General features: G+C 72.4%; 204 protein-coding genes, 3 tRNA genes, 1 other RNA gene and 1 riboswitch (2 of these 209 running past the window's edge). Of the genes, 116 read left to right on the forward strand and 92 right to left on the reverse strand.

The window, feature by feature from the left end:
• The 4 genes in view from JOD46_RS06970 to JOD46_RS06985 are tightly spaced (at most 50 nt apart) and all read left to right on the forward strand, a layout consistent with a single transcriptional unit that may run on beyond the window.
• Positions 1–15, forward strand: the 3' end of a protein-coding gene (locus JOD46_RS06970; RefSeq protein WP_204392808.1) for a carbohydrate ABC transporter permease. The gene continues 993 nt to the left of window position 1, outside the view; 15 of the gene's 1008 nt are visible here — the last part of the coding sequence; its start codon lies beyond the left edge, outside the window; it ends in the stop codon at positions 13–15.
• The gene (locus JOD46_RS06975; protein WP_204392810.1) at positions 12–974 is read left to right on the forward strand and encodes a carbohydrate ABC transporter permease; all 963 of its coding nucleotides are present in this window, start codon (positions 12–14) and stop codon (positions 972–974) included. Before JOD46_RS06970 ends, JOD46_RS06975 begins: the two co-directional genes overlap by 4 nt.
• Entirely contained in the window at positions 974–3118 is a 2145-nt protein-coding gene (gene yicI / locus JOD46_RS06980; RefSeq protein ID WP_204392812.1) for an alpha-xylosidase, read from the forward strand. Before JOD46_RS06975 ends, yicI begins: the two co-directional genes overlap by 1 nt.
• A 50-nt stretch (positions 3119–3168) precedes the next feature.
• The gene (locus JOD46_RS06985; RefSeq protein WP_204392814.1) at positions 3169–4209 is read left to right on the forward strand and encodes a LacI family DNA-binding transcriptional regulator; all 1041 of its coding nucleotides are present in this window, start codon (positions 3169–3171) and stop codon (positions 4207–4209) included.
• Between the two features lie 18 nt (positions 4210–4227).
• Here the strand turns inward: JOD46_RS06985 and JOD46_RS06990 are convergent, their stop codons facing one another.
• From JOD46_RS06990 to JOD46_RS07000, 3 genes are all read right to left on the reverse strand, one after another.
• On the reverse strand, positions 4228–5616 hold the full coding sequence (locus tag JOD46_RS06990; protein WP_307834944.1) for an NAD(P)-binding protein: 1389 nt from the start codon (positions 5614–5616) through the stop codon (positions 4228–4230).
• Between the two features lie 138 nt (positions 5617–5754).
• The gene (locus tag JOD46_RS06995; RefSeq protein WP_204392816.1) at positions 5755–5943 is read right to left on the reverse strand and encodes a flagellar basal body-associated FliL family protein; all 189 of its coding nucleotides are present in this window, start codon (positions 5941–5943) and stop codon (positions 5755–5757) included.
• Between the two features lie 88 nt (positions 5944–6031).
• Entirely contained in the window at positions 6032–7300 is a 1269-nt protein-coding gene (locus tag JOD46_RS07000) for an MFS transporter (RefSeq protein ID WP_239563397.1), read from the reverse strand.
• A gap of 150 nt (positions 7301–7450) precedes the next feature.
• Between JOD46_RS07000 and JOD46_RS07005 the strand changes: the two genes are divergently transcribed.
• Positions 7451–7957 (forward strand): MarR family winged helix-turn-helix transcriptional regulator, encoded by a 507-nt coding sequence (locus tag JOD46_RS07005; RefSeq protein WP_204392820.1) that lies wholly within the window; start codon positions 7451–7453, stop codon positions 7955–7957.
• Positions 7958–8017: 60 nt separating this feature from the next.
• Here JOD46_RS07005 and JOD46_RS07010 read toward each other — a convergent pair whose 3' ends face one another.
• The 6 genes from JOD46_RS07010 to JOD46_RS07035 form a co-directional block, all read right to left on the reverse strand.
• Positions 8018–8413, reverse strand: coding sequence for a RidA family protein (locus JOD46_RS07010; protein WP_204392822.1), 396 nt, complete (start codon positions 8411–8413; stop codon positions 8018–8020).
• 64 nt (positions 8414–8477) lie between these two features.
• Positions 8478–10034: a glycoside hydrolase family 43 protein gene (locus JOD46_RS07015; protein ID WP_307834945.1), complete on the reverse strand. Its 1557-nt coding sequence runs from the start codon at positions 10032–10034 to the stop codon at positions 8478–8480.
• 9 nt (positions 10035–10043) lie between these two features.
• Positions 10044–12470 (reverse strand): beta-xylosidase/alpha-l-arabinosidase, encoded by a 2427-nt coding sequence (locus JOD46_RS07020; RefSeq protein ID WP_204392824.1) that lies wholly within the window; start codon positions 12468–12470, stop codon positions 10044–10046.
• On the reverse strand, positions 12467–13339 hold the full coding sequence (locus JOD46_RS07025; RefSeq protein ID WP_204392826.1) for a carbohydrate ABC transporter permease: 873 nt from the start codon (positions 13337–13339) through the stop codon (positions 12467–12469). The genes JOD46_RS07020 and JOD46_RS07025 overlap by 4 nt, the downstream gene beginning before the upstream one ends.
• Entirely contained in the window at positions 13336–14373 is a 1038-nt protein-coding gene (locus JOD46_RS07030) for a carbohydrate ABC transporter permease (protein WP_204392828.1), read from the reverse strand. The genes JOD46_RS07025 and JOD46_RS07030 overlap by 4 nt, the downstream gene beginning before the upstream one ends.
• 14 nt (positions 14374–14387) lie before the next feature.
• The gene (locus JOD46_RS07035; protein WP_372432199.1) at positions 14388–15683 is read right to left on the reverse strand and encodes an extracellular solute-binding protein; all 1296 of its coding nucleotides are present in this window, start codon (positions 15681–15683) and stop codon (positions 14388–14390) included.
• Positions 15684–15826: 143 nt separating this feature from the next.
• On the opposite strand from JOD46_RS07035, the gene JOD46_RS07040 reads away from it, so the two are divergent.
• From JOD46_RS07040 to JOD46_RS07050, 3 genes are all read left to right on the forward strand, one after another.
• Complete coding sequence (locus tag JOD46_RS07040) at positions 15827–17011, forward strand: ROK family protein (RefSeq protein ID WP_204392832.1); 1185 nt, start codon at positions 15827–15829, stop codon at positions 17009–17011.
• A 203-nt stretch (positions 17012–17214) separates the two neighbouring features.
• Positions 17215–18486 carry a multidrug effflux MFS transporter gene (locus JOD46_RS07045; protein ID WP_204392834.1) on the forward strand — a complete coding sequence of 424 codons (1272 nt, stop codon included), beginning with the start codon at positions 17215–17217 and terminating at the stop codon, positions 18484–18486.
• 194 nt (positions 18487–18680) lie between these two features.
• A complete protein-coding gene (locus JOD46_RS07050; protein ID WP_239562623.1) occupies positions 18681–19511 on the forward strand; it encodes a phosphatase PAP2 family protein in 831 nt (276 codons plus the stop codon).
• Here the strand turns inward: JOD46_RS07050 and xdhC are convergent.
• From xdhC to JOD46_RS07065, 3 genes are read right to left on the reverse strand one after another with little or no spacing between them, the layout of a single operon-like run.
• Complete coding sequence (gene xdhC, locus JOD46_RS07055) at positions 19508–20341, reverse strand: xanthine dehydrogenase accessory protein XdhC (RefSeq protein ID WP_204392836.1); 834 nt, start codon at positions 20339–20341, stop codon at positions 19508–19510. The two genes, JOD46_RS07050 and xdhC, sit on opposite strands and share 4 nt — an antisense overlap.
• 11 nt (positions 20342–20352) lie before the next feature.
• Positions 20353–22767, reverse strand: coding sequence for a xanthine dehydrogenase molybdopterin binding subunit (gene xdhB, locus JOD46_RS07060; RefSeq protein ID WP_204392838.1), 2415 nt, complete (start codon positions 22765–22767; stop codon positions 20353–20355).
• Positions 22764–24224 carry a xanthine dehydrogenase small subunit gene (locus tag JOD46_RS07065; RefSeq protein ID WP_204392840.1) on the reverse strand — a complete coding sequence of 487 codons (1461 nt, stop codon included), beginning with the start codon at positions 24222–24224 and terminating at the stop codon, positions 22764–22766. The genes xdhB and JOD46_RS07065 overlap by 4 nt, the downstream gene beginning before the upstream one ends.
• Positions 24225–24349: 125 nt before the next feature.
• Between JOD46_RS07065 and aceB the strand changes: the two genes are divergently transcribed.
• From aceB to JOD46_RS07090, 5 genes are read left to right on the forward strand one after another with little or no spacing between them, the layout of a single operon-like run.
• The gene (gene aceB, locus JOD46_RS07070) at positions 24350–25948 is read left to right on the forward strand and encodes a malate synthase A (protein WP_204392842.1); all 1599 of its coding nucleotides are present in this window, start codon (positions 24350–24352) and stop codon (positions 25946–25948) included.
• Positions 25945–27204, forward strand: coding sequence for a DUF6986 family protein (locus JOD46_RS07075; RefSeq protein ID WP_204392844.1), 1260 nt, complete (start codon positions 25945–25947; stop codon positions 27202–27204). The genes aceB and JOD46_RS07075 overlap by 4 nt, the downstream gene beginning before the upstream one ends.
• The gene (locus tag JOD46_RS07080; RefSeq protein WP_204392846.1) at positions 27201–28061 is read left to right on the forward strand and encodes a bifunctional allantoicase/(S)-ureidoglycine aminohydrolase; all 861 of its coding nucleotides are present in this window, start codon (positions 27201–27203) and stop codon (positions 28059–28061) included. Before JOD46_RS07075 ends, JOD46_RS07080 begins: the two co-directional genes overlap by 4 nt.
• Positions 28062–28069: 8 nt before the next feature.
• Entirely contained in the window at positions 28070–29434 is a 1365-nt protein-coding gene (allB, locus tag JOD46_RS07085; RefSeq protein WP_204396381.1) for an allantoinase AllB, read from the forward strand.
• Positions 29435–29494: 60 nt separating this feature from the next.
• Positions 29495–30772 carry a saccharopine dehydrogenase family protein gene (locus JOD46_RS07090; RefSeq protein ID WP_204392848.1) on the forward strand — a complete coding sequence of 426 codons (1278 nt, stop codon included), beginning with the start codon at positions 29495–29497 and terminating at the stop codon, positions 30770–30772.
• A 45-nt stretch (positions 30773–30817) separates the two neighbouring features.
• On the opposite strand, the gene JOD46_RS07095 is transcribed toward JOD46_RS07090, so the two are convergent.
• Positions 30818–32098, reverse strand: coding sequence for a cyanophycinase (locus JOD46_RS07095; RefSeq protein ID WP_204392850.1), 1281 nt, complete (start codon positions 32096–32098; stop codon positions 30818–30820).
• Positions 32099–32207: 109 nt separating this feature from the next.
• Here JOD46_RS07095 and JOD46_RS07100 point away from each other — a divergent pair, with 109 nt between their 5' ends.
• A complete protein-coding gene (locus tag JOD46_RS07100) occupies positions 32208–33077 on the forward strand; it encodes a hypothetical protein (RefSeq protein WP_204392852.1) in 870 nt (289 codons plus the stop codon).
• On the opposite strand, the gene JOD46_RS07105 is transcribed toward JOD46_RS07100, so the two are convergent.
• From JOD46_RS07105 to JOD46_RS07115, 3 genes are all read right to left on the reverse strand, one after another.
• Positions 33008–34102 (reverse strand): LacI family DNA-binding transcriptional regulator, encoded by a 1095-nt coding sequence (locus JOD46_RS07105; protein ID WP_204392854.1) that lies wholly within the window; start codon positions 34100–34102, stop codon positions 33008–33010. The two genes, JOD46_RS07100 and JOD46_RS07105, sit on opposite strands and share 70 nt — an antisense overlap.
• 73 nt (positions 34103–34175) lie before the next feature.
• Positions 34176–35888, reverse strand: coding sequence for an IlvD/Edd family dehydratase (locus JOD46_RS07110; protein ID WP_204392855.1), 1713 nt, complete (start codon positions 35886–35888; stop codon positions 34176–34178).
• A gap of 31 nt (positions 35889–35919) precedes the next feature.
• On the reverse strand, positions 35920–37095 hold the full coding sequence (locus JOD46_RS07115; RefSeq protein WP_239562625.1) for a fumarylacetoacetate hydrolase family protein: 1176 nt from the start codon (positions 37093–37095) through the stop codon (positions 35920–35922).
• Positions 37096–37336: 241 nt separating this feature from the next.
• Here JOD46_RS07115 and JOD46_RS07120 point away from each other — a divergent pair, with 241 nt between their 5' ends.
• From JOD46_RS07120 to menC, 9 genes are all read left to right on the forward strand, one after another.
• On the forward strand, positions 37337–38680 hold the full coding sequence (locus JOD46_RS07120) for an ABC transporter substrate-binding protein (RefSeq protein WP_204392857.1): 1344 nt from the start codon (positions 37337–37339) through the stop codon (positions 38678–38680).
• Positions 38681–38757: 77 nt separating this feature from the next.
• Complete coding sequence (locus JOD46_RS07125; RefSeq protein ID WP_204392859.1) at positions 38758–39702, forward strand: carbohydrate ABC transporter permease; 945 nt, start codon at positions 38758–38760, stop codon at positions 39700–39702.
• Positions 39699–40580: a carbohydrate ABC transporter permease gene (locus JOD46_RS07130; protein WP_204392861.1), complete on the forward strand. Its 882-nt coding sequence runs from the start codon at positions 39699–39701 to the stop codon at positions 40578–40580. Before JOD46_RS07125 ends, JOD46_RS07130 begins: the two co-directional genes overlap by 4 nt.
• A 58-nt stretch (positions 40581–40638) precedes the next feature.
• On the forward strand, positions 40639–42150 hold the full coding sequence (gene arfA / locus JOD46_RS07135; protein ID WP_204392863.1) for an arabinosylfuranosidase ArfA: 1512 nt from the start codon (positions 40639–40641) through the stop codon (positions 42148–42150).
• Complete coding sequence (locus JOD46_RS07140) at positions 42147–43535, forward strand: glycoside hydrolase family 5 protein (protein WP_204392865.1); 1389 nt, start codon at positions 42147–42149, stop codon at positions 43533–43535. Before arfA ends, JOD46_RS07140 begins: the two co-directional genes overlap by 4 nt.
• A 72-nt stretch (positions 43536–43607) precedes the next feature.
• Entirely contained in the window at positions 43608–44636 is a 1029-nt protein-coding gene (locus JOD46_RS07145; protein WP_307834946.1) for a LacI family DNA-binding transcriptional regulator, read from the forward strand.
• 176 nt (positions 44637–44812) lie between these two features.
• A complete protein-coding gene (locus JOD46_RS07150) occupies positions 44813–47020 on the forward strand; it encodes an alpha/beta hydrolase-fold protein (RefSeq protein WP_204392867.1) in 2208 nt (735 codons plus the stop codon).
• 124 nt (positions 47021–47144) lie between these two features.
• A complete protein-coding gene (locus JOD46_RS07155) occupies positions 47145–48404 on the forward strand; it encodes an FAD-binding protein (RefSeq protein WP_239562629.1) in 1260 nt (419 codons plus the stop codon).
• Positions 48405–48587: 183 nt separating this feature from the next.
• On the forward strand, positions 48588–49901 hold the full coding sequence (gene menC, locus JOD46_RS18520; RefSeq protein WP_307834947.1) for an o-succinylbenzoate synthase: 1314 nt from the start codon (positions 48588–48590) through the stop codon (positions 49899–49901).
• 4 nt (positions 49902–49905) lie between these two features.
• On the opposite strand, the gene JOD46_RS07165 is transcribed toward menC, so the two are convergent.
• The 5 genes from JOD46_RS07165 to trxA all read right to left on the reverse strand — a co-directional run bounded on the left by JOD46_RS07165 (position 49906) and on the right by trxA (position 52799).
• The gene (locus JOD46_RS07165; RefSeq protein ID WP_204392871.1) at positions 49906–50520 is read right to left on the reverse strand and encodes a DUF2238 domain-containing protein; all 615 of its coding nucleotides are present in this window, start codon (positions 50518–50520) and stop codon (positions 49906–49908) included.
• An 18-nt stretch (positions 50521–50538) separates the two neighbouring features.
• The gene (locus tag JOD46_RS07170; protein ID WP_204392873.1) at positions 50539–51204 is read right to left on the reverse strand and encodes a DUF2238 domain-containing protein; all 666 of its coding nucleotides are present in this window, start codon (positions 51202–51204) and stop codon (positions 50539–50541) included.
• A complete protein-coding gene (locus JOD46_RS07175; RefSeq protein ID WP_204392875.1) occupies positions 51201–52067 on the reverse strand; it encodes an endonuclease/exonuclease/phosphatase family protein in 867 nt (288 codons plus the stop codon). The genes JOD46_RS07170 and JOD46_RS07175 overlap by 4 nt, the downstream gene beginning before the upstream one ends.
• A 79-nt stretch (positions 52068–52146) precedes the next feature.
• On the reverse strand, positions 52147–52428 hold the full coding sequence (locus JOD46_RS07180) for a YgaP family membrane protein (RefSeq protein ID WP_204392877.1): 282 nt from the start codon (positions 52426–52428) through the stop codon (positions 52147–52149).
• The gene (trxA, locus tag JOD46_RS07185) at positions 52425–52799 is read right to left on the reverse strand and encodes a thioredoxin (RefSeq protein WP_204392879.1); all 375 of its coding nucleotides are present in this window, start codon (positions 52797–52799) and stop codon (positions 52425–52427) included. The genes JOD46_RS07180 and trxA overlap by 4 nt, the downstream gene beginning before the upstream one ends.
• Positions 52800–52843: 44 nt before the next feature.
• Between trxA and JOD46_RS07190 the strand changes: the two genes are divergently transcribed.
• Positions 52844–53203 (forward strand): rhodanese-like domain-containing protein, encoded by a 360-nt coding sequence (locus JOD46_RS07190; RefSeq protein ID WP_204392881.1) that lies wholly within the window; start codon positions 52844–52846, stop codon positions 53201–53203.
• On the opposite strand, the gene JOD46_RS07195 is transcribed toward JOD46_RS07190, so the two are convergent.
• Positions 53196–54050: an aminoglycoside phosphotransferase family protein gene (locus tag JOD46_RS07195; protein WP_204392883.1), complete on the reverse strand. Its 855-nt coding sequence runs from the start codon at positions 54048–54050 to the stop codon at positions 53196–53198. The genes JOD46_RS07190 and JOD46_RS07195 overlap by 8 nt on opposite strands.
• Before the next feature lie 61 nt (positions 54051–54111).
• Between JOD46_RS07195 and JOD46_RS07200 the strand changes: the two genes are divergently transcribed.
• Complete coding sequence (locus tag JOD46_RS07200) at positions 54112–55989, forward strand: helicase HerA-like domain-containing protein (protein ID WP_204392885.1); 1878 nt, start codon at positions 54112–54114, stop codon at positions 55987–55989.
• Positions 55986–56618: a GNAT family N-acetyltransferase gene (locus JOD46_RS07205; RefSeq protein ID WP_204392887.1), complete on the forward strand. Its 633-nt coding sequence runs from the start codon at positions 55986–55988 to the stop codon at positions 56616–56618. The genes JOD46_RS07200 and JOD46_RS07205 overlap by 4 nt, the downstream gene beginning before the upstream one ends.
• A 27-nt stretch (positions 56619–56645) precedes the next feature.
• Here the strand turns inward: JOD46_RS07205 and JOD46_RS07210 are convergent, their stop codons facing one another.
• The 4 genes from JOD46_RS07210 to JOD46_RS07225 all read right to left on the reverse strand — a co-directional run bounded on the left by JOD46_RS07210 (position 56646) and on the right by JOD46_RS07225 (position 58672).
• Entirely contained in the window at positions 56646–57176 is a 531-nt protein-coding gene (locus JOD46_RS07210; RefSeq protein WP_204392889.1) for a hypothetical protein, read from the reverse strand.
• A gap of 360 nt (positions 57177–57536) precedes the next feature.
• Positions 57537–57624 (reverse strand) — tRNA-Ser (locus JOD46_RS07215).
• Positions 57622–57718: signal recognition particle sRNA small type (gene ffs / locus JOD46_RS07220), an RNA gene on the reverse strand. Before ffs ends, JOD46_RS07215 begins: the two co-directional genes overlap by 3 nt.
• Positions 57719–57766: 48 nt before the next feature.
• Complete coding sequence (locus JOD46_RS07225) at positions 57767–58672, reverse strand: ion transporter (protein ID WP_204392891.1); 906 nt, start codon at positions 58670–58672, stop codon at positions 57767–57769.
• A 135-nt stretch (positions 58673–58807) separates the two neighbouring features.
• Here JOD46_RS07225 and pta point away from each other — a divergent pair, with 135 nt between their 5' ends.
• The 4 genes from pta (at position 58808) to JOD46_RS07245 (ending at position 64273) form a co-directional block, all read left to right on the forward strand.
• Entirely contained in the window at positions 58808–61036 is a 2229-nt protein-coding gene (gene pta, locus JOD46_RS07230; RefSeq protein ID WP_204392893.1) for a phosphate acetyltransferase, read from the forward strand.
• The gene (locus JOD46_RS07235; RefSeq protein ID WP_204392895.1) at positions 61033–62253 is read left to right on the forward strand and encodes an acetate/propionate family kinase; all 1221 of its coding nucleotides are present in this window, start codon (positions 61033–61035) and stop codon (positions 62251–62253) included. Before pta ends, JOD46_RS07235 begins: the two co-directional genes overlap by 4 nt.
• 92 nt (positions 62254–62345) lie before the next feature.
• Complete coding sequence (locus JOD46_RS07240; RefSeq protein WP_204392897.1) at positions 62346–62936, forward strand: ArsR/SmtB family transcription factor; 591 nt, start codon at positions 62346–62348, stop codon at positions 62934–62936.
• The gene (locus JOD46_RS07245) at positions 62933–64273 is read left to right on the forward strand and encodes an MFS transporter (protein WP_204392899.1); all 1341 of its coding nucleotides are present in this window, start codon (positions 62933–62935) and stop codon (positions 64271–64273) included. Before JOD46_RS07240 ends, JOD46_RS07245 begins: the two co-directional genes overlap by 4 nt.
• 10 nt (positions 64274–64283) lie before the next feature.
• Here the strand turns inward: JOD46_RS07245 and JOD46_RS07250 are convergent, their stop codons facing one another.
• On the reverse strand, positions 64284–64655 hold the full coding sequence (locus JOD46_RS07250; protein WP_204392901.1) for a TraR/DksA family transcriptional regulator: 372 nt from the start codon (positions 64653–64655) through the stop codon (positions 64284–64286).
• 162 nt (positions 64656–64817) lie between these two features.
• Between JOD46_RS07250 and JOD46_RS07255 the strand changes: the two genes are divergently transcribed.
• From JOD46_RS07255 to JOD46_RS07280, 6 genes are all read left to right on the forward strand, one after another.
• Positions 64818–67139 carry a DNA polymerase III subunit gamma and tau gene (locus JOD46_RS07255; protein WP_204392903.1) on the forward strand — a complete coding sequence of 774 codons (2322 nt, stop codon included), beginning with the start codon at positions 64818–64820 and terminating at the stop codon, positions 67137–67139.
• 3 nt (positions 67140–67142) lie between these two features.
• Complete coding sequence (gene recR / locus JOD46_RS07260; protein WP_204392905.1) at positions 67143–67739, forward strand: recombination mediator RecR; 597 nt, start codon at positions 67143–67145, stop codon at positions 67737–67739.
• Between the two features lie 63 nt (positions 67740–67802).
• On the forward strand, positions 67803–68156 hold the full coding sequence (locus JOD46_RS07265; RefSeq protein WP_204392907.1) for a nuclear transport factor 2 family protein: 354 nt from the start codon (positions 67803–67805) through the stop codon (positions 68154–68156).
• Positions 68157–68215: 59 nt separating this feature from the next.
• The gene (locus JOD46_RS07270) at positions 68216–68569 is read left to right on the forward strand and encodes a nuclear transport factor 2 family protein (RefSeq protein WP_204392909.1); all 354 of its coding nucleotides are present in this window, start codon (positions 68216–68218) and stop codon (positions 68567–68569) included.
• A 110-nt stretch (positions 68570–68679) separates the two neighbouring features.
• The gene (locus JOD46_RS07275; RefSeq protein ID WP_204392912.1) at positions 68680–69954 is read left to right on the forward strand and encodes an aspartate kinase; all 1275 of its coding nucleotides are present in this window, start codon (positions 68680–68682) and stop codon (positions 69952–69954) included.
• A 160-nt stretch (positions 69955–70114) separates the two neighbouring features.
• Positions 70115–71170, forward strand: coding sequence for an aspartate-semialdehyde dehydrogenase (locus JOD46_RS07280; protein WP_204392914.1), 1056 nt, complete (start codon positions 70115–70117; stop codon positions 71168–71170).
• A 63-nt stretch (positions 71171–71233) separates the two neighbouring features.
• Here the strand turns inward: JOD46_RS07280 and JOD46_RS07285 are convergent, their stop codons facing one another.
• Positions 71234–71848, reverse strand: a complete 615-nt coding sequence (locus JOD46_RS07285) for a MerR family transcriptional regulator (RefSeq protein WP_204392917.1) — start codon at positions 71846–71848, stop codon at positions 71234–71236.
• A gap of 92 nt (positions 71849–71940) precedes the next feature.
• Between JOD46_RS07285 and JOD46_RS07290 the strand changes: the two genes are divergently transcribed.
• The 12 genes from JOD46_RS07290 to JOD46_RS07345 all read left to right on the forward strand — a co-directional run bounded on the left by JOD46_RS07290 (position 71941) and on the right by JOD46_RS07345 (position 87245).
• Positions 71941–72360 (forward strand): hypothetical protein, encoded by a 420-nt coding sequence (locus tag JOD46_RS07290; protein WP_204392920.1) that lies wholly within the window; start codon positions 71941–71943, stop codon positions 72358–72360.
• Between the two features lie 90 nt (positions 72361–72450).
• Positions 72451–73983, forward strand: coding sequence for a malate:quinone oxidoreductase (locus tag JOD46_RS07295; RefSeq protein WP_204392922.1), 1533 nt, complete (start codon positions 72451–72453; stop codon positions 73981–73983).
• A gap of 348 nt (positions 73984–74331) precedes the next feature.
• Complete coding sequence (locus tag JOD46_RS07300) at positions 74332–76095, forward strand: ABC-F family ATP-binding cassette domain-containing protein (RefSeq protein ID WP_204392925.1); 1764 nt, start codon at positions 74332–74334, stop codon at positions 76093–76095.
• Between the two features lie 139 nt (positions 76096–76234).
• The gene (locus JOD46_RS07305; RefSeq protein WP_204392927.1) at positions 76235–77371 is read left to right on the forward strand and encodes an Rv2578c family radical SAM protein; all 1137 of its coding nucleotides are present in this window, start codon (positions 76235–76237) and stop codon (positions 77369–77371) included.
• A 90-nt stretch (positions 77372–77461) separates the two neighbouring features.
• A complete protein-coding gene (locus JOD46_RS07310) occupies positions 77462–78745 on the forward strand; it encodes a sensor histidine kinase (RefSeq protein ID WP_204392930.1) in 1284 nt (427 codons plus the stop codon).
• On the forward strand, positions 78742–79887 hold the full coding sequence (locus tag JOD46_RS07315) for a hypothetical protein (RefSeq protein ID WP_204392932.1): 1146 nt from the start codon (positions 78742–78744) through the stop codon (positions 79885–79887). The genes JOD46_RS07310 and JOD46_RS07315 overlap by 4 nt, the downstream gene beginning before the upstream one ends.
• Positions 79874–80602, forward strand: coding sequence for a response regulator (locus JOD46_RS07320; RefSeq protein WP_204392934.1), 729 nt, complete (start codon positions 79874–79876; stop codon positions 80600–80602). The genes JOD46_RS07315 and JOD46_RS07320 overlap by 14 nt, the downstream gene beginning before the upstream one ends.
• Entirely contained in the window at positions 80603–81220 is a 618-nt protein-coding gene (locus tag JOD46_RS07325; protein ID WP_204392936.1) for a thymidine kinase, read from the forward strand.
• A 151-nt stretch (positions 81221–81371) separates the two neighbouring features.
• Complete coding sequence (locus JOD46_RS07330; protein WP_204392938.1) at positions 81372–82850, forward strand: sugar transferase; 1479 nt, start codon at positions 81372–81374, stop codon at positions 82848–82850.
• 67 nt (positions 82851–82917) lie between these two features.
• Positions 82918–84738 (forward strand): DUF4012 domain-containing protein, encoded by a 1821-nt coding sequence (locus JOD46_RS18905; RefSeq protein WP_204392940.1) that lies wholly within the window; start codon positions 82918–82920, stop codon positions 84736–84738.
• A 19-nt stretch (positions 84739–84757) separates the two neighbouring features.
• On the forward strand, positions 84758–86059 hold the full coding sequence (locus JOD46_RS07340) for a UDP-glucose dehydrogenase family protein (protein ID WP_204392942.1): 1302 nt from the start codon (positions 84758–84760) through the stop codon (positions 86057–86059).
• Positions 86060–86141: 82 nt separating this feature from the next.
• Positions 86142–87245, forward strand: a complete 1104-nt coding sequence (locus JOD46_RS07345; RefSeq protein ID WP_204392944.1) for a heparan-alpha-glucosaminide N-acetyltransferase domain-containing protein — start codon at positions 86142–86144, stop codon at positions 87243–87245.
• Here JOD46_RS07345 and JOD46_RS07350 read toward each other — a convergent pair.
• The 4 genes from JOD46_RS07350 to JOD46_RS07365 all read right to left on the reverse strand — a co-directional run bounded on the left by JOD46_RS07350 (position 87242) and on the right by JOD46_RS07365 (position 91559).
• Complete coding sequence (locus JOD46_RS07350; RefSeq protein WP_204392946.1) at positions 87242–87781, reverse strand: VanZ family protein; 540 nt, start codon at positions 87779–87781, stop codon at positions 87242–87244. The two genes, JOD46_RS07345 and JOD46_RS07350, sit on opposite strands and share 4 nt — an antisense overlap.
• Positions 87782–87838: 57 nt before the next feature.
• Positions 87839–87915, reverse strand: a tRNA-Pro gene (locus JOD46_RS07355).
• 75 nt (positions 87916–87990) lie between these two features.
• Positions 87991–88965, reverse strand: coding sequence for a metallophosphoesterase (locus tag JOD46_RS07360; RefSeq protein WP_204392948.1), 975 nt, complete (start codon positions 88963–88965; stop codon positions 87991–87993).
• Positions 88962–91559, reverse strand: coding sequence for a transglycosylase domain-containing protein (locus tag JOD46_RS07365; protein ID WP_204392950.1), 2598 nt, complete (start codon positions 91557–91559; stop codon positions 88962–88964). The genes JOD46_RS07360 and JOD46_RS07365 overlap by 4 nt, the downstream gene beginning before the upstream one ends.
• A 105-nt stretch (positions 91560–91664) precedes the next feature.
• Here JOD46_RS07365 and sp36 point away from each other — a divergent pair, with 105 nt between their 5' ends.
• Positions 91665–91892, forward strand: coding sequence for a Sp36 family protein (gene sp36 / locus JOD46_RS07370; protein ID WP_204392952.1), 228 nt, complete (start codon positions 91665–91667; stop codon positions 91890–91892).
• Positions 91892–92368 (forward strand): RidA family protein, encoded by a 477-nt coding sequence (locus JOD46_RS07375; RefSeq protein ID WP_204392954.1) that lies wholly within the window; start codon positions 91892–91894, stop codon positions 92366–92368. Before sp36 ends, JOD46_RS07375 begins: the two co-directional genes overlap by 1 nt.
• Before the next feature lie 69 nt (positions 92369–92437).
• Here JOD46_RS07375 and acs read toward each other — a convergent pair whose 3' ends face one another.
• Entirely contained in the window at positions 92438–94393 is a 1956-nt protein-coding gene (gene acs, locus JOD46_RS07380; protein WP_204392956.1) for an acetate--CoA ligase, read from the reverse strand.
• Positions 94394–94949: 556 nt separating this feature from the next.
• Here acs and JOD46_RS07385 point away from each other — a divergent pair.
• Genes JOD46_RS07385 through JOD46_RS18530 form a run of 5 tightly spaced genes read left to right on the forward strand, consistent with a single transcriptional unit; the run spans position 94950 to position 98249 of the window.
• Positions 94950–96125 carry a TadA family conjugal transfer-associated ATPase gene (locus JOD46_RS07385; RefSeq protein ID WP_204392958.1) on the forward strand — a complete coding sequence of 392 codons (1176 nt, stop codon included), beginning with the start codon at positions 94950–94952 and terminating at the stop codon, positions 96123–96125.
• Positions 96119–97165, forward strand: a complete 1047-nt coding sequence (locus JOD46_RS07390; RefSeq protein WP_204392961.1) for a type II secretion system F family protein — start codon at positions 96119–96121, stop codon at positions 97163–97165. Before JOD46_RS07385 ends, JOD46_RS07390 begins: the two co-directional genes overlap by 7 nt.
• A 55-nt stretch (positions 97166–97220) precedes the next feature.
• On the forward strand, positions 97221–97499 hold the full coding sequence (locus JOD46_RS07395) for a DUF4244 domain-containing protein (protein WP_204392963.1): 279 nt from the start codon (positions 97221–97223) through the stop codon (positions 97497–97499).
• Positions 97500–97515: 16 nt separating this feature from the next.
• Complete coding sequence (locus JOD46_RS07400; RefSeq protein ID WP_307834948.1) at positions 97516–97824, forward strand: TadE family type IV pilus minor pilin; 309 nt, start codon at positions 97516–97518, stop codon at positions 97822–97824.
• A complete protein-coding gene (locus tag JOD46_RS18530; protein ID WP_204392967.1) occupies positions 97821–98249 on the forward strand; it encodes an Rv3654c family TadE-like protein in 429 nt (142 codons plus the stop codon). The genes JOD46_RS07400 and JOD46_RS18530 overlap by 4 nt, the downstream gene beginning before the upstream one ends.
• A gap of 212 nt (positions 98250–98461) precedes the next feature.
• On the opposite strand, the gene JOD46_RS07410 is transcribed toward JOD46_RS18530, so the two are convergent.
• The 6 genes from JOD46_RS07410 to JOD46_RS07435 form a co-directional block, all read right to left on the reverse strand.
• Positions 98462–98704, reverse strand: coding sequence for a phosphopantetheine-binding protein (locus JOD46_RS07410; RefSeq protein ID WP_204392969.1), 243 nt, complete (start codon positions 98702–98704; stop codon positions 98462–98464).
• Complete coding sequence (locus JOD46_RS07415; protein ID WP_204392971.1) at positions 98701–100275, reverse strand: dihydrolipoamide acetyltransferase family protein; 1575 nt, start codon at positions 100273–100275, stop codon at positions 98701–98703. Before JOD46_RS07415 ends, JOD46_RS07410 begins: the two co-directional genes overlap by 4 nt.
• Positions 100268–101248, reverse strand: coding sequence for an alpha-ketoacid dehydrogenase subunit beta (locus JOD46_RS07420; RefSeq protein WP_204392973.1), 981 nt, complete (start codon positions 101246–101248; stop codon positions 100268–100270). The genes JOD46_RS07415 and JOD46_RS07420 overlap by 8 nt, the downstream gene beginning before the upstream one ends.
• Positions 101245–102252 carry a pyruvate dehydrogenase (acetyl-transferring) E1 component subunit alpha gene (gene pdhA / locus JOD46_RS07425; RefSeq protein WP_204392976.1) on the reverse strand — a complete coding sequence of 336 codons (1008 nt, stop codon included), beginning with the start codon at positions 102250–102252 and terminating at the stop codon, positions 101245–101247. Before pdhA ends, JOD46_RS07420 begins: the two co-directional genes overlap by 4 nt.
• Complete coding sequence (acsA, locus tag JOD46_RS07430) at positions 102249–104051, reverse strand: acetate--CoA ligase (RefSeq protein ID WP_204392978.1); 1803 nt, start codon at positions 104049–104051, stop codon at positions 102249–102251. Before acsA ends, pdhA begins: the two co-directional genes overlap by 4 nt.
• Positions 104052–104804: 753 nt before the next feature.
• Positions 104805–106775 carry an AMP-binding protein gene (locus JOD46_RS07435; RefSeq protein ID WP_204392980.1) on the reverse strand — a complete coding sequence of 657 codons (1971 nt, stop codon included), beginning with the start codon at positions 106773–106775 and terminating at the stop codon, positions 104805–104807.
• Between the two features lie 206 nt (positions 106776–106981).
• On the opposite strand from JOD46_RS07435, the gene JOD46_RS07440 reads away from it, so the two are divergent.
• Genes JOD46_RS07440 through JOD46_RS07455 form a run of 4 tightly spaced genes read left to right on the forward strand, consistent with a single transcriptional unit; the run spans position 106982 to position 111255 of the window.
• Positions 106982–107623, forward strand: a complete 642-nt coding sequence (locus JOD46_RS07440; RefSeq protein WP_204392982.1) for a GntR family transcriptional regulator — start codon at positions 106982–106984, stop codon at positions 107621–107623.
• A gap of 17 nt (positions 107624–107640) precedes the next feature.
• Positions 107641–109179, forward strand: a complete 1539-nt coding sequence (locus JOD46_RS07445) for an MmgE/PrpD family protein (RefSeq protein ID WP_204392984.1) — start codon at positions 107641–107643, stop codon at positions 109177–109179.
• A gap of 9 nt (positions 109180–109188) precedes the next feature.
• Complete coding sequence (gene prpB, locus JOD46_RS07450; RefSeq protein WP_204392986.1) at positions 109189–110088, forward strand: methylisocitrate lyase; 900 nt, start codon at positions 109189–109191, stop codon at positions 110086–110088.
• A gap of 30 nt (positions 110089–110118) precedes the next feature.
• A complete protein-coding gene (locus JOD46_RS07455; protein WP_204392987.1) occupies positions 110119–111255 on the forward strand; it encodes a bifunctional 2-methylcitrate synthase/citrate synthase in 1137 nt (378 codons plus the stop codon).
• A gap of 60 nt (positions 111256–111315) precedes the next feature.
• Here JOD46_RS07455 and JOD46_RS07460 read toward each other — a convergent pair whose 3' ends face one another.
• Positions 111316–111549 carry a hypothetical protein gene (locus tag JOD46_RS07460; RefSeq protein ID WP_204392988.1) on the reverse strand — a complete coding sequence of 78 codons (234 nt, stop codon included), beginning with the start codon at positions 111547–111549 and terminating at the stop codon, positions 111316–111318.
• Positions 111550–111748: 199 nt separating this feature from the next.
• Between JOD46_RS07460 and topA the strand changes: the two genes are divergently transcribed.
• From topA to JOD46_RS07485, 5 genes are all read left to right on the forward strand, one after another.
• A complete protein-coding gene (topA, locus tag JOD46_RS07465; protein ID WP_204392989.1) occupies positions 111749–114529 on the forward strand; it encodes a type I DNA topoisomerase in 2781 nt (926 codons plus the stop codon).
• A complete protein-coding gene (gene tmk, locus JOD46_RS07470) occupies positions 114526–115146 on the forward strand; it encodes a dTMP kinase (protein WP_204392991.1) in 621 nt (206 codons plus the stop codon). Before topA ends, tmk begins: the two co-directional genes overlap by 4 nt.
• 50 nt (positions 115147–115196) lie before the next feature.
• Positions 115197–116372, forward strand: coding sequence for a DNA polymerase III subunit delta' (locus tag JOD46_RS07475; RefSeq protein ID WP_204392993.1), 1176 nt, complete (start codon positions 115197–115199; stop codon positions 116370–116372).
• Entirely contained in the window at positions 116369–117895 is a 1527-nt protein-coding gene (locus tag JOD46_RS07480; protein ID WP_307834949.1) for an alpha/beta hydrolase, read from the forward strand. The genes JOD46_RS07475 and JOD46_RS07480 overlap by 4 nt, the downstream gene beginning before the upstream one ends.
• A 96-nt stretch (positions 117896–117991) precedes the next feature.
• Positions 117992–118067: transfer RNA gene (locus JOD46_RS07485), tRNA-Thr, on the forward strand.
• A 32-nt stretch (positions 118068–118099) separates the two neighbouring features.
• Here JOD46_RS07485 and JOD46_RS07490 read toward each other — a convergent pair.
• From JOD46_RS07490 to JOD46_RS07500, 3 genes are read right to left on the reverse strand one after another with little or no spacing between them, the layout of a single operon-like run.
• Positions 118100–118489: an OsmC family protein gene (locus JOD46_RS07490; protein WP_204392995.1), complete on the reverse strand. Its 390-nt coding sequence runs from the start codon at positions 118487–118489 to the stop codon at positions 118100–118102.
• A 26-nt stretch (positions 118490–118515) separates the two neighbouring features.
• Positions 118516–119430, reverse strand: a complete 915-nt coding sequence (locus JOD46_RS07495; RefSeq protein ID WP_204392997.1) for an SGNH/GDSL hydrolase family protein — start codon at positions 119428–119430, stop codon at positions 118516–118518.
• A gap of 14 nt (positions 119431–119444) precedes the next feature.
• A complete protein-coding gene (locus tag JOD46_RS07500) occupies positions 119445–120260 on the reverse strand; it encodes an SGNH/GDSL hydrolase family protein (protein WP_204392999.1) in 816 nt (271 codons plus the stop codon).
• 105 nt (positions 120261–120365) lie between these two features.
• Here JOD46_RS07500 and JOD46_RS07505 point away from each other — a divergent pair, with 105 nt between their 5' ends.
• The 6 genes from JOD46_RS07505 to JOD46_RS07530 all read left to right on the forward strand — a co-directional run bounded on the left by JOD46_RS07505 (position 120366) and on the right by JOD46_RS07530 (position 126376).
• Complete coding sequence (locus JOD46_RS07505; protein WP_204393001.1) at positions 120366–121355, forward strand: Gfo/Idh/MocA family protein; 990 nt, start codon at positions 120366–120368, stop codon at positions 121353–121355.
• Positions 121352–122584 (forward strand): M20/M25/M40 family metallo-hydrolase, encoded by a 1233-nt coding sequence (locus tag JOD46_RS07510; RefSeq protein WP_307834950.1) that lies wholly within the window; start codon positions 121352–121354, stop codon positions 122582–122584. The genes JOD46_RS07505 and JOD46_RS07510 overlap by 4 nt, the downstream gene beginning before the upstream one ends.
• Positions 122585–122661: 77 nt before the next feature.
• Positions 122662–124206: a D-alanyl-D-alanine carboxypeptidase/D-alanyl-D-alanine-endopeptidase gene (locus JOD46_RS07515; protein ID WP_307834951.1), complete on the forward strand. Its 1545-nt coding sequence runs from the start codon at positions 122662–122664 to the stop codon at positions 124204–124206.
• 102 nt (positions 124207–124308) lie between these two features.
• Positions 124309–124962 carry an isochorismatase family protein gene (locus tag JOD46_RS07520; protein WP_204393005.1) on the forward strand — a complete coding sequence of 218 codons (654 nt, stop codon included), beginning with the start codon at positions 124309–124311 and terminating at the stop codon, positions 124960–124962.
• Positions 124959–125732 (forward strand): alpha/beta fold hydrolase, encoded by a 774-nt coding sequence (locus tag JOD46_RS07525; RefSeq protein ID WP_204393007.1) that lies wholly within the window; start codon positions 124959–124961, stop codon positions 125730–125732. The genes JOD46_RS07520 and JOD46_RS07525 overlap by 4 nt, the downstream gene beginning before the upstream one ends.
• An 86-nt stretch (positions 125733–125818) precedes the next feature.
• Entirely contained in the window at positions 125819–126376 is a 558-nt protein-coding gene (locus JOD46_RS07530; RefSeq protein WP_307834952.1) for a MarR family winged helix-turn-helix transcriptional regulator, read from the forward strand.
• An 80-nt stretch (positions 126377–126456) separates the two neighbouring features.
• Here JOD46_RS07530 and JOD46_RS07535 read toward each other — a convergent pair whose 3' ends face one another.
• The 11 genes from JOD46_RS07535 to hpaH form a co-directional block, all read right to left on the reverse strand.
• Entirely contained in the window at positions 126457–126621 is a 165-nt protein-coding gene (locus JOD46_RS07535) for a hypothetical protein (protein WP_166670938.1), read from the reverse strand.
• 114 nt (positions 126622–126735) lie between these two features.
• Complete coding sequence (locus JOD46_RS07540) at positions 126736–126987, reverse strand: hypothetical protein (protein WP_204393009.1); 252 nt, start codon at positions 126985–126987, stop codon at positions 126736–126738.
• 195 nt (positions 126988–127182) lie between these two features.
• Positions 127183–128037 (reverse strand): glycosyltransferase family 2 protein, encoded by an 855-nt coding sequence (locus tag JOD46_RS07545; protein WP_204393011.1) that lies wholly within the window; start codon positions 128035–128037, stop codon positions 127183–127185.
• Complete coding sequence (locus tag JOD46_RS07550; RefSeq protein WP_307834953.1) at positions 128034–129371, reverse strand: NAD(P)/FAD-dependent oxidoreductase; 1338 nt, start codon at positions 129369–129371, stop codon at positions 128034–128036. Before JOD46_RS07550 ends, JOD46_RS07545 begins: the two co-directional genes overlap by 4 nt.
• Complete coding sequence (locus JOD46_RS07555; RefSeq protein WP_204393015.1) at positions 129254–129673, reverse strand: sugar 3,4-ketoisomerase; 420 nt, start codon at positions 129671–129673, stop codon at positions 129254–129256. Before JOD46_RS07555 ends, JOD46_RS07550 begins: the two co-directional genes overlap by 118 nt.
• A 61-nt stretch (positions 129674–129734) precedes the next feature.
• Complete coding sequence (gene hpaD, locus JOD46_RS07560; RefSeq protein WP_204393017.1) at positions 129735–130901, reverse strand: 3,4-dihydroxyphenylacetate 2,3-dioxygenase; 1167 nt, start codon at positions 130899–130901, stop codon at positions 129735–129737.
• A 40-nt stretch (positions 130902–130941) separates the two neighbouring features.
• Positions 130942–132477, reverse strand: coding sequence for a 5-carboxymethyl-2-hydroxymuconate semialdehyde dehydrogenase (gene hpaE / locus JOD46_RS07565; RefSeq protein WP_204393019.1), 1536 nt, complete (start codon positions 132475–132477; stop codon positions 130942–130944).
• A complete protein-coding gene (locus JOD46_RS07570; RefSeq protein ID WP_204393021.1) occupies positions 132474–133229 on the reverse strand; it encodes a GntR family transcriptional regulator in 756 nt (251 codons plus the stop codon). The genes hpaE and JOD46_RS07570 overlap by 4 nt, the downstream gene beginning before the upstream one ends.
• Positions 133226–134734, reverse strand: a complete 1509-nt coding sequence (locus JOD46_RS07575; protein ID WP_204393023.1) for a fumarylacetoacetate hydrolase family protein — start codon at positions 134732–134734, stop codon at positions 133226–133228. Before JOD46_RS07575 ends, JOD46_RS07570 begins: the two co-directional genes overlap by 4 nt.
• 64 nt (positions 134735–134798) lie before the next feature.
• Positions 134799–135617: an HpcH/HpaI aldolase family protein gene (locus tag JOD46_RS07580; RefSeq protein WP_307834954.1), complete on the reverse strand. Its 819-nt coding sequence runs from the start codon at positions 135615–135617 to the stop codon at positions 134799–134801.
• Positions 135602–136387 carry a 2-oxo-hept-4-ene-1,7-dioate hydratase gene (gene hpaH / locus JOD46_RS07585; RefSeq protein WP_204393025.1) on the reverse strand — a complete coding sequence of 262 codons (786 nt, stop codon included), beginning with the start codon at positions 136385–136387 and terminating at the stop codon, positions 135602–135604. The genes JOD46_RS07580 and hpaH overlap by 16 nt, the downstream gene beginning before the upstream one ends.
• 157 nt (positions 136388–136544) lie before the next feature.
• On the opposite strand from hpaH, the gene JOD46_RS07590 reads away from it, so the two are divergent.
• Entirely contained in the window at positions 136545–137924 is a 1380-nt protein-coding gene (locus tag JOD46_RS07590; protein ID WP_204393027.1) for an MFS transporter, read from the forward strand.
• A 107-nt stretch (positions 137925–138031) separates the two neighbouring features.
• Here the strand turns inward: JOD46_RS07590 and JOD46_RS07595 are convergent, their stop codons facing one another.
• Positions 138032–138706 (reverse strand): TetR/AcrR family transcriptional regulator, encoded by a 675-nt coding sequence (locus JOD46_RS07595; RefSeq protein ID WP_307834955.1) that lies wholly within the window; start codon positions 138704–138706, stop codon positions 138032–138034.
• A 155-nt stretch (positions 138707–138861) separates the two neighbouring features.
• Between JOD46_RS07595 and JOD46_RS07600 the strand changes: the two genes are divergently transcribed.
• Entirely contained in the window at positions 138862–139344 is a 483-nt protein-coding gene (locus tag JOD46_RS07600; RefSeq protein ID WP_204393029.1) for a DUF6326 family protein, read from the forward strand.
• A 37-nt stretch (positions 139345–139381) separates the two neighbouring features.
• Here the strand turns inward: JOD46_RS07600 and JOD46_RS07605 are convergent, their stop codons facing one another.
• Together JOD46_RS07605 and JOD46_RS07610 are read right to left on the reverse strand one after the other, a co-directional pair.
• Positions 139382–141049 carry a thiamine pyrophosphate-binding protein gene (locus JOD46_RS07605; RefSeq protein ID WP_204393031.1) on the reverse strand — a complete coding sequence of 556 codons (1668 nt, stop codon included), beginning with the start codon at positions 141047–141049 and terminating at the stop codon, positions 139382–139384.
• A gap of 262 nt (positions 141050–141311) precedes the next feature.
• Positions 141312–142202, reverse strand: a complete 891-nt coding sequence (locus tag JOD46_RS07610; protein WP_204396399.1) for an AraC-like ligand-binding domain-containing protein — start codon at positions 142200–142202, stop codon at positions 141312–141314.
• Positions 142203–142483: 281 nt separating this feature from the next.
• On the opposite strand from JOD46_RS07610, the gene JOD46_RS07615 reads away from it, so the two are divergent.
• A complete protein-coding gene (locus JOD46_RS07615) occupies positions 142484–144028 on the forward strand; it encodes an APC family permease (RefSeq protein WP_239562633.1) in 1545 nt (514 codons plus the stop codon).
• Here JOD46_RS07615 and JOD46_RS07620 read toward each other — a convergent pair.
• Positions 144025–144603 (reverse strand): hypothetical protein, encoded by a 579-nt coding sequence (locus JOD46_RS07620; protein ID WP_204393032.1) that lies wholly within the window; start codon positions 144601–144603, stop codon positions 144025–144027. The two genes, JOD46_RS07615 and JOD46_RS07620, sit on opposite strands and share 4 nt — an antisense overlap.
• 68 nt (positions 144604–144671) lie before the next feature.
• Between JOD46_RS07620 and JOD46_RS07625 the strand changes: the two genes are divergently transcribed.
• Positions 144672–146723 (forward strand): primary-amine oxidase, encoded by a 2052-nt coding sequence (locus JOD46_RS07625; protein ID WP_239562635.1) that lies wholly within the window; start codon positions 144672–144674, stop codon positions 146721–146723.
• Between the two features lie 172 nt (positions 146724–146895).
• Here the strand turns inward: JOD46_RS07625 and JOD46_RS07630 are convergent, their stop codons facing one another.
• Together JOD46_RS07630 and JOD46_RS07635 are read right to left on the reverse strand one after the other, a co-directional pair.
• Positions 146896–147483, reverse strand: a complete 588-nt coding sequence (locus JOD46_RS07630) for a TetR/AcrR family transcriptional regulator (RefSeq protein WP_204393034.1) — start codon at positions 147481–147483, stop codon at positions 146896–146898.
• Between the two features lie 105 nt (positions 147484–147588).
• Complete coding sequence (locus JOD46_RS07635; RefSeq protein WP_204393036.1) at positions 147589–149028, reverse strand: aldehyde dehydrogenase family protein; 1440 nt, start codon at positions 149026–149028, stop codon at positions 147589–147591.
• Positions 149029–149165: 137 nt separating this feature from the next.
• Here JOD46_RS07635 and JOD46_RS07640 point away from each other — a divergent pair, with 137 nt between their 5' ends.
• From JOD46_RS07640 to JOD46_RS07655, 4 genes are all read left to right on the forward strand, one after another.
• A complete protein-coding gene (locus JOD46_RS07640; RefSeq protein WP_204393038.1) occupies positions 149166–149468 on the forward strand; it encodes a hypothetical protein in 303 nt (100 codons plus the stop codon).
• A 185-nt stretch (positions 149469–149653) separates the two neighbouring features.
• Positions 149654–151165 carry a glyceraldehyde-3-phosphate dehydrogenase gene (locus JOD46_RS07645; RefSeq protein WP_204393040.1) on the forward strand — a complete coding sequence of 504 codons (1512 nt, stop codon included), beginning with the start codon at positions 149654–149656 and terminating at the stop codon, positions 151163–151165.
• A gap of 191 nt (positions 151166–151356) precedes the next feature.
• The gene (locus JOD46_RS07650; protein WP_204393042.1) at positions 151357–152532 is read left to right on the forward strand and encodes a thiolase family protein; all 1176 of its coding nucleotides are present in this window, start codon (positions 151357–151359) and stop codon (positions 152530–152532) included.
• Positions 152533–152556: 24 nt separating this feature from the next.
• Positions 152557–153345 (forward strand): 3-hydroxyacyl-CoA dehydrogenase, encoded by a 789-nt coding sequence (locus tag JOD46_RS07655; RefSeq protein ID WP_204393044.1) that lies wholly within the window; start codon positions 152557–152559, stop codon positions 153343–153345.
• 52 nt (positions 153346–153397) lie between these two features.
• Here the strand turns inward: JOD46_RS07655 and JOD46_RS07660 are convergent, their stop codons facing one another.
• The 3 genes from JOD46_RS07660 to JOD46_RS07670 form a co-directional block, all read right to left on the reverse strand.
• Positions 153398–154393, reverse strand: coding sequence for a hypothetical protein (locus JOD46_RS07660; RefSeq protein ID WP_204393046.1), 996 nt, complete (start codon positions 154391–154393; stop codon positions 153398–153400).
• Positions 154390–154731 carry a PadR family transcriptional regulator gene (locus tag JOD46_RS07665; RefSeq protein WP_204393048.1) on the reverse strand — a complete coding sequence of 114 codons (342 nt, stop codon included), beginning with the start codon at positions 154729–154731 and terminating at the stop codon, positions 154390–154392. Before JOD46_RS07665 ends, JOD46_RS07660 begins: the two co-directional genes overlap by 4 nt.
• Before the next feature lie 73 nt (positions 154732–154804).
• Entirely contained in the window at positions 154805–156247 is a 1443-nt protein-coding gene (locus JOD46_RS07670; protein WP_204393050.1) for a helix-turn-helix transcriptional regulator, read from the reverse strand.
• Between the two features lie 129 nt (positions 156248–156376).
• Here JOD46_RS07670 and JOD46_RS07675 point away from each other — a divergent pair, with 129 nt between their 5' ends.
• Both JOD46_RS07675 and JOD46_RS07680 read left to right on the forward strand, forming a co-directional pair.
• The gene (locus JOD46_RS07675; RefSeq protein WP_204393052.1) at positions 156377–158245 is read left to right on the forward strand and encodes a phosphoenolpyruvate carboxykinase (GTP); all 1869 of its coding nucleotides are present in this window, start codon (positions 156377–156379) and stop codon (positions 158243–158245) included.
• Positions 158246–158426: 181 nt separating this feature from the next.
• A complete protein-coding gene (locus JOD46_RS07680; RefSeq protein ID WP_204393054.1) occupies positions 158427–158822 on the forward strand; it encodes a DUF1622 domain-containing protein in 396 nt (131 codons plus the stop codon).
• A gap of 49 nt (positions 158823–158871) precedes the next feature.
• Here JOD46_RS07680 and JOD46_RS07685 read toward each other — a convergent pair whose 3' ends face one another.
• Together JOD46_RS07685 and JOD46_RS07690 are read right to left on the reverse strand one after the other, a co-directional pair.
• Positions 158872–159342 carry a 2'-5' RNA ligase family protein gene (locus JOD46_RS07685; protein WP_204393056.1) on the reverse strand — a complete coding sequence of 157 codons (471 nt, stop codon included), beginning with the start codon at positions 159340–159342 and terminating at the stop codon, positions 158872–158874.
• A gap of 35 nt (positions 159343–159377) precedes the next feature.
• The gene (locus JOD46_RS07690; protein ID WP_204393058.1) at positions 159378–160178 is read right to left on the reverse strand and encodes a hypothetical protein; all 801 of its coding nucleotides are present in this window, start codon (positions 160176–160178) and stop codon (positions 159378–159380) included.
• A 309-nt stretch (positions 160179–160487) separates the two neighbouring features.
• Between JOD46_RS07690 and JOD46_RS07695 the strand changes: the two genes are divergently transcribed.
• Positions 160488–161573, forward strand: a complete 1086-nt coding sequence (locus JOD46_RS07695; protein WP_204393060.1) for a ScyD/ScyE family protein — start codon at positions 160488–160490, stop codon at positions 161571–161573.
• 57 nt (positions 161574–161630) lie between these two features.
• On the opposite strand, the gene JOD46_RS07700 is transcribed toward JOD46_RS07695, so the two are convergent.
• The 3 genes from JOD46_RS07700 to JOD46_RS07710 all read right to left on the reverse strand — a co-directional run bounded on the left by JOD46_RS07700 (position 161631) and on the right by JOD46_RS07710 (position 165655).
• Positions 161631–163673, reverse strand: coding sequence for an ABC transporter ATP-binding protein (locus JOD46_RS07700; RefSeq protein ID WP_204393062.1), 2043 nt, complete (start codon positions 163671–163673; stop codon positions 161631–161633).
• 139 nt (positions 163674–163812) lie between these two features.
• Positions 163813–164730, reverse strand: a complete 918-nt coding sequence (locus tag JOD46_RS07705) for a carbohydrate kinase family protein (protein WP_204393064.1) — start codon at positions 164728–164730, stop codon at positions 163813–163815.
• Entirely contained in the window at positions 164714–165655 is a 942-nt protein-coding gene (locus tag JOD46_RS07710; RefSeq protein WP_204393066.1) for a pseudouridine-5'-phosphate glycosidase, read from the reverse strand. The genes JOD46_RS07705 and JOD46_RS07710 overlap by 17 nt, the downstream gene beginning before the upstream one ends.
• Positions 165656–165697: 42 nt before the next feature.
• Here JOD46_RS07710 and JOD46_RS07715 point away from each other — a divergent pair, with 42 nt between their 5' ends.
• From JOD46_RS07715 to JOD46_RS07730, 4 genes are all read left to right on the forward strand, one after another.
• A complete protein-coding gene (locus JOD46_RS07715; RefSeq protein ID WP_204393068.1) occupies positions 165698–166624 on the forward strand; it encodes an ABC transporter ATP-binding protein in 927 nt (308 codons plus the stop codon).
• Positions 166621–167523 (forward strand): ABC transporter permease, encoded by a 903-nt coding sequence (locus tag JOD46_RS07720; RefSeq protein ID WP_204393070.1) that lies wholly within the window; start codon positions 166621–166623, stop codon positions 167521–167523. The genes JOD46_RS07715 and JOD46_RS07720 overlap by 4 nt, the downstream gene beginning before the upstream one ends.
• A complete protein-coding gene (locus JOD46_RS07725; protein ID WP_204393071.1) occupies positions 167520–168344 on the forward strand; it encodes an ABC transporter permease in 825 nt (274 codons plus the stop codon). The genes JOD46_RS07720 and JOD46_RS07725 overlap by 4 nt, the downstream gene beginning before the upstream one ends.
• Before the next feature lie 93 nt (positions 168345–168437).
• Positions 168438–168788, forward strand: coding sequence for a hypothetical protein (locus JOD46_RS07730; protein WP_204393073.1), 351 nt, complete (start codon positions 168438–168440; stop codon positions 168786–168788).
• Between the two features lie 16 nt (positions 168789–168804).
• Here JOD46_RS07730 and JOD46_RS07735 read toward each other — a convergent pair whose 3' ends face one another.
• A complete protein-coding gene (locus JOD46_RS07735) occupies positions 168805–169305 on the reverse strand; it encodes a four-helix bundle copper-binding protein (RefSeq protein ID WP_239562639.1) in 501 nt (166 codons plus the stop codon).
• A 36-nt stretch (positions 169306–169341) separates the two neighbouring features.
• Complete coding sequence (locus JOD46_RS07740) at positions 169342–170847, reverse strand: MFS transporter (RefSeq protein WP_204393075.1); 1506 nt, start codon at positions 170845–170847, stop codon at positions 169342–169344.
• Between the two features lie 264 nt (positions 170848–171111).
• Between JOD46_RS07740 and JOD46_RS07745 the strand changes: the two genes are divergently transcribed.
• Positions 171112–173817: an AMP-binding protein gene (locus JOD46_RS07745; RefSeq protein ID WP_204393077.1), complete on the forward strand. Its 2706-nt coding sequence runs from the start codon at positions 171112–171114 to the stop codon at positions 173815–173817.
• Here the strand turns inward: JOD46_RS07745 and JOD46_RS07750 are convergent.
• Positions 173804–174943: a DUF4232 domain-containing protein gene (locus JOD46_RS07750; protein WP_204393079.1), complete on the reverse strand. Its 1140-nt coding sequence runs from the start codon at positions 174941–174943 to the stop codon at positions 173804–173806. The genes JOD46_RS07745 and JOD46_RS07750 overlap by 14 nt on opposite strands.
• A 127-nt stretch (positions 174944–175070) precedes the next feature.
• On the opposite strand from JOD46_RS07750, the gene JOD46_RS07755 reads away from it, so the two are divergent.
• Genes JOD46_RS07755 through JOD46_RS07765 form a run of 3 tightly spaced genes read left to right on the forward strand, consistent with a single transcriptional unit; the run spans position 175071 to position 176904 of the window.
• Positions 175071–175424, forward strand: coding sequence for a PadR family transcriptional regulator (locus JOD46_RS07755; protein ID WP_204393081.1), 354 nt, complete (start codon positions 175071–175073; stop codon positions 175422–175424).
• A complete protein-coding gene (locus JOD46_RS07760) occupies positions 175421–176161 on the forward strand; it encodes a hypothetical protein (protein WP_204393083.1) in 741 nt (246 codons plus the stop codon). Before JOD46_RS07755 ends, JOD46_RS07760 begins: the two co-directional genes overlap by 4 nt.
• Positions 176158–176904 carry a hypothetical protein gene (locus JOD46_RS07765; RefSeq protein ID WP_204393085.1) on the forward strand — a complete coding sequence of 249 codons (747 nt, stop codon included), beginning with the start codon at positions 176158–176160 and terminating at the stop codon, positions 176902–176904. The genes JOD46_RS07760 and JOD46_RS07765 overlap by 4 nt, the downstream gene beginning before the upstream one ends.
• Before the next feature lie 61 nt (positions 176905–176965).
• On the opposite strand, the gene ribH is transcribed toward JOD46_RS07765, so the two are convergent.
• The 6 genes from ribH to JOD46_RS07795 all read right to left on the reverse strand — a co-directional run bounded on the left by ribH (position 176966) and on the right by JOD46_RS07795 (position 183064).
• Positions 176966–177436, reverse strand: coding sequence for a 6,7-dimethyl-8-ribityllumazine synthase (ribH, locus tag JOD46_RS07770; RefSeq protein ID WP_204393087.1), 471 nt, complete (start codon positions 177434–177436; stop codon positions 176966–176968).
• Complete coding sequence (gene ribB / locus JOD46_RS07775; RefSeq protein ID WP_204393089.1) at positions 177433–178737, reverse strand: 3,4-dihydroxy-2-butanone-4-phosphate synthase; 1305 nt, start codon at positions 178735–178737, stop codon at positions 177433–177435. The genes ribH and ribB overlap by 4 nt, the downstream gene beginning before the upstream one ends.
• Positions 178734–179387 (reverse strand): riboflavin synthase, encoded by a 654-nt coding sequence (locus JOD46_RS07780; RefSeq protein ID WP_204393091.1) that lies wholly within the window; start codon positions 179385–179387, stop codon positions 178734–178736. The genes ribB and JOD46_RS07780 overlap by 4 nt, the downstream gene beginning before the upstream one ends.
• Before the next feature lies 1 nt (position 179388).
• Positions 179389–180453, reverse strand: coding sequence for a bifunctional diaminohydroxyphosphoribosylaminopyrimidine deaminase/5-amino-6-(5-phosphoribosylamino)uracil reductase RibD (gene ribD, locus JOD46_RS07785; protein WP_239562641.1), 1065 nt, complete (start codon positions 180451–180453; stop codon positions 179389–179391).
• Positions 180454–180523: 70 nt separating this feature from the next.
• Positions 180524–180669, reverse strand: a riboswitch (FMN riboswitch).
• 71 nt (positions 180670–180740) lie between these two features.
• Positions 180741–181988, reverse strand: coding sequence for a hypothetical protein (locus JOD46_RS07790; protein ID WP_204393093.1), 1248 nt, complete (start codon positions 181986–181988; stop codon positions 180741–180743).
• A gap of 80 nt (positions 181989–182068) precedes the next feature.
• Positions 182069–183064, reverse strand: coding sequence for a sugar-binding transcriptional regulator (locus JOD46_RS07795; protein ID WP_204393095.1), 996 nt, complete (start codon positions 183062–183064; stop codon positions 182069–182071).
• A 125-nt stretch (positions 183065–183189) separates the two neighbouring features.
• On the opposite strand from JOD46_RS07795, the gene JOD46_RS07800 reads away from it, so the two are divergent.
• The 3 genes from JOD46_RS07800 (at position 183190) to glpK (ending at position 187486) form a co-directional block, all read left to right on the forward strand.
• Complete coding sequence (locus JOD46_RS07800; protein ID WP_204393097.1) at positions 183190–184938, forward strand: glycerol-3-phosphate dehydrogenase/oxidase; 1749 nt, start codon at positions 183190–183192, stop codon at positions 184936–184938.
• Between the two features lie 208 nt (positions 184939–185146).
• Positions 185147–185905 carry an MIP/aquaporin family protein gene (locus JOD46_RS07805; protein ID WP_204393099.1) on the forward strand — a complete coding sequence of 253 codons (759 nt, stop codon included), beginning with the start codon at positions 185147–185149 and terminating at the stop codon, positions 185903–185905.
• Positions 185906–185971: 66 nt separating this feature from the next.
• On the forward strand, positions 185972–187486 hold the full coding sequence (glpK, locus tag JOD46_RS07810; protein WP_204393101.1) for a glycerol kinase GlpK: 1515 nt from the start codon (positions 185972–185974) through the stop codon (positions 187484–187486).
• Here glpK and JOD46_RS07815 read toward each other — a convergent pair.
• The 8 genes from JOD46_RS07815 to sdhC all read right to left on the reverse strand — a co-directional run bounded on the left by JOD46_RS07815 (position 187483) and on the right by sdhC (position 195142).
• On the reverse strand, positions 187483–188301 hold the full coding sequence (locus JOD46_RS07815) for an HAD family hydrolase (protein WP_307834957.1): 819 nt from the start codon (positions 188299–188301) through the stop codon (positions 187483–187485). The two genes, glpK and JOD46_RS07815, sit on opposite strands and share 4 nt — an antisense overlap.
• Positions 188298–189308 carry a tryptophan--tRNA ligase gene (gene trpS / locus JOD46_RS07820; RefSeq protein ID WP_204393103.1) on the reverse strand — a complete coding sequence of 337 codons (1011 nt, stop codon included), beginning with the start codon at positions 189306–189308 and terminating at the stop codon, positions 188298–188300. Before trpS ends, JOD46_RS07815 begins: the two co-directional genes overlap by 4 nt.
• A gap of 15 nt (positions 189309–189323) precedes the next feature.
• Positions 189324–190160: an exodeoxyribonuclease III gene (locus JOD46_RS07825; protein ID WP_204393105.1), complete on the reverse strand. Its 837-nt coding sequence runs from the start codon at positions 190158–190160 to the stop codon at positions 189324–189326.
• A 26-nt stretch (positions 190161–190186) separates the two neighbouring features.
• Complete coding sequence (locus tag JOD46_RS07830; protein WP_204393107.1) at positions 190187–191548, reverse strand: YihY/virulence factor BrkB family protein; 1362 nt, start codon at positions 191546–191548, stop codon at positions 190187–190189.
• Between the two features lie 138 nt (positions 191549–191686).
• Positions 191687–192454 carry a succinate dehydrogenase iron-sulfur subunit gene (locus JOD46_RS07835; RefSeq protein ID WP_204393109.1) on the reverse strand — a complete coding sequence of 256 codons (768 nt, stop codon included), beginning with the start codon at positions 192452–192454 and terminating at the stop codon, positions 191687–191689.
• A gap of 1 nt (position 192455) precedes the next feature.
• Complete coding sequence (gene sdhA / locus JOD46_RS07840) at positions 192456–194261, reverse strand: succinate dehydrogenase flavoprotein subunit (RefSeq protein ID WP_204393111.1); 1806 nt, start codon at positions 194259–194261, stop codon at positions 192456–192458.
• Between the two features lie 7 nt (positions 194262–194268).
• Entirely contained in the window at positions 194269–194715 is a 447-nt protein-coding gene (locus tag JOD46_RS07845; RefSeq protein WP_204393113.1) for a succinate dehydrogenase hydrophobic membrane anchor subunit, read from the reverse strand.
• Positions 194716–194725: 10 nt separating this feature from the next.
• Entirely contained in the window at positions 194726–195142 is a 417-nt protein-coding gene (gene sdhC, locus JOD46_RS07850) for a succinate dehydrogenase, cytochrome b556 subunit (protein ID WP_204393115.1), read from the reverse strand.
• A 138-nt stretch (positions 195143–195280) separates the two neighbouring features.
• Between sdhC and JOD46_RS07855 the strand changes: the two genes are divergently transcribed.
• The 11 genes from JOD46_RS07855 to JOD46_RS07905 all read left to right on the forward strand — a co-directional run bounded on the left by JOD46_RS07855 (position 195281) and on the right by JOD46_RS07905 (position 206869).
• Positions 195281–196399, forward strand: coding sequence for a mannose-1-phosphate guanylyltransferase (locus tag JOD46_RS07855; RefSeq protein WP_204393117.1), 1119 nt, complete (start codon positions 195281–195283; stop codon positions 196397–196399).
• A 21-nt stretch (positions 196400–196420) separates the two neighbouring features.
• Positions 196421–197485, forward strand: a complete 1065-nt coding sequence (locus JOD46_RS07860; protein ID WP_204393118.1) for a BMP family lipoprotein — start codon at positions 196421–196423, stop codon at positions 197483–197485.
• A gap of 180 nt (positions 197486–197665) precedes the next feature.
• The gene (locus tag JOD46_RS07865; RefSeq protein ID WP_307834958.1) at positions 197666–198763 is read left to right on the forward strand and encodes a BMP family lipoprotein; all 1098 of its coding nucleotides are present in this window, start codon (positions 197666–197668) and stop codon (positions 198761–198763) included.
• A gap of 167 nt (positions 198764–198930) precedes the next feature.
• Positions 198931–200448 carry an ABC transporter ATP-binding protein gene (locus JOD46_RS07870; protein ID WP_204393121.1) on the forward strand — a complete coding sequence of 506 codons (1518 nt, stop codon included), beginning with the start codon at positions 198931–198933 and terminating at the stop codon, positions 200446–200448.
• The gene (locus JOD46_RS07875; RefSeq protein WP_239562643.1) at positions 200445–201833 is read left to right on the forward strand and encodes an ABC transporter permease; all 1389 of its coding nucleotides are present in this window, start codon (positions 200445–200447) and stop codon (positions 201831–201833) included. Before JOD46_RS07870 ends, JOD46_RS07875 begins: the two co-directional genes overlap by 4 nt.
• Positions 201830–203146, forward strand: coding sequence for an ABC transporter permease (locus JOD46_RS07880; RefSeq protein ID WP_204393123.1), 1317 nt, complete (start codon positions 201830–201832; stop codon positions 203144–203146). Before JOD46_RS07875 ends, JOD46_RS07880 begins: the two co-directional genes overlap by 4 nt.
• Before the next feature lie 13 nt (positions 203147–203159).
• A complete protein-coding gene (locus tag JOD46_RS07885) occupies positions 203160–203579 on the forward strand; it encodes a cytidine deaminase (protein ID WP_204393125.1) in 420 nt (139 codons plus the stop codon).
• The gene (locus JOD46_RS07890) at positions 203576–204877 is read left to right on the forward strand and encodes a thymidine phosphorylase (RefSeq protein ID WP_204393127.1); all 1302 of its coding nucleotides are present in this window, start codon (positions 203576–203578) and stop codon (positions 204875–204877) included. The genes JOD46_RS07885 and JOD46_RS07890 overlap by 4 nt, the downstream gene beginning before the upstream one ends.
• 52 nt (positions 204878–204929) lie before the next feature.
• A complete protein-coding gene (locus JOD46_RS07895) occupies positions 204930–206051 on the forward strand; it encodes an adenosine deaminase (protein ID WP_204393129.1) in 1122 nt (373 codons plus the stop codon).
• 51 nt (positions 206052–206102) lie between these two features.
• The gene (locus JOD46_RS07900; RefSeq protein WP_204393131.1) at positions 206103–206588 is read left to right on the forward strand and encodes a PTS sugar transporter subunit IIA; all 486 of its coding nucleotides are present in this window, start codon (positions 206103–206105) and stop codon (positions 206586–206588) included.
• Complete coding sequence (locus JOD46_RS07905; protein ID WP_204393133.1) at positions 206585–206869, forward strand: PTS sugar transporter subunit IIB; 285 nt, start codon at positions 206585–206587, stop codon at positions 206867–206869. Before JOD46_RS07900 ends, JOD46_RS07905 begins: the two co-directional genes overlap by 4 nt.
• Positions 206870–206916: 47 nt before the next feature.
• On the opposite strand, the gene JOD46_RS07910 is transcribed toward JOD46_RS07905, so the two are convergent.
• Together JOD46_RS07910 and JOD46_RS07915 are read right to left on the reverse strand one after the other, a co-directional pair.
• Positions 206917–208602: a phospho-sugar mutase gene (locus tag JOD46_RS07910; protein ID WP_204393135.1), complete on the reverse strand. Its 1686-nt coding sequence runs from the start codon at positions 208600–208602 to the stop codon at positions 206917–206919.
• Between the two features lie 70 nt (positions 208603–208672).
• Entirely contained in the window at positions 208673–209500 is an 828-nt protein-coding gene (locus JOD46_RS07915; protein WP_204393136.1) for a purine-nucleoside phosphorylase, read from the reverse strand.
• Positions 209501–209627: 127 nt separating this feature from the next.
• Here JOD46_RS07915 and JOD46_RS07920 point away from each other — a divergent pair, with 127 nt between their 5' ends.
• The 3 genes from JOD46_RS07920 to JOD46_RS07930 all read left to right on the forward strand — a co-directional run bounded on the left by JOD46_RS07920 (position 209628) and on the right by JOD46_RS07930 (position 213388).
• A complete protein-coding gene (locus tag JOD46_RS07920; RefSeq protein WP_204393139.1) occupies positions 209628–211058 on the forward strand; it encodes an NAD(P)H-quinone dehydrogenase in 1431 nt (476 codons plus the stop codon).
• 66 nt (positions 211059–211124) lie between these two features.
• The gene (locus JOD46_RS07925; protein ID WP_204393141.1) at positions 211125–212636 is read left to right on the forward strand and encodes an APC family permease; all 1512 of its coding nucleotides are present in this window, start codon (positions 211125–211127) and stop codon (positions 212634–212636) included.
• Positions 212633–213388: an SDR family NAD(P)-dependent oxidoreductase gene (locus JOD46_RS07930; protein WP_204393143.1), complete on the forward strand. Its 756-nt coding sequence runs from the start codon at positions 212633–212635 to the stop codon at positions 213386–213388. The genes JOD46_RS07925 and JOD46_RS07930 overlap by 4 nt, the downstream gene beginning before the upstream one ends.
• 49 nt (positions 213389–213437) lie before the next feature.
• Here JOD46_RS07930 and JOD46_RS07935 read toward each other — a convergent pair whose 3' ends face one another.
• Together JOD46_RS07935 and JOD46_RS07940 are read right to left on the reverse strand one after the other, a co-directional pair.
• Positions 213438–215216, reverse strand: a complete 1779-nt coding sequence (locus JOD46_RS07935) for an acetyl/propionyl/methylcrotonyl-CoA carboxylase subunit alpha (RefSeq protein WP_204393145.1) — start codon at positions 215214–215216, stop codon at positions 213438–213440.
• 139 nt (positions 215217–215355) lie between these two features.
• Complete coding sequence (locus tag JOD46_RS07940) at positions 215356–215994, reverse strand: Maf family protein (protein WP_204393147.1); 639 nt, start codon at positions 215992–215994, stop codon at positions 215356–215358.
• Between the two features lie 73 nt (positions 215995–216067).
• Here JOD46_RS07940 and JOD46_RS07945 point away from each other — a divergent pair, with 73 nt between their 5' ends.
• The 4 genes from JOD46_RS07945 to JOD46_RS07960 are packed head-to-tail and all read left to right on the forward strand — an operon-like array spanning position 216068 to position 220377.
• On the forward strand, positions 216068–217408 hold the full coding sequence (locus tag JOD46_RS07945; protein ID WP_204393149.1) for a class I SAM-dependent RNA methyltransferase: 1341 nt from the start codon (positions 216068–216070) through the stop codon (positions 217406–217408).
• Positions 217409–217452: 44 nt separating this feature from the next.
• Positions 217453–218151, forward strand: a complete 699-nt coding sequence (locus JOD46_RS07950; RefSeq protein WP_204393151.1) for a response regulator transcription factor — start codon at positions 217453–217455, stop codon at positions 218149–218151.
• Positions 218138–219373 carry a sensor histidine kinase gene (locus JOD46_RS07955; protein ID WP_204393153.1) on the forward strand — a complete coding sequence of 412 codons (1236 nt, stop codon included), beginning with the start codon at positions 218138–218140 and terminating at the stop codon, positions 219371–219373. The genes JOD46_RS07950 and JOD46_RS07955 overlap by 14 nt, the downstream gene beginning before the upstream one ends.
• The gene (locus JOD46_RS07960) at positions 219370–220377 is read left to right on the forward strand and encodes a DUF8320 family protein (RefSeq protein ID WP_204393155.1); all 1008 of its coding nucleotides are present in this window, start codon (positions 219370–219372) and stop codon (positions 220375–220377) included. The genes JOD46_RS07955 and JOD46_RS07960 overlap by 4 nt, the downstream gene beginning before the upstream one ends.
• A 356-nt stretch (positions 220378–220733) precedes the next feature.
• On the opposite strand, the gene JOD46_RS07965 is transcribed toward JOD46_RS07960, so the two are convergent.
• Positions 220734–220967: an acyl-CoA carboxylase epsilon subunit gene (locus tag JOD46_RS07965; protein WP_204393157.1), complete on the reverse strand. Its 234-nt coding sequence runs from the start codon at positions 220965–220967 to the stop codon at positions 220734–220736.
• Between the two features lie 9 nt (positions 220968–220976).
• Positions 220977–222602 (reverse strand): acyl-CoA carboxylase subunit beta, encoded by a 1626-nt coding sequence (locus JOD46_RS07970; protein ID WP_204393159.1) that lies wholly within the window; start codon positions 222600–222602, stop codon positions 220977–220979.
• A gap of 110 nt (positions 222603–222712) precedes the next feature.
• Here JOD46_RS07970 and JOD46_RS07975 point away from each other — a divergent pair, with 110 nt between their 5' ends.
• The 3 genes from JOD46_RS07975 to JOD46_RS07985 all read left to right on the forward strand — a co-directional run bounded on the left by JOD46_RS07975 (position 222713) and on the right by JOD46_RS07985 (position 225114).
• On the forward strand, positions 222713–223570 hold the full coding sequence (locus JOD46_RS07975; protein WP_204393161.1) for a biotin--[acetyl-CoA-carboxylase] ligase: 858 nt from the start codon (positions 222713–222715) through the stop codon (positions 223568–223570).
• An 8-nt stretch (positions 223571–223578) separates the two neighbouring features.
• On the forward strand, positions 223579–224154 hold the full coding sequence (locus tag JOD46_RS07980; RefSeq protein WP_204393163.1) for a PH domain-containing protein: 576 nt from the start codon (positions 223579–223581) through the stop codon (positions 224152–224154).
• A 102-nt stretch (positions 224155–224256) separates the two neighbouring features.
• Positions 224257–225114: a DarT ssDNA thymidine ADP-ribosyltransferase family protein gene (locus tag JOD46_RS07985; protein WP_204393165.1), complete on the forward strand. Its 858-nt coding sequence runs from the start codon at positions 224257–224259 to the stop codon at positions 225112–225114.
• Here JOD46_RS07985 and JOD46_RS07990 read toward each other — a convergent pair.
• Positions 225081–225701 carry a GtrA family protein gene (locus JOD46_RS07990; protein ID WP_307834960.1) on the reverse strand — a complete coding sequence of 207 codons (621 nt, stop codon included), beginning with the start codon at positions 225699–225701 and terminating at the stop codon, positions 225081–225083. The genes JOD46_RS07985 and JOD46_RS07990 overlap by 34 nt on opposite strands.
• Before the next feature lie 82 nt (positions 225702–225783).
• Between JOD46_RS07990 and JOD46_RS07995 the strand changes: the two genes are divergently transcribed.
• From JOD46_RS07995 to JOD46_RS08005, 3 genes are all read left to right on the forward strand, one after another.
• Entirely contained in the window at positions 225784–226914 is a 1131-nt protein-coding gene (locus JOD46_RS07995; protein ID WP_307834961.1) for a 5-(carboxyamino)imidazole ribonucleotide synthase, read from the forward strand.
• Between the two features lie 112 nt (positions 226915–227026).
• Entirely contained in the window at positions 227027–227494 is a 468-nt protein-coding gene (gene purE / locus JOD46_RS08000; protein WP_204396413.1) for a 5-(carboxyamino)imidazole ribonucleotide mutase, read from the forward strand.
• Positions 227491–227625, forward strand: the 5' portion of a protein-coding gene (locus JOD46_RS08005; protein WP_204393171.1) for an LCP family protein. The gene runs 1227 nt beyond the window's last position; the window shows 135 of its 1362 coding nt (coding positions 1–135); it begins with the start codon at positions 227491–227493; its stop codon lies beyond the right edge, outside the window. Before purE ends, JOD46_RS08005 begins: the two co-directional genes overlap by 4 nt.

Genomic DNA, 227625 nt, shown 5'->3' on the forward strand with positions numbered 1-227625 from the left:
GAGGCGGGGCGATGACCGCCATCGTCGAAGAGCTCGACCCCGAGCGGCGCGACATCGAGCTGCCGACGGATGACGCGCCCGCGCGTCGCGCGCGCCGCGACCTCCGCGGCACCGGCCGCGCGCGGCGTTCCCGCCGCCCCGGCGGCCCGGCCCGCCGCACCGCGGGCGACTGGCTCGTGCTGCTCGTCGCGATCGCGCTGGGCTTCCTCATCGCCGTGCCGTTCCTGTTGATCCTCGTGAACTCGTTCAAGTCGCCGGCCGACTACAACACCTCCGGTCCGCTGACGCTGCCGACCGAGCTCTACTTCGACGGCATCGTGAAGTTCTGGGAGCGCGTCGACTTCCCCGAGAAGCTGTGGAACAGCGTGTTCATCTCGGGGATGGTCGCGGTGTTCGCGGTGCTCATCTCGATGCTCAACGCCTTCGCGCTCGGCATCGGGCGCGTGAAGGGCCGGCTCTGGATCGTCGTGCTCATCCTGCTCGCGAACATGCTGCCGCAGGAGGTGCTGCTCTACCCGCTGTACTTCATGTTCAAGCAGGTGGGCCTCTACGACAGCCAGTGGGCCGTGATCATCATCTTCACCGTCATCCAGTCCGCCTTCGGCACGTACCTGCTCGCGTCGGTCTACTCGACGTTCCCGAAGGAGCTGCTCGAGGCCGCGTCGCTCGACGGCGCCTCGCGCTGGCAGATCCTCTGGCGCGTGGTCTACCCGATCTCGCGGCCGACGCTCTCGGTGCTGCTCATCTTCTTCTTCATCTGGACGTGGAACGAGTTCCTGATCCCGCTGACGTTCCTCGTGTCGAACTCGACCCAGACGGTCCCCGTGGCGATCACGGTGCTGCAGGGCGATCGGCTGATGGATGTCACGACCACGAGCGCGTCGGCCCTGCTCGGCCTCATCCCCACGCTCGTCTTCTTCCTCATCTTCCAGCGCACCCTCACGAGGGGCATCACGGCAGGAGCGGTCAAGTAATGAAGTTCACCGACGGGTTCTGGCACGCTCGCCCGGGCGTCGAGGCGCTCTACGCGCAGGAGGCGCGCGACCTCGCGGTCCTGGGCGACGAGGGCGGCGACGAGCTGGTGGTCTGGGCGCCGACCCGCGTCATCGCCGGCCGCGGCGACACGCTGAACCGGCCCATGCTCACGCTGTCGCTCGCGAGCCCGGCCGAGGGCGTGATCCGCGTGCGGGTCGAGCACCACTGCGGCACGCCGCGCGACGTGGGGTTCGAGATCGCGGCGGATGACACGTGGCGCGCGTCGGTCGCGGCCGACGACGAGGGCGGCGTGGTCGACGCGGGCTCCCTGCGGGCGCGCATCCGCCGTGGTGCGCCGTGGGACCTGGTGTTCGAGGATGCCGCGGGCGAGCCGGTCACCTCGAGCGGGCACAAGTCGGTCGGGTACATGAAGCTCGCGTCCGGTGCGCCGGTGGCGGCGGAGCCCGCGGGCGTCACGGGCATCACGACGACCGGGCTCGCCGAGGCATCCGCGTACCTGCACACCCAGCTCTCGCTGGGGGTCGGCGAGCTCGTCTACGGGCTCGGCGAGCGCTTCGGACCGCTCGTGAAGAACGGCCAGACGGTCGACATCTGGAACGCCGACGGCGGCACGTCGAGCGAGCAGTCCTACAAGAACGTGCCGTTCTACCTGACGAACCGCGGCTACGGCGTGCTCGTGAACCACGCCGGGCACGTGTCGTTCGAGGTCGGCTCGGAGGCGGTCGAGCAGGTGCAGTTCTCGGTCGCGGGGGAGTGCCTGGAGTACTTCGTGATCGCCGGGCCGACGCCCGCCGAGGTGCTCGACCGCTACACGCGGCTCACCGGCCGACCGGCGCGCGTGCCCGACTGGTCGTACGGGCTCTGGCTCTCGACGAGCTTCACGACCGACTACGACGAGGCGACGGTGAACGCGTTCATCGACGGCATGGCCGAGCGCGACATCCCGCTCGAAGTGTTCCACTTCGACTGCTTCTGGATGCGCGAGTTCCACTGGACCGACTTCGAGTGGGACCCGGCGGTCTTCCCCGACCCCGAGGGCATGCTCGCGCGCCTGCACGAGCGCGGCCTGCGCGTGAGCGCGTGGCTGAACCCGTACATCGCGCAGCGGTCGCAGCTGTTCCGCGAGGGCGTCGAGCACGGCTACCTCGTGCGCCGAGCGGATGCCTCGGTGTGGCAGTGGGACCTCTGGCAGGCCGGGATGGCGCTCGTGGACTTCACGAACCCCGAGGCGACGCGCTGGTTCCAGGAGCACCTGCGGCGGCTCATCGCGCAGGGCGTCGACGCCATCAAGACCGACTTCGGCGAGCGCATCCCCATCGACGTCGTCTGGCACGACGGCAGCGACCCCGAGGCGATGCACCACCGGTACACCCAGCTGTACAACCGCGCGGTCTTCGAGGTGCTCGAGGCCGAGCGCGGCGCGGGCGAGGCCGTGCTGTTCGCGCGGTCGGCGACCGCCGGCGGCCAGTCGATGCCCGTGCACTGGGGCGGCGACAACTCGTCGTCGTTCACGTCGATGGCCGAGAGCCTGCGCGGCGGGCTCTCGCTCGCGCTCAGCGGCTTCGGGTACTGGAGCCACGACATCGGCGGCTTCGAGGGCGACCCCGACCCCGCGGTGTTCAAGCGCTGGCTCGCGTTCGGGCTGCTCTCGAGCCATTCGCGCCTGCACGGCTCGACGAGCTACCGCGTGCCGTGGGCGTTCGACCGCGGCGACGAGGCGCCGGGGCAGTCGGCCGTCGAGGTGGCGCGCACGTTCGCGAAGCTCAAGGCGTCGCTGCGGCCGTACCTCGTCGCCGCTGGCGAGGAGGCGCACCGCACGGGCACGCCCGTGATGCGGCCGATGCCGCTCGCGTTCCCCGGCGACCCGGCGGCGGCGTACCTCGACCGGCAGTACCTGCTCGGGCCGGACCTGCTCGTCGCGCCGGTGTTCTCGGCGTCGGGCGACGTCGAGTACTACCTGCCCGAGGGTCGCTGGACGAACTGGTTCACGCGCGAGACCGTCGACGGCGGTGCGTGGCGCCGGGAGCGGCACGGCTTCGACACCGTGCCGCTGTGGGTTCGCGGCGGCGCGGTGATCCCGGTGGTCGGCGCAGATGGGTCGGCGAGCGAGATCCGCGGCTGACCGGCGTCGCGGCATCCGATTCCGGAAGTTTCGACGCTAGACTCCGAAACATGTCAACGGATGCCGCGGCCGAGCGCGTCACGCTCGCCGACCTCGCCGACGAGGCGGGCGTGTCCCTCTCGACCATCTCGAAGGTCCTGAACGGCCGGGCGGATGTCGCGGCCGCGACCCGCGCGCGCGTCGAGCACGTGCTCGCCGAACGCGGCTACCGCCGACGGGGCGGCGGGCGCTCCGAATCGCGTGCCGAGCTCATCGAGCTCGTGTTTCACGAGCTCGACCCGATCTGGTCCATGGAGGTCATCGACGGGGTCGAGTCGGTCGCGAAGGAGCACGGGCTCTCCGTCGTGCTCACCGTGAGCGGCACCCGGCACTCGCCCGACCCCGACTGGGTCGAGGGCGTCATGCGCCGCCGTCCGGTCGGCGTGGTGCTCGTGTTCAGCGACCTCGCGCCCGAGTACCGCGAACAGCTGCACGCGCGCGCCATCCCGTTCGTGATCGTCGACCCCGCCGGCGACCCGTCGCCCGACGCGCCATCCGTCGGCTCGGCGAACTGGTCGGGCGGGCTCGCGGCGACCCGGCACCTCATCGAGCTCGGCCACCGCCGCATCGCCGCCATCACCGGCCCGGCCGACATGATGTGCTCGCTCGCGCGCATCGACGGCTACCGGTCGGCGATGAACTCGGCCGGGCTGCCGATCGACGAGTCGTGGATCCGCTTCGGCGACTTCCACGTGTCGGGCGGTCGCGACCGCGCGCGCGAGCTGCTCGACGTGCCCAGCTCCGAGCGGCCGACCGCGATCTTCGCCGGCAGCGACATGCAGGCGCTCGGCGTGCTCGAGGCGGCGCGGGAGCGCGGCATCCGCGTGCCCGAGGAGCTCTCGGTCGTCGGGTACGACGACATCCCGCTCGCGGCCTGGCTCACGCCCAAGCTCACGACGGTGCACCAGCCGCTCCGTCGCATGGGCGAGGAGGCGGCGCGGCTCGCCATCCGCCTCGCCGACTCGCCGCTCGAGCCCGCCGCGCCGACGCCCCGCATGGACCTCGCGACGAGCCTCGTCGTGCGCGAGAGCACGGCGCGGCCGGCCGCCTGAGCGCGTCTCGAAGCCCGGTCAGTCGAGCCCGGCCAGCTCCGCGAGCCGGGCGAGGCCTGGGCCACGATGCGCCTGCAGGCGATCGAGCACGTCGTCGAGGGCCGCGGTGCGCGGAGAGTCCGGCGGGATGCGCGCGGGATTGAGCGCGACCGTGTCGGCCCAGGCGGCGACGTCGGGCGCGGATCCGAAGGCGGCCGCCGACCTGGCGCCGAGGACGGTCATCCGGGCCCACGCCGCTCGCGAATCGCCGTAGGGCGACGGCGGGCAGAGGCGGTTCTTCTCTGCGTCGTCGTCGCGCGTCGCCTCGACGTAGCCGACGAGGGCGGCGCCGAAGCACGGGAATCCCGAGCGGATCGGCTGCAACGTGATGGCGTCCGCTGCCCAGACGGGGACCAGCGGGGGAGTCGGCAGGCCCTCGCCCGCGCAGTGCACCACCAGCGCGTCGTCGGCGACGCGAACGACCGCGCCGTCGACGAATTCGAGGCGACCGAACCGGACGGCCGCGAGGTGGCCGTGGTGGACCACGTTCGGGATGGAGCGCAGGAGGTCGAGCTCCCACGCCGCGAGCGTCGGCGTGCGCGCCATCGTCGGCTCGATCGCGGGATCGATGCGCAGCATGACCCCGGCGTCCTCGAGCCGCAGGAACAGGTCCGCCAGCGAGGACGCCGACTCCGCCGCCTGCATCGTGTCGGCCACCATGCCGAGGAAGACCGCGGGGTCGGGTTGCACCACCGCGCGGTTCAGCATCCAGGGGTCGCGCGGCCGCACCCAGCGGATCGCGCCGGGATCGACCCCGCGGGCCAGGAGCCACACGCAGGCATCCGTGGCGGTCTTCCCCGACCCGACGATGACGTACTCGCTCGGCGGCCGGTCGAGGTGCGCGAGCTCGTTCACCGGCACCACGCGTGCTCCGTCGGCCACGTCGAAGGGCGGCGCCAGCTCAGCCGGGATCCGCGGCGAGAGGTAGTGGGCGTCGACCACGCGGCAGTGCTCGGTGACGGTGAACTCCTCGCCCGACACGCGCGAGACGAAGGTCCGGCCGTCGCCGACCACCTCGCACCCCGGGAAGAACTCGACCCGACCCGACTCGAGCAGGCGGTCGGCGAGGATGCCCTCGTAGTACGCGCAGATCTCGGCACGCGTGGCGCGCTCCTGGAGTCCGGCCTCGGGCCCGCGATGCTGCACCCGGCCGCCGCCGAGCAGCGTCGACGCGACCCCGTAGAACGCCGAGGCCTGGTGCAGGCGCACGAACGGGTACGCCTCGAGCCAGTGGCCGCCCACGCCGTGACGCCGGTCGACCATCGCCACGGTCGCGCCCGGGGCGTGGTCGATCAGCGCGTCGGTGAACGCCATCCCGGTGGCGCCGGCGCCCACGACGAGGTAGTCCGCCCGGACCACGTGAGCCACGTCACCACTGAATCACGACGACCCGCGGAAGTCCACGGATCGATCGGCTCCCCGTCGCCTCCGGCGCGCTCGAACCGGATGGCGCCGGTCTCGAGTCGGACCTCGACGAGGCCCGACCCGGCGGGGACGGTGGCCGGGTCAGATCGCGCCGGTGCCGGCGTTGCGCGCGGCGCCGGAGGCGTGCGCGCGGGCCTGCGCCTCGGCCTGGAGGGCGTCGGCCGAGGCTTCCGACGTGCCCGATCGGTCCGCCCGCCCGCGCAGCGCGAGCACGATGACGAGCCCGGCGATCAGTGCGATCACGACGACGGCTCCGATGATGACGTCCACAGTGACCCCTCTCCCTTTCGGCGAGGCTAGCAGCGGGGCGGCTCGCTCGGCGAGGGCCGGTGCGCCCGACCGGTCCTGCCGATCGGACTCACGCCGCGCCCGGTCCCGAGACCGGGATCGGCCGCGTGAACGGCGGTTCGGGGGCGACCGCGGCGCGCGGCGCGGCGAGCGCGCGGTGCACGCGCCAGGCGGCGAAGACCGCGAGTGCGCTGATCGCGAGGTGCATGAGCAGGAACCCGTCGACGAGACCTGCGCCGAGCAGCACGCCCGCGACGAGCGGGCCGGCCGCCGTGAACGCGGTCTGCAGTGCGGCCATCGCGCCGAGCGTCTGGCCGACGCGTCCCTTCGGGGCGAGCGATGCGGTCAGCGGGTTCAGGACCGGGCTGTAGATCGTCTCGCCCACGGCGAAGATGCCGTAGGTCATCACGAAGATCGCCGACGCGACGCCCGGCGCGAGCTGCGCGGCCGAGAGCCCGAGCCAGGCGATCACCCAGATCGTGCCCACGGCCATGAGCAGCACCGGGGCGCTGCGCTTGGCGGTGACGCGGACGACCACGACCTGGATGGCGACGATGACGAGGCAGTTCACCGCGGCCGCGATCCCGATCGCGGCGGGGTCGACGTCGAGCACGGTGATGCCGTACGCCGGCAGGCCCGACTCGAACTGCGCGTAGAAGCCGAGTGCGAGCGTGATCGTGACGATCGCGGTCCAGCGCAGCGCGGGGTTGCCGAAGATCAGGCGCAGGATGCCGCGCGAGCGCCCCTCGACGGCGGCGATCGCGCCGGTCGGGTCGGCGGCGAACTCGGCCGGGACGATCGCGCCGCGACCGGCGATGGCGATGATGGCGGATGACACGGCGAAGCCCGCGGCGGCCATCAGGAACCCGACGTCGAGCCCGTCGGGCCGGTCGAGGTCGACGAGGAGGCCGGCGATGAACGCGCCCGCGGCCATGCCCAGCGCCTCGCCCGTGAACTTGTAGGCGAACACCTTGCGGCGGTCGCCGGTCGAGGACCACTGCAGCGCGAGCACCTGCTTGGCCGGCGCAGCCGCAGACAGGCCGAGGCCGAACACGAGCATGCCCGCGAGGAAGAGCGCGGGCGTGTCGGCGAAGATGAGCGACGCCGCGCCGGCCGCGCCGATGAGCTGCGTCACGACCGCGACGCGCACCGGCGGGAACCGGTCGCTCAGGCGGCCCGCGATGGGCGCCGCGACGAGCGCACCGACGGAGAAGAGCGAGGACGCCGCGGCGGCGACGATCGCGCCCCACTCGCGCGTGTCGGCCGCGTACGCGTACTGGTACGGCAGCACGCCTCCCCATCCGAGCGAACCGATGCCGGAGGCGATGACGAGCAGCATCGCGCGCACGGGCGGACTCCTTCCAGGTCGAGGGGGATGACGCGATCCCGGGGTCCGACGCAGCCGGCGCGCGGAATCCTCCGAGATTCGGCGTCGAATACTTCGATGTCGAAATCTTAGCAACCGAAACGCCTGTGCGAGAATTCCCGCATGGGGAAGCGGAGGCCGAGCGCGGCCGAGCAGCACCGGCGGGCCGTCGCCGCCTACGTCGCGGCGGGCGGCGAGGAGTCGGTGCAGCGCGTGATCACCGCGATCGGGAGCCTCTCGCGCAAGCTCGACCAGTGGTACGCCCGGCAGCTCGCCGACCTCGGCGTCACGGCGGGGGAGTGGGCCGTCATCGCCGCACTCGCCAAGTCGGACTCGGCGCTCACCCCGAGCCAGCTCGCCGACCTCACCAACGTCGCGCCGTCGTCGATGACGCATCGGCTCGACAAGCTCGCCGAGCGCGGATTCATCGAGCGCACGCCCGACGCCGAGAACCGCACGCGCATCCAGGTCGGCCTCACCCAGGACGGGTGGGAGTTCTTCAGCGTCGCGATCCGCGGATCCGACGTGGTCGAGTCGGACGTGCTGCAGGACCTGAGCGACGGCGACCGGGCCGAGCTCGCACGCCTCCTCGAGGTCGTGATCGCACGGCTCGACGACGTCGACGCGTAGGGGCCGGGACTCCCCGTCGGGACCCGCCGACCGGGCGGACCCCCGTAGGCGCCTCCGGTGCTACCCGACCTCGGCTGGCACCGCGGCGATCGCCTCGATCTCGACGAGCGCGCCCGGTCGCGCCGGTGCGACGGCGAGCACGGTCACGGCGGTGCGCTGCCCGCCCCACACCGAGCCGGTCGCCGCATACGCCTCGCTCGGATCGATGTCGGGCGCGAGATAGATCGTGAGCTTGGCGACGTGCTCGGGGCCGGTGCCGGCCGCGTCGAGCACCGCGAGCACGTTGCGGAGCGCCTGTTCGGTCTGCGGGCCCAGGCCCTCGAGCAGGGTGCCCGAGGCATCCGTGCCGTTCTGGCCGCCGACGTAGAGCGTGGGGCCCGCCGGCGCCAGCATGCCCTGCGCGAAGGCGGGGCTTCGGTGGAGCTGCTCCGGGTCGACCGGTGTCACGAGCGTCATGATTCTCATCCCTTCGGGTCGTGACCATCCTCCCGGGACCCGCCGACACCCGCCCGGCGGCGGCTCAGTCGAGCGGGCGCACCTCGAGCTCGTCGATGCGGATGACGCCGTCGCCGACCGCGAGCGCACCGGCCCAGACGCCGAGGAAACCGCCCGCGGCATCCGGCCCGAGGGCCCAGACCTCCGCCGTGCCGATTGCGATCTCGGGTGCGTCACCCACCCGCGCGGTACCCGTGGCCGTGAACCCGTCGACCTCGATGCGCAGCTCGACGACGCCGCCGTCGCCCGGCGCGGCCGTCTCGATCGCGCGCGTCGCGCCGTCGGCCGACCGCACGGTCGTGACGATCCGCCGCGCGTCCGCGCCGTCCTCCACGAGCAGGGTCAGGTGCGCGGCCTCGGAGTGGCGGAGCATCAGCCCGGCCGCGAACCCGGCGTGGGCGCGCTCGATCGAGAACCGCATCCGCACGAGCGAGCGGAGCCCGGGCAGTCGGGCGCCCAGGAATCCCAGCCCTCCGACGCGGTCGGGCGGGCAGCCGCCGGCGAGGAGCACGGCACCGTCGCCATCGAACTCGACGACCTCCTCGGGCAGCCGGCGCACCGCGTTCCATTCGGGATCGAGCCACTCGGTGCCCGAACCCTGGACAGCCGCCCCGAGCGAGACCCCGTCGGCCGGTGGCGTCGCGATCTCCGGCACGCCCTCGGACTCGACCTCGAGCGCCACGCGCCCGACGCCGGGCGCGAAGACCGGTCGCCCGTCCTCCCACTCGACCGGCACGAGGCAGGTCTGGCGGGCGAGGAGGCTCCGGCGACCCTCGACCAGACGCGTGGCGAGCAGCACCGCCCAGGTGCGGCCGTCGTCGTCGTCGACCAGGTCGGCGTGCCCGACGTCGACGAGCTCGGCGCGCGAGCCGAGATCGCGGTGCGTGAGCCTGGGATTGCCGGGGTCGCCCGCATAGGGCCCGGTGATCTCGTCGGCGTACGCCACGACGATCGCGTGGTCGCGCTCGGTGCCGCCCTCCGCCGCGAGCAGCAGCCAGCGGCCGGCGCGATGGAAGAGGTGCGGGCCCTCGGCCCAGCGTGCACCGAGGAGCGCGCCGCGCCACAGCACGTGCTCGTCGCCGATCGGCGCCCAGGTCGCGGCATCCAGCTCGCGCAGCCACACCTCGGTCTGCTCGGGCCAGTCGCCGGGGTCGGCGAGCCGCGTGCCGTGCAGCCACACGCGGCCGTCGTGGAACACGAGGGACGGATCGATGCCCTCGATCCCGTCGAACCACACCGGATCGGACCAGGGCCCGGCCGGATCGGACGCCGTCACGAGGAAATGCCCGCGGCGCCCGTTCCCGCCGACGACCGTGCACACGACGTGGAGGCGTCCGCCGTGCGCGCGGACGGTCGGCGCGAAGAGCCCGCCCGATGCGGGCACGCTCGAGAGGTCGAGCTGCCCGGGCCGGTGGACGGCGTGCCCCGCGAGCTCCCAGTGCACGAGGTCGCGCGACCGGTGCACCGGGAGCCCGGGCAGCATCTCGAAGGTGCTCGTGACGAGCACGAACTCGTCGCCCCACCGGCAGATGCTCGGGTCGGGGTGGCAACCCGGCAGGATCGGATTGCGATAGCGGCCCACGCGCGAGGCCTACGCGTTCCGGGCGGGAACTGCCGCGGCATCCGGCAGCGGCGCGACGGTCACGTCGGCGTGCAGTCGCCGGGTGTGGTCCACCCGACGCACGCGCCCCGTCAGCCGCAGCGCGTGCGAGAAGACGAGGTCGCCGCTCGAGCGACCGGCGCTCAGCACCAGCTCGCCCGGCTCCACGATGCGATCGCCGTCGCGTCCGGTGAACGCGGCCAGGTCGGCGGGAACCGCGAACGCGACCTCCACCGACTCGCCCGGCGCGAGCGGCACGCGCGCGTACGCGACGAGTCGTTGCACCGGCCGCACCACCGAGGCGACCGGGTCGTGCAGGTAGAGCTGCACGACCTCGACGGCCGCGCGCTCGCCCGCGTTGCGCAGCCGCAGCCGCACGGTCGCCTCGCCGGCGGTGTCGACCACGTCGTCGTCGCCCGCGAACGACTCCCACACGAACTCGCTGTACCCGAGCCCGTGCCCGAACGGGAAGGCCGGGGTCGGGTCGAGGTTCGACACGTCCGACGCCTGCGCGAGCGGGGCCGCGAGGTAGGTCGCGGGCTGCCCGCCGGGCGACGCCGGGATGCCGATCGGCAGCCGGCCGCTCGGGTTCACGCGCCCGCTCAGCACGCCGGCGATCGCGGTCGCGCCCTCCTCGCCCGCGAAGAACGCCTGGACGATCGCGGCGGCCTCGCCGGCGGCCCGGCCGAGCCAGTACGGCCGGCCCGAGAGCATGGTGACGACCGTCGGCGTGCCGCTGTCGAGCACCGCATCGACGAGCGTCGCCTGCGCGCCCGGCAGGTCGAGCGTGGCCACGTCGCAGCCCTCGCCGCTCGTGCCGCGCCCGAACAGCCCGGCCCGGTCGCCGAGCGCGAGCACGACGACGTCGGCGGATGCCGCGGCGCGCGCCGCGGCCGGGATGCCGTCGGTCTCGCCGCCGTCCACGCTCGTGCCCGTCTCGTGCACGACCTCGGCGTCGGAGAACTCGGCGCGGATCGCCTCGAGCAGGGTCGGGATGCGGATGCCCATCGCGACGCCCGGATGCTGCGACACGACGTGCGTCGGGAACGAGTAGCAGCCGAGCATCGCGTAGGGGTCATCGGCGTTCGGGCCGATCACCGCGATGCGCCTCGGCGCCGCGGCTCCGGCGCCGAGCGGCAGGACGCCGTGGTTCGCGACGAGCACGACCGACTCCTCGGCGAGCCGCGCGGCGAGGGCCCGGTTCTCGGGCGGGTCGAGGTCGACGGTGCCGCGCAGGGCCTCCGCGTCGGAGCGCGTCGCGCCGACGAGCGCCTCGGGCACGGGCGACCACTCGGCGTCGAGGAGGCCGAGTTCCGCCTTCTGGCGCAGCACGCGCCCGAGCGCCACGTCGACGAGCGCGACATCCAGCTCGCCCGCCTCGATCGCGCGGCGCAGCGGCTCGCCGAACGCCTTCACCGTCGGCAGCTCGACGTCGATGCCGGCCTCGAGCGCCTGCCCGGCCGCCTCGGCCCACGTGCCGGCGGTGCCGTGCAGCAGCTTGAGGAACGCGACCGCGAAGTAGTCGGCCACGACCGTGCCGTCGAAGCCCCAGGTCTCCCGGAGCAGCTCGGTGAGGATCCGGCGGTCGCCGGCGGTCGGTACGCCATCGAGGTCGGTGTACGCGTTCATGACGCTGCGCGCACCGCCCTCGCGGACGGCCATCTCGAACGGCGGCAGCAGCACGTCGGCGACCTCGCGAGGCCCGGCCGAGACCGGCGCGAGGTTGCGCCCCGCACGCGAGGCCGAGTAGCCGACGAAGTGCTTCAGGGTCGACACGACGCCGGAGGCCTCGAGCCCGCGCACGTACGCGGTGCCCACGGTGGCGACGAGGTACGGGTCCTCGCCGATCGTCTCCTCGACCCGGCCCCAGCGCGGGTCGCGGACGACGTCGAGCACGGGGGCGAGCCCTTGGTGCACGCCGACCGAGCGCATGTCCTCGCCGATGCGGCGCGCCATCCGCTCGACCAGCTCGGGGTCGAACGACGCGCCCCAGGACAGCGGGACCGGGTAGGCGGTCGCGCCCCACGCCGCGAAGCCCGCGAGGCACTCCTCGTGCGCGAGCGCCGGGATGCCGAAGCGGTTCGAGGCCGCGATGCGCTCCTGCGCGCGGGCGAGCGAGAGGGCACCCACGGCGGCGTCGATCGGCGCCGTGCCGAACGGCCGGGTGAGCTGGCCGAGCCCCGCGGGCAGCAGCGCGTCGAGGTCGACGTCGTCGTTCAGGTCGTGCTGGTGCGGGGCGACGTCGCCGCCCTCGTCGGAGGCGCCGACCCAGACGCCGTAGAGCTGCGCGAGCTTCTCGTCGAGCGACATCCGCTCGATCAGGGCCGCGACCCGCTCGGCCACGGGCAGCGACGCGTCGCGCCAGGGCGTGGCGGGCGCGTCATCCGCGGTGCCGGCGATGGCGAGCTGCTCGGTCATCCCTTCACCGCCCCGGTGAGGCCGCCGACGATGCGGCGCTCGAAGATGCTGAAGAAGACCAGCGCCGGGATCATCGACAGCGACGTGAACGCGAGCACCTTGGCGGTGTCGACCGAGTACTGCGACGCGAAGGCCTGGACGCCGAGCGGCAGGGTGAACGACTCCTCGTTGTTCAGGATGAACAGCGGCAGGAGGTAGCTGTTCCAGCTCGCGATGAACGCGAGGATGCCCACCGTGATGACGCCCGGCAGGGCCAGCGGCACCACCATGCGCCAGAAGAAGCCGAGCCGCGACGCGCCGTCGATCGCGGCGGCCTCCTCGATCTCGTCGGGGATGGCGCGCAGGAACGGCACGAGGATGATGATCGTCGTGGGGAGCGCGAACGCGATCTGCGGCAGGATGAGGCCCGTCATCGAGTTCATCAGGCCGAGGTTGCGCACCACGATGTACAGCGGCGTGATCGCGACCGTCATCGGGAACATGAGCCCGGCGGCGAAGATCGCGTAGAGCACCCCGCGCGCCCGGAAGCGGTAGCGCGCGAGCACGTAGCTGGCCATGAGCCCGAGCGCGACGACGCCGATCGTCGTCACCACGGCGGCGATGGTGGAGTTGCCCACCTCGCCCCAGAAGGTCGTGCTGCCGAGCACGCCGAGGTAGTTCTCGGTCACCCACGGCGACGGCATCCCCGACGGGTCGGCCGTGATCTGGGAGTTGGTCCGGAAGCCGCCGATGATGATGTAGAGGATCGGCGCCAGCATCAGGCCGATCACCACGAGGGCGACGAAGTAGATCGCGGGGCTGCCCCACGGCAGCCGGTCGGTGCCGCGGGCTCGGGCGGCTCGCGGGATGGCGATGGACGACGCGGTCATCGATCGCTCCGTTCGGTGAGGGCGCCCGCGGTGTCCCGGCGCAGCACGAAGCGCTGGTAGACGAGGGCGACGACGAGTGAGATGAGGAACAGCACGACCGCCACGGCGCTGCCGTAGCCGTAGTTGCCCGCGTTGCGGCCGTTGGCGACCATGTAGGTCGCCATGGTCGAGGTGCCCGCGGTCGAGGCGATGTACTGGCCCCAGATGATGTAGACGAGGTCGAAGAGCTGCAGCGATCCGATGATCGACAGGAACGCCCAGATGCGCAGGGTCGGGCCCAGGAGCGGCAGCGTGATCCGGCGCTGGATCTGCCAGTAGGACGCGCCGTCGATCTGCGCGGCCTCGGTGAGCTCCTGCGGGATGCCCTGGAGGCCGGCGAGGAACAGGATGACGGCGAAGCCGACGTACTTCCAGGTGATGATGCCGAGCAGGGTCCAGATGGCGAGGTCGGGGTTGGAGAGCCAGTCCTGCGCGAGGGCTCCCAGGCCGACCTTCTCGAGGAGGCCGTTCAGCGCGCCGTTGCTCTGGAGCATGAGGCTCCAGCCGGTGCCCACGACGACCTCGGCGATGACATAGGGCACGAAGATGAGCACCCGGATCGCCGACTGCCCGCGCATGGGGCGGTTGAGCAGCAGCGCGAGCAGCAGCGCGAGCGGCCCCTGCAGGACGAGCGACATCACGACGATCACGAGGTTGTGCCAGAGCGCCTCGTGGAAGGTCGGGTCCTGCACGATCGTGACGTAGTTCTGCAGCCCGATGAAGTCGGTCGGCGGGCCGAAGCCCTTCCAGCGGAAGAAGCCGTAGTACCCCGCCATGACCACGGGGAAGATGACGAAGGCGAGGAAGATCACGAGGGCCGGGCCGACGAGCACGGCGATCTCCATGACCTGGCGCCAGTCGGCCGCCCGGCGCCGCCGGGTCGAGGCCGCCGGCGCGGCGGCTCGGCGAGGGGCCGGGGACGACAGCTCGTCCCCGGCCCGGTCGCCGTTCGCCGGGGCTCGCCCCACGGAAGGGGAGCTGGTGCGAACGCTCATGGTGCGGGAGCCTCTCAGCCCTTCTTGATGGCGTCTTCGACGGCGTCGACGATGCCCTGCGGGTCGCCCTTGCCGGCGAGCAGGTCGACGACGCCGACGTTCAGCGCGTTGCCGACGTTCTGGCCGAGCAGCGTGTCGAGCCACACCGAGACGTAGGGCGCGTCGTTGTAGGAGGCGAGCACCTCCTGCAGCGCGGGGTCGGTCACGACGCCCTGCGCGTCCTTGTTGGCCGGCAGCGTGACGAACGCCTCGGCGTACGCCTCCTGCTGCGCCTTCTGCGAGGCGAACTCGAGGAACTCGGCGCACTCCTTCGGCGCATCGACATAGCAGCTGTAGCCGTCGACGCCGCCCATCATGGCGCCCTCGCCGCCGTCGCCCCCGTCCACGGCCGGGAAGGGGAACCAGCCGAGGTCGGCGAGCGGCTGCTCGTCGGGCGTGAGCGAGGCGATCACGCCCGGATCCCACGCGCCCATGAGCTCCATCGCGGCCTTGTGGTTGGCGACCAGGCCGGCCGAGGACCCGGCGCCCTGCTGGGCCGACGTGGTGAGGAAGCCGTCGTTGAACGGCTCGGTCGCGGCGAACTCCTGGAGGTCCTCGCCGGCGCGCAGGAAGCACTCGTCGGAGAAGCTCGGCTCGGTCGCGAGCTCGGCCATGACGTCCTGCGAGCACTCGCGCAGGGCGAAGAAGTAGTACCAGTGGGCGGCGGGCCAGGCGTCCTTGGCGCCCAGGGCGATGGGCGCGATCCCGCTGGCCTTGAGCTTGTCGACGGCGTCGCCCAGCTCGTCGAACGTGGTGGGCGTCTCGGTGATGCCCGCCTGCTCGAAGAGGTCCTTGCTGTAGTAGATGCCGCCGGGCAGCACCGAGGACGGCACGCCGTAGATCTTGCCGTCGACCGAGAAGGCGGCGAGCGAGCCCTCGCCGAGCGCGGTCTTGGTGTCGTCCGAGAGCGCGTCGGTCAGGTCCTGCGCCTGGCCGGCCTCGACGACGGCGGCGAGCTTGCCGCCGCCGCGGGCCATGAAGATGTCGGGCGCGTCGCCGGAGTTCAGCGCGGTCTGGAGCTTGCCGTCCATGTCCTCGTTCTGCACGGACTGGATCGTGATGTCGACGCCCGGGTGCTCGGCTTCGAACGCCGTGGCCGTCTCCTCCCAGTACGCCTTGCCGGGGCCGGTGGTGGAGTTGTGCCAGAAGGTGAGCTCGACCGAGCCGTCCTCCGAGCCACTGTCTCCCGTGCTGCACCCCGTCACGGTGCCCAGGGCCACGGCGGCCACGGCGCCGAGCGTCACGAGCCGCGTGATGCTGCGTCTGTTCATCATTGAACCTCTCGAAAGTTTCGACGGCAACGTCGAAAGTGATCTGGACGGCTCGAATATACGCGGCGACCGATATGCGGTCAAGCGCAACATATTTGGCGTGCCGCGGCGCGTCGCAGCGCGGCCGTCCCTAGAGTGGACGCGTGGCAGACCGGCTCGGCAGTTTCGACGGCGTGCATCGACGCAATCTCGCGCGCGTGCTCGGCCTCGTGCACCTCGAAGGGCCGCTGTCGCGCGCCCGGCTGACCTCGCTCACGGGGCTCAACCGCTCGACGATCGCCGCGCTCGCGGGCGAGCTCGTCGAGATCGGCCTCGTCGAGGAGCGCGCTCCCGACCCGACCAACCGCGTGGGTCGCCCCTCGCCGGTGGTCGCCCCCGACGTCCGCGTGGTCGCGATCGCCGTGAACCCCGAGGTCGACGCGGTCACGATCGCCGCCGTCGGGCTCAACGGACGGATCGCGGCGCGCGAGCGCATCGAGGTCGACCACCTCGTCACGCCCGAGGAGACCGCGAGGCTCACGGCCGACGCGATCGCGCGCTGGCGCGCGGCGTCGCTCCGCAGCGCCCGGTTCGCCGGCGTCGGGCTCGCCGTGCCGGGACTCGTCCGCGCCTCCGACGGGCTCGTGCGCTTCGCGCCCCACCTCGAGTGGCGCGAGGCGCCGATCCGGGCATTCGTCGAGGAGGCGACCGGGCTGCCCACCGCCGTCGGCAACGATGCGAGCCTCGGCGCGATCGCCGAGCACCTCTTCGGCGCGGGCCGAGGCGTCGACGACCTCGTCTACCTCAACGGCGGCGCGAGCGGCATCGGCGGCGGCCTCATCGTGCACGGCCGCGCGGTCGGCGGCACGAGCGGGTACGCGGGGGAGTTCGGACAGAACCGACCCGGCATCGCGTCGGCCGACGATCGCCGCGCCGCGGGCGGCGTGCTCGAGGACGAGGTCAGTCGCACGCGCCTGCTCGAGGCGGTCGGGCTGCGCGCGGCCGACGAGCCGACGCTCGCCGCCGCCATCCGCTCGGCGCTCGACGGCGCGGATGCCGCGACCGTCGCCGCGGAGCTCGACCGCCAGCGCCGCATCCTCGCCACCGCGCTCGCCAATGCCGTCAACGTGCTGAACCCCTCGCTCGTGATCCTGGGCGGCTTCCTCGCCACGCTCGCCGACCTCGACCCCGAGGCGCTCCGTGCCGCCATGGCCGCCCAGGCCATGCCCGCCGCGGTCGAGGACGTCGAGGTGCGCGTCGCCGCGCTCGGCGAGGACCGCCTGATGATCGGTGCGGCCGAGGCCGCGTTCGCCGGCCTCCTGGCGGATCCGCTCGCCGCGGCCGGCTGACGCCGTCGGGCGCCCGCACTTGCGCGACCGGGGGGTCCGTTCGCTAAGATCGAGGGCAGTCGAATCGATTCGAGGCCACGACGGCCGAGATCGCTCACGGCGGCGCCCCAGCGCGGGCGCCGCTTTTCGTTCGCCCGGCGCCCGACGGCGTGCGCCCGCGGCCCCCACCGCACGTCCGCCTCTCCGCACGCCTCGGGAACACCATGTCAACCGCCTCCATCCCCATCGTCCGACCCGACGACTACAGCGCCCCGCGCCACCCCGGCGACCTGCTCAGCCGGCGCCAGCGCCTCGTCTACGTGCTCGTGCTGGGCGCGCTCACCGCGCTCGGGCCGTTCACGATCGACCTCTACCTGCCCGCGTTCCCCGCGCTCGAGGCCGAGCTCGGCGTCAACGCCGCGGCGATCCAGATCACCCTCACGGGCACCATGATCGGCTTCGGCCTCGGCCAGCTCATCGTCGGTCCGTGGAGCGACAAGGTCGGCCGCCGGCTTCCCCTCATGCTCTCGACCGCGCTGCACATCGCGGCCTCGGTCGCCGCCGCGCTCGCGCCCGACATCGCGTGGCTCGTGGTGTTCCGCCTCCTGCAGGGCTTCGGCGCCGCCGCCGGCGGCGTCGTGGCCATGGCGATGGTCCGCGACCTCTTCGGCGGCAAGCCGCTCGTGCGGATGCTCTCGCGCCTCGCGCTCGTCAATGGCCTCGCGCCCGTGCTCGCGCCGGTCATCGGCTCGCAGCTGCTCCAGGTCATGGACTGGCGCGGCGTCTTCTGGGTGCTCGCCGGCTACGGCATCGTCGTCGTCGTCGCGGTCGCGTTCTTCATCGTCGAGACCCTGCCCGAGTCGCGCCGGCACGTCGCCGGCCACTCGTCGGTCGGCCAGCGGTACCGGGCGCTGTTCCGCGACCGCATCTACCTCGGCGCCGCGCTCATCGGCGGCATGACCTTCACCGGGCTCTTCGCCTACCTCTCGACGTCGTCGTTCCTCTTCCAGCAGGTCTACGACTTCACGCCGCAGCAGTACGGCCTGCTCTTCGCCGTGAACTCGATCGGCGTCGTCGTGGGCGTGCAGGTCTCGTCCCGGCTGATCCGCGGGCCGATCCCGCCGCAGTACGTGCTCGCGGGTACCACCGTCGTGCACCTCGCGATGGCCACCGCGATCATCGTGCTCGACGGCGCCGGCGCGGGCTTCTGGGGCACCGCCATCCCGCTGTGGATCTACATCGCCGCGTGCGGCTTCACGTTCCCGGCCGTCCAGGTGCTCGCGCTCGCCAACCACGGCGCCGAGGCCGGCACCGCCGCGTCGCTGCTCGGCGCGCTGAACTTCGGCCTCGCCGGCGCGATCACGCCGCTCATCGGCGTCTTCGGCGTGGGCAGCGCCGTGCCCATGGCGGCCCTCATGCTCGGAGCCGCCGTGGTCGCGATCATCGGCGTCTGGGCGCTCGTGCGCCCCTCGAGCGTGCCCGCGCTCTCCGACTGAGCGCCCCGCCCCCTGCGGAATGCAGGTGCGGCGTCGTGTCGCGGCGTCGGATGGCGCGTCCGCACCACGACGCGCCGAGCGCGCACCTGCGTTGCGCCCGCCCGGGCGGGCCCACGGCCCCACCGGGAGCCGGAAGCGCGGGCGCGCGGCATCCGTTCTCAGGAGCTTCACGGCGCGGCGGTTAACGTGAGGGGATGAGCGCACCCGGCACCGACGCAGGTCCCCCGGCCACCCCGCCCAGCGAGGGCGGCGCCGCGACCAAGGAGGGCGAGGACCTCCGCCCGGTCGCACGCGAGGCACGCACCGAGTACGTCGGGCGGTTCGTGCCGTTCGCCGCCGGCATCGCGGCCGTCGTGATGGCGGCCGTGCTCGGGCTGGTCATCGTGATGCGCGCGGGCGGCCTGCCGTTCGGCATCGACGAGGAGTGGGCCGAGGAGGTCTTCGAGTTCCGCGGCGGCATCGGCGACGTCGTCGCGTTCGGGATGGACCGGCTGGGCGGCGGCATCATGGGCGTCTTCGTCGTGCCGATCGTCACCGCGGCGATCCTGCTCGTCGTGCGACGGCCGTGGGCCGCGCTCTACTTCATCGTCGCGTCGGCGGCGAGCGCCGGGATGGTGCAGGTGCTGAAGAACCTCTTCGGCCGCGCCCGCCCCGAGGACATCCTCGTGATCGCCGACTACGGCTCGTTCCCGTCGGGGCACGTGGCGAACGCCGCGACCATCGCGGTGGCGATCGGCATCATCGTGCCCAAGCGCTGGGTGTGGGTCACGGGCGCCGCGTACACGTTCCTCATGGCCGTCAGCCGCACGTACGTCGGCGCGCACTGGATCACGGACACGATCGGCGGCGCGCTCGTCGGCGCGGGCATGGCGCTGCTCGTGTGGACCGTGTTCGCGCGCAAGCTCGAGGACGAGCGCCTCCGCAGGCTCGCCATCGTCTCGGAGCGGAACGCCGCGCTCGCGCAGTCGCACATCACGCCGCCGGCGCGCCCGCGCGAGCGGGATCCGCTGGTCGAGTCGCCCTAGCCGGCAGCCGCCGCGGCCGTCGCCTCGACGAGCTGCAGCGTGCGGGCCGCGACGCTCACCGCGATCGCCGCCGGTTCCTTCGAGCGGATGCCGGCGATGCCGATCGGCGTCGTGATGCGCTCGAGTGCGGCGTCGTCGTGCCCGGCCGAGGCGAGCTGCGTGCGGAACCTCGCCCACTTCGAGCGCGACCCGATGAGCCCGATCGAGGCGATGCCGGGTGTGCGCAGGGCGAGGTCGCAGATCGCGAGGTCCTCGGCGTGGTCGTGCGTCATGACGAGCACGTGCGCGCCCGCGGGCAGGTCGGCGAGGACCGACTCGGGCACGCGCGCGTGGTGCACGCGCACCGTCGCGACGGCATCGGCGCGCGGGCCGGGCGTGCCGCCCACGCCGAGCCGTGCGGGGGCGAGCATCTCCTCGCGCGAGTCGACGAGGTGCAGCTCGAGCGGCTGCCGCGCGAGGATCCGCGCGAGCTCGAGCCCGACGTGGCCGAGCCCGAACACCGCGACGACGGGCACCACCGGCACGGGTTCCAGCAGCATGGTGACCTCTCCTCCGCAGCACTGCACGCCGTACTCGGTCGTGGCCCGGTCGCTCAGCGTCAGGGTGAGCAGCTCGGGTTCGGCGGCCGCCTCGACGAGCATCGTGCGTGCGCGCTCGATCGCCGTGCGCTCGAGGTTGCCGCCGCCGACCGTGCCCGCGACCGCCTCCGACGAGACCACCATCTTCGCGCCGCCGTTGCGCGGCGCGTGCCCGCGGACCATCGCGAGCGTGACGATCACGCCGGGCCGGCGCTCGGCACGCAGCCGCTGCACGGCGTCGACCCAGTCCATGCGCGCTCCGATCAGCGGCGCCGCAGCGCCGCGGCCGGCAACCCGGCGAGCTCCGGCGCCGCGGGCGTCGACGGAGCCCCCGGCTCCCCGGTCGCCTCGCGAGCGGCCCGCGCCGCCTCGATCGCCCAGAACACCGCCTCGGGCGTCGCGGGCGAGCCGAGCTCGACGCTGTACCCCTCGGGGCCGAACGCCGCGACCGCCTCGCGGATCGCCTCGCGCACGCTGAACGCGAGCATGAACGGCGGCTCGCCGACGGCCTTCGACCCGTACACGGCGCCGTCCTCGGTCGCGCGTTCGAGGAAGTGCACGTTGAGCTCGTCGGGCAGCTCGGAGAAGCTCGGCAGCTTGTAGGTGCTCGCCGACTGGGTGAGCAGTCGCCCCCGTCCCGGGCCGTCGGAGGTGTCCCAGCGCAGCTCCTCGAGCGCGAGCCATCCGACGCCCTGCATGAACGCGCCCTCGACCTGCCCGAGGTCGATGATCGGCGAGAGCGAGTCGCCGACGTCGTGCACGATGTCGGTGCGGAGGAGTCGCGTCGCGCCCGTGAAGCCGTCGACCTCGACCTCGCTCGCGGCGACGCCGTACGCGAAGTACTTGAACGGATGGCCCTGCATCGCGCCGGGCTCCCAGCCGAGTCCCTCGGTGCGGTAGAAGCCGGCGGCGAACAGCTGGACGCGGTCGGCGTACGCGGCCTCGGCGACCTCGTCGAAGCCGAGCGAGGTGCCGTCGGGGTCGGGCCCCGACACCCGGCCGGCGGCGAACCGGACATCCGCCTCGTCGATGCCGAGCAGCCGCGCGGCGACGGGCGCCATGCGTCCGCGGATCTGGTCGCACGCGTCCTTGACCGCCGCGCCGTTGAGGTCGGCGCCGCTCGATGCGGCGGTCGCCGACGTGTTGGGCACCTTGTCGGTGCGCGTCGGTGCGAGCCGCACGGCCGACATCCGCACGCCGAGCGCCGTCGCGGCGACCTGCAGCATCTTGGTGTGCAGGCCCTGCCCGAGCTCGGTCCCGCCGTGGTTCACGAGCACCGAGCCGTCCTTGTACACGTGCACGAGCGCGCCGGCCTGGTTGTAGGCGGTGAAGGTGAACGAGATGCCGAACTTCACCGGCGTGATCGCGAGCGCGCGCTTGACGTCGGGGTGCGCGTCGTTGAACGCGGCGATCGCGGCGCGTCGCTCGTCGAACCGGCTCTCCGCGCGCACGCGCGCCCACTCCTCGTGCAGTCGCTCGGCATGCCGAACGGGCTGGCCGTACGGCGTCGTCTGGCCGGGGCGGTAGAGGTTGCGCTCGCGAAGCTCGGCCGGATCGATGCCGAGCAGGGGCGCGACGCGACCGAGGATGTCCTCGATCACGAACATGCCCTGCGGACCGCCGAACCCGCGGAACGCGGTCTGCGAGGTCAGGTTGGTCTTCGCGATGCGACCCTGCACGGTGAGGTCGGGGATCCAGTAGGCGTTGTCGACGTGGCAGAGCGCGCGGCCGAGCACGGGCTCGGAGAGGTCGAGGCACCACCCGCCGTTCGAGGTGAGCGTCGCCTCGAGCGCGAGGATGCGGCCCTCCTCGTCGAACCCCGCGCGCCAGGTCGCGTGGAACGGGTGGCGCTTGCCCGTCATCGTGAGGTCCTGCGTGCGCGTGAGGCGCACGCGCACGGGCCGCCCGGTGAGGGTCGCGCCGAGCGCCGCGATCGCGGCGAACCCGTGCGGCTGCATCTCCTTGCCGCCGAACCCGCCGCCGAGCCGCAGCGACTGCACCGTGACGCGGTGGTTGGGCACGCCGAGCACGTGCGCGACGATCTCCTGCGTCTCCGACGGATGCTGCGTGCTCGACTCGACGAACACCTGCCCCTCGGAGTCGACGTGCGCGAGCGAGGCGTGCGTCTCGAGGTAGAAGTGCTCCTGGCCGTTGACCTCGCTGACGCCCTCGAAGACGTGCGGGGCGCCGGCGAGCGCGGCCTGCGCATCGCCGCGGCGGACCGTCGGCGCGATGCCCTGGAACGACCCGGCCTCGATGGCCTCGCCGACCGTGACGATCGAGGGCAGCGGCTCGTACCCGACGCGGACCGCGGCCGCGCCGAGCCGCGCGGCTTCGGGGGTCTCACCGAGGATCCACGCGAGCGCGTGCCCGTGGAACATCGCCTCGGCGGGGAAGAGCGGCTCGTCGTGCTTGGCGCCGGCGTCGTTCTCGCCCGGCACGTCGGCGGCGGTGAGCACGCGGACGACGCCGGGCACCTCGAGCGCGGGGCCGACGTCGAGCGACACCAGCGCATGGGCGTGCTCGGACTGCACGGGCCACGCCGTGAGCACGTCGTGGCGACCCGCGGCGAGGTCGTCGGTGTAGACCGCGGTGCCGGTGGCGTGCCTCGCGGCGCTCTCATGGGGGAGCGCAGCTCCGACCATGGCGCCCTCGGGGCGGGCGGCGAGGTCGCTCATGCGGGCACCACCTCCTCGGGGCGGGCGCTCCGGTAGAGCTTCAGCAGCGATCGGTTCAGCATGAGCGCGCGGTACTCGGCGCTCGCCCGGTGGTCCGACATCGGCGTGCCCTCGGACCCGAGCACGGATGCCGCGTCCCGCACGGTATCGAGGTCCCACCGACGCCCGACCAGCACGGCCTCGGTCGCGCGGGCGCGGATCGGCGTCGCGGCGACGCCGCCGAGCCCGATCCGGGCGGACGCGACGACGCCGTCGGCGCCCACGTCGAGCGCGAACGCGACCGCGACGCTCGAGATGTCGTCGTACCGGCGCTTGGCGACCTTGTGGAACCCGGTGAGCGGGGCGAGCGGCAGCGGGATCCGCACCGCGCGGATGAGCTCGCCGGGGCGGCGCACCGTCGTGCGGTAGCCGGTGAAGTACTCCGCGAGGTCGACCTCGCGCTCGCCGTCGGCCGCGACCAGCACGAGGCGCGCCTCGAGGGCGAGGAGGGCCGGCGCGGCGTCGCCGATGGGCGAGGCCGTGCCGAGGTTGCCGCCGAGCGTCGCGCGGTTGCGGATGAGGGGCGAGGCGAACTGCGGGAGCAGGTCGTCGAGGAGGGGCGCGCGCCCGTCGAGCAGTCGGCCGACCTCGGAGAGGGTCAGGGCCGCGCCGAGTTCGATGCCGGCATCGTCGACCGCGAACGCGCGCAGCTCGGGCAGCCGGTCGATCGCGACCGTGAGCGGTGCGCGCCGCCCGCGGAGGTTGACCTCGACGCCCCAGTCCGTGGAACCCGCGATCACCGTCGCGTCGGGCTCGTCGGCGAGGCGCGCGAGGGCGTCGTCGAGCGAGGCCGGGCGCACGAACCGGGCGCCGCCGGCCTCGAGCGAGGTCGCCACGACGGCGGGTGCGGGATGGCTCCGCCGCTCGGCGAGCGGATCGTCGGCGTCGGGCACCCCGAGCCCCTCGGCCGCGTCGCGGATCGGGCGGTAGCCGGTGCAACGGCAGAGATTGCCGGCGAGCGCGTGCAGGTCGAAGGCGACCGCGTCATCCGTCGGCGCCGCGTCATCCGTCGAGGCATCCGCCCCGCCGGTCGCCCGACCGGCCCGGTAGAACTCGGCCGCCATGCTGCACGCGAACCCGGGCGTGCAGTAGCCGCACTGCGAGCCGCCCGCCGCCGCGAGCGCCGCCTGCACCGGATGCATCGACTCGGGCGTGCCGAGCCCCTCGGCGGTCACGACCTCCTGGCCGTCGAGCGCCGCGGCCGGCACGAGGCACGAGTTCACGGCCGTCCACGCGGTGCCGTCGGCGCCGTCGGGCGTGGCCAGGAGCACCGAGCATGCGCCGCACTCGCCCTCGGCGCACCCCTCCTTCGCGCCGGTCAGGCCCTGCGCGCGCAGCCAGTCGAGCGCCGACGTGTGCGGTGCCACGTCGTGCAGCGACCGCGATCGTCCGTTGACGGTCACCGTCCAGTCGTCCATCGTCGCACCCCCGTCCCGGCGAGTCTACGCCCGCGACTTCGCCCCGGATTCCGTGACGGAGCGACCGGCGTGCGCCAAGATGAGGGCAGCGTGGTGGCATCGACCCGGAGGGGAGCGGGAGCCGCATGACGATCGAGATCCGTGCCGACGACGTCGCGGGCGGCGAGGAGATCCTCACCGGCGAGGCGCTCGCGTTCGTGGAGGAGTTGCACCGTCGGTTCGACGCGCGACGGCGTGAACTGCTGCGGGCACGGCGCGATCGCCGCGAGCGCATCGCGCGCGGCGAGGAGCGGCTCGACTTCCTCGCCGAGACCGCCGAGGTGCGTGCGGGCGAGTGGCGCGTGGCGCCGCCGCCGCCCGCCCTGGCCGACCGCCGCGTCGAGATCACGGGCCCCGCGACACCGGCGAAGATGGCGATCAACGCGCTGAACTCGGGCGCGCGCGTGTGGCTCGCCGACCTCGAGGACGCGTGCAGCCCGACGTGGGCGAACATCGTCGGCAGCATCCGCAACCTGCGCGACGCGGCGCTCGGCGCGCTCGCGCACACCTCGCCCGAGGGCCGGGCGTACGCGCTGCGCGACGACCTCCGTCGCCCGACGGTGGTGACGCGGCCCCGCGGATGGCACCTGCCCGAGAAGCACGTGCTCGTCGACGGCGAGCGCGCCTCGGCGTCGCTCGTCGACCTCGGCCTGCACCTCGTCCACACCGCGCGGCCGCTCCTGGATCGCGGCGACGGGCCCTTCTACTACCTCCCCAAGCTCGAGTCCCACCTGGAGGCCCGGCTGTGGAACGAGGTCTTCGCCTTCGCCGAGGAGCGGATGGCGCTGCCATCCGGCACCATCCGGGCCACGGTGCTCATCGAGACCATCCCGGCGGCGTTCGAGATGGACGAGATCCTCTGGGAGCTGCGCGAGCACGCGTCGGGGCTGAACGCCGGCCGGTGGGACTACCTGTTCAGCATCATCAAGGTCTTCCGCGACGCCGGGCCCGAGTTCGTCGTGCCCGACCGCGCGTCGGTGGCGATGACCGCGCCGTTCATGCGCGCCTACACCGAGCTGCTCGTGCAGACGTGCCATCGCCGCGGTGCCGTCGCGATGGGCGGCATGGCCGCGTTCGTGCCGAACCGCTCCGACCCCGAGGCGACCGCGGTCGCGATCGAGAAGGTCCGCGCCGACAAGGCGCGCGAGGCGGGCGACGGCTTCGACGGCTCGTGGGTCGCGCATCCCGACCTCGTGGCGGTGTGCCGCGAGGTGTTCGACGGCGTGCTCGGCGACCGGCCGAACCAGCTCGACCGGCAGCGACCCGAGGTGCGGGTCGCCGCGGAAGACCTGCTCGATGTCGCCTCCGCCGCCGGCCGGGTGACCGAGGCGGGGCTCCGCACCAACCTCTCGGTCGCGGTCGCGTACGTCGCGGCCTGGCTGGCCGGCAACGGTGCGGTCGCGCTGCACAGCCTCATGGAGGATGCGGCCACCGCCGAGATCTCGCGGTCGCAGGTGTGGCAGCAGCTGCGGCACGACGTCGTCCTCGCCGACTCGGGCCGCCGGCTCACGCCCGAGCTCGTGCGCGAGGTGCTCGACGAGGAGGTCGAGGGGCTCCGGGCCGAGACGACGCCCGAGCGGTTCGCCGCGTTCACCGAACCCGCCGCGCGACTGGTCGCCGAGCTGTGCCTCGCCGACGACTACGCCGACTTCCTGACCCTGCCGGCCTACGAGCTGCTGGAATGACCGCGCGCACCGCCCTCTCGGCCGCCACGCTCGCCGCGATCGAGCACCGCCTCGCCGCGACCGACGAGCTGCTGGCCCGCGCCTACCCGGGAGACGATGGCCGGCGCCAGCCCGTGCACACGGTCTACGTGCCCGCCGACCGGTTCACCCCCGAGCTGACCACGGTCTGGGGTCGCGCCGCCCGTGAGGCCGTCGCCCAGGCGGGGGGCCTCGCCGACCTCGCCGCGTGGATCGGGATGCCCGAGCGCACCGCGGCGGCCGTCGTGCCGCGCGTGCACGACAAGCTCGAGCGCGAGCCGATCGAGGACCTCCGCATCGACTTCGAGGACGGCTACGGCGACCACGGCGACGACGCCGAGGATGCCGACGCGATCCGCGCGGCCCGGCGGGTCCTCGCGGCCGAGGGCGCGGGCTTCGCCCCGCCGATGGTCGGGATCCGATTCAAGAGCTTCGAGGCCGCGACGCGGGCCCGCGGCATCCGGACCCTCGACCTGTTCATCACCACGCTCGTCGAGCACGGCGGGCTGCCGGCGGGTCTCGTGCTGACCCTGCCGAAGGTGTCGACCGTCTCGCAGGTCGAGGCGATGGCCGAGGTGGCCGGCGCGCTCGAACGCGCCCACGGCCTGCCGGAGGGACGGCTGCGGTTCGAGGTGCAGGTCGAGACGCCGCAGCTCGTGCTCGGCGCCGACGGCGACGCGCCGGTCGCGCGCCTCGCGCTCGCCGCGCCGGGGCGGGTGAGCGGGCTGCACTTCGGCACGTACGACTACAGCGCCGCACTCGGCATCGCGGGGCCGTACCAGTCGCTCGACCATCCGGCCGCCGACCACGCGAAGGCGGTCATGCAGGTCGCGGTGGCGGGCACCGGCATCCGACTCTCGGACGGCTCGACCAACGTGCTGCCGGTCGGCGACCGCGCGCCGGCGGCATGGCGCCTGCACGCGCGGCTCGTGCGGCGCTCGCTCGAGCGCGGGTTCCCGCAGGGGTGGGACCTGCACCCCGCCCAGCTGCCGACCCGGTTCCTCGCGACGTACGCATACTTCCGCGACGGCTACCCCGAGGCGAGCGGCCGGCTGCGCGACGTGCACGACCGGCGCACCGGGGGCGTGCTCGACGAACCCGCGACGGTGCGCGCGCTCGCCGGGTTCGTGCGGCGGGGCGCCCAGTGCGGCGCGCTGACCGCGGCGGAGATCGAGGCCGACACCGGGTTCGACGAGCACGCGCTCGCCGGGCTCGCGCGCGTGAGGGAGGGCGCATGAGCTACCACACCCCGGCCGGCGGGCTGCCCGGCCAGTCCGAGCTGCTCACCGACCGGGCGATCGTGACCGAGGCGTACACCGTGATCCCGCGGGGGGTGCTGCGCGACATCGTCACGAGCCGGCTGCCCGGTTTCGAGCGGACCCGGTCGTGGATCCTCGCGCGCCCCATCGCGGGGTTCTCGACGACGTTCGCGCAGCTCATCGTCGAGGTCGCGCCAGGCGGCGGCGCGGAGCGGCCCGAGCGCGAGCCGGGCGTCGAGGGCGTCGTGTTCGTGACCGCGGGAGCGCTCACCGTCCGGCTCGCGGGGGAGCGGCACGTGCTCGAGCCCGGCGGCTACGCCTACCTGGCCGCGGGCGCCGACTGGTCGATCGCGAACGAGGGCGACGCGACGACGAGCTTCCACTGGATCCGCAAGGCGTACGAGCCGCTCGACGACGTGGCGCCGCCGGCGTCGTTCGTCACGAGCGACGCGGCCGTGTCGCCCCAGCCCATGCCCGGCACCGGCGGCGCGTGGGCGACCTCGCGGTTCGTCGACCCCGACGACCTCGCGCACGACATGCACGTGAACATCGTGACCTTCCAGCCGGGCGGGGTGATCCCGTTCGCGGAGACGCACGTCATGGAGCACGGGCTCTACGTGCTCGAGGGCAAGGGCGTGTACCGGCTCAACGGCGACTGGGTCGAGGTCGAGGCGGGCGACTTCATGTGGCTGCGGGCGTTCTGCCCGCAGGCCTGCTACGCGGGCGGGCCGGGGCCGTTCCGGTACCTGCTGTACAAGGACGTGAACCGGCAGGTGCGGCTCACCGACCCCGCGGGCGGCCCGGCCGGCGGGCGCGCCGCGAGCCGGTGGGGGTGAGCGGGCGGATGCCGACGGGCGAGTCGGACGGCGCGGCCGGCTCCTCGTTCGACCTCGTGGTGGCCGGCGCGCGCGTGCTCGTCGCGGGCGCGTTCACGCCGGCCGAGGTCGGCGTGCGCGACGGACGCGTCGCCGCGATCGAGCCGCTCGGTGCGGGCCTGGCCGGCGAGCGGATGGCGCGGCTCGGCGACGACGAGGTGCTGCTCCCGGGGCTCGTCGACACGCACGTGCACGTGAACGAGCCGGGGCGCACCGAGTGGGAGGGCTTCCGCACCGCGACGCGCGCGGCCGCCGCGGGCGGCGTCACGTCGATCGTCGACATGCCGCTGAACAGCATCCCGCCGACCGTCTCGGTCGCCGCCCTGGAGGAGAAGCGGCGCGCGGCCGCCGCGGCCGGGCTCGCGGTCGACGTCGGGTTCTGGGGCGGGATCGTGCCGGGTGGCCTGCGCGAGCTGCGGCCGCTCGCGGCCGACGGCGTGTTCGGGTTCAAGTGCTTCCTGGTCGACTCCGGCGTGCCCGAGTTCCCGCCCGTGACCGCGGCCGAGCTCGAGGCCGCGATGGCGGTGCTCGCCGAGCTGGGACTGCCGGTGATCGTGCACGCCGAGGACGCGGGCGTGATCGGCGAGGCGCCGCATCCGCACAGCCGCCGGTACGCCGACTTCCTCGCCTCGCGGCCGGATGCGGCGGAGCGCACGGCGGTCGAGCACGTGATCGAGGCCGCGCGGCGCACGGGCGCGCACGCGCACATCCTGCACCTGGCCTCGGCCGAGGCGCTGCCGCCGATCGCCGCGGCGCGTCGCGAGGGGGTTCGGATCACCGCGGAGACGTGCCCGCACTACCTGGCGCTCACGTCCGAGGACGTGCCCGACGGTGCGACCGCCTACAAGTGCTGCCCGCCCATCCGCGACGCGGCGAACCGCGACGCCCTCTGGCGCGGGCTGGAGGACGGCACGATCGACCTCGTGGTCTCCGACCACTCGCCGGCGCCGGCGTCGATGAAGCTCGCCGGCGGCGGCGACTTCGCCGAGGCGTGGGGCGGCATCGCCTCGCTGCAGCTCGGGCTGCCGGTGGTGTGGACCGAGGCGCGGCGTCGCGGCATCCCACTCGAGCGCGTCGTCGAGTGGATGGCGACCGCGCCCGCGCGCACGCTCGGCGTGCCCGCCAAGGGTGAGATCGTGGTCGGCGGCGCGGCTGATCTCGTCGCGTTCGCCCCCGACGCCGAGTGGCGAGTGGATGCCGCGCGGCTCGAGCACCGCCATCCGATCACGCCCTACGACGGGCGCACCGTCGCGGGAGCGGTGCGCGGCGTGTGGCTCGCGGGTGCGGCCCTCGACTCGACCGCGCCCACGGGGCGGTTGCTGCGCGCCGGATGACGCGCGCGACGCTTGCTATCCATCTGGACAATTCGCTCCAGGGCGGCTACCGTACCCACCATGCGAATCCTCCTCGTCGGCGCCGGAGGCGTCGGAGACGCCATCGCCAAGATCGCCGCGCGCCGCGACTTCTTCGAGCTCATCGTCGTCAGCGACTACGACGAGTCCCGCGCTCGCCGCACCGTCGACTGGATCGCCGCGAAGCACGGCGACGACGTCGCGGCCCGCTTCGCCACCGCGCAGATCGACGCGAGCGACCCCGAGGTCGTGGCCGCCGTCGCGCGCGCCCACGGCGCCACGCACGTCATGAACGCGGTCGAGCCGAAGTTCGTGCCGTCGATCTTCCGCGGCGCGCTCGCCGCCGCGGCCGACTACCTCGACATGGCCATGAGCCTGTCGGAACCGCACCCCACCGACCCCTACGCCGAGACCGGCGTGAAGCTCGGCGACGACCAGTTCGCCCAGGCCGACGACTGGGAGAAGGCCGGGCGCCTCGCCCTCGTGGGCATGGGCGTCGAGCCCGGCCTCTCCGACGTGTTCGCGCGCTACGCCGCCGACCACCTCTTCAGCGAGATCGACGAGCTCGGCACGCGCGACGGCGCGAACCTCGTCGTGCGCGACGAGCACGGCAACGAGATCTTCGCGCCCAGCTTCTCCATCTGGACCACGATCGAGGAGTGCCTGAACCCGCCGGTCGTGTGGGAGAAGGAGCGGGGCTGGTACACGACGCCGCCGTTCAGCGAACCCGAGGTGTTCGAGTTCCCCGAGGGCATCGGACCGGTCGAGTGCGTGAACGTCGAGCACGAGGAGGTGCTCCTCATGCCGCGCTGGGTCGACGCGAAGCGCGTGACGTTCAAGTACGGCCTCGGCGACGAGTTCATCGGCGTCCTCAAGACCCTCAACCTGCTCGGTCTCGACAAGACGGCGCCGATCCGCGTGCGCAGCGCGAACGGCCCCGTCGAGGTCGCCCCGCGCGACGTCGTCGCGGCCGCGCTGCCCGACCCCGCGACGATCGGTCCTCGCATGACCGGCAAGACGTGCGCGGGCCTCTGGGTGACCGGCACGGGCGTCGACGGTGCGCCGCGCGAGGTCTACCTGTACCACGTCAGCGACAACGAGTGGACCATGCGAGAGTACGAGGCCCAGTGCGTCGTGTGGCAGACCGCGCTGAACCCCGTCATCGCGCTCGAGCTGCTCGCGACCGGGGCCTGGCAGGGCGCGGGCGTGCTCGGGCCCGAGGCGTTCGACGCGCAGCCCTTCCTCGACCTCATGGCGCGCGCCGAGGCCGACGGCGGCTACGGCCAGGCGTGGGGCATGGAGGACCGGCTCGCGCGCTGAGGATGCCGGGGTGCCGCGGCCCCTGCGCCGCGGCACCCCAGCGGCTCACTCCGGGATGAACGAGATCTCGAGCGACTCGAAGCCGCCCGTCGACCACCACCTGGTCGCCGCGACGCGGTCGAGGTAGGTGCGGTACCGCGGGTTGCGCTCCCACGTCGTGCCCTGCGCGACCGAGGCCGAGCTGGCCACGAGCGACTTCGCCTGCGTCACCATCGAGTACGTGCCGCCCGACCCGTTCGGCGAGTCCCAGATGTCGCGCTTCACCCCCGGCCCGGTACCCGTTCCCGCACCCGTGCGCTTCGCGGCGCCGGCCGTCACGGCGAGCGTGGCGAAGTCGATGCGGTCGCCGTCGACCAGGTAGCTCCAGCGCACGCCCTCGGCGCGCGTGCCGACGATGTCGGCCGGGTACAGGTCGAGCACCGAGACGCCGTGCACGCCGATCACCTCGCCCACGCGCGTGGCGCGGTCGTAGACGAGGGCCGTGGTCTCGTCGACGCCGACCGCGAGGTCGTGGCCCGTCTCATCGGCGAGGGCGATGAGCCGTGCCTGGCGCCCCCACGTGCCGAAGTGGCTGTCGAGCAGGGCCTCGTCGAAGAACCCGAAGCCGCCGTACGGCAGGTACGTGAGGTCGTCGGCGCCGATCCCCGTGCCGGCATACGCCCCGTATCGCCACGCCTCGTAGGATTCACCGCCCGTGACCATGTCGGCGCCCTGCTGGATCGTCTGGCCCGCGCTCGAGCCCGCGACGACGCCGCCCGCGTCGAGCACGCTGCGGACGGCGCCGAGCACCGGCGTGTCGGTGCAGCTCGTGAACGCGCCCGACGGCGCGGGTGCGCAGTCGAGCAGCGACTGCACGTAGCGCGACTGGTCCCCGCCGGAGAGGAACACGCCGGTCGACGCCCGCACCTCGGCGGCGACGGCCGCGCTGTCGGCGTTCGCGGGCACGTAGGGGTCGCCCGCGTAGTCCACCGAGATGTCGACGGGCACCCGGTAGGTGTCGGCGCCGAATCGAGCGAACAGGTCGGCGTAGTAGAGCCCGTTGGCGGCGGCATTGCTCGCGGTCGGGTCGGATGCCTCGGCAGCGGACGTCGCGGGCACCGAGGCCGCGGTCACGATGGCGATGCGGGCGCGGGCCGGTCCGGATCCGTCGGGGTCGGCGTCGCGGACGATGCGCTGCAGGATCTGCGCGTTCTCGTTCAGCGCGCCGCCGATCAGGATCAGGTTGCCCTGCGGTCCGGCGGCGACGGCCGGGGCGGCGGCGCCGATCGATGCGACCAGCATGGCGGTCGCGGCGACGGTCGTGGCGATGGCTCGGGGGATCTGCATGGAGCTCCTCTCGTCGTTGAGTGGTCGTCACAGTACAAGAACCGTTACAAATGCGATAGATGGAATATCTGTGACATCCGTGCGAGCCGATGCAGTAGTGTCCGAGATCATGACGGATGACGCGCTCGGTCCCAGCGCGTCGGCGACGACCCGGGCGCGCGAGGTCGCCGACGAGGCCGACCGGGCGGCGGGCGTCGTCACGCGCGAGGCGCGGCCCGATGAGCTCGCGGGCGCGCTCGCGCGCTTCGACGCGACGTGGGGTCCGGGTCGCACGGTCGACCTGGCATCACTGCGAGCGATCGCGCACGCCGGCAACACCGTGCTGGTCGCGGTGCCCGCGCGCGGACGGGGGGGTGCCGCAATCGACCCGGCCGCGCCGGATGCGCCGCCGCTCGGAGCTGCCCTCGGCTTCCTCGGCTGGGCGGGCGGGCTGCACGTGCACTCGCACATGAACGCCGTCGACCCGCGGGCGCGCGGACGCGGCATCGGCGTCGCGCTGAAGCTGCGGCAGCGCGCGACCTGCCTCGAGCACGGCATCGACGAGGTGCGCTGGACCTACGATCCGCTCATCCGCCGCAACGCGCGCATGAACCTCGTGCGCCTCGGCGCCGAGGTGCTGGCGTACCGCCCCGACTTCTACGGCGAGCTGCGCGATGCGATCTCGGCCGGCGACCGCAGCGACCGGTTCGAGGTGCGGTGGCGGCTCACCTCGCCGCGCGTGGCGCGGGCACTCGCGCGGCTGCCGCAGCCCGAGTGGCACGCCGAGGGCGGGCTGCCGCTCGACGCCGACTTCGAGGGCCTGCGCGCGAGCGAGCCGGCCGAGGCCGCGGCCCTGCGCGACGCCTCGCGGGTGGCATTCGCGGTGCTCGCCGACGGCCGGCTCCGGCCCGAGCTCGACGCGGCGGGCGACTACGTGTTCACGGCGGACGAGCCGGACCGAGCGCCCGACACGTCGGCGCCTGCGCCGCCCGCCTCGTGAGGCGATGAGGCCCCGACCGTGGATTCGCGCACCACGATCCGGAAGTCGGGCTTCATCTGGCGCGGGGGCCGTCGCTCGCCCTTCTCCTGGATGCGCTCGAGGAGCATGTCGACCGCCATCTCCGCGATCTGGTCTCGTCCCGGGTCGACGCTCGAGAGCGACGGCACCGAGAAGCGCGACTCGTCGATGTTGTCGAAGGCGATGACGGCGACATCCTCGGGCACGCGCAGCTCGGCCTCGCCGAGCGCGCGCAGCACGCCGAGGCCGAGCGTGTCGTTGAGCGCGAACACGGCATCGAACGGCACGCCCTCGTCGATCATCCGCCAGGTCGCAGCGGCGCCGGTCTCGCGGTTCCATGGCTGGGCGACGCGGATCAGTCGCGGATCCTCGGCGACACCCGCTGCGTGGAGCGCCTGCCGATATCCGTCCAGGCGCAGCGATCCCGAGCTCGCCCCCGCGTCGCCCGCCGGTGGCGCGCCGATCAGGGCGATGCGAGTGCGTCCGAGGTCGAGCAGGTGCTCCACGGCGGCGCGAGCGGAGGACACGTTGTGCATCGTCACGTGGTCCGTCGGGCCCCCGAAGATCCGCTCTCCCAGGAGGACGAGCGGAATCGGCACGTCGAGCGCATCGGCGTCGGCCTGGGCGAGGCTGACCGGGCTGAACAGCAATCCGTCGGTGAGATGGAGCCTGCCGCCCGACAGGGACTGCAACTCCTTCTCGCGGTCGCCGTTCGTCTGCTCGATGAGCACGCTGAGCCCGCGCCGCTCGGCCGCCCTGATGACGGCATCGGCGAGTTCCGCGAAGTAGTTCTCACGAAGGGCCGGCACGGCGAGGCCGATCACGCCGGTCCGTCCGGAGCGCAGCCCACGCGCCGAGACGTTGGGGCGGTAGCCGAGCTCGCGGATGGCACTGAGCACCCGTTCGCGTGTCTGCGGCCGCACGTGGGGATAGTCGTTGACCACGTTGGAGACGGTCTTGATCGACACGCCGGCCACGCGCGCGACGTCGTGCAGCGTGGCCCCCAAGTCGACGCCTCCGTCCTGCTTCGCGTCTCAGCGCCACTGTACCCCAGCGATGATGCTCGGCCCGTGCAGCGCGTCAGTGGGATTCGCGTGCCACCTGAGGCCCGCTCGACCCGACCAGGAAGTCGAGGTCCGCCCCCGTGTCGGCCTGCAGCACGTGCTCGACGTACAGCTTCTCCCAGCCCCGGGCCGGCGCGGCGAAGGCGTTCGAGGTCGCGTCGGGCATGCGACGGCGCTGGAGTTCCTCGTCGGCCACCAGCAGCTCCAGCCGACGGCCGGGAACGTCGAGGAGGATCTCGTCGCCGTCCTGGACCAGCCCGAGCGGACCGCCCGCGGCCGCCTCCGGGCTCACGTGCAGCACGACCGTGCCGTACGCCGTGCCGCTCATCCGACCGTCGCAGATGCGCACCATGTCCCGCACCCCCTGCTCGAGCAGCTTCCGCGGCAGCGGCATGTTCGCCACCTCGGGCATGCCGGGATACCCGCGAGGGCCGCAGCCCCGCAGCACCAGGACGGACGAGGCATCCACGGGCAGGTCCGGGTCGTCGATGCGGGCGTGCAGGTCCTCGACCGAGTCGAAGACCACCGCGCGACCGCGGTGCTCGAGGAGCTGCGGGCTCGCCGCAGCCGGCTTGATGATCGCGCCGGTCGGTGCGAGGTTGCCGCGCAGCACCGCGATGCCGGCGTCGTCGAGCAGCGGCTCGGCCCTCGACGAGATCACGTCGTGATCCCAGATCTCCTGGTCGTCGAGGTACTCGACGAGGGGACGCCCCGTCACCGTGATCGCGGTGGGGTCGAGGAGATCGCGCACCTGGTCGAGCACCGCGAGCAGCCCGCCGGCGCGGAAGAAGTCCTCCATGAGGTAGCGCCCCGCAGGCTGCAGGTTCACGAGGAGCGGGACCTCTGCCGCGATGCGATCGAAGTCGTCGAGCGTGAGCTCGATGCCGAGGCGCCCGGCGATGGCGAGCAGGTGCACGACCGCGTTCGTCGAGCCGCCGATCGCCGCGAGGGTCACGATCGCGTTGTGGAACGAGGCCCTCGAGATGGTCGTGCTGGGGGTGCGCCCCTCGGCCACCATCTCCACGATGAGCCGGCCGGTCTCGTGGGCGGCCTCCAGGAGACGACTGTCGGGTGCGGGCGTCCCCGCGATGCCCGGCAGGGTGGTGCCGAGGGCCTCGGCGAGCAGCCCCATGGTCGAGGCGGTGCCCATGGTGTTGCAGTGCCCCCGGCTTCGGATCATGGATGACTCGGAGCGTTCGAACAGCGTCTCGGAGAGCGTCCCGGCACGCACCTCCTCGCTGAGCTTCCACACGTCGGTGCCGCAGCCGAGGGGCACGCCGCGGAAGGTGCCGTTCAGCATCGGGCCCCCCGGGACCACGACGGCCGGGATGTCGACGGAGGCGGCGGCCATGAGCAACGCGGGAATGGTCTTGTCGCACCCTCCGAGCAGTACGACGCCGTCGATCGGGTTGGCCCGGAGCATCTCCTCGATGGCCATCGCCGCCATGTTCCGCCACAACATGGCGGTGGGTCGCACCTGCGTCTCGCCGAGCGAGACGACGGGCAGGTTGAGCGGGACTCCGCCCGCCTCTGCGACCCCCAGCTTGACGCTCTGCGCGACCTCGTCGAGGTGGGAGTTGCACGGCGTGAGATCCGACGCGGTGTTCGCGATCGCGATCTGCGGCCGGTCGAAGGCATCGCCGGGGATCCCGCGCCTCATCCACGCTCGGTGGAGGTAGGCGTTGCGGTCATCCCCGCCGTACCACTGGGAACTGCGTCGTTCGTTCATCGCTCCTCGTGCTTCCGATGGTGGATCAGGGTCAGGGTCTCGGGTGCTCTGCGGTGAGCGCCGCCATCAGCGCCCGGATGCCGAACGTCCACGGCTCGAGTTCCTCGCTGACGCCGACGGTGTTCACGAGCGACCCCAGGGAGGGACTCGAGATGGTGACCCGGTCGCCGACACGGTGGGTGAACCCGTGACCCGTCTGGTCGCGGTCCTGCACCGGCGCGAAGACCGTGCCGGTGAACAGCGCGAAGCCGTCGGGATACTGGTGGTGATCGCCGAAAGCGGCGGAGATCAGCTCCTCGAACGGCCGGCTGATCCGATCGAGCGCGCTGGCTCCCTCGAGCACGAAGCCGTCCTCTCCCTCGATCCGAAGGCCGATGGTCTCGGTCCGCAGTCGTTCGAGGCCGAAGCGTTCGTCGAAGAGCCGCAGGAACGGCCCGACGGCGCACGAGCCGTTGTTGTCCTTCGCGGCCCCCAGCAGCAACGCGCTGCGCCCCTCGAGGTCGCGCAGGTTCACGTCATTGCCGAGCGTCGCTGCCACCGGTATGCCGCTCGAGTCCATGACGAGCACCAACTCGGGTTCCGGGTTGTTCCACTGCGATCGCTCCAGCACGCCGATCCGGGCGCCGAAGCCGACCGACGAGAGCACCGGCGCCTTGGTGAACACCTCGGGATCCGGTCCGATGCCGACCTCGAGATACTGGGACCACATGCCCTCGGCGATGAGCGCTCGCTTCAGCTCGAGCGCCTCGGGCGAGCCGGGACGGACGCGATCGAGCGCCGTGCCCACGGACACGGCCATGCGCGCTCGGATCGCCTCGGCGGCGGCGGGGTCGCCGGCGGCCTGCTCCTCGATGACCCGCTCGAGGAGCGAATCGGCGAAGGTGACGCCGCACGCCTTGATCACCTGCAGGTCGATGGGGGCGAGCAAGCGCGGCCGTGCCGGATCGCGCTCGAGTGACGCGTCGACCACGTCGGCGATCGGCCAGGTCTGCGCGGCCCGAGCGTTCGCGAGGGCCGTCGGCGCATCCGGGATCTCCAGCAGATGCGAGACGGTCGGCGCGAGCGACGACACGTCGACGAGCACGTCGTCGCGCAGCACGGCGACGATCGGCGCCGCCCGGGCAGGGTCGATGATCCGCGCGATGAGGATGGCCGCCTCGGCATCGTGCGGGAGGATTCCGGGGACCGGATGCATCGTTCTCCTCATGGTCGTGGGTCCTCTCCCTTCCATCGGTCCCGTCATCGCGCCCCGGGGCCGCTTCCGGAAGTTTCGGCCACCCCCTTGACAACTTCCGATGGGAGGAGGACGCTGTGTGCAACGTTGGAAGTACAACGTTGTATATCCAGATCGTAACCTCCCCACCAGGCTCCCCGCCACGGTCCGGACCGATTCCGCATCTGGGTACGAGCACCGACAAGGATGTCCACGCTTCCGAAAGGGAACCCCAGTGAACACGAAGCACCTGCTGGCCGCGACGGCCACGCTCGTTCTCGCCGGCTCGCTCGCCGCATGCACCCCGGGCGGCGACAACGGCAACGACGATGCGAACTGCACCAACAAGATCCCCAAGGCCGACCTGCCCGTGGTGACGATGTGGGCCTGGTACCCCAACATGGAACTCGTCGTCGACAACTTCAACGAGCAGAACGACGAGGTCCAGGTCTGCTGGACGAACGCCGGCGCCGGCGGAGACGAGTACGACAAGTTCCAGACGGCGGTCTCCGCGGGCAGCGGGGCGCCCGATGTGGTCATGCTCGAAGCGGACCGGATCCCGACCTTCCAGGCGCAGAACGCGCTCGTGGAACTGAACGACCTCGGCTACCAGGACGTCAAGGAGAACTTCAGCGACGGCGCCTGGAAGGACGTGTCCGTCGGCGACGGCGTCTACGGCGCGCCCGTCGACGGCGGCCCCATGGGCATGATCTACCGCAAGGACATCTTCGACCAGTATGGGATCATGCCCCCGACCACCTGGGACGAGTACGAGGCCGCGGCGCAGAAGGTGAAGGATGCCGGGGGACCGTTCTTCGGCGATCTCGGTGCCAATGTCCCCGCGGTGATGATGGCGCTGCAGTACCAGAACGGTGCGCAGCCGTTCACCTACGACGCGGCATCTCCTGAGAACATCGGCATCAAGCTCAATGACGACGCCTCCAAGGAGGTGCTCGACTACTGGGCCGGGCTGTCGTCGAAGGGTCTGGTCGGCAAGCAGGACCAGTTCACGCCGGAGTACATCTCGGGAGTCATCGGCGGCGAGTACGCGACCTACCTCTCCGCGGCGTGGGCACCCGGATACCTGCAGGGCGCGGGCGTGGGCGAGGGCGCCGACGAAGGCGTGTGGGCGACCGCCCCGCTGCCGCAGTGGGACCCGGCCAACCCGGTCTCGGTGAACTGGGGCGGCTCCGCCTTCTCGGTGACCGAGCAGGCGGATGATCCGGGTCTCGCCGCCAAGGTCGCGTTCGGTGTCTACGCCGACGACGCCTCACTCGAGGACGGCTGGAAGAACCAGATCATCTTCCCGCTCAACGTCAACGTGCTCGAGGACCCGGCGTTCCAGGACTACGAGGTCCCGTTCTTCGGCGGCCAGCAGGCGAACAAGGAGGTGTACGTGCCGGCGGCCAAGGCCTACACGGGCATGACCTACACGCCGATCGGCCAGTACTACTACTCCGCGTTCACCGAGCAGCTCGCTGCCATCAACGACGGTTCCACCAGCGGGTCGGAGGCCGCCGACGCCCTCCAGAAGGATGTCGAGGGCTACGCGAAAGAACAGGGCTACACGGTCGAATGACGTGACCGTCGCGGGCCGGTCCGCACAGCGGACCGGCCCGTCCCCTTCCGTTCACCCACCGATCCGGAGACATTCCCATGACCGTCGATCTCATCGAAGAGGCCGCCGCCCCACCGGCACGAGCCCGACGCTCGCGCAGGAGGAGCGACGTCCGCCGCAACGTCACCGGGTGGGCCTTCGTCGGCCCATTCGCCGTCGTCTTCATCGCGCTGTTGGTCGCGCCGCTGATGTACGCGCTGTACCTCAGTCTCTTCCAGAAGTCGATCGTCGGAGGGACCCGCTTCGTCCTCTTCGGCAATTACCTCAAGGCGTTCACCGACCCCAGCTTCCTCGACGGCGTCTGGTTCGTGATCAGCTTCTCCCTCGTCCTGATCCCGCTGCAGATGGCGATCTCACTCGCGATGGCACTGATCCTCGACCTGGTCACGACGTCGTTCGCCCGGTTCTCGAGGCTGATGATCTTCCTGCCCTACGCGATCCCCGCGGTGATCGGTGCACTGATGTGGGGCTTCCTGTACAGCAGGAACTTCGGGCCCATCGCCGACTTCTTCCAGGCCTTCGGGGCGAAAGGACCGGATCTGCTCAGTTCGGACCTGATCTTCTACGGCCTGCTCAACATCGTGACCTGGCAGTGGGCCGGCTACTACATGATCATCCTCTACGCCGCCTTGCAGGGCATCGACCCCACCCTCTACGAGGCGGCTCGCATCGACGGCGCCTCCCAGTGGCAGATCGTCCTCCGGATCAAGATCCCGCTGGTGGCCCCCGCGCTGGTGCTGATCCTGGTGTTCGCGCTGATCGGCACCCTGCAGTTCTTCAACGAACCCAAGATCCTCCAGCAACTCGCCGCCGGGGCGATCCCGGACGACTTCACACCCAACATGTACGCGTACCAGCAGGCCTTCACCCTGGCGAACTACAACTACGGCTCGGCCATCTCGTTCGCCCTCGGTGCGGTCGTCTTCATCTGCGTCTACATCTTCATGTTCACGACCCGCAAGCGAGGGAGCTTCCTCTCATGAGCACCAGCATCACTCGCGGGCCGCGTCGTCAGACGCGCTACGTGTCGCTCCAGGTCGTCCTCGGCATCCTGATGGTCTACTTCCTGGTCCCCTTCTGGTGGGTCATCGTGAACAGCTCGAAGACCTCGGCCGGGCTGTTCGGCGGTGGAAGCGCCCTCTGGTTCGCGGACGACATCGACTACCTGGGCAACCTCCAGCAGCTCTTCACCTACGGCGGAGGCATCTACGTCCAGTGGCTGATCAACTCGGCCATGTACGCGCTGGTCGGAGGCATCGGCGCCACCGCGCTGGCCGTGCTCGCCGGCTACGGCTTCGCGAAGTACCAGTTCGGAGGTCGGCGGTTCAGCTTCGCCGTGCTGCTCGGTGCGGTCATGGTGCCGGCGACCGCACTCGTCATCCCGACCTTCGTCCTCTTCGCCCAAGCAGGACTCACGAACACCATCTGGGCGGTCATCCTGCCGACGCTCCTCAACCCGTTCGGCGTGTACCTGATGGCGGTCTATGCCCGTGATGCCGTGCCGGACGAGCTCCTCGACGCCGCCCGCGTCGATGGTGCCGGGGAGTTCCGGGTCTTCCTGCAGGTCGCGCTCCCGATGCTCCGGCCGGCGATCGTCACCGTGCTGCTCCTGTCGGTCGTGTCATCGTGGAACAACTACTTCCTGCCGCTCGCCATGCTGTCGGACAACCGCCTCTTCCCCGTGACGGTGGGCATCGGACTCTGGCAGGCGACGGCGTCGACCTACGGGGCCGCGGGTGGGGAGAGTCTGTGGAGCATCATCATCCTCGGATCGCTGGTCTCGGTGATCCCGCTGATCATCGCGTTCCTGACCCTGCAGAAGTACTGGCAGGGTGGCCTGTCGATCGGCAGCCTCAAGTGATCGCGGCGGACAGCGCGCGGAATACGAACGACCACCTCCGAGACAGGCAATGAGGAACATGAATCGAGCACATCTCACGATCGACCCCCACTTCGTCGTCGGACCGGTGAACCGCCGGCTGTTCGGCTCCTTCGTGGAACATCTGGGTCGTTGCGTGTACGACGGCATCTACGAACCCGGCCACCCGAGCGCCGACGACGAGGGATACCGCACCGACGTCATCGAACTCGTCCGGGAGCTCGGCGTCTCCACGATCCGCTACCCGGGCGGCAACTTCGTCTCGGGGTACCGCTGGGAGGATGGCGTGGGGCCGCGTGACCAGCGGCCACGCCGACTCGACCTCGCCTGGCATTCCACCGAGACCAACCAGGTCGGCCTGGACGAGTTCGCGTCGTGGCTGCGCAAGGTCGGCAGCGAGCTCATGTACGCCGTCAACCTCGGCACGCGCGGCGTGCAGGAGGCGCTCGACGTCCTCGAGTACGCGAACATCCGCTCGGGCACCGTCCTGAGCGATCGACGCATCGCCAACGGCACCCCGGAGCCGCACGACATCCGGATGTGGTGCCTCGGCAACGAGATGGACGGGCCATGGCAGCTCGGCCACGGCACGGCCGAGGAGTACGGCCGGCTCGCCTCGAAGACGGCCCGCGCCATGCGCCAGATCGACCCCGAACTCGAACTCGTCGCGTGCGGCAGCTCGAGCGCCCACATGCCGACGTTCGGCCAGTGGGAACGCGTCGTCCTCGAGGAGACGTACGACGACGTCGACTACATCTCCTGCCACGCGTACTACGAGCCCAAGGGAGGCGACTACGGCAGCTTCCTCGCGTCCGCCGTCGACATGGACCGGTTCATCGACTCGGTCGTCGCCACGGCCGACCACGTCAAGGCCGTCCGGGGCAGCGAGAAGACCATGTACATCTCGTTCGACGAGTGGAACGTGTGGTACCTGTCGCGGTACGACGAGGTCGACCGGATCACCGACATCCACGACTGGCCCGTCGCGCCGCGCCTGCTCGAGGATGTGTACTCCGTCGTCGACGCGGTCGTCTTCGGGAACCTCCTCATCTCGCTCATCCGCCACGCTGACCGTGTGACGTCGGCCTCGCTCGCACAGCTCGTGAACGTGATCGCCCCGATCATGACCGAGCCGGGCGGGCCCGCCTGGCGGCAGACCACGTACTACCCCTTCTCGGTCACCTCCGCGCTGGCCAGGGGCGAGACGCTCGAGTTGAGGCTCGACTGCCCGACGTACCGGACGGAGCTCTACGGCGACGTGCCCATCGTCGACGCCGTGGCGACGCACGACCGGGAGACGGGCGACACGGCGGTGTTCCTCGTGAACCGCAGCCTGGATGACGAGGTCGAGGTCGAGATCGACACGAGCATCCTCGGCGACGTCTCGGTGCGCTCCTTCCGCACCCTCCACGACCAGGACATCCACGCGGCCAACACGCGCGACCAGCCCGAGCGCGTGGGCCTGACCGAGCACCGCACGACCGGAACGAGCGAGGGCACGGTCACCGTGACCCTTCCTCCCGTCTCGTGGTCGGCGCTGACGCTCGCATGAACGCCGACACCGTCCTGCGCGTCGAGGGGACGCGCATCGTCTCCGGTGAGACGCCGATCGTCCTGACCGGACTCGGCCTCGGCGGCTGGATGAACATGGAGAACTTCATCACCGGGTACCCGGCGACGGAGTCGCAACAGCGACGGGCGCTGCGACGCGTGCTCGGCGCCGACGGGTACCGCAGGTTCTTCGATCGGTTCCTGTCGGTCTTCTTCACCGATGCGGATGCGGCCTTCCTGCGCAGCCTCGGCCTGAACTCCGTGCGAGTGCCGTTCAACTACCGGCACTTCGAGGATGACGACGCACCCTTCGTGATCAAGCAGGAGGGGTTCCGGCTGCTGGACTCGGTCGTCGACGCCTGCGCGAGGCACGGCATCCACACCATCCTCGACCTGCACGCCCTCCCCGGCGCGCAGAACCAGCACTGGCACAGCGACAACCCCACCCAGTGGGCGCACTTCTGGAGCCAGCGGCAGTTCCAGGACCGGGTCGTGAACCTGTGGGAGCACCTGGCCGAGCACTATCGCGGGAATCCGTGGGTCGCGGGATACAACCCCGTCAACGAGCCCGCCGACGCCCACGGTGACGCGATCCGGCCGTTCTACGAGCGACTCGAAGCGGCGATCCGCGCGGTCGACCCCGACCACATCCTGTTCCTGGACGGCAATCGCTACTCGACGCAGTTCGACCAACTCGGCGACCCGATGCCGAACTGCGTGTACACGGCGCACGACTACGCCGTTCCCGGGTTCGTCGACGGCGGCCCCTATCCCGGCGTGAGCCGCGGGCGATACGTCGACCGCGACCAGGTCGAGGAGACGTTCCTCGAGCGCACCGCGTACATGCGGGAGACCGGCACGCCGATCTGGGTCGGCGAGTTCGGTCCCGTCTACACCGGCGATCCGGAACGGGACGCACAGCGCTATCGGCTCCTGGAGGATCAGCTCGAGATCTACCGCCGGCACGATGCGAGCTGGGCGCTCTGGACCTACAAGGACATCGGACTCCAGGGGCTGGTGCACGCCGACCCTGCATCGCCGTACCTCCGGCGCCTCGGACCCGTGCTCGAGAAGAAGGCGCGGCTGGGAGTCGACTCATGGGGATCGACCGACGAGGGGATCCGGCACGTGCTCGAGCCGATCGAGGAGCTCTTCGAGACCGAGTTCCCCGATTTCCAGCCGTATCCGTGGGGGGCTCGGCGGTGGATCCACGGGCACATCCGGCATGTGATGCTCGCCGAGGCGATGGTCGACGAGTTCGCGGGGGCGTTCGAGGGCGTCGACCCCGACGAGGCCGAGCGGCTCGCCGAGGCCTTCGCGTTCGATGCGGCGCAGGTCCGGGAGCCGCTCGCCGCCATCCTTCGCCGCGCCGTCGCGCGGGGGTGAACCGGGTGGCCCGCCCGCCATCGCGCACCGTCTCGAGGCGCAGGCGGCCGTGCCATCCCGAGGTTGCTCGCCGTGGCCGCTGAACGACGGGTCACGCTCGCCTTCCTCGCTGCACAGGCCGGGGTCTCGCTCACCACGATCTCGAAGGTGCTGAACGGGCACCCGGATGTCGCTGCCGACACGCGCTCCCGCGTCGAGGACCTCCTCCGTCGCAGCGGATATCGACGCCGAGGGAGCGGACGCCGCAGCACCGCGGTCGAGCTCGTCCTTCCGGATCTGCATGGCGCGCTCTCCCTGGAGCTGATCGACGGTGTCAGGGAGGGCGCGTCCGCCTCCGGCCACTCGCTGACGCTGACCGTCGCCGGTGATGCGGGCGTCCCCGACGGTTCCTGGCTCGATGCGCTCCTCGAGCGACGGCCGGCCGCAGTGATCGTCTACGCGGGCGTCGCCCCATCTGCACGCGAGATGCTCCGGTCCCGGGGCGTCCCCGTGGTCGTCCTGGAGCCGGCCGACGCGCCGGAGCCGGGGATCCCGGCGATGGGCGTCGCGCACTGGTCGGCCGCGGTCACCGCGACACGTCACCTCATCGGGCTCGGGCATCGTCGTATCGCGGCGATCAGCGGTCCCGAGTCGGTCGTCGGATCGCACGCCCGTCTCGACGGGTTCCGCTCGGCGATGCACCTGGCCGGCCTGTCGGTCCCGGATGGCTGGGCCCGCTTCGATCACACCGATGCCGCGGCGGGGGAGCGGGCGGCACTCGAACTGCTCGCCTCGTCGCTTCGACCCACGGCGATCCTCGCGGGGAGCGACATGCAGGCGCTCGGCGTGCTGAACGCCGTCCGAGGGCTCGGCCTCCGGATCCCCGAGGACGTGTCCCTCGTGGGGTACGACGACGAGCCGGTCTCGTCCTCGTCGTCTCCGCGGCTCACGACCGTCCACCAGCCGCTGCGTGAGCTGGGCCTCGCCGCCGCCCGCCTGGCGCTCCGGCTCGACGAGGATCTCGCCGCCGAGGCGACCAGGGTGGACTTCGCCGCCACGTTGGTGCTCCGCGACTCGACTGGGCCGCCTCCACCTGAGTACAACGTTGGAAATTCTCCTTGACAGCGGCGCGCGAGACGGTCCAGCATGTGGGCGAGGCCGGATTTACGACGTTGTAAATCGGGGGCTCGCCCTCGAACGTCCTCTTCCGACCGCCGAGGCCAGCGGCGCGCTGGCTCGTCCGTGAAGTTCCACCCCGCGCCCTGCACTGCGGGGCGAAGCGAGAGGAAGAGAGATCGATGGAGATCATCGGAACCGAGCGCTCAACACAGCGCTCACCCCGGAGACGCCGATGGGCGTCGGTGCTCGCGGCCGCGGCGGTCGCCGCGAGCGCACTCGTCGCGACGCAACCGGCGACGGCCGACGCCCCCTGGCTGACGCAACTCGACGGCGGCTACATCCGCTTCACCATCCCCGTCGCGTCCGTCGAGGCCGCGGTCGGCCCCGTGTCGCAGGTGGTGGTGGAGGGCAACTTCGCGCCGTCCGCGAACTGGGGCCAGATCGGACTCTCGCGGAGCGGCGCGAACTGGTCGGCGACGTTCGGCCCGCTCGATCCGGGCTCGTACTACTACCAGGTCACGGGCGATGACTCGAAGGTGATGAAGGACCCGACGAACCCCACGAGTGTCGCGTCCGAGCCAGAGTGGAGCACGTTCTTCGTGGCGGGCGACTCCGCCGCGCTGCTCGCCGATGCCCCGCAGGAGGCGGGGAACGTGACGACCCTGACCTACCACAGCGACGTCGCCGACGAGGATCGATCCGCCCTCGTCTGGACCCCGCCCGGGTACAACCGGAACGGCAAGCCGTACCCGGTGCTGTATCTCCAGCATGGCGGCGGGCAGGGCTATCGAGACTGGACCGAGGTCGGCCGCGCCGAGCAGATCCTCGACAACCTGAGCCTCTCGGGCGAGCTGGCCGACATGGTCGTCGTCATGGGCGACGGGAACGTCCCCGACTTCACCACCGAGCTGCTGGACAACCTGATCCCCGCCGTCCGCGACGCCTACTACGTCTCGAACGCGAAGAAGGACCGGGCGCTGGCCGGCCTGTCGATGGGAGGCGTCCAGGCGTTCCGAGTGCTGCGGGACCACCCCGGCGAGTTCGCCTACGTCGGCGTCTTCGGCGCCGGCCCGAGCCGCTTCGGCGACATCGCGGATGTGCCGGTCGAGGAGATCAACGACCTCACGACCCTGTTCCGCCTCTACGTGGGGAACAAGACGGACATCGCGTACAACGACGCCTTCGACTCCATGGAGCAGTTCGACGCCCTCGGCCTCGAGTACCAGTTCGATGGCGTCAACCCCGATAACGGGCACAACTGGAACGCGTGGCAGGAGAACCTCATCGACTTCGCGCCACGGCTGTTCCACGGCAGGAAGCAGACCGGCGACCCGGGGTTCAGCGACGGCCACACGGCCCTCGTCGAGCGATTCGAGCCGCCCGCCGCGGGCAGCACGCCGACGCCGTGGATCACCGACGACGGGTTCGTGACATTCGAGACCACGACGGACTTCGCCGATGCGGAGTACGTGTCGGTCTGGTCCAATTGGGGCCCCGGGGGCAGCTGGGTCCGGGTCGAGGCGAGCAAGGTCGGGGACCGCTGGCGCGCGACCGTGGGTCCGCTGGATCCCTGGTCGTACTACTACCGGCTCATCGTCGACCGCGTGTCGGTGAAGGACGCGTCCAACCCGACGAAGGTGACCTCGGAGCCGACCTGGAGCACGTTCTTCATCCCCGGCGAGGAGTCCCGCCTGCTTGCCGACGTGCCTGCAGGCGATGGCGGCGACCTCGACGTCGTCACCTACCAGAGCACGGTCGCCGGCCAGCAGCGCAGCGCCTACGTGTGGACGCCCCCCGGCTACGATCCGGACCGCGCCGAGCCGTATCCGCTGTTCGTGCTCAACCACGGCGGCGGGCAGAGCTGGACCGACTGGGTCGAGGTGGGCCGGGCCAGGCAGATCCTCGACAACCTCGCGCTCGACGGTGCGACCGAGCCGATGGTCGTCGTGATGCCGAACGGGAACGTGTCGAACTTCAACGCGGAGATCCTCGACAACGTGCTGCCGGCCGTGGAGGCCGGCTACCACATCAGCTCCGACCCCGCGCGCCGCGCGATGGCGGGGCTCTCGGCCGGCGGGGCCAGGACCGCCGGCATGGTCAAGGCGTACCCCGGCGCGTTCTCGCAGATCGGACTGTTCTCGGCGGGCTTCGGTTCGACCTCGGGCATCGACGTGGCCGCGATCAACGCGGGCACCGACCTGCTCCGGATGTACGTCGGCGACATCACCGACTTCGTCTATCCGAGTGCCATGTCGTCGATGGCGCAGATGGAGGCGGCCGGCATCGAGTTCGAGTTCGACGGCATCACCATCGGCCCACACGGTTGGGACCCGTGGCAGAAGAACCTGATCGACTTCGCCCCGCGCCTGTTCCACGACGCGTCGTGACGTCGACCCGTGCCCCGGCGGTCATCGGTCGTCGGGGCACGGGCGTGCCGGTGGTACGTCCGCCGGCGCGGCATCGGGAACGTACAGCGACGCGCCGAATGGAAGAGTGAGGACCATGGAACGCATGGAACGCAACTGGGCGGGCAACCTCGAGTACCGCGCCGCGCGCATCGTGCACCCCCGCTCGGTCGACGAGCTGCGCGAGGCGCTCAGCGGTGACGGGCCCGTGCGCCTGCTCGGCACGCGGCACACGTTCAACGACCTCGCCGACACCGAGGGCACCCTCATCGCGACCGACGCGCTGCCGCTGGAGGTCGAGGCGGATGCCGCGGCCGGTGCCGTGCGCGTGAGTGGCGGCATCCGCTACGGCGACCTGGCCCCGCGGCTGCAGGAGCAGGGCCTCGCGCTCGCGAACCTCGCGTCGCTGCCGCACATCTCGGTCGCCGGCGCAGTCGCGACCGGCACGCACGGCTCCGGCGACCGCATCGGCTCGCTCGCGAGCGCCGTGCGCGCGGTCGAGCTCGTCACGCCCGCCGGCGACGCGATGCGGTTCGCGCGCGGCGACGCGGACTTCGCGGGCGCGGTCGTGCACCTCGGCGCGGTCGGCGCCGTGACCGCGCTCGAGCTCGACGTCGAGCCGACCTACGACGTCGCCCAGTCCGTGCACGAGTCGCCGTCGTGGGACGCGATCCTCGCGGACCTCGACGCCACGACCTCGCTCGGCACGAGCGTCAGCGTCTTCACGACGTGGCAGCGCACCGATGTCGCCGACCAGCTCTGGATCAAGCAGCGGCTGCCCTTCGACGCCGATGCCGCGGCTCGGCGCGATACGGTCGTCGCCGGCCTCGGCGCACGGCCGGCGGACCTGCCGCGCCACCCGATCCTGGGCATGCCCGCCGACGCGTGCACCGTGCAGCTCGGCGAGCCCGGACCCTGGTTCGAGCGGCTCCCGCACTTCCGGCTCGAGTTCACCCCCTCGGCCGGCGAGGAGCTGCAGTCCGAGTACCTCGTGCCGCGCGTCGCCGCCGTCGCCGCGATCGAGGCCCTGCGGGGGCTCGCCGACCGGATCGCGCCGCTGCTGCTGGTCACCGAGGTGCGGACCGTCCGCCGGGACGACCTGTGGCTGAGCCCCGCGTACGACGTCGACGTGGTCGCCCTGCACTTCACCTGGCGCCGGAACGAGCCGGCCGTGCGGGCGTTCCTGCCGACGCTCGAGGCCGCGCTGCCGGCATCCGCCCGCCCGCACTGGGGCAAGATCGCGACGCTGTCCGGCGACGAGGTGCGCCGCCGTTTCCCGCGCTTCGACGACTTCGCCGCGCTGCGCACCCGCCTCGACCCGGGCGGCCGCCTCCGCAACGCGTACCTGGAGCGACTCGGTCTCTGAGCGAGGCGCGGGGCCGCCGCCCCCGCGTCCACGCCACCTGCGCAACGCAGGTGCGGAGCGCGTGTCGCCCGGCGACACGCCGCCCCGGGCGCCGCCACGCCGGTCGCTCACCTGCATCGCGCAGGGAAGCACCTGCCGGGAGGGTGGGAGGCGGCCGACGCTGCGGCACACTGGGATGCATCGGTGAGCCGACCTGGAGGCGCGATGACCGACACCCTGCCCCGCATCGAGGCGATCGAGCTGCACCGGCTCGAGGTGCCGCTCGTGCGGCCCTTCGAGACCTCGTTCGGACGCGAGCTCGCGCGCGAGGTGCTGCTCGTGCGCGTGCGCACCGACCGCGGCGACGGCTGGGGCGAGTGCGTGGCGGGGCGCGACCCGTTCTACTCGTCCGAGTACGTCGACCAGGCCGCCGCCGTGATCGAGCGGTACCTCGCGCCCGCGCTGCTGCAGGCCCCGGCGCACCACCCCGCCGACGACGGGCACGTCTCGGGTGTGCTCATCGACGATCCCGCGCACTCCGCAGGGATCTGGGTCGACGACCGCGAGCAGCACGCCGAGGGTGCCGGCGAGCGGGGCACGTCGGCCGGTGCGGCGGCGTCGATCGCGGGCGTGCCGCTCGCGGCATCCGTCGCCCCGACCCTCGCGTTCGTCGCCGGGCACCGGATGGCGAAGGGCGCGCTCGAGGCGGCGGTGCTCGACGCCGAGCTGCGGACGCAGGGGCGCTCGATGGGCGCGTGCTCCGGCGCCGTGCGCGACTGGGTCGACTGCGGCGTCTCGGTCGGCATCGCGCCGACGCTCGAGGAGCTGCTCGACGAGGTCACGGGGTACGTCGAGGAGGGGTATCGCCGCATCAAGCTCAAGATCAAGCCCGGCTGGGACCTCGTGCCGGTCGGCGCCGTGCGCGAGCTGCTCGGCCGCGACGCCATGCTCCAGGTCGACGCGAACACCGCGTACACGGCCGACGACATCCCGCTGCTGGCCGGGCTCGACGCGTTCGACCTGCTGCTGATCGAGCAGCCGTTCGCCGAGGAGGACCTCGCGACCCACGTGCGCCTCGCCGAGGCGTCGTCGACGCCCGTGTGCCTGGACGAGTCGATCCTCGACGTCACGACCGCGGTCGACGCGATCGAGCGCGGCGCGACGAGCATCGTCAACATCAAGCCCGGTCGCATGGGCGGCTACCTCGAGGCGCTGCGGGTGCACGACGCGTGCCGCGCGCGCGAGGTGCCGGTGTGGTGCGGCGGCATGCTCGAGACCGGCGTCGGCCGTGCGGCGAACGTCGCGCTGGCCGCCCTGCCGGGATTCGTGCTGCCCGGCGACACGTCGGCGTCGGCGCGCTACTTCGCCGAGGACCTCACCGAGCCGTTCGTGCTCGGCGACGGCGAGCATCGCGGGCAGCTGCGGGTCCCGGATGGTGCGGGCACCGGCGTGTCGGTGCGGGAGGAGCTCGTGCGCGACTGGGCGAGCAGCCCGGTCGTGACGGTCAGGGCGGAGTGAGCGATCAGCTGGTGCGGATGGTCGTCGGCGGCGCTGCGTTCGTCGGCTGGGCGGCGAGCACCGGCATCAGCAGGCCCGCGACGAACGATCCCGCCGTGCCGAACACCATGTCGGCGATCGTGTCCTGGTAGCCGAGCACCGTCGCCGGGTCGAGGAACGTCGTGGTGAACCACTCGAACATCTCCCACGCGGCGGCGAGCGCGGCGCCGATCGTCGTCGTGAGGACCACGGCCGACGTGCGCGGCCGTCGCAGCGCCGACGCCTCCGCGATGAGACCGAGGCGCAGCAGGAGGACGTAGCAGCTCGCCGCGGCGAGTCCGGTCATCAGGAAGTGCATCGGCAGGTCGAGCCAGCGCACGGCGCCGTAGAGGTCCGTCACGCTGCTCCACGTCGCAGCGAGGGCGATGACGCCGTACGCGATGTCGAATCCGGGGCGCACCGCGAGCGCACGAGGGAGCAGCATGGCCACGCTCACGACCGCGAAGCTCGACACGCCCTTCGCGCCCCAGCCCACGCCCGCGAGCACGATGGACACGACCGCCAGCAGCCGCAGCCCGTCGGCGGCCAGTTCGGCCGCGCCGTGGGGCCGGCGTCGGAGGTTCGCCCAGAGTTCGCGCATGTGCTCGTCCGCTCGCGATCAGGCGGGGCGCACCGGCGGACGGTCGGGGGTCGCGGCGGCGCGTCCGGCGGCGGTCGCGGCATCCGCCTGCCCGCCGGCCCGCCGGGGATGCGCCGTGAGGACGCGCATGAGGAGTCCGGCGAGGAGGGCGCCGAGGACCCCCTGCGCCATGTCGCCGATCGTGTCGCGGTAGCCGACGTAGGTGGTGTGGTCGACGTAGTTCTTCGCGAACCATTCCCAGAGCTCCCAGAGGGCGGCGAAGGACGTGCCGAGCGCGGTAGTGACGATCGTGGCCGAGAGCAGCGGATGGCGCAGCGTCTCGTGGTCGGCGACGACTCCGAACCGCACGAGGAGCACGTAGCAGAGCGCCGCGACCAGGCCCGTCAGGAGGAAGTGCATGGGCAGGTCCCACCACTTCACGGTGATGTAGAGGTCGGTCACGCTGCTCCACACCGAGACCAGCGCGACGATGCCGAAGGCGATGTCGAAGGCCGGCCGCACGCCGAGCGCGCGCGGCAGCAGCATCCCCACGGTCACGAACGCGAGGCTGAGCGCGCCCTGCACCCCCCAGCCGATGCCGGCGACGACGATGGAGGCCACGGCGAGGAGGCGGACGCCGTCCGCGATCCACTCGGCCGGTCCGTGCGGGCGGCGGCGCAGGTTCTCGAGCAGTTCGCGCATCATGTGCTCCCTTCGCGTGGTCCGGGCCCGGTGCGGTGCCGGAGCACGGCCTGGACGGGCTCGTGGTCGGACGGCGACCGCCCTCCGAACCGCGCGGCGTTGATGCCCGTGCGCAGCACGTCGACCCCGTCGTCGACGAGGATGTGGTCGATGCGCCGGCCGCCGACCCTGCGCCGACGGTAGCCCGAGTAGGTGCCCCATTGGGGGCTGACGCGTTCGGCGGCGGCATCCCACGCGTCGCGGAGGTCGTCGCCGGCGAGCAGGTTGCGGTGCACGGCCGATCGCTCGTCGGCGTTGAAGTCGCCGGTGACCACGACCGCCGCGGCCGGGTCGGCGGCCCGGGCGGCCTGCGCGAGGCGGAGGATCATGCGCGCGGAGTGCAGCCGCGACCGCCACGAGATGTGGTCGAGGTGGGTGTTGAAGGCCATGAGGCGCGCACCCGTGGCGAGGTCGGTGAACTCCGCGGTGACGAGGATGCGCCGGGTGACGTTGCCCCACGAGCGCGACCCGTGCAGGTCGGGCGTGGCCGAGAGCGCCAGCTGCCGCCACGCGGTCAGCTCGAGACGCGTCGCGTCGTAGTAGATGGGGCAGCGCTCGCCGCGCCCCGACGGGTCGCGGCCGGTCCCGATCCAGCGATACCGGTCGCCGAGGGCGTCGGCGACGATCTCGACCTGGTCGGCGAGCGCCTCCTGCACGCCCAGCAGGGTGGGCTGCTCGGCGGCGAGCAGGCGCCGGACGAGCGGCCGCCGCAGCGCCCAGTCGTCGGGGCTGCCCGGGCGGTAGCGCGGGATCCGGCGCCGGATGTTGAACGTCATCACGTGCAGGTCCGGCGCCGCGACCGGACCGATGAGCGCGCCATCCGTCATGCCGTCAGCGTACGCTCGGCCGCTCGGCCGGCGCGGGACTCTCGGCCCGGCCTGAGGCGGCGTCGAGGCGATTCCCGGGTCAGCGGTCGACCGTGAGCGGCTGTCGTGCCTCGGGGTAGCCGAGGGCGTTGACGTCGGTCTCGGAGGAGGTGCGGGCGAACAGGTCGGTCGGGCACCATCCGGTGATCGCGCCGATCGCGAGGAGGGTCGCGCACACTCCCGCCGGGATCGCACACCACGGGGTGTCGAGGGCGTTGAGCGCGAACGCGGCGAGGAACACGGCGATGACGGCTCGGATGCCGCGCTCGCCGCGGCTCACGGCGCAGGAGCGCGCGCCGAGCGGCCGGGCGAGCCGGCTCACGCCTGCTGCGCGGCCTGCTGCTCGGCGAGCTGCCGGCGGACGTCGTCCATGTCGAGCGCCTTCGCGCCCTGCACGACCTGCTCGAGCTGCGCGCCGTTGAGCGCACCGGGCTGGGCGAAGACGATGATGCCCTGGCGGAACACGACGAGCGTCGGGATCGACGTGATGCGGAACCCGGCCGCGAGCGCCTGCTCGGCCTCGGTGTCGACCTTGCCGAAGACGACGTCGGCGTGCTCCTCCGAGGCGCGCTCGAAGATGGGGCCGAACATGCGGCACGGACCGCACCATTCGGCCCAGAAGTCGAGGAGGACGATGTCGTTCTCCGTGATGGTGGACTCGATGGTGTCGTGGGTGATGTTCACGGTGGCCATGCGTCGATTCTAGCACGCAATACCCCTGGGGTATTATCGTCGGCATGCAGAAGCTCCGTCTCTCCCTCTCCGCGGTCATCGCCGCCGCGGCCCTCGCCCTGACCGGCTGCACCGCGGCCGACCCGATCGAGGTCACGGCCGACACCGTCGTGGTCGACGTGCGCACGCCCGCCGAGTACGCCGAGGGCCACCTCGACGGCGCCGTCAATCTCGACCTCACGTCGGGCGAACTCGCCGCCGAGATCCCCGCACTCGAGCCCGACGCCGACTACGTCGTGTACTGCAAGTCGGGCAACCGCTCGGCGCAGGCGACCGCGCTGATGGAGGAGGCGGGCCTCGACGTCACCGACGCCGGGTCGATCCAGCAGGCGGCGGATGCCACGGGGCTGCCGATCGTCAACTGACGGCGTCGAGCCCCGCGGCGATCTCGCCGATCCGAGCCACCGCATCGGCGCGTTCGGGATCGTCGTCGAGCGCGAACCACGTCGACGAGAGCGCGCACCACGCGACGAGCCAGTCCCGCACGCGGCGCTCCTCGAAGCCGGTCTCGGCGACGACGATCCCGAACTGGCGCGCCAGCCGCCCGGGCGCGAGCGCGCGGTCGTGCGGGTTGCACAGCACGTTGCACACGTCGAACTCGGCATCGCCGACGAGGCCCTTCGGGTCGATCGCGAGCCATCCGCGCTCGCCGAAGTCGAGCACGTTCGCGTGGTGCAGGTCGCCGTGCAGCACGACCGGCTCGCGTTCCTCGTCGAGCAGCCGGCGGGCCAGGGCGGCGCCCGCGCGATGCACCGGACCGAGTTCGTCGGCATGCGCGAAGAGCCTGCGGAACCAGGTCTCGAGGTCCAGCAGGTGCGGCGGCTCCCGAAGCGCCGTGACTCGCCCGGTCTGCGCGTGCACGCGCGCCGCGACCGAGCAGAGGATCCGGGTGGCCTCGTCGTCCCGGCCCGCACGCACCATCCCGACCAGGTCGCCTGAGCCGCCGGCCCACTCGAGCAGCATCGCCGAGTGATCGCGCCGGAGCACCCTGGCGACGCCCTCGCCGTCGAGCGCGACGAGCAGTCCGGCGCCCCTCGCCTCCTCGTCGACGTGCGCGATCTTGAGCATGGCCGGCGTGCCGTCCTCGGTGCGCACCGCCAGCAGGGTGCTGGACGCGGTGGTCATCGCATCACCCTCCGGATGCAGGCGCCACCGGCGGAGCCAGGCGAGGTCGGCCGCACGGCCGGGGTCCACGGGTCCGAGATCGCTCATCGCGTTCCAGTATTCCGTCCGCCTCCGGTGATGCCTCGCAGGCCGCGGCTAGGATCGGCCCATGTCGGACGACGCGGTGAAGCGGGCACAGGAGGCGGCCGCGGCCGCGGCGGCAGCGGCCGAGGCGCTGCAGCAGCAGGCGCGGGAGGCGATCCGGAAGGCCGAGGAGGCTGCGGCGCTCGCGAAGGCGGCGGCCGAGGCCGCGGCCGAGACGCCCGAGACGCCCGAACGGCCCGTGCCCGCCGAGGAGCGCCCGCCGGCCGCGGACCCGTCCGGAACGCCACCCGCGCACTCCGACTCCGAGCCGGGCCCGCTCGCCGCCGACCAGGTCGAGGCGATCCGGGCCGGCTACGCGTTCGAGGGCGCCGCGCTCGAGATGGGCGCGCTCGTCAACGGCGAGGCCATGCCCGACGTGCCCGTGCGGATCCCGCTCGCCATGACGAACCGGCACGGCCTGGTCGCGGGCGCCACCGGCACCGGGAAGACGCGCACGCTCCAGGTGCTGGCCGAGCAGCTCGCCGCCAACGGCGTCGCGGTGTTCGCGGCCGACATCAAGGGCGACCTCTCCGGGGTGGCCACGCCGGGCGAGGGCAACGAGAAGCTGCTCGAGCGCACCGCGGGCATCGGCCAGGAATGGGTTCCCGCGAGCTTCCCGACCGAGTTCTTCTCCTTGGGCGGGGTCGGCCGTGGCGTCCCGATCCGCGCGACGATCTCGGGCTTCGGCCCGCTGCTGCTGAGCAAGGTGCTGGGCCTCAACGAGACGCAGGAGTCGAGCCTCGGGCTCGTCTTCCACTACGCCAACCGGAACGGACTCGCGCTCCTCGACCTCGACGACCTGCGCGCCGTGCTCGCGTACCTCGTGAGCGACGAGGGCAAGGCCGAGCTCGAGGGCCTGGGCGGACTGTCCAAGGCCACCGTCGGCGTCATCCTGCGCGAGCTCATCACCTTCGCCGACCAGGGCGCCGACGTGTTCTTCGGCGAGCCCGAGATCGACACGGCCGAGTTCCTGCGGACGGCCGCCGACGGTCGTGGCGTCATCAGCCTGCTCGAGGTCCCGGGCGTCGCCGACAAGCCCGCACTGTACTCGACGTTCCTCATGTGGCTGCTCGCCGACCTGTACGGCGGGCTACCCGAGGTGGGCGACCTCGACAAGCCCAAGCTCGTGTTCTTCTTCGACGAGGCGCACCTGCTGTTCAACGGCGCGTCGAAGGACTTCCTCGCGCAGGTCGTGCAGACCGTCCGGCTCATCCGCTCGAAGGGCGTCGGGGTGTTCTTCGTCACGCAGACCCCGAAGGACGTGCCGGGCGACGTGCTCGCGCAACTCGGCTCGCGCGTGCAGCACCAGCTGCGCGCGTTCACGCCCGACGACGCGAAGGCGCTGCGTGCGACCGTCTCGACCTACCCGAACTCGGGCTACGACCTCGAGGAGACGCTGACCGTGCTCGGCACGGGCGAGGCGATCGTGACCGTGATGAACGAGAAGGGCGCGCCGAGCCCGGTGGCGTGGACGCGATTGCGCGCACCGCAGGCGTCGATGTCGCCGAGCCCGGATGCTGCGATCGACGCCGCGGTCGCGGCATCCCCGCTGACGGCGAAGTACGGCACCGCGATCGATCGCGAGTCGGCGCACGAGCTGCTGACCAAGCGCATGGCCGACGCCGCGGCCGCCGCCGACGCCGCCGAGGCCGCGAAGGCCAAGGCCGAGGCCGACGCGGAGTACGAGAAGATGCAGGCGAAGATCCGCGCCGACCAGGAGAAGGCCGAGAAGAAGGCGCAGGCCGAATACGACCGGATGATGAAGAAGACCTCGCCCACGTCGAGGTCGCGATCGCGCACGCCCGAGCGGTCGTCGCTCGAACAGGTGCTCGGCTCGAAGCAGACCCAGAAGATCATCGGGCAGGTCCTGACCGGCCTGTTCGGCATGGCCAAGCGGCGATGACGGATGCCGCGGGGCCGTCCGCCATCCGCCCGTACCACGCCGGTGACCGCGACGCGATTGCGCGGATCTGCCTGCTGACCGCGGCGGGCGGGGGCGACGCGACCGGCGTCTACTCCGATGACGCGCTCATGCCCGAGGTCTATGCGCTGCCGTACGTCGACTTCGCGCCCGAGCTCGCGTTCGTCGTCGACGACGGCGGGCGCATCGGCGGGTACGTGCTCGGCGTCGCCGACACGGCCGCATTCATCGACTGGTGGACGCGCGAATGGGCCCCGGGCTTCCGCGCGCGCCATCCGTCGCCGGGCCCGCCGACGGCGCACCGGCCGGCGTACACCGAGGCGCAGCTGATCGTCGACGGGGGAGACCCGGCGCGCATGCGCATCCCCGAGCTCGACCGCTACCCGGCGCACCTGCACATCGACCTGCTGCCCGAGTACCAGGGCCGCGGGCTCGGGCGACGACTCATCGACACGCTGCGCGCGGCGCTCGCCGAGCGGGGCGTGCCCGCGGTGCACCTCGGCATGGATCCGGCGAACACGCGCGCACGGGCCTTCTACGAGCGGCTCGGATTCCACGAGCTGCCCTCGAGCCGGGTCGATGCGCCGAGGCTCGGCATCGCGACGCGGTGAACCGGATGGCGCGCCATCCACTCGCTCTCAGCGGCGGCGCAGCCCGTGGCCCTCGAACCAGTACAGCAGCTTCGGGTCGGTCGCCCGCAGCTCCGAGAGGGTGACGGGCTCGGGGCGTACGACCTCGTCGACGCCGAGGATCTCGGCCACGAGGTCCATCGACGCGTCGTCCCAGAACGTGCCCCGCATGCGGAACACGCACCGCCCGTCGTGGTCGACGACGAACAGCTGTTTCACGGTCTCGAGCGTCTCGCCGCGATAGGTCTCGACTCGCAGCACCCCGGCGATGTCGCGCCGCGCCACGCTGTGGATGCGGCCGAAGAACCCCCGCTCGACGATGCCGTGCGGGCTGATCGCGGCCTCCGTGCGCTGGTAGCGCACCCACGCCGCGACGGCGGCGCCGCCGGTCACGATCGTCGCCGCGAGGGCACCCGCCACGGCGGCGGTGCCGAGCGGGCGCAGCACCCAGGCGAGCGTGACGAGCAGCGGAAGCGCGAGCGCCAGCACGGGCAGGCCGATGGTCCTCGCGAGGGTGCGGCGGGGTCTCAGGGTGTGCACCCTGAGACCCCTGCCCCCTGTCGACGCAGAGCCGGTGCGGGAGCCCCCAGTGTCCCCACTCCCGACCTTCACCGCTGCTGCCGCTGACATCGGGTCAATGATCCGCCGCCGCCTCGCCGAGCGCCATTCGGCATTAAGGGGGACTTGCGCTCGCGCGCCCGCTGCGCGTGCGGACGGTGCATTCCGCTTCGCAGTGTCCATATATGCGAATGAGCGCCGCACCCTTCGGGCACGGCGCTCATTCGCATGGCGGAGGATGGGGGACCCCGTCGGTCGGGCTCCGCCCTCCCTCCTCCTCGAATCGCAGTGTCCATATATGCGAATGAGCGCCGCACCCTTCGGGCACGGCGCTCATTCGCATGGCGGAGGATGGGGGATTCGAACCCCCGAGGGCTTTCACCCAACACGCTTTCCAAGCGTGCGCCATAGGCCACTAGGCGAATCCTCCTGGGACCCCTCACGCACCCGCCAGAGCCCGGTTACCCTTGCTGCGTTTCCGCCCTGGGGGAGTTGGCCTGGATGGCGCCACGTGAGGAGCCGTCGGACAGTCTACCCGAGCGAGCGTGCCCCGCGAACCGCGTGGGCCCGGGTCAGGCCGGCCCGCCGGTTGGCCGGCGCCCGGAGTCCGCGTCCGGCGGGCCGAGCAGCGCCCTGATGGTCACGAGGTCGGCCTCGGAGCGGGTCAGCAGAGCGCGGACCTCGGCGAGCACCGCCTCGGGCTCCTCGGCGCGTGCACCCGGGGGAACTGCCTCGACGGCCTCGTCCAGCGCGGGCGCCTGCTCCCGCACGGCCTCGACGGGTGCGCCGGCGGGCTCCTCGACCGCCTCGGCCTCCTCCGGCTCGGCCGCCTTCCTCGGTGCCAGGAACAGGTTCGCGAGATAGCCGGTGAAGGTGCCGAAGATGCCCACGCCGATGACGATGATGACGCCGCCGATCACGCGGCCGAAGTCGGTCACCGGGTACCGGTCGCCGTAGCCCACGGTCGAGATGGTGACCATCGTGTACCAGACCGCGTCGGAGCCCGAGGTGATGTTGGCGTCCGGGGCGTCCTGCTCCACGGCGAGCATGATGAGGCTGCCGAACTCGAGGACGAGGACGCCCATGATCAGGAGCGCATACAGCGCGCTCCCGGCCCGGTCGCGGATGAGGGTGCGCAGGACCGTGCGCGGGCCGAGGTCGGCGAGCAGCCGGTAGACGCGCACGAGCCGGAAGACCCGCAGGATCTTCACCTGCGCGAGCGGCAGGCTCGCCAGCAGGTCGGCCCAGCCGTAGTGACGGAAGAAGTAGGCCCCGCGCTGCGGGGCGGTCGCGAGCCGGTAGACGAAGTCGATCAGGAAGATCACGCTGCAGAGCCCGTTCATGAGCGCGAGCACCGTGTCGAGCGCGTCGTCCTCGACGACGTACATGAGCACGAGGTTCACGATCGAGAGCACCGACAGCGCGCCGATGAAGATCTCGTAGCCGGTGCTCTTCAGCTCGCTCCGCTTCCTCGCCATGGCGGGATTCTCACACCCCGCGGCGCCGGCGCCCCGCCGCCACGACCGACTTCGGCGGATGCGCCATCCGCTCGCCCCGGCGGCCTCGCGAGTGATTCCCAGCCGCGCGGACGGCCCGGCCAATAGGCTGGCGGCGTGGCGCACAGCATCTACATCTGCTCCGCGGAAGGGAACACCGGCAAGTCGACCGTCGCCCTCGGCACCGTCGACACGCTGAGCCGGCGCGCGACCCGCGTCGGGGTGTACCGTCCGATCGCCCGCTCGACCGAGGAGCGCGACTACGTGCTCGAGCTGCTGCTCGCGCACGATGGCGTGATCGACCTCGGCTACGAGGATGCGATCGGGGTGACCTACGAGGAGGTGCACTCCGACCCCGAGGGCGCGCTCGCGACGATCGTGCGCCGCTTCAAGGCCGTCGAGTCGCGGTGCGACGTGGTCGTGGTGATCGGCTCCGACTACACGGATGTCGCGAGCCCGACCGAGCTGGCGTTCAACGCGCGCATCGCTGCGAACCTCGGCGCTCCCGTGCTGCTCGTCGTGGGCGGGCGCGTGCCGCACGGTCGCGGTGCGAGCGAGCGCCTGGGGTACATCGACGCGCGCACGCCCGACGAGATCGCGCAGCTGACCGAACTCGCGGTCGAGGAGCTCGCGCGCGAGCACGCGACCGTGCTGGGCATCGTGGCCAACCGCGCTGATCCCGACCGGCTCGAGCAGGTCGTCGAGGCCGTGCGTGCGTCGGCGGGCGGGGTCGCCGCGATCGCGCCATCCGCTCGGGCCGGCCTCGAGGGCGGTGTTGCCGCCGTCGCGGTCTGGGCGATCCCGGAGGACCCGTACCTCGTGGCGCCGTCGATGCGGAGCATCATGCACGCGGTCGACGGCACGCTCTACGCGGGCGATCCCGAACTGCTCGAGCGCGAGGCGCTCGGCGTCGTGATCGCGGCGATGTCGATGGAGAACGTGCTCGCGCGGCTCATCGAGGGCTCGGTCGTGATCGTCCCGGGCGACCGCAGCGAGGTGCTGCTCGGCGTGCTCACCGCGAATGCGTCGGCGACCTTCCCGTCGATCTCGGGCATCCTGCTGAACGGCGGGTTCGCGGTCTCCGAGACCGTCGAGCGGCTCATCGAGGGCTTGAAGTCGAGCCTGCCGATCATCCGCACCGAGCTCGGCAGCTACGACGCGGCGCTCGCGATCACGTCGACGCGCGGCCGGCTCGCGGCCGAGTCGCAGCGCAAGCGCGACACCGCGCTCTCGCTGTTCGAGAAGCACGTCGACGGGCCCGCGCTGCTCGACCGGCTCGAGGTCGCCTCGACCGACGTCGTCACGCCGCTCATGTTCGAGTACGGCCTGCTGGCGCGGGCGCGCCAGGCCCGCAAGCACATCGTCCTGCCCGAGGGGTACGACGACCGCATCCTGCGCGCGGCGGCGACGCTGCTCGCGCGCGACGTCGCCGACCTCACGATCCTCGGCGAGGAGATCGAGATCCGCTCGCGCGCGATCGGCCTCGGCCTCGACATCTCGAAGGCGACCGTGCTCTCGAACCACGACCACGTGCTCGTGTACCGCTTCGCCGACGAGTACCAGCGCCGTCGCGCGCACAAGGGCGTCACGCTCGAGCAGGCGCGCGACGCGGTGCAGGACGTCTCGTACTTCGGCACGATGATGGTCGAGCTCGGCCTGGCCGACGGCATGGTGTCGGGCGCGATGCACACGACGGCGCACACCATCCGGCCGGCGTTCGAGATCATCAAGACCAAGCCCGGCGTCGAGGTCGTCTCGAGCGTGTTCCTCATGGCGCTCGCCGACCGGGTGCTCGTGTACGGCGACTGCGCGATCGTGCCCGACCCGACCGCCGAGCAGCTGGCCGACATCGCGATCTCGTCGGCCGCGACGGCCGCGCAGTTCGGCATCGAGCCGCGCGTGGCGATGCTGTCGTACTCGACGGGCGAGTCCGGGTCGGGGGCGGATGTCGACAAGGTGCGCCGTGCGACCGAGTTCGTGCGCGAGCGCGCGCCCGAGCTGCCGGTCGAGGGTCCGATCCAGTACGACGCGGCGGCCGACGCGGCGGTCGCGCGCACCAAGATGCCCGAGTCGGATGTCGCGGGGCGCGCCACCGTGTTCGTCTTCCCCGACCTCAACACGGGCAACAACACCTACAAGGCCGTGCAGCGCTCGGCCGGCGCCGTCGCGATCGGGCCGGTGCTCCAGGGCCTTCGCAAGCCGGTCAACGACCTCTCGCGCGGCGCGCTCGTGCAGGACATCGTGAACACGGTCGCGATCACCGCCATCCAGGCCGCGGCCGACGACGGGCTCGCGCATGTGGCCGGACCGCTCGAGCAGCTCGAGGCGCGGACGGCCTCGTCGTGAGCATCGTCCTCGTCGTGAACTCCGGGTCGTCGTCGCTGAAATACCAGCTGGTCGACGTGGCTGCGGGGGCCGCCCTGGCGACCGGGCTCGTGGAGCGCATCGGGCACGACGACGGCCGTGCGACGCACGCTGTGCGCGGTCCGGCCGCCGGTGCCGGAGGCGCGGGCGAGGGCGAGGTCCGCGAGGACCTCGCGGTGCGCGACCACGACGCCGCGTTCGACTGGATGCTGCGCGCGTTCGCCGAGCACGGACCGTCGCTCGAGGATCACGCCCCGGTGGCCGTCGGCCACCGCGTCGTCCAGGGCGGGGCGCGCTTCTTCGAGCCCACGGTGATCACCGAGCTCGTGAAGATCAACATCGACGAGCTGTCGGTGCTCGCCCCGCTGCACAATCCGGCGAACCTCGCGGGCATCGTCTCGGCCGAGCGGGCGTTCCCCGGCGTGCCGCACGTCGCGGTGTTCGACACGGCCTTCCACCAGACCATGCCGCCCGCCGCGTACACGTACGCGATCGACCGGGAGGTCGCCGAGCGGCACCGGGTGCGCCGGTACGGCTTCCACGGCACGTCGCATCGCTACGTCTCGCGTGCCGCGGCCGGGTTCCTCGGGCGCCCGGTCGAGGAGCTGAAGCTCATCGTGCTGCACCTCGGCAACGGCGCGTCGGCGTGCGCCGTCGACGGCGGCCGCTCCGTCGAGACCAGCATGGGGATGACGCCGCTCGAGGGCCTCGTCATGGGCACGCGATCCGGCGACGTCGACCCGGCGGTGCTGCTGCACCTGCAGCGACGGGCCGGATTGGACGTGGACGGGGTCGACGACCTGCTGAACAAGCGCAGCGGCATCCTCGGGCTCGGCGGGCACGGCGACATGCGCGACCTCGTGGGCGCGGCGGAGGCGGGCGACGCCCGGGCCGAACTCGCGCTCGACGTGTACGCGCACCGCATCCGGTCGTACGTGGGCGCCTACGCGGCGCAGCTCGGCCGCGTCGACGCGATCGTCTTCACGGCCGGCGTGGGGGAGAACGCGGCGGAGGTGCGACGGCGTTCGCTGGCGGGGCTCGAGGGGTTCGGCATCGAGCTCGACGACGCGCGCAATGCCGAGCGGCGCGGCGGGGCGCGCCGGATCTCGAGCGACGACTCGCGCACCGACGTGCTGGTGGTGCCGACGAACGAGGAGCTCGAGATCGCACGTCAGACGCTGGAGGTCGTGGCGGGCTGAGGCGCCGTCCGGCCTCGGCCGCTCGTCGCGTGCGGCCGGCGATATTCACAAGAACTCTTGTACAACATTCCTTGCGGGTCTACGCTGGCCGCATGACCTCACGCGATCCGGGCGACGCCGCGTCCATCCGGCTCCACGATGCGGGGCCGATGCGGGCCCTCGCGCACCCCGTGCGACTGCGCATCCTCGGCCTGCTCCGCATGGACGGCCCGGCCACGGTCGGCATGCTCGCCGAGCGCACGGGCGAGGCCGCCGGCTCCGTCAGCTACCACGTCGCGACGCTCGCGAAGCACGGCTTCGTCGAGGAGGCGCCCGAGCTCGCCCGCGACCGGCGCGAGCGCTGGTGGCGCGCCGCCCACGAGGTGACGACGTTCAACTCGGCCGAGTTCCTCGCCGACCCCGAGCGTCACGCGGCATCCGAGGCCCTGCGCCGGAACGTGCTCGACGCGTACCACCGCGAACTGCTCGGCGCGCTCGACGCCGAGCACTCCCTCGAACCCGCGTGGGTCGAGGCCTCCGACTCGAGCGACGGCGGGGCGCAGCTCACGCTCGAGGAGTTCCGCGAGCTCGCCGCCGACCTCGCCGCGGTGCGCGAGAAGTGGTGGGCGCGTGGGCGCGAGCCGCGCGAGGGCACGCGCGCCGTCCGCTGGATCACCCACGTCTTCCCGCGGAGCCGGTCGTGAGCGCGCCGCGCCGCCGCCTCCCGCTGATCGCGCTGTTCGCCGCGCAGCTGTGCTCGCTCGGCGGCAACGCGATCGCGCTCGTCGCCGTGCCGCTCATCGTGCTCCAGCAGACGGGCTCGCCGTTCGCGGCGGGCGTCGCGGGCATCTTCGCCACGGTGCCGCTCGTGATCGGCGGTGCCCTCGGCGGCGTGCTCGTCGACCGGTTCGGGTACCGCGCGTCGAGCATCGCGGCGGATGTCGCGAGCGGCGTCACCGTGCTCGCGATCCCGCTGCTCGACGCCGCCGGGATGCTCTCGTTCGGCGTGCTGCTCGCGCTCGTGTTCCTCGGCGGGCTGCTCGACCCGCCCGGCGACACCGCCAAGACCGTGCTCATGCCCGAGCTCGCGGCGCTCGCGGGCACGCCGCTCGCCCGCGCGGCCGGCGCCCAGTCGGCCGTGCAGCGCACGGCCACGATGGTGGGCGCCGGCACCGCGGGTGCGCTCGTCGCGCTCGCGGGCCCCATGGTCGCGCTCCTGGCCGACGCCGCCGGATTCGCGATCTCGGCGCTGCTCGTCGCGCTGCTCGTGCCGTCGCGCCGGCGAACCGGCGTCGCGCTCGACCGCCGCGACGTCGCCGAGCCCGATCCGTCGGCCGTCGACGCGGCGTCCAGCGCGGCCGGCTTCGTCGCCGGCATCCGCTTCATCGCGCGCACGCCGCTCGCGCGCGCGGTCGTGCTGCTCGTGACCCTCACGAACGCGATCGACGCCGCCGGCATCATGGTGCTGAAGCCCGTCTACGCGTCCGAGGTGCTCGGCGACCCCGCGAGCCTGGGCTTCATGGTCGGCTGCTTCGCGGCGGGCGCGCTCACCGGCTCGGCGCTGTTCGGGCTCGTCGGCCATCGCGGCTCGGGCCGGCTCATGTTCGCCGCATGCTTCGTGCTGACGGGCACGCCGCCGTACCTCGCAATGGCGCTCGAGGCGCCGCCCGAGGTGCTCTTCCCGGTCCTCGCGTTCTCCGGCCTCACCGCCGGGGCGCTCAACCCGATGATCTCGACGGCCCTGTTCGGCGTCGTGCCCGACGGGATGCGCGCCCGGGTGTTCGGCGCGATCACCTCGGGCGTGGCGGCGTCGATGCCGGTGGGCGCATTCGTCGCCGGCGTGGCGGTCGACGCGTTCGGCGTAACGCCGGTGCTCGCCGGCGCGGCGGTGCTCTACGCGGTGCTCGGGGCGAGCCCGCTCGTGGTGCGCGGGTTCGAGGGCCTGTCGGGTGCGCGGGGCGCCGCCCCGGCCGCGGCGCCGGAGAGCACGGAGGTGGACGCGACGGCGGATCCGGCCGCTGCGGCTGCGCCCGAACGTTGAGGGCGCGGCGTCAGCGGACGAGCCGGGCGCAGTCGATGCAGAGCGTCGCCGTGGGGCGTGCCTCGAGCCGGCCGACGCTGATCTTCTGGCCGCAGCGCTCGCACGTGCCGTAGGTGCCCGCATCGATCTTCGCGAGCGCGCGGTCGATGTCGGCGAGCTCGTGCTCGACGTCGTGCAGCACGGCCGTGCGCTGCGACCACTCCTGGCTCATGGTGGGGCCGTCGGGGTCGTGCTCGTCGTCGACGGAGCCGTCGGAGCGTGCCTCGCGCACGGCCGTGATGCCCTCGCTCTGCTCCGCGAGGCGTTCCTCGGCCTCGCGGCGCTCGGCGAGCAGCAGCTCGCGGAATCGCTCGAGCTGCCCTGCGCTGCGGATGCCCGTCACATGACCACCTCCGTCGGATGCACCGGGAGCGGGCGGATGTCGCGACCGCGCCGATGCGGTCCACCGATCCTATGCCCACCCGACGACGACGCCTCCGAACTCCGCCCCGGGCGGCGGTTCGCGCCCGGCCGGGGTGTCGGACGCCGCGACTACGATTGAGCCGTGGTCACCGCCCTCTACCGCCGATACCGGCCCGAGACCTTCGCCGAGATGATCGGCCAGTCGCAGGTCACCGAGCCGCTCATGACGGCGCTGCGCACCGATCGCGTGAACCACGCCTACCTCTTCAGCGGCCCGCGCGGCTGCGGCAAGACCACGTCGGCCCGCATCCTCGCGCGCTGCCTCAACTGCGCCGAGGGCCCGACCGACACGCCGTGCGGCACGTGCCCGAGCTGCGTCGAGCTCTCGCGGGCCGGTGGCGGCTCGCTCGACGTCGTCGAGATCGACGCGGCGAGCCACAACGGCGTCGACGACGCGCGCGACCTCCGCGAGCGCGCGGTGTTCGCACCCGCTCGCGACCGCTACAAGATCTTCATCCTCGACGAGGCGCACATGGTCACCCCGCAGGGGTTCAACGCGCTGCTCAAGCTCGTGGAGGAGCCGCCCGAGCACGTGAAGTTCATCTTCGCGACGACCGAGCCCGACAAGGTGCTCGGCACCATCCGCTCGCGCACGCACCACTACCCGTTCCGGCTCGTGCCGCCCGCGCCCATGCTCGACTACGTGCAGAAGCTGTGCGACGAGGAGGGCGTGAGCGTCGAGCCCGGCGTGCTCTCGCTCGTCGTGCGCGCCGGCGGAGGCTCGCCGCGAGACACGCTCTCGCTGCTCGACCAGCTCATCGCGGGCTCCGAGAGGTCGACCGTCGGCTACGAGCGGGCCGTGGCCCTGCTCGGCTACACGCACGGCGCGCTGCTCGACGAGGTCGTCGATGCGATCGGCTCGGCCGATGCGGCGGCCGCGTTCGCGGCCGTCGACCGCGTGATGCAGACCGGCCAGGATCCGCGTCGCTTCGTGGAGGACCTGCTCGAGCGCCTGCGCGACCTCATCGTCGTCGCGGCGACCTCGCCCGAGGCGGCCGCCGCGGTGCTCCGCGGCATCCCCGCCGACGAGCTCACGCGCATGGCCACCCAGGCGTCGGCGTTCGGCGCGGCCGAGCTCTCGCGCGTGGCCGACCTCGTCAACCAGACCCTCACCGAGATGACCGGCGCCACCTCACCGCGCCTGCACCTCGAGCTCATGCTCGCCCGCGTGCTCGTGCCCGCGAGCGACGCGACCGAGCGCGGCGCGCTCGCGCGCGTCGAGCGCCTCGAGCGGCGCGTGGGCGTGTCGGATGCCGCGGGGTCGGCCGACCCGGCGGCGCCCCCGTCGCCCGCGCCCGCGCGTCCCGTCGCCCGGGCTGCGACGCCCGCCGGGCCGCCGTCCGCGCCGGCGGCATCGGCCGGTTCCTCGTCCGCACCACCGGCCGCGGACGCGCCGCCCGCACCTGCCGCGGAGGCGCCGCCGATGCCGCGGCCGAAGCCGGTCGGCCCGGTGACCCTCGAGCAGATGCGCGACGCGTGGCCAGAGATCCTGGGCGTGCTCGAGCGCACCAAGCGCACCGCCTGGATGGCCGCGCTCACCGCACGGGTGATCGACTACCGCACCGACGAGGCCGTGCTCGTGCTCGGCTTCCCGAGCCAGAACGACGTGAACGACCTCCGCGGCACCGGCGCGCAGAGCCCCGCCGAGCTGTTGCGCCGCGCGATCACCGAGGTGCTCGGCGTCCAGGTCAAGTTCGTCCCGCGCGTGATCTCGGGCGGCACCCCGGGGCCGGCCGGCGACCTCCCGGGCGCGCCCGTGCCGGGGGAGCCCGCGCCATCCGCCGCCGCGCCCGCCGCGCCCGCCGCCGCCGGACGCGCCGGCGCTCCCGCGGAGGCCGCGGCTCCGGCCGGGTCCGCGCCGGTCGTCGCGCCCTCGGCCGCCGGCAGCCCCGCAGGCACCGGCCCGACGGCGCGGACGGCCTCGCGGGGAACGGCGTCCGCGGCCTCCGCACGCGCGGGAGCGGCCGCACCCGACGCCGGTCGTCTGGGTCCGGTCGACTCGTGGGTCACGGTCGCGATCCCCGCGTCCGACCCGACGCAGCCCGCCGAGGCGACTGCCGAGGCGTCCCCGGGCACGCGCACCGCCGTCGCCGAGCGCCCCGCGCGGGCGGTCGCGACCCGTCGCCCCGACGCCCCGCCGCCCGTCGACGACGTGCCGCCGCCCGACGACGCCGATGCGCCCCCGCCCGACGCCGAGCCCGACTTCGATCCCGGCCCCGAGCCGCTCGTCGACGCCGCGCCGGCCGTCCCGGCCGCCGCGGCTCCGCCGCGCCGTACCGGCGGCGCTGCGTCGAACGCGCCCGGGATCCAGCGGTACGGCGAGGCCGTCGTGCGCGACCTGCTGGGCGCCACGTTCCTCGAAGAGGTCGAGGCGCCGCCCGCCCGGTTCGGCGAGCGGGGGTAGCGCGTGTACGAAGGCATCGTCCAGGAGCTGATCGACGAGCTCGGGCGCCTCCCCGGGATCGGCCCGAAGTCGGCGCAGCGCATCGCGTTCCACATCGTGCAGACCGAGCAGTTCGACGTCTCCCGCCTTGCCGAGATCCTGCTCGAGGTGCGCGACAAGGTGAAGTTCTGCGAGATCTGCGGCAACGTCGCCGAGGAGTCGACGTGCTCGATCTGCCGCGACCCGCGCCGCGATCCCACGCTCATCTGCGTGGTCGAGGAGGCGAAGGACGTCGTCGCGATCGAGCGCACGCGTGAGTTCCGCGGGCTCTACCACGTGCTCGGCGGCGCCATCAGCCCGATCGACGGCGTCGGCCCCGACGAGCTGCGCATCCGCCAGCTCATGCAGCGCCTCGCCGACGGCACCGTGCGCGAGGTGATCATCGCCACCGACCCCAACCTCGAGGGCGAGGCCACCGCGACCTACCTCAGCCGCCTGCTGACGACGCTCGAGATCCGCGTGACGCGGCTCGCGTCGGGCCTGCCGGTGGGCGGCGACCTCGAGTACGCCGACGAGGTCACCCTCGGGCGGGCCTTCGAGGGCCGCCGCGTCATCGGCTGACCGGCGCGGTCCGGCCCCGGTCGAGCCGTTGCGGATGTCGGCGGGTCGCCGTAGAACGGAGCCATGGCCGGCAGAGGTGCGGAATGGGTCGCCGGCTACGTCGCGGCGTGGAAGTCGAACGATCCCGATGAGATCGGGGCGCTGTTCACCGATGACGCGGTGTACCTCACCGCGCCCGACGCCGAACCGCGTCGCGGGCGCGAGGCGATCGTCGCCGGCTGGCTCGACGACCTCGACGAACCCGGCACGTGGAGCTTCGACTGGCAGGTCGTCCACGAGCACGACGGGTTCGTGGTCGCGCAGGGGCGCACGGAGTACCCCGCCGAGCGCGACTACCTCAACCTGTGGCTCATCCGGCTGGCCGACGACGGCCGGGCCACCGAGTACACCGAGTGGTACATGCCGCGCCCGCACTGACGACGCCGGCCGGCGCCACCCGTTGACGCCCGGGCGTCGCCGCGGATAGAACGGACCGCATGAGCGCAGGCACCGACTGGGTCGACGGCTACATCCGGGCGTGGGAGACGAACGATCCCGACGACATCGCGGCGATCTTCGCCGACGATGCGATCTACGAGTTCAGCCCCGACGACCCCGAGGCCCTGCGCGGGCGCGAGGCGATCGTCGACGGATGGCTCGACTCCAAGGACGAGCCGGGCGATTGGACCTTCGACTGGGAGGTCCTCGTCGAGTCCGACGACCTCGTCATGGTGCAGGGCCGCACCGACTATCCGAACGCGAAGCTCTACGACAACCTCTGGGTCATCCGGCTCGCGCCGGACGGGCGCGCGACGCGCTTCACCGAGTGGTACATGGAACGCGACCGCTAGAGGCGTCACATGGCCGGGCGGGAATGCGCGCCGCCGTATGATGGACCTTCCGGCGCCGGGTGTCCATCGCCCCGGTCCAGTCCACCCCGTCCATTCCCGGGAGCGCCTTCGTGAGCTTGATCGTGCAGAAATACGGCGGTTCGTCCGTCGCCGACGCGGAGAGCATCAAGCGGGTCGCCAAGCGCATCGTCGAGACCCGCAAGGCGGGCAACGATGTCGTCGTCGCGGTCTCGGCGATGGGCGACACGACCGACGAGCTGCTCGACCTCGCGAACGAGGTCACGCCGATCCACGCGCCGCGCGAGCTCGACATGCTGCTCTCCTCGGGCGAGCGCATCTCGATGGCGCTGCTCGCGATGGCGATCAAGGGCCTCGGCCACGACGCGCGCTCGTTCACGGGCAGCCAGGCCGGCATGATCACGGACGCCACGCACGGCGCCGCGCGCATCGTGGAGGTGACGCCGGTGCGCCTGCGCGAGGCGCTCGACGAGGGCGCGATCGTCATCGTCGCGGGCTTCCAGGGCTTCAGCCGCGAGTCGCGCGACATCACGACGCTCGGCCGCGGCGGCAGCGACACGACGGCGGTCGCGCTCGCGGCGGCGCTCGACGCCGACGTGTGCGAGATCTACACCGATGTCGACGGCGTGTTCACCTCCGACCCGCGCGTGGTGAAGAAGGCCCGCAAGCTCGACCGCATCACGAGCGAGGAGATGCTCGAGCTCGCGTCGTCCGGTGCCAAGGTGCTGCACATCCGGGCCGTCGAGTACGCGCGCCGCCACGGCGTCACACTGCACGTGCGCTCGTCGTTCAACAACAGCGAGGGGACCGTCGTGTACGACCCCGAGCGCCTTCCCGAAGGAGAAGCTGTGGAAGAGTCCGTCATCGCCGGTGTCGCGGTCGACCTCGGGCAGGTCAAGGTCACCGTCGTCGGCGTGCCCGACGTGCCCGGTGCCGCGGCCAAGATCTTCAAGATCGTCGCCAACACCAACGCGAACGTCGACATGATCGTGCAGAACGTCTCGGCGGCCGCGACGGGTCGCACCGACATCTCGTTCACGGTGCCGAAGTCCGACGGCGAGCGGGCGCTCAAGGCGCTCTCCGACGCCAAGGAGACGCTCGGCTTCGAGTCGCTGCAGTACGACGACCAGATCGGCAAGCTCTCGCTCGTCGGCGCCGCGATGCGCTCGGCGACGGGCATCTCGGCGAAGCTGTTCGAGGCGCTCTACGAGGCGGGCATCAACATCGAGATGATCTCGACGTCCGAGATCCGCATCTCGGTGGTCACCCGCGCCGACAGCGTCAACGACGCGGCCGTCGCCGTGCACCGCGCGTTCGACCTCGACGGCGACACCGAGGCCGTCGTGTACGCCGGCACGGGTCGCTGACGCGAGCCACGAGCGGATGACGCGCCGCGGCCGCGCACGCGCCATCCGTCGATCGACTGCCGGTTCACCGGGGAATCCTGCCATCGCGGGACGATCGGCCGGTGCGGGTCCTGCGGGTCGCGGGATCTCCTGAATACTTGATGCCACGAGAGGGAGCACCATGGCACACGGAGTGAACATCGGCGTCGTCGGCGCCACCGGACAGGTCGGCGCGGTCGTGCGCCGCCTCCTCGAGGAGCGCGACTTCCCGGTCGCGTCGATCCGCTTCTTCGCCTCGGCGCGGTCGGCGGGCACGACGCTGCCGTTCAAGGGCGAGGAGATCGTGGTCGAGGATGCCTCCACGGCCGATCCCACGGGCCTCGACATCGCGATCTTCTCGGCGGGCGCAACGCTCTCGAAGGCGCAGGCTCCCCGGTTCGCGGCCGCCGGCGTGACCGTCATCGACAATTCGTCGGGCTGGCGCATGGACCCCGACGTGCCGCTCGTGGTGAGCGAGGTCAACCCGCACGCGATCGACGAGGCGCGCAAGGGCATCATCGCGAACCCGAACTGCACGACCATGGCCGCCATGCCCGTGCTGAAGGTGCTGCACGACGAGGCGGGCCTCGAGCGCCTGATGATCTCGACCTACCAGGCGGTGTCGGGCGCGGGCCTCGCAGGAGGCGAGGAGCTGCTCGAGCAGGCGCGCGCCGCCGTCGCTCAGGATGCGATCGCCCTCGTGCACGACGGCTCGGCCGTGACCTTCCCCGAGCCGCAGAAGTTCGCCCGGCCCATCGCGTTCGACGTGATCCCGCTCGCCGGATCGATCGTCGACGACGGCGACCTCGAGACCGACGAGGAGAAGAAGCTCCGCAACGAGAGCCGCAAGATCCTCGAGCTGCCGGGCCTGCGCGTCGCGGGAACGTGCGTGCGCGTGCCGGTGTTCACGGGGCACTCGCTGTCGATCCACGCCGAGTTCGCGAACGACATCACGCCCGAGCGCGCGACCGAGCTGCTCGCGCAGGCTCCGGGCGTCGCCCTCAGCGACATCCCGACGCCGTTGCAGGCCGCGGGCAACGACCCGAGCTACGTCGGACGCATCCGCCAGGACCAGTCGGCACCCGAGCACAAGGGCCTCGTGCTCTTCGTCTCGAACGACAACCTGCGCAAGGGCGCGGCGCTGAACGCGGTGCAGATCGCGGAGCTCATCGCCGCGAAGTCGCTCGCCTCGGTCTGATCGGGCCCGCGAGGCCGCGTCGGACGGGTACCGAAGACCGGCGCGGAGCGCCCTCCCCGACCGTCACGACATGCGGCGGGCGGCCACGTCCTGGTGCGCGAGGCGCCGCAACGCGAGGATGACGGGCTCGTAGAGCGCGGTGCCGAGCACGGTGTACTCGACCGCCGCGCGTGGCTCGTCGGGCAGGTGCCCGAGGTCGTAGGCGGCGAGCGCGTGGAGCTGCCGGCCGTACGCGATCAGGCGGTCCCGGCTGATCGGCATGCCCGCGTCCTCGGCGGCCGCGAGCGCGGTCTCGAGCTGGGCGACCGCGGCGAACCGTGGGTCGTAGACCTGGCCGAGCGCCTCGAGCGCCGCGCGCGCGTGGGGGTACGGGTCGGGGGCGTCGGCGGGTGCGGGCGCGGTCTGCGGGGGCAGCGCGCTCACCGCGCGCCCGAGCGTGGCGTACAGGTCGTCGCCCGGCTCGTCGACGAGGTCGAGGATGGTGCGCGCCTGCTGGACGCTGAGCCCGACGGGACCCGTGAGCGCGCGGATGAGGCGCAGCCGGCGCAGGTGGGTGTCGTCGTAGGTCGCCTGCGTGGCGGAGGTCGCGGCGCCGGCGTGGAGCAGGCCCTCGCGGAGGTAGAACTTCACGGTCGCCACGGGCAGGCCGGCCGCAGCGGCGAGGGCGGAGATGCGCATGTGGACCCCTTGCATTGGATAGTCACGCTCTCTAATATTGGAGAGTCAAACTATCCAATCATGACGTCTCCATCGAGCGAAAGGCCCGCGACATGCCGTCCGCCATCGACCTCATCCTCATCGGTTCCCTGCTGCTCGCGCTCATCACGGTCGAGAGCGGCGGATGGTTCCTCACCCGCGTCGTGCGCGGGTTCGCGCCGGCCAACGCCCTGCAGCAGGCGTTCTTCCGCGCCGGCCACGCCCATGCCGCAGTCCTGATCGTGCTGTCGGTCGCGATCCTCGCCGTGATCCCGTACTCGGCGCTCGACGGCGGATGGCTCTGGGTCGCACGCCTCGGCGCGCCCGTCGCCGCGATCCTCATGCCCGCGGGCTTCTTCCTCTCGGTCCTCGGCCGCGACCCCGCGCGCCCGAATCGGCTGCTCGCGCTGCTGTGGATCGGTGCGGCGTCGCTCGCGGCCGGGCTCGCGACCTCCGGCGTCGGCCTCATCGCGGGCGGCGCCGCGGCGCTCTGACGGGAAGGGCGGCGCGTGCTCGCCACGACGTCGCCCGGCGACGATGACGCTGGTCAACGCGTACATCCGGGCCGACGTAGACTGGAACGCGTGAATTCCGAGGAAACCGTCGACGTCGTCCTGATCGGCGGGGGCATCATGAGCGCGACGCTCGGCTCCCTGATCTCGCGACTCCAGCCCGACTGGAGCATCCGCGTCTACGAGCGACTCGGCCGCGCGGCGCAGGAGTCCTCGAACCCCTGGAACAACGCGGGCACGGGCCACGCCGCGCTCTGCGAGCTGAACTACATGCCCGAGGCGCCCGACGGCAGCGTGAGCGCGGCCAAGGCCGTGTCGATCAACGAGCAGTTCCAGGTCAGCCGGCAGTACTGGGCGCACCTCGTCGAATCGGGCGCCATCGCCGACCCGAAGCAGTTCATCAACTCCACGCCGCACATGACGTTCGTGAGCGGGGCGGCCAACGTCGAGTACCTCCGCAAGCGCTACGCCGCACTCCAGGACCAGCCGCTGTTCGCCGGCATGGAGTACACCGAGGACCACGACACCCTCGCCGAGTGGACGCCCCTCATGGCCAAGAAGCGCAACCGGCGGCAGAAGATCGCCGCGACGCGGGCCGCGTCGGGCACCGACGTCGACTTCGGCGCCCTCACCTCGCTGCTGTTGCGCGACATCGAGCAGCGCGGCGCCGAGATCCACATGAACCACCAGGTCACCTGGCTCAAGCGCCAGAAGGACGGCACGTGGCGTCTGCGCGTGCGCCACACCGTCGGCGGAACGCCGAAGACCGTGCGCGCGCGGTTCGTGTTCGTCGGCGCCGGCGGCGGCGCCCTCGCGCTGCTGCAGCACTCCGGCATCCCCGAGATCAAGGGATTCGGCGGCTTCCCGATCTCCGGCCAGTTCCTCCGCACGACCAACCCGAAGGTCGTCGCGCAGCACCACGCGAAGGTCTACGGCAAGGCTGCGGTCGGCGCCCCGCCGATGTCGGTGCCGCACCTCGACACTCGCGTCGTCGACGGCGAGACCTCGCTGCTCTTCGGGCCCTACGCGGGCTTCACGCCGAACTTCCTCAAGAGCAGTACCTGGTTCGACCTGCCGTTCTCGATCCGGCCGCACAACATCGTGCCCATGCTGCAGGTCGCGTTCAAGAACTTCGACCTCGTGAAGTACCTCGTCTCCGAGCTGCTCGCCGGGCGCGACAAGAAGATGAAGGCGCTGCGCGCCTTCATGCCGACCGCGAAGAGCGAGGACTGGGAGCTCATCACCGCGGGCCAGCGCGTCCAGGTCATGAAGAAGGACCCGAAGCAGGGCGGCGTGCTCCAGTTCGGGACCGAGGTCATCGCCGGGGCGGATGGCACCATCGCCGGCCTGCTCGGCGCCTCGCCCGGCGCCTCGACGGCCGTGCCGATCATGCTCGAGGTGCTCCAGCGCTGCTTCCCCGACCGCATCGCCGAGTGGGAGCCGAGCCTGCGCGAGATGATCCCCTCGTACGGCACGACGCTCTCGAACGATCCCGCCGAGGCCGCCGCGTCGCTCGCGCGGACCGCCGCCGTCCTCCAGCTCCAGGGCGAGCCCCGGGCCGTCGAGTCGGCTGCGCCCGAGAAGGTGCCGGCGCTCGCATCCTGAGGCGATCGGCCGATCGACACACGTCGACCCGTCGCGGGTCGAGGCATCGGCTCTTCACAGACGGCATGATCGTCTGCTATCGTCGACCCCGCTATGAAGTGAGCACATCCCATCGTCCCGCGCCCGAGGCGCCGTTGACATCCGGGGTGTGCACCTTCCACTGATCGCGACAGTGTTCGCGTGCACTCCGACGACGGCAGACGCCCGGCGGGATCCACCATCCGCTCCCGGGCCGTCGCCGCCGTCTCCCATGCCGCGGCCGCCGGTTCGGCGCGTCGTCCACGCCCGCAGCGATGCGGGGTACGCGGCGACGGCCCGGGAGCACTCTCGCGAAGGGGATCCACCCTCATGCCAGTCATCTCCACGACCTCATCCCACCTCCGCATCGACGGGCTGTCCATCGCGTTCGGCGATCGGCGCGTGCTCTCCGACCTCGGCTTCACGGTGTCGCCGGGCCAGCGGCTCGGCCTCATCGGCGAGAACGGCGCAGGCAAGTCCACGCTGCTCCGCCTGCTCGCGGCGGCCCACCCGGGTCGCGCCGGCGACGATCCGCTGCCCGGCGCCGTGGTGTCGGGCCGCATCGCGCGGCCGATGCGCACGGGCATCCTGCTCCAGGAACTACCGTTCGCTCCTGACGAGCACGTCGACGACGTGCTCGAGGCCGCCGTCGCCGACGTGCGGGCGATCGAGCTCGAACTCGACGCGGCCGCCCGCGCCCTCGGCGCCGTCGGCATCGACGAGGCGGCCGCCGAGTCCAGGTACACCGCGGCGCTCGAGTCGGCCGAGCGTGCCGACGTGTGGTCGATCGACCATCGGCGCGACGAACTGCTCGGCGGGCTCGGCCTCGCGGGCCTCGGCCGGGATCGCCGCATCGGCGAGCTCTCCGGCGGCCAGCGGAGCAGGTTCGCGTTGGCCGCGCTCCTCCTGTCCTCGCCGGACGCGCTGCTCCTGGACGAGCCGACGAACCACCTCGACGACGACGCCGCGGCGTACCTCGAGGATCGCCTGCGCGCCTGGCGCGGGCCCGTGGTGTTCGCCAGCCACGACCGCGAGTTCCTCGACCGGGTCGCGACCGGACTCCTCGACCTCGACCCGGGCCGAGCGGGTGCGACCGCGCTCGCGCGGTCGAGGGAGGGTCGGCTCACGGGCCAGGGCGCGCGCGAGGCCGTGCTCGCGGCATCCGTCGGCACCGTCTTCGGCGGCTCGTTCAGCGACTACCTCGCCGTTCGCGTCGACGAACGCGAGCGCTGGCAGCGCACGTACGAGGATGAGCAGGCGGAGCTCCGGCGGCTGCGCCTCGCGGTCGCCGAGACCGCACGCACGGTCGCCCACGGCCGGCCGCCGACCGACAACGACAAGTTCCTGAAGCACTTCAAGCGCGAGAACGTCGAGCAGGCGGTCTCCCGTCGCGTCCGCAACGCCGAGCTGCGCCTCGACGAGCTGGAGCGGACGCAGGTGGCCAGGCCTCCCGCGCCGCTGTCGTTCGCGGGCATCCCCGCGGGCTCGCACGTGCTCGACCATGAGGAGGGCGCGCTGCTGCGGCTCGCCGACGTGGCGGTCGACGGCCGGCTCGGACTCGCGCAGCTGCGGATCGGACCGGCCACGCGCCTGCTCGTCACCGGGGCCAACGGCGCGGGCAAGTCGACGCTCCTGGCCCTCCTCGCGGGGCGGCTGGAGCCCGACCGCGGCGAGGTGCACCGGCGTCGCGGCCTGCGCGTGGGCCTGCTCGAACAGGACGTGCGCTTCGCCGACCCGGATGCCGCGCCGCGCGCGCTCTACGAGCGGGTGCTGGGGGAGCGGCGTGCCGAGCGCGTGCCGCTCGCCGACCTCGGCCTGATCGCCGCACGCGATCTCGACCGCCCAGTCGGCCGGCTGTCGGTCGGTCAGCAACGGCGGCTCGCGCTGGCGCTCGTGATCGCAGCTCCGCCGCACGTGTTCCTGCTCGACGAGCCGACCAACCACCTCTCGCTCGCGCTCGCGGGCGAACTCGAGGAGGCGCTCGGCGGGTATCCGGGCGCGGTCGTGATCGCAAGCCACGACCGCTGGCTGCGGCGCAGGTGGGATGGCGAGACCCTCGCGCTCGACGCCGTCCCGTCGGCGGTCCCGGTGTAGCGCGCGGCAGTCGGCAGTCGGCAGTCGGCAGTCGGCAGTCGGCAGCGGCGGGCCGCGGGGCGGGGCGAGGCTCCCGCGCCGCGGCGCCGCTGCGCTCGGCGGACTTGTGCCGCATTCGAACATGTGTTCGAATGATGGGGTGCGATGGAACGGCCAGGAACTCGATGCCGAGCAGCCCGACGCCCTCCCCGGGCTCGCGCGACTGAACAACCTGGTGCGATCGGTGCAGACGCCGGAGTTCGCCGGCGTGACCTTCCACGAGGTGCTCGCGAAGTCGGCCCTCAACAAGGTGCCGGGCCAGTCCTACGTCCCCTTCGGCTGGACGATCAATCCGTATCGGGGCTGCACGCATGCATGTGCCTATTGCTTCGCCCGGCCCACGCACGCCTACCTCGACCTCGATGCGGGCGACGACTTCGATCGGCAGATCATCGTGAAGGTGAACGTCTCCGACGTGCTGCGGCGCGAGCTCGCCCGGCCCGCGTGGCGTCACGAACCGGTCGCGCTCGGCACGAACACCGATCCCTACCAGCGCGCCGAGGGTCGTTACGGGCTCATGCCGGGAATCATCGAGGCGCTCGCGGGCAGCGGCACCCCGTTCAGCGTGCTGACGAAGGGCACGCTCCTGCGTCGCGATCTGCCGCTGCTCGTCGCCGCGCGCGAGCACGTGCCGATCGACCTCGCGATGTCGATCGCGGTGTACGACGACGCGTTGCAGCACTCGATCGAACCGGGGACGCCGACCACTGCCGCACGTCTCGCGACCGTCACGGCGGTGCGCGATGCGGGCTTCGACTGCACGGTGTTCCTCATGCCGATCCTGCCGTACCTCACCGACACCCGCGCGCACCTCGACCACGCGCTCCGCAGCGCCGCGGAGGCCGGCGCCACGAGCGTGATCCACTCGGCACTGCACCTCAGGGGCGCGGTGAAGCCGTGGTTCTTCGAGTGGCTCGCGCGCGAGCATCCCGAGCTCCTCCCCAAGTACCGCGCGATGTACCCGGGGTCGAGCGCCTACGCCCCCGCGGAGTACCGGGAATGGCTGGCCGCCCGCATCCGACCGCTTATCCGTGCGCACCGACTCGAGCGGGGCCGGGAGGATCCGGTGACCGGCGGCGTCCGGTCGGCGGCACTCGGCCGAGGTGGCCGGCCCGCCCCGGCACGAGCGCCGGGCGCGGCGAACGTCGGTGCCGCGGCCATCGTCGGTGCCGCGGCGATCGGGGCCGAACTCGGCGAGGTCGACCTCGGCGCAGCGGCACCGGCGATGCTGTTCTGACCGGGATCGCGCCGAGAGCGGTTGGTCCGGGCGCTCGGGGAACTGCGATAATCCGGCGAGGGCCGCGCGACGGCCGGGATGGGAGCGCAGATGACCTTGGGACTGCCCGAGCACCTCGCGCGGGAATCCCTGAGTCGCGCCCTCGGAGGCGCGGGTCACTGGGCCGCGGCGGTGTGCCTCGGGGCGGCGCTCCTGCTCGCCGCCGTCTCCGCCGTGGCGGCCACCACGCCGATCGGCGCCGGACCCGAGCGCCAGCGCGCGGCGCTCACGGCGCTCGCGCTGCTCTCGGCCCAGGCCCTCCTGCTCTTCCTCGTCTCGCGCTCCGCCAGCGTGACGCTGACCGTCCTCGCCCTCGTGGCCGGCACCGGTGCGGTGTACGGGCTCACGGTGCTCCTGCTCATGTCCGGCGAGGTGGAGGACGTCGCAGACAACGCGCTCGTGGCACTCTCGCGGGCGGCGCTCGTGCTCATCGGCGGAGCCGGAGTGGGGTCGGGCATCGCGATCACCTGGGCCGTGCTGGGCTGGGGCCTCGGCGAAGCGGCCGCGTTCCTCGGCTCCGCCACGGCCGGCGCGGCCTGGTCACCCAGCGTGCCCGCGGCGGCCGTCCTCGGCATCGTCGTCGTGGCGCGCGTCCTCGACGCGGTGTCGCGCCGGGTGATCGACCGCCGCGAGACGGCCCTGCATCGCGCCAGCCAGCAGACCCGCGAGCTCACGATCCGCCACGACTACGAGGTGCGCGCGATCGCCCGGCTGCACGACACCGCGCTCAACCACCTCGTGGCGATCGCGACGGCCGGGTCCGGCCCGGTCGAAGAACGGTTGCGGGCCGCCATCCGCCACGATCTCTCCCTCATCGTCGGACGGGACTGGGCCGGCGACCATGCGGAGACGACTGCGGCGGGCACGTCCGGCGCCGCCGGCGCGGACGTCGGGCGGTCCGACGCGACCTGGACGGAGGGCGGGGGCACCACGGTCCTCCTCGACGCGCCGACGCCGCTCGCCGACGCGCTCGCCATCGCGGGCGAGGCGGGAGTCGCCGTGCGGGTGGCGGGTTCGCCCGACGCGCTGCGGGCGCTCGGCCCGCGCCGGCGCGAGGCGCTCGAGGCCGCGGTGGCCCAGTGCCTGGTGAACATCGCCCGGCACGCCGGAGTCGACGAGGCGGAGCTCGCGGTCGGGGCCGGCGACGGCGCGGTCACCGTGGTCGTGATCGACAGCGGCACCGGCTTCGACCTCGACGCGGTGCCCGACGACCGCATCGGGCTGCGGACCTCGATCCGCGGGCGCATCGAGCAGGAGGGCGGCACGGCGCGCATCTGGTCGCGGCCCGGCGTGGGGACCACGGTGCTGCTCTCCGTTCCCGAGGGCGGCGCATGAGCGGGGGGATGCGGCTGACCCAGCAGGAGGTCGATCCGATCGGCGGCCTCGCCGCCGCGCCGATGGTCGTCGTGGGCTCGGCGCTCGCGGTCGTCGTCGCCGTCGGCGTGACCGCTGCCCAGTGGGCCGAGGTGAGCGCGCCCGTCGTCGCGATCGTCGCGGTGATGCTCGTCGTCGCGGCCGGCGTGGTGGCCTCCGTGTCGACCCTGCCCCGTCGCGCCCCGTTCACGGTCGACCGGCTGTGGCTGACGGTCAGCCTCGCCGTGGCGGCGGCGATCGCCGAGTACATCGCGACGGTCGGTGCGCCCGGGGGCGCAGGCTACGACCACTTCGGCCCCATCGTCGTCGGTGCGCTGGTCCTCGCGGTGGCCCCGTACTCCACCTGGGTCTCGCTGCTCGTCGCCGGCGGCATCGCCGCGGCCATCCTGACCATCCTCCAGATCGGCTCGACGGGCGCCTCGCTCCCGCGCGTCGTCGCCGTCTCGATCGTGATCCTCGACGCCGTGACGGTGCTCGCGTTCACGGCGGCCGCCGCGGGCTACTCGGCGTCGATCGTGCGCGAGACGCTCGCGTGGCAGCGCCAGGCCAACGCGGCCGCGCTCGAGCGCGACGCCGGGATCCGGACCGGCATCGCGCGGTCGGTGCAGCAGAGCCGCGTGTCGGTGCTCGGCCGGGAGGTCCTGCCGTTCCTCGCCCACGTCATGACGGCGGACCGGATCACCGTCGCCGATGCCGATCGGGCGCGCGTGCTCGCCGAGGCACTGCGCCGGGCGCTGAAGGCCGGCCTCGAGTCGACCTGGCTCGACGACCTGGCGGCGTCCGTCGCCGCGACGCGCGACGTGTCCGTCTCGGTGCACGACCCGGGCGGCATCGCCGGCCGCCTCCGGAGCGACCAGCGGCCCGCGCTGACGGCGCTCCTGTCGTGGCTCACCACGGGCGATCGGGCTCGTGCCGTCCGGATGTCGGTCGACGCCGACGGCTCCGGCGGCGTCATCGTGCTCGACGCCGAGCCGGGCACGGCGCCGCCCGCGCGGCGCGAGGTCGAGCGCTTCCTGGCGGTGGCGCGGAGCGTCGGCCTGCGCGGCGACGTCGTGATCACGCGAGAGAATGTGCAGGTGGAGTTCCGCTATGACCTCGGATGAGCCCGCGGACCACCGCGCGGCGCGCATCGGCATCCTCGACGACCATGCGCTCATCGTCGACGGCCTCGCGAGCTGGATCGACGAGCACGCCGCCGACCTGAGCGTCGTGATCCGGACGACGCGCTGGCTCGACCTGGTGCGGAATCCCGAGTTCCCCGTCGATGTGGTGCTCATGGACCTGCAGTTGGACGAGAGCGTGTCGATCGAGTCCCGGATCCGCGCCTGCCGCGCCGCAGGCGCCGACGTCGTGGTCGTCACCGCGCTCGACGACGCGGCCTCTCGCGCGCGCTCGCTCGAGGCCGGAGCCGCGGCGTTCGTCTCGAAGACCCTTCCCGTTGCCGACCTCGTCTCGATCGCTCGCCGAGTCGCCCGCGGTGAGCGGCCGTCCGGGCCGACCGGGGTCGGGTCCTCCGTGACGGGGGCGATCCTCACGACCGGCGCATCCGCCGCGGCCGCGGGAGCGGCCGATCCGGGTACCCGCCGCGACGTCCCGGCACCCGCCGACGCCGGGCTCAGCGACGCCGAGCGACGGGCGCTCGTGCTCTACGCCGAGGGGCTGTCGACCGCCGAGGTGGCCCGCCGCATGTCGGTGGGCTACGAGACCGCGAAGACCTACCTGCGTCGCGCGCGCGACAAGTACGCCAAGGTGGGGCGTCCTGCCGGGCGTCGGGCCGAGCTGATCCGCCGCGTGGCGGAGGACGGGATGCTGGAGTAGATGGCCAAGCTGTACTTCCGCTACGGGGCGATGAACTCCGGCAAGTCGACCGCACTGCTGCAGGCGGCGTTCAACTACGAGGAACGCGGTCACCGGGTGCTCCTGGCCAAGCCCGCGGTCGACACCAAGGGCGATCGCAGCATCGTCTCGCGCCTCGGCATGGTCCGCGACGTCGACTTCACCATCACGTCCGGCGACGCGGTGCTCGAGCTGTTCGAGCGCCATCGCGCGCCGGTGATCGAACGGTACGGGCGCGACGTCAGCTGCCTCCTCGTCGACGAGGCGCAGTTCCTCACGATCGAGCAGGTGGACGACCTCCTGCGGATCGCGCTGCTCGACGACATCCCCGTCCTCGCCTACGGCATCCGCACCGACTTCCAGACCGTCGCCTTCGCGGGCAGCCGGCGACTGCTCGAGATCGCCCACACCCTCGAGGAGCTGAAGACGATCTGCCGGTGCGGCCGCAAGGCGATCTTCAACGGCCGGCGCATCGACGGACGCTACGTCTTCGACGGCGACCAGGTCGCGATCGACGGCGCGGAGGTCGCCTACGAGTCGCTCTGCGGCGTCTGCTACCTGCAGGAGAGCGGCGGCGTCCTGCGCGGTCGGACCGTCTGAATCGGGCGGTGCGCCCCAGTTCGGGGGGAACTTCGCCGCAAGCCCTCTGGATATCCGCACCCGGGCAGGTACCCTGTCCCATGCCCGTCACCCGAGGTCGGGCGCGCCGGGCCGCGAACCCGAGACGAGAGCCGGCGCACGGAGGTGATGCATGACCCTCACACGGCCGTCCACGAACGTCAGCCCAGCCGACGTGGTCGCCGAGTGGCAGCGTGCCTATGCGCGGCGCCTCCTCATCACCGATCTCGTCGTCATCGTGTTCGCGGTCTACGGATCGCAGTTCATCCGCTTCGGCACCACCGGCACCTCGCTGCGAATCCCGGGCGTGGGCGACCGCGCCGACGTCCTGATCAGCTACGCCGTCTTCTCCGCCCTGCTCGCCGCCGGGTGGTTCGTGTCGCTGTCCATCTTCGCGACGCGTGATCGCATGATCATCGGCGCCGGGACGGCCGAGTACCGGCGTCTGGCCGACGCCAGCATCCGGGTCTTCGCGATCCTCGCGATCGGCGCGTTCCTGCTGCGTTCCGAGGTCGGTCGCGCCTACGTCCTGGTCGCCTTCCCGCTCGGCCTCGCCCTGCTCATCACCGGACGATGGGCGTGGCGCAAGTGGCTGCTGCGCCAGCGCGTCCAGGGCCGATTCCTGCACCGCGCGATCCTCATGGGCGAGCGCCAGAAATCGGCCCACGTCGCCCAGCAGATGGCCCGCGACGGCGTGTCGGGCATCCGGATCGTCGGTGCCGTCACCGAGCACGGCGAATCGGATCGAGAGCTCGCGCCCGGCATCCCCGTGCTCGGCGACTACGCGGGTCTGGACCGGGTGCTGGCCGAGGCTCGCGCCGACACCGTCGTCTTCACGGGGGCCGACACGATCGACCCCCGCGGCATGCGAGAGCTCGGCTGGCGGCTCGAGGCCACCTCGACGAGCCTCGTCGTCGCTCCGGCGCTGACGGATGTCGCGGGCCCGCGCATCCACGCGCGTCCCGTCGCCGGGCTGCCGCTCATCCAGGTCGACTACCCGGAGTTCACGGGCCGGAAGTACGCCGCCAAGCGCGCGTTCGACCTCGTCGCGGCGACCATCGCCCTCGTGGTGCTGAGCCCGCTCTTCCTGCTCATCGCGATCGCCGTGCGCCGCGACAGCCCGGGACCGGCGATCTTCTCCCAGGAGCGCGTCGGCCTGAACGGCGAGCGATTCCGCATGCTGAAGTTCCGGTCGATGGTGCAGGATGCCGAGACGCAGCTGCCGACCCTGCTCGACCGCACCGACGGCAACGGCGTGCTGTTCAAGATGCGCACCGACCCGCGCGTGACCCGCATCGGCGCGGTGCTCCGGCGGTACAGCCTCGACGAGCTGCCGCAGCTGATCAACGTGCTGCGCGGCGAGATGTCCCTCGTCGGGCCCCGCCCGCCGCTCGCCGCCGAGGTCGAGCGCTACGACGAATGGGCGCTGCGGCGCCTGCTCGTGCGACCGGGCATCACGGGCCTCTGGCAGACGCAGGGCCGCTCCGACCTCTCGTGGGACGACAGCGTGCGCCTCGACCTCTACTACGTCGAGAACTGGTCGCTGACCGGCGACGTCATCATCCTCTACCGCACGGCCCGCGCGGTCGTGCAGGCCCGGGGCGCGTACTGATGGTGCGGGTCGGGCGCCGCATCGTTCACATCCGATTCCGGTACACGGGCGTCTACGATAGGGCCTCGTGACGACCCCCGAGTTCGTGCTGGCGCCCGAGCGCCAGCACCGGAGCAGCAGCGGCCGCTCCCGCAAGCGCCGACGCCGGCGGATCTTCCATGCGATCTTCTGGCCGGTCCTCGCGCTGATCATCATCGGCGGCGGGCTCTCGGCGTGGTGGCTCGGCACGAGCGCGCTCCAGGTGCGAGACGACCTGGAGGCCGCGCGGGCCTCGGTCGCGAAGTTCCAGTCGCTCGCCGCTGAGCGCAAGGTCGACGAACTCCAGCCGGTCGCCGACGAACTCGCTGCATCGGCCTCGAGCGCGGTCGCTCCGACGGGCAACCCGATCTGGCGCGTCGCCGAGTGGGTCCCCGGGCTCGGCGAGAACTTCCGGGCCGTCCGCATCATCGCCGAAGGCGTCGACGACATCTCGACCGAGGTCGTCCAGCCGACTGTCGGGCTCGTGGGTTCCTTCGGCATCGCCCGCGACGATTCGGGCGCGCTCGATCTCGGGCCCCTCCGCGAGGCGACCGAGGTCGCCCAGTCGGCGGATCGGGTGCTCGGCCGCCTCGGCGACTCCCTGGCCTCGGTCGACCGGGACGCGACGATCGGCCAGGTCTCGGACGCGGTGGGCGAGTTGGAGGGCGTCGTCGCCTCGGCGCAGCAGACGGTGCCCGGACTGAACGCCGCGCTCGCCGGAGCCGGCGCGATGCTCGGCATCGACGGACCCCAGACGGTGCTGCTGGCCTTCGGCAACAACGCCGAGGCGATGCCGCTCGGCGGTGGACCTGCGGCGCAGACGCTGCTCAGCGTCGATGACGGCACCATCACGATCGACCGGCAGCTCTCCAGCACGCAGCTCGACACGCAGGCGCCGATCGACGTGAAGGTCGACGACAGTGCATTCCAGCTGTACAACGACATCCTGCTCACCGAGATCAACGCGACGACGAGCCGGCCCGACTTCCCGACCGCGGCGGAGCTCCTCCGGGCCCGCTGGCAGCGCGATGTCGGCATCACGCCCGACACGGTCGTCATGACCGACCCGATCGGCGTGTCCCGAATCCTGAAGGTGACCGGCCCGGTCACGCTCCCCAATGGCGAGCAGCTGACGAGCGACAACGTCGTGTCGAAGATGCTCAACGAGATCTACTTCACCTATCCCGAGGGCGGCGCCGAATCCGACGCCTTCTTCGCGAGCGCGTCGGCGGCGGTGTTCGACCGCCTCATGTCGGGCGACTACGACGTCTGGGCGATGGCGCAGGCGCTGATCGACGTGACCAACGGCGGCAGCCTCATGATGTGGACCTCCGACGAGCCGACGCAGGCGCTCTTCGCGGGATCCCGCCTCGACGGGACGCTGCCGGCCACGAACGACGGCGCGACCGTGCTGGGCGTGTACTTCCGCGACCGCTCGATCTCGAAGATCGACTACTACCTGCACACCGAGGCGACCGTCACGACCGACACGTGCACGCCCGACGCGCCGACGTACACCGTCGAGGCGCGTCTGCGCTTCGACATCCCGGAGGGCCTGGAGTTGCCCGAGTACATCGAGAGTCGGTTCACCCCGGGCACGTACCGCACCGAGGTCTTCCTGTACGGTCCGGTCGGCGGCACGACGACGGCGGTCGAGGTGCCGGAGCCGGGTCTCGGCACGACCACGGGTCCGTCGGTCGTCGACCTGAACCGGCCCGCCGAGAAGTTCACCGTCGACCTCCAGAACGGCGGCACGGCACTCGTGCGGGCGACGTTCGCAGGGACGCCGGATGACGGGCCGGTCGCCGTCCGTACCACGCCGATGATCAACCCGACCGGGGTGAAGGTCGTAGAGGCGCCGTGCGGATGACGACGTCCGAGGGCACCGAATGAGGATCTCCGTCGTCGGCTGCGGCTACCTGGGCGCCGTGCACGCGTCCGCGATGGCCCACCTCGGCCATGAGGTGATCGGCATCGACGTGGACGAACGGAAGATCGAGGCGCTCGCCGCGGGGCGTCCGCCGTTCTTCGAGCCCGGCCTCGCCGACATCCTCACCTCGGCCACCTCGACCGGGCGGCTGCGGTTCAGTACCGACATCGGGGATGCGGCGGGCGCGGAGGTGCACTTCATCGCCGTCGGCACGCCCCAGATGGCGGGGAGCGATGCGGCGGACCTCCGGTACGTCGACGCGGCCGTCGAGTCGCTCGCCCCGCATCTGGGCGAGGGTGCGCTGGTCGTCGGCAAGAGCACCGTGCCGGTCGGTACGGCCGGTCGGCTCGCGGAGCGCCTCGCCGAGATCGCGCCGCACGCCCGATTGGCCTGGAACCCCGAGTTCCTCCGCGAGGGATTCGCCGTGAAGGACACCATCGAGCCCGACCGGCTCGTCTACGGCGTCGCCGACGCCCGCGCCGTCCACCAGCTCGACGACGTGTACCGGGCCGCGATCGATGCCGGAACCCCGCGGCTCGTCACCGACTACGCCACGGCCGAGCTCGTGAAGGTCGCCGCGAACGCGTTCCTGGCCACCAAGATCAGCTTCATCAACGCGATGGCCGAGATCGCCGAGGTGACCGGTGCGGACGTCACCCAGCTCGCCGACGCCCTCGGCCACGACGTGCGCATCGGCCGCCGGTTCCTGAACGCCGGGGTGGGGTTCGGCGGGGGCTGCCTGCCCAAGGACATCCGCGCGTTCTCAGCCCGCGCGGAGGAGCTCGGACGCGGCGAGGCCGTCGGCTTCCTCCGCGAAGTCGACGCGATCAACCTGCGTCGGCGGCAGCGCGTCGTGGATCTCGCGGTCGAAGCCCTCGGTGGCACGGCCTATCGACGGCGCATCGCCGTGCTCGGCGTGACGTTCAAGCCCGACTCCGATGACGTGCGCGACTCGCCGGCGCTCGACGTGGCCGTGCAGCTGACCGGCCTCGGGGCGGAGGTGGTCGCGACCGACCCGCAGGGGATCGAGAACGCGCGCGCGCGCCATCCGCAGCTCGAGTACGTGGCGGCGACCGCAGAGGCGCTTCGGGGCGCCGACCTCGTGGTGCTCGTCACCGAATGGCAGGAGTACCGGGAGCTCGATCCCGTCGCCACAGGCGCACTGGTGGGCCGACGGGTGATCATCGACGGCCGTAACGTCCTCGACCCGGAGGCATGGCGCGGCGCCGGGTGGACCTACCACGGGCTCGGCCGCCCGTGATGGGGCTGCGCCGTGTCATCGGCACGCCCTGACGGGCATCGCATCACGTGCGCGGGTCCGGCTCGCGTGCGAGAGTGAGTCCATGATCGATCCCGGCGCCGGGTCCGGCAGCGGCGCATCCGCGTGGCTGTCGAGTCGGGTGACCGGCGTCGACGCCGCGCGCGGGCTCGCGCTCATCGGCATGTTTGTCGCGCACGTCGCGCCCGACGTGGCATCCGACTCCCTCGCCGACGTCATCGCGATCGCCCACGAGCGACCCCGGCTGCTGTTCGCGCTCACCGCAGGGGTCGGGCTCGGGCTGCTCACCGGCGCCACGCGGCCCGCGATCGAGCACCGGGGAACGCTGCGGCGGCAGATCGCGATCCGGGCGATCATCCTCATCGCCCTCGGCGTGCTGATCGTCACCCTCCTGAAACCGCTCGTGTTCGTCATCCTCGACGTCTACGGGGTCGCATTCCTCCTCATGCTGCCGGTGCTCTTCGTCCCCGGCCGGGTGGCGATCGGGCTCGGATCGGCACTGCTGGTCGTCACGCCCGCGGCGGCCGCGCTGGCCGAGCGCGACTCCGCGGTCCGGGCGGCCTCGGACGGCGCGGCCGGCTTCGCGGTCGACTGGTTCCTCACGGGGGCGTACCCGGTGATCGTCTGGGTGCCGGTCATGCTGATCGGGCTCGGCATCGCCCGGCTCGACGTCGCACGGGCATCGTCGGTCCGCCGGTACGGGGCGGTCGGCCTCGCCGCCGCCGTCCTCTGCATGCCGCTCGGGTACGCGATACCCGAGAACCAGGTCCTCGGCGCCGATCCGTCCGCCGACTGGATGGTGCCGGCGCGAGCCTCGCTGACGACGATCGGCAATGTCGGCTTCGGGCTCGTCGTGATCGCCGTCCTGGTCGCGCTCACGGCCCTGTCGAGCCGGACCGTCCGGGCGGCCTCCTCGGTCATCCTGGCTCCCATCATCGCGATGGGCGCCATGCCCCTGACGATCTACACGCTGCACCTGGTCGTCATCTCCGCCGGCGAGCGCGTGGAGAACGGCGTCGTCACCGACGACTCGTGGCCGATGCTCCTCGGCCTCGTCCTCGGTTCGATGGCGTTCGCGTGGCTCTGGCAGCGGTATCTCGGTCGGGGCCCGTTCGAGCGGCTGCTGCGCTGGGCGAGCGGGCGCGCGCGCCAGCCGGCGGAGCGCTAGCGGGCACGAGGCCGGGGCGGGTTCGTCGGGCTCGACGGGCGCCAGGAGCGGATCGCGAGGAGGGTGATCGCGGCGCCGATGGCCGCGCCTCCGAGGTTCGCCAGTGCGTCGCGCAGGTCGAACGTCCGCTCGGGCAGCACGGTGGCCTGCGCGACCTCTGCGGCGAGACTGACCGCCGTGGCGAGGCCGGCCGCCGACAGCACGCTCGACCACCTCGGCCGCCGCGACCAGGCGACCCACAGGGCCCCCATCGGGACGAAGAGCAGGACGTTGCCGGCCGCCTCCACCAGCGGGTACCGCACTGCCGCGCCGACGCCCCACGACGCGAGCAGGTCGAGCAGGGGATCGGTGCGGACGAACCCTCCCTCGCCGTCGACGTGGACGGGCCAGAGCAGCGTCACCGCCAGCACGATCGAGTACAGCACGGCGAGCACGGCGACCCACCAGCGCCGTCGCCCCCGCGGCGCGCGGCGGTTCGGAGTGCCATCCAGCCGAGCGGATGCCGCGAGCCGACGCTCGGCGCGGTTCGAGGTCATCGCCACAGCGTAGTCTCCGAGCAATGGAGAAGCCCCTCCCGAAGGAGGGGCTTCAGATGGTCGGGGTGACAGGATTTGAACCTGCGACCTCTTCGTCCCGAACGAAGCGCGCTACCAAGCTGCGCCACACCCCGATGGCCCGTGGGCCTCCACAAGGATAGCGGAAAAAACTGCGGCCGCTGACCACGTCGCGCCCCGCCGGCGCCGGCTCAGTCGGCCGGTGTGAGCGTGAGCAGTGTGGCCTCGGGCGGGCACGCGAAGCGGATCGGGGCGTAGATCGAGGTGCCCAGGCCGGCGGAGACGTTGAGGAAGGCCGAGCGGAGGCCGTGGCGCCACACCGAGAGTCCCTTGGCCTGCTGGCGGGGGATGTCGCAGTTGGTCACCAGGGTGCCGTATCCCGGCAGGCAGACCTGGCCGCCGTGCGTGTGACCGGCCAGCAGGAGCTGGGCGCCGTGGTTGACGAACGAGTTCAGTACGCGCCGGTAGGGCGCGTGCGTCACCCCGACCGTCACGATCGGCCGGGTCGCCTGCGCGCCTCGATCGGGCCACGATTCCTCGCCGAGGGGATCGTCGGAGCGCAGGTCGTCGATCGCGGCGGCGATGAGGTCGAGGCGGTCGTAGCCCTTGTGGGGGTCGTCGACGCCGAGGAACTCGAAGCGCGTCCCGCGGAGCTCCATGGCGGCGGCCGCGTTGTCGAGGTCGATCCAGCCGAGCTCACGGAAGAGGCCGTGCAGCGCGTCGATGTCGAGCCGCTTCGCCCGGCCCGAGACCTTGGAGGGGCCGCCGAAGTACCGCAGCGGGTTCTTCAGCACGGGGCCGAAGTAGTCGTTCGAGCCGTTGACGAACACGCCGGGAACGCCGGCGAACGACGCGAACGCCCGCCGGACGCCCTCGATCCCGCGCTCATGCCCCAGGTTGTCGCCCGTGTTCACGATGAGATCGGGACGGAGTGCGGCCAGCGAGGCGATCCATTCCTGCTTGGAGCGCTGCCACGGCGCCATGTGCAGGTCGGAGACATGCAGGACCCGGATCGGTTCCGAACCCGGCGGCAGCACCGGTACGACGACACGGCGAAGCGTCCAGCGGGTCCGTTCGACCAGCGAACCCCAAGCCAGCGCGCCCGCCGCTACCACGCCGATCGCGGTGGCGATCCGCGTCGCAGCGGTCGAGCGTGCGAGGCTCACCCGCCGTTCCCGGGCGCGCCGTCGGTGGGCGGGACGATCTCGCCGGTGAACTTGCCGATGACGATCGTCACCCGGTCACCCGCCTTCGCCGCGGCCCCGGCGCCCGGATCCTGGCTGATGACGATGCCGTCCTGTGTGGGATCGGTCACGTCCTGTTCGCGTATCTGCACCTTGAAGCCGGCGCCCTCGAGCGTCGCCTTCGCGCTCTCTCGGTCCATGCCGCCCACGTCGGGGACGCCGGAGACCTTCCCGTTGCTGACGAGCACGCGGATGACGCTGCCACGTCCGGCCTGCCCTGACGGGTCGGTGCCCGCGGCGGTGCCCTTCGGCTGGTCGCTGTCGACCTCGGGGCCCTGCTCGAAGACGAAGCCGGCCGCCTCGATGGCCTTGCGCGCCTCGTCGAGGCTGAGGCCCGCGACCTGCGGGATGTCGATGAGCGTCTGCTTGAACGCCGACGGGTCGGGCTCGGGGAACGCATCGCCGCCGTACTTCGTGTCGGCCACTCCCATGATGGCGCTCCAGATGCGGTGACGGGCGCTCGCGCCGTAGCCGCTCGCGAAGTCGATCTCGCGGAGGCTCGTGCGGTTGTCGCCACCGGTCACGTTGCCGACCCACACCGCGGTCGCGACCTTGGTGCTCGCGCCGTTCATCCAGGTGTCGAATGCGTAGTCGGTCGTACCCGTCTTGCCGATGTGCGGGATGCCGGTGCCCGGGTCGGACTGCACCGCCGTTCCGCCGTTGAACGTCTGCTGCATGGCGTACTGCATCGCGTGCGCGACCTCCGGCGTCACCGACTGCGTGCAGGTCGACTTCGGCGGGGCGATCTCCTCGCCGTCGGCCGCCACGATCTTGTCGATCGCGATGGGCGTGCACGTCATGCCGTTGTTGGCCACGCCGGCGAAGCCCGCGACCATCGTGAGCGGGGCGATCTCCTGCGTGCCGAGCACGTCGGAGGGGTACATCGTGAGGGGGGCCCCGTCGGCGCGGTGCATGCCGAACGCCTCGGCCGTCTTCTTGATGCCGCAGAGGTCGAGCTGCTGGGCCATGGCCATGAAGCTCGAGTTCACCGAGTACTTGGTGGCCTCGACCGCGTTGTTCGCCACGGAGCCGTCGTCGTTGTTCGGCTCGTAGGAGCCGACGAAGTCGCCTTCGCACGAGTTGGTGAAGTGCGTGAACGCGCGCTTGGACCCGTTGAACGACTCGAGCAGCGAGTGCCCCTCGTTCAGCCACTCGGCCAGGGTCCACACCTTGTAGGTCGATCCCGGCTGGAAGCCGCTCGACCCGCCGTAGTCGTAGTCGGTGCTGTAGTTGACGGCCGAGAACTCGTTGCTCGTCGCAAGGACGTCGGGATCGGCGGAGTACTTCTTGTTCTGCGCCATCGCGAGGATCCGGCCCGTCCCCGGCTGGATGGACACGGCGACCGACCCCACGTCGAATCGGGGGTCGGAGAACGGGATGTTCTCCGCGATCGCCGTCTCGGCCCGGTTCTGCAGGTCGAGGTCGAGCGTCGTGTAGATCTGGAGCCCGCGCTGCTTGAGCAGGACCGAGCCCTCGTTCACGTCCTCGGTCGCCGGGTCGTCGTACTGGTTGCGGATCACGTTCGCGACGTAGTCGCAGAAGAAGGCCGACCCCGCCGCGCTCTGGCATCCGGTGCTCGGCTCGGTGATCTTCGGGGCCACCGGCTCCGCGACCGCGGCGTCGTGCTCCTCCTGGGTGATCTTCCCGTACTCGAGCATCTTGCCGATGATGTAGTCGCGCCGCTCCTTGTTCTCGGCGTACGGGACCGGCTCGCCCTTCTCGTTCACCGTCGCGGCGCCGTTCGTCTCGCTGTCGGGGCGGTCGAGGCGGAACTTCTCGGGGAAGTTCACGATGGCGATCAGGCTCGCCGCCTGCGCGAGGGTGAGGTCCTTGGCGTGTACGCCGAAGTAGTACGAGGCCGCCGACTCGATGCCGTAGACGCGCCCGCCGAACGCGGCGATGTTGAGGTAGCCGAGCAGGATGTCGTCCTTCGAGGACTTCTTCTCGAGCGCGATGGCGTAGCGCATCTCCTTGAGCTTGCGCTCGGCGGAGACCTCGGTCGCCTCGGCGTACGCGGCCTCCTTCTCCTCCTCGGTCTTCGCCTGGTTCACGCCGTTGTTGATCAGCACGTTCTTGACGTACTGCTGCGTGATCGACGAGCCGCCCTGCACGTCCTTGCCGGTGACGGTGCTGACCGCACCGCGGAGGGTGCCCTGGATGTCGACGCCGCCGTGCTCGTAGAAGCGCGGGTCCTCACCGGCGACCGCGGCATCCTTCGCGTACTGGCTGATCGCGTCCCAGCCGACCTCTTCTCGGTTCTCGTCGAAGAACGAGGCGAGCAGCGCCTGCGAGCCGTCGGAACGCGTCGCGTAGATGTCGGTCTTCTGCGAGAGCTGGCCGACCTCGAGGTACGCCGGGAGGTTCTCGAACATGTTGATGCTGTTGTTCGCGGCCATGCCCGTGACGGCGAGGGCGGGCGTCACCGCGGCGGTCACCAGGATGCCGGCCAGCGCGCTCATGCCGACGAAGCCGAGCACGCCGGAGGCCGCGTCGCTCAGGGGTTTTTGGGCAGACATATAGTGGAGCTTAACCGAGAAGGCTGGCAAAACACGCTGTGCACCGAGCGTGCCGTGGTGTGCGCCGCCGGCTCGATCCCGTCCGCCTTCCCCGAAGGAGCGCCCATGCCGGCCTGGGAGTACATCACCACTCCGCTGCTGATCCACAACACCGCCGCGATCCTCAACAACTGGGGATCCGAGGGGTGGGAGCTCGTGCAGGTCGTGCAGGGGCCCGAGGGCGGGCTGGTCGCCTACCTGAAGCGCCCGGTGGGCGGCGAGGCGTCCTCGGCCGCGTCTGCGGGCCAGGCGGCGGCGGCGCAGGCCGCCAAGCAGTTCGAGGGCGACGCCTGATGGCGGCCACCTCGGCCGAGGCGCGGCTCGCAGAGCTCGGCATCGAGCTGCCCGAGGTCGCCCCTCCCGTCGCGGCCTACGTGCCGGCCGTCGTGACCGGCTCCTACGTCTACACCTCGGGCCAGCTGCCCTTCGTCTCGGGGGCGCTGCCCGCGACCGGCAAGGTCGGCGACGGCGAGGGCCTGGTCCCCGCCGACGACGCCAAGGAGTACGCGCGCCTGTGCGCGCTGAACGCGCTCGCGGCCGTGAAGGCCCAGCTCGGCTCGCTCGATCGGGTCACCCGGGTCGTGAAGGTCGTCGGCTTCGTGGCATCCGACCCGTCGTTCACGGGGCAGCCCGGCGTGATCAACGGCGCGTCCGAGTTCCTCGGCGAGGTCTTCGGCGAGGGCGGCCGGCACGCCCGCTCGGCGGTCGGCGTCGCGGTGCTCCCGCTCGACGCGCCCGTGGAGGTCGAGCTCGTCGTCGAGTTCGCCTAGGCGCAGCGACACCAGACGGCGGATGCCGCGGCCGGAACGTTCCGGCCGCGGCATCCGTGCGTTCGGGGCTCAGCGCACCTGGGCGCTGATCACCTGCATGATCGACGTGTCGGCGAGCGTCGTGGTGTCGCCGATCTCGCGGCCCTCGGCGAGGTCGCGCAGCAGGCGCCGCATGATCTTGCCCGAGCGCGTCTTCGGCAGCTCGTTGACGATGAACACCTGGCGCGGTCGCGCGATGGCCCCGATCTGCGTGGCGACGTGCTTGCGGAGCACCTCGCTGACATCCTCGAGGGTCTCTGCCGCCTCGGCTTGGCTCTGCTTGAGGATCACGAACGCGACGACCGCCTGGCCCGTGGTCTCGTCGGCGGCGCCGACGACGGCGGCTTCGGCCGTCCAGGGGTGGGCGACGAGCGAGGACTCGATCTCGGCGGTCGAGAGGCGGTGGCCCGAGACGTTCATGACGTCGTCGACGCGGCCGAGCAGCCAGAAGTCGCCGTCCTCGTCGCGACGGGCGCCGTCGCCGGCGAAGTACTTGTCGCCGAACTTCTCCCAGTAGGTCTCCCTGAACCGCTCGGGATCGCCCCAGATGCCGCGGAGCATCGACGGCCACGGCTCGGTGACGACCAGCAGGCCGCCGCCCTCGCCCTCGACCGGCGTGCCGTCGTCATCGAGGATCGAGATCTCGACGCCCGGGATCGGGACCTGCGCCGCCCCCGGCTTCAGGTCGGTGACGCCGGGCAGTGCCGAGATCATGATCGCGCCGGTCTCGGTCTGCCACCACGTGTCGACCACCGGGATGGACCCGCCGCCGATGACGTGGCGGTACCAGATCCACGCCTCGGGGTTGATGGGCTCGCCCACCGAGCCCAGCAGGCGCAGCGTGCGGAGGTTGAACTCGTGCGGGATCTGCCGGCCGAGCTTCATGAACGAGCGGATGGCCGTGGGCGCCGTGTAGAGGATCGTGACGCCGTACTTCTCGACGATCTCCCACCAGCGGCCCGGATGGGGCGTGTCGGGCGTCCCCTCGTAGATGACCTGCGTCGCGCCGTTGGCGAGCGGGCCGTACACCACGTACGAGTGGCCCGTGATCCAGCCGACGTCGGCGGTGCACCAGTAGACGTCGCGCTCGGGGTGGAGGTCGAAGACGTTCTTGTGCGTGAAGGCGGCCTGCGTGAGGTAGCCGCCCGAGGTGTGCAGGATGCCCTTGGGCTTCCCGGTCGTGCCCGAGGTGTAGAGGATGAACAGGGGGTGCTCGGCGTCGAACGCCTTCGGCTCGTGCTCGTTCGAGGCGGTCGAGACCGTCTCGTGCCACCAGAGGTCGCGGTCGGCGTTCCAGTCGACCTCGTTCTCGCCGCGCTTGACGACGAGCACGTGGCGCACGGTGCCGCCCTCGGCCTTGCCGAGCGCCTCGTCGACGACGGGCTTGAGCGGGAACACGCGCCCCTTGCGGTACCCGCCGTCGGCGGTGATGACGACGGAGGCCTCGGCGTCGTCGATGCGCGACGCGAGGCTGTCGGCGCTGAACCCGCCGAAGACGACCGAGTGGATGGCACCGATGCGCGCGCAGGCGAGCATCGCCACCACGGCCTCGGGGATCATCGGCAGGTAGATCGCGACGCGATCCTGTTCGCCCACGCCGAGGTCGGTGAGCGCGTTCGCGGCGCGCTTGACCTCGTCGGTCAGCTCGGCGTACGTGATGGCGCGCGAGTCGCCGGGCTCGCCCTCCCAGAGGAGCGCGATGCGGTCGCCGAGGCCCGCCTCGACGTGGCGGTCGAGGCAGTTGACGGCGACGTTGAGCTCGCCGTCGTCGAACCACTTCGCGAACGGCGGGTTCGACCAGTCGAGGGTTCGGGTGAAGGGCTTCTCCCACTGGAGCAGCGTGCGGGCCTGGTCCGCCCAGAAGCCGAGGCGGTCGGCCCGGGCCGATTCGTAGAGGCCTGCGTCGGCGACGGCCTGGGCGGCGAACTCGGGACTCGGGCGGAAGCGCCGGATCTCCTCGAGCGCGTGATCGATCTGCGCGTTCATAGTGGTGCGATCGCTCCTTCGCGAAAGGTTCAACTGATGGGTTCGCCTGCCCTAGGGAAGAGACTAGCGCTCAGGGCGGGGCGTGGCGTTCGCGCGCGACGGGCTCGGCGTCGTACGCTGGACCCTGTTCGCGGGCGCCGGGGGCTGCGGGCATCGACGCGAGCGGGTGTCCCGAATCGGGACGACCTTCGGAATGCGTCGTGTTGTGCGTTTTCGCCAACTGATTCCGGCGCGTCCTCGCCTTGGGCTGGAGGAAGTCGCAGAGATTTCTGTGTGTCGGCACAAATGAGGACAAAAAGTACTTGCGCATGGACCTCCAGCCCATACACTGAGTACCGCCCGAACGTTTCGTTTCGAGGCCTGCAACGCTCGAGATTCCCCCCAATCCTTGCGTTGCCGAGGCGGCACCTGTTCCCCCCAATGGGTGCCGCCCCCTTCTTTTCACGGCGCGGAAGCCGCGGTACAGCCCTCCTCCACAACGGCGTGGAGGAGGGCTGTTTCATTCCCCGGACGCATCGCGCCGCGAGCGTCGCGCCAGGCGCCTAGCGTCCTCGGCATGCCCCGCCCCTTCGTCGCCGTCCCCTCGTGGGAGTCCGCGGTGCGCGAGGACGCGGGTGCCGCGACGGGCGAGGCGGCGGCCGACCCGACGCCGGCGTCTCCGTGGTCGCCCGAGGCGCGATCGGTCGGCGCCCGCACGGCCCGGGTGTCGCGTGGGCCCATCGATCCCCTTCCGTCGGGCGAGGGCGGGACAGGCGACGACGCGTCGCACGGTCGCGGCGTCCGAGCGGCGTCGATCGAGGGCGTGAGCACGGATGACCTCGCCCTGCTCGGGCCGCTGGCGCCCTACGCGGCATCCGGCCCGGTGACCGACCTCTTCGTCAACGGCGGGCAGGGGCTCTGGGTCGATCGCGGCGCCGGGCCCGAGCGCGAGCCCGCGTGGTCCGCCGGCGAGTCCGAGGTCCGCGCGCTCGCCGTGCAGTTGATCGCCCGGGGCGGTCGGCACATCGACGAGGCCACCCCGGCGGTCGACGTGCGGCTCGGTCGCGGCATCCGGGTGCACGCCGTGCTGCCGCCGCTCTCGCCCGGGGGCACGCTGCTCTCCGTCCGGGTGCCGCGCATCGCCGGCTTCTCGCTCGCGGTCCTCGCGCGGGCCGGCATGCTCGATGCCGCGCAGGAGCAGTCGTTGCGGTCCGCGGTCCGCGATCGCCGCAACCTCCTGGTGACCGGGGCGGGCGGCTCCGGCAAGACGACCCTGCTGGGCGCGCTCCTGGGCGAGGCGGGGCCGCGTGAGCGGATCGTCCTCATCGAGGATGTCGCCGAGCTTCGGATCGCCCACCCGCACGTCGTGGCCCTCGAGGCGCGGCAGGCCAACCTCGAGGGCAGCGGACGGATCGGCCTCGACACGCTGCTCCGCGAAGCGCTGCGCATGCGGCCCGACCGGCTCGTCGTGGGCGAGTGCCGCGGGCCCGAGCTCCGCGAACTGCTCGCCGCGCTGAACACCGGGCACGACGGCGGAGCCGGGACCCTCCACGCCAACTCGCTCGACGACGTGCCCGCGCGGCTCGAGGCGCTCGGTTCCACCGCGGGAATGTCGGCCGACGCGGTCGCCCGACAGGCCGTGAGCGCCTTCGACCTCGTCGTGCATCTCGAGCGCGTCGACGGGCGTCGTCGCGTCGGCCAGGTCGGCCGGCTCCGCCTCGACGGGGCCCGACTCGAGGTCGCACCGTGCTGAGCCGCGGCCCGCAGGACGGGGGAGTCCGCGGCACGGGCGTGGTCCCGGCGCGCGCCGCGCGCCGAGATGCCGGCGCCGAGGTCGACCGCGTCGCGGCCGCGGCGGAACGGCTCGCCGCGCTGCTGTCCGCCGGTCTCGCGCCCGGGCCGGCCTGGGCGAACGTCGACGTCGGTGTCGACCCCGACGCCGGTCGCCGCGTCGGCCGCGCGGCGCGGAGGCAGGCGCACCGCGAGTCCGCCGACGCCGAGGTCGCGCGTGCGGCCGCCTCCGCGGCGGCCGAGGGTGCCCCGGTCGCCGCGGCGATGGAACGCGTGCGTGCGCATCGGCCCGATGCCTCGCCGGCGTGGTCGACGCTCGCGGCGGCCTGGGCCGTGGCCGACGCCGCCGGGGCACCGCTCGCGGGCTGTCTGGCGATGCTCGCCGGCGCGCTCCGCGACGAGGCGCAGCTGCGCCGGGAGTCGTCCGCCGCGCTCGCCGGGCCGGCCGCGAGCGCACGGCTCGTCGCGGCGCTGCCGGTGATCGCCATCGCCTTCGGCATGCTCCTCGGCTTCGACACCGCAGGGGTGCTCCTCGGCAGTCCCATGGGGGTGGCCTGCCTCGTCCTGGGCTCCGCGCTGCTGTGGACCGGGGCCCGCTGGAGCCGTTCGCTCGTCGCGAGGGCGGCGGTGGCGCAGCCCGCGGCGGGCATCGACCTCGAACTGCTCGCGGTGGCGCTCAGCAGCGGCGCGTCGCTCGCTCGCGCGCAGGCGCTCGTGGCCGATGCGCTCGAGGCGCACCTGCCCGGCCTCGCGACATCTGACGCGGCAGGGCCGGTGCTGCGGCTGGCCGAGCACGCGGGCGCCCCGGTGGCCGGCCTGCTCCGCGCCGAAGCCGCGCGCGTGCGCGGGGCCGCGCGCGCCGAGGGCGCGATGCGCGCCGCAGCGCTCGGCGTGCGGCTCATGATCCCGCTGGGGTGCTGCGTGATGCCCGCCTTCGTGCTGCTCGGCGTCGCGCCGCTGCTGATCTCCGTCGTCACCGGCACGCTCGGCGGTGCCGCATGACGCGTCCAGGCTCGTGCCACCACCGCCGCGATCGCGGCCCCGAGAGAGGAATCCCATGCATCCGAGATCATCCGTCGTTCCCGCCGAGCGCTCCGCCGGTGCGGCGAGCGGCCCACTGCCCGGCGCGGTGCTGCGGCCCGGTGCGCCACGGCACGGCCGGTTGCGCCGGCTCGTCCGTCGCCTGCCGGGCGAGCGCGGCGCGGCGACCGCGGAGTACGCGGTCGCGACCATGGCGGCCGTGGGTTTCGCCGGGCTGCTCGTCGTGATCCTCCGGGGCGACGAGGTCCGCGAGATCCTCACCGAGCTCGTCCGGAATGCGCTCACGGTGGGATGAGCGCGAGCGCGGCAGCGTGACGGCGGAGTTCGCCGTCGCGCTGCCCGCGATCGCGCTCGTGCTCGCGTCCTCGCTCGCCGCCGTGCACGTCGCGGCCGTGCAGGTGCGGCTGGCGGATGCCGCGGCCGATGCGGCGCGCGCGCTCGGCCGGGGCGAGAGCGAGGCCGTCGCGGCGGGCATCGCCGCACGCAACGCCGCCGGCGCGCGGATGTCGACGAGCATCGAGGACCCGTTCGTGTGCGCGACGCTCACCGGCCCCGCCGGCGGCATCCTGTCGGGGCTCGAACTGCAGGCGGAGTCGTGCGCCGTGCGAGGCGGACGGTGAGCGGCGCACGGGCCACGCGACGCCGTCGGGGGAGGCCGTCCAGGCTAGATCGGAACCCGGGCACCCGGCCGCAGCCGTGCCCGGACCGGGACGGGCGCGGCGAGCGAGGAGCGGCGACGATCCTCGCGCTTGCGATCGTCGGGGCGATCGTCGCGCTCGCGGCGGCGCTCGCGGGCGTGCTCGTCGCCTCCGTCGCCTCGCAGGTCGCGGCGAACGCCGCGGACGCGGCCGCGCTGGCCGCGGCCGACGCGGTCTCCGGTGCCGTCGCGGGGGAGCCGTGCGACCTCGCGGCGCGCCTCGCCGACCGGAACGGCGCTCGCCTGAGCTCGTGCGACGTGTCAGGCGCCGAGGTCGTGATCGTCGTGTCGGTCACCCGTGCGGCGCTCACGATCACGGCATCCGCCCGCGCCGGGCCGCCCGGGTGACGGCCGAGGGGCACCGTCTCCGCTGTCAGGGTCGCGGCGCCAGGTGAGGAGGAACGCCGCGACCCCGAGGACAACGGGATGGTGAGTCCGACCCCATCATCCTGAGCAACCCTCATGGCCGTCGAAGCGGAGGTCACATTCCGACATCTTCGACGGATCCGGCGCTGGGCGCCCTCGGGGCGGCCCGACGCCGGCGTGAGCGCGACGGTCGGTCACCCGCGCGCCGCGACGTAGTCGATGAGCGCCTGCACGGTGGTCAGGCCCGCGTAGTCCTCCTCCGGCGTCGAGACGCCGGTCGAGTCGGCGAGCAGCTCGAGCAGGCGGAGGAAGTCGAGCGAGTCGAGCTCGAGGTCCTGCCGCAGCCGCGACGCGGTGTCGAGGTCCTCGATCTCGACATCCGGCGCGACCTCCCGCAGCGCGGCCAGCACGGCCGCCCGGGCATCGGTGTCGTTCACAGTTCCTCCGGCTTCTGCAGCAGTTCGTCGACGCGGGCGAGGTACCGTCCGCCGCGCAGCCCGTCGGTCACGCGGTGGTCGGCCGAGAGCGTCGCCGTGACGGCGGGCCGCACCCCGATCAGCCCGCCCGTCGCCCAGGGTTGCTCGACGACGCGCCCGAACCCCACGAGCGCGACCTGCGGCGCATAGATCACGCCGAAGACGGACTCGACGCCGAGGTCGCCGAGGTTGGTGACCGTGATCGTGGGGTCCGTCATCTCGGCCCTCCGCAGGCGCCCGGCCCGCGCGCGGGCCACGAGGTCGCGCAACGCCGCCATGAGCTCGTCGGGCGAGAGCCGGTCGGCGTCGTGGATGGCCGGGGCGACCAGGCCGCCGCCGCGGAGGGCGACCGCGACGCCGAGGTGCACCGCCTCGCTCGGCCTGAAGCCGCCGTCGACGAAGAACCCGTTCATCTCGGGCACGTCCTTCGCGGCGCGGGCGCTCGCGGCGAGGAGCAGCGCGGCGGGCACGAGCCGTTCCGACAGCGGCCGACCGGCGTTCGCCTCGCGCATCCACTCGAGCGACCGGTCGAGGTCGATGGTCGTACTGAGGTAGTAGTGCGGGATCTCGCGCTTGGATCGCGCCATGAGCGCGCCCACGGCGCGGCGCAGGCTCGCGATGCGCTCGGCGGCGCCGGTGGGCTCGGCGCGCCCGTGCTCGGGCGGCGCGGCCGCGGTCGCGGCCGGCTCGGGCCGCTCGCCGTGCGGCCGCCGCTTCCTCCGCGGATGCGTGGGCGCCCCGGCGGCGGCGCCCTCCGGGACGGCCTCGGCCGGCCGGGTCGGCGCGGCCGCACGTGCCTGGGCGCCGCCGGCCTCCGCCGCCCGGCGCACGTCGGCATCGGTCACGGCGCCGTCCGGCCCGGTGCCGGCGACCGATGCGAGGTCGACGCCGAGCTCCGCCGCGAGCCGCCTGGCCCGCGGCGAGGAGCGGATACGTGCGCCGGCCGCCGAGGGCGCCCCGGGTGGCGGGCTCGGGCGGGACGTCGGGGTCGGCCCGGCGATCGCGGCCTCGCGCGCGGCGGCCGCGGCCTCGCGCGCGCCCTCGGCCGGCACCCGCCCGCGCGCACCGGCGGCGGCCGCCGCCTCGACGTCGGCGGGCGTGACCGCGCCGCCCGGGCCGGTGCCGTGGACCCGGTCCACGTCGACCCCGAGCCGGTGCGCGACGTGACGGGCCAGCGGTCCGGCTCCGGGCGCGCCGGGCGTCGCCGCGACCTCGCGGGCCGGCGGTGCCGGCGGTACGGGCGCGGGCGGTGACGGTTGCGTCTGTGGTGTCGACGGCGTCGGCGCGACGTCCGCGGGCGTCCCCGTCATCCGCGCGATGGGCGTGCCGACCGGGACGGTCTCGCCCAGGTCGACGAGGTACTCGGCGAGCACGCCCTCCTCGAACGACTCGATCTCCATCACGGTCTTCTCGGTGTCGACCTCGGCGACGAGATCGCCCCGGTGCACGTAGTCGCCGGGATGCACGAGCCACTCGATGACCTTCCCGCGCTCCATGTCGGCCCCGAGCGAGGGCATGCGCAGCTCAGGCACGGGCGCCCACCGCCTCCCGCGCCGCCGCGACGACACGCGCGACCGACGGCAGTGCGGCCTCTTCGAGGTGCCTGGCGTAGGGGATGGGCACCTCCTCGCTGCACACGCGGCCGACCGGTGCGTCGAGGTCGTAGAAGGCGGATTCGGTGATGCGGGCGCTGACCTCCGCCGAGAGGCTGCCGCTGCGCCATCCCTCGTCGACGACCACGGCGCGATGCGTCTTCGCGACGGTCGCGAGGATCGCGGCGTCGTCGAGCGGCCGCAGCGTGCGCAGGTCGAGCACCTCGGCGTCGATCCCGTCCGACGCGAGCGCCTCGGCGGCCTCGAGCGCGGTCGGCAGCGTTCCGCCGTACGTGATGAGCGAGACGTCGGCGCCGGGGCGTCGCACGGCGGCGGTGTCGATGTCGACGGGCCCCGCGTCATCCGCGATCTCGCCCTGCACGTTGTAGAGCGAGCCGTGCTCGAAGATCAGCACGGGGTCGGGATCCTCGAGCGCGGTCCAGAGCATGCCTCGCGCATCCTCGAGCGTGGCCGGGGCGAGGATCCGCAGCCCGGGGATGTGAGCGAGCCAGCCCTCGAGGCTGTGCGAGTGCTGCGCCGCGAGCTGGCGCCCGCCGCCCGTCGTCATGCGGATCACGAGCGGCACGTTGAACTGGCCGCCCGACATGTGCAGCAGCGTCGCGGCGTTGTTCACGATCTGGTCGAGCGCGAGCAGGCTGAAGTTGACCGTCATGACCTCGACGATCGGGCGCATGCCGCCGAGCGCGGCGCCGATGCCCGCGCCGACGAACGCGGCCTCGGAGAGCGGGGTGTCGCGGATCCGCCGCGGCCCGAATTCCTCGAGCAGGCCGAGGCTGACGGCGAAGCCGCCGCCGTAGCGGCCGACGTCCTCGCCCATGAGGAACACGCGCTCGTCGCGCTGCAGCGCATCGCGCATCGCGGCGCGCATCGCCTCGCGGTAGGTGGTCTTCACGGCGTCGCCCCCGCTCGCTCCGAGGTCACGAAGCGGGTCAGCTCCTCGACGGGTTCGGGCGTGCCGGCCTCGGCGAACGCGACCGCGGCGTCCATCTCGGCGGCGACCTCGCGCTCGATGCTCGCGAGCGCGTCGGCGTCGAGCCGGCCGGATGCCTCGAGTGCGCCCTGCAGGAGTCGGATCGGGTCCCGCTCCATCCAGTGCTCGACCTCGACCTTGTCGCGGTAGCGCTCGGGGTCGAACATCGAGTGGGCGCGGAACCGGTAGGTGCGCAGTTCGAGGAAGTGCGGTCCCCCGCCCGCCCGCATGGCCTCGGCGGCGCGCCGTGCGGCGTCCTCGACGGCGATCGCGTCCATCCCGTCGACGGCCCACGACGGGATCTCGTAGGCGGCGGCCTTGAGCGCGAGGTCGGTCTGCGACTCGGAGCGCTCGAGCGCGGTGCCCATGGCGTAGAGGTTGTTCTCGCAGCAGAACAGCACGGGCAGGTCCCAGAGCGCCGCCAGGTTCATGCTCTCGTGGAACTCGCCCTCGGCGATGGCGCCCTCGCCGAAGAAGCAGGCGGTCACCCGATCGCGGCCGGCCAGCTTGTCGGCGAGCGCCAGCCCCACGGCGAGCGGCAGCCCGCCGGCGACGATCGCGTTGCCGCCGTAGAACCGGGTCGCCGCGTCGAACAGGTGCATCGATCCGCCGCGGCCGCGGCAGCACCCCTCGGCGCGGCCGAACATCTCGGCCATGATCGACTCGGCCGAGACGCCGCGCAGCAGCGCGTGCCCGTGCTCGCGGTACGTGGCGACGACCGCGTCATCCGGCCCGAGCACCGACATGACGCCCGCCGCGACCGCCTCCTCGCCGATGTACACGTGCAGGAACCCCCGGATCTTCGTCGCCGAGTACAGCTCGACGCAGCGTTCCTCCAGGCGGCGCACCCGGATCATCCGCCGGAGCAGATCGAGCGCCCGGTCGGGGTGCCCCTCGATGGCGCGCGCGCGTTCCTCGTCGTTCATCGCCCGGCCTCCAGGGTCGAGGTGTCGCCCTCGGGCAGCCCGAGCTCGCGGGCCTTGAGCAGGCGGCGCAGGATCTTGCCGCTGCGCGTCTTCGGCAGTGCGGCCGCGAAGTCGAGCAGTCGCGGCGCGACCGCCGCACCGAGCCGCTTGCGCGCGAAGCCGATGAGCTCGAGGCGCAGGGCGTCGGACGGCTCGTGGCCGGGCTTCAGCTCGACGAACGCCTTCACGACCTCGCCCGCGACCGGGTCGGGCACGCCGATCGCGGCGGCCTCGGCGACCGCCTCGTGCTCCATGAGGCAGCTCTCGACCTCGAACGGGCCGATCAGGTGCCCCGACGACTTGATGACGTCGTCGCCGCGTCCGACGAACCAGAAGTAGCCGTCGGCGTCGCGCCGCGCGAGGTCGCCGGTCAGGTACCAGCCCCCGGCGAAGCACCGGCGGTAGCGCTCGTCCTCGTCGAGGTAGCCGCGGAACATCGACGGCCAGCCGGGCCGCAGGGCGAGCTCGCCCGTGGCATCCGCCTCGCAGAGCACCGCGTGCCCGTCATCGCCGATCACGGGCGCGCCCGTCTCGTCGCGTGCGACCACCGCGGCCTCGATGCCGGGGAGCGGGCGGCCCATCGACCCGGGCCGGATCTCCATCGCCGGGTAGTTCGAGATCATGATCCCGCCGGTCTCGGTCTGCCACCAGTTGTCGTGCACGGGCAGGCCGAACGCCTCCTCCCCCCAGACGACGACCTCCGGATTGAGCGGCTCGCCGACGCTCGCGACGAAGCGCAGCGCCGAGAGGTCGTGGCCGGTCGCGCGCTCGGCGCCGGCCTTCATGAGCATGCGCAGCGCGGTCGGCGCGGTGTACCAGACGCTCACGCGCTGTTCCTCGAGGATCCGGTACCAGCGCTCGGCGTCCATCTCCTCCTCGTCGACGATCGCGGTCACGCCGTGCACGAGCGGCGCGATGATGCCGTACGAGGTGCCGGTGACCCAACCCGGGTCGGCCGTGCACCAGTACACGTCGTCGGGGTGCAGGTCGAGTGCGAAGCGGCCGGTCGCGTAGTGCGCGGTGACCGCGTCGTGCACGTGGATGGCACCCTTCGGCCGCCCCGTGGTGCCGCTCGTGAAGTGCAGCAGGGCCATGTCCTCCGGCCCGGTGTGCGCGGTGGGGGCGGTGTCGGATGCGTCGGCGAGCAGCGCCGCGAGGTCGAGCGTGCCCGGGTCGGGCGCGCCATCCGCATCGACCAGGAGCACGTGGCGGAGCGCCGGCAGCTCGTCGCGGATCGGCGCGACCTTGCGGCGATGGAACGCGCGCGTGGTCACGAGCACGCGCCCCGACCCGATCTGCAGGCGCTGTCGCACGGGCTCGGGACCGAACGCGGAGAACAGCGGGCAGAACACGGCGCCGTGCTTGAGCGTGCCGAGCACGGCGGCGTAGAGCTCGGGCGTGCGGCCGAGCAGCGAGTACACGCGCTCGCCGGGTTCGACGCCGAGCGCGGCCAGCACGTTCGCGAAGCGTGCCGCCTCGCGGGCGAGCACGCGGTAGGTCAGCGAACGCGTCGTGCCGTCGGCGCGCACGAAGCGCAGCGCCTCGCGGTCGGCGAGCGGGCCGGCCGCATGGCGGTCGACCGCCTCGTGCGCGATGTTGAGGCCGCGGCCGGGCAGGCCGTCGAGCGCGCGGCGCGCCTCCTCCCACGAGAACGCGGCGCGCTCCGCGTCGTAGTCCACGAGGTTCGGCCGCACCCGGAGCGCCGCGACATCCTTCGGAATCGCGGCCCAGCGCGTCGACGACGGCGTCATCGCCTCCATGGGAGGAGGATAGGCACCGCGGATGACGCGGCTGTGGGGTCCTTCGTCCCGCGGATGCCGCGGGCTTGCCGGCCCGTGTGCCCTGGGCGGCCCTCGCGGATCACAGGCGATCGCGGGATCCAGGAGCGGATCACGGCGTGCGTCCTGCAAGCCGGTGACGCTCCTGCACACCCCGCACGCGCGGATGGCTCCTTCCGCCCGCTCGGTCGGCGACTGTTTCTCCGGCTGGCCCGTTTGAACCCGGCCTCATATGAGGCCGGGCTGAGATGAGCCATCTGGAATCCCCGACCGTGTCCGGCTGGGTCGTTGGAACACGGCCTCATATGAGGCCGGACTGAGATGAGTCATCTGGAACCCCCGACCGTCTCCGGCTGGCTCGTTTGAACGCGGCCTCATATGAGGCCGGGCTGAGATGAGCCATCTGGAATCCCCGACCGTGTCCGGCTGGGTCGTTGGAACGCGGCCTCATATGAGGCCGGACTCAAACGAGCCATCTGGAAACCATCCCGGTCCGGCTGGATGGCGCCGGTAGACGCCGCGGGCGCGCGGGCGGGAGGCCGCGGGCGAGCCGCGTGAGGCGACGGCGTGCGCGAGTGCGGGCGGCCGGCGCGGGCGACCCGCGTGAGGCGACGGCGTGCGCGAGTGCGGGCGGGAGGCCGCGGGCGGACGGCAGAGGTCGTCGCCCGGGGGCGGCGCATGCCGCCCCGGGGAAGGCGCGAGCAGGTGGGCGGCCGCCGCGACGGCGGACCCGGACTATCGCCCGAGCGCCGCCTCGAGTGCCGTCAGCACCGTCGGGTCCTCGATCGTCGGCGGGACCTTGTACCGCTCGCCGTCGGCGATCTGCCGCATGGTCTTGCGCAGGATCTTACCCGACCTCGTCTTCGGCAGGCGCTCGAGCACGGTGACGTCGCGGAACGCGGCGACGGGGCCGACGGTCTCGCGCACGAGGGCGACGAGCTCGGTCACGAGCACGTCGTGGTCGACGACCGTGCCGTGCTTGAGGGTCACGAACCCGGCGGCGCGCTGGCCCTTCAGCTCGTCCCTGATGCCGATCACGGCGACCTCGGCGATCGCCGGGTGGTGGTTGATCGCCTCCTCGAGCCCGCCCGTCGAGAGCCGATGCCCCGCGACGTTGATGACGTCGTCGGTGCGGCCCATGACGTAGACGTAGCCGTCCTCGTCGAGGTACCCGGAGTCGCCGGTGGCGTAGTGCCCGGGGAACGCCGTGAGGTACGACGACACGTACGTCTCGTCGCCGCCCCAGAGCGTGGGCAGGCTGCCGGGCGGCAGCGGCAGCTCGAGCACGATGTTGCCCTCGGTGCCGGTGGGCACCGGGCGGCCCTTTCCGTCGACGATCGCGATGCAGTAGCCGGGCACGGGAACGGTGGGGGAGCCGGGCTTGACCGGCAGCGGCTCGATGCCGCGCGGGTTGGCGGCGATCGCCCAGCCCGTCTCGGTCTGCCACCAGTGGTCGATCACGGGGCAGTGCATCGCGTCGTTGATCCAGTGGTACGTCTCGGTGTCGAGGCGCTCGCCGGCGAGGAACAGCGCCTCGAGGCTCGAGGTGTCGTAGCGGGCCAGGTGCTCCAGCGCCGGGTCCTCGCGACGGATGGCGCGCACCGCCGTGGGTGCCGAGAACAGCACCTTCACGCGGTACTCCTCGACCATGCGCCAGAACGCGCCCGCATCGGGCGTGCCGATCGGCTTGCCCTCGTAGAGCACGGTCGTCGCGCCCGCGAGGAGCGGGCCGTAGACGATGTAGCTGTGGCCGACGACCCATCCGACGTCGGAGGCGGTCCACATGACGTCGCCCGGGTGGATGTCGTAGATGTTCCGCATCGACCAGGCGAGCGCGACCGCGTAGCCGCCGTGGTCGCGCACGACGCCCTTCGGCGTGCCCGTCGTGCCCGACGTGTAGAGGATGTAGAGCGGGTCGGTCGCGGCGAGCTCGACGGGCCCGACCGGTTCGGCGCGCTCCAGTTCGGCGGCCCAGTCGACCCAGCGCACGCCCACGCGCCCGTCGAACCGGGCCGCGTCGCCGGGCACGGCGTCGCGGTCGCGCACGATCACGGTCTCGACGCTGAGCTCGTCCTCGGAGACCACCGAGATCGAGGCGGTCGCGGCGTCGGTCACGGAGCGGTCGCCGACGATCATGGCGAGCGCCTTCTCGATGATCGGCAGGTACTCCACCGCGCGCCCGGGCTCGAGGCCCCCCGACGAGGTGACGATGACCTTGGGCTGCGCGTCCTGGATGCGCACGGCGAGCTCGTTGGCGGCGAACCCGCCGAAGACCACCGAGTGCACGGCGCCGATGCGCGCGCAGGCGAGCATCGCGATGACGGCCTCGGGCGTCATCGGCAGGTAGATCGCGACGCGGTCGCCGCGCTCGACGCCGTTGCGGCGCAGCACGCCCGCGAACAGCGACACCTCGTGCAGCAGCTCCGCATACGTGAACGTGCGCTTCGAGCCGGTCATCGCCGAGTCGTAGGCGAGCGCGACCTGGTCGCCGCGCCCGGCCTCGACCCAGCGGTCGAGCGCGTTGGCGCTGAGGTTGAGCGCGCCGTCGGGGAACCAGCGGTAGATCGGCGCGGCATGGTCGTCGAGCGCCCGCGTCGGCGGCGTCACCCAGTCGACGAGTCCGGATGCCTCGAGCCAGAACTCCTCCGGCTGCTCCATGCTGCGCCGGTACTCGTTCGCGTACGTGCGCTCCGCGGTCGTGCCCATGCCCGTTCCTCCCCACCGAGGACGGCGACGGTGCCACTGCCTCGGGACGTGCGGTCGATCCCGTGCCGGCTCTGGCGCGGGGTGCACCCAATGTATACACAGAACGCGGATCCTGCCAACCCAAGTGGCAAAATGCTGCAAGAATTGTGGACGCCGCGCCATCCGTGTATACATGACTCCGGATGACGACGTCGAAGGAGGGCAGCATGCGAGCCGGTGACCGTGCCTACCGCACCCTCCGGGCCGAGATCCTCGACGGCACGCTCGAGCCCGGCACGGTGCTGCAGGAGGTCGAGCAGTCGACGCGCCTCGGCGTGAGCCGCACGCCGGTCCGCGAAGCCCTGCGCCAGCTGGCCGCCGACGGCCTCGTCGAGGCGAACGGGCGCGGCACGATCGTGACCGCGGTCTCGCGCGACGACATCGTCTCGCTGTACGAGCTCCGCGAGGCGCTCGAGGCGAAGGCCGCCGGCCTGGCGGCCCAGCGGCACGACGACGCGCCGTTCCTCGCGATCCGCAACCGTCTGCGCGAGGCGCCGCAGCTCCTGGCCCAGGGCGAGCAGGGCCTCGTCGCGTACTTCGCGATCGTCGACGACCTCGACGACGCGATCGAGGCCGCGGTCGCCAACCCGTTCCTCGCTTCGGCGCTGCGCAGCGTCCAGCTGCACTCCGCCCGCATCCGGCGCCTGTCGCGGCACAATCCCGAGCGGCTGCGCGCCGCGGCCGGCGAGCACCTGCTCATCGTCGAGGCGATCCTCGCGCGCGATGCCGAGCTCGCCTCCCACGCCACCCACGTGCACCTGCACATGAGCCTCACGAACGCCCTCGCCACCTCGGCGAGCCTCACCTAGGAACGGAAGGTCCCACCGTGCAACTCCACCACGTGCGTGTTCACCGCAGCGACGAGAACCTCGCGCGCGAGGACCAGCTCGCCTGGAAGATCGCCGAGGTCGCGGCCGACCCCGTCGAGGTGACCGACGAGGTCGCCGACATGGTCGTGAACCGCGTCATCGACAACGCCGCCGTCGCCGCGGCCTCGCTCACGCGCCGCCCCGTCGTGGCCGCGCGCAGCCAGGCGCTGTCGCACCCGGTCTCGATCGGCGGCGACGGCGCGACCGTGTTCGGCGCCGACGCCTCACGGCGCACGAGCCCCGAGTGGGCGGCCTGGGCGAACGGCGTCGCCGTGCGCGAGCTCGACTTCCACGACACGTTCCTCGCGGCCGAGTACTCGCACCCCGGCGACAACATCCCGCCGATCACGGCCGTCGCCCAGCACCTCGCGGTCCGTCGCGGGCTGACCGGGCGCGAGCTCGTTCGCGGCATCGCGACCGGCTACGAGATCCAGGTCGACCTCGTGAAGGCGATCTCGCTGCACAAGCACAAGATCGATCACGTCGCGCACCTCGGCCCGTCGGCCGCGGCGGGCATCGGCACGCTCCTCGGCCTCGACGTCGAGACGATCTTCCAGGCCATCGGCCAGGCCCTGCACACGACCACCGCGACCCGACAGTCGCGCAAGGGCGAGATCTCGACGTGGAAGGCGCACGCCCCGGCGTTCGCCGGGAAGATGGCGGTCGAGGCCGTCGACCGCGCCATGCGCGGCGAGACCAGCCCGACCCCGGTCTACGAGGGCGAGGACGGCGTGATCGCGTGGCTGCTCGACGGCCCGGATGCCGCGTACGACGTGCCGCTGCCCGACGCGGGCGAGGCCAAGCGCGCCATCCTCGACACCTACACCAAGGAGCACTCGGCCGAGTACCAGGCGCAGGCCTGGATCGACCTGGCCCGCAAGCTCCACCACGAGCACCCCGAGCTCGTCGAGGACCCGACGCGCATCGCGAGCGTCGTCATCCAGACCTCGCACCACACGCACGTCGTGATCGGCTCGGGCGCGAACGACCCGCAGAAGTACGACCCCACGGCCTCGCGCGAGACGCTCGACCACTCCATCCCGTACATCTTCACGGTGGCGCTGCAGGACGGCACCTGGCACCACGCCCACTCCTATGCGCCCGAGCGCGCCGGGCGCCCCGATACGGTCGAGCTCTGGCGCAAGGTCACCACGGTCGAGGACCCGGAGTGGACGCGCCGCTACCACGCACTCGACATCGCCGAGAAGGCGTTCGGCGGTCGCGTCGTCATCACGCTCGAGGACGGCGAGACCATCGTCGACGAGATCGCCGTCGCCGACGCGCACCCGCTCGGCGCCCGGCCCTTCGGCCGCGAGCAGTACGTGCAGAAGTTCCGCACGCTCGCCGCCGACGTGCTCGAACCCGCAGAGATCGACCGATTCCTCGAGGTCGCGCAGCGCCTGCCGCTGCTGACCGCCGACGAGCTCGACCACCTCACCATCGTCGCCGCGCCGGGCGTGCTCGCCTCGGTCCCGACCCCGCACGGCATCTTCTAGGAGGACCCCATGCTGTACGCACAGACCCCCGCGCACGAGAAGCGCCGGCGCTTCCGCGAGCGCCTCGCGACCGGCGAACTGCTGCGCTTCCCCGGCGCGTTCAACCCGCTCTCGGCGCGGCTCATCGAGCGCAAGGGCTTCGAGGGCGTGTACATCTCGGGCGCCGTGCTCTCGGCCGACCTCGGCCTGCCCGACATCGGCCTGACGACACTCTCCGAGGTCGCCGGTCGTGCGAAGCAGATCGCGCGGATGACCGAGCTGCCCGCGATCGTCGACGCCGACACGGGCTTCGGCGAGCCCATGAACGTCGCTCGCACCATCCAGGAGATGGAGGACGCCGGCCTCGCGGGCCTGCACATCGAGGACCAGGTCAACCCGAAGCGGTGCGGCCACCTCGACGGCAAGCAGGTCGTCGACGAGCACACGGCGCTGCAGCGCATCGCCGCGGCGGTCGATGCGCGGCGCGACGAGAACTTCCTGATCATGGCGCGGACCGACATCCGTGCCGTCGACGGGCTCGACGCCGCCGTCGACCGGGCCAAGAAGCTCGTCGATGCCGGCGCCGACGCGATCTTCCCCGAGGCGATGGCCTCGCTCGAGGAGTTCGCCGCGATCCGCGCCGCGGTCGACGTGCCGCTGCTCGCCAACATGACCGAGTTCGGCAAGAGCGACCTGTTCACCGTGCAGCAACTGGCCGAGGTGGGCATGAACATCGTGATCTGGCCGGTCTCGCTGCTGCGCATCGCGATGGGCGCCGCCGGCCGCGGTCTGGACGAACTGACGGAGGCCGGTGCGCTCACGCGGCTGCTTCCCGAGATGCAGCACCGCGCCGACCTGTACGAGCTCATCGACTACGAGGGCTACAACCACTTCGACACCTCGATCTTCAACTTCACCGTCGCGCGCTGACGCGCGGCGGCCGGACGAAAGCGAGCCAGCATGACCGACACCGCCACGACCGCGCCGACGCCGGCGCCCGACATCCGCAAGGGCCTGGCCGGGGTCGTCGTCGACACGACGGCGATCTCGAAGGTGAACCCCGAGACCAACTCGCTGCTCTACCGCGGCTACCCGGTCCAGGAGCTCGCCGCGGCCACGCGATTCGAGGAGGTCGCGTACCTCCTCTGGCACGGCGAGCTGCCGGATGCCGCTGAGCTGGCCGCGTTCCGTGCCGCCGAGCGCGCGGGGCGGGCGCTGGAGCCGAACGTGAAGGCCGCGATCGACCTGCTGCCGACCACGTGCCATCCGATGGACGTCGTGCGCACCGCGGTCAGCGTGATCGGCGCCTCGGACCCCGCCGCCGACGATGCGAGCCCCGAGGCGAACCTCGCCAAGGCCGAGCGCCTGTTCGCGGCGCTGCCCGCGGTCGTCGCCTACGACCAGCGCCGCCGTCGCGGGCTCGGCGTCGTGCCGCCGCGCGACGACCTCGACTACTCGGCGAACTTCCTGTACATGGCGTTCGGCGAGGTGCCCGACCCGGTCGTGGTCGACGCGTTCGACGTGTCGATGATCCTCTACGCCGAGCACTCGTTCAACGCCTCGACGTTCACGGCGCGCGTGATCACCTCGACGCTCTCCGACCTGTACTCGGCCGTCGTCGGGGCGATCGGCGCGCTGAAGGGGCCCCTGCACGGCGGAGCCAACGAGGCGGTCATGCACGTGTTCGACGAGATCGGCTCGGCCGACCGCGTCGTGCCGTGGCTCGACGAGGCGCTCGCCTCGAAGCGCAAGATCATGGGCTTCGGGCACCGCGTCTACAAGAACGGCGACTCGCGCGTGCCGACGATGAAGGCCGCGCTCGACACCCTCATCGCGTACTACGACCGGCCGGATGTCGCGGAGCTCTCGGACGCGCTCGAGCGCGAGTTCGTGGCGCGCAAGGGGATCCACCCGAACCTCGACTACCCGTCGGGGCCCGCGTACCACCTGATCGGCTTCGACACCGAGATGTTCACGCCGCTCTTCGTCGCCTCGCGGGTCACGGGCTGGACCGCGCACGTCATCGAGCAGGCGGCATCCAACGCGCTCATCCGCCCGCTGTCGGCCTACGACGGCGTCGACGAGCGGCACGTCTGAGACCGGAGGCACGAGGCGGGGCGGACGTGACGAGCGGACCGCCCCGCACTCGCGCGTCGGTCAGTCGAAGACCGTCTCGATGAACCGGTACTCGACGGCGCTCGGCCGGTCGTCACCGGGGGTGTCGAACTCGAGGCCCGCGCCACGCGAGTACACGTAGCGCTTGCCGCCGTCGCCCGAGAGCTCGAGCCGGGGTTGCGGGTCGCCGGTGTCGAGGAAGCCGGTCGAGACCGTCTTGCCCTCGAGTGGTCCGTCGATCAGCTTGGCGGTGTAGGTGCCCGATGACGTGTCCATGCCGTCATTCTGCACCCCTCCTCCACCGCGGCAAGGGCCTTGCGTCCCGCGGGTCGTTCGGCCCGCGGTGGGTGCGCTCACGGCCGGAATGTGTATGGTGTGCCTGTCGGCGCGATGCCGCCGACCGTTCAGCACACCGCTCGGGGGCGAGGCGACGTCGTGCGTTCCCCGTCCAGTGTCATCAGCAATAAGGAGTCCGGTGCCAGGCGCGAAGAAGCTCGTGATCGTGGAGTCGCCGACGAAGATGAAGTCGATCGCCGCGTACCTCGGCGACGGCTACGAGGTGCTCTCCTCGGTCGGTCACATCCGCGACCTCATCGAGCCCAAGAACCTCCCGCCCGAGCTGAAGAAGGGCTCGCTCGGCAAGTTCTCGGTCGACGTCGAGAACGGCTTCGAGCCGTACTACGTGGTGTCCGACTCGAAGAAGAAGACGGTCGCCGAACTCAAGCGCGCGCTGAAGGATGCCGACGAGCTCCTGCTCGCCACCGATGAGGACCGCGAGGGCGAGGCCATCGCGTGGCACCTGCTGCAGGAGCTCAAGCCCAAGGTGCCCGTGCGCCGCATGGTCTTCCACGAGATCACGAAGGATGCGATCCTCAAGGCGAAGGACCACACGCGTGAGCTCGACACCGCGCTCGTCGACGCGCAGGAGACCCGGCGCATCCTCGACCGCCTCTACGGCTACGAGGTCTCGCCGGTGCTCTGGCGCAAGGTCGGCCCGGGCCTCTCGGCCGGCCGCGTGCAGTCCGCGGCGACGCGTCTCGTGGTCGACCGCGAGCGCGAGCGGCTCGCCTTCGTCGCCGCCGGGTACTGGGACCTCGTCGGCCGGTTCACGAGCGACGAGACCGGCTTCGAAGCCAGGCTCGTGCGCGTCGGCGGCGAGCGCGTGGCCACGGGCCGCGACTTCGACGACCGCGGCCGCCTGACCGGCAAGGCCGTGGTGCTCGACGAGGCGACCGCTCATGCGCTCACCGCGGCGCTGCGCGACGACACGGTCGCCCGCCGCGTCTCGCGGGTCGAGTCGAAGCCGTACTCGCGCCGGCCGGCGGCGCCGTTCACCACCTCGACGCTGCAGCAGGAGTCGGCGCGCAAGCTCCGGCTCTCGGCGCGTGACACCATGCGCGTCGCGCAGTCGCTCTACGAGAACGGGTACATCACCTATATGCGCACCGACTCGGTGTCGCTCTCGCAGCAGGCGATCCAGGCTGCGCGCGCGCAGGCCGTCAAGCTCTACGGCGCCGACAGCGTGCCCGAGAAGCCCCGCGCCTACGCCGGCAAGTCGAAGAACGCGCAGGAGGCGCACGAGGCCATCCGCCCCTCGGGCGAGGTGTTCCGCACGCCGTCCGAGCTGCAGGGCGTGCTGCGCGGCAGCGAGTTCAAGCTGTACGACCTGATCTGGAAGCGCACCGTCGCGTCCCAGATGGCCGACGCCAAGGGGCAGACCGCGACCGTGACCATCGAGGTCGGCCCGACGGCCGCCGACGCCCCGGCGCCCGAGTCGCCGTCGGCCCCGGTCGCCTCGACCACGGCCGAGTTCACCGCGAGCGGCACGGTCATCACGTTCCGCGGCTTCCTCGCGGCGTACGAGGAGAGCCGCGACGAGGAGCGCAACGCCGACGACGCTCCGGGCGAGGCCAAGCTGCCGCCGCTGAAGGAGGGCCAGGCCGTCGGGCTGGCCGAGCTCGAGGCGAAGGGCCACGAGACCAGCCCGCCGCCGCGCTACACCGAGGCGAGCCTCGTCAAGCGACTGGAAGAGCTCGGGATCGGACGCCCGTCCACCTTCGCGTCGATCATCTCCACGATCCTCGACCGCGGGTACGTCACGCAGCGCGGCCAGGCGCTCGTGCCGAGCTGGGTCGCGTTCTCGGTCGTGCGCCTGCTCGAGGAGCACTTCGGCGACCTCGTCGAGTACGACTTCACCGCCGAGATGGAGGACGACCTCGACCGCATCGCCTCGGGCGAGGCCGATCGCGTCGACTGGCTCAACGAGTTCTACTTCGGCAGCCCCAAGCACAAGGGCCTGCGCCAGGTCGTCGACAACCTCGGCGAGATCGACGCGCGCGAGATCAACTCGGTCGAGATCGCGCCCGGCGTGACCCTGCGCATCGGCAAGTACGGCCCGTACCTCGAGGCGGTCGAGCCCGATGCCGCACCCGACGCCGCTCCGCGCCGCGTCAACCTGCCCGAGGACCTCGCGCCCGACGAGCTCACCGCCGACAAGGCCCGCGAGCTCATCGAGGCGCCCGTGCAGGGCGACCGCGTCCTGGGCGCGAATCCCGCGAACGGCAAGCAGGTCGTCGTCAAGGACGGCCGGTTCGGTCCGTACGTGACCGAGGTCGAGCCCGAGGCCGCCGAGCCGTCGGTCGACGCCGCGACCGGCGAGGTCGTCGAGCCGGCCAAGCCGAAGCGCGGCGCGAAGAAGGCCGCCGCGCCCAAGCCGCGCACCGCGTCGCTCTTCAAGAGCATGCAGCCCGAGGAGGTCGACCTCGCGACGGCGCTGAAGCTGCTCGACCTCCCGCGGATCGTCGGCGTCGACCCCGAGTCGGGCGACGAGATCACCGCTCAGAACGGCCGCTACGGTCCGTACCTGAAGAAGGGCGCCGAGACGCGCACGCTGCCGAGCGAGGATGCGATCTTCGAGATCGACCTCCCGGGGGCGCTCGAGCTGCTCGCGCAGCCGAAGTACGGGGCGCGTCGCGAGTCGAGCGCGCTGAAGGAGTTCCCCGAGGACCCGGTCAGCGGCAAGCCCATCAAGGTGAAGGACGGCCGGTTCGGCCCGTACGTGACCGACGGCACGACCAACGCGACCATCCCGCGCGCCGAGTCGGTCGAGGAGATCACCTTCGAGCGCGCCGCCGAGCTGCTGCAGATCAAGCGCGACAAGGGGCCGGCCGCACCGCGCGGCAAGCGCGCCTCGACCGCCAAGGCCCCGGCCAAGCGCGCGACCTCCACGCGCTCGGCGAAGAAGAGCTCCGCGTGAGCCGCGGGCTCTTCCTCACCCTCGAAGGCGGCGACGGCTCCGGCAAGTCCACGCAGGCGAGCCTGCTCGAGCAGTGGCTCGTCGGCCGCGACCGCACCGTCGTGCGCACCCGGGAGCCCGGCGGCACACCGGTGGGCGTCGAGATCCGGGAGATCGTGCTGCACCACCGCGGCGACATCGCACCGCGGGCCGAAGCGCTGCTCTACGCCGCCGACCGCGCCCACCACGTCGCCTCGGTCGTGCGCCCCGCGATCGGACGGGGCGAGATCGTCGTGCAGGACCGCTACCTCGACTCGTCGGTCGCCTACCAGGGCGCCGGGCGCGTGCTCGATGCCGGCGAGGTCCGCTCGCTCTCCGAGTGGGCGGCCGAGGGGCTCATGCCCGACCTCACGGTGCTGCTCGACCTGCCGTGGGAGGTCGCGCGCCGCCGGCTCGACGGCGCGCGCACGCGCTACGACCGGCTCGAGGCCGAGGCGGGGGAGTTCCACGAGCGGGTCCGCGACGCGTACCTCGCGCTCGCCGAGGCCGAGCCCGAGCGGTTCGTCGTCGTCGACGCCACCGAGCCGGTCGACGAGATCGCGGCTCGGATCCGGGCCCGCGTCGAGCCGCTCCTGTGAGGACCCCGCATGCGGGCGCCGACGTCGTCGGCCGACGGTAGCGTGGCATCGTGACCGTCTGGAGCGACCTGACCGGCCAGGATGCCGCGATCGCCGTGCTGCGCGCCGCGGCCGCCGCGTCGACGGCCGGTTGGGTGTCCTCCGACATGACGCACTCGTGGCTCATCACGGGTCCGCCCGGGTCGGGGCGCTCCAACCTCGCGTACGCGTTCGCCGAGGCGCTGCTCTCGGGCGAGCCCGACGGCGACGTCGCGACGCACGCGCAGGTCGTCGCTCGCAGCCATCCCGACCTGCACGTGCTCGCCACCGAGGGCGTCATCATCAAGGTCGCCGACGTGCGCAAGATCGTGGAGCGATCGCACTACGCGCCCTCGGTCGGCCGCCATCGCGTCATCGTGGTGGAGGACGCCGACCGCATGACCGAGCAGACCTCGAACGTGCTGCTGAAGGAGCTCGAGGAGCCGCCGGAGCGCACGGTGTGGATCCTGTGCGCACCGAGCGAGGCCGACCTCATCCCCACGATCCGCTCGCGCGTCCGCTCGGTCCGCCTGCAGGTGCCCGGCATCGCCGAGGTGGCCGGGCTCCTCGCCCGGCGCGACGGCGTCGACCCCGCGATCGCGGAGCGGGCCGCGCGCGAGGCGCAGAGCCACATCGGCATGGCGCATCGACTCGCGACCAGTGCCGAGGCCCGCGACCGTCGCGCCGAGACGCTCCGGCTCGCGCTCGGCGTGCGCTCGACGCCCGGCGCGGTCGCCGCGGCCGCGCGCCTGCTCGAGATCGCCGGCGACGACGCGAAGGCCATCACCGAGCTGCGCGATGCCGAGGAACGCGAGCACGCGCTGCGGTCGCTCGGCGTGGCACCCGGCCAGGCCGTCCCGGCCGCGCTGCGCTCGCAGATCCGGGCGCTCGAGGAGGACCAGAAGCGGCGCGCGACCCGGAGCCTGCGCGACGGCATCGACCGCATCCTCGTCGACCTCGCGTCGCTCTTCCGCGACATCCTCGTCACCCAGCTCGGCGCGGGAGTCGAGCTCGTCAACCTCGAGATCTCGAGCGACATCGCGCGCGCCGCGGCGGCGGCCACGCCCGCGCGCACCCTCGCGACGCTCGACGCCATCCAGGAGGCCCGTATCCGCATCGACGGCAACGTCCAGCCCGCCCTCGCGCTCGAGGCCATGCTCGTCTCGGCGATCCGCCGACCGCAGACCGCAGGGCAGGTGCGCTCGTGAGGCGCGCACGTCGCCTGCTCGCGGCACTGGCCGCGGCCACCGTGCTCGTGACGAGCGGCTGCGCGCTGCCGTCGTTCATCGACCCGCCCGCCGCCGACCGCTCCGAGCCGACCGGCGAGAAGGTCGCGGCCGAGCTCGAGCCGTTCTACTCGCAGGTGCTCGAATGGGAGGCCTGCGGCCAAATGCAGTGCGCCACCGCGACCGCGCCCCTCGACTGGGACGCGCCCGAGGCGGGCGAGATCGAGCTCGCACTCGTGCGCCAGCCCGCGCGGGGCGACCGGATCGGTTCGCTGCTGGTCAACCCCGGCGGCCCGGGCGGTTCCGGCTACGACTTCATCGCCGACTCGATCGACTACGCGGTCGGGCCCGAGCTGCAGCAGCGGTTCGACATCGTGGGCTTCGACCCGCGCGGCGTCGGCCGGTCCAGCGCGGTGCGGTGCTACGACGCCGAGCAGATGGACGAGTTCCTGTACGGCATCGTGCCCGCCGAACGCGGGAGCGACGCCTGGATCGACGACGTGCGCGCCGCGAACGAGGACTTCGGCGCCGCGTGCGCCGAGCGCACCGGCGAGCTGCTCGCGAACGTCGACACGGTCAGCGCCGCCCGCGACCTCGACCTGCTGCGCGCCATCCTGGGCGACGAGCAGCTGAACTACCTCGGCTACTCGTACGGCACGTTCCTCGGCGCGACGTACGCCGGCCTGTACCCCGAGAAGGTGGGCCGTCTCGTGCTCGACGGCGCCATCGACCCGGCTGCGAGCAACGCCGAGGTGACGCAGGCGCAGGCGATCGGCTTCGAGCAGTCGCTGCGCGCGTATCTGGCCGACTGCCTCGCCGGCCAGGACTGCCCGTTCTCGGGCTCCGTCGACGACGCGGCCGATGAGGTGGCGCGGCTGCTCGCCTCGGTCGAGGCGAGCCCGCTGCAGGGCAGCGACGGCCGCGAGCTCGGCGCCGACGCGCTGGTGACCGCCATCATCTACCCGCTCTACAGCCCCGAGTCCTGGTCGTACCTCAGCGACATGTTCCAGTCGGTCATGTTCGGCGAGGCCGACACCGCGCTGGCCTTCGCCGACGGCTACAACGGGCGCGAGGCCGATGGCACCTACCGCGACAACTCCACCGAGGCGTTCCGCGCCGTCAACTGCCTCGACTACACGTACGACGCCGACGTCGCGACGATGCGCGAGCAGGCCGCCGAGCTCGCCAGGGCGGCGCCGATCATCGGCCCGTACTTCGGCTACGGCGACATCGGGTGCGAGGCATGGCCGTACTCGAGCGACCGCGAGCGTGCGCCGATCACGGCCGAGGGCGCGAATCCGATCCTCGTGGTCGGCACCACCGGCGACCCGGCGACGCCCTACGACTGGGCGGTGGCGCTCGCCGACCAGCTCGAGAGCGGCGTGCTCGTCACCTACGAGGGCGAGGGGCACACCGCCTACCGCAAGTCGAACGCGTGCGTCGACGACACCGTCGAGGCCTACCTGATCGATGGAACGGTGCCCGACGCCGACCCGATGTGCTGACGCGGCGTCGCGGGTTCCACGGGTGGTCATGAGCGCCCCGAAAACCCGCTAACATGGTCTCTCGTGCCCGTCCGGTCTCGACCGGAATGCGGTCACGCCGCCTTAGCTCAGTCGGCAGAGCGATTCACTCGTAATGAATAGGTCGTGGGTTCGATTCCCACAGGCGGCTCCACTCGAAGGGCCCGGATCCGTCCGGGCCTTTCGTCATTCCCGCCGGGCGACGCGCGCCCCCGCGCGGATGGCGCGCGGGATCTCGGCCGCGTCGTCGACCGCTGCCGAGACCCGGGCGAGGTCGTCGGCGGGCGCCGTCGAGTCGAGGGTCACCGCGTACTCGATGCCCGTCGAGCGCCACCCGTCGTCGAAGCCGCCGTCGACCTCGACGGCGATGCCGTCGATCGGTATCCCGAGGCGTCGCGCCTCGCGGTAGGTGTCGTTGAGCACGCAGAGCGCCACGGACAGGTGCAGCACCTGTGCGCCGTTCGTCGCCGGACCGGCGACGACGCCCTCCTCGGTCCAGGTGTGCTGCAGACGGACGTCGCCGGGCCCGCGAAGGGTCCCGGCCGAGGCGCGCACGCCGAACGGGCTCAGGTCCATGCCCTGATTCTCCTCCGCGAACGTGCTCAGGGCACGGGAACGGCGCGGATCGCGTTCGCGTACGCGACGTAGCCCGTCGCGTTCGGGTGGAAGCCGGCGACCGTGTTGAGCCAGCTCCAGTCGTTGATCCACGGGGTGGTGCTCCCGATGCCGTGCCCCGCGAAGTCGTCCATGACGTCGACGAAGACCGCGCCGTTCGACTCGGCGACGGACTGGATGACGCCGTTTAGCACGGCCGTCTCGTCGTTGACCTCGTCGGCCCAGGTGTACTTCGGGTTGACCCCGGAGGAGTTCTCGTGGAAGAGCAGCGGATACCCCGTCACCACGATCTTCGCGTCGGGTTCGGTCCGGTTCCGAATCGCGGCGATGACGGCGGCCACGTCGTCGCGGAAGTCCTGCGACGTCGCGATGGCCGCGCCCGCGTCGATCCGCGACTGGCACGAGTTCGAGACCAGGACGAAGCAGTCGCGCATCACGTCGGAGAAGCCGACATCGTTGCCGCCCACGGTCACCGTCACGAGCTTCGCGGTGGTCGAGATCGTGGCGACCTGGGCGAGCGTCTCGACCGTCGACGCGCCGGAGCAGGCGGGGAACGAGACGAGCTTGCGGTTCGCGTCGGCGTCGATCAGCTTCGGGTAGCTCTTCGAGCTCCGATAGCAGGAGGTGTCGAGGTAGCTTCCGGCTCCCACGCCGGCCGCGAAGGAGTCGCCGACGGCGGCGAACGCGAGCTCGGAGGACCCTCCGCCGCCACCGCCGGGCTTCGTCGGCTTGTCGGGCTTCGCCGCGGACACGGCGGCCGATGCGGGGGCGGCCGGAGCGGCGACGGCGGCACCGAGCGCGACGGCGAGCGCGGCGAGGAGTGCGGCGGCGAGCAGCACCCCGCGGCGACGTGGTCGCTCGGCCGGGGTGTCGCGGTGGATGGCGGCGACGGTGGCGCGCATCTCGTCCTCCTTCGTCAGTTCGCGAGTGCGGTGAGGATGGCGTCCCGGTACACGCCCTGGCCCACTGCGGTCGGGTGCAGGAACGTGAGCGGGTCGTCCTGGTCGGCGCCGAGCCACGGGTCGGCATCGCCCACCTGGTGACCGAGGTACGCGAGCGCGAGGCTCCGGTACTCCACGTCGGCACCGGCCGCGCCCGCGGCCGCCGCGGCCGCCTGGATCTGCGCGTCGAGTGAGGCGGTCGCGGCGTTGACCGTGTCGGTCAGCGTGCTCAGCCCGTTCACGAACGGGACCGGATAGTCGGTCACGACGATGTGGGCCCGCGGTGCGCGATCGGCGATCGCGAGCAGGAGCGACGCGAGGTCGTCTCCGATGGTGCCGGAGGCCAGGAGCTGCTGCGCCTCGATCACGGCCGTCGCACACGCGAGCGAGTCCGGATCGGGCGCGCAGACCGCGAAGACGGCACCGACGTCGAGGTCGTTGCCGCCGACGGTGAGCGTCACGAGGGTCGTGCCGCGGTTGACCTGGGAGAGCTGGGTGGCGGCGACGTCCGCGATGTCCGCGCCGCTGCACGCGGCGAACCGGAGCAGGTTGGTCCGCGGCTCGGCGTCGAGCAGCACCGGGTAGGCGGCGCTGCTCCGCAGGCACGCGTCGAGGGGGGCCGCGGCGCCCTGCCCCGCGGCGTACGAGTCGCCGAGCGCGACGTACCGCGCGACGGGCGCGGGAGGCTCCGCGGCGACGGGAGCGGCGGCGCCGACGACGCCGACGAGGGCGACGAGGGCCGCGACGGTCGAGCCGATGATTCGGCTCCTTCGGATCGAACGTGCCGACATGTGCGAACCGTAGCGAGAAGCCGAGGGATCCACACATCCCAGTACGGGTGTCATCTGGAATGTCGACTCCGTTTCGCCGTCGGCCGCGCCGATAGGCTGGCGCCCATGACCGACGGACTTCGCTGGGGCATCCTCGCCACGGGCGGCATCGCGCGCCTCTTCACCAACGACCTCACGCTCAACGGATTCGACGTGCGTGCCGCGGGCTCGCGCTCGCTCGAGTCCGCCGAGGCGTTCGTGAGCGACTTCGACGTCCCGACCGCCTACGGCAGCTACGAGGAGCTCGTCGCCGACCCCGGGATCGACGCCGTGTACGTCGCCACGCCGCATCCGTGGCACGCGGCGAACGCCCTCCTCGCGATCGAGGCCGGCAAGCACGTGCTGATCGAGAAGCCCTTCACGCTCAACGAGGCCGAGGCCAGGCGCGTGGCCGACGCCGCTCGCGATCGCGGCGTGCTCGCGCTCGAGGCGATGTGGACGCGGTACCTGCCGCACATGGAGCGCGTGCGCGAGATCGCGGCGTCGGGCGTGCTGGGCGAGGTGCGCTCGCTCATCGCCGACCACACGCAGAAGCTGCCCGACGACCCGACCCACCGCCTCAACGCGCTCGAGCTCGGCGGAGGCGCCCTCCTCGACCTCGGCATCTACCCGGTCTCGTTCGCGTGGGACCTGTTCGGGGCGCCGTCGACGATCCAGTCCACGGCGGTGTTCCGGTCCACCGGCGCCGACGTCGAGATCTCGGTGCAGTTCGGCTACGACGACGGGCGTATCGCGTCGACGTTCTCGTCGAGCGACGCGGCGGGGCCGAACCGCGCCGTGGTCCTCGGGACCGAGGCGCGCATCGAGATCGACCCGGTCTGGTACACCCCGACCTCGTTCCGGGTCGTGCAACCGGATGGCACGGTCCTCGAGGAGTTCCGCTCCGACGTGGTCGGCCGGGGCATGCACTTCCAGGCCGCGGCGCTCGAGCGTCTCGTGGCCGAGGGTCGCCTCGACGGCGGCGACGTGCTCTCCACCGAGGAGTCCGTCGCGATCATGGGCACGCTCGACCGGATCCGCGCGGAGATCGGCCTGCGCTACCCCGGCGAGGAGTGATCGGCACGGCCGCGCCCGGCGCCACCTCGGCCGACGAGGTCGTGACGCTCGCGCGCCGGCTGATCGCGATCGACGCCACCAACCCGTCGCTCGTGCCCGGCGGTGCGGGTGAGCGCGAGCTGGCGATATTCGTCGCGGCGTGGCTCGACGAGCGCGGCTTCCAGGTGCAGCTCATGGGCGCCGATCCCGCGCGGCCGAGCGTGCTGGCGCGCCGCGGAGGTCGTGGCGACGGCGCGGCCCTGCTGCTCGCCGGGCACCTCGACACGGTCGGCGGGCCGGGAACCGGGGCCGGATCGGCGGCGGACGGCGCGGCCGCGGTGGGCGAAGGGGGCGCCGACGAGGACCGCCTCGTCGGACGCGGCGCCTACGACATGGCGGGCGGTCTGGCCGCGGCGATGGTCGCGGCCGCATTCGCCCCGCCGGGCCTGGCGGGCGATGTCGTGCTCGCGTTCGCCGCCGACGAGGAGTTCGGCTCGGTCGGCATGGAGGAGCTGCTGGCCGCGATCGACGCCGAGCCGCAGACTGCGCGCGCGGCGCGGCCCGACGCCGCGATCGTGCTCGAGCCCACCGACCTCGAGGTCACGCTCGCCCACCGCGGATTCGCGTGGTTCCGCGTCGAGTACGAGGGGCTCGCGGCGCACGGCTCGCAACCCGAACTGGGCATCGACGCGATCGACCGGGCCCTCGAGGGCATGATCGCGCTGCGAGGCCTCGCCGTTGAGCTCGCTGCGCGCCCGCGCCACCCGCTGCTCGGCGCCGGAGGGGTGCGCGTCGCCACGGTCGAGGGCGGCACGGACGCCGCGACCGTCGCCGACCGGTGCACGCTCATCGTCGAGCGGCGCACGCTGCCGGGCGAGGAGGACCCGGGTGCCGAGCTGGCTCGCGTGCTCGCGGCGTCGCGACCCGCGCGCATCGTGCCGCTCGTCGCGCGAGCCGCGATGGAGGCCGATCCCGACGCGCGCATCGCCCGGGCGGTGCTCGCCGCGGTCGAACGCGCCACGGGTTCGCCCGCCGTGCGCCGCGGCGACCCGTGGTGGACCGACGCGGGGCTCATCGCCGACGCGGGCATCCCGGTGGTGCTCGTGGGCCCGGTGGGCGGCGGCGCCCACGCCGACGAGGAGTGGGTGTCGGCGGCCTCGCTGCGTACGCTCGTCGAGGTCGTCGGCTCGGTCATCGTCGACGTCTGCGGGCGCGCCGCCGGTCCCGGCGCGCACCCGGCCGTCGGCTGAGCGGCCGGCGGTCGGCGGTCGGTGGCCGGCGGTCGGCTCCCGGCTCCCGTCCGGCCCGGGTCCGTACAATGCCGCGGGTGGACGACGAGACGGATGGCGCGCCCGGCCCGGGCACGCCGACCCCCGCCGCACCGGCGGACGGCGACGGCGACGGCGCCGGCTCGCCGACCCCGCCCGACCGCGACCAGGGCGAGGGCAGACGGCCACGCGGCATCCGTGGCCTGATCGCCCGCCACCGCACGCTCGCGGCCGCCGCCGCGCTCGTCGCGGTCGCGCTCGCCGGCGGGGGAGCGGTCGCGCTCGGCACCGCGCTGAGCGGACCGCCGTCGGCGGCACCCGCGCCCCTGCCCACCCCGACGGCCACGCCGACGCCCACCCCGACCCCCACGCCCGAGGCCGCGCCCGCGACCACCGAGCCGCCGGCGCGCGTGCGCACGTGCTCCGTCGCCGACCTCGCTGCCGACCCGCGCCTGGCGAACCTGCAGGCGCAGGTCATGAACGCGGCGACCGGCGAGGTGCTGTTCGACCGCGGCGGCCTGACCGCGTCGCGCACCGCGAGCGTCATGAAGGTGCTCACCTCGGCGGCGGCCCTCGCGGTCTTCGCGCCCGATCACCGCTTCGTGACCACGGTCGTGACGGGCGACGAGCCCGGCTCCGTGGTCCTCGTCGGCGGCGGCGACGTCACGCTCTCGCGCACGCCGAGCGGCAGCGAGACCGTCTACCCCGGCGCCGCGCACCTCGAGGACCTCGCCCGGCAGGTCCGCGCGGCATGGGACGCCGACCCCGCCAACCCACCGCTCACGAAGCTCGTGCTCGACGCCTCCCTGTTCGGCGGCGAGACCTGGCACGCGAGCTGGGATCCGGCCGAGCGCGAGCTCGGCTACATGCCGAACATCACCGCCCTGATGGTCGACGGCGACCGCGAGGACCCGTACGCGAACACGTCGGCGCGCAGCACCGACCCGGTCGCCCGGGCCGGCGAGGCGTTCGCCGCCGAACTCGGCGGCATCGCGTCGATCGAGCTCGGCACGGCTCCCGGCGGCGCCGCCGAGCTCGGCCGCGTCTGGTCACCGACGGTCGCGCAGCTCGTCGAGAAGTCTCTCATCGTCTCCGACAACACCGCGGCCGAGATGCTCGCGCGGCAGGTCGCGATCGAGTCCGGCACGGGGAACACGTTCGCCGCGATCGACCCGGCCGTCCGCCAGGCGCTCGCGACCTACGGCATCGCGCGCGGCGGCATCCGCGTCGTCGACGGTTCGGGCCTCTCGCCCGATAACGCGGTGCCGCCCGCCTACCTCACGCGGCTCTTCGCGAAGGTCGAGGCGCGGGACGGCGCCCTCGGCGTCATCCTCGACGGCCTCCCGGTCGCGGGCCAGAAGGGCTCCCTCTCGTACGCCGACCGCTTCGCGGGCGACAATGCGGCAGCGGATGGCGCGGTGCTCGCCAAGACGGGATGGATCACGACCGGCTACACGCTCGCGGGCATCATCCACGCCCAGGACGGCACGACGCTGACCTTCGCGATCTACGCGCTCGGCGACGTCACCGATGCGGCGAAGCAGGCGATCGACACGCTCGCGACCGGGTTCTGGCGCTGCGGGGACGAACTCGCCGACGGCTGACCCATCGGCCCGGAGGGCCCGCCCCGAGGCATCCGGTTTCGCGCCAGAATGGAGTCGACGGCGGTCGCATCCGCCGGGACCCGAGGAGCGAAGGAGCCGATCATGAGTCGGACCCTGTTCATCATCGACGTGCAGAACGACTTCACCGAGGGCGGTGCGCTCGGCGTCGAGGGCGGTGCCGCGGTCGCCGCGGGCATCACGGAGTACCTCGCCGAGCACGGCGAGGCCTACGACCTCGTGGTCGCCTCGCGCGACTGGCACCACGCCGACGACGACAACGGCGGGCATTTCGCCACGGATGCCGCCCCCGACTTCGTCACGACCTGGCCGAAGCACTGCATGGCCGGTACGCCGGGCGCCGAGTACCACCCCGCGCTCGACACGTCGCGCGTCGACGTGCACATCCGCAAGGGCCAGGGCGTTCCCGCGTACTCGATCTTCGAGGGCACGGATGACGCGGGCGCGTCGATCGGCGAGGTGCTCACGCAGCACGGGATCACCGATGTCGACGTGGTCGGCATCGCCACCGACTACTGCGTCCGGGCGAGCGCGCTCGACGCGCTCGAGCACGGGCAGCACGTGCGCGTGCTGCGCGACCTCGTCGCCGGTGTCGCTCCCGAGTCGTCCGAGGCGGCGCTCGCCGAGCTCGGGCACGCGGGGGCCGCGATCGTGGAGTCCGGGGCGCTGCCGACCGCCGGGGCCGGCGCGCCCGAGGACGGAGACGGCGAGGCCGGCACGGCGGGGGATCGCGCGTGATCCCGAGCCCGGCCGCGGCCCCCGTCCTCCACGCCGAGGCGGGCGACGGCACGCTCATCGCCTACCGCCTGCACGGCGACCTCGCGACGGGGGACGGCGCGCCGCCCGTGCTCCTCGTCCACGGGTTCGCCTCGACCGCGGCGGTGACCTGGGAGGGGACCGGCTGGGTCCGTGCGCTGCAGGATGCCGGCCGCGCGGTGATCACGCTCGACCTCCGTGGTCACGGCGAGAGCGACAAGCCGACCACGGGCGATGCCTACGCCCCCGACCGGCTGGGCGCCGACCTCGTCGCCGTGCTCGACTCCGCGGGCGCGCGCGTCGTCGACGTCATCGGCTACTCGATGGGCAACCGCGTCGTGTCGGCGCTGTGCGAGCTCGCGCCCGATCGGGTGCGCCGGGTCGTCGTCGGCGGAGCCGGGCCCTCCGAGCTCTTCGCCACATGGAGCCTCGACGAGGCTCGGGCCTACCTCATCGACGACGTGCCGCCGCGCAACCCGCTGATCACCGAGGTGCTCTCACCGGCGCTCCGGGCGGGCGCCGACCGCGAGGCGCTGCTGGCCTGCATCGAGGGCGTGCAGGGTGCGCCCCTCGCGATCCCGGGCGCGATCCCGGTGCTGTTCGTCGCCGGCGAGGAGGATCCGGTGCCGCGCGGCGTGCAGCAGCTCGCGCTCGACTGGGGCAGCGACCTCGTCACCATCCCGGGGCGCGACCACATCTCGACCCTCACGGCGCGCGCGTTCAAGGACGCGGCGATCGACTTCCTGGCCTGAGCGGGCGCGGCGGCGATCCGGCGCGAGGTGCCCGACGCGGCGAGCAGGGTTCCCGAGGCGGTCGCGGGTCGAACTATGGTGTCAGGGTGTCCAGTTCCAACGGCTTCGAATCGAGCGGCTATTGGTATCACGCCGATGCCACGCGCATCGGCAGCGTGGACGTGCTCAACCTGCTCCGCAGGTACCGCGCGGCCGACCAGGAGATGCGGCGTCGCACGCGCGATTCCATGGGGATGGGCGAGACCGACCTGCTCGCCCTCCGCTACGTGCTCAAGGCCGAGCGGGAGGGCGAGCTGCTGACGCCGGGCCTGCTCGCGCGCAGGCTCGGCATCTCGACGGCCTCGACCACAGTGCTCATCGACCGGCTCGAGCGCAGCGGGCACCTCGCCCGCCGGCCGCATCCGACCGACCGGCGCTCGCTCGTCGTGGTCAGCACGACCGACAGCGATGACGAGGTGCGGCAGACGCTCGGCCGCATGCACCGCGCGATGATCGACCTCGCCGACTCGCTCGATCCCGACGAGCTGCGGACGGTGGCTCGCTTCCTCGCGGGCATGATCGACGCGGTCGCACTGGCCGACGCCGGTGCCGACGCGCACGGTCACGCTGCCGCAGGCGCCCGGGTTCCGCACGCGGCGTCCTAGCCCGGCCGCCGGGCGCGCCATCCGCACCCGGACATGCCGACGGGCCGCCGCGTCGTCGCGACGGCCCGTGCGGGGATGGGTCAGGGCGTGCGGTTGCCGGTGAGCATCCGCACGAGCCAGATGATCACCGCCAGCACGAGCAGGATGATGCCGACCCAGAGCAGGAAGTTCAGGGACTGCACGAAGCCGCCGGTGAACAGCAGGATGACGGCGATGATGGCGACGATGATGAGCAGGGTGTTCACGGAAGTGCCTTTCTGTCGGCGATGCACCGCACCACGCGGTGTCTCCATGGGGGATGGCGGGATCTCCTTGGTGATCCCGTTCGGCTTGCGCGTCGGCGGCCGACCGGGGCCGAGTCAGGCAGCGGGAGTGGGGACCTCGTCGGACCCGTCGTGCCCCTCGAGCGCCTCGATGAGGCCCTGCTCGAGCTCGGCGGGGACGGCGTAGAGTACGCCGCCCGTGATGGCATCGTGCTCGATCATCGCGGCCGCATGGATCTCGGCCCGCGGGATCGCGGGGTAGCGCGCGCTCATGCGCTCGAGCAACCGCTCGAAGTCGATGAGTTCGCGGCCTCCGGCGATGCCGATCACGCCGTCCGTGCTGTCCATTGCTGTCACTGTAGCCGACGGCGCTGTGGAGACCCGGGGGGCCCCGACCCCCCGGGGCCTTCCCCCCGGCCGTGATCGCCCGCTGTGCGGTCGTTCCCTTGTCCGCGATCACAGGACTACAAGACCACAACGTAGTTAGATTGTCTAGGCATTCCACGAGGGCTCGGGATGCGATACCCTCCTCCGCCCGATGCGTCAGAGGCCGAGGCGTCGGAATGTCCGCTTGATGCCGGGCGGGAGCCGGCGACCGAGCACGCGCCGCCGCAGGTGCCCCGCGAGCAGGGCCTTCTGCACCGTGCCGAGGCGGGCGCTCCGCCGGATCTCGGCGATGCCGGCACGCTGGAGCGCGACGCGCTGGTCGGCGTCGTGCGGCCAGCGCTTCGAGAGGCTGCCCGACATGTAGTGCTTCGTGCACAGGACCTCGGGCACCCGAACGAACTCGCCGATCAGGGCGAGTCCGAGCAGCCAGGTCCAGTCGGCGGAGTACTCGCCGCGCTCATTGGGGTGGATCCCGCCGAGCTCGGCGAACCCCGAGGCGCGGAAGAGCCCGCGATTGGGGACCCACCAGTCTCCCGGGCGGTGCACCATCACCCGGCCGCGGGCCATCGCGGACTCGAGCCCGTCGAGCTCGTCGAACGCATGACGCGTCACCGTGCCGTCGAGCTCGTGCAGCTCCATGTCGCTGAAGGCGAGGACGGCGCCCGGCCGGTCGCGCAGCGCGGCCACGAGGGCCTCGACGTACGTCGGTGCCACCACGTCGTCGTGGAAGGCGAAGAACAGCAGCTCGCCCCGCGCGTTCGCCATGAGGTCGTTCGAGTTGCCGAGCCATCCGAGGTTCGACTCGCGCTCGAGGATGCGCGTGTTCGGGTGGCGCTCGGCGAAGCGACGCACGACCTCGAGCGTGTCGTCGGTCGAGCGGTCGTCGCCGATCAGGATCTCCAGGTTCGGCCAGGTCTGTGCGGCGAGGCTGTCGAGCGTGCGCGTGATGAACGCCGCGCCGTTGTACGTGGGCACCAGCGCGGTGACGAGGGGCGTCCAGGCGCGGGTCATCGGGCCCGTCCCGCGGGGCCGGCGATCTCCTCGGCGAGCTCGCGCGCCAGCCACGGCGCGGTGGAGTACTTGCCCGTGTCGACCGAGAAGTACGTGCCGAGCCGCTCGACGCCGTAGCGGTCGCGGCGGTGCAGCCCGGAGCGGGGGTCGTCGAGCGCCCCCGCGCCGCGCGCGAAGACGAAGCCGCCGTGCACCACGACCGATTCGGCGTCGTCGAGCACCGCACCCACGCCGGGCATGATCGGCTCGAGCGCCGCCCGCACGCGGGCCGCGAACGCCTCCGCGCCGGCACCGGTGGGCGTAGGCGGCGTCGCGAGTTCCAGCCCGTCCGACTGGGCCACGAGGCCCACCGGGTACCAGGAGAGGTAGAAGTCGCGGCCGTTGTAGTTCTTCACGTCGCCGAACGGGCCGACGGCCACGAGCGCGCTCGGCATCTCCTGCACGGTGCGCGTGCGAACGAACAGGCACAGCCGGTAGCGGTGGGTCCACGGCCGCTGCGGCGTGAGTCCGGCGGTCACGTCGATCGGCAACCGTCCGCTCCACAGGGCGTTCACCACGACGTCGACGTCCTCGTGCGCGCCGTCGGCGGTGTTCACGCGCCAGGCGTCGACCGCGTCGCCCCGTCGCTCCACGCCGACGACGGTCGTGCCGAGTCGTTGCGTGACGCCGGCCTGCGACGCGAGTACGGCGGTGAGCCGATCCGCCACCCACCGCGTCTCGACGGAGCGCTCGGGCACGCGGTACCCGGCCACGATCTCGGGGCCGGTGAGCTCGGCCAGCTCGGACGGCGGGATGGCGGTCGCGCGGGCGTCGGAGACGTCGACCAGGTAGCGCGCGGCATCCGGATGCTCGCGGACGAGCCCGCTCACTGCCTCGAACCGCGCCCGGAGCAGGTCGGGACCCACGACGGAGTCGCGGTGCACCAGGTAGATGTCGTCCTCGGTCGTCGCGTGGCCGTCGAGGTCCTCCTCGACGAGCTCGCGCAGCCGCTCGGCGAACTGCAGGCCGCCGGTCAGCAGGTGCTGCGCCGTGGCGAGCGTGGGGTCGGCGCCGTAGATGTACCCGAGGTGGATCTTGCCCTCGTTCCACCGGCTGGCGGCCGCCATGGGTGCGGGCTCCCGATCGATGATCGTCACCTCGACGCCGCGGCGCGCGAGGTGGATCGCCACCGAGCTGCCCATGATGCCCGCACCGAGGACGGCTGCGCGAACCCGCCTCACCGCGCGGTCTCCGGCCCGCCGGGCGCCTCGTGCGCGTACTCGTCGGCCTCGTACCGGCCGTCGGCGAACACGATGAGCGCCGCACCGTCGTCGAGATAGGTCTGCTGCGCCCACACGCCCGCTTCGATCAGCACGGCGGGATGCTCCTCGTCGAGGGTCAGCCGGGCGAGCTGCCCGTCGCGGCGGAGCTCGAGCTCGATCGTGCCGCTCGCGCGGAAGAGCACCTGCCGCACGCGCCGGTGCGCGTGACCGCCGCGGACGGCGCCGCGCGGCGCGTCGACCACGAAGGTGCGGACCACCCGGAACCCGAGGTCGTCGAACGTGAGTGGAACGAGCGAACCCCGCTCGTCGCGGAAGCGGTCGAGTTCGAGGACTCGCACCATCCCGTCGAGGAGCGGGGTTCGTTCGGTCGGCATGCTCAGACTGTAGCGGCCCGCCGCGGCTCGGGAGGCGTCGATGACGCCTCCCGAGCGGGGGTCAGAGCTGGTGGCCGAGCTTGTACTCGCCCTGCTTCCACTCCGGCATCGATTCCTCGCCCTCGCCCTGGCGCGTGTACGAGAAGCCGTCGGCGCCGATTGTCACGGCCATCTCGCTCGCGTCGGTGCGCGCGACGACCTCCTTGGGGTTCCCGTCGAGGTCGAGCACCAGCGAGGCCTCGGTGTACCACGAGGGCACGACCGGGTTGCCCCACCAGTCGCGGCGCTGGTTGTCGTGCACGTCCCAGGTGACCACGGGGTTGTCGGGGTCGCCGGTGTAGTAGTCCTGCGTGTAGATCTCGACGCGGTGGCCGTCGGGGTCGCGCAGGTAGAGGTAGAACGCGTTCGAGACTCCGTGACGTCCGGGGCCGCGCTCGATGCGGTCGCTCTGGCGGAGCGCGCCGAGCTTGTCGCAGATGGCGAGGATGTTGTGCTTCTCGTGGGTCGAGAACGCGACGTGGTGCATGCGGGGGCCGTCGCCACCGGTCATGGCGGTGTCGTGCACGGTGGGCTTGCGGCGCATCCACGCGGCGTACACCGTGCCCTCCTCGTCCTGGATGTCCTCGGTCACCCGGAAGCCGAGGTCCTGCATGAACTTCGTGGCGCGCGGGACATCCGGGGTGACCTGGTTGAAGTGGTCGAGCCGCACGAGCGCGCCCGGCGTGTACAGGTCGTAGCGCCACGCGAGGCGCTCGACGTGCTCGACGTCGTGGAAGAACTCGTACGGGAAGCCCAGCGGGTCCTCGACGCGCACCGAGTCGCCGATGCCCTTCGTGAAGCCCTCGGCGCGACGCTCGACGCGGCAGCCGAGCTCGGTGTAGAACGCGACGGCCGTGTCGAGGTCCTCGGGAGTGCGCACGCGGTAGCTGAACGCGGCCACCGCGGCGACGGGGCCCTTGCGCAGCACGAGGTTGTGGTGGATGAACTCCTCGAGCGAGCGGAGGTAGACGGTCTCCTCGTCCTCCTCGGTCACGGTCAGGCCGAGCACGTCGACGTAGAACGCGCGCGAGCGTGCGAGGTCGGTCACCACGAGCTCCATGTAGGCGCAGCGCAGGATGTCGGGGGCCGGCGCCGACGGGGTCGGGATGGGGTCGTCGGTGTGGATGGGCGCCTCCTGGCTCACGTAGAAGCCCGAGGAGGTCAGCGTCTTGTCGTCGCGGTTGGTCATGTCAGCGTCCTTGCCTGTGGTGAGTCGATGGGATGGCGCCTCAGCGCGGGTCCGGGTCGTCGAGGTCGGTCTCGTCGTGGTGCTCCTGCTTGCCGAACGTCGGGTTGTGCACGGCCCCGAGGGTGATGTGCACGGCCTGCTGGTCGGTGTAGAAGTCGATCGAGCGGTAGCCGCCCTCGTGGCCGAGGCCCGAGGCCTTCACGCCGCCGAAGGGCGTGCGCAGGTCGCGGACGTTGTTGGAGTTGAGCCACACCATGCCCGCCTCGACGGCCTGCGAGAAGTTGTGGGCGCGCTTGAGGTCGTTCGTCCAGATGTAGGCCGCGAGGCCGTACTTCACGCCGTTGGCGAGCTCGAGCGCCTCCTCGTCGGAGTCGAACGGCGTGATGGCGACGACCGGGCCGAAGATCTCCTCCTGGAAGATCCGGGCGTCCTTCGGGACGTCGGCGAAGACCGTCGGTGCGACGTAGTTGCCGGTGGGGAAGCCGTCGGGGCGACCGCCGCCGGCGACGAGGCGGCCCTCGGTCTTGCCGATCTCGACGTAGCTCATGACCTTCTCGTAGTGCTCGGGGTGCACGAGCGCGCCGACCTCGGTCTTGGGGTCGTGCGGGTCGCCGACCACCACTCGCTTCGCCTGCGCGGCGTACTTCTCGACGAACTCGTCGTAGATCGCACGCTCGACGAGGATGCGGCTGCCGGCCGTGCAGCGCTCGCCGTTCAGCGAGAACACGCCGAAGATGGTCGCGTCGACGGCCGCGTCGAGGTCGGCGTCGGCGAACACCACGGCGGGGCTCTTGCCGCCGAGCTCCATGGAGAGCCCCTTGAGGAACGGGGCGGCGTTGCCGAAGATGATCTGCCCGGTGCGGCTCTCACCGGTGAACGAGATGAGCGGGACATCCGGATGCTTCACCAGCGCGTCGCCCGCCTCCTCGCCGAGGCCGTTGACGAGGTTGAAGACGCCCTTCGGCAGGCCCGCCTCCTCGAAGATGCCGGCCCACAGCGACGCCGACAGCGGCGTGAACTCGGCGGGCTTCAGCACGACCGTGTTGCCGGTCGCGAGAGCGGGTCCGAGCTTCCACGACTCGAGCATGAACGGCGTGTTCCACGGCGTGATGAGCCCGGCGACGCCGATCGGCTTGCGGTTGACGTAGTTCACCTGCCGGCCGGGCACCTTGTAGGTGTCGTCGGCCTGCGCCACGATCAGGTCGGCGAAGAACCGGAAGTTCTCGGCGGCGCGCCGCGCCTGGCCGAGCGCCTGCGTGATCGGCAGGCCCGAGTCGAACGACTCGAGCTCGGCGAGCTGCGCGTCGCGCGACTCGACGAGGTCGGCGATGCGGTGGAGCACGCGGGAGCGCTCGCGCGGCAGCATGCGCGGCCACGGCCCCTCGGTGAAGGCGCGCCGGGCGGCCGCGACCGCTCGGTCGATGTCGGCCTTCTGGCCCGCCGCGGCCTGCACGTAGGTCTCGTTGCTGACGGGGTCGAGCACGTCGAAGGTCTCGCCGCCGATCGAGTCGACGAACTCGCCGTCGATGTAGTGGCGGATGCGGTCGGGCAGGCCCTCGGGAACGAAATGCGTCATGCGATCTGTGCCTCCTGGTTCGAAGCGGATGCCGCGGCGGCGTCGCCGGGCTCGGAAACGGGTTCGGTCGTGGTGCGCGCGCCCGTGGCATCCGTCGGCGGCTTGTGCGTCGATTGGTACGCGAGCACGGCGTCGAGCGTCGCCGTGCGGTGCTCGCGGGCGGCGAGCTCGATCTCGATGGGGGCGGCGCCCCGCTCGATGAGGTCGAGGATGCGCGCGTGCTCGGCGACCGAGTCGCGCGCACGTCCGGGGACGAAGCTGAACGACGAGTCGCGGAGCACGCGCATGCGGTTCCAGCCGCGGTGCACGAGATCGAGCACGTGCGGGTTCGGGCATTCCTCGAAGAGGATGGCGTGGAACTCGAGGTTGAGCTCGGTGAAGCGGTGCGGGTCGAAGTCGTCGAGCGTGCGACGCATCCGCTCGTTGACCTCGCGCGCGCGGGCGAGGTGATCGGCGGTGAGTCGCGGCGCCGAGAGGCTCGTGGCGAACCCCTCGACGAGAGCGAGGGTCTCCATCGTGTGCTGGTACTCGGCCTCCTTCTGGAGGGCGACCTGCGCGCCGACGTTGCGCTCGAAGGTCACGAGCCCCTCGGCCTCGAGCCTGCGGATGGCCTCCCGCACGGGCACGACCGACACGTCGAGCTCGGCGGCGATCTGCGCGAGAACGAGCCGGTACCCGGGGACGTAGCGGCCGTCGTCGATGCGCTCGCGGAGGAAGCGGTAGGCGCGCTCGGACTTGCTCTCGGCGCTCATCGCTCGCCTGCCTCTCGCTCGTACCGTGCCCGCCAGTCGGCGTTCAAGGGGAACAGGCCGTCGACCGACTCGCCGCGGCCGACCTGCTCGGCGATCCAGGCGTCCTCGCGCTCCTGCGCCTCGCTCTCGGCGAGCACCTCGGCGACGAGCGCCGGCGGGATGACGATCACGCCGTCGCCGTCGCCCACGATCACGTCGCCGGGCTGCACGGCGGCGCCGCCGCAGGCGATCGTGACGTCGGTCTCCCACGGCACGTGGCGGCGGCCGAGCACGGCCGGGTGCGGGCCCTGCGAGAACACGGGCAGGCCGATCTCGGCGACCATGTCGGCGTCGCGCACGCCGCCGTCGGTCACGACGCCCGCGGCGCCGCGCACCTTCGCGCGCAGCGCGAGCACGTCGCCGACCGTGCCGGTGCGGCGCTCGCCGCGCGCCTCGACGACGAGGACCTCGCCGGGCTCGACGGTGTCGAACGCGCGCTTCTGCGCATTGAACCCGCCGCCGTGCGACGCGAAGAGGTCGGGGCGGAAGGGGACGAAGCGGAGCGTCTTCGCACGGCCGATGAGCCGCTGGCCGGGGCGGAGGGCCTGCACGCCCTCGATCACGATGTCGTGGTAGCCGCGCTTGCGGAGGGCGACCGACAGGGTGGCCACGCCGACGCGGCCCAGCCGCGCTCGGAGGTCGTCGCTGAGCTCGAAGACCGGGTCGGATGTCGCGGACTCTGCAGCTTCCGACGGCGCCGTCGCGCGCCCGGCCGCGACCGCCGCCGCGAGTTCCTCCTCGGAGCCCCATGCCTCGACGCGCTGCAGGTCGTCGACGGCGGGCCTCGTGCCGTGGTCGCCGAAGGGCTCGGCGCCCTCGGTGATGCGCGTCACGAGACGTCCGGACGAGGGCGAGCCCGGGGCATCCGGCGCGTCGACCTCGACCTCGACCACGTCACCGGGCACGACGACCGAGGAACCCGCCGGCGTGCCGGTGAGGATCACGTCGCCGGTCTCGAGCGTCATGAGCTGCGAGAGGTCGGCGATGAGCTGCGAGAACGGGAAGAGCAGGGTGTCGCTCGTGTCGTCCTGCACGAGCGCGCCGTTGACCCAGGTGCGCACGCGCAGCGCGTCGGGGGAGAGCTCGGCGGCGGGGATGAGTACGGGACCGATCGGCGTGAAGCCGTCGCCGCCCTTGGAGCGGACGTTCGAGCCCTTGTCGGCCGCGCGGAGGTCGTACAGCCCGAAGTCGTTCGCGGCCGTGACGGCGGCGACGTGCGACCACGCATCGGCGGGGGCGATGCGGCGGCCGGGCTCGCCGATCACGAGGGCGATCTCGCCCTCGAACGCGAGCAGCTCGGTGCCCGCGGGGCGCTCGAGCGTGGCGCCGGTCTCGGCGAGCGAGCTCGCGGGCTTGAAGAAGTAGCTCGGCGCGGCCGGCGTGCGGCCCCGCTGCGCGGCGCGCGAGGGGTAGTTCAGGTGCACGGCGATGATCTTGCCGGGGGTGGCGATGCCGTCGTGGGCCATGGAGCGTCCTCGTCTCTTCGTATCTGAAATCGTATACGATCCGGATGGCTGATGCAAGGGATCGTCAGTACGAGGTGCGGGGCGCGCCATCCGACGCCGTGGCGCCCGCGACGAACCGGTCGGCGAGTCCCTCGGAGGCGCGCGCCACGATCGACACGTCGGCCCCCACCGCGACGAAGGCGGCACCCGCGGCCAGGTACGCCTCGGCCTCGTCGGGCACGAACGCGTTCACGCCCGCGGGCTTGCCCGCCGCGGCCGCTGCGCGAAGCGCCGTGCGCACCGCCTCGACGACCTCGGGATGCGACGGCTCGCCGAGCCGGCCCATCGACGCGGCGAGGTCGGCCGGGCCCACGAAGATCGCGTCGACGCCGTCGACCGCGACGATCTCGTCGACGGCGGCGACGGCCGCGGCCGACTCGATCTGCACCGTGAGGCTCACGGTCGACGACGCGTTCGCCAGGTAGCCGGGTACGCGGTTCCAGCGCGACGAGCGCGCGAGCGACGCGCCCACGCCGCGCACGCCCCCGGCGGGGTAGCGGATGGCGCGCACGAGCTCCTCGGCGTGCGCCGCCGAGTCGACCATGGGCACGAGCAGGTTCTGCGCGCCGAGGTCGAGCACCTGCTTGATGACGACGGTGTCGCCGATCGGCACGCGCACGACCGGGGCGACGGGGTAGGCCGAGACCGCGTAGAGCTGCGCGAGGATCGACTCGAGGCCGTTGGGGGAGTGCTCGGCGTCGATGAGCACCCAGTCGACGCCGCTCCCGGCGACGATCTCGGCCATGATCGGGCTGCCCGAGCAGGCCCAGAGGCCGACGAGCGGGCGGTCGGCCGCGGCGAGCCGCGCGCCGAAGGTGTCGGGCAGGTTCATGCGAATCGGCACGTGATCGCTCCCAGGGGTCCGTACTCGGCATGGACGGTGTCGCCGCGCTCGACCCACATCGGGCGCGTGAACGAGCCGGCGAGGATGATCTCGCCGGCCTCGAGCGCCTGCCCGTGCTGGGCCAGCTTGTTCGCGAGCCAGGCCACGCCCATCGCCGGGTGGCCGAGCACGGCGCCCGCGACGCCCGACTCCTCGATGGTCTCGTTGCGGTAGAGCAGCGCGGGCACCCAGCGCAGGTCGACCGCGTCGACCTCGACCGGTGTGCCGCCGACGACCATCGCGCCCATGGCCGCGTTGTCGGAGATGGTGTCGACGATCGTGCGCCCCTGCATCTCGATGTGCGAGTTGAGGATCTCGAGTGCCGGCACGACGTAGGCCGTCGCGTCGAGCACGTCGAAGATCGTGGTCCCGGGGCCCGTGAGGGGCTTCGCGAGCACGAACGCGAGCTCGACTTCGATGCGCACGTTGGAGAAGCGGTCGTATTCGACGACCGCCCCCGACTCGTAGACCATGTCGTCGAGGATCACGCCGTAGTCGGGCTCGGTGATGCCCGTCGCGACCTGCATGACCTTGGACGTGAGGCCGATCTTGCGGCCCACGAGCCGGCGACCGCCCTCGATCGCGCGCTCGGCCCACAGCCGCTGCACGGCGTAGGCGTCCTCGACGGTCATCTCGGGGTTGCGGGCCATGAGGAGGGGAACCGTCGTGCGGTCGCGGTCGGCGGCGAGCAGTTCGTCGGCGATCTCGGTGATGCGTGCTGGGTCGAGCAATGTGTCTCCACTCCGTCGTCGAGGCCTGCGGGTGATGCTACGCGATATCGACATCACATTTGGTATCCGAAATCATATACGATAGTCTCCGAGCCTGCCCCGCCAGTCGGGGCGGCATCCACCCATCCGCGGACCGACAGAGGAGTCGAATCCCGCCATGACCGCGACACCCGACACCGAATTCCACGCCGCGACCCGGCCGCACGAGCTGCGCCGTGTCGCCTTCGCCACCGTGATCGGCACGACCATCGAGTGGTACGACTTCTTCCTGTACGCGAGCGCGGCGGGCCTCGTGTTCGGCGCGCTGTTCTTCGCGCCCGCCGGCCCGCAGTTCGCGACGATCCTCTCGTTCGCGACCGTCGGCATCAGCTTCCTGTTCCGCCCGCTCGGCGCGTTCCTGGCCGGGCACTTCGGCGACAAGATCGGCCGCAAGGCGATGCTCGTGATCACGCTCATCCTCATGGGCGCCGCGACGACGCTCATCGGCGTGCTCCCGACGTACGAGCAGATCGGCATGGCCGCACCCGTGCTGCTCATCCTGCTCCGCGTCCTCCAGGGCCTGTCGACCGGCGGTGAGTGGGGCGGCGCGGTCCTCATGGCCGTCGAGCACGCACCCGGCGGCAAGCGCGGCCGCTTCGGCGCGTTCCCGCAGATCGGCGTGCCGATCGGCCTGCTGCTCGCCTCGGGCGTCCTCGCGCTCATGACGGGCGTCATCTCGCCCGGCGACGCGTTCCTCGAGTGGGGCTGGCGCATCCCGTTCCTGCTGAGCTTCGTGCTCATCATCGTCGGCATCATCGTGCGCCGCGCGGTCGACGAGAGCCCCGTGTTCCAGGAGCTCGCCGCGAAGAAGGAGCGGGCGAAGACCCCGATCCTCACGCTGTTCCGCCGGCACTGGCTGCTCGTCGTGCTCGCCGCGCTCACCTTCGCGGGCAACAACGCCGCCGGCTACATGACCACGGGCGGCTACCTGCAGAACTACGCCACGATGCCCGTCGCCGACGGCGGGCTCGTCGGCATGGAGCGCACGCCCGTGCTGCTCGCGGTCGCGGGCGCCTCGATCGTCTGGCTCATCACGACGTTCTCGGCCGGCGTCGTCTCCGACCGCATCGGCCGGAAGAACACGTACGTCATCGGCTGGATCGCGTTCCTCGCGACCGTGTTCCTGCTCTTCCCCCTCACGAACACCGGCAACCCGTGGCTGCTGTTCCTCGGCGTCTCGCTCTTCGCGATCGGCAACGGCTTCACCTACGGCCAGCAGGCCGCGTACTTCACCGAGCTCTTCCCCGCCTCGATCCGCTACTCGGGCGTCTCGATCACCTACGCGATCGGCGCGATCATCGGCGGCGCCTTCGCGCCGATGATCGCCGCGTGGCTCGTGCAGTCGACGGGCACCGCGACCTCGGTCGCGTTCTACATCGCCGGCGTCATGGTGATCGCCTTCATCGCGACCCTCTTGCTGCGCGACCGCACGGGCATCCCGCTCGGTCCCGACCACGAGGCCGAGCAGTCCGAGCGGCACTTCGTCTGGGAGAAGTAGCGCCGCCCGGCGTCTCGGGACCACGAGCGGATGCCGCGTACCGCACGGTGCGCGGCATCCGCTCGTCTCAGGTCCCCGGTTCGCCGAGCGCCGGTTCGCGAGCGTCGCTACGCGGGCGACCTCAGCGGCTCGAGGGCGACGAGGATGAGGTCGAGGCCGAAGGCGAACTCGTCGGCCGGGTCGTAGCCGGCAGCGACGAGGGCCGCCGCGGACTCGTTGAGGTAGGGGAACTCGTCGGGGGGAAGCTGGGGGAGGTAGACGCCCTCGGTCATCTCCGCGAGCTCGGCAGCGGTGTCGAACGGCACGCTGGCCTCCTGGAGTGCGAAGCCGTACACGTAGCTGTCGAGCACCCAATTGGCGTGCGTGGCCATCACGACCGAGAATCCGGCTCGCCGCAGGCAGGCGGTGACCGCTTCGCGGTGGCGGAGGTTCGCCGGCCCCGGCGAGGTCCGCGACTCCATCAGCCCGATCGCCCAGGGGTGGCGTACGAGCACCTCCCGGGCGGAGACCGCCCGCCGTCGCATCGCGGACTGCCAGTCCGTCTCCTCGGGCGGGAGCTCGATCTCCTCGAACACGACGTCGATCATGGCGTCGAGCAGGTCGTCCTTGCTTGCCACGTAGTGGTAGAGCGACATCGCGCCCGCACCGAGCACGCCCGCGAGCCGGCGCATGCTCAGCCCGTCGACGCCCTCTCGGTCGGCGAGCCGGATCGCCTCGACGACCACGCGGTGCGTGCTCAGGGCCGCGACCGGCCCGACTCGGCGGTTCTCACTGGTTGCCACGGGCCTCCTCCGGCTCGAACGACTTGACAATCGTACAGCGTACGTGGAGAGTACAGCGTACGACGTACGGTGTACGAATCAGGATCCGTGCACGCGAACGCTCCGACCGACCGCCACTCAGGCGGACGGACCTGCCCGACTCGAAGGACGAACCGATGACCGCCCCAACGACCTCGCCGCTCGACGCCGCCCCGATCCCCGTGCAGGCCAAGCTGGCCGCCGCGTGGACCAGCTTCATGTTCCTCTACCTCTACGTGGACTACTACCACCTCTACAAGCCCGGCACCCTCGACGACATCCGGGCCGGCGTGGTCTTCGAGTTCGACATCAGCCCGGCGCTGCTGACCGGGTTCCTCGCGCTGATCGCGATCCCGGCCCTGATGGTGATGCTCTCGATGACGCTCCCAGCGCGGATGAGCCGCACCGTCAACCTCGTCGTGGCCTCGCTGTACATCCCCGTCACGGTGTTCAACGCCGTCGGGGAGTCGTGGGACTGGGCCGCCTTCTACGGCCTCTCGATCGGACTCGAGCTGCTGCTCCTGGCCGTCATCCTGCGGTCGGCCTGGGCCTGGCCTCGAGCCTCCGTGGTGCGCGATGCTCCCGCGCCGGCCGACGCGCACGCGGACGTTCGACCGTAGGCTTTGCGCGCGGTCGGATCGGCGGGCGCCCGCCGTCTCAGTCGCGCGGCGCGGAGTTCACGCGCAGGATCTCCTCCTGGTACGGCGCGGTGACGCGGTCGGAGATGCGGCAGTCGAGCAGGAGGAACCGGCGTTCCTCCACCGGCTCCGCTGACCACGTCGCGAGCCGGTCGAGGTCGGCAAGCTCGCGCACGACCACGCCCTCGGCGCCGACCGCCGTCGCCAGGGCGGCGAAGTCGGTCTCGGGGATGCGCATGGGCGGCTCGGCAAGGCCCTTCCGCCCGTAGAGGTGGATCTCGGCGCCGTAGGCGGCGTCGTTCCAGACCACGGCGATGCCGCGTCCGCCGGCGGTGCGCACCGCGGTCTCGAGGTCGGCGATCGCCATGAGTCCGCCGCCGTCGCCGGTCGTGAGCACGATGGTCGCGTCGGGCTTCGCGGCGGCGGCGCCGGCGACGCTCGGGAAGCCGAGGCCGATCGACTGGAACGCGGTGCCGACCATCATCATGCGGTCGGGCGAGGCGACCGGCCAGTGCATGTTCGCCCAGCCGATGAAGTGCCCGCCGTCCGAGACGACCACGCGGTCCTCGGGCAGCAGCTCGCCGAGCCGGGCCGCGACCGAGCGCGGGTCGAGCCGTCCGTCGCGCTCGATCACGCCGACGCCACGGTCGTGCGAGCGCAGCGGCGCGAGGTCGACCGAGTCGCGCCATCCGGACCCCGTCGCGTCGAGCGCTGCGAGCTCGTCGACCAGCGCGCGCGCGACCACTGCCGCGTCGCCCTGGATGAACGCACCGACATTCGGATGCGTCGCCGCCGGCCCCACATCGACCTGCGCCACGCGCGTGCCCGGTGCGAACAGCTCGCCGAAGCGCATCGTGAACTGGTTGAGCGACGCCCCGAAGACGACGGCGACGTCGGCCTCGCGGATGAGGGCCATCGCCCCTTCGGCGCCGAAGCCGCCGGTGACGCCGAGGTCGTAGCGGCCGTCGGGGAAGACGCCGCGGCCGAGCGCGGTCGTCGCGGTGATCGCGCCGGTGGCGTCGGCGAGGGTGCCGAGCGCCTCGCCCGCGCCGGCCAGCCACGCCCCGCGACCGGCGAGGAGGAGCGGATGGCGCGCGCCCGCGAGTGCTCGTGCGAGGTCGGTGATCGCACGGCGCGCGAACGGGCTGCGCGGCGCGAGTGGACCGGGCACGGGCGGCTGCGGCGCCGCCGGCACGTCGCCCGCCTCGAGCGCGGCGACGTCGTAGGGGATCGCGAGCACGGTCGGCATGCGGTAGGTCAGCGCGTGCTCGACGGCGATCACGGTCGTGGCCGCGGCATCCGCTCGCCCGACCGTGTAGGTTCGGGCGCCGACCGCCGAGGCGAGGGCGATCTGGTCGACGTCCCACGGGCGCGGGCCCGACGTGGGTTCGTCGCCGACGACGAGCACGAGCGGCACGCGCGCCTGGACCGCCTCGGCCAGTGCGGTCAGCGTGTTCGTGAAACCCGCGCCGTACGTCGCGGTCGCGGCGGCGAGCCGGTTCGACGCGCGGTAGTGCGCGTCGGCCGCGACGACACCGCCGGCCTCGTGGCGCACCGCGGTGAAGGTCGCGCCGGTGTCGCGCTCGAGCGCGTCGAGGAAGTACGCGTTTCCGTTGCCCATGACGCCGAAGACGTGGTCGACGTGGGCGGCGAGGGTGCGGGCGACGTGCGCGGAGACCGTGGGCATGGCGGAGCCTTTCGAGACAGGACGGATGAGGTGCGTTCCGTATGTGTCTCGCGGCCGACGCCGGCATCGGCGACGCTTCGCGCCCATTTTTCGAGCGCCGGCGCCGCCGCGTGGCGGGGCGCCTGGACGCCGGCCAGTCTACCGGCTCGCGCCGTTCCGCCGAGCGCGTGCACTTCCGTCCAGCGCAATTGCCTACGCGTGCGCGCTCGTCGCAAGTGCACGCGCTCGGCGAGAGGGCGGGAACGAGCGGGCGCGCCCGGCGTCAGCCCGCGATCGCGCGCGCCCGCACGGCCGAGGGCGGTTCGCCGAACTCGGCCCGGAATGCGCGGCTGAAGTGCGCGGCATCCGGGAACCCCCATCGCGCCGCGATCTCGCTCACAGGCCGGTGCGCGGCGAGCGGGTCGACGAGCTCGCGGCGGCACCGGTCGAGGCGCCGCGCGCGGATCCACGTCGAGACCGTGAGACCCTCCTCGTGGAAGATCGCGTGCAGGTGCCGCGTCGAGATGAAGTGTGCGGCCGCGATGGTCGAGGGGTTCAGGTCGGGCAGGGGCAGGTGCTCGTCGATGTACGCCTGCACGCGTCGCAGCATCGGGCGGTGCGGCTTGTCGGCGTCGCGCGCGAGGTCGAGCTGCTGCGCGTACATGGTCGTGACGAGGTCGACGGCGTTGCGCGCGAGCCGCGCGCCGACCGGCCCGTCGAGCTGGTCGAGCTGCCCCGCGAGACCGCCGAGGAAGCCCGACACGACGTGCGCGAGGCCGTCCTCACGCGAGACCGTCGTCGCGGTCATCGCGCGCACCGCGTCGGTGGGCAGCTCGATGAGGCGGTGCGGAACCATCAGCACGGCGGTGCTGAAGCGCTCCTCGAACACGAGCGTGTAGGGCGTGTTGGTGTCGTAGATGGCGAGGTCGCCGGGTCGCACGACGGCCTCGCGCCCGTCTTGGATCAGCAGGCCGGTGCCGGAGAGCTGCAGACCGAGCTTGAAGTACCGCTGCTCCTTGCGCGCGACGAGCGCGGGCGTCCGCTGGATCTCGTGGGCGTCGGCGGTCACGACCGAGAGGTGCACCTCGTCGGATGCCGCGGTGCGGACCTCGCCGCGGAACGGCTCCGGCCGGTCGGCGTGCACGCGCAGCGGCACGAACGATTGCGACACCATCGCGCTGAACTCCGTGAAGTCGAGCGGCGCGGGCAGGGCGGGGGCGGCGGATGTCTCGGGGGCGTGGAGCACGGGATGACCTCGGTCTTCCTCCGGACGTCGTCGTCCGGCGCGGGTCCGGTAATTCTACGCCTGTAGTGCCAAAAACGACAGACGAGCGTGCATCGGTGGACAAGCGGCGTTCGCGCATGGACAACCCGCTGCGACGATGCGCGACGATGATGACGGGCATCGTGCGAGGCTGCCCCGGCCTCGCTCCGACCCAACGAAGGGCTCCTGCCATGACCTCAGCGCCGACGATGCCGCCGACACCGACGACGAAGACGGGCGACCTCGGCCACCGCCGCCTCGGCGTGCCCGCCGTCACCTTCATGATCATCGCGGCCTCGGCGCCGCTCACCGTCGTCGCGGGCGGCGTGACCACGACCTTCGCCGTGACGGGCGTCATCGGCGTGCCGCTCTCGTTCCTCCTGCTCGCCGCCGCACTCGCCGTGTTCGCCGTGGGCTACGCGGCCATGAGCCGGTACGTGACCAACGCCGGCGCGTTCTACGCGTACATCGCGCAGGGGCTCGGCCGGCCCTTCGGCGTGGGCGCGTCACTCGTCGCGCTCGTCGCGTACAACGCCATGCAGATCGGCATCTACGGCCTGTTCGGCTTCCAGGCGTCGATGTTCCTCGAGTCGAAGTTCGGCCTCGTCACGCCGTGGTGGCTCTGGATCCTGGTCTGCATCGTGATCGTCGGCATCCTCGGCGTCAATCGCGTCGACCTGTCGGCGAAGGTGCTCGGCGCGCTCGTCGCACTCGAGTTCGTCGCGGTGCTCGTGTTCGACCTCGTCTCGCTCGCGGTCGCGCCCGAGGGCGTCAGCACCGTGGCGCTGCAGCCCTCGAGCCTGTTCGTGCCCGGCGTCGGCGCCGTGCTCGCGTTCGGCATCGCCGCGTTCATGGGCTTCGAGTCGGCCGCCATCTACGGCGAGGAGGCGAAGGACCCCACGCGCACGGTCGCGCGGGCCACCTACTCCGCGGTCGCCATCATCGGCGTGTTCTACGCCTTCAGCGCGTGGGCCTTCACGGTCGGCATCGGCCCGTCGCAGATCGTCGAGGCGTCGCGGACGGCAGGCCCCGACCTCATGTTCGCGTTCATGGGCGAGCACGCGCCGATGATCATCAGCGACATCATGCAGGTGCTGTTCCTCACGAGCCTGTTCGCGGCGCTGCAGTCGTTCCACAACGCGGTCGCGCGCTACCTCTACTCGCTGGGCCGCGAGGGCGTGCTGCACCGCGGGCTCGGCGCGGTGCGGGCGCACTCTCGCGCGCCGTGGGCCGGTTCGGTCGCGCAGAGCGTCATCGCGCTCATCGTGACCCTCGCGTTCGTCATCGCGGGCGAGGGCCTCGGCCTCAAGGGCGACTTCGCGCCCGTCGAGTTCCTCTACCCGGTGCTGACCATGTTCACGTGGCTCACGAACACGGGCGCGATGGGGCTCGTGCTGCTCATGGGTATCATCGCGATCGCCGTGATCGGCTTCTTCCGTCGCGACCGGCGCGGCGTGAGCACGTGGGCGGCCGTCGTCGCCCCGGCGATCTCCGCGATCGTGCTGTTCACGGTGTTCGGGCTCATCGTCGCGAACTTCGACGTGCTGCTCGGGCAGACCGAGCCCTCGGCGCTCACGTTCGTGCTGCCGGCGCTGCTGATCGTGCCGGGCATCCTCGGCGTCATCTGGGCCTTCGTGCTCCGTCGCCGCGACCCCGAGCTGTACCGCAACATCGGGCACGGCATCGAGGAGGCCGAGGCCGCGGCCTTCGACCACGAGCCGCACCGCGGCATCTAGCCCAGGGCGGCGAGCACGCCCGGAGCGGCCATGGCGGCGAGCATGACGGTCGTGCTCGCCGCCTCGGCCGCGTGCCGAGTCGCTCCCGGCAGCACGCCGTGGGGCCGGATGCCGCGTGCGGGCCTGGCGGTCCGAAGCTCGACGGCCACGAGCCATCCGCCGAACGCCGTCATGGCCACCGCGGCCGCGATGAACGCGAATGCGGCGGAGCCGCCGTGCGAGTGGCCGGCCACGCCCGGCCCGTTCGTCGATGCGTCGCCGGCGGCGGCGAACGCCCACGCACCCACGATGAACGCGAGCGCCCGGTGCAGGGCGTGGCTGCGCCGGCCGGGGGAGCGGTCGAGCCCGCCGGGGTCGCGAGCGGCCCGCAGGCGCGCACCGAGCGCGATGCCGATGCCGGCGAGCACCGCCGTCCACGCGAGCGGCGGCACGAGCCGGGTGAGGGCCATGTCGGCCATTGCGGCGAGCATGGCCGCGGATGCCGCGAGGTCGAGCCCCGTGCGCCGGCCCGTCGCGACGCACGCCGCGCCGCCCAGTGCGCCGACCAGCATCGCGCCGTGTGCGAGTTCGCTCATCTCGGACTTCCCTGTCTCGTGATCGCGAGCTATATTACTCAACAAACGTAGAGAAAAAAGGATCCAGCATGACGACGATGTCTGCCGAACAGGCCCACCACTCCCACGACGCCGCGCCCGCCGTTCCGACCGGCGCCGCCGACCCGCTGCGCGGCCTCACCGCCGATGAGATCGTGGCGACCCGCGAGGTCCTCGCCGCCGCCGGGCTCGTCGCCGAGCCGACCCGTTTCGTCTACGTCGGCGTCGACGAGCCCGACAAGGCCGACGTGCTCGCGGGCGGCGACCTGCCCCGCGTCATCCGGGCCCTGCTGCTCGACCAGGCCACGGGCGCCGCGCACGACGCGCGCGTCTCGCTCACCGACCGCGCGGTGCTGCGCGCCGACGAGATCGACGGCGCGAACGGCCAGCTGCCGATCCTCGACGTCGAGTTCGAGTCCATCTACGACCTGCTCGGCGCCGAGGACGAGTGGCACGCGGCCCTCGCCAAGCGCGGCATCACGCACGACCAGGTCGCGCTCGCGCCGCTCTCGGCGGGGCAGTACGGCTTCGAGGACGAGCGCGGGCGCCGCGTCATCCGGGTGCTCGCCTTCATGCGGCAGTACGAGCAGGACCACTGCTGGGCGCACCCGGTCGACGGGCTGTGCGCCTACGTCGACATGGTCGAGGGCCGGATGTTCCGGCTCGTCGACCACAAGGTCTACGACATCCCGGCCGAGGGCGGCAACTTCGATGACCCCGAGGTGCAGGGCGCGCCGCTCGACACGCTGAAGCCCATCGCGATCACGCAGCCCGAGGGGCCGAGCTTCACCGTCGAGGGCGACGAGGTGTCGTGGGCGAACTGGCGGTTCTCGATCGCGTTCGACGCGCGCGAGGGACTCGTGCTGCGCCGCATCCGCTACGCCGACGCCGACCACGGCGGCGAAGAGCGCGACATCATCTACCGCGCCTCGATCGCCGAGATGGTCGTGCCCTACGGCGACCCGTCGCCCGCGCGCTTCTGGCAGAACTACTTCGACACCGGCGAGTACGTCTTCGGCCGGTACGCCAACTCGCTCGTGCTCGGGTGCGACTGCCTCGGCGAGATCCGCTACTTCGACGCGACGCTCGCCGACGAGTTCGGCAACCCCCGTGTCATCCCGAACGCGATCTGCATGCACGAGGAGGACTACGGCACCCTCTGGAAGCACACCGACATCTACACGGGCTCGAACGAGGTGCGCCGGCAGCGCCGCCTCGTGATCAGCTTCTTCACGACCGTGGGCAACTACGACTACGGCTTCTACTGGTACCTCTACCTCGACGGCACCATCGAGTGCGAGGCGAAGCTCACCGGCGTGCTCTTCACGTCGGCGTACGACCCCGAGGCCGGCGACCATCAGAGCGAGGTCGCACCCGGGCTGGGCGCCCCCTACCACCAGCACCTGTTCAGCGCACGCCTCGACATGATGGTCGACGGCGTCGCGAACGCGGTCGACGAGGTCGACGCGGTGCGCCTGCCGATGGGCGAGGGCAACGAGTACGGCAACGCGTTCACCAAGAAGCGCACGCGCCTGCGCACCGAGCTCGAGGGCGTGCGCGACGCCGACCTCAGCGTGGGCCGCGCGTGGCACATCGTCAACACCGAGAAGACGAACCGCCTGGGCCGGCCGGTCGCCTACGAGCTGCTCGCGCAGGGCGGGCCGACGCTCATGGCCGACCCCGAGTCGGTGATCGCCAAGCGCGCGGGCTTCACGCGCAACCACCTGTGGGTCACGCGCTACGCCCAGGACGAGCGCTACCCCGCGGGCGACCTCGTGAACCAGAACCCCGGCGGCGACGGCCTGCCGCGCTACACCGCGGCCGACCGCTCGATCGACGGCGAGGACCTCGTGCTCTGGCACACCTTCGGTCCCACGCACTTCCCGCGCGTCGAGGACTGGCCGGTCATGCCGGTCGACTACGCGAAGTTCACGCTCAAGCCGTACGGCTTCTTCGACCGCAACCCCACGCTCAACGTGCCGTCCTCGGCGTCGATGGGCATGGCCTGCCACGCGGAGGTCGCGGGGCACGGCGAGCACGCCGCGTCGAGTGGGTGCGACTGCGCCGCCGGCGACTGCACCTGCTCGGGCCACGCCCACTGAGCGTCGGCGCCATCCGAGCCGCCCAGAACGGCGGAGATACGATCCGGCGCGCCGGTCCCCGGCGGGGACCACCGGCGCGCCGGATCGTATATCCGCGGAACTGAACGCGATTCAGGGGGCAGGCGGATGGCGCGCGGCGCCATCCGCCGGCCGCGGGGCCGCACCGCGCCGCTCAGCGCAGCAGGTCGAGGTACCCGTCGAGCAGCCGCGTGAGGCGCTCGGGCGAGGAGCTGCCGGGCGAGGCCACGGCGACCACCTGCACCCCGTCGACGAGCGCCATGAAGAGATCGGTGACGCTCGCGACATCCACGTCGTCGCGGACCTGGCCGAGCCGCTTGGCGGTCTCGAGGTGGTCGGCGATCTCGCCGCGCCACTGCTGCATCGTGCGCTCGTGGAGCTCGAGCAACTCGGGCTCGTTGGCCGCGTACTCCCAGAACGGGATGACGATGCGCGCCTCGAGCAGGCGCTCCTCGTCGAGCGGGAAGATCTGCAGCATGAGGGCGCGCAGGGCGGGCAGGCCCTCGAGGTCGGCGCGCACCGCGGCGAAGCGCTCGTTCGTGGCCGCGAACACGTGCTCGAACGTCGCGCCGATCAACTCCTCCTTGTTGCGGAAGTAGGGGAACAGCCCGCCGTTCGCGACGCCCGAGGCCTTGGCGATCTCGCGCATCGTCGTGGCGCGGAAGCCCTTGGCCGCGATGAGCCGCCACGTGGCGTGCACGATCGCGAGTCGTCGCTCGTCGTGGTCGACGATCTTCGGCATGGCCTCTCCCGGATGTCGGTGCGCTCGCCTCCACGATACGGGGGAGCGCGACGGCGGCCGCCCGGATCGATCCCGGGCGGCCGCCGTGTCGTGGCGCCTGCGGCGTCAGCCGTTGATCACCTGCGGGACGCCGAGCGCCTTCAGGCCCTCGACGCCGAACTCGAGGCCGTAGCCCGACTGCTTCGCGCCGCCGAACGGCACCATGGGGTGCACGGCGCCGTGCGAGTTGATCCACACCGTGCCGGCGTCGATGCGCGCGGCCACGGCGCGGGCCTGCTCGCGGTCCGACGACCAGACCGATGCGCCGAGCCCGACGTCGACGCCGTTCGCCTGCGCGATCACCTCGTCCAGGTCGCGGTAGCGGATGATCGGCAGCGCGGGCCCGAACTGCTCCTCCGCGACGAGCTCCGCGCCGGGGTCGATGTCGGCGACGAGCGTGGTCGGGTAGAAGTGGCCCGGCTGGTCGCGGTCGGGGTCGCCGCCGAGCAGCACGCGAGCTCCCGACGCCTTCGCCGACTCGACCAGGCGGTCGACGATGTCGAACTGCTGCCGGTTCTGCAGCGGCCCGAGCACGTTCCCCTCGTCGAGGCCGACGCCCATGGGCATCGCGCGGGCGACGTCGACGAGCGCGTCGCACACGGCGTCGTAGACGTCCTCGTGCACGTAGAGGCGCTTGAGCGCGGCGCAGGTCTGGCCGGTGTTGATGAACGCGCCCCAGAAGAGGCCCTCGGCGATGGCCTGCGGGTCGACATCGGGCAGCACGATGCCGGCATCGTTGCCGCCGAGCTCGAGCGTGAGGCGCTTGACCGTGTCGGCCGAGCTGCGGATGATCGCCTTGCCCGTCGCCGTCGATCCCGTGAACATGACCTTGCCGACGGAGGGGTGCGTGGAGAGCGCGGCGCCCACGTCGCGGCCGCCGCTGACGACCTGCAGCACGCCCTCGGGCAGCACGGCGTTGATCACGTGCACGAGCGCGAGCACGCTGAGCGGCGTGTACTCCGAGGGCTTGACGACCACGGTGTTGCCCATGCGCAGCGCCGGGGCGATCTGCCACACGGTGATCATCTGCGGCCAGTTCCACGGGCCGATCGCGCCCACGACACCGATGGGGCGGTAGGTGAGCTCGGCATGCGTCTGCCCGTCGTCGAACACGACCTCGGTCTCGAGCGGCGTCGAGGCCGCGGCGCGCATCCATCCGGATGCCCCGCCCACCTCGAACCGCGCGTTCGGGCCGTTCAGCGGCTTGCCCTGCTCGCGCGAGAGCAGCCGCGCGAGGCCCTCGGCGTTCGCGTCGATCGCGTCGGCGGCCGCAAGCAGCAGCTCGCTGCGGCGCTCGTGCCCGAGCGCGGCCCACGCGCGCTGGGCCGCGGACGCGGCCGCGACGGCGCGATCGAGGTCGTCGACCGTGTGCACGGGCGCCCGGCCGATGACCTCGCCGGTCGCGGGGTCGAGGATGTCGCGCGTGTCACCGGCCACGGGCGTGATCGCCTCGAGGAGGTCGGCGTCCGGGGCCTCGAGAACGCGGGTCGGGGTGTCGATGGTCATGTCTCCTCCACATCGAGTCGTGGCCATCCACGCTATGGACCGCGTGTCGTGGCGACTTGTCGCGGTGCGCGCCGCGGTTGACCGCCCGCGCACGGCTGCCGCGTCATCCGCTCGTCGCGCACGGCAGAATGGGACGGGTGAAGACCATCCAGCTGCGCAATTACACGCTCGTCGACGGGGAGTACGACGCCTTCGTCGCGTGGTGGCGGGAATGGATGCCGCGCGTGCGGACCGCCGCCGGGTTCACGATCGAGTTCGCGCACGGCATCCGGGAGTCGAACCGGTTCGTGTGGGCGGTCAGCGCACCCGGTGACGCCGACGCCTTCCGCGCGCTCGAGCAGGAGTACCTGGTCTCCGACGCGCGCGCCGAAGCGTTCGACGGCGTGCCGCAGCGCGTCGCGGTGTACGACATCGCGCTCGTCGACGACGTCGTGGGCTGAGCCCGCCGGCCCCGCGCCATCCGCACGTCGGCCGGGCCGGGACTCGACGTCGAGTACACTGGCAGCGGCCCGAGGTACCACCGTGTACGCCCTTCCCGCTCATCGGGGCCGATACCATCTGAACACCCCCAAACTGAGTGCGGTCGACGCTGCCCACCATCGCGCGCGGCCGAGAAGGGCCTGACGTGAGCCACGAGTTCGAATCCCGCCGTGAGGAATGGATCGCGAGGGAGGAGCTGGCCGAGCGGATGATCCCGCTGGTCGGCGGCCTCTACCGCCGCCACGGGGTGGTGACGTCCATCCACGGCCGCCGGCTGATCAACGCGTCGGCGATCGACCTGCTGAAGGCCCATCGCTTCGCCCGGCAGGCGGGGGACGTCGAGCTCGCGCTCGAGGACACCATGCGCGTGCTCGAGGCGCTGGCCGAGATCGAGCCCGCGCCCGCGTCGATCGACGTGGCGCGCCTCGTCGCGCGGTACCACGCGGCCGAGCCGGGCACCGACCTCGTCGACTTCCTGCGCTCCGAGCTCGCGCCGGTGCTCGTCGACGGTGGCGACGACCGCCCCGCGGCGTCCGGCACCGACGTGGTGCTCTACGGCTTCGGCCGGATCGGGCGCCTGCTCGCGCGCATCCTCATCGCGCACGCCGGCGGCGGCCAGGGGCTGCGCCTGCGCGCGATCGTCGTGCGCAAGGGCGCCGAGAACGACCTGCAGAAGCGCGCGAGCCTGCTGCGCCGCGACTCGGTGCACGGCCCGTTCCAGGGCACGATCACGGTCGACGAGGAGGCGAACACGATCCTCGCCAACGGCACCCTGATCCAGGTCATCTACTCCGACGACCCGGGCAGCATCGACTACACCGCGTACGGCATCGACGACGCCATCGTGGTCGACAACACCGGCCGCTGGCGCGACGAGGCGGGCCTGTCCCGCCACCTCGAGTCCAAGGGCGTCGCGCGCGTGCTGCTCACCGCGCCGGGCAAGGGCGCGATCAAGAACATCGTGCACGGCATCAACCACGGGGACATCGCGCCCGGCGACCGCATCCTCTCCGCGGCGTCGTGCACGACCAACGCGATCACGCCCGTGCTGGCCGCGATCGAGGACGCGTACGGCATCGTGCGCGGCCACGTCGAGACGGTCCACTCGTTCACGAACGACCAGAACCTCATCGACAACTTCCACAAGGGCGACCGCCGCGGCCGCTCGGCGGTGCTGAACATGGTCATCACCGAGACCGGCGCGGCGAAGGCCGTGTCGAAGGCGCTGCCCGCGCTCGAGGGCAAGCTGACCGGCTCGGCCATCCGCGTGCCCACGCCCGACGTGTCGCTCGCGATCCTGAACCTGCAGCTCGAGCGCCCCACCGACAAGGCGACGCTGAACGCCTACCTGCGCCAGGTCTCGCTCACCTCGCCGCTTCGCCAGCAGGTCGACTACATCGAGTCGGCCGAGGTCGTCTCGACCGACTTCGTCGGCAGCCACCGCGCGGGCATCGTCGACGGGCTCGCGACGATCGCCGACGGCACTGACGTCGTGCTCTACGTCTGGTACGACAACGAGTACGGCTACTCGTGCCAGGTGGTGCGCGTGATCGAGGCCATGGCGGGCACGCACCCGCGCGTGCTGCCCGAGCGGCAGCCGGTGCGCGTCGAGCAGGTCGTCGCGGCCGCCGTGCCCGAGGTCGCCGAGGTCGGCTGAGCGGATGGCGCGGGCGACCGCCCGGGGCGCGCTCGTCCGCGCTCGGCGGGCACCCGCCGCCGAACGCGTGCAGAACCGACCAGCGTGCGCGCTTCCGCACGCGCGCTCGACGGATCTGCACGCGTTCGGCGCGGTGGCCGACCGGACCGGGGCGCGGAGCGAGGCGCGGCGGCCGGTCGTAGGCTGAGGGCATGACCCGAGACGCCGTCATCGTCGACGTGATCCGGACCCCGGTGGGCCGGGGCAAGCCCGGGGGGATGCTGAGCGGCATCCACCCGGTCGACCTGCTCGCCGGGGTGCTCACCGCGCTCGTCGACCGCAACGACCTCGACCCGGCGCTGCTCGACGACGTGATCGGCGGCTGCGTCAGCCAAGTCGGCGAGCAGTCGTACAACATCACGCGCAACGCCGTGCTCGCCGCGGGGTTCCCCGAGACGGTGCCGGGCACGACGATCGACCGCCAGTGCGGGTCGAGCCAGCAGGCCGCGACGTTCGCGGCGCAGGCGGTGCTCGCGGGCCACGCCGACCTGGTCATCGCGTGCGGCGTCGAGTCGATGAGCCGTGTGCCGCTCGGATCGAGCGCGGCCGGCGCCGACCCGTACGGCTCGCGCGTGCGCGCCCGCTACCCCGAGGGGCTCGTGAACCAGGGCGTGTCGGCCGAGCTCATCGCGGCGAAGTGGGGACTCTCCCGTGAGCGGCTCGACGAGTACGCGGCGCGCTCGCACGCGCTGGCCGCCGCGGCAGGGGAGTCGGGCGCGTTCGCGACCGAGGTGGTGCCCGTGGCGGGCGTCGACCGTCTCGTCGACGAGACCGTGCGCCCGGGCACGTCGGTCGAGTCGCTCGCGGGCCTGAACCCGGCGTTCCGCACCGATGCGCTCGCCGAGCGGTTCCCCGACGTCGGCTGGCACATCACGCCCGGCAATTCCTCGCCGCTCACCGACGGCGCCTCGGCGGCGCTGATCGCGAGCGCCGACGCCGCCGAGAAGCTCGGCCTCGAGCCGCGTGCACGGTTCCGGTCGTTCTCGGTGGTGGGCAGCGACCCGATGCTCATGCTGACGGGCGTGATCCCCGCGACCGAGCGCGTGCTCGATCGCGCCGGCCTCTCGCACGACGACATCGACGCGTACGAGGTCAACGAGGCCTTCGCGTCGGTGCCGCTCGCGTGGCTCGCCGAGACGGGGGCGGAGGTCGCGAAGCTCAACCCGCGCGGGGGCGCCATCGCGCTCGGCCACGCGCTCGGCTCGAGCGGCACGCGCCTGCTCACGACGCTCGTCAACCAGCTCGAGGCGACCGGCGGTCGATACGGGCTGCAGACCATGTGCGAGGGCGGCGGCATGGCCAACGCCACGATCATCGAACGCCTCTGATCCGAACAACCCGCAAGGAGATCCATGGAACTGACCGGAGCATCCGCGATCGTCACGGGCGGCGCGTCCGGCCTCGGGCGCGCGACCGCGCAGGCGCTCGTCGACGGCGGCGCCCACGTCGTGATCGTCGACCTGCCCGGGCCGCGCGGCGAGCAGGCCGCGGCCGAGCTCGGCGATCGCGCGCGATTCGTCGCGGCGGATGTCGCGGACGAGGCGCAGGTCACCGAGGCCGTCGCCGCGGCATCCGAGCTCGCGCCGCTGCGCGTCGCAGTGAACTGCGCGGGCATCGTGACCGCGAACCGCACGGTCGGCCGGGAGGGGCCGGCGCCGCTCGAGGCGTTCGAGCGCACCGTCCGGGTGAACCTCATCGGCACCTTCAACGTGCTGCGCCTCGCGGCCGCGGCCATCGCCGAGACCGAGCCCGTGTCGGGCGGGGTGCCCGGCGGACCGGCGACGCTCGAGCGCGGCGTCATCGTGAACACCGCCTCGGTCGCGGCGTTCGACGGCCAGATCGGCCAGGCCGCCTATTCGGCGTCGAAGGCGGGTGTGGCCGGCATGACCCTGCCGATCGCGCGCGACCTGTCGAAGCTGCTGATCCGCGTCATGACGATCGCGCCGGGCATCTTCGAGACCCCGATGATGGCGGGTATGCCCGACGACGTGCGCGCCTCGCTCGAGCAGCAGGTGCCGCATCCGTCGCGCCTCGGGCACCCGGCCGAGTACGCCGCGCTCGTGCGCTCGATCATCGCGAACCCCATGCTCAACGGCGAGGTGATCCGGCTCGACGGCGCCATCCGCATGCAGCCGAAGTAGGCGGGCCAGCGGATGCCGCGGGGCCGACGCCCCGCGGCATCCGCCCTCGCACTCAGCAGCGCTGCCCGAACCCGCCGCGCTGCGCGCGCCAGGCCTTGAGGATCCCGTCGACGGAGTCCCACACGGCGATGATCACCACGCCGGCGATGACCGCCGTCGACACGACCCCGCCGGGATCGTCGCCCTCGGGCCAGCCGACGAGCTCGAAGAAACCGGGGTTGAGCAGCTGCCCGGTCGCCGCGAGCCAGGCGACCGGGATCGCGAAGGCGGCGTTGAGCGCGACGTTGGCCCCGGCGAAGACCCAGTTCCAGGTGCCGTTGCGGTAGAGCAGCGCGATGAAGACGACCTCGAGCGCCGCGATGCCGATGAGGTAGGGCAGCCAGAACGTCCAGAGCTCGGGGTTCAGCACGGGCGTGGTCTCGCCGCCGGGGAACTGCACCGTGAAGGTCTGCCAGACGAGCGCGACGACGAAGAGCACGAGGAACACGATCGACGCGATGAGGTCGCCGAGCCCGACCTGGCGGGCCTTCGGCAGCTCGGGCAGCTGCGCGAGCGTCCACTCGCCGATCGACGAGCTGCGCGATGGGGCGCGCTCGACGATCGCGAAGACGAGCGTGACCCAGAAGGCGAGGTTCACGGCGACCGAGAACCCGGTGCTCAGCCCGTCGAGCATCGCCTGGCCCACGGTGCCGCCGCTGATGAGCTTCGCGAAGATGACCGCGGCGGTGGAGATCGGCACGACGATCGAGAGCAGCAGCTTCAGCAGGCGCAGCCAGGGCAGGTAGTAGCGCGGGCCGATCAGCTGCATGGGCCGGTCGAGGTAGCCGGCGGCCAGGCGCTCGGGGTCGCCGAGCTCGGTGAGCACGGCGGACTCGGCATCGGCGGTCGTCGTGCCGGCGCCCGACGCGAGCCGTGCGTCGATCTGGTCGCCGATGCGCTCGCGCAGCTCGCGGGCGAACTCGGGTCGCTGCGCCTCGGGCACCGTGCGCGTGGCGGCGTGCACGTAGCGGTCGGTGAGGGTGGGGCCGGGCGGGGTCGGTGCGGTCATCGTTCGTCTCCCGAGGTGAGCCGGGCCAGCGCCCGGTCGATCTGCTTCCAGTCGGCGGTGAGGATGCCCGCGAGCTGCTCGCCCGCCGGGCTGGTGCGGTAGAACTTGCGGGGCCGGGCCTCGTCGGTGTTCCACTCGCTCGTGAGCAGTCCCTGCTTCTCGAGGCGGCGCAGCAGCGGGTAGAGCGTGTTCGCGTCGACCGCGATGCCGATGCCGTTCAGCGACTCGAGCAGGGCGTACCCGTAGTCGGGCTCGCGCAGCCGGACCAGGCACGCGAGCACGACCGTGCCGCGCCGGAGCTCCTGGAGGTGCCCGGCCGTGGTCGTGTCGTCGTTCATGTCTCGCACTGTACTGTGCGACGCACACTATTGCAAGCGACACGATGACGGATGGCGCACCCGTCTCGCACGGCTATTGGTCGGCGTGGGCTTCCAGGAACGCGTACACCTCCGCGTCGTCGACGCCCGGGAACGTGCCGGACGGCAGCGGCGAGAGCACGTGGGCGTGCAGCCTCGCGCTCGGCCAGGCGTGACCGGCCCACCGCTGCGCGAGCTCGTTCGGCGCGCGGCGGCAGCACGCCTCGTCGGGACAGGTCGAGACCGCCCGCACCGTGGTCTCGCGGCCGCGGAACCACTTCGCTTGGTTGAACGGCACGCCGACGGTGATCGAGAACTCCGCGGCATCCGTGCGGCCGGTCTGCGTCGCGCACCAGAACGTGCCCGCGGGCGTGTCGGTGTACTGGTAGTTCTCGGTCGTGCGGTTGGTGTGCTCGAACGCCGTGCGCGCGCTCCACTTCTTGCACACCCACTGGCCCTCGATCGACCCCGTGACATCCGTCGGGAGGGGCAGACCGTCGTTCTCGTACCCCTTCAGCAGCGCGCCGTCGCCGTTGACCCGCAGGAAGTGCACGGTCATGTCGAGCCGGCTCGTCGCGAGGTTCGTGAAGCGCAGCGCCGCGGCCTCGTGCGTCACGCCGAACGCGTCGCGGAAGTCCTCGATCGCGAGGCGCTTCTCCTTCTTCGCCTCCTGCAGGAACGCGACCGACGCATCCTGCGGCATGAGCGCCGCCGCCGCGAAGTAGTTGATCTCGAGCCGCTGCCATAGGAACTCGTCGTAGCTGGCCGGGGGAGTGTGGCCGAGCAACCGGTGCGCCATCGCCTGCAGTGCCATCGACCGCAGGCCGTGCCCGCCCGGGATCGACGCGGGCGGCAGGTAGATGCGGCCGTTCGCGAGGTCGGTGATCGATCGCGTCGAGTCGGGCAGGTCGTTGACGTAGATGAGCTGGAAGCCGAGCCGCTCGGCCATGACGCTGACCTCGCGGTGCGTGAGGGCGCCCGAGCGGTGGCCCGCGGCGCGCACCTGCTCCTCGGCGAGGTCCTCGATGTCGGCGAGGTAGTTGGCGCGATCGCGCATGGTCTCGCGGAGCTCGGTGTTGGCGCGGCGGGCCTCCTCGGGCGTGGCGATCGCCTCGCTCGCCCGGCGCTGCAGCTCCCGGTGCAGGCCCACGATCGCCTCGAGGGACTCGTCGGTCATGCCGCGGGACGGCCGAACGGCCGGCAGGCCGAGGCTCGCGTAGAGCGGGCTGGCCTGCGCGCGCCCGAGCTCGAGCTCGAGCGCCGCGCGACGGCTGGGCGCCTCGCGCGAGAGCAGGTCGGCGAGGTCGACGTCGAGCGCCGACGCGAGCGCGTCGAGCGTCGAGAGCTTGGGCTCGCGCTTGCCGTTCTCGATGAGGGAGAGCTGGCTGCCGGCGAGGCCGACCTGCTCGCCGAGCTGGTCGAGCGTGAGGCCGCGCTCGCCGCGGTAGTGCCGGATGCGGTGGCCGAGCGTGGCCAGGTCGGGGCTGCCGAGCTTCATGGCTTCAGAATATCGAAAGAACGCCGATTCTTAACACCGAGAATCGGCGAATGGACGGCGCGTCTTCTCGCAGACTGGAAACACGCCACCCGAACACGGCGACCGCGAACCTCCACGAAAGGGACGACGATGACCATCTCCGACTTCTCGGTCAGCGCCTCCGGATCCGCCTCCGACGCGGAGGACCGCCAGCGCGGCACCACCGACCCGGCCCTGCGCGCCTGGGTCGCCGAGATCGCCGCCCTCACCAAGCCCGACGAGATCGTCTGGTGCGACGGATCGAAGCACGAGGCCGACCTCCTCACCAAGCAGCTCGTCGCCGAGGGCAAGCTCATCAAGCTGAACCCCGAGTGGCGCCCCAACAGCTACCTCGCGCGCACCGACCCGTCGGACGTCGCGCGCGTCGAGGACCGCACGTTCATCTGCTCGACCTACGAGGAGGACGCCGGCCCCACCAACAACTGGCGCGACCCGCACGCCATGCGCGAGGAGCTCACCGAGGTCTTCGACGGCTCGATGAAGGGCCGCACGATGTACGTGGTGCCGTTCTCGATGGGTCCGCTCGGCGGCGACATCAGCCAGCTGGGCGTCGAGATCACCGACTCGCCCTACGTCGTGCTCTCGATGGGCATCATGACCCGCATGGGCGAGCAGGTGTACCGCCTCATCGAGGCGGGCGAGCCGTGGGTGCGGACCATCCATTCGATCGGCTACCCGCTGGTCGACGGCGTCGGGCACCGCCGCGACGACGTCGAGTGGCCGTGCAACGAGACGAAGTACATCGTCCAGTTCCCCGACTCGCGCGAGATCTGGTCGTACGGCTCGGGCTACGGCGGCAACGCGCTGCTCGCGAAGAAGGCGTTCGCGCTGCGCATCGCCTCGGTCATGGCGCGCGACGAGGGATGGCTCGCCGAGCACATGCTGCTCATCAAGATCACCTCGCCGCAGGGCAAGGCCTACCACGTCGCCGCGGCGTTCCCGTCGGCGTGCGGCAAGACGAACCTCGCCATGCTGCAGCCGACGATCCCCGGCTGGAAGGTCGAGACGATCGGCGACGACATCGCCTGGATGCGCCCCGGCGAGGACGGCCGGCTCTACGCGATCAACCCCGAGGCGGGCTTCTTCGGCGTCGCGCCGGGAACCGGCGAGTCGACGAACCCGACCGCGGTGCAGACGCTGTGGGGCAACACGATCTTCACGAACGTCGCGCTCCGCCCCGACGGCGACGTCTGGTGGGAGGGCCTGACCGACGAGCCGCCGGCCGAGCTGACCGACTGGCAGGGCAAGCACTGGACCCCCGACGCCGGTCGCCCGGCCGCGCACCCGAACTCGCGGTTCACCGTCGCCGCGGCGCAGTGCCCGCAGATCTCCGACGACTGGGACGCCCACGACGGCGTGCCGATCGACGCGATCCTGTTCGGCGGCCGCCGCGCGACGAACGTGCCGCTCGTCGCCGAGGCCCGCAGCTGGAAGCACGGCGTGTTCATGGGCGCGACGATCTCGTCGGAGCAGACCGCCGCGGCCGAGGGCACCGTCGGCGAACTGCGTCGTGACCCGTTCGCGATGCTGCCGTTCTGCGGCTACAACATGGCCGACTACTGGGGCCACTGGGTGAAGATGGGCCGCGTGCTCGGCACCAACGCGCCGAAGATCTTCCAGGTCAACTGGTTCCGCAAGGGCCACGACGGGAAGTTCCTCTGGCCCGGGTTCGGCGACAACTCGCGCGTGCTCGAGTGGGTCGTCGGCCGCGTCGAGGGCACGGCCGAGGCCCGTGAGACGCCGATCGGCCTCCTGCCGGCCGAGGGCTCGCTCGACCTCGACGGCCTCGACCTCACGCAGGAGACCGTCGACCACCTCTTCGAGGTCGACCCGACGACCTGGCTCGCCGAGTGCGAGCTGACCGAGGAGTACTTCGGCCAGTTCGGCGACCGGGTCCCGGCCGCACTCCGCGCCGAGCTCGCGAGCCTCCGCTACCACCTGCAGCAGCAGGTCGCGTAGCGTCCGACCCGCGCCGGCCGCCCCTCCGGGCGGCCGGCGCCGGCGCTCGCACGCATCAGGGGTGGTGCGCGCGAGACGGCGACGGATGCCGCGGGCGCGGCGTGCTCGGGAAGGCGCGCCACGCCCGCGGCATCCGTCGCACCATCCCACCGCGGCGCTACCGTGAGCCCCGGAGGGGAACATGGAGTTCGGAACCGCCATCACGCGCGTCGGCGAGATCATCGACATCCTCGGCGTGGTCGCGATCGTGGTCGGCGTGCTGTACTCGCTGATCGACGCGGCCGTGCGCCGGCTCCGGCGCACCGGCCCGGTCTACGCGCGGTTCCGCCGCACGCTCGGCCGCGGCATCCTCATCGGCCTCGAACTGCTCGTGGCGGCCGACATCATCCGCACGGTCGCCGTGACGCCCACCATCGAGTCCGTGACGGTGCTCGCGCTGATCGTGATCATCCGGACCTTCCTCAGCTGGTCGCTCGAGGTCGAGATCTCGGGCCGCTGGCCGTGGCAGAAGGCTCGCGCCGGCGACGGCGGGGAGGACGCCTCCGCCCCCACCGGTCCCGAGGCCGAGCGCGTGTAGCTCCTCGCGGGCGCCCGCGGTCGCGGGACGCGGTCGGTGACGGCAGCCGTCACCCGCCGAGCGGCCACACCGCCACGACCGTGCGCATCGCGGGACCCTCGGGCGGTCGCAGGTCGACGAGCGCGACCTGCCCGAGGCGGATGCTGCGACCCGGACTGATCGACCCGCCGGCCGTGTCGGTGACGTGCGGGCGGTAGTTGAGCCGCGCCCGCGCGACATCCACGTCGGCCTCCCGCAGGGCCGCGAGGAGCCGCGTGCGCATCGCGCCGAGCGGGCCGCGATCGTGCACGAGCGTGACGGGCACGTTCCGCCGCGACCCGAACATGGCGCGGTCGAACGCATCGAGGCGGATGGCCGTCCGGCCGCGCAGCACGGGCGCGAGGCGGTGCGCGACCCACGCGGCGTCGTGCTCCGTCTCGAACGGCTCGACGACCGTCACGTGCAGGGGCCACGCCGAGACCGGGAAGCCCGTGCCCGTCGCGAGCGGCTCGAGCGGCAGCACGACCGCGAAGCGTCCCATGCGGCGAGGGTACGCCGCGCGCGAGGCCGTCGCGATCAGGCGATGCCGGCCTCGCCGAACAGCTCGAGCAGGGCGGATGGCGCGAAGCGCACCTCGATCGACCCGGTGGGACCGCCGCCCGCGGCGCCCACCCACAGGCCGGAGCCCTCGTGCACGCGCATCCATCCGTCGCGGAAGACCACGTCGGCGCCGAGGACGACGGCGATCGCGGGCGAGTCGCCGGCGCGCACGTCGAGCGAGCCTTCGATGTCGTGCTCCGCGCGCGCATCGACGTCGTCGCGCGCCTCCACGCCGACGAGCGGGCGCACGACCGGGGTCGCGAAGCCCGGCGCGTCGAACGGGCTCGACGTCGCGGCATCCGCGGTCACGCCGACGTGCACGCTCGTCGAGGCGAGCGCGGTCTCGGCGCGACCGTCGAGCACGAGGCGGCTGCCCGCGCGGAACCGGTAGAAGAGCCGGCCGTCGGTCGGCGCGGCGGGCAGCACCGCGGCGCTGACCCAGCTGCGCGACCAGGAAAGCGCGTCGCCCTGGCGGTTCGGCGGGTCGTACAGGCTCGCGGTGAGGCGCACGGCGCCGTCGGCTCGGGTCGCCGCCGACCGGAGGGCGCTGTGCCGCTCGCCGTCGGGCATGATCGTCCGGGCCTGCTCGAACGCGGGCAGGCGCTGGGTGTCCCATTCGCGCAGCCAGGCCTGGAGCCGGCCCCGGAGCACGTCGAAGCCGGGGCCGGCGTCGATCGAGGCCTCGTCGGCGGGCGGAGCCGCGAGCGCGGCGACGAGGTCGCGCGCGGGCAGGACCGCGGCGGCGGGCGCGTTCCGGGGTGAGTCGAGCAACGTCATGATGGTCCTCCGTCTGGGGCGGCGCGAGGGCGCGCCGGGATCGATGGTGGCGACGCTACGATCCCGGCGCGCACGCGGCATCCGCGCACGCCCCGGCTCCGGATGGGGGCCTGCCCTGATTCCGGGGGGAGGGGTGACACCACCGCCTGGTGGCCCCCGAGCGAGTGCCCCGTGCCGGGATGACCCGCGATCGGGTGGCATACGCCGCGATCAGGCCTCGCTAGACTCCAGCCGTCCGTCCCGGCTCACGCCCGGAAGAACGGGTCGACCGGAGCCCTCGCGTGGCGGCGTGCCTCGAAGGAGAAGCACATGCGACGTTCCGCTGCACTCGCGGCGATCACGATGCTGACGGCGGCGGCCGTCACGGCGGTGGTCGCCCCCGCGACCGCTGCGCCGAACGGGCCGAAGCCGCCCGCTCCCGGCGCGACCTCGACCCTCGCCGAGCACCTCGTCGGGCCGCTGACCTTCGACGTGACCGCCGACGGCACGCTCGTCGTCGGACAGGACTTCGCGGGGCTGCTCACCCGGATCTCCGGCGGCGACTCCGAGACCCTCGCGACCGGCCCCGCGATCGCGGCCGTCTCGATCCGCGGCGACGTCGTGACCTGGGGCGAGCGCGAGGGCGATGAGACGCAGGTGTTCGCCTCCCGCCTCATGCGGCGCGACGGCGACGGAACCGTGACCTCTGTCGACGTGCTCGCGTGGGAGGCGGCGAACAACCCCGACGCCGACGCCGAGTACGGCCTCCAGGGCCTCGACGAGGACTGCCTCGCGCAGATCCCGCCGTTCCTCCTGCCGTTCGTCGGCCCGCACGGCGGCGCGATCGACAGCCACGTGTACGGCTCGCTCATGCTGAAGGACGTGACCTACGTCGCGGATGCCGGCGCGAACGCCGTGCTCGCCGTCGACGCCGCCGGCGACATCTCCACCGTCGCGGTGCTGCCGCCGTCGAGCTTCGTCGCCACGGCGGACCTCGCCGCGTCGTTCGGCCTGCCCGACTGCGTCGTCGGCCACGACTACGTCGCCGAGCCCGTTCCCACCGACGTGGAGATGGGGACGGACGGCTGGCTCTACGTCACCTCGCTCCCGGGCGGTCCCGAGGACGCGAGCCTCGGCGCACGGGGCTCCGTGTACCGCGTGAACCCGACGACGGGTGAGGTCCAGCTGGTCGCCTCCGGCTTCGCCGGCGCGACCGGGCTCGCGGTCGCCCCGAACGGCGCGGTCTTCGTGGCCGAGCTGTTCGGCGACCGGGTGTCGGTCATCACCAAGCGCGGCGAGGTCAGCACCTTCGCCGAGGTGCCCTCGCCGGCCGGCGTGGAGTGGCAGAGCGGCCGGATCCTCCTCTCGACCGACGTGTTCGCCGACGGCAAGGTCGTCTCGATCGGGCTTCGGTAGTCCGACGCGTCGCCGCGCGGCGTGCCGGGCTGCGGAAGCCCGGCGCGCAGCGCGAGCTCAGACGAGCAGCTGGTGCTCGGCGAGCTCGCGGTAGAGCGGCACGGCCTGGACGAGCTGCTCGTGCGTGCCCTCGCCGATCACCCGGCCCTCGTCGAGCACGATGATGCGGTCGGAGTCGACGACCGTCGAGAGCCGGTGCGCGATCACGATGAGCGTGCGGCCGGCCGCGACCGCGTCGATCGCCTCGCGCATCATCCGCTCGTTCACGCCGTCGAGTGACGAGGTCGACTCGTCGAGCAGCAGGATCGGCGGGGCAGCGAGCAGCGCGCGGGCGATCGCGAGCCGCTGGCGCTCGCCGCCCGAGAGCATGATGCCGTTCTCGCCCACCTGCGCGTCGAGCCCGGCCGGGTCCCGTTCGAGCACGGCACCGAGGTTCACGGCCTGCAGCACGTGCACGCACTCGGCGTCGGTCGCGTCGGGGCTGCCGAGCTTGAGGTTGTCGCGGATGGTGCCCGCGAGGACGGGCGCATCCTGCTCGACGTAGCCGATCTGGGCGCGCAGCTCGGCGCGGTCGAGCGAGCGGAGGTCGAGGCCGCCCATGCGGACGGTTCCGACGCTCGGGTCGTAGAACCGCTCGATCAGCGCGAGGGTGGTGGACTTGCCGGCGCCCGACGGGCCCACGAGCGCGATGCGCTGCCCGCGAGGCACGCGGAACGACACGCCGCGCAGCACCGGCTGCCGGTCGGTGACGTCGGGCTCGGGCAGGTGCTCGTCGGGCGAGTCGTTCGCGGGGTCGGCCGGGTCGGAGGGACGCGTGCGCGCGTACGCGAAGTGCACATCGTCGAACTCGATCGCGGGCGCGCCGGGGAGCAGGCCCTCGTTGGCCGGTCCGACGACCACGGCGCGAGCCGCGAGCTGCCGGTCGTTCGCGTCCTCGTCGGGCAGGTCGAGGATCTCCTGGATGCGCCCGAGCGCGCCGAGTGCCTGGTTGACCGAGGTGATGGCCCCGAACGCCTGCCCGAGCGGCAGGATCATCATGAACAGGAACAGGATGAACGCGACGAGGTCGGCCACGGTGATGGCGCCCGCGGCGACGCGGTACCCTCCGACGCCGAGCACGACGAGGAACGACACCTGCATGGCGATGCCCGCGATGGGCACGATGAGCGCCGAGATGCGCGCGACCTGCACGCCCATCGACCACGCGCCCTCGGCCTCGTGCTCGACGGTTCGGATCTCGCGGTCGGTGGCGCCGGCGGCCCGGATGGTGCGCACCGACGTGATCGCGCGCTCGACCGACGACGCGACGTCGCCGACCTTCTCCTGCGCGGCGCGCGAGGCCTCGCGCACGCGCGCCGACAGCAGCGTGACGGTCGTGATCGCGATCGCAATGACGAGCACGGTCAGGCCGAGCAGGGCCGGGTCGATGATCAGCATCGCGATGAGCGCGCCGACGAACGTGACCGCGCCGCCGACCGCCTCGACGAGGCCCTGCGTGAGCACCGCGCGCAGCATCGTCGTGTCGCTGCCCACGCGCGAGACGAGGTCGCCCGTGCGGCGCGAGTCGAACTCGGCGATCGGCAGGCGCAGGATCTTCGCGATCAGCTGCTTGCGGCTCGAGAGCACGACGCCCTCGCCCGTGCGCTGCAGCAGGTAGTGCTGGTAGCCGGTGATGACGGCGCTCACGACCACGAGCGCGACGAGCGCCCAGACGAGCCCGTCGAGCGGATCGCCGGCCTCGACGATGGTGATGACGCGGCTCACGAGCAGCGGCTGGGCGAGGCTCGCGAGCGCGCCCACGATGGAGAGCGCGGCGACGAGGATCAGCACGGGACGGTGCTCGAAGAGGAACGGCAGCAGCTGGCGGAAGGTCGCGCGCGGCCCGGGCGGCGTCTCGCCGCGGCGGCCGAAGGGGCTCCGGCGCCGCTCGCCGCCCGCGGGCGCCGGGGCGGGCGGCCGGGTGCCGGTCGCGTCGCCGGACTGCGCCGCGGGGCGGCGGACGGGCAGGGGGATGCCGCCGGTGCGCGTGGAGCGGGCGGCCGCTCGCTCGGCGGCGCGTGCGGCGGCGCGGGTTCCGGGACGGGTCTCGATGTCGCTCATGTCGTCTTCCTGTCGCGCGGCGCGCGGCGGGGCATCCGTCGCGGCGCTCGCGGGCCGCCTTGCAGCATACGTCGCGCGGCTGTGAGCCGGGAGACCGGTCGCTGCGCCTGTGGACGGGTCGGCGCGCGGCGCCGGTCCCTCAGGCGCCGCCGACATCGCCGCCGGGCGTTCCGATGACGGATGCCGCGAACCGGTGCCCGGCGAGGCAGCACGCCTCCACCTCTGCGCCGCCCAACGCGGCGGCGACGAACCCCGCGGCGAACGCGTCGCCCGCACCGGTGAGGTCGCGGACCGCGGCGACCGGGGCGACCGGCACCCGCGCGACCGACTCGCCGTCGTCGAACACCTCGGTGGGTTCCCCGCCGTGCTTGACGACCACGCGATGCGCGACGGATGCCGCGAGCCGGCCCCCGCGCGCGACCCCGAGGAGCGCGGCCTCCGTCTCGTTCGCGAACAGCACGTCGGGACGGAGGTCGGCGAGCCACCCGAGCATGCGGTCGACGCCCAGCGTGTCGATGAGGCCCGTCGAGGAGGCGTCGATCGAGATCACGGCGCCCCGCTCCCGTGCACGGGCGACCAGGCGCCCCACCTCGGAGCGCATCGGCTCGTGCTCGAAGCCGTAGCTCGGCACGTGCAGCCAGGCCGCGCCGTCGAGCCAGCCGGCGTCGACCCCCTCGAGCTCGGCCGCGGCGGCGCGATCGGGGAACATGGTGCGCTCGCCGTCCGGCGCGACGATCAGCACGACCGCCCCCGTGCGTCCTGCGCGCTGCAGGCACACCTCGACCCCGGTGGATGCGAGCGCGTCCTCCAGGGTCCGGCCCGCCCCATCCGCGCCCACGCGACCGACGAACCGGGTCGGGACCAGGCCCGCGGCGTGCGCCGCGACGTTCGCGGCGCTGCCGCCGCGCGAGCGGAACACCTGCGCCGCCGAATCGGTCGCCGCGCGGATCGGCTCGGTCGCCCAGACGACGATGTCCTCGAGCAGGTCGCCCACCACGACGAGCACTCCGGATGCCGCGCGCGGAGCGCCGGCCGGCGCGTCAGCCCGCGAGCTCACGCGCGATCTCCGCGCCGAGCCGCGCGTTGCCGCGGTACACCGCGAGGTTCACCTCGAGGCTGCGGCCCCCGGTCGCCCGCTGCACGACGTCGAGGAGGAACGGGGTCGTGTCGCGCCCGGTCACGCCGGCGGCATCCGCCGCCCGCAGGGCCTCGGCGAGCACGCGCTCGTGCTCGGCCGGGTCGAGCTGCTCGGCTTCGGCGATCGGGTTCGCGACGAGCACCGCGGCGGGCAGTCCGAGCGCGTCGCGCGACCGCGCGACGGTCGCGGCCTCGGCCGCGGATTCGACGCGCGCGGGCACGCCGAAGCCCGCGTCGGCGACGTAGAACCCGGGGAAGCGATCGGTCCGGTAGCCGACCACCGTGATGCCGAGCGTCTCGAGCCGCTCGAGCGTCGCCCCGATGTCGAGGATCGACTTCACGCCCGCGCTCACGACCGTGATCGGCGCGGCGGCGAGCGCCGGGAGGTCGGCGGACTCGTCGAAGGTCTCGCCGGCGCCGCGGTGCACGCCGCCGAGCCCGCCGGTCGAGAACACGCGGATGCCGGCACGGTGCGCGAGCCACGCGGTCGCCGCGACCGTGGTGCCCGCGTCGAGGCCCTGCGCCCGGGCGACGGGCAGGTCGCGCGTGCTCGCCTTCACGACGCCGTCGGCCGTGCACAGCCGTCGGATGTCGTCGTCGTCGAGGCCGACGACCGGCACGCCGCCGACCACCCCGATCGTCGCCGGTTCGACGCCCGCATCGCGCACGAGCGCCTCGGTCTCGAGGCCCACCTCGAGGTTGCGCGGGCGGGGGAGTCCGTGCGTGAGGATCGTGGACTCGAGGGCGAGGACCGGGCGGCCGGCCGCGACGGCCTCGCGCACGCGGTCGGCGACGCGGATGGCGCCGGGAGCGCTCCCGCCGACGTGGAGGGGTTCGGGCTGCATGGCGTCATGCTATGTCGGGCGCCGGGTCTAGGGTGGGGAACCGTGCCGCAGCCCGTGATCGTCGCCTCCGACCTCGTCAAGCGCTACGGGGAGTTCGCAGCCGTCGACGGGCTCTCCTTCGAGGTCGCGCCCGGCGAGGCGTTCGGGCTGCTGGGGCCGAACGGCGCGGGCAAGTCGACGACCATGCGCATGATCGGCGCGGTCTCGGCGCGCACCGGCGGCGAGCTGTCGATCCTCGGCCTCGATCCCGACCGGCACGGGCCCGACATCCGCTCGCAGCTGGGTGTGGTGCCGCAGTCCGACAACCTCGACGCCGAGCTCCGGGTGCGCGAGAACCTGCTCGTGTACGGCCGGTACTTCGGCCTGCCCCGGCGGCTCGTCGCCGAGCGGGCTGACGAGCTGCTCGGCTTCGCCCAGCTCGAGGACCGGGCGAGCGCCAAGGTCGACGCCCTGTCCGGTGGCATGAAGCGGCGCCTCACCATCGCTCGCGCGCTCATCAACGACCCCCGCATCCTGCTGCTCGACGAGCCCACGACCGGGCTCGACCCGCAGGCGCGGCACATCCTGTGGGACCGGCTCTTCCGGCTGAAGGAGCAGGGCAAGACGCTCGTGCTCACGACGCACTACATGGATGAGGCCGAGCAGCTGTGCGACCGGCTCATCGTGGTCGACCACGGGCGCATCATGGCCGAGGGCACGCCCGCCGAGCTGATCCGCCGGCACTCCTCGCGCGAGGTGCTCGAGCTGCGCTTCGGCTCCGACCGCAACGAGCAGGTCGCGCACGCGCTCGAGGGCACGGGCGACCGCATCGAGGTGCTGCCCGACCGCATCCTCGTCTACACGGCCGACGGCGAGGCCGAGCTCGAGCGCATCGCCGACGCCGGGCTGCACCCGGTGACGAGCCTCGTGCGCCGCTCGAGCCTCGAGGACGTCTTCCTGCGCCTGACCGGACGGAGCCTGATCGAATGAGCACCTCCCCCGGGGGTCGAGGAGGCCCGAAGGGCCGTCTCGAGACCGAGCCGCGCGACGCGACGCCATCCGCCCCGACCGACGATGCGCGCCTCGCCCTCGCCGGCGGCGCCCGCCCGCGCCGCTTCGGCGCCTGGTACGTCGCCGAGCACCGCCTGCGGGTCATGTGGTCGTACTCGCAGACGATCCTCGCGACGGGCTTCGGCGAGCCGCTCATCTACCTGTACGCCCTCGGGGTGGGCCTGGCCACGCTCGTCGACCGGAACCTCGGCGTCGAGGCGGCCGAGGTCGGCTACCTCGTCTATGTCGCTCCCGCCCTGCTGTGCAGCGCGGGCCTCACGACGGCGACGATCGAGTTCTCCTACCCGGTGCTGCTCGGCTACAAGTGGAACCCGACGTTCAGCGGCATGCACGCCGGGCCGATCAGGCCGCGCCAGATCGTCGACGGCCTCGTGATCTCGGTCGTGATCCGGCTCCTGGCCACGATGGTCGTCTACTTCGGCTTCATGCTGCTCTTCGGCGCCGTGCCCTCGCCCACCGGGTGGCTCGCGATCCTCGTCGCGACCCTCACCGGCCTGGCGTTCGGCACGCTGCTCATGGCCTACGCGTCGACGATCCGCGATGACACGGGCCAGCTCGCGATGGTCGAGCGGCTCGTCGTCGTGCCGCTCACGCTGTTCTCGGGCACGTTCTTCCCGCTCTCCGAGCTGCCGTGGTTCCTGCAGCCGATCGGATGGCTCTCGCCGCTGTGGCACGGCACCGAGCTCTCACGCGTGCTCACGTTCGGCTACGCCGAGCCGATCTGGCTGAGCGCGGTGCACGTCGTGGTCCTCGTCGGCATGTTCCTGACGGGCTGGCTGTGGTCGCGCGGCATCGCCGAACGGAGGCTCACCGCATGAGCCTCGTCGACCACGCGGTCGAGCACCGCACCCGGCGTGGCGGCGTCGGATCGCTGTACGCGGGCAATGCCCGGGCCGTGATGTACCGCGGATGGCGCGCCACGCGCTCGACGAACTGGCTCGTGATGCTCAGCGGCCTGTTCGAGCCGATCTTCTACCTGCTCTCGCTCGGGATCGGCCTCGGCGCGCTCGTCGGCACCGTCACCGTCGACGGACGCGAGGTGCCGTACGCGGCCTACATCGCGCCGGCGCTGCTCGCGGTCGCGGCGATGAACGGGGCCATCTACGACTCGACCTGGAACGTCTTCTTCAAGATCCGCTTCGCGAAGCTCTACGAGGGCATGCTCGCCACGTCGCTCGGGCCGCTCGACGTCGCGCTCGGCGAGATCTCCCTCGCGCTGCTGCGCGGCGGGCTCTACGCGGCGGGCTTCATGCTCGTGATGCAGGTGCTCGGCCTCGCGCTCTCGTGGTGGGCGGTGCTCGCGATCCCGGCCGTGCTGCTGATCGCCTTCGGCTTCGCGAGCATCGGGATGGCGGTCACGAGCTACATGAAGTCCTTCCAGCAGATGGACTGGATCAACTTCGTGATGCTGCCGATGTTCCTCTTCTCGGCGACGTTCTACCCGCTCACCGTCTACCCCGAGCCGATCCAGTGGCTCATCCAGGCGCTGCCGCTCTGGCACGGCGTCGAGCTCGTGCGGGGCCTCACGACGGGCGCGGTGGGCGCCGCGATGCTCGTCCACGTCGCGTACTACGTGGTGATGGTCGTGCTGGGCATGCTCTTCACGACCAAGCGGCTGCGCGCGCTCTTCCTCGCCTGACCCGCACATGTCCGCGTGTGACGGCGCGCGGGGACATCCGCCCGGTCTCGGCGTATCGTCGCCTGCACGATACGAGCACCCGAGGAGCCAGCCATGTCGACCCACCAGCCGCACGCCGCCGCCGAGTCCCGCACGGGCCTCGCGATGGGCATGCGCGGCTGCGTCGAGGGCGAGGCCTGCGCGAGCGACCGGCCGGGCCACGGGCTGCACCCCATGCAGGATCGCCTGTCGCGCATCGCGGCGAGCCGCTGGGTCGACGCGGTGGTCACGGCGAGCGCCACCGACGGCTTCGTCGAACTGGTCGACCTCGACGGCGGCGCGCATCGGGTGTGGCACCACGGTGCGCTCACGGGGCGGCTCGCGGTCGGCGACCCGGTCGCGCTGCATCCGGTCTACGGGGTGCTCGCCCGCGGCGACGACCGCGTCAGCGTCGCCGCCGTCTGAGGTCGGGCCGCGAGGATCAGCTCGCGGGCATCATCTCCTGCATCGCGCCCATCATCTTCTCCATGGCCGTGACGGCCTGGTCGCAGGCCATCGCGCACATGCGGCAGTGCTCGCTCATCTCGGCGTGCGTCATGCACTCGGCCGAGCAGGCGCGGCACATCATGACGCACGTCTGCATCATCGACATCATGACCTGAATGTCGTAGCCGTGCGTGCGCAGCATCATGCGCATCATGGTGTCGCAGACGTCGGCGCAGTTGGAGCACATCGCCGCGCAACGCCCCATGCCCTCGACCGCGTCGGCGTCGGCGCACATGATGCACGCCTGCATGCACGCGGAGAGGGCCTCCATGGCCTCCTGCATCATCGACATGTCCATGCCCTTCATGGGCAGGTCGGAGGCGGACATCGCGCCCTTCATCATGTCCATCGTCATGTTCATCCGAGCACCTCGCGTCTCCGGGGGCCGGGTGTCGACGATGCCGGCTGGGGACCCGGCGACCCTGTCGCGCGCCATGCTACGCCGGGCACCGGATCCCCAGTAGGGGTTGCGTCAGAGCGAGGCGACCTCCGTCTCGGCCTCGGCGAGCTGCTCGCGTGCACCCACGCCCGCGTCGTCGTAGTCGACGTCCTTCGTCTCCTTCGAGATGAGCAGTGCCACGAGGGTCAGCACGCCCATCGCGGAGAGGTAGATGCCGACCGGCCAGGGCTGGCCGTCGGCCGCCGCCCAGAGCGCCACCGCGATGAGCGGGGCGACGGCGGCGCCGAGGATCGACGAGACGTTGTACGCCACGGCCGAGCCGGTGTACCGCACGTTGGTCGGGAAGAGTTCGGGCAGGATCGCGCCCATCGGGCCGAACGTCGCGCCCATGAGCAGGAAGCCGAACACGAGGAACGCCTGCACGAGTGCGCCCGTGAACTTCGGGTCGAGCTGCGGCAGCAGGAACAGGTTGAAGGTCAGGCCGAAGACGATGATCGCCGCGGTCACCCAGATGAGCAGGCGGCGCCGGCCGATCGCGTCGGCGATGGGACCCGAGAGCAGGGTGAACAGGCCGAAGAACACGACGCCGATGATCTGCATCGTGACGAAGTCGGGGTAGGTGAAGCCGAGGCCCGGGTAGAAGGCGGCGGCGAACGCGTCGGGGTCGAACGGCTGTCCGGATGCCTCGGCGGCGGCCTGCGCGGCGGCGCTCGCGGTCTCGAGGTCGGCGGCCTTGGTGCCGTACGACAGCGTGAAGTTCGTCATGAGGTAGAAGAGCACGTACGTCGCGAGCATGATGAAGGTGCCGAGGATCATCTCGCGCCAGTTGTGGCGGAATGCGGTGCCCAGCGGCAGCTTGCGGATGGCGCCACGCTCGGCCGCCTTCGTGAAGGTGCTCGACTCGACGAGCTTGAGGCGCACCCAGAGGCCGATGACCACCATGACGGCCGAGAAGAGGAACGGCACGCGCCATCCCCACTCGAGGAACCACTCGCGCGACGGCGCGAGCAGGTTGATCGCGAGGAACACGCCGTTGGCGATGATGAAGCCGATCGGCGCACCGAGCTGCGGGAACGTGCCGTACCAGGCGCGCTTGCCCGTCGGCGCGTTCTCGGTCGCGACGAGCGCGGCGCCCGACCACTCGCCGCCGAGCGCGAAGCCCTGGGCGAGGCGGAGGACGAGCAGGAGCAGGGCGGCGAACCATCCGATCTGCTCGTGGGTGGGCAGGAGGCCGATGAGGAACGTCGCGATGCCCATGGTGAGCAGCGACGCGACGAGCGTCGCCTTGCGGCCGTGCGTGTCGCCGAAGTGGCCGAAGACGATCGCGCCGATCGGGCGGGCGACCATCGCGGCGCCGAACACGGCGAACGAGGACAGCAGGGCGGTCGTGTCGTTGCCCGTCGGGAAGAAGAGGATCGGGAACACGAGCACGGCTGCGGTCGCGTATGCGTAGAAGTCGTAGAACTCGATGGTCGTGCCGACGAGGCTCGCGAGGATCACACGGCCGCGCGAGTTCGCGGGTGCGGTCGATGCGGGGGCGGGTGCCGTCGGGTCGGTGGGGGATTCGGTTGCGGTCATGGCAGGGCGGGACTTCCGGTGTGGAGGACGGCCGGCCCGGGGCGCTTCGGTGTGCGCCGCACCGCGTCGGCGGAGGGAACCGCTGCTTGTGGCAACCTGCACACCCTACGCACGCCGGGATGCGCTCGCGAGCCGAGCACGACGAACGGTGGAGAGCGTGCGACGAGCGGTCGCGTCATCCGATTTCGACCCGTCGCGGATGTCGCGTAAGGTAAGCCTTACCTTCCGTCGCGGTTGCGACCATCCGATCCGGAGCCCCCACGCATGCGCACCACCCTGGCCAGGACCGAGCCCGCCGCGCTCGACCTGCTCGGCGGCGACCCGCGCGCCACGGCGATCGCGACGCCCACGACCTCGATGGACTACGCCGAACTGGCGGAACGGATCGCCGACCGCCGGGCCGCGCTCGGCGCGGGGCGACGCCTGGTGTTCCTCGCCGGCTCGAACTCGTCCGAGACGGTCGTCACGTACCTCGCCGCGCTCGCCGCCGGCCACCCGGTGCTGCTGCATGCCGCGGGAGCGGATGGCGCGGCCGGCCTCGACGGGCTCATCGGGCGCTACCGGCCCGACGTCGTCGTGCGCGTCGGCGCGGATGGTGCGGCGCCCGAGATCGACGAGCTCGCCGAGGGCAGCCGGCACGTGTTCCACCCCGACCTCGCGCTGCTCGCGAGCACCTCGGGCTCGACGGGCTCGCCCAAGCTCGTGCGCCTGTCGCGCGCGAACGTGCTGAGCAACGCGCGCAGCATCGCCGAGTACCTGGAGCTGGCGCCGGCCGACCGCGCGGCCACCACGCTGCCGTTGCACTACTGCTACGGGCTCTCGGTCGTGAACAGCCACCTCGTCGCCGGGGCGAGCCTGCTGCTCACCGATCGCTCGGTGGTCGAGCCCGAGTTCTGGAGCGAGTTCGACGCCGCGGGGGCGACCTCGTTCGCGGGCGTGCCGTACACCTACGAGCTGCTGGAGTCGACCGACTTCGCCGCGCGCCCGCACCCGACGCTGCGGTACGTGACGCAGGCGGGCGGGCGGCTCGCACCCGAGCGCGTGCGCGCGCTGGCGCGGCTCGGTCGTGAGCGCGGCTTCGACGTCGTGGTCATGTACGGCCAGACCGAGGCGACCGCGCGCATGGCGTACCTGCCGCCCGAGCTCGCCGAGTCGGCGGCGGGAGCGATCGGCGTGCCCATTCCCGGCGGGTCGCTGCGCATCGACGACACCGTCGGCGGGGGCGCACCCGGCGAGGGCGAGCTCGTCTACTCGGGACCCAACGTGATGATGGGCTACGCCGAGACGGGGTCGGACCTCGCTCGCGGGCCCGAGCTCGCGGAGCTGCGCACCGGCGACCTCGCCCGGCGGCGCGACGACGGACTCATCGAGATCACGGGGCGGCTCAGCCGGTTCGTCAAGAGCTACGGGCTCCGGCTCGACCTCGACCGCGTCGAGCGGATGCTCGCCGAGGACGGGATCGAGGCGCGCACCGTCGGCGTCGACGAGCGGATGGCCGTGTTCGTCCGCCACGAACGGTGGGCCGATCGGGCCCGCGCCGCCGTGCACCGGCGCACCGGGTTGCCGCCGCACGCGTTCGACGTGCACGCGCTCGCCGAGTTCCCGCGCACGGCCAACGGCAAGCCCGACCACGCGGCGCTGCGCGCGCACGCGACGCTTCTGCGGGCGACGGATGGCGCGCCCGCCCACGCACCCCGTGCCGACGCGAGCGTCGCCGACCTCCGCCACCTCTACGCCGAACTCCTCGGGCGCCCTGACGCGACCGAGGCCGACAGCTTCACGAGCCTCGACGGCGACTCGCTCAACTACGTCGAGCTCGCCCTCCGGCTGGAGGAGCGCATCGGCGCGCTGCCGCGCGACTGGCCGAGCCGCACCATCCGCGAGCTCGCTTCCGGGCCGTCACCGGAACCGGCTCCGTCGGTCGAGGAGGGCGGCCGGCGGCCGTCTCGGAACCCTGCCCCGAGGGTCGACCGCCGCCGCCGTGGCCGCCGCGTCGCGCGGCTGGAGACCTCGGTCGTGCTCCGCGCCGTGGCGATCCTGCTCATCGTCGCGACGCACGCCGACGTCGTGCAGCTCAAGGGCGGCGCCCACCTGCTCCTGGCCGTCGCGGGCTTCAACCTCGCGCGCTTCCGGCTGACCGGCCGCGGCGCGCGCCCGGCCGACGAGCGGGCGGCCCGGTCGCGCCGGGTCGGCGGGCTGCTCCGCAGCGCCCGTGCGCTCACGGTGCCCGCCGTGCTCTGGATCGGCGGCGTCGCGCTCATCACGGGCAGCTACGACCCCGCGACCGTGCTGCTGTCGAACTGGATGGTGCCGGGCTCCGAGGCCTGGAGCGAGCAGTGGCAGTTCTGGTTCCTCGAGGCGCTGGTCTGGTCGATCGTGGGGCTCGCCGCGATCTTCAGCGTGCCCGGCCTCGACGCGCTCGAGCGCCGCCACCCGTTCGCGTTCGCGGCGGCGATCCTGGCCGTCGCGCTCGTGTGGCGGTACGCCGCGGCGGGTGGCATCACGCCGTCGTCGCCGATGCGCTACGCGCTGCCCGCGATCGCCTGGCTCATCGCACTGGGCTGGCTCGTCGCCCGCTCGACCACCGTGCCCCGCCGAATCGCCGCCACGGCGATCGTGCTCGCGACCGTCCCCGGCTTCTTCGGCGACCCCCTGCGCGAGTCGATCGTGATCGTCGGGCTCGTCCTGCTCGCGTGGGTCACGAGCGTGCCGATGCCGGGTGTGCTGGCCGGACCGATCGGCATGGCGGCATCCGCCTCGATGTTCGTCTACCTCACGCACTGGCAGGTGTACCCGCCGATCGAGGAGGTGTCGCCGCCGCTCGCGATCGCGGCGTCCTTCGCGGTGGGGCTCGCGGCCTGGTGGGCGTGGGGGCGCGTCGAGGCCTGGGCTCGCACGCGCACGAGGAACGGCGCCGCGCGCGACCGCGACGGCGCCGTCCCCTCTCGGGCGTCGGTCACGCCGCGGTGAACGGCCCGATCTCGAGCACGGTCGAGCCGTCGGCGCAGACCGGGATCGGAGCGGCGCCGACGACGCCGGGGCCGGCGCCGTCGGAGGTCACGTAGGCGCGCAGGTGGTCGGCCGTCACCGCGTCGCAGCCCGACGCGGCCGGCTCGGGCGCGGTGCCGAGCACGATCGCCGCGTCGCCGTTCGCCAGCACGAACGGCTCGCCCATCTCGCCCACCACCGTGGACCAGCCGATGCGCGATCCGTCGGCCGACTCGACGACGAGGCCGGGCCATCCCCAGACCGAGCACGAGACGTCGGACTCGTTCGTGAACACCAGCTCGAACCCGCTCGCGCCGTCGACCGAGAGGTCGGGTCGGGCGGCGTACTCGAGGCTCAGCTGCTCGTCCTGGCACTTGGCGGGGAGCGGCTCGGGCTCCTCGGGCGGCACGACCTCGCCGGGCGCGCCGTGGAGTGCGACCAGCGGGCCGAGCAGGAGGGACCAGGTCCCGTCGGCGCAGACCGGGACCCGGGCGTCGGCGACGATCCCGCCGCCGGCCCCGTCCGAGGAGATGTACGCGCGCAGGTGGTGCGACATGGCCTCGACGCATCCGATCGACGACGGGAGGACCGCCTCGCCCTCGGCGACGGCCTGCCCGCCGCTCGGCGGCAGGACCGCGAGCGTGCTCGTCGGTCCGGACGCGTACGCCCCGGTCAGGAACCCTCCGTCGGCGTCCTCGGCGACCAGGCCCGGCCAGCCGTCGAACGAGCAGGGCTGCGAGCCCGTGTTCGTGAAGACCAGCTCGAACGCGATGGCCTCCGCCGTCGATCGGTCGGGCTGCTCGCGGTACTCCATCGTGAGCTGCGAGTCCTCGCAGTGCGCCGGGCCGATCACTCGCGCCCGGTCACGCAGCTCGGCGGTCGGGGTGCTCTCCGCTCCGTCGCCCGCGTCCGCCGTCGTCGCGACGGAGGACGGCCCCGTCATCGCGACCGTCACCGCATCGCCCGCCGCCGCGCGTGCCGCTGACGCGTGGCTCGCGTGCGTCCGTTCGAAGCCGACCGCGCCGGCCACCATCGCCGTTCCCCCCGTGAGCGCCGCCGTGACCGCCACCCCCGCGACCGCTCGGAACACCACCCTCTTGGTGTGCATCTCATCCCCTTCCACGTCACCCGAACGGGTGACCCGAGGTGGACGCTAGCATATGGGCAGATATCTTCCTATAGTTTTCCCGGATATCTTCCTATACATCCACGCGCGGTGTTCCTATGCTGGCTGCATGCCACGCAGACGGGAAGGACGGCTCGTGGGCCTCGAGGTCGACATCCTCGGCGCCGGCATCGAGCTCCAGGCCGAGGGCGGTGACTTCTACGGCTTCGCCCTCGCGAAGCGCATCGCCGATCACGCCGGCGCCAGCGCCCTCACGGCGCACGGCACCCTCTACAAGGCGCTGAACCGCCTCGCCGAACGCGGCCTGGTCGAGTCCGAATGGGAGGATCCCGCCGCGGCCGCTGAGGAGGGCCGACCACGGCGGCGGCTGTACCGGGTCACCGGCGCCGGCGCGATCGCCTACCGGGCCGAGGTCGCGCAGCGCGCCGTGTTCGCCCCGGCGCCGAAGTCGGCCTTCGCATGAGCGTCGCGACCCTCCGGCCCGACGGCGAGGTCGGGCTCGAGGCATCCGCCCGACTGCGGCACCGTACGGCGGGGCGCGTGGATGCCGCCGTCCTCGCGTGGTGCCGGTGGTACACCGCCGACCTGCCCGACGAGGTCGCCGCCGAGCGCCGGGCCGAACTCGCGTCCGACCTGTTCGAGGAACGCGAGCACTCGGGGGCGCGTGCGACCCCGTCGATCCTCTGGCGGGCCGTCCGCGGCATCCCGGCCGACCTCGCGTGGCGCGGTGCGCGGCTGCGGCGCGCGGCGATCGGTGCGCCGCGGGGCACCTTCCCGCTCGCGATGCCGGCGCTCGCGCACCTCGCCGCCGTCGCCCTCGTCGCCTGGGGCGGCGTCATCCTGTGGCGCGTCGCACGGAGCATGGTCATCGGCGACTGGCACGGGGCCGCCGATGTCGCCGAGCTCTCGGTCGCGGGGCTCATCCTGGCGCTGGTCGGGTCGTGGCTGCTGATGGTCGCGCGCCGACGTGCGTTCGCCGGGCTCGTGCTCGCGGTCGCGGCCTACCTGCTCGTCCGCTTCGGGACCTACGCGCTCATGGAAACCAGCGTGAGCTTCACCGCCTGGTTCTCGACCTCGACCGGGCAGATGGTGCTCCTGAACCGGCTGGCGACCGGCGCGGCGGTGCTCTTCTTCCTCTCGATGGCCGCGTGGTGGCGTTCGCCGACCCCCGCCCCGCAGTCCGACGAGGCGACGCCATGAACGTCCGGCGCCTGGTCGCTCCCGTCGCGATCGGCGGCCTGCTGGTCTGCGCCGCCGCGGTCGCGCTCACCGTCGTCGGCGCGTTCGGGATCGACCTCTTCGCCCCGACGCCGACGGGGGTCGGGGCGGTCGGCGAGGCGGGCGGGGGCGGCGGGACCGGCGTCGCCAAGTCCGCATCGTCGACCGCCGCCGGGATCACGACACAGGCCGCCCAGTGGGAGCTGGTCTCCGACGAGGAGCGTTCCGAGTACATGGGTCGCGAGCAGGTCATCGCCGAGTGCATGGCCGCGAAGGGCGTGGAGTACCGGCCGGCCGCGCCCTGGCTCAACCAGGACGCGCAACCTCGAGGGCTCAGCTTCGAGCAGTCCGTGATCTGGCTCGACGCGTACTACGGCGAGACGAACGACGACTGGTCGGTGCCGGCGTCGGACTGGCGCAGACGCGGATGCCTCGGCGTCGGCGAGCACGCCGTGGCCGTCGCCCGGGCGGCCGGCACACCGCTGTCGGCGCCCCTGCCCGAGCCCGACCCGGAGGCGCTGACGGAGGAGGAGGAGCTGGCCTGGTTCTGGCAGGTGATCGAGACCTGCCTGGCCGAGCAGGGCTTCGGCCTCGACGACGACGGCACTCCCGGCTGGTGGGCGGCGATGTACGGCGACGCCGGCACCGGCGCGGCCTATCGCTGGGAGGACGCGGGCTGCTCGGGCTACGCCACCCACGTCACCGGCAACGACAACATGCACTGACCTCGGGCGTGAGCCGGGTCGGCACCAGGTCGCGGGGTCGCCGCGCCCGCGGCGCCGAGGCTCAGCCGCGCAGCGTGCGCAGCAGCCTCGCGGTCGCGATCGCGGCCTCGGCCGCCTCGCGCCCCTTGTCCTCCTTCGAGCCCGGCAGGCCGGCCCGGTCGAGGCCCTGCTGCTCGTCGTCGAGGGTGAGCACGCCGAAGCCCACGGGCTTGCCGGTGTCGAGCGCGACCCGGGTCAGCCCGTCGGTCGCGGCCGCCGAGACGTACTCGAAGTGCGGCGTGCCGCCGCGGATGATGACGCCGAGCGCCACGACCGCGTCGGCGCCCGACTCGAGCGCCGTCTTCGAGGCCACCGGCAGCTCGAAGCTGCCCGGCACGCGCACGAGCGTGAACTCGGCGCCGGCCGACTCGAGCGTGCGGGTCGCGCCCGCGATCAGCCCGTCGGTGATCTCGTCGTGCCAGCTGCCGGCGACGATCACCACGCGCAGTCCGCGTCCGTCCACGTCGAGTTCGGGCGATCCGGCTCCGCTCATGATGCGTGTCCCTTCAGGAGTTCGTCGGCAGCGGCCTCGGTCAGCTGCTCGTCGTCGATCGAGTGTCCCATGCGCGTGCGCTTGGTCTCGAGGTAGCCTGCGTTGACCGAGCCGACGCCCACCACGAGCGGCAGTCGGTCGGCCACGTGGATGCCGTGCGCCTGCAGCTGGCGCACCTTCTCCGGGTTGTTGGTGAGCAGTCGCACGCGGGCGATGCCCAGGTCGTCGAGGATGGCGCTCGCTGCCGTGTAGTCGCGCGCGTCGATCGGCAGGCCGAGTGCGAGGTTCGCGTCGAGCGTGTCGAGCCCGCCCTCCTGGAGCCGGTACGCGCGGAGCTTGTTGATCAGGCCGATGCCCCGTCCCTCGTGCCCGCGCAGGTAGACCACGACGCCGCCCTGCTCGGCGATCGTCGCGAGCGCCGTGTCGAGCTGCGGCCCGCACTCGCACTTCAGCGAGCCGAACGCCTCGCCGGTCAGGCACTCGGAGTGCACGCGGGCGATCGCGCCGGCCGGGTCGGCCGCGGGGTCGCCCGCGATGATCGCGAGGTGGTCGGCGCCGGTGTTCCGGTCGCGGTAGGCCCGCACGCGGAACGTGCCGTGCACGGTCGGCAGGTTCGTCTCGACCTCGAACTGCACGCGCGAGGACTCCGCGATCGGCGCGGGCGCCTCTCCCGCGCCGAGGTCCTGGCCGCCGTGCCACTCGTGCAGGTACGCGACCAGCGCCTCGACGGTCGTGACCGGCAGGTCCTCGCGCTCGCCGAAGGCGATCAGCTCGGGCAGCCGCATCATCTCGCCGTCGTCGGCGATGAGCTCGCCGATGACGCCCACCGGCGCGAGGCCGGCGAGCCGCATGAGGTCGACCGCCGCCTCGGTGTGCCCGGCGCGCTCGCGCACGCCGCCGTCGACGGCGCGGAGCGGCAGGATGTGGCCCGGGCGGATCAGCCGGTCGGGCGTCGCCTCGGGGTCCGCGAGGATCCGCAGCGTGTGCGCCCGGTCGGAGGCGGAGATGCCGGTCGAGATGCGATCCGCGGCGTCGACCGAGATCGTGTAGGCGGTGCCGCGTGCGTCCTCATTGCGCTGGACCATGAGCGGCAGCCCGAGACGGTCGGCGACCGCGTTCGGCATCGGGGCGCAGAGGTAGCCGCTCGTGTGGCGCACCATCCACGCGATCCACTCCTGGGTCGCGAACTCGGCGGCCATGATGGCGTCGCCCTCGTTCTCACGGCCCTCGTCGTCGGCCACGATCACGGGCTTGCCCGCGCGCAGCGCGTCGAGCACCTCGGTCATGCTCGCGAGGCTCATCGGGTGCCTCCGATCGGCTCGGCCACGGACGACGGCAACGCGTGGTGCGCGTCCAGGCGCAGCATCCGCTGCACGTGACGCGCGAGCACGTCGGTCTCGAGGTTGACGCGGTCGCCCGCCCCGAGGCGCCCGAGCGTGGTGGCCGAGAGCGTCTCGGGGATCAGCGACACCTCGAACCACGAGCCGTCCGGCTCGTCGCCGAGCGCCGAGACCGTGAGCGAGACGCCGTCGACCGCGATCGAGCCCTTGTCGACCACGAGCGCCGCGAGGCCGGCGGGCAGCGAGAAGCGGATGACGCGCCATTCCTCGCCCGGCCGCACCTCGAGCACCGTGGCGGTGCCGTCGACGTGCCCCTGCACGATGTGGCCGCCGAGCCGGTCGCCCACGAGCGCGGCGCGCTCGAGGTTGACGGGCCGGCCCTCGGCGACGCCGTCGAGGGTCGACATGCGCAGGGTCTGCGCCATGACGTCGGCGGTGAACGACGTCGCATCGGCGTCGACGACGGTCAGGCACACGCCCGAGACCGCGATCGAGTCGCCGTGCCGGACGCCGTCGACGACCTTCGGCCCGCGGACCGTGAGCCGCAGCACATCGGCGTGCGGCTCGACGCGCGTGACCTCGCCGAGTTCCTCGATGATTCCGGTGAACATGTCAGGCCCTTTCTGGGGTGGAGGTGTCGGTGCGCTCGGCGAGGCGGGGGCGCGCCACGATGAGCACGTCGTCGCCGAGTCGGATCAGGTCGGTGAAGGCGAAGGCGAGGGCATCGGCGATCGTCCCGATGCCGAGGTCGCCGATCGCGGTGCGCGGGCCGCCGATGAGCGACGGCGCGAGGTAGACGAGCAGTTCGTCGGCGAGGCCGGCCCGGAGGAACGCGCTCGCGAGTGTGGGGCCGCCCTCGATGAAGAGCGAGCGGATGCCGCGACGCTGGAGTTCGGCGAGATCGGCCGCGAGGTCGGCACCCGACATCCGGATCGCCTCGTGCGGATGCCGCGCGAGCGCCGCCTCGGCCGGGACCTCTCGCCGGCCGAACACGACCGGGACGGGCTGCGACTCGAGCAGTTCGCCGTCGGCGTCACGCGCGGTGAGGGCGGGATCATCCGCGAGCAGGGTCCCGGTGCCGACCGCGATCCCGTCGGATGCCGCGCGGCGGTGGTGCACGTCGGCGCGCGCCTCGGGCCCGGTGATCCACCGGCTCGTGCCGTCGGCCGCCGCCGCGCGCCCGTCGAGGCTCGACGCCCACTTGACCGTGACGCGCGGTCGGCGCCGGCGCGCGGCGAACAGCCAGTCCTCCAGGAACGCCTCGACCTCGTTGGCGAGGACGCCGGCGGTCACCTCGACGCCCGCGGAACGGAGCGTCCGCGCGCCGCCGGAGGAGTGGTCGCCCGGGTCCTCGACGGCGTACACCACGCGGGCGACGCCGGCATCGATGAGCGCCTGGGCGCACGGTCCGGTGCGGCCGGTGTGGTTGCACGGCTCGAGCGTGACGACCGCCGTCGCCCCGTGCGCCGCGCCGGGCGGCAGCGTGGAGATCGCGTCGACCTCGGCGTGGGGGGTGCCCGCGCCGCGGTGCCAGCCCTCGGCGAGCACATCGCCCGAGGGGGAGAGGATGACGCATCCGACGCGGGGATTCACCCCGCGGGCCGGGCCGCGCTCGGCGAGTTCGAGCGCCCGGCGCATGGCGGCGGCGTCGCTCGCCGCCTGCGTCGCCGTGGACATGGGAGCCTGCTTTCCGGCTCCGGGTCTCCCGGCGGCGCCGGAAACGTCGACGGCGCCACCGGCGTCGTCGACACGTGCCGCCTCCCATCCGGACTTTCACCGTCGGTACCGGAGTTCCACCGGTTCAACCGCTCGCGCGCGGCCGGACGGCCACGCGCTCCCGGCTCGCGGACTTTCACCGCCGGTTCGGACTTGCACCGACCCCGGAGCACGTTTCGTGTTCGATTCTAGGTCAACGCGCCGACGGGGCGGGTATTCCCGCCGTCATGCGCCGCCGTGCGCCGGCGTCAGCGGCACGCCTTCGCGGCGTCGATCTGCGCGTCGGTCGGCCGCCCGTACGCCTCGATGCCCGAGCCCGGCAGGTCGTAGCCCATGCCGATCGCCCACGCGGTGGCCCACGTCTCGTGGTCGCCGGCGAACGGCTCGGCCGCGAAGATCGCGTAGCACTCGTCGCGGAGGACCTGCGTGTGCCCGACCTCGTGGACCACGACCGCCTCGGCGTTCTCGTCGGTGCTCCACTCGCGTTCGATGCTCTCGGTCAGCGAGATGAGCCCCCAGCCGTCGCCCTCTGGCTTGAACTCGGCGGTGCCCGAGTACCAGGCGTCGCTCGAGAGCCCCGCGACCTCCCACGCCCACACGAAGTCGAGCTCGACGCCGGCCGCGATCGAGCGCGCGAACGCCTCGATGTCGGCTCGGACCGGGTAGGCGCGGCGGTGCTCCTCCTCGGCGGCGTGCGATGCGCGCACCTCCGCGACCGCGGCGGTGAGTTGCGCGAAGCGATCGGCGTCGCCCGATGAGACGGTCGGCGAGTGGCGGATGCCGTCGAGGGCGTCCTGCACCGCGACCCGGGCGGCGTAGCTCGCCGACGGGCTCGCCTCCAGCGCCTGTCCGACGAGTTCCTCGGTGCCCGCCAGGAGCTCCTCCATGGCGGTCGAGACGGCCACGGTGCCGTTCGCGACCTCGTCGGCCGCATCGTCGAACCGCGCTGCGGCCTGGTTGCGGGACGGGATGAGCTCGGTCAGCCGCCACAGGTCGGCGTAGCGTTCCCAGGCCGGGGCCGGCGAGCCCGGTTCGCCGAGATCGGCGAGGCCGGCCGGCCCCTCCGGCGGGTCGTCGAGGATCGCGCGAGCCGACGCGATGCGCTCCTCGAGGGCGGCCCGGTCCTCGTCGCGGACCAGCTCGCCGGTCGCCGTCGCGAGCAGGTTCTCGGCCCGCGCGACCGCGGACTCCCCGCGGTCGGCGGTGGCGGTGTACGACGTGCTCGCGTCGTCGAATCGCGCGTCGGCGGTCGCCCACGCCGGCCACACCTCGGCGTGGGCGACCGAAGCGGCCAGCTGGTGGCCGGCGAGTGCGGTCGCGATGACGCCGGCGATCGCGATCACCGCCGCGCCGGTGCCGAGGCGACGGGGCGGGCGCGGGGCGTGGGCGGGCGCCGGACCGGGCTCCGGTCGGGGCGGGTCGGCGACCTCGGCCTCGACGGCCTCGACGCCATCGGGTTCCGCGGCGTCGGGTTCCGCGGCGTCGGGTGAACGCATGCGATCCTCTCGTGCGATCGTTCGGGCGACCGCGAGGCTCACGCTACCGGGCGGCGTCCTCCGCTTCGATCACGATCGCGTCACGCCGAGTCGACCAGTCCCCGTGCGGTCCCCTCGTCGATGATGAGGTCGGTGATCAGCTCGGCGGCGAGCGCTCCGGTCAGGCCGGGGAGCTTCGCCCGTCCCGAGACCACGCAGATGCGTCTGGGCGCCCGGCGCAGCGTCGCGAAGTCGGGTCCGGTGCCGCGGGCGTTCAGCGCGATGCCGTCGGTCGACCCGTCCGCGCGGTAGAACACCGTCGCCACGTCGCCGACGACGCCGTCGCGCGAGAGCGACTCGTAGTCGGCCCGCTCGAGGTACCCGCCCTGGTACACGTGGCTCGGCACCTCGGCGAAGGGCGAGCCGATGCCGAAGATCGCGACGTCCATGGCGGCCTGCAGGTCGAGCAGGCGCCGGGTGCTGCGTTCGCGCCAGAACGCCTCCTTCGTCGCGGGGTCGTCGAAGAACGCGGGGACCGGGAACTGCTGCACGCGCGCGCCGAACGCGTCGCCGAAGCGGCGGAGCAGCTCGCTCGCGTAGAGGATGCCCGTCGTGCGGAGGTTGCCGGCGCCGTTCAGCTGCACGACCTCGGAGTTGTGGGTCGCCTTGGGTGCGAGGTGCCGGCTCATGGCGCTCATGGTCGAGCCCCAGGCGACGCCGATGGTCTGGTTCGAGTCGATGAACCGGGTGAGAATCCGTGCAGCAGACAGCGCGACGCGCTCGAGCCGGTCGACGTCGCTGGCGTGGTCGGGCACGGGCACGACGTGAGCCGAGACCTCGTACCGCTCGAGGATCTCCTGCTCGAGCCGGCTCGGGAGGTCGAGGGGGGAGTGGATCGAGATCTCGACGAGCCCGGTGGCGCGCGCATGGCTCAACAGGCGCGAGACCGAGGATCGCGAGGTGTGCAGCTCCGTCGCGATCGCGTCCATCGTGAGGTCCTGCAGGTAGTACAGGTGCGCCGCGCGCAGCGCGTCGCGGGTCTTGCCGGAGGGCAGCTCGCCCGCGGCCGCGGGCCCCGCGGCATCCGTGACCGTCATCGTCGTCTCCTTCTGCACGTTTGTGCAATCGGCTTGCAAGCATGTGCGCATGTGCTCACGATGTATTCATCCACAGCCGGCCCGCACTCGCAAGCCGCCGTGTCCAACGCTTCGAAAGGACAGCGATGTCGCCCATCACGTCGTCGACGACCCGCCCGCAGCCCGCGTCCCGTCCGCGCGTCGAGGTCTCGGCCCTCCGCGCCCGCCCGACCGCCGAGGTCGTGATCATCGGCGGCGGCATCAACGGGATCGCCACGTTCCGCGACCTGGCGCTCCAGGGCGTCGACGTCGTGCTCGTCGAGCGCGACGACTTCGTCTCGGGCGCGTCGGCCGCGTCGAGCCACATGATCCACGGCGGCATCCGCTACCTCGAGAACGGCGAGTTCCGTCTCGTCCAGGAGTCGGTCCAGGAGCGCAACGGACTGCTGCGGATCGCCCCGCACTACGTCAAGCCGCTGCGCACGACCGTGCCGATCTACTCGACCTTCTCCGGCATCCTCTCGGCGCCGCTCCGGTTCCTGACCCACCGCCAGGGCGCGCCCACCGAGCGCGGCGCTGCGCTCATCAAGACCGGCCTGACCATCTACGACGCCTTCTCGCGCGACGGCGGCAGCGTGCCCCGGCACCGCTTCCTCGGGCGCTCGCGCTCGCTCGCCGAGCTGCCCGCGCTCAACCCCGCCCTGAAGTACACCGCGACCTACTACGACGCGAGCATGCACGACCCCGAGCGGCTCGCGCTCGACGTGCTGTTCGACGGGCTCGCGGCCGGGCCGCACGCGCGCGCCGTCAACCACGTCGAGGCGATCGGCTTCGGCGCTCGCGGCGTGCGCGTGCGCGACGCGGTCACCGGCGACGAGTTCGACCTCGCCGCCGACGTGGTCGTCAACACCTCCGGGCCGTGGACCGACCTGACGAACGCGCAGCTCGGGCGCGAGACCGCGCACATGGGCGGCACCAAGGGCTCCCACATCGTGCTGGACCACCCTGAGCTGCTCGCCGCCACCGGCGGCCGCGAGATCTTCTTCGAGCACGAGGACGGCCGCATCGTGCTGATCTACCCGCTCAAGGGACGCGTCATGGTCGGCACGACCGACCTCGAGCACGACATGCGCGAGCCCGCCGTGTGCACCGAGGAGGAGGTCGACTACTTCTTCGACCTCGTCGCGCACGTTTTCCCAGGCATCGCGGTCGACCGGTCGCAGATCGTCTACCGCTTCTCCGGCGTGCGGCCGCTGCCGCGCCACGACGACACCCAGCCCGGCTTCGTCAGCCGCGACTACCGCATCGAGCGCGCGGAGGTGGCCGAGCGACCCGGTACGACGCTCCTGAGTCTCGTCGGGGGCAAGTGGACCACGTTCCGGGCGCTCGCCGAGCACCTCGCCGACGAGGTCCTCGAGCTCGTCGGGCGCCGGCGCGTGCGCTCCACGAAGGGGCTTCCCATCGGAGGTGGAGCCGGGTTCCCGACGACCGACGACGCGCGGCTCGTGTGGATCGCCGGCCACGGCGACGGCGTCGGCCGCGCGCGCGCCGAGGCGCTCCTCGACCGCTACGGCACGCGCGCCGAGGCGCTGATCGCCGAGGTCGAGGGGGCCCCCGAGACCCCGCTCGCCGGCCACGACGGGTACAGCCGCGAGGAGATCGCGTGGCTCACCCGCAACGAGCAGGTCGTGCACCTCGCCGACGTCGTGTTCCGGCGCACGAGCCTCGCCTTCACCGGGTCGCTCACGACGGCGCTGCTCGACGAGCTCGCGGAGGTCGTCGGCGACGAGCTCGGGTGGGATGCCGCAGGGCGCCGCGCCCAGGTCGAGGCCACGCGCCGCGTGCTCGCCGACCGGCACGGGGTCGTGCTCGGGCAGGTGTCGCTGACCCGGTAGCGCCGCCCTGTGCGGGTCGAGGAGCCGCGAAGCGGCGTCTCGAGACCCTCGCGAACGGTCTCGAGACGCGCCTGCGGCGCTCCTCGACCCGCACGGGATCTTGCACAGACGTGCACGCCGGACCGCCGCTTTCCGGCCGATTCCGCGGGTACGTTTCATCGGGGTCGCGCCCTGACGCGGCATCCCGCTTCAACGAAAGAAGGTCAACGTGGACAATCTCGGTGTCGTGTTCCTCTCGGAACTCGTCGGCACGGCCATGCTCGTGCTCCTCGGCTGCGGCGTCGTCGCCAACGTCGCCCTGGCGAAGAACAAGGGCTTCGGCGGCGGCTTCCTGATGGTCAACTTCGGCTGGGGCCTCGCGGTCTTCGCGGGCGTCATCGTCGCCTACGCGTCGGGGGCGCACCTCAACCCCGCCGTCACCCTCGGGCTCGTCGCGAACGGCCGCACGGAGTTCGTGCCGGGCGTGCCCGTCGACGCGCTCTCCGTGCTCACCTACATCGCCGCGCAGCTCCTCGGGGCGTTCCTCGGCGCCATCGCGTGCTGGCTCGCGTACAAGCAGCACTTCGACGCTGAGCCCGAGCCGGCCACCAAGCTCGGCGTGTTCTCGACCGGTCCCGCCATCCGCTCCTACGGCTGGAACCTCGTGACCGAGGTCATCGGCACGTTCGTGCTCGTGTTCGTCGTGATCGGGTTCGGCCGCAACGGCGACGCCTCGGGTCTCGCCGCGCTCGGCGCGCTGCCCGTGGCCCTGCTCGTCGTCGGCATCGGCGCCTCGCTCGGCGGTCCGACCGGCTACGCGATCAACCCGGCCCGCGACCTCGGCCCCCGCATCGCGCACGCCGTGCTGCCCATCGCGGGCAAGGGCGGATCCGACTGGGCCTACTCGTGGGTTCCCGTCGTCGGTCCCATCGTCGGCGGCCTGCTCGCCGGCTGGGCCGCGATCCCGCTGCTGCCGCTGCTCGGCTGACCCGCGGCATCCGCACCACCCTCGTTCATCCCCTCATCCATTCACTGACAGCAACGGAGTTCTCAGATGGCTGACTACATCCTCGCGATCGACCAGGGCACCACCTCGTCGCGCGCGATCATCTTCGACAAGGCCGGATCGATCGTCTCGACCGGGCAGCTCGAGCACGAGCAGATCTTCCCGAGGGCCGGATGGGTCGAGCACGACCCCATGGAGATCTGGCGCAACACCGGCGAGGTCATCGGCCAGGCGCTGGGCAAGGTCAACCTGACCCGCCACGACATCGCCGCGGTCGGCATCACCAACCAGCGCGAGACCGCGGTGGTCTGGGACCGGACGACCGGACAGCCCGTCTACAACGCGATCGTCTGGCAGGACACCCGCACGCAGGACATCGTCGATCGCCTCGCGGCCGACGGTGGCGTCGAGCGCTTCAAGGCCAAGGTCGGCCTGCCGCTCGCGACGTACTTCTCGGGCACGAAGATCGTGTGGATCCTCGAGAACGTGCCGGGTGCGCGCGAGAAGGCCGAGGCCGGCGACCTGCTCTTCGGCACGACCGACACGTGGGTGCTCTGGAACCTCACCGGCGGCGTCGAGGGCGGCGTGCACGCGACGGATGTCACGAACGCGAGCCGCACGATGTTCATGGATCTCGAGACCCTCCAGTGGGACGACGAGATCCTCGCCGCGTTCGGCGTGCCGCGGTCGATGCTGCCCGAGATCAGGTCCTCGTCCGAGGTGTACGGTGTCGCCAACGAGCACTCGCTGCTGCGCGAGACCCCCATCGCGGGCATCCTCGGCGACCAGCAGGCCGCCACGTTCGGCCAGGCCGCGTTCGAGGCCGGCGAGGCGAAGAACACCTACGGCACCGGCAACTTCCTGATCTTCAACACGGGCGAGGAGATCGTCCACTCGAAGAACGGCCTGCTCACGACCGTCGGCTACAAGCTCGGCGACCAGCCCGTGCACTACGCGCTCGAGGGCTCGATCGCCGTCACCGGGTCGCTGATCCAGTGGCTGCGCGACAACCTCGGGCTCATCTCCTCGGCCTCCGAGGTCGAGGAGCTCGCCAAGTCGGTCGAGGACAACGGCGGCGCGTACTTCGTGCCGGCGTTCTCGGGCCTCTTCGCCCCGTACTGGCGTCCGGACGCGCGCGGCGCGCTCGTGGGCCTGACCCGCTATGTGCACAAGGGGCACATCGCGCGGGCGGCCCTCGAGGCGATCGCGTTCCAGACGCGCGACGTCGTGGACGCCGTGAACGCCGATGCGGGGATCGACCTCACGGAACTGCGCGTCGACGGCGGGGCGACGGCCAACGACACCCTGCTGCAGTTCCAGGCCGACATCCTCGGCGTGCCGGTCGTGCGGCCGGTCGTCGCGGAGACGACCGCGCTCGGCGCCGCGTACGCGGCCGGCCTCGCGGTCGGCTTCTGGGCGGACCTCGAGGACCTGGCGAAGAACTGGCAGGAGGACCGTCGCTGGGAGCCGCAGATGGACGCGGCCGAGCAGGGCCGCCTGCTGCGCAACTGGAAGAAGGCGGTCACGAAGACGCTCGACTGGGTCGACGCCGACGTCCGCTAGTGTTCTGCGGGTCGAGGAGCGCGCGGTTCCGTCGCGCGCTCCTCGACCGGCATGGTCTGCGCGAGCAGCGGCGGCAGCTCGGCGAGCGTGCGGATCTCATGCACGCCCGCGGCCGCGGCATCCGCCGTGTCGAGTTCGGCGGGACGCGCACCGGTGCGGTTGATCCAGACGCCGATGAGCCCCGCGCGCGCCGCGCCGATCGCGTCGGTGCGCAGCCGGTCGCCCACGTAGGCCGCCGCGGAGACCGGCGTCGTCGCGGCGAACCGCGCGAGAGCCCGCTCGAAGATCCGCGGGTCGGGCTTCGTCACGCCCTCGGACCCCGATGCGATCAGGTGCTCGATGCGGCCGGGGTGCCCGACCTCGAGCCCCAGCCGGACCAGCTTGGCGAGCTGGAAGCCCTCCTCGCCGTTGGTGATGATGCCCATGCGCACCCCGGGGAGCGCCGCCTCGAGGGCCTCGAGCGCCGGTTCGACATCATCGTGGAGCGCCCACGACTCGCGATAGCGCTCGAAGTACCGGGCGAACCAGGCGCCGGCCTGCTCGTCGTCGAGCACCTCGCCGTGCGCGCGTGCGAAGTCGGCGGCACGCGCGCGGCGCTGCTGCTCGAAGGTCACCTCGCCCGAGAGGTAGGCGTGGTAGTGCCGTTCCTCGAGCTCGTGCCAGAGCGCCTGGGCGTCGGCCGCCTCGGCCCGGTAGCCGCGCTCGTCCAGATGGCGCAGGATGCCGGTCGCGACCGCCTCGCGGTGCGCCATGAGCGTGTCGTCGAGGTCGAACAGGACGACGGGCGCACCGCGGTGGTGGGGGGCGGTGCTCACCGTCGGCGCAGGAACCCGACGCGCTCGTACACCGTGGCGAGCATGCGCTCGGCACGCTCGGCGGCCTTGTCGGCGCCGATGGCGAGCAGGCGGTCGAGCTCGGCCGGGTCCTGCATGAGCTCGAGCGTGCGCTCGCGGATCGGGGCGACGCGTTCGACGACCGCCTCGGCGAGATCCTTCTTCAGGTCGCCGTAGCCGCGGCCCTCGTAGGCGGCCTCGAGCTCGGGGATGCTGCGCCCTGAGACGGTCGCGTAGATGTCGAGCAGGTTCGCGATGCCGGGCTTGGCCTGCGGGTCGTAGCGGATCTCGCGCTCGGTGTCGGTGACCGCGCTCCTGATCTTCTTCGCGATGACCTTCGGGTCGTCCATGAGGTTGACCAGGCCGGTCGGGCTCGACGCCGACTTCGACATCTTGGCGGTCGGTTCCTGCAGGTCGTAGATGCGCGCGGATTCCTTCGGGATCATCGCCTCGGGCACGACGAACGTGTCGCCGAACCGCGAGTTGAAGCGCCCGGCCAGGTCGCGCGTGAGCTCGAGGTGCTGCCGCTGGTCGTCGCCGACGGGAACGAGGTGCGTGCCGTACAGCAGGATGTCGGCCGCCATGAGCACCGGATAGGTGAACAGGCCGACCGTGGTCGCCTCGGCGCCGAAGCGCGCCGACTTGTCCTTGAACTGCGTCATGCGGCTCGCCTCGCCGAAGCCGGTCAGCGTGCCGAGCACCCACGCGAGCTCGGTGTGCGCGGGCACGTGCGACTGGACGAACAGCGTCGAGCGCTCGGGGTCGACCCCGGCCGCGAGGTACTGCGCCGCCGTGCGACGCGTCGCGTCTCGGAGCGCGGTCGGCTCCTGCGCGACCGTGATGGCGTGCAGGTCGACGACGCAGTAGATCGGGTCGTGTTCCTCCTGCAGGGCGACCCAGTTGACGAGGGCGCCGAGGTAGTTGCCGAGGTGGAGCGAGTCGCTCGACGGCTGCATGCCGGAGAAGACGACGGGACGTGCGGTGTTCATGCGGGTCCTCAGGGTTCAGATGGCGTAATCGACGACGACGGGGGAGTGGTCGGACCATCGCTCGTCGTACGCCTCGGCGCGGTCGACCGAGTACGCCTGCACCGCGTCGGCCAGCTTCGGCGTCGCGAGCTGGTAGTCGATGCGCCACCCGGAATCGTTGTCGAACGCCTTGCCCCGCCACGACCACCACGTGTACGGGCCGGGCACCTCTCCGGCGATGCGGCGGCCCACGTCGACCCAGCCGAATCCCGCGCCCGCGTTGTAGCGCTCGTCGCCCTCGGCGCCCATGAACCGGTCGAAGTACGCGCGCTCCTCGGGCAGGAACCCGGCGCGCTTCACGTTGCCCTTCCAGTTCTTGATGTCGAGCGTGCGGTGGCCCACGTTGAGGTCGCCGACGACGACCGCCAGCTCGTGGCCGGCGAGCTCGGCCATCCGCTCGCTCATCGCATCGAGGAAGCGGTACTTCTCGACCTGCTTGGGGGTGTCGGCCACGCCCGAGGGCACGTAGCAGCTCACGACCGTCACGATGCGGTCGCCCACCTCGTAGTCGGCCTCGAGCCAGCGGCCGGCCGTGTCGTGGTCGTCGGTGCCGAGCTCGACCCGGTGGATGCTCGCGCCGGCGCGACTCGCGATCGCGACGCCGGCGCGGCCCTTCGCGGTGGCCGGGTCGTGGAGGATGCTCCACTCGTCGCCGAGCAGCGCCGCGAGGTCGTCGGTCGAGGCCCGGACCTCTTGCATCGCGAGGATGTCGACGTCGCGCGCGGCGAGCCACTCGCCCATGCCGCGGCGGAACGCCGCCCGGACCCCGTTCACGTTGGCAGTGGCGATCCGGAGCGGGGACGGGGAGGGCATGCCTACGATCCTAGGTGAGCCCACCGTCACGCTCGGCCCGATGCGGCGCCCTTGCCGCTGCCCGCGCCCTTGGCGTTCTCCGCGCCCTTCGCGTTGCTCGCGCCGTTCCCGTTGCCGTTGCCGTTCCCCAGCCACGGGTGCGGCCGCTCGGGCGGCGGGGGCGGTGCGGCGGCGCGAAGGTCGTCGAGCTCGCGCTGCGCATGCGCGACGCGGCGGGCCGCGAGCGTCCGCTCGTACCATCGCGCGTCCGCGAGCTCGCGGGTCGCGCGCCGCAGCTTCACCGTGGCCGCCGTGACGAGCGCCTCGTGCTCGCGTTGCCGCCGCTCGGCCTCGAGCTGTTCGGCCGTGACGCGCCGCAACGACTCGTTGCGGTCCGCGGCCTCGACCGCGATCCAGGCTGCGGCGACGAGGATGATGATGCTGGCGATGCGGAACCACAGCAGCAGCGCGACGACGACGGTGAAGGTCGCCAGCAGCGGGTTGCCGCCCGCCCACGAGAGCGCCCACCCCCCGACCAGCTGCAGCACGCTGAGTGCCGCCGACCCGAGCAGCGACCCGGTCCACATCCGGCGCCACGGCATCTCGGCGCCCGAGAGGAACCGGAACATGACCGCGAGCGCGAGCGTGTCGATCACGAACACGACGATGAGGGCGCCGAGCTGGAGCGTCGCGCCCACGACGGGGGACTCCGTGGTGAGGTCGATGCCCATCAGGTTGAACACCCAGTCGAGGAACCCCGTCGCGACGATGGAGAGCACGGCGGCGACCAGGATGGCCAGGCCGAACATGAACGCGGCCGCGAAGTCGCGCGCCTTGAGGTAGAGGTACGCGCGGTCGTCCTTGGGCAGCCCGAAGATGCTGCGCACCGCCATTCGCGAGTACGTGACCCAGCCGATCGCGGTCCAGATGAGGCCGCCGAGGGCGACCGCACCGGTCCACCCGAAGAGGCTCGTGCTCGCGGTCGCCGCCTCCTGCAGGGCCTCTGGCGTGATGATCCCCTGCTCGCCCACGAGCCCCGGCGCGTAGGTGTTGATGAGCAGGTACAGCGCCTGCAGGGTGTCCTGGTCGTTGAAGAGCCAAATACCCGCGACCGCGAACACGATGTAGATCGCCGCGAACACCGCGAACAGCGACTGGTAGCTCATGCCCGCCGTGAGGAGGAACCCGTTCCGCGCGAGGAAGTGCCGCCACACGCGCACCGGGAACAGCGACATGGTGCGGCGCGTCAGGCTCTCGACCTTCGCGATGGGCTCGTCGAGGCGCTCGCGCACGCTCTCGGCGAGCTCGGCCGGCGAGGGTCGCCCGCGGTTGGGCGCCGGCGCCGGCTCGGGCGGCGCGCCCGAGGGAGCGGCCCCGCCGTTCCCGCGCCCCCGATCGCGATCGCTCACACGCTCACCCTAGCGAGCGCGTGGTCGGATGCCGACGGGGCCGAGGTCCTGCGAATCGAGCGCGTCGTCGTTCGGCGGGGACGACGGAGGGGCCGGTGCGCGATGCACCGGCCCCTCCGCACGTCGGTCGCGCGGACCTCAGGGCGTGCCGCGGAGGATCGCCTGCTTGACCTCGGCGATCGCCTTGGTGACCTCGATGCCGCGCGGGCACGCGTCGGTGCAGTTGAAGGTCGTGCGGCAGCGCCAGACGCCCTCCTTGTCATTGAGGATGTCGAGGCGCACCTTCGCCTCGTCGTCGCGCGAGTCGAAGATGAACCGGTGCGCGTTCACGATCGCGGCGGGGCCGAAGTACTGGCCGTCGGTCCAGAAGACGGGGCAGGACGATGTGCACGCGGCGCAGAGGATGCACTTGGTGGTGTCGTCGAAGCGGGCGCGCGACGCGACGTCCTGGATGCGCTCCTTGCCGGGCTCGGGCGTCGTGTTCGCCTGGAGGAACGGCTGCACCTCGCGGTAGCTCGCGAAGAACGGCTCCATGTCGACCACGAGGTCCTTCTCGAGCGGCAGGCCCTTGATCGCCTCGACGTAGATCGGCTTGGAGATGTCGAGGTCCTTGATGAGCGTCTTGCACGCCAGGCGGTTGCGGCCGTTGATGCGCATCGCGTCGGAGCCGCAGATGCCGTGGGCGCACGAGCGGCGGAAGGTCAGCGAGCCATCCTGCTCCCACTTGATCTTGTGCAGCGCGTCGAGCACGCGGTCGGTCGCGTACATCTCGACGTCGAAGTCCTGCCAGCGCGGCTCGGTGTCGACGTCGGGGTCGAAGCGGCGGATCAGGAACGTGACGGTGAACGCCTGCGTCGCGGCATCCGCGGCGCCGGACGACGTGGTTTCGAGCGTGGCGGTCGTCACGTCAGTACTTCCTCTCCATGGGCTGGTATCGGGTGATCGTCACCGGCTTCCAGTCGAGCCGGATGTGATCGGATGCGTCGGACGAGTGCGCGTCGCCCGACAGGTAGGCCATCGTGTGCTGCATGAACTTCTCGTCGTCGCGGTTCGGGAAGTCGTCGCGCATGTGGCCGCCGCGGCTCTCCTCGCGGTTGGCGGCGGAGGCGACGACCACCTCGGCGAGGTCGAGCAGGAAGCCGAGCTCGACGGCCTCGAGCAGGTCGGTGTTGAACCGCTTGCCCTTGTCCTGCACGGCGACGTGCTTGTAGCGTTCGCGGAGCCCGGCGATGACGGAGGCCACGTGCGCGAGCGACTCGCGCGTGCGGAACACCTGCGCGCCCTTGTCCATCTCGTCCTGCAGTTCCTTGCGGATGGCGGCGATGCGCTCGGTCCCGTCGGAGTCGCGGAGCGTCTCGAGCAGCGTGCGGACGCCCGCGGCCGGGTCCTCGGGCAGCGGCGTGAAGTCGACGTCCTTGACGTACTCGACCGCGTTGCGGCCGGCGCGCTTGCCGAAGACGTTGATGTCGAGCAGCGAGTTCGTGCCGAGGCGGTTCGAGCCGTGCACCGAGACGCACGCGCACTCGCCGGCCGCGTAGAGGCCGGGGACCACGGTGGTGTTGTCGCGCAGGACCTCGGCGTTGACGTTGGTCGGGATGCCGCCCATGGCGTAGTGCGCGGTCGGCATGACGGGCACGGGCTCGTACACCGGGTCGACGCCGAGGTAGGTGCGCGCGAACTCGGTGATGTCGGGCAGCTTCGTCTCGAGCACCTCGGCGCCGAGGTGCGTGCAGTCGAGGAGCACGTAGTCCTTGTTGGGGCCGGCGCCGCGACCCTCGGCCACCTCCTGGACCATGCAGCGGGCGACGATGTCGCGCGGCGCCAGGTCCTTGATGGTGGGCGCGTAGCGCTCCATGAACCGCTCGCCCGAGGCGTTGCGCAGGATCGCGCCCTCGCCGCGTGCGCCCTCGGTGAGGAGGATGCCCAGGCCCGCGAGGCCGGTCGGGTGGAACTGGAAGAACTCCATGTCCTCCAGCGGAAGGCCCTTGCGCCAGATGATGCCCACGCCGTCACCGGTGAGGGTGTGCGCGTTCGAGGTGGTCTTGTAGATCTTCCCGAAGCCGCCGGTGGCGAAGATGATCGCCTTGGCCTGGAAGACGTGCAGCTCGCCGGTCGCGAGCTCGTAGGCGACGACGCCCGACGGCTGCGGGACGCCGTCGACCTCGGTCATGACGAGGTCGAGCGCGTAGTACTCGTTGTAGAACTCGATGCCGAGCTTGACGCAGTTCTGGAACAGCGTCTGCAGGATCATGTGGCCCGTGCGGTCGGCCGCGTAGCACGCGCGACGCACCGGCGCCTTGCCGTGGTCGCGCGTGTGGCCGCCGAACCGGCGCTGGTCGATCTTGCCGTCGGGCGTGCGGTTGAACGGCAGGCCCATGTTCTCGAGGTCGATGACCGCGTCGATGGCCTCCTTCGCGAGGATCTCGGCCGCGTCCTGGTCGACGAGGTAGTCGCCGCCCTTGACGGTGTCGAAGGTGTGCCACTCCCAGCTGTCCTCCTCGACGTTCGCGAGGGCGGCGGCCATGCCGCCCTGCGCGGCGCCCGTGTGGGAGCGGGTCGGGTAGAGCTTCGAGATGACGGCCGTCCTCGCGCCCGGCCCGGCCTCGATGGCCGCGCGCATGCCGGCGCCGCCGGCGCCGACGATGACGATGTCGTACTGGTGGTAGTGGACGCCGTCGACGACCTTCGTCTCGACGTGGTTCTCGGTGGTCACGTGTCTCCTATGCGGCGGGGCAGAACGAGGGGAGGAGCTCGGCCGGCGATCCGGCGGGGCACGGGTCGAAGGTGAAGATCACCAGCGTGCCGAGCACGATGAGGACGATCGTGGCCAGCAGCAGCGCGCCCTTGAGGACCTTCTGCACCGCGCCGGGGCTCGTGTAGTCGTTGACGATCGTGCGCATGCCGTTCGCGCCGTGGATGAGTGCGAGCCAGAGGATCAGGAGGTCCCAGACCTGCCAGAACGGGCTCGCCCACTTGCCGGCGACGAAGCCGAAGTCGATGGCCTTGACGCCCTCGCCGTCGATGAGGTTGACGTAGAGGTGGCCGAAGATGAGCACGACCAGGAGCACGCCCGAGGCGCGCATGTAGATCCAGCCCCACTTCTCGAGGTTGACGCCCTTGCGAGGCGCCCGCCGGGCGGGGGTGCGCGGGGATTCGATGACGGTCATCTCGGCGCTCCTAGTGGCTGAAGACGTTGATCAGGTGCCGCGGGGTGAACGCCAGCATGGTGAGCACCCAGAGCGCGATCACGATGTAGAAGAGCACCTTCTGGTTCCGCGTCGCCCACGACCAGAAGTCGACCAGGATGACGCGGATGCCGTTGAAGGCGTGGAAGACGATCGCGCCCACGAGCGCGACCTCGCCCAGCCCCATGATGGGCGTCTGGTAGGTGCCGATGACCGCGTTGTAGGCCTCGGGGCTCACCCGGACGAGCGAGGTGTCCAGGATGTGGACGAGGAGGAAGAAGAAGATCGCGACCCCGGTGATCCGGTGCAGCACCCACGACCACATTCCCTCGCGGCCGCGGTAGAGCGTGCCGCCCGGCTTCTGCGCCGGCTCGGATGCGGTCGGGGTCCGTGTCGTCGTTGCGGACATGGACAACCCTCCTGGCGGTGTGCGTCGCCCGACTGCGGGCGTGACGGGACCGATGGCCCGGTTCCGAGTCTATCCCCGCCGCGCGGGTGCTCCGTTCGCCGCCGTGGCCGGTCGAGCCCGTCGCACTATCCTGAACGGATGCAACAGGCACCCCTCGACCGCTTCTACAGCGTCATCCCCGCCGGAGGCGTCGGCTCCCGGCTGTGGCCGCTGTCGCGCGCCGACGCGCCCAAGTTCCTGCACGACCTCACCGGGTCCGGGCAGACCCTCCTGCGCGACACGTGGGACCGCCTCGTGCCGCTCTCGGGCGAGCAGCGCATCATGGTCGTCACCGGTCGCGCCCATCGCGCGGCCGTCGAGGCGCAGCTGCCCGAGCTCGCCGACGAGAACATCGTGCTCGAGAGCGAGCCGCGCGACTCGACGGCGGCGATCGGCCTGGCCGCCGCCATCCTGCAGCGCCGGGAGCCTGGCGTGATCATCGGGTCGTTCGCGGCCGACCACGTGATCTCGGGCTCCGCGCTCTTCCGCGAGGCCGTGACCTCGGCGGTCGCCGCGGCCGACGCGGGCTACATCGCCACCATCGGCATCACGCCGACGGAGCCCGCGGTCGGGTTCGGGTACATCGAATGCGGCGAGCCGCTCGAGATCCCCGGCGCCTCCCACGTCTCGGCGGTGTCGAGCTTCGTCGAGAAGCCCGACCTCGAGACGGCCCGGGCCTACCTCGAGGGCGGCCGGCACCTGTGGAACGCGGGCATCTTCATCGCGCGCGCCGACCGGCTCCTCGAGGAGCTGGCGCGGACCAAGCCCGAGCTGCACGCCGGGCTGGTCGAACTCGCGGCCGCATGGGACGACCCCGCGACCCGCGGCCCGGCCGTGGACCGGATCTGGCCGTCGCTCGAGAAGATCGCGATCGACTACTCGGTCGCCGAGCCCGCCGCCGAGCGCGGCCGGCTGGCCGTGATCCGCGGCCACTTCCAGTGGGACGACGTCGGCGACTTCGCCTCGCTCGCCAAGCTCAACACGGCCGGCCGCTCCGGCGAGCTGGCGATCCTCGGCGAGCACGCCCGGGTCCTCTCCGACCAGGCGAGCGGCATCGTCGTGAGCCGCGCCGATCGCGTGATCAGCCTGATCGGCGTGCGCGATATCGTCGTGGTGGACACGCCGGACGCGCTGCTCGTGACCACGAGCGAGCACGCCCAGCGGGTGAAGGCCGTCGTGGATGCGCTGCGTCTCGGCGGGTCGAGCGACGTGCTCTAGGCACGGGAAGGCGGTCGGCGGATGACGCTGCGCAGGGTCCTCACGGTCGGGGTCGCGCTCGTCGCGACATCCCTCGCCCTCGCCGGATGCGGGCCGGCGCCCGAGGGCGGCGGCGGCGACGGGGCGCAGGCCGACGGCTGCGTCCGGATGGTGACGAACTCCGGCGGCCTCGAGGACCGCTCGTTCAACCAGTCCAGCTGGGAGGGACTGCAGCAGGCCGAGGAGGAGTACGGCGTCGAGGCCGAGGCGCTGGTCTCCACCGGCGAGACCGACCTCGAGCCGAACGTGCGGCAGGCCGTCGAGTCCGGCTGCGAGCTCATCGTCACCGTCGGCTACGAGCTCGCCCAGGCGACGCTCGAGCAGGCCGAGGCGAACCCCGACCTCGCGTTCGCGATCGTCGACGAGGTCGTCGACGCCGAGAACGTCAAGCCGGTCGTCTTCGACACGGCCCAGGCCTCCTTCCTCGCCGGCTACCTCGCCGCCGGCGTGTCGAAGACGGGCGTGGTGGCCACCTTCGGCGGCGGCAACCAGCCGCCGGTCACGCTGTTCATGGACGGCTTCGTCGACGGCGTCGCGATGTACAACGAGGTGCACGGCACGCAGGTGCGCGCGCTCGGCTGGGACAAGGCGGCCCAGGACGGCTCGTTCACGGGCGACTTCGAGGACGTGAACAAGGGCAAGGTGCTCACGGAGGGGTTCATCGACCAGGGCGCCGACGTCATCCTGCCGGTCGCCGGCCAGGTCGGCGAGGGCGCCGCGGCTGCGGCGCTCGAGCGCGGCGGCACGTCGATCATCTGGGTCGACAGCGACGGCTACGACACGCTGCCCGAGCAGTACCGGTCGGTGCTGCTCACGAGCGTGCTGAAGAACACGCAGCAGGCCATGGTCGAGATCGTCGGCGAGGTGGTCGACGACTCGTTCACCAACGAGCACTACGTCGGCACGCTCGAGAACGGGGGCGTGGAGATCGCGCCGTACCACGACCTGGAGTCGCTGGTCACGCCCGACCTGCAGGGCGAGATCGAGGGCATGCGCCAGCGCATCATCGCGGGCGAGCTGGTCGTCGAATCGCCCTCGACGCCCTGATCCGGGATGCAACGTCCCCCGCTCGGGGGTGGGCTCGGGCTGCTCATATGAGCAGAATGTCGCGGCTTCATAACCATTGACCGAACGGGCCGAACGGCCCGTGGCGCCCGCCGCAACATTGGGTAACGTGACTGCACGGTCCCCGAGACCCGTTCGGGGTGCAGTCTTATGGAGGACACTGTGACGTTCACGTTCAAGAAGGCCGCGTTCGGCGGCCTCGCGACGCTCGGCGCGGTCGCGCTGCTCGCCGGTTGCGCATCCGCGCCCGAGGAGTCGACCGACGGCGCGACCGAGGCGATCGACTTCCAGCCGTGCATGGTCTCCGACGCCGGCGGCTTCGACGACAAGTCGTTCAACCAGCTCGGCTTCGAGGGCATCACCAAGGCGGCCGACGAGCTCGGCGTCGAGGCGATCACCGTCGAGTCCCAGTCCGAGACCGACTACGCGCCGAACCTGACGAGCCTGGTCGACCAGGGCTGCGACCTGATCGTCACGGTCGGCTTCGCGCTGTCGGCGGCGACCGTCGAGTCGGCGCTCGCCAACCCCGACATCGAGTACGTCATCATCGACGACGCGGCCGACAACGACTTCGACGGCACGGTCGACTCCGAGAACATCAAGCCCATCCTCTTCGACACCGCGCAGGCGGCGTTCCTCGCCGGCTACGCGGCGGCCGACTTCACCACCACGAAGACGGTCGGCACGTTCGGCGGCATGAACTTCCCGACCGTGTCGATCTTCATGGACGGCTTCAAGCAGGGCGTCGACTACTACAACGAGCAGAAGGGCAAGGGCGTCACGGTCCTCGGCTGGGACGGCACCGACGGCCTCTTCACCGGCGGCTTCGAGGCGAACGACACCGCTCGCCAGGTGGCGCAGGGCCTGATCGACCAGAACGTCGACGTGCTGCTGCCCGTCGGCGGCCCGATCTACCAGTCGGCCGCCGCGGCGATCCGCGAAGCCGACCGCGACATCGCGCTCATCGGCGTCGACGCCGACTTCACCGAGACCGACCCGTCGGTCGCCGACCTCGTGCTCACCTCGATCCTCAAGGGCATCGACGTCGGCACGTACGAGGCGGTCCTCGCGGCCGGCCAGGGCGAGTTCGACGCCACCCCGTTCATCGGCACGCTCGAGAACGAGGGCGTGGGCATCGCGCCGTTCCACGACTTCGAGTCGAAGGTCTCCGACTCGCTCCAGGGCGAGCTCGACGACCTGAAGGCCGCGATCATCGCGGGCGACGTCCAGGTCAAGTCCTACCTCGCCAACGCCGAGTAAGGACGACCCACGACTGATCGGGGAGGTCGGCGCGAGCCGGCCTCCCCGATCGGCGTTCCACCGCGCATCCGTCGGTGCCGCTCAACATCTGAGCGTGGCCGGCGGAACGCGTCCGACATCCGCGCAGCATCTCCAACGGATGCAGCCCCTCACCTAGGATCGGGGACATGAAGCTCGAACTCCGCGGTATCACGAAGCGGTTCGGCAGCCTGGTCGCCAACGACCACATCGACCTCACCGTGGAGGCCGGAGAGATCCACTGCCTCCTCGGCGAGAACGGCGCGGGCAAGTCGACCCTCATGAACGTGCTCTACGGCCTCTACCAGGCCGACGAGGGCGAGGTGCTCCTCGACGGCGAGGTCCAGCACTTCGCGGGCCCCGGCGACGCGATGGCCGCCGGCATCGGCATGGTGCACCAGCACTTCATGCTCATCCCCGTCTTCACCGTCGCCGAGAACGTCATGCTCGGCCACGAGTCCACGCGCGCCGGCGGCCTGCTCGACCTCGCGGCGGCGCGCGAGAAGGTCAACGAGATCTCCAAGCGGTTCGGCTTCCACGTCGACCCCGACGCGCTCGTCGAGGACCTGCCGGTCGGCATCCAGCAGCGCGTCGAGATCATCAAGGCGCTCTCGCGCGACGCGCGCGTGCTCGTCTTCGACGAGCCGACCGCGGTGCTGACCCCGCAGGAGACCGACGAGCTCATGGGCATGATGCGCCAGCTCAAGGAGTCGGGAACCTCGATCGTCTTCATCACCCACAAGCTCCGCGAGGTCCGCGAGGTCGCCGACCGCATCACGGTCATCCGCCTCGGCAAGGTCGTGGGCGAGGCCTCGCCGACGGCCTCGAACGCCGAGCTGGCCTCGCTCATGGTCGGTCGCGCGGTCGAGCTCATGGTGCACAAGGAGGAGCCCAAGCTCGGCGAGCCGGCCCTCGTGGTCGAGGGGCTCAAGGTCATCGACCCGATCGGCCAGCTCGTCGTCAACGACCTCAGCTTCGAGGTGCGTCGCGGCGAGATCCTCGCCGTCGCGGGCGTGCAGGGCAACGGGCAGACCGAGCTCACCGAGGCCCTCCTCGGCCTCCAGCCGCGGGTCGAGGGATCCATCACCCTCGACGGCGTCGAGCTCGCGGGCGCGAGCGTCCGGCGGATCCTCGAGTCGGGCGTCGGCTTCGTGCCCGAGGACCGCAACGAGGACGGGCTGGTCGGCGACTTCACGATCGCCGAGAACCTCATGCTCGACCGCAGCGAGGGCGCGCCGTTCGTCCGAGCGGGCAACCTCCAGCGGGGCGTGCTCGCCGAGTTCGCCCGCGACAAGGTCCACGAGTTCGACATCCGCACGCAGGGCATCGACGAGCTCGCCAGCCGCCTCTCGGGCGGCAACCAGCAGAAGGTCGTGCTCGCGCGCGAGCTCAGCCGCGACCTGCGGCTCCTGGTCGCGGCCCAGCCCACGCGCGGCGTCGACGTCGGCTCGATCGAGTTCATCCACAAGCGCATCGTCGCCGCGCGCGACGCCGGCGTGCCCGTGGTCGTCGTCTCGACCGAACTCGACGAGGTCGAGGCGCTCGCCGACCGCATCATGGTGATGTACCGGGGTCGTATCGTCGGCATCGTGCCCGGCGGTACCCCGCGCGACGTGCTCGGCCTGATGATGGCCGGGGAAACCCCCGCAGAAGGAGCCGCCGCATGAGCGACCCCCAGCAGCCGCGAGGCGACGTGCCGCGCGGCGACGAATCCGACATCGACGTCGCGATCGAGGAGCCCGCGGCCGGCTCGCCCGAGCGAGGCACCGCGTCCACCGACGCGGCGGCCGGTGCGTCCGGCCCGGGCGTGCCGCCCACGCGCGAGGCCGCCGACGTGCCGCCGCCGTCGCGCTGGCACACGATGCTGCACGAGATCGCCACCGGCAACGCGATCATCTCGGTGCTCGCGGTCGTGCTCGCCCTCGTCGTCGGCGCCATCATGATCGCGTTCACCGACGAGCGCGTGCAGCAGGCGAGCGTCTACTTCTTCGCCCGCCCGGGCGACACGTTCCAGGCGATCTGGGACTCGGTCTCGGGCGCCTACGCCGCGCTGTTCCAGGGCGCCGTGTACAACTTCCGGCGCGACAACTTCATCGACGGCATCCGGCCGCTCACCGAGACGCTGACGTTCGCGACCCCCCTCATCGCGGGCGGGCTCGGCGTCGCGCTCGCGTTCCGCGTCGGCATGTTCAACATCGGCGGCCGCGGCCAGATGCTCATCGCGGCATCCGTGGCCGGCTGGATCGCGTTCGGCTTCGACCTGCCGTGGGGCATCCACATGCTGGTCGCCCTCGTCGGCGGCCTCATCGGCGGCGCCCTGTGGGCCGGGATCGCGGGCGTGCTGAAGGCGCGCACGGGGGCCCACGAGGTGATCGTGACGATCATGCTGAACTACGTCGCCTTCTACCTCGTGTCGTGGATGCTGCGCACGCCCGGCCTGCTGCAGGCGCCGGGCTCGTCGAACCCCAAGACGCCGCCCATGAAGGAGACGGCGATCTTCCCCGCGCTGCTCGGCCCGCAGTACAACCTGCACTTCGGCTTCATCCTCGCGGTCCTGGCGACCGTCGTCGTGTGGTGGATCCTGAACCGGTCGAGCCTCGGCTTCAAGTTCCGCGCGGTCGGCATCAACCCCAACGCCGCACGCGTGGCGGGCATCAACGTCAAGGGCATGTACGTCTACGCGATGCTCATCGCGGGTGCGCTGCTCGGCCTCGCCGGGGTCAGCCAGGTGCTCGGCACGGTCACCAGCGGGTTCACGGCGGGCATCGACGCGGGCATCGGCTTCGACGCCATCACCGTGGCGCTGCTCGGCCGGTCGACGCCGTGGGGCACGTTCGCCGCCGGCATCCTCTTCGGGGCCTTCAAGGCGGGCGGGTTCTCGATGCAGGCCGCCGAGGGCGTGCCGATCGAGATCGTGCTCGTCGTGCAGTCGCTCATCGTCCTCTTCATCGCGGCGCCCCCGTTGGTGCGCACCATCTTCCGCCTGCCCGATCCCGAGGGCAGGAAGCGACGCTCGCGAGCGACCACCACGAAGGAGGTGGCGGCCAAGTGACCAGCTCACTCGCCGGTGCGCCCCCGGCCCCCCAGACCGCGACGCTCGACACGACCGTCGTGACGAGCTGGAAGGCGACCATCGCCTACGGAATCTTCACGCTGGTCGCGCTCGCCCTCGCGGTGTTCGCGCCGCGACCGGGTGACACCACCTACCGCCTGTCCCTGCCCAACGACGTGATCCAGCTGCCCGAGCTCACGGTCCCGGCGATGCCGACGCTGTGGGTCGTGGTGGTGCTGCTCGCGGTCGCGACGGCCTACTCGGCGTGGCTGGTCCGATCGAAGCGCCGCGTGCCGCTGTGGCTCACGGTGGTCTTCGCGATCCTGTTCATGTTCGGCTTCCTCACCTGGGCCGGGTCGGGCGCGTCGCTGCCGATGATCGGCCTGCTCTTCGGCTCGCTCAGCCTGGCCGTCCCGCTCATCTTCGGCTCGCTCGCGGGCGTGATCGGCGAGCGCGCCGGCGTCGTCAACATCGCCATCGAGGGCCAGCTGCTCGCCGGAGCGTTCACGGCCGCCGTCGTCTGCTCGATCGTCTCCTCGTCGACGGGCCAGGCCTGGCTCGGCCTCATCGCGGGCACCGTCGCGGCGATGGTCTCGGGCATGCTCGTCGGCATGGTGCTCGCGGCGTTCGCGATCAAGTACTTCGTCGACCAGGTCATCGTCGGCGTCGTGCTCAACGTGCTCGTCGTCGGCCTCACGAGCTTCCTCTTCTCGCAGGTGCTCGCTCCCAACGCGGCCGACCTGAACAACACCGCCCAGCGTTTCGAACGCCTTCCGATCCCGATCCTCAGCGAGATCCCGATCATCGGCCCGGTGCTGTTCCGGCAGACGATCATCGTGTACCTCATGTACATCGCCGTCGCGCTGGTCTACGTCGGCCTCTTCCACACCAAGTGGGGCCTGCGCGTGCGCGCGGTCGGCGAGCACCCGCAGGCGGCCGACACGGTGGGCATCAACGTCAACCGCACCCGGTTCTGGAACGTCGCCCTCGCGGGGGCCATCGCCGGCCTCGGCGGCACGTTCTTCACGATCGGCTCGGGCATCGCCTTCAACAAGGAGATGACCGCGGGCGCGGGCTTCATCGCCCTCGCGGCCGTGATCTTCGGCCAGTGGGACCCGATCAAGGCCACGCTCGCCGCGCTCCTGTTCGGCTTCGCGTCGAACCTGCAGAACACGCTGTCGGTCATCGGCTCGCCCGTGCCGAGCGAGTTCATGCTCATGCTGCCGTACGTCGTGACGATCTTCGCCGTGGCCGGCTTCGTCGGGCGCTCGCGTGCGCCCGCCGCCGACGGCAAGCCGTACATCAAGTCCTGACCGGAGGAGCACCATGACCGCCCAGCACGCGATCGACTGGGACCACCTCCGCGAGATCGCCCGCGAGGCGATGGCGAAGGCGTATGTCCCGTACTCCCAGTTCCCGGTCGGCGCCGCGGCGATCGCCGACGACGGCCGGGTCGTGAGCGGATGCAACGTCGAGAACGCGTCGTACGGCGTCACGCTGTGCGCCGAGTGCTCGCTCGTGTCGGCGCTCGTGATGTCGGGCGGCGGCAAGCTCACGGCCTTCACGTGCGTCGACGGCCACGGCAACGTCCTGATGCCGTGCGGGCGGTGCCGCCAGCTGCTGTACGAGCACTCCGCCGAGGGGATGCTGCTCGAGACCGTCTCGGGCGTGAAGACCATCGACGAGGTGCTGCCCGACGCGTTCGGGCCGCGCCAGCTCGCCGAGTTCCGAGGAGAGACCGCATGACCACCGTCGAAGCGTTCGACGCCGTCGACCTGATCCGCACCAAGCGCGACCGGGGTGAGCTCTCGACCGCGCAGATCGACTGGCTCGTCGACGCCTACACGCGCGGCTACGTCGCCGACGAGCAGATGTCGGCGATGACCATGGCGATCTTCCTGAACGGCATGAGCCGCCGCGAGATCCGCGACATGACGATGGCGATGATCGCGTCGGGGGAGCGGATGGACTTCTCGCACCTCGGCAAGCCGACGACCGACAAGCACTCGACCGGCGGCGTCGGCGACAAGATCACGCTCCCGCTGATGCCGCTCGTCGCGTCCTTCGGCGTGGCCGTGCCGCAGCTCTCGGGCCGCGGGCTCGGTCACACGGGCGGCACGCTCGACAAGCTCGAGTCCATCCCGGGCTGGCGCGCCGAGCTCACCAACGACGAGATGTTCGCACAGCTGCGCGACGTCGGCGGCGTGATCTGCGCCGCCGGCTCCGGGCTCGCGCCGGCCGACAAGAAGCTGTACGCGCTCCGCGACATCACCGGCACCGTCGAGGCCATTCCGCTGATCGCGTCGTCGATCATGTCGAAGAAGATCGCCGAGGGCACCGGCGCGCTCGTCCTCGACGTCAAGTTCGGGTCGGGCGCGTTCCTGCAGGACATCGAGCGTTCGCGCGAGCTCGCGCGCACGATGGTCGAGCTCGGCGAGGATGCGGGGGTCGCGACCTCCGCCCTGCTCACCAACATGAACGTGCCGCTCGGCCTCACGATCGGCAACGCCAACGAGGTCCGCGAGTCGGTCGAGGTGCTCGCCGGCGGCGGCCCCGCCGACGTGCGCGAGCTGACCGTCGCGCTCGCGAGGGAGATGCTCGCGCTCGCGGGCCGTCCCGACGCCGACGTCGAGGCGGCGCTCGACGACGGCCGCGCCATGGACACCTGGCGTGCCGCGATCCGCGCCCAGGGCGGCGACCCCGATGCGCCCCTGCCGGTGGCGAAGGAGCAGCACGTGGTCACGGCCGACCGCGACGGCGTGCTGGTGCGCCAGGAGGCGCTGCCCTTCGGCATCGCCGCGTGGCGGCTCGGCGCCGGCCGTGCGCGCAAGGAGGACCCGGTGCAGCACGCGGCCGGCATCGACCTCCACGCCAAGCCGGGCGACGCCGTGCGCGCGGGCGAGCCGCTCTTCACGCTGCACGCCGACGAGCCGGAGCGGTTCGCGCGCGCCCTCGAGGCCGTCGAGGGCGCCTGGACCATCGGAGACCCGGGCGACGCCGTCGAGGACGGCGGTCCGCTGATCGCCGAGCGCATCGGTCGCTGACGCCGGGCGAAATCGCCGCGTGCGCCGGGGTGCGCGCCGGTATCGTGGTGGGGTGGACACGCACGCGACCGACTACCGGCTCGAGGGGGACGGCACCGACATCCGGTCGCTGCCCAAGATCTCGTTGCACGATCACCTCGACGGCGGCCTGCGGCCGCAGACCCTCCTCGAACTGGCCGACGAGATCGGGCTCGAGGTGCCGGCGTCCGACGCCGACGCGCTCGGCGCCTGGTTCGCCGACCAGTCCAACTCGGGTTCGCTCGTCGAGTACCTGAAGACCTTCGACCTCACGACCGCGGTCATGCAGACGCGCGACGGCCTCACGCGCGTGGCGCGCGAGTTCGTGCACGACCTGGCTGCCGACGGCGTGATCTACGGCGAGGTGCGGTGGGCACCCGAGCAGCACCTCACGCGCGGGCTCTCGCTCGACGAGACGGTCGAGGCGGTGCAGGCCGGCCTCGACGAGGGCGTCGACGACGCCCGTCGTCAGGGCCACCGCATCCGCGTCGGCCAGCTCGTCACCGCCATGCGCCACGCCGACCGCGGCCTCGAGATCGCCGAGCTCGCCGTCCGGCACCGCGACCGCGGCGTCGTCGGCTTCGACATCGCGGGCGCCGAGGCGGGCTTCCCGGCGAGCCGCCACCGCACGGCCTTCGACTACCTCGCGACGCGCTTCATGCCGGTGACGGTGCACGCGGGCGAGGCCGACGGCCTCGAGTCGATCCGCAGCGCCCTGTTCGATGGCCGTGCCCTGCGCCTGGGCCACGGCGTGCGCCTCGCCGAGGACCTCACGATCGAGCGCCAGGACGACGAGAACACCTACGTCTCCCTCGGCCCGGTCGCCCAGTGGGTGCGCGACCGCGAGATCGCGCTCGAGACCAGCCCGTCGTCGAACCTGCAGACCGGCGCGATCGCCGCGTGGGGCGACGAGCTCGTCGACCACCCCTTCGACCTGCTGTACCAGCTGGGGTTCCGGGTGACCGTCAACACCGACAACCGCCTCCAGTCGGGCACCAGCCTGACCCGCGAGCTCGCGCTGCTCGCCGACGCCTTCGGCTACGACCTCGACGATCTCGAGGTGTTCCAGCTGAACGCGGCCGCGGCCGCGTTCCTGCCGCTCGACGACCGCGAGGACCTCGTCGAGCAGATCCAGGACGGCTTCGACGAGGCCTGATCCGCCCGGATGCCCCGCCATCCCGCTCCACCCCGCCGTGAACGGACCGACATGACCCTCCCGCCGCTGCCCGACGCCGCCGTGACCCTCCACGCCGAGGCGGGCGACTGGCGCGCCGCCGTGCGCGAGGCGGGTCGCGCGCTCGCCCGTTCGGGCGCCACGCGCGAGGGCTACGCCGACCGGATGATCGAGGTCCTCGAGGAGTTCGGGGCGTACATCGTGATCGCGCCGGGCCTCGCGCTCGCGCACGCGCGCCCCGGCCCCGACGTGCTCCGCAGCGGCCTCGCCGTCGTCACCCTGGCCGAACCGGTGGCCTTCGGGCACCCGCACAACGACCCGGTGCGAGTCGTCGTGGGCCTGGCGGTCTCGAACGCCGAGGAGCACGTGGCGAGCGTCGCGGGCCTCGCGAACGTGTTCAACGAGCGCACGGCGATCGACCGCCTCGCGGCCGCGGCGTCGATCGACGACGTGCGCGCGGTGTTCGACGGCGCCGGCGCCCCGAGCAGCCCCGGAGGCGAGGAGGGGGCGGGGTCGTGAGGATCGTCGCGGTCTGCGGGCTCGGGGTCGGCACCTCGGCCATCCTGAAGGCGAACGCCGAGCGGGCGCTCGCGCGCCTCGGGCTGTCGGCCGACGTCGAGGCGAGCGACCTCGCGAGCGTGGCCGCGGCCGCGGCCGACGCGCAGGTCGTGCTGACCTCGACCGAGCTGGCCGACCAGGTGCGCGCCGCGCTCGGCCGCACCTGGGCCGAGATCATCGAGGTCGAGAACTACTTCGACGTCGACGACATCGGCCGCAAGCTCGAGGCCTCGCTGGGCTGACGCCGGTCGCCGCCGGCGTCGCAAGCCCCGGGCGTCGCGCGGCGGCGTCAGGCGACGAGTTCGCGCATGCCCGACTCGATGCGGGCGACGAGGTCGGATGCCGCGGCGCGGCGCTCGGCGACCGAGCCCTGGGTCGCGGCCGCGTCGATGTAGACCTTCAGCTTGGGCTCGGTGCCGCTCGGGCGCACCATCACGCGGGCGCCGCCGTCGAGGCGGATCCGCAGCACGTCGGAGGGCGGCAGCCCGTCGACGCCGGTCGCCAGGTCCTCGATGCGGTCGACGCGCACCCCGCCGACCGCGGCGGGCGGCTCGGCGCGCAGGCGCGCCATCACGGCGGCGATCCGGGAGAGGTCGGTCACGCGGATCGACACCTGCGAGGAGGCGAAGCAGCCGAACCGCTCGACGAGCTCGTCGAGGCGGTCGGCGATCGTGCGGCCCTCGGCCGCGAGCCGCGCGGCGAGCGAGAGGAACGCGACGCCGGCCGAGATGCCGTCCTTGTCGCGCAGCGTCGCGGGGTTCACGAGGTAGCCGAGCGCCTCCTCGAAGCCGAACAGGAGCCCCGGCGCACGCGAGATCCACTTGAAGCCCGTGAGCGTCGACGCGAAGCCCAGCCCGTGGGCGTGCGCGATGGCCTCGAGGCCCGGGGAGGAGACGATCGAGCACGCGAGCGTGCCGCCCGCCCCCTCGGCACCCGCCCGCTCGGCGACCTGCCAGCCGAGCAGCAGCCCCACCTCGTTGCCCGTGAGCCGGCGGTAGCCCTCCTCGGTACCGGGATCGGGGATCGCGATCGCGAGCCGGTCGGCGTCGGGGTCGTTCGCGATCACGAGGTCGGCGCCGGCCTCGCGCGCGGCCGCGAACGAGAGGTCCATGGCGCCGGGCTCCTCGGGATTCGGGAACGCCACGGTCGGGAACCGGCCGTCGGGCTCGATCTGCGCCGAGACGAGTGCGGGCACGTCGAAGCCCGCGGTCTCGAGCACGCGCCGCATGGTCTCCCAGCCGACCCCGTGCATCGCGGTGTACACGACGCGCGGCTGGGCCGCGGGTCGCTCGGCGATCGCCGCGGTCTCGGACACGTAGGCGTCGACGACCGACTCGGGCGCGGTCTCCACGGCGCCGCGCGGCAGCTGGGTCACCGTCGTGGTCTCGGCCACCCGCAGGATGTGGGCGGCGATCTCGGCGTCGGCCGGTGCGACGATCTGCGAGCCGGCGTCGTCGCCGCCGAGGTAGACCTTCATGCCGTTGTCGTTCGGCGGGTTGTGCGAGGCCGTGATCATGACGCCGGCGCTCGTGTCGAGGTGGCGCACGGCGAAGGCGAGCACCGGGGTCGGCAGCAGGCGGGGCAGCAGGATGGCGCGGACGCCGGCGCCGGCCATGACCTCGGCCACGTCGCGCGCGAACGCCTCGGAGTTGCGCCGGCCGTCGAAGCCGACGACGACCGAGGGCGTGCGGCCGTCCGCGCGCTCGAGCAGGTAGGCGGCGAGGCCCGCGGCGCCCTGCGACACGAGCACCCGGTTCATCCGGTTCGGCCCCGCGGCGATCTCGCCGCGGAGCCCCGCCGTGCCGAAGGCGAGCCGCGCGTCGAAGCGGTCGGCGAGGTCGGCCGCGGCGGCGGCGTCGCCCGCGCGGGCGGCCGCCACGATCGCGGCGAGCTCCTCGCGCGTCTCGGGGTCGGGGTCCTGGGCGATCCACGCCTCGGCGAGTGCGATGCGGTCCGCGTCGGTGGCCTGCGGCATCCGGTGCCTTCTTCCTCGATACGGCGGCGCTGCGGGGGACCGCGACGCCGGGGGACGTGTCGGTGCGGCGCTAGATCGCCGCGACGATCTTCGCGAGCAGGTCGGAGATCGTCGCCTCGGCGTTGCGGCCGGCCTCGATGACCTCCTCGTGGCTGAGCGGCGTGGTCTGGATGCCCGCGGCGAGGTTCGTGATGAGCGACATGCCGAGCACCTCCATGCCCGCCTGGCGCGCCGCGATGGCCTCGAGGGCGGTCGACATGCCGACGATGTGGCCGCCGATGGTCTTCGCCATCTGCACCTCGGCGGGCGTCTCGTAGTGCGGGCCCCGGAACTGCACGTACACGCCCTCGTCGAGCGACGGTTCGATGCCGCGCGCGAGCTCGCGCAGCCGCGCCGAGTACAGGTCGGTGAGGTCGACGAAGGTCGCGCCCTCGAGGGGCGAGTCGGCCGTGAGGTTGATGTGGTCGCTGATGAGGACCGGGGTGCCGGGCGTCCAGTGCTGCTTGATGCCGCCGGCGCCGTTGGTGAGGATCATCGTCGTGGCGCCCGTGGCCGCCGCGGTGCGCACCGAGTGCACGACCCGGCGCACGCCGTGGCCCTCGTAGTAGTGCGTGCGCGCGCCGATCACGAGCGCGCGCTTGCCGTTGGGCAGCAGGACCGATCGCAGCGTGCCCACGTGGCCCTCGAGCGCCGGCTTGGAGAAGCCCGGGACCTCGGTCGCCGGGATGGTGTGCGTCGTCTCGCCGATCAACTCGGCGGCGGCGCCCCACCCCGAGCCGAGCGTGAGGGCGAGGTCGTGGCGCTCCACGCCCGTCAGGTCGGCGATGCGCGCCGCGGCGTCGCGGGCAATGGCGAACGGGTCGGCGGCGGGGACGTCGAGCGGGTTCTGCTGCTGCATCCCCTCATGCTACGCAAGCGCCGGATGCCGCGGCGCGGCGCAGGCGGATCCGTGCTCGCCTGCGCGCGACATCCGCCGGGCCGCCCGCGTTCGCGCGCGCGGGTGCGCGTGGGCGAGAATGGGGGCCATGCACACCACCTTCGAGCGCACGCAACGGATCGCCGTCCTCGGAGGTGGACCGGGCGGGTACGAGGCTGCGCTCGCCGCCGCGCAGCTGGGCGCCGAGGTCACGCTCGTCGAGCGCGCCGGCGTCGGCGGCTCGGCGGTGCTCACCGACGTGGTGCCCTCCAAGTCGCTGATCGCGACGGCCGAGGCCTCCAACGCCGTCAAGGAGGCCGCCGACCTGGGCGTGCAGTTCTACGCGAAGGGCGCGGAGGAGAAGGCGGTCAAGCCGCAGGTGGCGATCAACCTGCAGGCCGTCAACAAGCGCCTGCTCGGCCTCGCCGCGCAGCAGTCCGAGGACATGCGCTCGAACCTGCTCGAGGCCGGCGTGCACCTGGTGCAGGGCGAGGGCCGGCTCGACGGACCCAACGCGCTCATCGTCTCGACCGCCAAGGGCGGCACCGACTTCGACCGCATCGAGGCCGACACGCTCGTGATCTCGACCGGCGCCACGCCGCGCGTGCTGCCCACGGCCGTGCCCGACGGCGAGCGGATCCTGACGTGGACCCAGCTCTACCACCTGAAGCAGGTTCCCGAGCACCTCATCGTGGTCGGCTCCGGCGTGACCGGGGCCGAGTTCGCGTCGGCCTACCGGGCGCTCGGCGCGAAGGTCACGCTCATCTCGAGCCGCGACCAGGTGCTTCCGGGTGAGGACGCCGACGCGGCATCCGTCATCGAGAAGGTCTTCAAGCGCAATGGCATGAAGGTCATGAACAAGTCCCGTGCCGAGTCGGTGGTCGCCGACGCCGACGGCGTCGTGGCGACGCTCACCGACGGCCGCGAGGTGCGCGGCTCGCACTGCCTCATGGCGGTCGGCTCGGTGCCGAACACGCGCGACCTCGGGCTCGAGGAGGCCGGAGTGCAGCTGGCCGAGTCGGGGCACATCCGCGTGAACCGCGTCGCGCGCACGTCGATGCCGAACATCTACGCGGCGGGCGACTGCACCACGTTCCTGCCGCTCGCATCGGTCGCGTCGATGCAGGGCCGCACGGCGGTCTTCCACGCGATGGGCGACATCGTCAACCCGCCGGAGAACCGCAACATCACCTCGAACATCTTCACGCAGCCCGAGATCGCCACGGTCGGCTGGACCGAGAAGGAGATCGACGAGGGCGTCGTGCCCGGCGTGGCCTACAAGCTGCCGCTGTCGTCGAACCCGCGCGCGAAGATGATGGGCATCCGCGACGGCTTCGTGAAGCTGTTCGCCTCGGCGGGATCGGGCGCGATCATCGGCGGCGTCATCGTGGCGCCCAAGGCGTCCGAGCTGATCTTCCCCCTCGCGCTCGCGGTCGAGCACCGCCTCACGGTCGACCAGTTCGCCGAGGCGTTCCCCGTGTACCCGTCGCTGACCGGCTCGCTGACGGATGCCGCGAGGGCCATGCACGTCGTACGCTGAGCCTGCGCGCCCTCGACGGCGACGGCGCGACCGGGCACGGCGGGGGCGCCGGAGAGGGGGAGGCTCATGGACTGGCGGGTGAAGTCCGTCGAGGCGACGATCGCCGACTCGGCCGACGAGGAGCGGAGCCTCAGGCGCTCGCTCGGCACGTGGGACCTGGCCCTCATGGGCATCGCGGTCGCGGTCGGCGCCGGCATCTTCTCGGTCGGCGCGCAGGCCGCCGCGAACTTCGCCGGGCCCAGCGTGATCCTCTCGTTCGTGCTCGCGGCCGTCACGTGCGGGCTCGCGATCATGTGCTACGCCGAGTTCGCCTCCACCGTGCCGGTCGCCGGCAGCGCCTACACCTTCACGTACGCCACGATGGGCGAGCTGCTCGCCTGGATCATCGGGTGGGACCTGATCCTCGAGATGTTCACGGGCGCCGCCGTGATCGCGAAGTACTGGGGCGTGTACCTCGGCGAGGCGCTGCTCGCGTTCGGGCTGCCGTTCGCGCCCACCGTGACGATCGCCGGCCTCGAGGTCAGCTGGCCCGCGTTCCTCATCGTCGCGGTGTTCACCGCACTGCTCGTGGCCGGGACCAAACTCACGGCTCGGGTCGGGTCGGTGTTCACGATCATCAAGGTCGCGATCGTGCTGTTCGTGATCGTGGTCGGCTTCTTCTTCCTCAACCCGGCGAACTTCACGCCGTTCATCCCCGAGGCCGTGCCGACCGAGGGCGGGGCCGACGACGTCTGGACGCAGTCGCTCGTCTCGTGGGCGACCGGTGCGGCACCGGCGCAGTACGGCGTGTTCGGCATGCTGGCCGCGGCATCCCTCGTGTTCTTCGCCTTCATCGGGTTCGACGTCGTCGCGACCAGCGCCGAGGAGGTGCGCGAGCCGCAGAAGCGCCTCCCGCGCGGCATCTTCCTCGGACTCGGCATCGTCACCGCGCTGTACGTGCTCGTCTCGATCGTCATGACGGGGATGGTGTCCTACCGCGAGCTGGCCCAGGAGGAGGCGCCCTCGCTCGCCACGGCGTTCCGGCTCGTGGGCCAGGACTGGGCGTCGGCCGTCATCTCGGTGGGAGCCATCGCGGGCCTCACGACGGTCATCATGGTGCTGCTGCTCGGTCTCTCGCGCATCACGTTCGCGCTGAGCCGCGACGGACTCCTGCCCCGCTGGCTCTCGAAGACCACCCACCACACCAAGACCCCTGCGCGCATCCAGATCATCGGCGGCACCGTCGTCGCACTGGTCGCGGCGTTCACCGACGTCGGGCTGCTCGAGGAGATGATCAACATCGGCACGCTCTCGGCGTTCGTGCTCGTGAGCCTCGGCATCGTCGTGCTGCGCCGCACGCGGCCCGACCTGCCGCGCGGCTTCCGCGTGCCGTGGTCGCCCGTGCTGCCGATCCTCTCGGCGGCCCTGTGCCTCTGGCTCATGCTGAACCTGACGACCCTCACCTGGGTGCGGTTCCTGGTCTGGCTCGCGATCGGCCTCGTGATCTACCTGATCTACGGACGCCCGCGGTCACGCCTCGGCGAGCAGGTCAGCGAGGTCGAGCTGCCCACGCCGCAGGGCGCGCCGCCCTTCGAATGACGGACACCGGCGCGAGCGGCCGCGCGACGGTGGTCACCGGTGCGACGGTCGTGACCGGCGCGGCGTCGGGCCTCGGTCGCGCGATCGCCGACGCGCTCGCCGATCGGGGTCGCGACCTCGTGCTCGTGGATCGTGACGCGGAGGCGCTGGCGTCGGCCGCCGAGACGATCGGCGTGCGGCGCCGCGCCCGTCCGGCGGTGCACGCGGCCGACCTCTCCTCGATCGACGAGGCCGTGGACCTCGGGCGCGAGCTGGCGGCGAACGCCGAGGTCGGCGCGCTCGTGAACAACGCCGGCGGATGGATCGACGGGCCCCAGTACCCGGATGCGCCGCCCGAGGCGTGGCGCCGTGCCCTCACGCTGAACCTGACGGCCCCGATGACGCTCATGCAGGCGCTCTGGCCCGCGCTCGCCGAGCGCGGCGGAGTGGTGGTGAACGTCGGCTCGGCGGGCGGGACGGGAGAGGACGCGTACGGATCGCCCGAGTACGGTGCGGCGAAGGCCGCGCTGCGGCGGCTCACGACGAGCCTGGGTGACCGCCACGACGTGCGCGTCACCGCGGTCGTGCCCGACTGGATCGCGCTGGACCGGGCGCTCGCGCAGTGGCAACGGCTGACGCCCGCGGAGCGGGCCGCGTCTCCCGGGCTCGTGCCCACCCACGAGGTCGTCGCGGAGGTCGTGCGGTTGCTCGACGCCGGACGACCCGGCGAGGTCGTCGAGCTGGCCGCCACCTGGAAGCCCGGAGCGGGCTGACCCGGCGACGGCGCGGCCGCGGACCGGGCTCGCGCGCAGCGCGCCGGCGTCAGGCGGCCGGTGCGTCGGCGATCGACAGCAGCAGGTGCCCGCTCGAGACGGTCGTGCCCGGCTCGGCGTTGACGAGGCCGACCACGCCATCCTTGTGGGCGACGATCGGCTGCTCCATCTTCATGGCCTCGAGCACGAGCACCAGGTCGCCCTTGACGACCTTGTCGCCCTCGGCGACCGCGACCTTGACCACGGTCGCCTGCATGGGCGCCGTGACGGCGTCGCCCGTCGCCGTGTCGACCGAGTGGTGCACCGCGCGCCGGCGGGGCGCCGGCCCGGCGGTGGCGGTGCCCGACGGGGCTCCGGCGAGGCGCTTCGGCAGCGAGACCTCGACGCGGCGCCCGTCGACCTCGACGACCACGCTGGTGCGCGCCGCCGGGCCCTTGCTCGCCTCGAGCTCGCCGGTCCACGGTTCGAGCGTGTTCTCGTACTCGGTCTCGATCCAGCGCGTGTACACCGAGAACGGCTGGCCGTCGGCCGGCGCGAACGCGGGGTGGCTCACGATGTCGCGGTGGAAGGGCAGCACCGTGGGCAGGCCGGCGACCTCGAACTCGTCGAGCGCGCGGCGGGCGCGCTCGAGCGCGTCCTTCCGGGTCGCGCCGGTGACGATGAGCTTCGCGAGCAGGGAGTCGAACGCGCCCGAGATCTCGTCGCCGCTCGTGACGCCCGAGTCGACGCGCACGCCGGGGCCACCCGGGAAGCGGAGCTGGTGGATGGGGCCGGGCGCGGGCAGGAAGTTGCGGCCCGGGTCCTCGCCGTTGATGCGGAACTCGATGGAGTGGCCGGTGGTCTCGGGGTCGGGGTAGTCGAGCACGCCGCCCTCGGCGAGGCGGAACTGCTCGCGCACGAGGTCGAGGCCGGTGACCTCCTCGGACACGGGGTGCTCGACCTGGAGGCGCGTGTTGACCTCGAGGAAGGAGACGGTGCCGTCCTGGCCGATGAGGAACTCGCAGGTGCCGGCGCCGACGTAGCCGACCTCCTTGAGGATGGCCTTCGACGCCTCGTACAGCAGGCGGACCTGCTCCTCAGTGAGGAACGGCGCGGGCGCCTCCTCGACGAGCTTCTGGTGCCGGCGCTGGAGCGAGCAGTCGCGCGTGGAGACGACCACGACGTTGCCGTGCTCGTCGGCGAGGCACTGCGTCTCGACGTGGCGCGGCTTGTCGAGGTACTTCTCGACGAAGCACTCGCCGCGCCCGAACGCGGCCACGGCCTCGCGGGTCGCGGACTCGAACAGCTCGGGGACCTCCTCGCGCGTGCGCGCGACCTTGAGGCCGCGGCCGCCGCCGCCGAACGCGGCCTTGATCGCGACGGGCAGGCCGTGCACGTCGACGAACTCGAGCACCTCCGCGGCATCCGCCACGGGGTTCAGCGTGCCCGGTGCGAGCGGCGCCCCGACCTTCTCGGCCACGTGCCGCGCCGAGACCTTGTCGCCGAGGCGCTCGATCGCCTCGGGAGTCGGCCCGATCCAGATGAGGCCGGCGCCCATGACCGCGCGGGCGAAGTCGGGGTTCTCGGCGAGGAAGCCGTACCCGGGGTGGACCGCGTCGGCGCCGGAGCGCCGGGCGACCGAGAGGAGCTTGTCGATGACGAGGTAGGTCTCGGCGCTCGTAGTGCCGTCGAGCGCGTACGCCTCGTCGGCGAGCTTGACGTGGCGGGCGTCGCGATCCTGGTCGGCGTAGACGGCGACCGAGGCGATGCCCGCGTCGCGAGCCGCGCGGATGACGCGGACGGCGATCTCTCCACGGTTGGCGATGAGGACCTTCGTGATGCGACGCATGATCCCCAAGCCTATTGGCCGATTCCCAGCTGCCTTTGGGGGCGCTCCACAAAAAACGTCCGGGAGGGTGTCGTTCACCGACAAGGCGGCGCGAGTGCGGCGGGGGTTCCCGCTGGTCGCGGCGGCTTTCGCTCCGATCTCAGCGCAGGTCCCAGAGGTCGGTCCAGCGCGCGTCGAGCTCGTGCACGAGCTCGCGCAGGGTCGAGAGGGAGAGCCCGACGACGGTCGACGGGTCGCCGGTGACCGAGCGGATGAACGGACCGCCCAGGCTGTCGACCGTGAAGGCGCCCGCCACCGCGAGCGGCTCGCCGGTCGCCACGTACGCGTCGATCTCGGCGTCGTCGAGCCGGGCGAACTCGACCACCGCCGAGGCCGGGCGGCCGACCGCGCCCCGCGGCGCGCCTCCGCGGTGGTCGATGAGCCAGTGACCCGACCACAGCACGCCCGAGCGGCCGTTCTGCCGCGCCCAGCGTGCGCGAGCCACCTCGGGCCGGTGCGGCTTGCCGTACAGCTCGCCGTCGACGAGGAAGGCCGAGTCGCCCCCGAGCACCAGTCCGTCGATCGGTCTCCCGTCGACGTCGCGCCCCACGATCGCCTCGGCCTTGCGCTGCGCGAGCAGCTGCACCAGCTCGGGCGGCGCGAGCGGGCCGTGCTCGGCCTCGTGGGCGGCGACCGCGGCCTCCTCGTCGACGCCCGGCGCGACGAGCAGCGGCTCGACGCCGGCCTGCCGCAGCAGCTGCCGCCGGGCGGGGGAGGTGGAGGCGAGGTAGAGGCGCATGCCCCCATCCTGCCGTCCCGGCCGGCGATCGCCGGCATGGGCGGCCGCCGATCCCGTGTGCGATGCTCGGGTGATGGCACAGTCACGTCGTCGCCGGCCCGCGTCCCGCCCCGCATCGGGCGGCCGGCGCCCGGCGCCCCCGCGGCCGGCCGAGCCCGGGCCCGTGCTCGAGCTCGACGTCGAGCGCATCGCGCACGGCGGGGTCGCGGTCGCACACCACGAGGGGCGGGTCGTCTTCGTCGCCGACGCGATCCCCGGGGAGCGGGTCGCCGCGCAGGTCGTCGATGCGGGCCGCGAACGGTTCTGGCGCGCCGAGACGGTCGAGGTGCTGCGCGCCTCGCCGGACCGTCGCGAGCACGTCTGGCCCGAGGCATCCGTCGACCGCGCCCCCGAACATCGCGTCGGCGGGGCCGAGTTCGGCCACATCGCCATGCCGCGCCAGCGCGCACTGAAGGGCGAGGTGCTGCACGACGCGCTCGCGCGCATGGGCGGCGTCGAGGTCGAGGTCGTCGTCGAGCCCGTCGATCCCGCCGTGGCTCCCGGCGTCGACGTCGAGGCGGGCACGCGCTGGCGCACGCGCGTGCGCCTGCACGTCGCGGCCGACGGGACGGTCGGGCCCTATGCGGCGCGCTCCCATACGGTCGTGCCCGTCACCTCGCTCCCGCTCGCCGTCGCCGAGCTCGAGGCGATCGCGCCGCTGGGCCGGACGCTCGAGGGCGCCGTTGCGGTCGACCTCATCGCGCCATCCGACGGCGACCCGCAGGCCGTCGTGCGCTCGCCCGACGATCGCCGCACGGCGCGGACCGCCGCGCCGACCGTCGTCGAGCGCGTCGGGAACCGCCGCTTCACCGTCGACCGGGACGGCTTCTGGCAGGTTCACCGGGGCGCCGCCGCGACGCTGACCGCGGCCGTGCAGGATCTCGTCGATCCCGACCGCTTCGACCCCGCCGCGGAGAACCACGACCTCTACGGCGGCGTGGGGCTCCTCGCGGCCGCCGTGGGGGACCGGTTCGGCCCATCGGTGCGGGTCACGACCGTCGAGGCCGATGCGCGCGCGACCGAGCACGCCGGCGCCAACCTCGCCGACTGGATCGGGGCGCGCGCCGTCACCGCGCGCGTCGACCGCTACCTCGACGAGCTGGCCGCGGCGCCGGATGACGCGGGGCGCGGCCTGCGCGGCGCGACGGTCGTGCTCGACCCGCCGCGCTCCGGCGCGGGGCGCGCCGTCGTCGACCGCCTCGCGGCGCTCCACCCGGCGCAGGTCGTGTACGTCGCCTGCGACCCCGTCGCCCTCGCGCGCGACGTCGGCCTGTTCCGGGCGCACGGGTACGAGCTCGAGGCGGTGCGCGCGTTCGACCTCTTCCCGAACACGCACCACGTCGAGGCCGTCGCGCGACTGGCCGCTATCGTGTGAGGACGACGGACCGAATCGACGCCGAGCCGGATGGGGGATGCCGAGTGACGGAGCAGGCCGAGGGGAGCCGGGCGGCCACGACCGTGGCGATCGTCGACGACCACGAGGCGGTGCGACTCGGGCTGCGCGCGGCGTGCCGCGAGGCGGGCTACGACGTCGTCGCCGACACCGCCGACGTGCCGACGCTGCTCGCCGCGTTCGAGGATCCGGGCTCGGAGCCGCCGCGCGTGGTGCTGCTCGACCTCTCGCTCGGCGACGGGTCGAGCGTGACCGACAACGTGCGTGCCGTGCTCGCGGCGGGCAGCCAGGTCCTCGTCCACAGCATCGCCGACCGCGTCGCCGCGGTGCGCGAGGCGCTCGCCGCGGGCGCGGCGGGCGTCATTCCGAAGTCGTCGCCGACCTCGGCGGTGATCGCCGCGATCGCGACCGTCGCCCGCGGCGAGGCGCTGAACAACGTCGAGTGGGCGAGCGCGATCGAGGCCGACCGCGACTTCGCCAAGGACCAGCTCGGCCGACGCGAACGCGACGTGCTGCACCTCTACGCGTCCGGGCTGCCGCTCAAGCTCGTCGCCCAGCAGCTCGGCATCGCGCACTCGACCGCGCGCGAGTACCTCGACCGCATCCGAGCCAAGTACGTCGAGGTCGGCCGTCCCGCCCCGACCAAGGTCGACCTGCTCCGCCGGGCCGTGGAGGACGGCATCCTGCCGGGCCTCGACGCCGAGGCCGGTGATGGTCGCCGCTGACTGGCGCGCGAGCCGGCTCGCGCCGCGTCGCGCGGCGGTCAGCCGCGCCCAGGTCGAGACGGTCTCGGGCCGTGCGCTCGGGGCGTTCGGCCTGGTGTTCGGCGCGCAGACGGTGCCCACGGCGATCGATCAGTCCGCCTTTCTGGTCGACGGCGCCGGCGCGGCGATGATGGCCGTGCTGTACGGCGCGATCGCCGCGCTCGCCGCGGCGACCTTCACGCGCGTCGCCGTGCGCGGAGCAGCCCTCGCCTTCGCGACGCTGTACGTGCTGTGCCTGCTGGCGTGGCCCTTCCTCGTGGTCGACACCGCCGGCATGCAGCAGCAGACGCCGTGGCTGTACTACCTCTGCACGGTGGCCACGACCGCCTCGGTGATCTCGGTGCCGGCCGCCCCCGCGACGGCGTACACGACCGCGGTGCCCGCGATCTACGGCATCGTCCGGCTGACGCCCTCGGGCGGCGCAGCCCCGCCCCTGCTCGCCGTGCTCGACACGATGTACGCCGTCATCCTCGGCGTGGTCGTGCTCGTGATCATCACCATGCTGCGCCAGGCGGCCGAGTCGGTGGATGCCGCGCAGGAGGCCGCGCTGCAGCGCTACGACGTCGTGGCGCGACAGCACGCCAACGAGATCGAGCGCGTCAAGGTCGACGCGCTCGTGCACGACAGCGTGCTCACCACGCTGCTCTCGGCGGCGGCCGCGCGCACGCCGGCCGAGCGCCAGCTCGCCTCGCGTATGGCGGGCGACGCGCTCCGGCGGCTCGAGGAGGCCGCGATCGAGGTGCCGGGCACCGCCGACCGTGCGGACGTCTCGGTGCTCGCGCGGCGCCTGCGCGCGGCGGTGACCGGGTTCTCCGCGCCGTTCGTCGTACGCGTGAGCGACACGAGCGGCGTCGAGCTGCCCGTCGAGGCCGTCGACGCGCTCTCGTCGGCCGCGCTGCAGGCCATGGTGAACAGCGTGCAGCACGCCGACGGGCCGATCGGCCGCGTGCGCCGCGAGCTCGAGATCCGCGGGGTCGGCGCCGGCGGCTGCGTCATCCAGGTGGTCGACAACGGGTCGGGGTTCGACCCGTCGCAGGTGCCCGCGAGCCGGCTCGGCCTGCGCGTCTCGATCGACGAGCGCATGGCGAACGCCGGCGGCTCGGCCCGCATCGAGTCCGAGCCCGGACGCGGCACGCGGGTCACGCTCGCGTGGCCGGCGGGCGTCGACGGGGGTGCGTCGTGATCTCCGTCCCCCGCTGGCTCCTCCTCGTCCTGGCCGCGATGTTCTCGGGCTACCACGTCGTGCTCGGCATCTACTCGCTCGACGTGCCCGCCTCGCCGTGGCCGGCCGTCGTCGCGCTCGTGCTCTACACGATCGCGACGGTGCTGAGCCTCTGGCCCGTCCGCCGCGCGCGCATGCCCGACTGGCTCGCGGCCCTGAACCTCGCGGTGAGCATCGTGCTGCCGCTGCTCGTGACCAGCCAGCTCGTCCCCGGCCGTGACAACGGCTATGCCACGTGGTACGTCGCCGCGGTCGGCACGCTCATGACCATCACCGCCGCCCGCCGCCAGCTCGTGGCCGCCTGGCTGGGCGTCATCGCGCTGGCCGTGCAGACGGTCATGTGGAGCGGCCCGCTCGCGCTCGGTGCGCTCGGCGTCATCGGCAGCATCGTGTGGGTCGGCATCGCGCACATGCTCTCGGCGGCCCTCGCGGGCGCCGCGCGCGCCACGCGCCGCTACGCGCAGGCCGAACGCGAGGCGGCGGCGTGGCAGGCGGCACAGGACGCGCACCTCTTCGAGGGCCGGATGCGACTCGGCCAGACGCAGCGCATCGCCGCGCCCATGCTGCGGCGCATCGCCGACGGCGAGCACGAGCTCACCTACGCGGAGCGCCGCGAGTGCCGCACGCTCGAAGCGGCCATCCGCGACGAGATCCGGGGACGGATGCTCCTCACCGACGCCGTGCGGCAGGCCGTCAAGCGCGCGCGCGACCGCGGGGCGACGGTGACGCTGCTCGACGAGGGCGGGATCGACGACCTCGACGAGGCGGCCCGCGATCGCGTGCTCTCGCAGCTCGCGGACGCGCTCGACACGACGCGCGCCGACCGGGTCATCGCGCGCACGGCCGGCGAGGGCTCCCCGGTGGCCGTGACGGTGGTCGGGCTGCGCGGCGGGGGCGACGACGAGGTCGCCGAATCGGAGGACGCGGAGGTCGAACTCTGGATGGAGATCCCGCGCGCCGGCTGACCGCTTCGCCGTCGGCGGCGAATCCGCCCGGACAGGGAAGCGGGGGGTCGGCCCCTACCGACCCCCCAGCAAGCCCGAGTCACGGCGACAACCCGAATATCGCCCTGACTCGCCCCCAGAGCGCCACCGGTTACCCAGCCGGTGACGGAAACGGCTCCTGTGGAGTCCGTTGACCTCCATCGTACGGATCCGGCGGCCGCTGCGAAGTCAGCATTTCGGGGGACACCGAGGGGGACATGCGGGGGACCGGCGACCCGCGACCCCGCCGATCGGGGCGCGCGGCGGCGTCGCGCGCGGTCGGCGAACGGGGGACACGGGGGAGCGTCCGACCGATGCCGCCGATGGCGGTGGACGGGTCAGCGTGCGGAGAACGCCCAGCGACGAGGGCCGACCTCGATCGGTGGCCGCACGGCCGATCGCGGATGCGCCCACTCGCTGCGCGCCGGCGGCGGCGGCGCCGACTGCTCCTCGCGCACGGCCGCGACGAGCACGGCGGTGACGGCCGCGGCCTCGTCGGCGGAGACGCGGCGCGTGAGGAAGGTGAGGTCGATCGACTCGGCGCCGTTCGCCTCGCCTGATGCGGTGGTCATGCGCGCCTCCTAGAGCGGGATGTTGCCGTGCTTCTTCGGCGGCAGGCTCGCGCGCTTGGTGCGCAGCGCCCGCAACGCCTTGGTCACCGAGACGCGCGTCGCGGCCGGCTCGATGACGCCGTCGAGCTCGCCGCGCTCGGCGGCGAGGAACGGCGAGGCCACGTTGTAGGTGTACTCGTTGGCCAGGCGCGTGCGCACGGCCGCGACATCCTCGCCCGCCTCCTCGGCCCGCTTGATCTCGCCGCGGTACAGGATGTTCACGGCGCCCTGGCCGCCCATGACGGCGATCTCGGCGGTCGGCCAGGCCAGGTTGATGTCGGCGCCGAGCTGCTTCGAGCCCATGACGATGTAGGCGCCGCCGTAGGCCTTGCGGGTGATGACCGTCACGAGCGGCACGGTCGCCTCGGCGTAGGCGTAGAGCAGCTTCGCGCCGCGGCGGATCACTCCGGTCCACTCCTGGTCGGTCCCGGGCAGGTAGCCCGGGACGTCGACCAGGGTCAGGATCGGGATCGAGAACGCGTCGCAGAAGCGCACGAACCGCGAGGCCTTCTCGCCCGCGGCGATGTTCAGCGTGCCCGCCATCTGGCTCGGCTGGTTGGCGATGATGCCGACCGAGCGGCCCTCGACGCGCGCGAAGCCGATCACGATGTTCGGCGCGAACAGCGGCTGCACCTCGAGGAAGTCGCCGTGGTCGACGATCCCCTCGATGACCGCGTGCATGTCGTAGGGCTGGTTCGGCGAGTCGGGGATGACCGTGTTGAGTCGGCGGTCCTCGTCGGTGACCTCGAGCTCGACGTCGGCCTCGTAGACCGGCGCCTCCGACATGTTGTTGTCGGGCAGGAACGAGATGAGCGTCCGCGCGTAGTCGAGCGCGTCGGACTCGTCGCTCGCGAGGTAGTGGGCGACGCCCGAGACGGTGTTGTGCGTGAGCGCACCGCCGAGCTCCTCCATCCCGACGTCCTCGCCGGTGACCGTCTTGATGACGTCGGGGCCGGTGACGAACATCTGGCTGGTCTTGTCGACCATGATCACGAAGTCGGTCAGCGCTGGGGAGTAGACCGCGCCGCCGGCCGCCGGACCGCACACGATCGAGATCTGCGGGATGACGCCCGACGCGGCCGTGTTGCGGCGGAAGATCTCGCCGTACTTTCCGAGCGCGACCACGCCCTCCTGGATGCGCGCGCCGCCCGAGTCGAGGATGCCGATGATCGGCACGCCGGTCTTCAGCGCCAGCTCCATGACCTTGATGATCTTCTCGCCCGCGACCTCGCCGAGCGAGCCGCCGAAGATCGTGAAGTCCTGCGAGTACACCGCGACCTGGCGCCCGTGGATGGTGCCGGTGCCGGTGACGACCGCGTCGCCGTAGGGCCGCTTGGCGTCCATGCCGAAGGCGTGGGTGCGGTGCCGCACGAACTCGTCGAGTTCGACGAACGAGCCGGGGTCGAGCAGCTCGGCGATGCGCTCGCGCGCGGTCATCTTGCCCTTGGCGTGCTGCTTCTCGATGGCCGCCTCGCCCGAGGCCGTGACGGCCTCGTGATAGCGCTGCTTGAGGTCGGCGAGCTTGCCCGCGGTGGTGGAGAGGTCGGGGCCGTCGGTCGTCGATTCGGTCACGCCGTTCACTCTACCGGCGCGCATCCGGGCCGGATCGTTGAGGGATTCCCACAAAAAGGGCGCGGCACCTGGTGATGATCGGCACGCCATGACGCCCGCGACACTAGCCTGAACCCGACGGACGGGAGGCCGGGATGCAGTGGGAGCGATCGCGAGCGAGCGTGCCGCGGTTCGAGTGGCTCGACACCGCCGGGTCCACCAACGACGTGCTGCGCGAGGCGGCGACGGGGGCGGATGCCGCGGCGTGGCCGCACGGCGCGGCCGTGGTCACCGACGACCAGACGCGCGGCCGCGGGCGCCTCGGCCGCACCTGGCTCGCGCCGACGGGCAAGACCCTTGCGATCTCGGTGCTGCTGCGCCCCGCGCAGGCCGGGGACGGCCCCGACGCGGCCGTCCGGCCGCTGCCGTCGGATGCATACGGATGGCTGCCGCTCATCGCGGGGGTCGCGATGACCGAGGCGGTCCGCGACGCGGTGGCCGCGGCATCCGTCGACCGCGGCGGTGAGGACGACGGCACCGGCGGCGTCGAGGTCGAGCTCAAGTGGCCCAACGACGTGCTGATCTCGGGGTACAAGGTCTGCGGCATCCTCTCCGAGCTGGTCGCCGAGGGCGCCGTGGTGATCGGCGCGGGCCTCAACCTCACGCTCGACGAGCACGACCTGCCCACGCTCACCTCGACCTCGCTCCAGCTCGTGACCGGCCGGCGTCCCGACGGCGACGCCGTGCTGAGCGGCTACCTCACGCGCCTGCTCGACCTCGTCGGCCGCTTCGTCGCGGCCGGCGGCGACGCGGCCGCGAGCGGCGTGGCCGACCGCGTGCGCGCCGTGTGCGGCACGCTCGGCCAGGAGGTGCGCGTCGAACTGCCGGGCGGAGACGAGCTCCTCGGCGTCGCCGAGCGGCTCGACGACGACGGTCGCCTCGTGGTCCGGGACCGCGAGAACGGCGAGGAGCAGGCTGTCGCCGCGGGGGACGTCACGCACCTGAGGTATTAATGGGGCCTATGGGGGAGGCGAGCACCGGGCCGGCGATCACCGGACCGATCGGACCGCAGGACGAGCACGTCGTGGCGCGGGTCCGCCGCCACGGACGCGTGCTCGTGCTGCCCGCCGTCCTGCTCATCGCCACCGTCGGTGCGGCCGCCTACCTGGTGCCCGCGCTCGAGGGATGGCCGCAGCTCGCCGTCCTCATCGGCGCCGCGCTCGTCGTGGTGCTCGGGTGCGCGCTGCCGTACCTCGCGTGGCTCGCCTCGCGCACGACCATCACGACGCGACGCGTGATCGTCCGCCGCGGGCTCTTCGTCCGGGTGCGCCGCGAGCTGTGGCACCGCCGCGGCTACGACGTGCAGGTGAGCCGCTCGTGGCTCCAGGGCGTCATCGGATCAGGCGACGTCCGCCTCGAGACCGGTCACGAGGTGCCGGTCGTGCTGCGCGACATCCCGGCGCCCCTCGCGGTGCAGTCGGCCCTCCACGAGCTCATGGCCGAGTCGCACTCGCTCGGCGGGCCGGCGGTCGGGCCCTCCGCGTTCGGCTCGTCGTCGGCCATCGAGGGCGACACCGTGTCGTGGGGAGGCCGCTGAGCGGTCGTGCCGTCCATCCCGCGCACGAGCACCCGGCCGGAGCGCGTACTGTAGTCGGGCGGCGCGCACCCCCGGCGCGCCGGGCGAGAAAGGCACCACCACTTGGGCGAGGAATGCATCCACGGCTTCGACGAGGGTCTCTGCGCGATCTGCTCCCCGCCGCCTGAGCCCGAGACGCCCGCCCGCGCCCCGCGCACGCGCGCGACCCGGCCGGCGGGGATCGGGACGGCGGCCACGCGACCGGGCCAGGGCCGGGCACCGCGCACTGCGTCATCCGCTCGCGCCGGCCGCGTCGCCGGTGCCTCGGCGCCGCCCGTCGACGCGGGCGCCACGCGCCTGTACCACCTGACGCACATCGAGAACCTCGGCCGGATCCTCGGCGCGGGCGCGATCCTCGCCGACGCGGGCGACCCGCCGGCCGCGCCGGCCGTCGACCTCGCGGCGCCCGCGGCCCGCGCCTACCGTCGCACGGCGACCGTCGGCGACACGGGTGCCCATGTCGCCGAGTTCGTGCCGTTCCTGCTCTCGACCGACGCGCACGTCTGGGATGCGATCCGCACGGGCACGCCCGACCCGCGCCTGTCCGAGGAGGCCGTGCGCCGCCCCGCGGCCGACCACGTGCTGCTCGTGACCTCGATCGCGGCCGCCGCCGGCGCCCGCCTGCGCACCCCCGGCGAGGTCGCGGTCAGCGAGACGGATGCCGCGATCGGCGGAGCCTCGTTCGCGGCGACGTGGCCCGAGGCCGAGCGGGCGATCGTGCGCCTGACGCTCGCCGACGAGGGCGCCGGGATGCGCGCGGCCGAGGTGCTCGTGCACGGCAGCGTCCCGCTCGAGCGCGTCGCCCTGATCGCGGTGGCCAACGACCGCGTCCGCGATCGCGTGCGTGCGGCGCTCCAGGCGGTCGGCGCCAAGGTGCGCGTCGCGGTCTACCCGCCCTGGTTCCTCGGCGGAGGCGAGTAGCCCGGACCCCGGTCCTCGAGCGGCGCGGAGTCGAGCGGCGCGTCCTCGGACGATCGCTCGAACGGGGGCTCCTCGAAGAGCGCGCGCTGCGCCTCCTCGACGCGAGCGCGGTTCGAGAGCCCGTCGGAGCGGTGCTGGCCGAACACCCAGTACCGGTAGAGCAGGAACCGGAACGCCGTGCCGAGCGCGAGCCCGATCACGTTCGTCGAGATGTTGTCGGCGAGCAGGCTCGTCAGGCCCAGCAGGTGGTGGCTGATCCACAGGCACAGCAGCGCGATCGCCATGCCGCCCAGCGACACGATCGCGTACTCGGCGAACTCGCGCAGGGCGTGCCGCCGGCGGTGGCGGCGGAAGGTCCAGTACCGATTGCCGAGCCAGTTGAACACGATCGCGACGCTCGTCGAGATCGTCTTCGCGCCGATCGCCGACTGCGCCCACGTGCCCTCGCCGAGGAGGCCGACGCGCAGCGCATTGAAGAGCGCGATGTCGATCACGAAGCCGATGAGTCCCACCACGCCGAACTTCACGAGGTAGGCGAGGAACCCGTGCCACGCCCGCGACGCGAGTGATCGGAGCGTGTCGGGCACCCCCCGATCCTCGCACACGGCCGCGCCGTAGACTGGGGTGTCGCGGCGCACGGGGCGCAGCGGGAACGGACGGTTCGGACCGGTGCGAGTCGGAGTGATCGGTGCAGGGCAGCTCGCCCGGATGATGATCCCCGCGGCGCTCGAGCTCGGGGTCGAGCTCCGCGTGCTCGCGGAGGGCGAGGGCATGGCCGCGGCGCTCGCGGCCGAGCGCGTCGGCGACTACACCGACGCCGAGACCGTGCTCGCGTTCGCGCGCCAGGTCGACGTGGTCACCTTCGACCACGAGCACGTCCCGCAGGACGTGCTGCGTGCCCTGGTCGACGCCGGGGTCCCCGTGCGGCCCGGCCCCGATGCGCTGCGCTACGCGCAGGACAAGCTCCTCATGCGCGCCCGGCTCGACGAGCTCGGCCTGCCGGTGCCCGAGTGGGGGCGCGTGGCCACGCCCGACGAGCTCGACGCGTTCATCGCCGACCACGGCGGCGCCGCGGTCGTGAAGACCCCGCGTGGCGGGTACGACGGCAAGGGCGTGCGGGTCGTGCGCGGCTCCGGCGAGGTCGCCGAGTGGTTCGTCGCCGCAGGCGAGGACGGCCGCGAGGGCGCCCTCCTGGTCGAGGAGCTGGTGGACTTCCGCCGCGAGCTCGCACAGCTCGTCGCGCGCCGGCCGTCGGGCGAGGTCGCGGCCTGGCCGCTCGTCGAGACGGTCCAGGTGAACGGCGTGTGCAGCGAGGTCATCGCGCCGGCACCCCGGTCGGCGGGCCGGCTCGCCGACGTGGCGGCCGACGTCGCGATCTCGGTCGCCGAGGGCCTCGGGGTCACGGGCGTCCTCGCGGTCGAGATGTTCGAGACCACCGACGACCGCGTGCTCGTGAACGAGCTCGCGATGCGCCCGCACAACTCCGGCCACTGGACCATGGACGGCTGCACCACCGGGCAGTTCGAGCAGCATCTGCGCGCGGTGCTCGACCTCCCGCTCGGGGGCACCGGCTCCCACGACGAGTGGTCCGTGATGGTGAACCTGCTCGGCGGACCGGCCGAGGGCTCCCTCACCGACCGGTACGCCGAGGCGCTCGCCGGGCACCCCACCGTGAAGGTCCACAACTACGGCAAGGCCCCCCGCCCCGGCCGCAAGGTCGGCCACGTCACCGCGGTCGGGCCCGACCTCGACGCCGCCGTCTACGAGGCACGCGCCGCGGCGGCGGCCCTCCAGGACTGAGACGGCCGCGGGCCCGCGCCCTCGCGGAGCGCCGCTCCGGCATCTTCCAGTCGGCAGCCCTAATATCGTTCGGGTGATCGCAGGCAACCCCACCCCCCTCGTCGGCGTCGTGATGGGCTCCGACTCCGACTGGAACGTGATGCGCGAGGCATCCGAGCTGCTCGACGAGTTCGGCGTTCCGCACGAGGTCGAGGTGGTGTCGGCGCACCGCACGCCCGAGAAGATGATCGCGTACGGCAAGGCGGCGGCCGGCCGCGGCATCCGCGTCATCATCGCGGGCGCCGGCGGCGCCGCGCACCTGCCCGGCATGCTCGCCTCAGTCACCATCCTGCCCGTGGTGGGCGTGCCCGTGCCGCTGTCGCGACTCGACGGGCTCGACTCGCTGCTCTCGATCGTGCAGATGCCCGCCGGCGTGCCCGTCGCGACCGTGTCGATCGGCGGCGCGAAGAACGCGGGCCTGATCGCGGTGAAGATCCTGGCCACCTCCGACGATGCGCTGGGCGACGCGCTCGCGCGCTACGCGGAGTCGCTCGCCGCGCTCGTCGAGGAGAAGAACGAGCGACTGAAGTCCAGCCGATGAGCCTCGCCGACAGCCCGATCCGGTACCCGGACACCCGATCCCGCCCGCTCATGACGCGGCGCGGCTGGTGGCTCGTCTGCCTGAACATCCTCATCCCCGGATCGGCGCAGGTGCTCGCGGGGGATCGGCGC

Origin of the sequence: Agromyces aurantiacus (assembly GCF_016907355.1) — a bacterium.
In the GTDB taxonomy this organism is placed as follows: domain Bacteria; phylum Actinomycetota; class Actinomycetes; order Actinomycetales; family Microbacteriaceae; genus Agromyces; species Agromyces aurantiacus.

What these genes read in the sequence shown, in the direction of transcription:
- JOD46_RS06975 (WP_204392810.1), top strand. Translation starts at nt 12, where the DNA reads ATGACCGCCATCGTCGAAGAGCTCGACCCCGAGCGGCGCGACATCGAG.
- yicI (WP_204392812.1), top strand. Translation starts at nt 974, where the DNA reads ATGAAGTTCACCGACGGGTTCTGGCACGCTCGCCCGGGCGTCGAGGCG.
- JOD46_RS06985 (WP_204392814.1), top strand. Translation starts at nt 3,169, where the DNA reads ATGTCAACGGATGCCGCGGCCGAGCGCGTCACGCTCGCCGACCTCGCC.
- JOD46_RS07000 (WP_239563397.1), bottom strand. Translation starts at nt 7,300, where the DNA reads ATGCTGCTCGTCATCGCCTCCGGCATCGGTTCGCTCGGATGGGGAGGC.
- JOD46_RS07005 (WP_204392820.1), top strand. Translation starts at nt 7,451, where the DNA reads ATGGGGAAGCGGAGGCCGAGCGCGGCCGAGCAGCACCGGCGGGCCGTC.
- JOD46_RS07010 (WP_204392822.1), bottom strand. Translation starts at nt 8,413, where the DNA reads ATGACGCTCGTGACACCGGTCGACCCGGAGCAGCTCCACCGAAGCCCC.
- JOD46_RS07020 (WP_204392824.1), bottom strand. Translation starts at nt 12,470, where the DNA reads ATGACCGAGCAGCTCGCCATCGCCGGCACCGCGGATGACGCGCCCGCC.
- JOD46_RS07025 (WP_204392826.1), bottom strand. Translation starts at nt 13,339, where the DNA reads ATGACCGCGTCGTCCATCGCCATCCCGCGAGCCGCCCGAGCCCGCGGC.
- JOD46_RS07030 (WP_204392828.1), bottom strand. Translation starts at nt 14,373, where the DNA reads ATGAGCGTTCGCACCAGCTCCCCTTCCGTGGGGCGAGCCCCGGCGAAC.
- JOD46_RS07035 (WP_372432199.1), bottom strand. Translation starts at nt 15,683, where the DNA reads ATGAACAGACGCAGCATCACGCGGCTCGTGACGCTCGGCGCCGTGGCC.
- JOD46_RS07045 (WP_204392834.1), top strand. Translation starts at nt 17,215, where the DNA reads ATGTCAACCGCCTCCATCCCCATCGTCCGACCCGACGACTACAGCGCC.
- JOD46_RS07050 (WP_239562623.1), top strand. Translation starts at nt 18,681, where the DNA reads ATGAGCGCACCCGGCACCGACGCAGGTCCCCCGGCCACCCCGCCCAGC.
- xdhC (WP_204392836.1), bottom strand. Translation starts at nt 20,341, where the DNA reads ATGGACTGGGTCGACGCCGTGCAGCGGCTGCGTGCCGAGCGCCGGCCC.
- xdhB (WP_204392838.1), bottom strand. Translation starts at nt 22,767, where the DNA reads ATGAGCGACCTCGCCGCCCGCCCCGAGGGCGCCATGGTCGGAGCTGCG.
- JOD46_RS07065 (WP_204392840.1), bottom strand. Translation starts at nt 24,224, where the DNA reads ATGGACGACTGGACGGTGACCGTCAACGGACGATCGCGGTCGCTGCAC.
- aceB (WP_204392842.1), top strand. Translation starts at nt 24,350, where the DNA reads ATGACGATCGAGATCCGTGCCGACGACGTCGCGGGCGGCGAGGAGATC.
- JOD46_RS07075 (WP_204392844.1), top strand. Translation starts at nt 25,945, where the DNA reads ATGACCGCGCGCACCGCCCTCTCGGCCGCCACGCTCGCCGCGATCGAG.
- JOD46_RS07080 (WP_204392846.1), top strand. Translation starts at nt 27,201, where the DNA reads ATGAGCTACCACACCCCGGCCGGCGGGCTGCCCGGCCAGTCCGAGCTG.
- allB (WP_204396381.1), top strand. Translation starts at nt 28,070, where the DNA reads ATGCCGACGGGCGAGTCGGACGGCGCGGCCGGCTCCTCGTTCGACCTC.
- JOD46_RS07090 (WP_204392848.1), top strand. Translation starts at nt 29,495, where the DNA reads ATGCGAATCCTCCTCGTCGGCGCCGGAGGCGTCGGAGACGCCATCGCC.
- JOD46_RS07095 (WP_204392850.1), bottom strand. Translation starts at nt 32,098, where the DNA reads ATGCAGATCCCCCGAGCCATCGCCACGACCGTCGCCGCGACCGCCATG.
- JOD46_RS07100 (WP_204392852.1), top strand. Translation starts at nt 32,208, where the DNA reads ATGACGGATGACGCGCTCGGTCCCAGCGCGTCGGCGACGACCCGGGCG.
- JOD46_RS07110 (WP_204392855.1), bottom strand. Translation starts at nt 35,888, where the DNA reads ATGAACGAACGACGCAGTTCCCAGTGGTACGGCGGGGATGACCGCAAC.
- JOD46_RS07115 (WP_239562625.1), bottom strand. Translation starts at nt 37,095, where the DNA reads ATGAGGAGAACGATGCATCCGGTCCCCGGAATCCTCCCGCACGATGCC.
- JOD46_RS07125 (WP_204392859.1), top strand. Translation starts at nt 38,758, where the DNA reads ATGACCGTCGATCTCATCGAAGAGGCCGCCGCCCCACCGGCACGAGCC.
- JOD46_RS07130 (WP_204392861.1), top strand. Translation starts at nt 39,699, where the DNA reads ATGAGCACCAGCATCACTCGCGGGCCGCGTCGTCAGACGCGCTACGTG.
- arfA (WP_204392863.1), top strand. Translation starts at nt 40,639, where the DNA reads ATGAATCGAGCACATCTCACGATCGACCCCCACTTCGTCGTCGGACCG.
- JOD46_RS07140 (WP_204392865.1), top strand. Translation starts at nt 42,147, where the DNA reads ATGAACGCCGACACCGTCCTGCGCGTCGAGGGGACGCGCATCGTCTCC.
- JOD46_RS07150 (WP_204392867.1), top strand. Translation starts at nt 44,813, where the DNA reads ATGGAGATCATCGGAACCGAGCGCTCAACACAGCGCTCACCCCGGAGA.
- JOD46_RS07155 (WP_239562629.1), top strand. Translation starts at nt 47,145, where the DNA reads ATGGAACGCAACTGGGCGGGCAACCTCGAGTACCGCGCCGCGCGCATC.
- JOD46_RS07165 (WP_204392871.1), bottom strand. Translation starts at nt 50,520, where the DNA reads ATGCGCGAACTCTGGGCGAACCTCCGACGCCGGCCCCACGGCGCGGCC.
- JOD46_RS07170 (WP_204392873.1), bottom strand. Translation starts at nt 51,204, where the DNA reads ATGATGCGCGAACTGCTCGAGAACCTGCGCCGCCGCCCGCACGGACCG.
- JOD46_RS07175 (WP_204392875.1), bottom strand. Translation starts at nt 52,067, where the DNA reads ATGACGGATGGCGCGCTCATCGGTCCGGTCGCGGCGCCGGACCTGCAC.
- trxA (WP_204392879.1), bottom strand. Translation starts at nt 52,799, where the DNA reads ATGGCCACCGTGAACATCACCCACGACACCATCGAGTCCACCATCACG.
- JOD46_RS07190 (WP_204392881.1), top strand. Translation starts at nt 52,844, where the DNA reads ATGCAGAAGCTCCGTCTCTCCCTCTCCGCGGTCATCGCCGCCGCGGCC.
- JOD46_RS07195 (WP_204392883.1), bottom strand. Translation starts at nt 54,050, where the DNA reads ATGAGCGATCTCGGACCCGTGGACCCCGGCCGTGCGGCCGACCTCGCC.
- JOD46_RS07200 (WP_204392885.1), top strand. Translation starts at nt 54,112, where the DNA reads ATGTCGGACGACGCGGTGAAGCGGGCACAGGAGGCGGCCGCGGCCGCG.
- JOD46_RS07205 (WP_204392887.1), top strand. Translation starts at nt 55,986, where the DNA reads ATGACGGATGCCGCGGGGCCGTCCGCCATCCGCCCGTACCACGCCGGT.
- JOD46_RS07225 (WP_204392891.1), bottom strand. Translation starts at nt 58,672, where the DNA reads ATGGCGAGGAAGCGGAGCGAGCTGAAGAGCACCGGCTACGAGATCTTC.
- JOD46_RS07240 (WP_204392897.1), top strand. Translation starts at nt 62,346, where the DNA reads ATGACCTCACGCGATCCGGGCGACGCCGCGTCCATCCGGCTCCACGAT.
- JOD46_RS07265 (WP_204392907.1), top strand. Translation starts at nt 67,803, where the DNA reads ATGGCCGGCAGAGGTGCGGAATGGGTCGCCGGCTACGTCGCGGCGTGG.
- JOD46_RS07270 (WP_204392909.1), top strand. Translation starts at nt 68,216, where the DNA reads ATGAGCGCAGGCACCGACTGGGTCGACGGCTACATCCGGGCGTGGGAG.
- JOD46_RS07280 (WP_204392914.1), top strand. Translation starts at nt 70,115, where the DNA reads ATGGCACACGGAGTGAACATCGGCGTCGTCGGCGCCACCGGACAGGTC.
- JOD46_RS07285 (WP_204392917.1), bottom strand. Translation starts at nt 71,848, where the DNA reads ATGCGCATCTCCGCCCTCGCCGCTGCGGCCGGCCTGCCCGTGGCGACC.
- JOD46_RS07290 (WP_204392920.1), top strand. Translation starts at nt 71,941, where the DNA reads ATGCCGTCCGCCATCGACCTCATCCTCATCGGTTCCCTGCTGCTCGCG.
- JOD46_RS07300 (WP_204392925.1), top strand. Translation starts at nt 74,332, where the DNA reads ATGCCAGTCATCTCCACGACCTCATCCCACCTCCGCATCGACGGGCTG.
- JOD46_RS07310 (WP_204392930.1), top strand. Translation starts at nt 77,462, where the DNA reads ATGACCTTGGGACTGCCCGAGCACCTCGCGCGGGAATCCCTGAGTCGC.
- JOD46_RS07315 (WP_204392932.1), top strand. Translation starts at nt 78,742, where the DNA reads ATGAGCGGGGGGATGCGGCTGACCCAGCAGGAGGTCGATCCGATCGGC.
- JOD46_RS07320 (WP_204392934.1), top strand. Translation starts at nt 79,874, where the DNA reads ATGACCTCGGATGAGCCCGCGGACCACCGCGCGGCGCGCATCGGCATC.
- JOD46_RS07325 (WP_204392936.1), top strand. Translation starts at nt 80,603, where the DNA reads ATGGCCAAGCTGTACTTCCGCTACGGGGCGATGAACTCCGGCAAGTCG.
- JOD46_RS07330 (WP_204392938.1), top strand. Translation starts at nt 81,372, where the DNA reads ATGACCCTCACACGGCCGTCCACGAACGTCAGCCCAGCCGACGTGGTC.
- JOD46_RS07340 (WP_204392942.1), top strand. Translation starts at nt 84,758, where the DNA reads ATGAGGATCTCCGTCGTCGGCTGCGGCTACCTGGGCGCCGTGCACGCG.
- JOD46_RS07345 (WP_204392944.1), top strand. Translation starts at nt 86,142, where the DNA reads ATGATCGATCCCGGCGCCGGGTCCGGCAGCGGCGCATCCGCGTGGCTG.
- JOD46_RS07350 (WP_204392946.1), bottom strand. Translation starts at nt 87,781, where the DNA reads ATGACCTCGAACCGCGCCGAGCGTCGGCTCGCGGCATCCGCTCGGCTG.
- JOD46_RS07365 (WP_204392950.1), bottom strand. Translation starts at nt 91,559, where the DNA reads ATGTCTGCCCAAAAACCCCTGAGCGACGCGGCCTCCGGCGTGCTCGGC.
- sp36 (WP_204392952.1), top strand. Translation starts at nt 91,665, where the DNA reads ATGCCGGCCTGGGAGTACATCACCACTCCGCTGCTGATCCACAACACC.
- JOD46_RS07375 (WP_204392954.1), top strand. Translation starts at nt 91,892, where the DNA reads ATGGCGGCCACCTCGGCCGAGGCGCGGCTCGCAGAGCTCGGCATCGAG.
- acs (WP_204392956.1), bottom strand. Translation starts at nt 94,393, where the DNA reads ATGAACGCGCAGATCGATCACGCGCTCGAGGAGATCCGGCGCTTCCGC.
- JOD46_RS07385 (WP_204392958.1), top strand. Translation starts at nt 94,950, where the DNA reads ATGCCCCGCCCCTTCGTCGCCGTCCCCTCGTGGGAGTCCGCGGTGCGC.
- JOD46_RS07395 (WP_204392963.1), top strand. Translation starts at nt 97,221, where the DNA reads ATGCATCCGAGATCATCCGTCGTTCCCGCCGAGCGCTCCGCCGGTGCG.
- pdhA (WP_204392976.1), bottom strand. Translation starts at nt 102,252, where the DNA reads ATGAACGACGAGGAACGCGCGCGCGCCATCGAGGGGCACCCCGACCGG.
- acsA (WP_204392978.1), bottom strand. Translation starts at nt 104,051, where the DNA reads ATGGAGGCGATGACGCCGTCGTCGACGCGCTGGGCCGCGATTCCGAAG.
- JOD46_RS07435 (WP_204392980.1), bottom strand. Translation starts at nt 106,775, where the DNA reads ATGGGCACGACCGCGGAGCGCACGTACGCGAACGAGTACCGGCGCAGC.
- JOD46_RS07440 (WP_204392982.1), top strand. Translation starts at nt 106,982, where the DNA reads ATGCGAGCCGGTGACCGTGCCTACCGCACCCTCCGGGCCGAGATCCTC.
- prpB (WP_204392986.1), top strand. Translation starts at nt 109,189, where the DNA reads ATGCTGTACGCACAGACCCCCGCGCACGAGAAGCGCCGGCGCTTCCGC.
- JOD46_RS07455 (WP_204392987.1), top strand. Translation starts at nt 110,119, where the DNA reads ATGACCGACACCGCCACGACCGCGCCGACGCCGGCGCCCGACATCCGC.
- JOD46_RS07460 (WP_204392988.1), bottom strand. Translation starts at nt 111,549, where the DNA reads ATGGACACGTCATCGGGCACCTACACCGCCAAGCTGATCGACGGACCA.
- JOD46_RS07490 (WP_204392995.1), bottom strand. Translation starts at nt 118,489, where the DNA reads ATGGACCTGAGCCCGTTCGGCGTGCGCGCCTCGGCCGGGACCCTTCGC.
- JOD46_RS07495 (WP_204392997.1), bottom strand. Translation starts at nt 119,430, where the DNA reads ATGCGCGCCACCGTCGCCGCCATCCACCGCGACACCCCGGCCGAGCGA.
- JOD46_RS07500 (WP_204392999.1), bottom strand. Translation starts at nt 120,260, where the DNA reads ATGTCGGCACGTTCGATCCGAAGGAGCCGAATCATCGGCTCGACCGTC.
- JOD46_RS07505 (WP_204393001.1), top strand. Translation starts at nt 120,366, where the DNA reads ATGACCGACGGACTTCGCTGGGGCATCCTCGCCACGGGCGGCATCGCG.
- JOD46_RS07520 (WP_204393005.1), top strand. Translation starts at nt 124,309, where the DNA reads ATGAGTCGGACCCTGTTCATCATCGACGTGCAGAACGACTTCACCGAG.
- JOD46_RS07540 (WP_204393009.1), bottom strand. Translation starts at nt 126,987, where the DNA reads ATGGACAGCACGGACGGCGTGATCGGCATCGCCGGAGGCCGCGAACTC.
- JOD46_RS07545 (WP_204393011.1), bottom strand. Translation starts at nt 128,037, where the DNA reads ATGACCCGCGCCTGGACGCCCCTCGTCACCGCGCTGGTGCCCACGTAC.
- JOD46_RS07555 (WP_204393015.1), bottom strand. Translation starts at nt 129,673, where the DNA reads ATGCCGACCGAACGAACCCCGCTCCTCGACGGGATGGTGCGAGTCCTC.
- hpaD (WP_204393017.1), bottom strand. Translation starts at nt 130,901, where the DNA reads ATGACCAACCGCGACGACAAGACGCTGACCTCCTCGGGCTTCTACGTG.
- hpaE (WP_204393019.1), bottom strand. Translation starts at nt 132,477, where the DNA reads ATGACGCATTTCGTTCCCGAGGGCCTGCCCGACCGCATCCGCCACTAC.
- JOD46_RS07570 (WP_204393021.1), bottom strand. Translation starts at nt 133,229, where the DNA reads ATGAGCGCCGAGAGCAAGTCCGAGCGCGCCTACCGCTTCCTCCGCGAG.
- JOD46_RS07575 (WP_204393023.1), bottom strand. Translation starts at nt 134,734, where the DNA reads ATGGCCCACGACGGCATCGCCACCCCCGGCAAGATCATCGCCGTGCAC.
- JOD46_RS07590 (WP_204393027.1), top strand. Translation starts at nt 136,545, where the DNA reads ATGACCGCGACACCCGACACCGAATTCCACGCCGCGACCCGGCCGCAC.
- JOD46_RS07600 (WP_204393029.1), top strand. Translation starts at nt 138,862, where the DNA reads ATGACCGCCCCAACGACCTCGCCGCTCGACGCCGCCCCGATCCCCGTG.
- JOD46_RS07605 (WP_204393031.1), bottom strand. Translation starts at nt 141,049, where the DNA reads ATGCCCACGGTCTCCGCGCACGTCGCCCGCACCCTCGCCGCCCACGTC.
- JOD46_RS07610 (WP_204396399.1), bottom strand. Translation starts at nt 142,202, where the DNA reads ATGGTGTCGCAATCGTTCGTGCCGCTGCGCGTGCACGCCGACCGGCCG.
- JOD46_RS07615 (WP_239562633.1), top strand. Translation starts at nt 142,484, where the DNA reads ATGACCTCAGCGCCGACGATGCCGCCGACACCGACGACGAAGACGGGC.
- JOD46_RS07620 (WP_204393032.1), bottom strand. Translation starts at nt 144,603, where the DNA reads ATGAGCGAACTCGCACACGGCGCGATGCTGGTCGGCGCACTGGGCGGC.
- JOD46_RS07625 (WP_239562635.1), top strand. Translation starts at nt 144,672, where the DNA reads ATGACGACGATGTCTGCCGAACAGGCCCACCACTCCCACGACGCCGCG.
- JOD46_RS07630 (WP_204393034.1), bottom strand. Translation starts at nt 147,483, where the DNA reads ATGCCGAAGATCGTCGACCACGACGAGCGACGACTCGCGATCGTGCAC.
- JOD46_RS07635 (WP_204393036.1), bottom strand. Translation starts at nt 149,028, where the DNA reads ATGACCATCGACACCCCGACCCGCGTTCTCGAGGCCCCGGACGCCGAC.
- JOD46_RS07650 (WP_204393042.1), top strand. Translation starts at nt 151,357, where the DNA reads ATGACCCGAGACGCCGTCATCGTCGACGTGATCCGGACCCCGGTGGGC.
- JOD46_RS07655 (WP_204393044.1), top strand. Translation starts at nt 152,557, where the DNA reads ATGGAACTGACCGGAGCATCCGCGATCGTCACGGGCGGCGCGTCCGGC.
- JOD46_RS07660 (WP_204393046.1), bottom strand. Translation starts at nt 154,393, where the DNA reads ATGACCGCACCGACCCCGCCCGGCCCCACCCTCACCGACCGCTACGTG.
- JOD46_RS07665 (WP_204393048.1), bottom strand. Translation starts at nt 154,731, where the DNA reads ATGAACGACGACACGACCACGGCCGGGCACCTCCAGGAGCTCCGGCGC.
- JOD46_RS07670 (WP_204393050.1), bottom strand. Translation starts at nt 156,247, where the DNA reads ATGAAGCTCGGCAGCCCCGACCTGGCCACGCTCGGCCACCGCATCCGG.
- JOD46_RS07675 (WP_204393052.1), top strand. Translation starts at nt 156,377, where the DNA reads ATGACCATCTCCGACTTCTCGGTCAGCGCCTCCGGATCCGCCTCCGAC.
- JOD46_RS07680 (WP_204393054.1), top strand. Translation starts at nt 158,427, where the DNA reads ATGGAGTTCGGAACCGCCATCACGCGCGTCGGCGAGATCATCGACATC.
- JOD46_RS07685 (WP_204393056.1), bottom strand. Translation starts at nt 159,342, where the DNA reads ATGGGACGCTTCGCGGTCGTGCTGCCGCTCGAGCCGCTCGCGACGGGC.
- JOD46_RS07690 (WP_204393058.1), bottom strand. Translation starts at nt 160,178, where the DNA reads ATGACGTTGCTCGACTCACCCCGGAACGCGCCCGCCGCCGCGGTCCTG.
- JOD46_RS07695 (WP_204393060.1), top strand. Translation starts at nt 160,488, where the DNA reads ATGCGACGTTCCGCTGCACTCGCGGCGATCACGATGCTGACGGCGGCG.
- JOD46_RS07700 (WP_204393062.1), bottom strand. Translation starts at nt 163,673, where the DNA reads ATGAGCGACATCGAGACCCGTCCCGGAACCCGCGCCGCCGCACGCGCC.
- JOD46_RS07710 (WP_204393066.1), bottom strand. Translation starts at nt 165,655, where the DNA reads ATGCAGCCCGAACCCCTCCACGTCGGCGGGAGCGCTCCCGGCGCCATC.
- JOD46_RS07720 (WP_204393070.1), top strand. Translation starts at nt 166,621, where the DNA reads ATGAGCACCTCCCCCGGGGGTCGAGGAGGCCCGAAGGGCCGTCTCGAG.
- JOD46_RS07725 (WP_204393071.1), top strand. Translation starts at nt 167,520, where the DNA reads ATGAGCCTCGTCGACCACGCGGTCGAGCACCGCACCCGGCGTGGCGGC.
- JOD46_RS07730 (WP_204393073.1), top strand. Translation starts at nt 168,438, where the DNA reads ATGTCGACCCACCAGCCGCACGCCGCCGCCGAGTCCCGCACGGGCCTC.
- JOD46_RS07735 (WP_239562639.1), bottom strand. Translation starts at nt 169,305, where the DNA reads ATGGCGCGCGACAGGGTCGCCGGGTCCCCAGCCGGCATCGTCGACACC.
- JOD46_RS07740 (WP_204393075.1), bottom strand. Translation starts at nt 170,847, where the DNA reads ATGACCGCAACCGAATCCCCCACCGACCCGACGGCACCCGCCCCCGCA.
- JOD46_RS07745 (WP_204393077.1), top strand. Translation starts at nt 171,112, where the DNA reads ATGCGCACCACCCTGGCCAGGACCGAGCCCGCCGCGCTCGACCTGCTC.
- JOD46_RS07750 (WP_204393079.1), bottom strand. Translation starts at nt 174,943, where the DNA reads ATGCACACCAAGAGGGTGGTGTTCCGAGCGGTCGCGGGGGTGGCGGTC.
- JOD46_RS07755 (WP_204393081.1), top strand. Translation starts at nt 175,071, where the DNA reads ATGCCACGCAGACGGGAAGGACGGCTCGTGGGCCTCGAGGTCGACATC.
- JOD46_RS07760 (WP_204393083.1), top strand. Translation starts at nt 175,421, where the DNA reads ATGAGCGTCGCGACCCTCCGGCCCGACGGCGAGGTCGGGCTCGAGGCA.
- JOD46_RS07765 (WP_204393085.1), top strand. Translation starts at nt 176,158, where the DNA reads ATGAACGTCCGGCGCCTGGTCGCTCCCGTCGCGATCGGCGGCCTGCTG.
- ribH (WP_204393087.1), bottom strand. Translation starts at nt 177,436, where the DNA reads ATGAGCGGAGCCGGATCGCCCGAACTCGACGTGGACGGACGCGGACTG.
- ribB (WP_204393089.1), bottom strand. Translation starts at nt 178,737, where the DNA reads ATGAGCCTCGCGAGCATGACCGAGGTGCTCGACGCGCTGCGCGCGGGC.
- JOD46_RS07780 (WP_204393091.1), bottom strand. Translation starts at nt 179,387, where the DNA reads ATGTTCACCGGAATCATCGAGGAACTCGGCGAGGTCACGCGCGTCGAG.
- ribD (WP_239562641.1), bottom strand. Translation starts at nt 180,453, where the DNA reads ATGTCCACGGCGACGCAGGCGGCGAGCGACGCCGCCGCCATGCGCCGG.
- JOD46_RS07790 (WP_204393093.1), bottom strand. Translation starts at nt 181,988, where the DNA reads ATGCGTTCACCCGACGCCGCGGAACCCGACGCCGCGGAACCCGATGGC.
- JOD46_RS07795 (WP_204393095.1), bottom strand. Translation starts at nt 183,064, where the DNA reads ATGACGGTCACGGATGCCGCGGGGCCCGCGGCCGCGGGCGAGCTGCCC.
- JOD46_RS07800 (WP_204393097.1), top strand. Translation starts at nt 183,190, where the DNA reads ATGTCGCCCATCACGTCGTCGACGACCCGCCCGCAGCCCGCGTCCCGT.
- glpK (WP_204393101.1), top strand. Translation starts at nt 185,972, where the DNA reads ATGGCTGACTACATCCTCGCGATCGACCAGGGCACCACCTCGTCGCGC.
- trpS (WP_204393103.1), bottom strand. Translation starts at nt 189,308, where the DNA reads ATGAACACCGCACGTCCCGTCGTCTTCTCCGGCATGCAGCCGTCGAGC.
- JOD46_RS07825 (WP_204393105.1), bottom strand. Translation starts at nt 190,160, where the DNA reads ATGCCCTCCCCGTCCCCGCTCCGGATCGCCACTGCCAACGTGAACGGG.
- JOD46_RS07845 (WP_204393113.1), bottom strand. Translation starts at nt 194,715, where the DNA reads ATGACCGTCATCGAATCCCCGCGCACCCCCGCCCGGCGGGCGCCTCGC.
- sdhC (WP_204393115.1), bottom strand. Translation starts at nt 195,142, where the DNA reads ATGTCCGCAACGACGACACGGACCCCGACCGCATCCGAGCCGGCGCAG.
- JOD46_RS07855 (WP_204393117.1), top strand. Translation starts at nt 195,281, where the DNA reads ATGCAACAGGCACCCCTCGACCGCTTCTACAGCGTCATCCCCGCCGGA.
- JOD46_RS07860 (WP_204393118.1), top strand. Translation starts at nt 196,421, where the DNA reads ATGACGCTGCGCAGGGTCCTCACGGTCGGGGTCGCGCTCGTCGCGACA.
- JOD46_RS07870 (WP_204393121.1), top strand. Translation starts at nt 198,931, where the DNA reads ATGAAGCTCGAACTCCGCGGTATCACGAAGCGGTTCGGCAGCCTGGTC.
- JOD46_RS07875 (WP_239562643.1), top strand. Translation starts at nt 200,445, where the DNA reads ATGAGCGACCCCCAGCAGCCGCGAGGCGACGTGCCGCGCGGCGACGAA.
- JOD46_RS07885 (WP_204393125.1), top strand. Translation starts at nt 203,160, where the DNA reads ATGACCGCCCAGCACGCGATCGACTGGGACCACCTCCGCGAGATCGCC.
- JOD46_RS07890 (WP_204393127.1), top strand. Translation starts at nt 203,576, where the DNA reads ATGACCACCGTCGAAGCGTTCGACGCCGTCGACCTGATCCGCACCAAG.
- JOD46_RS07900 (WP_204393131.1), top strand. Translation starts at nt 206,103, where the DNA reads ATGACCCTCCCGCCGCTGCCCGACGCCGCCGTGACCCTCCACGCCGAG.
- JOD46_RS07910 (WP_204393135.1), bottom strand. Translation starts at nt 208,602, where the DNA reads ATGCCGCAGGCCACCGACGCGGACCGCATCGCACTCGCCGAGGCGTGG.
- JOD46_RS07915 (WP_204393136.1), bottom strand. Translation starts at nt 209,500, where the DNA reads ATGCAGCAGCAGAACCCGCTCGACGTCCCCGCCGCCGACCCGTTCGCC.
- JOD46_RS07920 (WP_204393139.1), top strand. Translation starts at nt 209,628, where the DNA reads ATGCACACCACCTTCGAGCGCACGCAACGGATCGCCGTCCTCGGAGGT.
- JOD46_RS07925 (WP_204393141.1), top strand. Translation starts at nt 211,125, where the DNA reads ATGGACTGGCGGGTGAAGTCCGTCGAGGCGACGATCGCCGACTCGGCC.
- JOD46_RS07930 (WP_204393143.1), top strand. Translation starts at nt 212,633, where the DNA reads ATGACGGACACCGGCGCGAGCGGCCGCGCGACGGTGGTCACCGGTGCG.
- JOD46_RS07935 (WP_204393145.1), bottom strand. Translation starts at nt 215,216, where the DNA reads ATGCGTCGCATCACGAAGGTCCTCATCGCCAACCGTGGAGAGATCGCC.
- JOD46_RS07940 (WP_204393147.1), bottom strand. Translation starts at nt 215,994, where the DNA reads ATGCGCCTCTACCTCGCCTCCACCTCCCCCGCCCGGCGGCAGCTGCTG.
- JOD46_RS07945 (WP_204393149.1), top strand. Translation starts at nt 216,068, where the DNA reads ATGGCACAGTCACGTCGTCGCCGGCCCGCGTCCCGCCCCGCATCGGGC.
- JOD46_RS07955 (WP_204393153.1), top strand. Translation starts at nt 218,138, where the DNA reads ATGGTCGCCGCTGACTGGCGCGCGAGCCGGCTCGCGCCGCGTCGCGCG.
- JOD46_RS07965 (WP_204393157.1), bottom strand. Translation starts at nt 220,967, where the DNA reads ATGACCACCGCATCAGGCGAGGCGAACGGCGCCGAGTCGATCGACCTC.
- JOD46_RS07970 (WP_204393159.1), bottom strand. Translation starts at nt 222,602, where the DNA reads ATGCGCGCCGGTAGAGTGAACGGCGTGACCGAATCGACGACCGACGGC.
- JOD46_RS07975 (WP_204393161.1), top strand. Translation starts at nt 222,713, where the DNA reads ATGCAGTGGGAGCGATCGCGAGCGAGCGTGCCGCGGTTCGAGTGGCTC.
- JOD46_RS07980 (WP_204393163.1), top strand. Translation starts at nt 223,579, where the DNA reads ATGGGGGAGGCGAGCACCGGGCCGGCGATCACCGGACCGATCGGACCG.
- purE (WP_204396413.1), top strand. Translation starts at nt 227,027, where the DNA reads ATGGGCTCCGACTCCGACTGGAACGTGATGCGCGAGGCATCCGAGCTG.